Source organism: Candidatus Accumulibacter sp. ACC003, assembly GCF_907163085.1.
Lineage (GTDB): Bacteria > Pseudomonadota > Gammaproteobacteria > Burkholderiales > Rhodocyclaceae > Accumulibacter.
The window spans coordinates 284,805-515,490 of record NZ_CAJQTX010000002.1 but is presented as its reverse complement, the minus strand read 5'-3'; the positions used below and the strand labels follow the sequence as shown (position 1 = coordinate 515,490).

The following is a 230,686-nucleotide window of genomic DNA, read 5'->3' as shown; positions in this document are numbered from 1 at the left end:
CAGAAACGATCTCGGCTACCTCGCCGAGAGTCACCGACGCCGGCCATCCCTTCGGATTCGTGACAGGGTCGCCAAACATGTCGAGGAAGATGGATTGGGTGAGTGCTTCGAGTTGGGCGAGAGCGGCGCGGCGCTTGGCCCGCAACGCGTCCGCTTTGTCCAGGATCTCCGCAATTCGCCGCTGTTCTTGAAGTGGTGGCAGCTGAAACCTGTAGCGCGCAATATCTTGCCCGGTCAGGTGTTTGATTGTTGCTCCTGTGTAGTAGTCGGCGAGTTGACCGTTCTGGTAGTCCGTCATGATGCAGTACACCAGATACTTTGCGTCGAGCTTTGGGCCTGGGCGTACTCGATGAATAGCCTTTTGGAACTTCACGTTCGGCAACCGGCCGTCCCAGATCGCTGCCCGCCCCGCTTCCCCGCCTTCGCAAATGACCACGTCTCCCTTCTGCAAGCTGTAACGGTCGTCTTCGTGCGGCTCAAATGGCATGGTTCGCAACTGCGTCGTATTAATTTCAAGCCAGCGGACGTCTGGATTGCGCAAATACGGAAGGGGACGGCCCTTGTTCTTCTTGGCATCCAGCATCTTTCCGAGGCAATGGTCAGCGACATCCGAGAGCTGTACCGTTGGCCAGCGCAAGTGGCCGTTCTGGCTCGCCGATGTCACTTCAGCATTCCCTCCAACTCCTTCATCTCCCGCTGAATCTCCTCCTCCAGCTTCGCCAGCTCGGCCAGGATCTCCTTCGGCGCGCGATGCTCGACCTCCTCGTGCACCACCTCCTTGTAGCGGTTCAGCGACAGATCGTAGCCCTGCGCAGCGATTTCGGCCTTCGCCGCACAGAAACTCTGCGCCGTGCGCGGACGTACGCGCTCATCACCATTGCGCTGCCCCCAGCGCGCCAACACGTCGGGCAGGTTGTTCCTGCCGTGCTCGCCTTCGGCAAGCGCGCTGCGCGGCACCGGGCCAAGCTTGTCTTCGGCCAGCAGCGGCGTGCGCTTGTCGTCGAGGCTCCAGCCGTCGGCCTGGACGTCGTAGAACCAGACGCTGTCGGTGCCGCCCGAGTCGGTACGGGTGAACAGCAGGATCGCCGTCGACACGCCGGCGTAGGGCTTGAAGACGCCGCCCGGCAGCTTGACGACGGCGTCGAGCTTCTGCTCTTCGACGAGCATCCGGCGCAGCTCCTTGTGCGCCTTGCTCGAACCGAAAAGGACGCCGTCGGGGACGATCACCGCGGCACGGCCGCCGGGTTTGAGCAGGCGCAGGAAGAGCGCCAGGAAGAGCAGTTCGGTCTTCCTGGTCTTGACGATCTGCAGCAGGTCCTTGGCCGTGTTCTCGTAGTCGAGGCTGCCGGCGAAGGGCGGATTGGCGAGGACCAGCGTGTACTTCTCCTCCTCGCCGGCGTGGTCCTGCGCCAGCGAGTCACGGTAGCGGATGTCGGGATTTTCGACGCCGTGCAGCAGCATGTTCATGCTGCCGATGCGCAGCATGGTGTTGTCGAAATCGAAGCCGTGGAACATGTGGTGGTGAAAATGCTCGCGCAGCCTGGTGTCGTGCAGGAGGTTCGGATGGCGCTCGCGGAGGACTTCGCCGGCGGCAACGAGGAAGCCGGCGGTGCCGCAGGCGGGATCGCAGATGACGTCGCCCGGCTGCGGCGCGGTCAGCTCGACCATCAGCCGGATGATGTGGCGCGGCGTGCGGAACTGGCCGTTCTGGCCGGCGCTGGCGATCTTGCCGAGCATGTACTCGTAGAGGTCGCCCTTGGTGTCGCGGTCGTCCATCGGTACCGCGTCGAGCAGGTCGACGACCTTGACGAGCAGCGCCGGCGTCGGAATCGTGAAGCGCGCGTCCTTCATGTTCTGCGCGTAGGTCGAGCCGTCGCCACCGAGCGTCCGCAGATACGGGAAGACGTGCTCGGCGACGATGGTGTACATCTCGGCCGGAGCGAAATGCTTGAAGCGCGACCAGCGCAGGTGTTCGTACGAGCGTCCACGGGCGTCGCTGCCTTCGGGGAAGACGCGCCGCGCCAGCGGGCGCTTGAGCCGCGCCGCCTTGTTCTCTTCGAGCGTATGCAGGTCGTCGAGACGGCGCAGGAAGAGCAGGAAGGTGATCTGCTCGATGACTTCCAGCGGATTCGAGATACCACCCGACCAGAAGGCGTTCCAGATCTGGTCGATCTGGCTCTTGATGTTGCCGGTGATCATTCCTTCGTCCTTTTTTGTAGTTTGCTGCGGCGCTGGATCAAGCTCGCGTGCCCGGCTTGCTCAACGGGCTGTTGTCGCATTGCTCGCCCATCGTGCGATGCGTCGCTGCTGCAAACAATCTCTTTCAGCGCCAGCTCCTTGCGGTATTCGGTAAACAGGCGGTTCTCGATGGCGTCGTTACCGGCCAGCGGCTTGCTGAGGATTCCCGCCTTCCCGAGCTTGTCGAGCGCGACGCGCAGCTTGGCGACCATCGCCTTGAGACCCTGTACTTCAGCCAGCCGCGCCAGCGTCGCTCGTCCCAGCGGTAGCTGGCCCTGGGCGATCAACAGCACCGCGCGCTCGAAGCGCTGCACCGAGAACAGCAGCGCCCGCCAGCCGGCAAGCTGTCGGTCATCGTGCCGGAAGTGCGGCAGCGCCAGGTCGACATCGGTGCTGCCTTCGGCCGACATCGCCTTGAGCAGGCCTTTGATCAACGCCGGCTTGAATCCGAACGCCGCGACGACGCGCTGAAGGTCGGCGATTGTCGTTGATTGTCACAATTACAGCAATTGCGACCGAGGCGATAAGTCACGAGTCACGATAAGGGGTCAAGGCGTCAAGGTGGCGAAGCCGACGTGGCAATCCAGACGTTTGACTCTTCGCGTTGTCGATGCGGTGGCCGAAAGGAAATCAGAGGGTGGAACTGGATTGCCGCGTCGGCTGCGCCTCCTCGCAATGACGGCGTGGGTGCCTGATGGGGATGGCTGCCGGGCGTGGCCCCCACAGCGTTGACCGTTAGCGACGCGGCAACCCGCTTGGCCGAATATCCCTTTATGGGGCGATCGGGCAAGATTCCCGGCACCCGCGAGCTGCTCCCTCACGAAAGCTATCGCCTGGTGTACGAGATCGTCGGCGAGACGGTTCTGGCTCTGGTCCACACCTCCAGGCGATGGCCACCTGAGCGCAACTGAGGAGGTCGGGGCAGGGTTTTCGGCCACCGGCCAGCGACGGCTTGCCGTCCGCTCGCTTGCCGCCCAGGATCAGCGGCCACCCGACCGACGCGACAGTTGCTTTGTTTACGCCGGTGGCGTGCTGCCGAAGCTGTCGGGCATTTGTATGGCGACGACTTCACCGCGCGCCGTCGCGACGCCAGCCGCGCTCACCGTCGTCTCGATCACCACCTTGCGGCCCTTGATTTCCTTGACGCGGCCGCGGACCTCCAGTTCGACGTCCAGGGGCGTCGGCTTGAGAAAATCCACGTGCAGCGAACCGGTCACGAAACGGAAGGCGGGCAGCGAGTCCATCTCGCGGCCTTGTTGCCGGTACATGGCGGCGGCGGCCGTGCCCGTGCTGTGGCAGTCGATCAGCGAAGCGACCAGGCCGCCATAGGCATAGCCCGGTACCGAAGTGAGATAGGGCTCGGGCCGGAAACGCGTGACGCTTTCGTCGCCCTCCCAGTAGGTCTTGATCTGGTGGCCTTGCGTGTTCAGGCGGCCGCAACCATAGCAATGGGCGACGTTTTCAGGGTAGTAGTCCTGGAAAGCTTTCATGTGTGGGCTCCTTCTGTTGATGGCAGGGACGAAATGGAATCGCTGCCAGAAGGGTGTTCTCGAGCAGGCACGCTTGTCAACAAGCAGGCGTCTTGTGGCGTACGACGCGGAGCGCTGGCGGCGACGAAAACTGGCGCGACGCCATCGGGAGTACTCCCCGCCTGCCGTCGCAGCGCTCAGTGGACGGTCGGCGGTGTTGCTGTCGGTGACTCGCCAAAAAGTTCGTCGATTGCCAGCGCGTCAAAACGGTATTCGCGATTGCAGATGTCGTCCTTGATCAGCACTTCGCCGTGTTCGTGCAGCGTCGCGTAGACTTCACGACGACCGAGCGAACGCAGCATCGAACGGACCTTGTCCCAGTCTTCGGGGCAGTTGTAGGCGACGGTTCTGGCCGGAAAGATGCGCACGGTCTCTTCGCCAAAGAGGCGTCGTAGCAGGTCTTCGGCGGTCAGCGACAGCAGTTCGGCGGGCTGCACGGTCGCCGCCAGCGCCGCGACGCGCGTCCAGCCATCGGCGTCGCGCTGCTCGGCGTTCGGCAGTCGCTGCAGAAACAGCCCGGCAGCGGCATCCGGCGAAGCGGCGAGAAAGAGTCGTGCGGGCAACTGATCCGACTGTTCGAGGTAGTGTTCAAAAATATCGGCGATGCTGTCGCCGGTGAGCGGCACGATGCTTTGATAGGGTTCGCGCATCGACGGCAAATCGAGGCTTAGCTGCAGTTGGCCGTCGCCGAGCAGTTCGGCCGCCGAGCCATCGGCGACGGCGCCGCTGCACTTGGCCATGCCGCGAATCTGCAATTTCTCGTTGCAGTCGATGACCAGCAGCGACACCGCGCCGCCACCGCGCAGCTGGATGGTCATCCGTCCGGGCTGCTTCAGATTGCCGGCGAGCAAGAGCGTCGTCGCGGTCATTTCGCCGAGGACGCGGCCGACCGGCGCGGCGTAGTCGCGCTGGTCGAGCATTTGTCGCCAGGCCGGTCCGAGGCGAACGACGGCTCCCGAGATGTCCAGGTCTTCGAGCAGGAAACGGCAGAGGTAGTCGTCGATCATGGCTTTGTTCCCAGGAACTCGTTGGCGTAGCGCTGTGCATCGAAGCCGATCAGCAAGGCGTCGCCGGTGTCGATCACCGGTCGCTTGATCAGGCTGGGTTGCGCCGCCATCAGCGTCAGGGCTCTGTTTTCGTCGAGGTCGGCGCGTTGTTCTTCAGCGAGCCGCCGCCAGGTCGTGCCACGGGTGTTGAGCAGCACTTGCCAGCTGACCCGGCGGCTCCAGTCGGCGAGTTGCTCGACACTGATCGCGGTCTTGCGGTAGTCGACGAAGTCCACGGCGACGCGATGCTCGGCGAGCCACGCCAGGGCTTTTTTCATCGTGTCGCAGTTGCTGATGCCGAAGATCCGGTAGCGGTTGGGAGGTGGCTGTTCGCTCATCGGGTCGGGGACGCTGGCTGGCGCGGCCATCGCGGTTCAGGAGATGGCGAGCATTCGTTCGAGCGCGACGCGGGCGAGTTCCATTTCGTGCTCGGGAACCTTGATCTGGTTGACCAGCGTGCCGTCGGCCAGATTTTCCAGCGTCCACGCCAGATGCTGCGGGTCGATCCTCTGCATGGTCGAGCACATGCACACCGTTGGCGACATGAACTGGACGATCTTGCCTTCTGTCTTGACTTCTTCGGCCAGGCGGTTGACCAGATTGAGCTCGGTGCCGACCAGCCAGCAGGTGTTCGGGGCGGCTTCCTTGATCGTTCTGACGATGTGCTCGGTCGAGCCGACGAAATCCGATTGCCGGCAGACTTCGAAGCTGCATTCCGGGTGGGCGATGACCAGTCCGTCGGGATACTGGTTGCGGAAGCGCAGAATGTGCGCCGGCTGGAACATCTGATGCACCGAGCAGTGTCCCTTCCACAGCAGGAGCTTCGCGCGGCGGATTTCTTCGGCGCTGAGGCCGCCCATTTCGAGGTCGGGGTCCCAGACGAACATCTCGTCGAGGGCGATGCCCATCTGGTGGCCGGTCCAGCGCCCGAGATGCTGATCGGGGAAGAAGAGGATCTTCTCACGCCGTTCGAAGGCCCAGGCGGCAACGGTTGCGGCGTTCGACGAGGTGCACACGATGCCGCCGCGGGCGCCACAAAAAGCCTTGAGATCGGCGGCCGAGTTGATGTAGGTGACCGGCGTCAGCTGCTGGTCGACGTCGAGAACCTCGCCGAGTTCGCGCCAGCAGCGTTCGACTTTCGCCAGATTGGCCATATCGGCCATCGAACAACCGGCGGCGAGATCCGGCAGGATCGCGATCTGCTCGGGCTTCGACATGATGTCGGCCACTTCGGCCATGAAATGAACGCCGCAGAAGACGATGTACTGCGCATCGGTTTGCGAGGCCAGGCGCGACAGCTTCAGCGAGTCACCGGTCAGGTCGGCGTACTGATAAACGTCGGCGCGTTGATAGTGGTGGCAGAGCAGCACGGCTTTGCTGCCCAGCCGTTGGCGGGCGACGCGAATGCGCTGATGACACGCCTCGTCCTGCAACTGGTTGAATTTATCGAAGCTGATGGTGGCTGTTGGCATGTTCAGGTACTCGGGTCAATCGCACACAGCCCAGACCGGGCTGTCGGCAAAACGTTCAGCTACGCCACGGCAGGCCGGCGCGACGCCAGCCGCCAACTTTGCCGCGTTGGCCGTTGGCGTCTTTGTCGCCTTCGAAGCCCTCGAGCACGTTGTAGCACGTTGAATTCGCGCCCTGGCTGGCCAGCGCGGCGGCCTGGTGCGAGCGCTGGCCGCTACGGCAGAGGAACATCAGCAGCGCTTCGTCATCGACCTGTTGCTTGAGCTGCGGCAGGAAGTGGGTGTTGGCCTTGTTATCGGGGTAACTGAGCCACTCGATCTCGATCGCGCCGGGTATGCGCCCGACCCAATCCCACTCGGCACGCGTGCGCACGTCGACCAGCTTGGCACCCGGCGCCAGTTGCCATATTTCATAAGCTTCCTGCGGGGTCAGGGCGCCCGCGTAGGGGAGCCCGAGTTCGCGTCCGCGTTCCTGCGCCAGGTTAAGCAGATCTGTCAATCTTCCCATGGTGTCCGCCGACTGCTCCGTCAAGTGAGATCTCACGAGGGGCGAAGTATAGATCACTTGTCTTGTTTGCAGCGCGCGCTGCGGCCTTGACACATCGAGGCGCACTATAATGAGGCGCTCAGCCGCTTGCCGCACCAGCACAGTGCGTCAAGCTGGGCTGGCGTGCGCTCAACACCGTTGTGGCACAATAAAAGTTCTGCATGAGGTGGTTGGCACGTTTTCTGCTTTTGTTTCACCGCGTAACTATTTTCTACTGCCGCCGGCCGAGCCGGCACCTGTTCAGGAGACTCCGCAATGGCAACACCGCAAGATGTGATCAACATGGTCAAGGAAAACGAGGCGAAGTTCGTCGACTTCCGCTTCACCGACACGCGTGGCAAGGAGCAGCACGTGACCGTTCCGGTCAGCGCTTTCGACGAAGACAAGTTCGAGAACGGCCACGCTTTCGATGGCTCGTCGATCGCCGGTTGGAAGGGAATCCAGGCGTCCGACATGCAGCTGATGCCCGATCCCGATACGGCCTATATTGACCCCTTCTTTGACGAAACAACGATCGTCATTACCTGTGACGTCGTTGACCCGGCCGATGGCCGCGGTTACGACCGTGATCCGCGTTCGATCGCCAAGCGCGCCGAAGCCTACCTGAAGTCTTGCGGCGTCGGTGATACAGCTTATTTCGGCCCGGAGCCCGAGTTCTTCATTTTCGATTCGGTGGCCTGGAGCGTCGACATGTCGGGCTGCTCGCTGAAGATCTTTTCGGACGAGGCGGCCTGGGCGAGTGGCGAGAAATCCGAGGGTGGCGGCGGCACTGGCCACCGTCCGGGAGTCAAAGGTGGCTATTTTCCCGTCCCGCCGGTCGATAGCCTGCACGACATCCGCTCGGCCATGGTGCTGACGTTGGAGTCGATCGGCATTCCGGTTGAAGTGCACCACCACGAAGTCGCCACCGCCGGCCAGTGCGAGATCGGCACCCAGTTCAGCACGCTGGTCAAGCGCGCCGACTGGACGCAGCAGTTGAAGTACGTGGTGCACAACGTCGCGCACCAGTATGGCAAGACCGCAACCTTCATGCCGAAGCCGATCGTCGGCGACAACGGCTCGGGGATGCACGTCCATCAGTCGATCTGGAAAGACGGCAAGAACCTGTTTGCCGGCAACGGCTACGCCGGTCTGTCGGAAATGGCCCTCTTCTACATCGGCGGGATCATCAAGCACGCCAAGGCGCTGAACGCGATCACCAACCCCGGCACCAACTCGTACAAGCGCCTGGTGCCGCACTACGAAGCGCCGACCAAGCTGGCCTACTCGGCCAAGAACCGTTCGGCTTCGATCCGTGTGCCGCACGTCGCGTCCGACAAGGCGCGGCGCATCGAAACGCGTTTCCCGGATCCGATTGCCAACCCTTACCTGTGCTTTGCGGCGCTGCTGATGGCCGGCCTTGATGGTATCCAGAACAAGATTCACCCGGGCGATCCGGCCGACAAGAACCTCTACGACCTGCCGCCGGAAGAAGATGCCAAGATTCCGACGGTCTGCGCCAGTCTTGAAGAGGCGCTTGCCGCTGTCGACAAGGATCGCGACTTCCTGACGCGTGGTGGGGTCTTTTCGGACGAGTGGATCGACGCCTTCATCGAGCTGAAGATGGACGAGGTGAACAAGGTTCGCATGACCACTCATCCGGTCGAGTTCGAGCTGTACTACAGCTGCTGAGAACGCGGCGCAGTCAACAGGACGGGCTTGCCCGTCCTTTTTTTTTGTCCGCCGATCTTCGTTCCCGTGCGTTTGTATTCATTTGACTGATCCAATACACTCACACTCGTGCCTGCTTTGTCATTCAGCACGATGCCGGCTCGGCGCCCTCTGGCGGCGGCCAGCGACCAGGGAACAAGACGCCGATGAGACCCCAAAACCTGTTTATTTCGATCGCGCTGCTGTTTTTGGCAGCCGGGCCCGTGCATGCTCAGGACATCTACAAGTGCACCAATGACAACGGCAGTGTCACCTACTCGAACGTTCCGACCAAGAGCTGCCGAAAGCTCGTTCTCGACCCGGTCAACCTGGCGCCAGCGCCCAAGGCTTCGCCGCGGACGCCGACACCAGGTTCCTTTCCGAAGGTGGACGACCAGACGCAGAAATCTCGCGACGGTGATCGCCGCCGGATCCTCGAAAATGAGCTGGCGACCGAGCAGAAGAACGTCGAGCAGGCCAAAACGGCGCTCAAAGGGCAGGAGGCTCTGGTCTTGCCGGAAGAGCGCATGCAGGGCGGCGCGATCAGTGGTGGCAAGGTGCAGGAGCGGCTGCAGCCGTACCAGGACAAGGTCGCTCTGCACCAGCGGAATGTCGAGGCGATCAGCAAGGAAATCGGCAATCTACGCTGATCGTATGGCCATGACGCAGCTGCCATTGCGGCTCGAAACCGGTGTCTGAAGACGCCGGGAATCCATTCGGCGGACTCGACCTGCTGTCGTCGGCAGTCGTCGTCCTTGACGCCAGGCTGGCGATCTGTTACCTCAATGCGGCCGCCGAGAACCTGCTGGCGATCAGCAGCAAGGTTTTCATCGGTTGCCCGCTGGCGGCGGTCATCGAGTGCCCGCCGGGACTGCTGGCGGCGCTCGCCAGCGCCTTGCATGACGGTGGCGGCTACAGCGGGCAGAACGTCGACCTGCGTCTCAGCGACGGCGGGCTGCTCAGGCTCAATTGCGCGGTCAACCGCGCCGACACACGGGAAGAGCTGCTGCTGGTCGAACTGTGGCCGATCGACCAGCAGCTGCGGGCGACTCGCGAAGAGCGCCTGGTCGAGCAGCAGCACGCCAATCGCGAGCTGATCAGAAATCTGGTGCACGAAATCAAGAATCCTTTGGGCGGGATTCGCGGCGCCGCGCAGTTGCTCGAACACGAACTCAACAATCCCGGCTTGCGCGAGTACACGCAGGTGATCATCAAGGAGGCCGATCGCCTGCAGGACCTGATGCGGCGACTGCTGTCGCCGCACCGCCCGATGCAGCCAGGGCCGGTCAACATTCACGAAATCCTCGAACGCGTGCGCAGTCTGCTGCGCGCCGAATTTCCGAACCTGCTGACCGTCAGGCGCGACTACGACACCAGTCTGCCGGAGCTGATTGGCGACCGTGAACAGCTGATTCAGGTCTTCCTGAATATCGCTCGGAACGCCGCGCAGGCGATCATTCGCCAGCCCGCCGCGGTGCGCGTCGGTCCGGGCCAGATCACCCTGCGGACGCGTGTCGCCCGCCAGACTACCTTGTTCAAACGTCGCTATCGCCTGGCACTCGAGGTGCAGGTCAGCGACGACGGCCCGGGCATACCCGAGGACATCCGCGAGCGGATGTTCTATCCGCTGGTTTCGGGTCGCGAAGGCGGTAGCGGCCTGGGCCTGACGCTGGCGCAGAGCTTCGTACAGCAGCACCACGGGACGATTGATTGCGAGAGCCGACCGGGCGACACGTGTTTTACCATTCGCTTGCCCCTGGTCTGAAGGGCTGGCAGGTTTCTTGCTTGGGTAGTTGATGACAATTGCCACGCTGCCTGAGGAATCAATGAAACCGGTCTGGATCGTTGACGACGACAAATCTATTCGCTGGGTACTCGAGAAGACCCTGTCCCGCGAGAAAATTGCTTTAAGAAGCTTTGCCTCGGCCACCGAAGCGCTTGCCGAACTCGACGCCGGCGGTGAACCGCCGCAGGTGCTGGTGTCCGACATCCGCATGCCGGGTCAATCGGGGCTTGAGCTGCTGCAGCTGTTCAAAGAACGCTTCCCGGCGTTGCCGGTGATCATCATGACCGCTTACTCCGACCTGGAGAGTGCGGTGTCGGCGTTTCAGGGCGGTGCTTTCGAATACCTGCCGAAGCCCTTCGATGTCGATCAAGCGTTGGAGTTGATCCGGCGAGCGATCGGCGAAAGCCTGCACCAGGCTGGTGCGCCGAACGAACTCGAGCTGATGCCGGAAATCCTCGGCCAGGCGCCGGCGATGCAGGAGGTCTTCCGGGCCATCGGTCGGCTCAGTCAGTCGAGCGCGACGGTGCTGATTACCGGCGAGTCGGGGTCGGGCAAGGAACTGGTGGCGCGCGCCGTGCATCGTCACAGCCCGCGCGCCGAGCAGCCATTCATTGCCATCAACACCGCGGCGATTCCCCGCGACCTCCTCGAATCCGAACTGTTTGGCCACGAGCGCGGTTCTTTTACCGGCGCCGCGGCGCAGCGCCAGGGCCGCTTCGAACAGGCCGAGGGCGGGACGCTGTTCCTCGATGAAATTGGTGACATGCCGGCCGAGTTGCAGACGCGCTTGCTGCGCGTGCTTTCCGATGGCCACTACTACCGCGTTGGCGGCCATTCGCCGCTGAAAACCAAGGTCAGGATCATTGCCGCGACGCACCAGGATCTCGAGGCGCGGGTCCGCCAGGGCTTGTTCCGCGAGGATCTCTTTCACCGCCTGAACGTCATACGTGTTCGCTTGCCGTCGCTACGCGAACGTCGCGAGGACATCCCGATTCTGGCGCGTCACTTTCTCCAGAAGAGCGCGCACGAACTCGGTGTCGAAGGCAAGCGCTTCTCCGAGGCGGCGCTGAAGCATCTCTGTTCGCTCGACTTTTCGGGCAACGTCCGGCAACTCGAAAACCTCTGTCACTGGCTGACGGTGATGGCGCCAGGGCAACTCGTCGAACTCGCCGACCTGCCGCCGGAACTCCGCGAAGCGCTGCCCTCGGCGCTGTTCAACGACTGGCAACGGGCCTTGGGTGACGAAGTCGACCGTTTGCTGGTGAGCGATCCCGGGCAGGTGCACGAGAAGTTGACGCAGGCTTTTGAACGCGTGCTGATCAACCGCGCGTTACTCCACACCGGCGGACGAAGAATCGAAGCCGCGCAAACGCTGGGAATCGGTCGCAATACAATCACCCGCAAGATTCAGGAACTCGGGCTCGATAGCGCCAGCGGCGCCGCCAGCGACGATCGCGAAGCGCCTCGATAAGCGCCGATTATCGGCGATAATGGCGGCCTCGATATTGATGGCGAGACCGTGGCCCACGAATGAAGCAAACTGTCGATAACTGCCGGATCGATCCGCTCCGCCTGTCTTCCCTGCTTGGTCCGGCGGCCGACCGTTTTACCGTCGAGGCGCTGCCCGAGTGCATTTCGACCAGCACGCTGCTGCTCGAACGTGCCCGCCACGGTGCGCCCTCGGGTTCGCTGCTGGTCGCCGACCGGCAGAGCGGTGGTCGCGGCCGGCGCGGTCGCAGCTGGCTGTCAACGGCCGACGACAGCCTGACCTTTTCCTTGCTGTGGGGCTTCACGGGGGACTTTGCGCGGCTCACCGGCCTGTCGCTGGCGGTCGGCCTGGCGGTGGCGCGCGCCCTGGAGAATTGCGGCGTGCCGCGCGTCGGCCTGAAGTGGCCGAACGACATCCAGCTCGATGGCGGCAAGCTTGGCGGCATCCTGATCGACCTCGAGAGCGGTCGCGAGGGCATGCTGGCGGTGATCGGCATCGGCCTGAATCTGCGCTTGCCGCCTGCCGGCGACGAGGAATTTCTGCAGCGCCCGGCGGCGCTGGCGCAGGTCATGGCGTGCCCACCGGATCGTCACCAATTGCTGGCGCAACTGCTGATCGACCTGGCGGCCGTTCTCGATCGCTTTTGCGACGGCGGTTTTGCCGTCCTGCGGGGCGAGTGGCAGGCGCGTCACGTCTGGCAGGATCGGCAGGTGCGACTGCTCGACGGCGAGCGCGTCGATCGCCAGGGGACTTGCCTGGGCGCCGATAGCGACGGCGCCTTGCTGCTGCAGACCGAGGTCGGCGTCGAGCGCTGCTTTTCCGGTGACGTCTCGCTGCGCGTCGCATGACCGTCGCCATAGACGCCGGCAACAGCCGCATCAAGTGGGCCGTTCACGATGGCCAGCGTTGGCTGGACAGAGGCGTGCAGGCCACCGCCGACGCGCCTGGCCTGGCCGCAGCCGCGACGCAATGGCCGGCAAATTCCCGCGCCGTGGTTTGCAATGTCGCCGGCGCAGCGGTCGGCGAAAGCATCTCGTCGCTGCTCGCCCAGCGCGGCGCCAGAGTCTCGTTCCTGCGCGCGGGGGCCGAGGCCTGTGGCGTTCGCAGCTCTTACGAAATTCCGGAACAACTCGGTGCCGACCGCTGGGCGGCGCTGATCGGCGCGCGCGCCGTCTGTGACAGCGCCTGCGTGGTGGTTTGTGCCGGCACGGCGACGACTGTAGACCTGCTCGACGCCAACGGCGTCTTCGCCGGCGGGCTGATCCTGCCCGGCTTCGAGCTGATGCGCGCGGCGCTGGCGCGCAACACCGCGCAGCTGCCACTTGCCGAAGGCGTCTTCAGCGAGCAGCCGCGCAATACCATGGACGCCATCGTCAGCGGCTGCCTGCACGCGCAATTGGGGGCGATCGAACGGATGTTCAGCGGCATCGCCGCCGCGCCGGGAGCGCTTTGCCTGTTGACCGGCGGTACGGCGCCGCGTCTGGCACGGCACTTGAAGATCCCCTTCCAGTTGATGGACAATCTGATTCTCGACGGACTGCTGCGCTTTGCCGCGGCACCTGGCAGCTGAAGTTCTCGGCAGCTGCCGACAGGAGACGCCACATGCCTACGCACTTGTTGGCCACGCTGCCGGCCTTTCTGGCGTATTTCGCCGTCGCCATCGTCCTGTTCGCGCTGTTCCTGCTGATCTACGTGAATGTCACGCCGTATCACGAGCTGACGCTGATTCGTGCCGGCAATACGGCGGCCGCGGTCAGCCTGGCCGGCGCGCTGCTCGGCTTTGCCATGCCGGTGGCGAACGTCATTGCGCATAGCGATACGCTGATCGGTCTGGCGGCCTGGGGGGCCATTGCCGGCGTCGTCCAGCTGCTGGCCTACCTGGTGATGCGCCTGGCGCTGCCGCAGCTCCATCACGACATCCCGGCTGGCAAGATGGCGCCAGCGCTGCTGCTCGCCGTCGTCTCGCTGACGGTTGGTCTGATCAACGCCGCCTGCATGACTTACTGATCGCTTCTGCCGTCGGCGCTGCCCTGCCAGCGCCGACGTCGGCTCATCAACGCTCGACTTCAGGAGATCGCCATGGCCCTCATGGATTTCATCAAGAAACAGTTCATCGACGTCATTCAATGGACCGAGGACGGCGACGGCGTTCTTGGTGCGCGCTATCCGATGCAGGACTTCGAGATCCAGTATGGCGCGCAGCTAACGGTGCGCGAATCGCAGCTGGCGGTGTTTGTCAATGAAGGTCAGGTCGCCGACGTCTTTGGCCCCGGCTTGTACAAGCTGACGACCAGGACCTTGCCGGTGCTGACCTACCTGAAGAACTGGGACAAGCTTTTCGAGTCGCCCTTCAAGTCCGATATTTACTTTTTCTCGGCGCGCCTGCAACTCGACCGCAAGTGGGGAACGTCGAATCCGATCACCATCCGCGACAAGGACTTCGGGATGGTCCGGATGCGTGCCTTCGGCATCTATTCGTACAAGCTGGTCGATGTGAAGAAGTTCTACAGCGAGATTTCCGGGACGCGCGAGCAATACACCGTTGAAGACCTCGATGGGCAGTTGCGCAATCTCGTGATCGCTTCGATGACCGACCTGTTCGGTGAGGCCGGCGTCCCGTTCATCGACATGGCCGCCAACCAGGAAGAGTTCGGGCGAACGCTGAAAGGCAAACTCGAACCGGTATTCGATCGCTACGGGCTGGCACTCGACAGTTTCGTCGTGCAGAACGTCTCCTTGCCCGAAGAGCTGCAGAAGGTGCTCGATACGCGCATCGGCATGAACATCATCGGTGACCTCGGCCGCTATACGCAGTACCAGGTGGCAAGCAGCATTCCCCTGGCGGCACAAAACGAAGGCGGTATTGCCGGCATCGGCGCCGGCCTTGGCGCCGGCCTCGGCATTGGCCAGACGATGAGTACGGCGATGGGCCAGGCGATGGTGGCCGGTGGCGGCGTTGCGCCGCCGGCCGCCTCAGCAGCGCCAGCAGCGGCGGCCGCGTCGGCAGTCGCCGCAGTCAGTGCCGACGAGCTCGTGGCGACGCTTGAGAAGCTGCACGCTCTGGTCGGCAAGGGCATCGTCTCGCAAGCCGAGTTCGACGCCAAGAAGGCCGAGCTGCTGGGCAAGTTGGTTTGAGCCGGCGTGCCCGTTAGGGCAGCGACGGCTCCTGCTACCTGGTCGTGAAACGAGCCAACTGTCCGTCCTGCGGCGCGCCGGTCGTTTTCCGGTCGCTGGCGTCGATCTACGTCGTCTGCGAGTTCTGTCACAGTACGCTGCTGCGTGCTGGCGAGGATTTGCAAAACCTCGGGCGGATGGCCGATCTGCTCGAAGACTCGTCGCTGATCCAGATCGGCAGCGCTGGTGTATTTCGCCAGCGGCATTTCATGGTCATCGGTCGTATCCAGTTGCAGTACGAGTCGGGGCTGTGGAACGAGTGGCACATCGTCTTCGACGACGGGCGCAGCGCCTGGCTTGCCGAGGCAGCTGGCGAGTTGATGGTCAGCGCGCAGGTGCTGGCCAAGGATCCGCTACCGGCTTTCGAGGACCTGGCGCCGGCGATGGAGTTGCAGCTCGACGGCCGTAGCTTCACGGTCACCAATCTCGAACGCGCGCGCTGCATTTCCGGCCAGGGTGAGCTGCCGTTTCGCGTCGCTGCCGGTTACGACGTCAATAGCGCCGACCTGCGCAGCAGCGATCGCTTCCTGACCATCGACTACAGCGAGGTGCCGCCGCTGCTCTTTGTCGGCCAGCAGGTCGCTTTCGCCGACCTGCAGCTCGAGCAGCTGAAACAGCCCGCTGATCGATCGAGTGGCGGCGCGTCGCCGGTCGCCGCGCGTTCTTTCAACTGTCCGCACTGCGCGGCGCCGCTGCGCATCCATTCGCCAGCGATCGCCAGCGTCGCTTGCGACGCTTGCGGCTCGATCATCGGCGTCGACAACGAGAACGTACAATTGCTGGTCAGCGCCGCACAGGCCTTGCGCGAAGTGCCCTGGTTGCCGCTCGGCAGCTTGGGCACCATCGGCGGTGTCGAGTGGGAGGCGATTGGCTTCATGCGCCGCAGTACACGTTCCGAAGGCATCGATTACCCGTGGTCGGAGTACCTGTTGTTCAACGCCTCGGAAGGCTTTTCCTGGCTGATCGAATACCAGGGGCACTGGAACTTCGCGCGTACGCTCGCCCGCCCGCCGGCGGTCGCGGAAGGGCAGACCAAGTTCAGCCGCAGTGGGCAGGAGTTCAAGCTGTTCAATAGCGGCACGGCCGAAGTGACCTACGTCGTCGGCGAGTTCTACTGGCGGGTGGCGCTAGGCGACAGTTGCCGCGTCGACGACTACATCTGCCCGCCGCTGATGCTGTCGCGCGAGCTGACGGCCAGCGAAGTCAGCTGGTCGCAAGCCGAGTATCTGGAGCCCGCCGATCTCTGCGCCGCTTTCCGGATCAAGGAACGCCCACCGGCGCGCATTGGCGTCTATGCCAACCAGCCGAATCCTCTGGCCGAGCGGCATCGGCGGGTTTGCAGCGTTTTCTGGAAGCTGGCTTTGACGGCCGTGGTCGTCCAGTTGGCGTTTGCCTTTCTGTTCGCTTCGCAAGTGGTGCTCGAACAGCAACTGGTGTTTTCGGCGCTCAACGAGGAAGCGACGCTGCGCAGCCAGGACTTCGTCCTGAGCAGCCGCGCGCGCACGCTGTTGGTACGCCATGGCACGGATCTCAACAACAACTGGCTATCCTTGAGCAGTACCTTGATTGAAAAGAACACCGGCGAAGCCTACACGGGTGTTCAGGAAATCAGCTTTTACTCGGGCTCGTCAGGTTCCGAAGGCTGGTCCGAAGGGTCGCCATCGGACGAGATGGTGTTCAGGGCGATACCGCCGGGGACCTACTACCTGGTCATCGATTACGAACTCGGCAGCGACCGACGGGCGGCGGTGGTCGACACGCTGGCGGTCGTTCGCAATCCGGCCGCGTGGTCGAACCTGGTGCTGGTGCTGGTCTTCCTGGCGGTCTTCCCGCTGTTTTCGCGTTGGCGTTGGAATGCTTTCGAAGCACGGCGCTGGAACGAGAGCGATCTCGCCGGCGACGACGACTGAGGGGCAGGGCGAGAGGCGCGTGATGATCAAATTCAACTGGCTTGCCGGCGTGCTCGCGCTACTTCTTTTCGCCAATGCCCAGTATCAGGGCTGGAGTCTCTTTGCCAGCGCCGCCAGTGCGCAGGCGGCGCGGGTGGCGGGGAGCAGCGGCCGCAGTTTCCACAAGTAGGGAAGGCGTCGCGGCGTCGCTCCACGGAGCCTTCGTCGACAGTGAACGCGCGCCAGTCAGCGCCCGGGAAGGCGTAGCCCCGACCAGATCTCGTCGAGATCGGGGAAGTTCCATTTTGCCGGGTCTTCGCGGCTGACGATCTTCTGTTGACAACCGGTGCGCGCCAGGTCGACGATTTCGGGCTTGATCCTGGCCTTGGCCCGCGTCGAGAAGAAAACCTTGACCCGCGGCGTCAGCAGCGCGCGGCGTTGCTCGATGACCACCCCGAGGCGACCGCAACTGAGCAGAACCAGCGAGCCGACCGGGTAGATGCCGATGCTTTTGACAAAGGCCTGGAAGACCTTCGGGTCGAAGTGACCGGCGGTCCACTCGGCCATCTTGCGTAGCGATTCGGCGGGGTCCCAGCCGACCTTGTAGGGGCGGTTCGAGGTAATCGCGTCGTACACGTCGCAGACCGCGCTCATCTTGGCGAAGATACTGATCTCCTGATCGTGCAGGCCTTGTGGGTAGCCCGAACCGTCGGTCTTTTCGTGGTGGTGCAGGACGACGTCCAGCGCCACGGCGTCTACGCTGCTGGCGTGCAACAGCAGGCGATGCCCCTCGGCCGGGTGCGACTTGATGATCACGAATTCCGCATCGGTCAGTTTGCCCGGTTTGTTGAGGATTTCGAGCGGTATCGTCGCTTTGCCCAGGTCGTGCAGCAGGCCGGCGATGCCCGCCGAGCGCGTCTGTGCGTCGTCGAGGCCAAGCTGTCTGGCGAGGGCGATCATCAGTGCGCAAACAGCGACCGAATGCATGTAGGTGTAATCGTCAGCGGTCTTCAGGCGCGCCAGGCTGATCAGGGCGTCGGCGTTGCGGCTCACCGAGTCGGAGATTTCGTCGACCAGTCGTTGCGCGCCAAGCGTGTCGACGGCTCGACCCAGGCGCGCTTCCTCGAACATCAAGCTCACCGCCCGTCGCGAGCTGGCGACGATTCGTGCCGCGCGCGTGAATTCCACGGTGCTCGGCACGCGCCCAATCTGGCGTCTGGCGTTGGCCGCCTGCGCCAGCTCGGCGTCGACCTGCGTTGCCGATTCGGCGATCGAAACGACGACCGCGCCGAGTGGCAGGTCGAGGCCCTTGCTGGCGTCGATCCAGACTTCCCGGATGCTGCTGGCGCGGATGCTGTCGATGTCCCTGGCGTCGCTGATGACGAAGGACGAGCGCCAGAAGGGATGTTCCATCCACGAGCCGCAGAACTCCTTGAGGTACATGCCCACGGCGAGTTGTTCGACGCTGATTCGCTTGAGCATGAGCGTGTCGCTACCGCGGCGCCAAGGGTGGAGGAGTGGCCAGTCTATACCGCCGCGCGTCGGCACGACGAAAAAAGGGGCCGCAGTGGCCCCTTTCCTTGTCCCGGCGAGGCGAAAGTCTAGAGGCCCGCTTCGGCGCGCAGCAGCGCCGCCTTGTCGATTGCTTCCCAGGTGAACTCGGGTTCGTCACGGCCGAAGTGACCGTAGGCGGCGGTTTTCCGGTAGATCGGCCGCAGCAGGTCGAGCGATTGAATGATCCCTTTCGGACGCAGGTCGAAGTGCTTGCCGATCAGGTCGACGATGACTTCGTCGTCGACCTTGCCGGTGCCGAAGGTGTTGACCATCAGCGACACCGGTCTGGCGACGCCGATGGCGTAGGCGACCTGCACTTCACAGCGGTCAGCGAGGCCGGCGGCGACGATGTTCTTGGCGACGTAGCGCGCCGCGTAGGCGGCCGAGCGATCGACCTTTGACGGATCCTTGCCCGAGAACGCGCCGCCACCGTGCCTGGCCGCGCCACCATAGGTGTCGACGATGATCTTGCGGCCGGTCAGACCACAGTCACCGTGCGGGCCACCGACGACAAAGCGCCCGGTCGGGTTGACCAGATAGCGGGTCTTGCTGCTCAGGATCTCCTGTGGGATGACCGGCTTGATGATTTCTTCAATCACCGCCTCTTCGATCTGCGCGTGCGAAACGTCCGGGTCGTGCTGGGTGGACACGACGATGGTGTCGATCACCAGCGGCTGGCCGTCGACATAGCGGACCGTCAACTGGCTCTTGGCGTCGGGGCGTAGCCACGGCAGGCGCCCGTCGCGGCGTACTTCGCCCTGGCGCTGCATGATCCGGTGCGCGTAGTGGATCGGCAGCGGCATCAGCGACGGCGTTTCGTTGCAGGCGTAGCCAAACATCAGGCCCTGGTCGCCAGCGCCCTGGTCGAGGTCGATGCCGTGGCCTTCGTCAACGCCCTGAGCAATGTCCGGCGACTGGCGGTTGATCGCCGTCAGAATCGCGCAGCTCTTGTAGTCAAAGCCGATGTCGGAGTTGTCGTAGCCGATGCGGCGAACGGTGTCCTGCGCTATTTCGCGATAGTTGATGTGCGCTTTGGTGGTGATTTCGCCGGAGATGACGACCAGGCCGGTCGATACCAGCGTTTCACACGCGACCCGGGCCCTTGGGTCTTCGGCCAGAATGGCGTCGAGAATGGCGTCCGAAATCTGATCGGCGACTTTGTCCGGATGGCCTTCGGATACTGATTCCGAGGTAAAAAGATGTTCTTTGCTCACGCTTGCTCTGCTCCAAAAAAAACCCCGAAACGGCGGCGTGGCCGGCTCCGGGGGGTGAGCAGACGACGCTTTAGCAGTATTTGCTGGCCGATTTCTCGGTCCAGTCCGCCCTGCAAGTTGTCCTGATTAACTCGGCGGATGGGATAATTATAGTTTTTCTCTTGGCGGCCGGTCAAATCCGGCTACCACAGGATCGTCGAGTGATCACTCTTTTTCGAATTCTCAGTCGTCTGCCGCTTTCCTGGCTGCATGCGCTTGGCAGCGTCCTCGGCTGGCTGACCTGGCTGCTGTCGCCCACCTATCGTCGGCACCTGCACGAAAACATGCAGCTGGCGCTGGGCCCGACCGAGGCCCGGCGAGTCCGGGCGGCGGCCATCGGCGAGGCCGGCAAGGGAATGCTCGAACTGCCCTGCATCTGGCTGCGGCCATTGGCCGAGACTGCCGCTCGGGTGGTCAAGGTCTCGGGCTGGGAGTTGGTCGAAGCGGCGTCGAGGAAAGGTCAGGGAATCCTCTATCTGACACCGCACCTGGGTTGCTTCGAAGTGACCGCACAGTACCTCTCGACGCACGCGCCGATCACCGTTCTCTACCGGCCGCCCCGGCAGGCCTGGCTGCAGACGATGATCGAAGCGGGTCGGGCGCGGGCGCAACTGCATCTGGCGGCGGCCGACCTGTCGGGTGTGCGCAGCTTGCTGAAGGCGCTCAAACGCGGCGAAGCAGTCGGCATGCTGCCCGACCAGGCGCCGCGGACCGGCGAAGGTCGCTGGCTGGACTTCTTCGGCCGACCGGCCTACACCATGACGCTCGCCGCCAGGTTGGTCGACAGCGGTGCCAGCGTGATCATGGTCTGGGCCGAACGCCTGCCCGCCGGCGCCGGCTACCATTTTCACCTGCAAGCACCGACGCAGCCGATTCGCGGCACGATCGAAGAGCGTGCGCTACAGATCAATCAGCAGATCGAGGTTCTCGTCCGCCAGTGCCCGGAGCAATACCTCTGGGGTTACAACCGCTACAAGGGCCGCCGCGGCAGTGAAGCACCACAGCCAGCCGCAGCAGGGCGCCCGGCGTGAGCGGTTTTTCTGGCGCTCGGTGGCGCTCGGCCAGCGCCAGCGACGGCGCGGGAAGCGGCTGATGCAGCTGGCTTTCTGTTTGTACAAGTACTTCCCGTTCGGCGGCCTGCAGCGCGATTTCCTGCGCATCGCGCTGGCCTGCCAGGCGCGCGGCCATGCCTTGCGGGTGTACACGCTGGAATGGCGCGGCGACGTTCCCGACGGTTTCGAGGTGCTGCTGGTACCCGTCAAGGCGCTGACCAATCAGCGCCGCTATGCCCGCTTCAGCAGCTGGGTTGCCGACGATCTGGCCAGGCGTCCCGCCGATCGCGTCGTCGGTTTCAACAAGATGCCGGGTCTTGACGTCTATTTCGCTGCCGATGCGTGTTTCGAAGACAAGGCGCGCAACTTGCGCAATTCCTTGTATCGGCTGTCGGGACGATATCGACATTTTGCGGCCTACGAGCGGGCCGTCTTCGGGCGCGACGCGGCGACCGAAATCCTGCTGATCTCGTCGGCGCAGCGGCCGCTGTTCCAGAGATACTACGCAACCCCGGACGAGCGCTTCCATCTGTTGCCGCCAGGGATCGCTCGCGACCGTCGGGCGCCGCCCGACGCCAGGCAAATCCGCGCCGAGTTTCGTCGCCAGTTTGCTTTGGCCGGTGAGCAGCTGCTGATCGTCCAGATCGGTTCGGGTTTTCGGACCAAGGGGCTGGACCGCAGCCTCAAGGCGCTCGCGGCCTTGCCGCCAGAGCTCGGCAGCCGCTGCCGGCTGATCGCCATTGGCGACGACGACCCGAAGCTTTTCCGGGCGCAGGCGCAAGCCCTCGGGCTGGCCGAGCGGGTCAGCATTCTGCGTGGTCGCAGCGACATCCCGAGTTTTCTGCTCGGCGCCGACCTGCTGATCCATCCGGCCTACAACGAAAACACCGGCACCGTCTTGCTCGAAGCGGTGGTCGCTGGCCTGCCGGTGCTGACCACGGCGGTTTGCGGTTACGCCCATTACATCACCGACGCCGGTGCCGGGCTGGTCGTTGAGGAGCCTTTCGAGCAAACGCGCCTCGATCACATGCTCGCGCAGATGCTTGGCGACGCGCCGGCACGCGCACGCTGGCAAGCCAGCGCGCTGGCTTTTGCCGAGCACGCCGACATCTACAGCAACGCCGAGCGCGCGGCCGACGTGATCGTGAAAGAGCGGCGATGAGCGTCCCCGAGGTCTTTCTCGACGAGCCGTTCCGCTCGCTATGGGCGGGATCCGATCCTTTCGTCGCCGTCGAGGCGCTCGAGGGGACGGTTTTTCGTGAACTCGAGGCGCGCCGAACCTTGCGCAGCGAGATCGCCGGACACGGCTATTTCGTCAAGATCCACCGTGGCGTCGGTTGGCCCGAGATCGTCAAGAATCTGCTGTCGCTGCGCTTGCCGGTTTTCGGCGCGGCGAACGAATGGCGCGCTATCGAGCGGCTGCGCGAACTGGGGGTTGATAGCATGCGTGCCGTTGCCTTCGGCGTGCGCGGTCGCAATCCGGCGCGTCAGCGCTCGTTCATCGTCACCGAAGAACTGGCGCCGACGCTCAGTCTCGAGGACTTTTGCCTGGACTGGCCGAAGCGCCCGCCGGTGCTGGCTCTGAAGCGCGCACTGATCACCGCCGTCGCCCGGGCGGCGAGCAAGATGCACGCCGGCGGTGTCAACCATCGCGATTTCTACATCTGCCATTTCCTGCTACACCTCGACCCGCCACCGACGCCCGAGCACTTCAAGCTGTCACTGATCGACCTGCATCGCGCGCAGCTGCGAGCGAATCTGCCACGGCGCTGGCGAGACAAGGACCTCGCGGCTCTGTACTTTTCGGCACTCGATATCGGTCTGACCAAGCGTGACCTGCTGCGCTTTCTGAGCGCTTATTTTGCCCGCCCATTGCGCTTGATCCTGCGCGACGAAGCGTCACTGCTCGCGCACCTGGCGAGCGAGACGCAGCGTTTGCAGGCGCGTTTCGAACGCAAGGTCGCCGCCGGAGAAATGACATGAGCGGCACCATGAGCGGCGCCATGAGCAGCGCCATGAGCAGCGACATCAGCCGCTGGCGTCTGCGGCCCGAGTTTGCCAGCGGCGAAGTGGCTGCCGCTTTCGGCGATATTGACCGCGTTTTCCAGCTGCAAGGCGAGCAGGTCGCCGGCGATTCGCTGAGCCGCGTCCTGCGCGTCGGAGTGGGTGGCAAGCGCTACTACGTCAAGCGCTACAGTGGCAACGGCAAAAACACGAAGCGTCGCTGGTTCGGCCTGCGGCGTTGGCTCGGCTCGCCACGCGTTCGCGCCGAATGGCGAAACCTGCTGGCTTTTGCCGCCTGGGGTATTCCGACGGCGACGCTGGTCGCCTACGGCCTCGAGCGACGCCTGGGTGCTTTCGTTCGCGGTGCGCTGATCACCGAGGAAATCCCCGATACCCTGGATCTCGCGCAGATCGCCGGCGCCGACGATCCGAGAATTCACGATCGGCGCTGGCTGACGCAGGTGTCGACACAGATCGCCGGCATCGCGCGAACCATGCACGCGCTCGGTTTCGCGCACAATGACCTGAAGTGGCGCAACCTGCTGGTGAATCGTGGACCGTCGCCGACGGTGTACCTGATCGATTGTCCCAGCGGTGCCTATTATCGCGGCGCGGTCCTCGACTACCGGATCATCAAGGACCTGGCGTGCCTGGACAAGCTTGGCAGGGAGCACTTGTCACGTAGCCAACGACTGCGCTTCTATCTGGATTACGCGCAGCACGCGCGCGTTGGCGCTCAGGATCGGAAGCGAATCGGCAAGATCCTTGCTTTCTTCGATGGCCGTGCGTAGCCGCTTGGCGCTCGCTCGTCGCGGCCATGCCGCGCTGGTCGCTCGGCGTCGCTGATGGCGACGATGAGGGTGCCTCAAGCGATCGTTGCGCAAACGCTGCGTGCGGCTGGCCGCCAGCCGTGCTTGCCGTTCTGCATCGATCTGGCTGATGGTCGGCGGCTGCACATGCAGCGCCTGTTGCGCGTCTTGCCGGGCAAGCGAGTGGTCGGCGACGCCGAGATCGATGGCCGCCGGGTCCTCGCCAAGTTGTTTGTCGGGGCTCGCTGCGCCAGGCATTGGCAGCAGGAAGTCGCCGGGCTGGCGGCGCTTCGCCTGGCGGCGCTGCCGACTCCGGAAGTGTTCGCCGCGACGGCGCTGGCCGGCGGTGGCTACGCGCTGCTGACGGCCTTTCTGGAGCCCGCCGAGAGCCTCGCCGAATCCTGGGAGCGTTTGTCGCGGCGGTCGCCGGACGCCGCCGATGCGCTGGCGCTGCTGGCTCCGGCAGTAGCCATGCTCGGCCGCCTGCACGCCGCCGGCCTGGTGCACGATGACCTCCATCTCGGCAATTTCCTGCGCCACGACGGCCAACTGTTCGTCATCGACGGCGATGCCGTGCGCGTCGTCAGTCGCGGCGTCCGCTTGCCGTGGGCGGCGGCCAGCAGCAACCTGGCGGTGCTGCTGGCGCAGTTGCCGCCCGACCGCGATGGGCTGCTGCCGACGCTACTGGCCGCCTATGGCGCTGGCAGCGGGCAACACGCGCCGGACGTGGCGGCCTTGAGGGCGCCGATCGAGAAGGTGCGCGCCTGGCGCTTGCGGGATTTTCTGGCCAAGAGCGTTCGCGACTGCAGCTTGTTTGCCGTCGAGCGTAGCGGCAGCCGGTTCAGCACCGTCCTGCGCGGCCAAGCCGATGTGCTGGCGCCCTTGCTGGCGTCGCCAGATAGCGCGATCAGCGCCGGCGAGGTGCTCAAGGACGGCGGCACCAGCACCGTCGCGCGCGTCGTCGTCAATCAGCGCGCCTTGCTGATCAAGCGCTACAACCTGAAGAATCTACGGCACGCTCTGGGTCGTCTGTGGCGCCCAAGCCGCGCCTGGCATTCCTGGCGTGCGGCGCATCTGCTGCGTTTTTTCGCCATCCCCACACCGGCGCCGCTGGCGCTGATCGAAGAACGCTTCGGGCCGTTGCGGCGGCGCGCCTGGTTGATCAGCGAGTATTGCCACGGCGAGAACCTGCTGCGCCATCTGTCGGCCGACTGCGAGCCACCCGGCGACGAGGCGCGAGCGCTGCTGGCGCTGTTCGCGTCGTTGCGTCAACAGCGAATCAGTCACGGCGACCTCAAGGCGACCAACTTGCTGTGGGACGGCGAACACGTTCAACTGATCGATCTGGACGCCGTCGCCCAACATCGCAGCGCCGCGTCCTATGCCCGTGCCTGGCGGCGTGATCGCGCCCGCCTGTTGCGTAACTGGCCGTCCGACTGTGTGCTGCACCGTTGGCTGGCGCGGCAGTTGCCGGCGGCTTGAACGGGCGCCGCAACGCGGCGGTTTTGCCGGCCGCGGCGGTGCTTCAGGCGCCCGTGTCGGCGTTCGCCTGCTCGCTGAACTGCATGGCATGCAGGCGTGCGTAGTGGCCGTCGCTGGCCAGTAGTTCGGCGTGCTTGCCGCGTTCGACAATGCGGCCGTGTTCCATGACTAGGATCTGGTCGGCTTTTTCGATCGTTGACAAGCGGTGGGCGATGACCAGCGTTGTCCGCCCGCTCATTACCTGGTCGAGCGCGCTCTGGATGTGCCGTTCGGATTCGCTGTCGAGCGCCGAAGTGGCTTCGTCGAGAATCAGGATCGGCGCGTCCTTTAGCAAGGCGCGGGCAATCGCCAGCCGTTGCCTTTGGCCGCCGGACAGCATCACGCCGTTTTCTCCGACCATGGTCGCGAAGCCCTCGGGCAGGCGGTTGATGAATTCGCTGGCAAAGGCGGCTTCGGCGGCGGCTTCGATCGCCACGCGTGGCGCGCCGGACAGGTCGCCGTAGGCAATATTGCTGGCGACGGTGTCATTAAATAGCAGCACCTGTTGGGTGACCAGCGCCATGTGGCGGCGCAGGTTGCGCAAGGTGAACTGCTCGACGTCGACGCCGTCGAGCAGAATCTGGCCGGCATCATGATGGTAGAAGCGTGGGATCAGACTGGCCAAGGTCGACTTGCCGCTTCCCGAGCGCCCGACCAGCGCCACCAGTTGCCCGGGTTCGATGGTGAAGCTGACCTGGTCGAGCACCTGCTGCGAGCTGCCGGGGTAGGTAAAGCTGAGATCCCTGACTTGCAGATGGCCGCTGACGCGATCGATCTCGACGGTGCCGAGGTCGGGTTCCGATGGCTCGTCAAGCTGCGAAAAGATGCTCTCGGCGCCGGCCAGGCCTTTCTGAATCGTCGCGCTGACTTCCGAAAGCTGGCGAATGGGTTTTGGCAACATGCCGGCGGCGGTGATGTAGGCGACCAGATCGCCGGCCGACGCATCGCCGCGCAGCAGCAGGACCAGCGCCAGCACGGCGGCCATCGCGCTGAAGGTGACCAACTGCAGTGCCGGCGTGTAGGTGGCGCTGGTCTTGACCATGCGCAGCTGCCGGGCGGTGTTTTCCGCGCTGGCCGCCGCGAAGCGTGCCGATTCGTAGTTTTCGCCACCGAAACTGCGCACCACCCGGTAGCCCTGGATGGTTTCCGAGGCGACGTGCGTCAGGTCGCCCATGGTCGCCTGTATTTTCTGGCTCTGGCGGCGAAACTTGCGGCTGGCGCGAGTCACCATCAGGCCGATGATCGGCAGGATGGCGACCATCACCAGCGTCAGTCGCCAGTTCATCCACAGCAGATAGGCGAACAGGAAGATGACCGACAGTCCTTCGCGAATCACCACCTTGATGGCATCGGTCGCGGCACCCGTGACCATCGTCACGTTGTAGGTGATGCGCGAGATCAGATGCCCCGAGTTGTGCTGGTCGAAATAGCCGTTTGGCAGGTGCAGCAGGCTGTCGAAGAGCGCCCGTCGGAGGTCGTTGATCAATCCCAGCGAGACCCTGGCCAGGTAGTAGTTGCCGAGGAAGGAGCCGATTCCCTGCCAGCTGATGACGACGATCAGCAGCAGCGGCACGCCGTAGACCACTTCCAGGTCGCCGGTCAGCGGCGTCGCCTGCCGAGTGACGCTGGTCGGTTCATTCAGTTCGTCGACGAAGTACTTGAGAATCCCGGCCATCATCGGTTGTGACGAGGCGAAGATCATGTAGCCGAGCAGGCTGATCGCGAACATGCCGACAAACGGCCTCAGATAGCCGAGCAGCCGGAAGTAGATGCGCAATGAGGAAGCAGGCGGGGGGCTTGCGGAGGGCATTCTCAGGGGGAGTTGCAGCGGGAAGTTCTGATGGCGGAGTTTAGCACGCCGTCTCGATCGCCCCTGGCGCGCAAGTCTGCTCGTACGAAACTCGAGCGCGAGCGTGCCGGGCAGCGGTGAAGATCGTGGCGCCACCCCTTACCCCAGCCAGTAGACGGCAGGTGTGCGTACGCGTAGCGGCTTGAAGCGCCGCTACGCGAGTTCAGTCCTGAGCCGGGATGCTGTCGTCGACGGGCGGCTCGGGCTCCATTTCGGCCGGCGCGTTTTCCTTGTAGAACAGTTCCAGCGCAGGGCCCTTGCCGTGGTTCGGAATGGCCACCGAGACGATGCCGTCGGGAGTCGGCAGGAATGACTCCGGGACGCCCTGCAGAGCCTTACCCATATAGCCAATCCACGTCGGCAGCGCCGCCGAGCCGCCGGTCTCGCCCTTGCCGAGATTGCGCGGCTGATCGTAGCCAATCCACGAGCAGCCGACGACGGTCTGCTGGTAGCCGCAAAACCAGGCGTCCACGTAGTCATTGGTGGTTCCTGTCTTGCCGGCCAGATCGCGGCGTTTGAGGGTCGCCGAGGCGCGGGCGCCGGTGCCATAAATGGTCACGTCGCGCAGCATGCTGTCCATCAGGTAAGCATTGCGGGGGTCGATCACGCGCAGGCGCTCATCGCCAGCGGTGGTCGGCGCTGCCTGCGCCAGGACCTGCTTCTTGTCGTCCTGGATCTGGCTGACGATGTAGGGCCTGACGAGGTAGCCGCCGTTGGCAAAGACCGCATAGCCGGCGACCAGCTGCCAGGGCGTTACCGAGCCAGCGCCGAGCGCCATCGTCAGGTAAGGTGGATGTTTTTCGGCGTCAAAGCCAAAGCGGGTGACGTAATCCTGGACAAAGCGTACACCGCTCGCCTGCAGGAGGCGGATCGAGACCATGTTCTTCGATCTCGCCAGAGCGCGGCGAATGCGCATCGGTCCCTCGTACTTGCCGTCATAGTTCTTGGGTTCCCAGGCCTGGCTGCCGGTAACCGTCGCCGGGAAGCTGATCGGCTCGTCGTTGACCACCGACGCCGGCGTGAAGCCTCTTTCGAGGGCGGCAGAATAGATGAATGGCTTGAAACTCGACCCGGGTTGCCGCCACGCCTGCGTGGTGTGGTTGAATTTGCTGCGGTTGTAATCGAAACCGCCGATCAGTGCGCGTATCGCACCATCGCGCGGATCGGCGGCCAGGAAAGCCGCTTCGACCTCGGGTAGCTGGACGATACGCCAGCCCTTGTCTTCATCGCCCTGGATGCGAATGATCGCGCCCCGGCGGAGGCGCTTGTTGGCCGGCGCCTTGTCGTCGATCATGCGTGCCGCGAACTTCAGCCCGTCACCGCTGAGCGTCACGATTTCGCCTCCGCGACGGTAAGCGCGGATCTTGCGGCTGTCGGCTTGCAGCACGATCGCCGGATGCAGGTCTTCGGCATCGTGCAAGTCCTGCAGCAGTTCCTCCAGGGCCTCATCCTGTTCGGACTTGATCGCGCCGAGATCGACGTAAGCCTCGGCACCTCGGTAACCGTGCCGGCGGTCATAATCCAGGACGCCTTTTCGGACGCTGGCGTAGGCGGCCTCCTGGTCGTCCTTGAGGATCGTCGTGAAAACCCGCAGGCCGCGGGTATAAACGTCTTCGGGGAAGCGCTCGGCGGCAATCTGACGCGCCATTTCGCTGACGTACTCGGCATGGATCGGCTTCTCGCTGGCTTCTCGTTTGATCACCAGCTGCTGATCCACCGCCGCCTCGTATTGTTCGTCGGTGATGAATTTCAGCTCGTTCATTCGTCGCAGGACATACTGCTGGCGCAGACGGGCGCGCTTCGGCCTGGCTATCGGATTGTCTGCTGACGGCGCTTTCGGCAGCCCGGCAAGCATCGCTGCCTCGGCAATCGTCAGCTCGGCGAGAGGTTTGCCGAAATAGGTCTGGGCCGCGGCGGCAAAACCGTAGGCCCGTTGGCCGAGGAATATCTGGTTGATATACAGTTCGAGAATCTGGTCCTTGCTGAGATTGTGCTCGATCTTGAACGACAGCAGTGCTTCGTAGAGCTTGCGCGTATAGGTCTTCTCCGATGACAGAAAGAAGTTTTTGGCCACCTGCTGGGTAATCGTCGATGCGCCCTGTCGTTTGCCGCCGCCCACCACGTTGGCGTACAGTGCGCGCAGGATGCCAAGCGTATCGACCCCCCCATGTTGATAGAAGCGCTCATCCTCGGCCGCCAGGATCGCCTGTTTCATGATCGCTGGAACCTCGTCGATGCTCACCACCGCACGTCGCTCCTCGCCGAACTCGCCCATCAGGTAGCCGTCCGCGGTGTACACCCGCAGCGGAATCTTGGGTCGATAGTCGGTAAGAATCTCCAGCGACGGCAGATTCGGGTAGGCCAAGCTGAGGACCACGGCCATAACGGCCAAGGCCATCGCGGCCAGGCCGACCACAACAATGACGGGATATAGCAAGTAGCGGAGGGCGGTAGACAAAACGGCATCCGGGACGAGAGTCAGATCCCGGTATTATATTAGTCCGGCTGCGAAAAGGCGCGAAGATCGACGCTGTCGCCGCTCCCTCGGCAGCCGCAGCCCCGCAGGTATCGCCGAGCCTAGGCACTGAACCCTGGCGGCGGCGTCATGCTGGACATGGGCGGTCATTGAAAAAAGGCATTTCGGGGGAGGGCTGAGCGGGCGGGTGAGTAGCGTGCTGGCTGTTGCAGTAGGCTGGAGAAATTGCTTTACACGCTGGGAGCTTGTTGCTAGCATCTAAAGTAAAATGTCTATAAGTACGCTAACTATAAATTATTGAAGGGTTTTTTGGCGGGGGTGGTGATTTGCAGCTTGATCTTTCGATCTTTAATCCCAAGGCGCGCTCCCTGATCGGTCTCGATATCAGCTCGTCGTCGGTCAAGATGGTCGAGCTGGCCCGCGACGCCAAGGGAGCTTACCGCGTCGAGCGTTACGCCATTGAGGTCTTGCCGAGGGACGTTGTTTCCGATGGCAACATCGTCAACCTCGAGGTGGCGGCGGAGTCGGTAAGGCGGGCGTGGAAAAAGCTCGGGACCGCCACCAGGCAGGTGGCCATCGCCCTGCCGGCGTCGCACGTCATTACCAAGAAGATTATCGTTGCCGCCGGGCAGCGCGACGAAGAACTGGAAGTGCTGGTCGAGTCGGAGGCCAACCAGTACATACCGTTCGCTCTCGAAGAGGTCAATCTTGACTTTCAGGTCGTCGGGGCGGTGCCGTCGTCACCTGACGAGATCGAGGTGCTGATCGCGGCGTCGCGCAAGGAAAAGGTCGAGGATCGTGTCGCCGTAGCGGAATCAGCTGGCCTCAAGCCGGTGGTCCTCGACGTCGAGTCCTACGCCGTGCTGGCGGCTTTCGAACTGATCGAAAAGCAGCTCGCTGACGGCGGCAAGGGGCAGATCATTGCGCTCATCGACGTTGGTGCCAACGTCATGAACCTGACCGTCCTGCGCGATGGCCAGCAGCTTTACGTTCGTGAGCAGGCTTTCGGAGGCAACCAGCTGACGCAGGATGCCGCTCGCCTTTTTGGGATGACCTTCGAGGAGGCCGAGGCGGAAAAGCGCCGCAACACGCTGCCGGAACAATACCAATCCGAGCTCTTGCGGCCTTTTCTTGATGCGATGGCTCTGGAGTTGTCGCGAGCCCTGCAGTTCTTCTTTACCTCGACGCAGTTCAATCAGATCAACCACATCGTTCTCGCCGGGGGCTGCGCGGTCATCGCTGGCGCCGACGAGGTCGTCGCCGCTCGTACGCAGATCAACACCATAATTGCCAATCCGTTCGCGGACATGCTGCTTTCCGATCGCGTTGCCCTTGTTGAAAAGAGGCTCCTGGCTGACGCGTCGTCGTTGATGGTTGCCTGCGGTCTGGCGTTGCGGAGATTCGACGAATGATACGCATCAACCTCCTGCCGCACCGTGAAGAGAAGCGGCGAGCGCGACGGCAGCAGTTCTACGCATTGTTGGGGCTGATCGCGGTTCTTTCGGGGCTGATCGTCTTCCTGGTGTACTCGGTGATTTCGGGCTATATCGCTACCCAGGACGGCAGGAACGACTTTCTCAAGCAGGAGATCGCCGTCCTCGACAAGCAGATTGACCAGATCAAGCGGCTCAAGGAGCAAAGCGACGCCTTGATGGCCCGCAAGCGAATCATCGAATCCTTGCAGCGCGACCGGGCAGAAGCCGTTCGCTTGTTGAGCGAGCTGGCCAAGCAGATGCCCGAGGGGGTATACATACGCTCGCTGAAACAGGTCGGGCAGAGCATCAGTCTGATAGGCTACGCGCAATCCAGCGCCCGGGTATCGACGCTAATGCGCAATATCGAAGCATCGCCGTGGCTTGAAAAGCCTCGCTTGATAGAGATCAAGGCGGTGATTGTTGACAAACGTCGTCTCAACGAATTCAGCATGAACGCTTCTCTGAAGAGGGCTGTAGCTGGCGAAGGGGGGCAGAAATGAAGACACCCGCTCTTCCGTCGGTCGATTTCAGGGAGATCCTCCGCGATTTCCAGAATCTCAATCCGCAGGATCCTGGCGCCTGGCCTTTGGCGCCCCGCGTGTCCGTTCTGGTCGGCTTGTTTGTGCTCATCTTGGCGGCTGGTTGGTGGTTCGTCTGGGCAGACGAACTCGATTCCCTGGCGAGCAAACAGCAGGAAGAGCTGAAGCTCAAGGATCAGTTCGTCGCCAAGAAGAAGCAGGCGGTCAATCTCGACCTGTACGTCCAGCAGTTGGATGAAATCGATCGCTCCTTCGGTGCCCTGTTGAAGCAGTTGCCCAACAAATCCGAAGTCGAAGCCTTGCTGGTGGAAATCAACCAGGCAGGGATGGGGCGCGGCTTGCAGTTCGATCTGTTCAAGCCCGGTGGAGAACAGGTCAAGGATTTCTATGCCGAACTGCCCATCAATGTACGTTTGACAGGCACCTACCACGATTTCGGTGCTTTCGCCGGCGACATCGGCAAGCTCTCGAGAATCGTCACCCTGAACAACATTTCCATCGTTGCCGACGCCAAGGGCAAAGGCGGAACGCTGGTCATGGATGCGGTAACCAAGACCTTCCGCTATCTGGACACGGAAGAGCTGGCGGCGAAAAAGAAGGCCGCCCAGGAAGCCGCGAAGAAGGGTGGCAGGAAATGAGCAGACTCCTTGCCGCACTTCTTGCCAGCGTGTTTCTGGTCGCCTGCGCTGGTGGCGACCATGACGATGTTCGGCAGTGGATGAGCACGGCGGCGCAGGACGCCAAGGGCAAGATTCCGCCGCTGCCGGTTGTCGAACCCTACGAGCCGGTGGCCTACGACGTCGGCGACCTGCTTGACCCGTTCAAGCCGGCCAAGCTCGGGTCGGATGCAAAAACGGGCGGCGGTGGCTTCAGACCAGACCTCGATCGGCCGAAGGAACCATTGGAGCTCTATCCCCTGGAATCGCTGAAATACGTCGGCGTGATGACCAGGAAGAAGGCTTCGTATGCCATCATTCAGGCCGAAAGTGCCTTGTACCAGATCAAGGTGGGCAATTATATGGGGCAGAATTTCGGGGTAGTGGTCGATATTTCCGAGTCCGAGGTGACGTTGCGAGAGCTTATCCAGGATTCCGCCGGTGATTGGGTGGAGAGGACGAGCAACCTGCTGTTGCAGGAAAAGGGAGCGAAGTAAATGAAGCAGATCGGAAAATACTTGCTCGGCCTTGTCGCCGCGGCGCTGTCTGTGCTGGCGACGGCAAACGCGCAGGAAGTCGCGGCCAATTCGATTGAGTCACTGAACGTCGTTCAGCAAGGGCAGGTGCTCAACGTCAAGCTTACCTTCAAGGAGCCCTTGCGCGCCTTGCCGCCAGCCTTCAGCGTCGCCAAGCCAGCGCGCATAGCCTTCGATTTTGCGAATACGACCAACGGCCTCGGCAAGACCAGCCAGACGTTCAACGAGGGCGATCTGAAGAGCGCCAACATCGTTCAGGCCGAAGACCGCACGCGCTTGGTCCTCAACCTGCAAAAGGCGATGACCTACGAGGCGTCCATAGACGGCAAGAGCCTCGTGCTGGCGCTGGTGCCGAGCGCACCAACGCAGGGCCAGGCGGCGGTGGTCGAGCACTTCGCCAAAGCGCAGCCGGCAGCAACCGAAAACAGCATCCGCGACATCGCCTTCCGACGCGGCAAGGATGGCGAGGGACGGATTACCGTCGACCTGAGCGACGCCAATGCCGGCATCGATATTCGCCAGCAAGGGTCAAATCTGGTGGTCGACTTTACCAACGTGAGCGTCCCCAGCGCACTGCGCAAGCGGCTCGACGTGACCGACTTCGGGACGCCGGTGCTGACCGTGAATACGGTTCAAAAGGGTGCCAACGCGCGCATGACGATCACCCCGAACGGGCTGTGGGAGCACAACGCGTATCAAAGCGACAAACAGTTCGTGATTGAAGTCAAACCGATCATCGAAAATCCCAACAAACTGGTGCAGGGTACGCGTGGCGGCTATCAGGGCGAGAAGCTGTCGCTCAACTTCCAGAACGTCGACGTCCGTCGCCTACTGCAGGTGATCGGCGAGTTTACCGGCATGAACATGGTCGTCAGCGACTCCGTCGGCGGTGCGATCACGCTGATTCTCAAGGACGTGCCGTGGGATCAGGCGCTGGACATCATCATGCAGCAGAAGGGCCTGGACATGCGCAAGAATGGCAACGTCATTCTCATTGCGCCGCGCGAGGAAATCGCGACCAAAGAAAAGCTTGATTTCGAGTCGAGAATTCAGATTGGTGACCTCGAGCCTCTGGTCACCGAAAGCTTCCAGATGAATTACATCAAGGCCGACGCGATTCAGCGACTCCTGGCCGACCCCAAGCAGCCCTTGCTCTCCAAGCGCGGCAGCGCCGTCGTCGAGGAGCGCTCGAACATCCTGTTCGTCAAGGACACCCCGAGCCGTCTGGATGAAGTTCGGGCGATGATCGCCAAGGTCGACATCGCCGCCCGGCAGGTGATGATCGAGGCGCGCATCGTCGAAGCGGGCGACAGTTTTGCGAAGAACCTCGGCGTGCGCCTCGGTTGGCGGCAAACCTTCCCCGACGGCGCGGTCAGGATCGGCGGTGACAGCACGGCGATCAGCGGCAACCTCGACATGGGCGGCACGTCGGTCAACCTGCCGGCGACGCCGCGCACCGGCGTTCCCGGCAGCCTTTCCTTCCTGCTCTTCAATAGTGCGCTGACGCAGTTTCTCACCGCTGAAATCACCGCCCTCGAAGCCGATGGTCGCGGTAAGGTCATCTCCAGTCCGCGGGTGATGACCGCCAACCAGGTTGAAGCGATCATCGAGCAGGGCGTCGAGATTCCTTATCAGCAGGCGACCAGTTCCGGCGCGACCAGCGTCTCCTTCCGGAAAGCCAACCTGTCGTTGAAAGTGACGCCGCAGATCACCCCGGACGGCAAGATCGCGATGAAGCTGGACGTCAACAAGGACACTCCGAACACCCGTCTCTCTACCGGTGCTGGCGTCGCCATCGACACCAAACACGTCAAGACCGAGGTTCTGGTCGAGAACGGTGGCACCGTGGTGATCGGCGGTATCTACACGCAGGAAACGCGTAACAACACCACCCGCATCCCGTTCTTTGGGGACCTCCCCTACATCGGCTTCCTGTTCAAGAACCGGGAAATCATTGACGACAAGACCGAGCTTCTGGTCTTCATAACTCCCAGGATCGTTGCCGAGAACCTATCGGTGCGCTGACCGGGCCGTCGCGAAGAGGCCGGCGACGAGCCGGCTTTTTTCGTGCCCCGATTCGGCTCTCATTGAGCATGCGATAGAATAGGCCGGTGAGCATCGCGGACGATAAACGGAACGTCTACCTGGTTGGCTTGATGGGCGCCGGAAAGACGACGCTCGCCAGGGCCTTGGCCAAACGCCTGGCTTATGTTTTTGTCGATTCCGACCACGAAATCGAGGCTCGCACGGGCGTTAGCCTGCCGACGATTTTCGAGATCGAAGGTGAGGAGGGTTTCCGCAGGCGTGAGGCGCAAGTCATCGCCGACCTGGCCCGGATGCGCGGCCAGGTCGTGGCCACCGGCGGTGGCGCCGTCCTGCGACCGGAGAACCGCGAGAATTTGCAAGCCAGCGGTTTCGTGATCTACCTCGACGTGCCACTGAAGACGCTTTGTGAGCGCACTCGGCACGACAAGAATCGGCCCCTCCTGCAGGTCAGTGACCCGCGACGCAAGCTGGCTGAACTGCACACGCAGCGCGATCCACTGTATCGAAGCATTGCCGACCTGGTCGTCAGCGGTGGCCGAATTACCGCCCAGTCGGTGTTCCAATTGCTGCTCAAGGAAATGCGAAAATCATGAAAACACTGACCGTTTCCCTCGGGCCACGCTCCTATCCGATCCACGTGGGACGCGCTTTGGTCGACCGGGCCGACTTGCTCTTGCCGTACCTGGCGCAGCCGAAAGTGGCGATCGTCAGCAACAGCACGGTTGCGCCGCTGTACCTCGATCGTCTGGCCGAGCCCTTGCGCCGGGCCGGGATCGACGTCGTCGAGATCGTTCTCCCCGATGGCGAACGTTTCAAGGACTGGCCAACGCTGAACACCATTTTCGACCACCTGTTGCAGCGTCGCTGCGAGCGCTCGACGACGCTACTGGCGCTGGGCGGTGGCGTCGTCGGCGACATGACCGGCTTCGCGGCCGCCTGCTTTCAGCGCGGCATGCCGCTGATCCAGGTTCCCACGACCTTGCTCGCGCAGGTCGATTCGTCGGTCGGCGGCAAGACGGCGATCAATCACCCGCTCGGCAAGAACATGATCGGCGCCTTCCACCAGCCCCGGCTGGTGCTGGCCGATACCGACACCCTGAATACCTTGTCCGATCGTGAGTTTCGCGCCGGCCTCGCAGAGGTCATCAAGTACGGGCTGATCAGGGACCCGGCGTTTTTCGAGTGGCTGGAGGAGCAGCTCGAGAACGTCTTGTCGCGCGACGCGCTGCCGCTCGCCGAGGCGATCTGCCGGTCGTGCCAGAACAAGGCAGAAGTGGTCGCCGCCGACGAACGCGAGAGTGGTGAACGAGCTTTGCTCAACCTTGGCCACACCTTTGGGCATGCGATTGAAACCGGCATCGGTTATGGCGAGTGGTTGCACGGCGAGGCGGTCGCCGTCGGTACCATGATGGCGGCACAACTCTCCTGCCAGCTCGGTTGGATCAAAGCGGCCGACCTCAGCCGTGTCGAACGGCTTTTCCAACGAGCGGGGCTGCCGGTGCTCGGGCCGACGCTCGACGTCGACCGTTATCTCGATCTGATGCAGAACGACAAGAAGGTCCAGGGCGGTCATCTTCGCTTCGTTCTCCTGCGCGGTATCGGCCAGGCGGTGCTCAGCGATGCGGCGCCGCTGGCCGACGTTCGGCGGGCGATCAGCGCCCGTACGGCCGATGCCTGAACTTGCTCCGTACGCCGTGACGGCGGCCAACAGCCGCGGTCGCCAGCATCCCGACGGTGAGCCTTCGCAGCGCAGCCACCGCAGCGAATTCCAGCGCGACCGCGATCGCATCGTCCATTCGACGGCCTTCAGGCGTCTCGAATACAAGACCCAGGTGTTCGTCAATCACGAAGGCGACCTGTTCCGCACGCGCCTGACGCACAGCCTGGAAGTCGCTCAGATCGCTCGCGGCACGGCGCGCGCACTACAACTCAACGAAGACCTGGCGGAAGCGATTTCGCTGGCGCACGACCTCGGACATACGCCCTTTGGCCACGCCGGGCAGGACGCGCTCAACGATTGCATGCGCCAGGACGGCGGCTTCGAGCACAATCTGCAAAGCCTGCGGACGGTCGATTTGCTGGAGGAGCGCTACGCCGCTTTCGATGGCCTGAATCTCTGTTTCGAGACTCGTGAAGGGATCATCAAGCACTGCTCTCCGGAGAACGCCCGTCAGCTTGGCGACCTGGGCGAGCGTTTCCTCAGCCGGGCGCAGCCTTCGCTGGAAGCCCAGATCTGCAATCTTGCCGACGAAATCGCCTACAACAACCACGACGTCGATGACGGCTTGCGCTCGGGATTGATCAGCCTCGAGCAACTCCAGGACGTCGAAGTGTTTGCCCGGCACATCGCCGCCGTCAGGCGCGCCCATCCTGGGCTTGGTGGGCGGCGTTTGATCCACGAGACGATTCGCCGCCTGATCAATACGCTGGTTTGCGATCTGATCGAAACCAGCGCCGGCAATATTGCGCGGCAGGCGCCAGCGAGTCTCGCCGAGGCGAGACTCGGACCGCCGCTGGTTGCTTTCTCGGCAGAAGCGTTTGCCGAGCAGAGGCAGCTCAAGCGCTTCTTGCGAACACAGCTCTATCAACACTATCAGGTCTTGCGGATGGCCAGCAAGGCGCGGCGGATCATCGGCGATCTGTTTGCCGCGTTTACCGGCGAGCCGCGCCTGCTACCGCCGCAGTATCAGATCACCGGTGACGGTGACCAGGCGCGCCGGGTTGCCGACTATATCGCCGGGATGACCGACCGCTACGCAATTCGGGAACATCGGCGCCTGTTCGCGGTTGACCAGGGCTGAACACGCAGCGCGGAAAGCCGTTGCGCGTCAGTCGCCTGGCGATCCGCTGCGCTCAGGGGGCCGGCCAGTCCTTGATGTAGGCCTTCAGGAGCTTGTTTTCCAGGTTTCGCTCCTCGAGAACCGCCTTGGCGACGTCGTGAAACGAGACGATACCGATGATTGTGTCGCCCTCCATGACAGGCACGTAACGCGTGTGGCTGTCGACCATCAGGCGCCGCAGCTCGTCAACGTCCATATTGGGCTCGACGGTGGGCGGATTGCGGTGCATCGCCTCAAGCACCAGGATCTCGGCAATCGGCGGTGTCGGTCCGACACACCGTTCGGTCTGGCGCTTGGCGAGGATTGAGAGCACCTCGCGGAAGGTCAGCATCCCCGCCAGTTTGCCGTCTTCCATGACGATCACCGAGCCGATGTCGTTGTCCGACATCATGATCACCGCGTCGGAAAGCGGCGAATCGGGATGTACGGCGAACAGCGCAGAATCTTTGACCTGCAGAACTTCTTTGACCTCCATGTCACCCCCTGGAAATGGATTGCTAGCTGATGTGCTCGTGCACTCGGGACAATTCTATCAGATGTCGATCGACATCCGAAAACCTGGCTGCCTTCGATCAGCCCTGACGCATGACCTCCCCGAATCGACAGCACTTGCCGGTTACGCCCACTTTCGCCGCCGAGGCGGCCAGATGGGGGTTGGCTAGCGGCAAGGGAGCGCTTGCGGCGCGGGGGTTTGGTGTTCAGTCAGTGGGACAGGAGAGGTCGAGGGAGCTCCGTTACGATCGCCAGGCGAGCCTTTCCCGGCGCGGGGTGCGCCGCGCTTGGGAAGATGTGTTGGGCAGGCCTGGGCAAGGTTATTCGAGTTGCAGCAGGAACGGTTCGGCGAGAAGCAGACGCAGGCGTGCTGGGTCAAGCCAGGGCGCAGCACAGGAATTACGGATGAAGGCGATGGCGCCGCGCACACCGAGTTCTTGATAGAGGTTGCGTAACTGCCGGGTGAAACGTGCCAGGGTATTGAACACATGCGCCAGGCGCATGAGGAGGTGATAGCCTTTCATGGCATTCCAGTCGAGGGCAAAGGCATGCTCGTAGTGGTAGCCCTGATGTTTTTCGACGAGGAAGCCCGCTTCGATGCCCCAACGGTGGCGGGCACCGAGGTTGCAGCGCTCATGGACATTGTCTTGTCTGAGCGGTTGGCTGGAGAGCCAGGCGTGGCGCGATGTTTCGGTGACGGTCCTGGCCTGTTCATCGATCTTTTCCCAGCTTTCCTCACAGACCACCAGGTTCAGCTTGAGACGCTGACGCCCGTTGGCCGCGAAGGCGTAGTCGATGTCGTTGACCCAGCTGAAGTGTTGTCGGCGCCTTCCCCAAGCGCGCTGCACGGCTTGTGGCTTCAGGGCGTGGAGTGCGCGGAACTCCTGCCAGACCGTGGACAAATCCTTGTCCTTAAGCACGATCATGAACTGCCAGTGGGCGCGCAAGCAGCGCTGCATCACCGGCCCGTTGGCGTAAAGGCCGTCGAGCAGGAGCAGGATCGGCAGGCGGGGGAACAGCGTCTTGAGCCGGTCGCTCAAGCGCACAAAGCCGCGCAGCTCGCAGTCCTGCTTTTGCGCTTCGGTATCGCCCAGCGCGTGTTCGAGGAACTCGCTGAGCAGTGGGACGACCAGGCCGTTGTGGAAAGCCAGGCTGGCCTCGAGGACGTAGACGAAGTACTGGGTGTGGCGGGTTTCCTCCTTGCCGACGGTGCGCTGGAGGAGTTCCTCCGCCCAGAGGGTGTCGCCGGCGACCTTCTGCGAGCCGTCGATGGCGATGGGGTAGCAGTGGTTGATCAGATAGCGGCGGAAGCTCTTGCCGCGGATCAGCCGCTTCACCAGATCGACGTGGGCCTGCTCAAGGTGGTCAAGGTCGATGTCGCGCAGCAGCCGAAACAGGGTGTCGGCGTGTGGCAGGGTCTCGATCTCCGGGAACAGCAGGTGGAGGTTGGCCATGAACTGGGGACGGGATATTTCGCGGTTGGTCTCGCGCCGAGAGGAGAACTGAAAGACGAACATCAGCAGACCGTAAAGCAGCAGCGCGGTCAGCTTGTGGCGGCGCTTCCTGGGGTCTCTCGGGTCGGGAATTTGTTCCAGTTGCTCGAGCAAGGCGGGTAGCTCTTTGCGCAGGAGACGCGTCTTTTTGCTCACGGCGTCCTCGCGGGCCTCCCTTTCCTCGCCGACGGTCGCGAAGGCTGAGCATCGGTTGGGCAGAGAAGTGGGGGAGTGGAGGACTTGTCCACTCGCGCGCCGTTTCGCGTTCAGTGCCTTTTCCTGCCGTTTCTTCTCTGAGCGCAGCTCCTTGAGGGCAGCGCGTGTCGGGCGACGGCAGGGTTTGCTCATGGCCGGGAGCTCCCAGGGGCGGCACACAGCCGGTCGCGACAATCGGCGCTCAGCGGTTTGAGCCACACCTGGCGGGGCGTGCTGCGATACGACTGGCCGGGGCGGGCCAGCCCGCGCCCGCTGGTTGCCCCGAGCAACTGCCAACCGGCCGCGCGGTAACAGGTGCCGGTATAGTGACGAGGATCGACGAAAGTCTCCAGCAACAGGGGCTCGAAGCCCCAGTGATCGAGCCAGTCCGCGCGTGCGCGGCGCGCGAGTTGTCCGAGCACATGACTGGCCAGATGCGGCACCCGGACGTGGGGAAAGATCAGGAAGCGGCTGTTGTTCACCACCCGCGCCAGGTTCTCGCGGCGGGCCTGGGCCGTCCAGCCGATCCAGCGGTCGCGCACGGCGACCGCGCGGGCAGCGCCGGCCAGCAGGACGCTGCCGAGCCGCCGGTCGCCCGCCGTGATGAAGTAGCGCAGGCGGTAGCCGAAGGCCCCCTGGAAACCCAGTGGGTGCCAGCGCGCCACCAGCGCATCCCACTGCGCCACCAACGCCGCGTCGCGAACGACTTCCAGGCAGACCGGTGCGAGTGCCAGGGTGGATTTGTCCTCTCAGGCAACGCACGGGCAATCAAGCAGTTAGTTCTTCCCCCTGGACATCTGCGCCGGAAGTCCGTATAAATGGCGCATGGAAAGCGTTCTTGGTGCATTGCGTGTTCGCTTGGTGGGCAAGAGCGAAGAGGCTCGCTATCGGGAGTTGATGGCAGAGCATCACTACCTGGGCGACCTGGCGAAGATCGGGCACACGCTTTGGTACGTGGCCACCTACGGCGAAAAGTGGACGGCCCTGCTGAGTTTCTCTGCGGCGGCCTGGAAATGCGGCGTTCGTGACCGCTGGATCGGCTGGGACTATCGGCATCAGTACGATCGCTTGGGCCTGGTCGCCAACAACAGTCGCTTTCTGATCCTTCCCGATTGGCATTACCCCAATCTCGGCTCCAAGGTGCTCTCGCTGTGCGAGCGACGGGTCGCCGAGGATTGGCAGGCGCATTTCGGGAAGCCGCTGTTACTGCTGGAGACCTTTGTGGACCCCTCGCGCTTCCAGGGGACCGTCTATCGCGCCGCGAACTGGACGCCTCTGGGGCTGACGCAAGGCTTTCGCCGCACCCGAGAAGGCTACAGCGCCCACCCGACGTCGCCCAAAGTTGTCTTTGTTCGCCCCTTGCAGGCGGACGCTCGCGGCCAACTTTCCCGCTCGATACTCAACCCCCGCTATCGCACAGGAGCGCCCAGGATGATGCTCACCGCCGAACAGATGCGCACGCTTCCCGATTTCTTTGCCGGCATCGCCGACCCGCGGCGCGCGCAAGGAAGGCGTCACCCCCTTCCTGCCGTTCTGGCCATCGCCACGGCGGCGGTCTTGTGCGGAATGCGGGGCTACAAAGCCATCGCCGGGTGGGCCAAAGACCTCACACCGAAAGCACGCGAGCGTTTCCGCTGTCGTCGCGAGAAGGGCGTTTACCGCGTACCCAGCGAGTTCATCATTCGTGACGTCCTGATCCGTGTCGATCCCATGGCGCTCGATCAAGCGTGTCAGCAGTGGAACAAGGCCTATGCTCAAGACGACCCCAGTCTGGCGGTCGACGGCAAGACCATGCGCAATGCCCATGACGAGCACGGTCAGCAAGCACACATCATGAGCGTGGTCGGGCATCAGACCGGCGTGTGTCACACCCAAAAAAAGTCGGCACCTTGCCCGTAAATGGCGGGGACGAGCTCAAGCAGACCAATGAAATCGGGATGTTCATACCCCTGCTCGATGCGATCGATATTCAGGGCAAGGACATCACCGCCGACGCGCTACTGACACAGCGCAAGCTGGCGACCTACCTGGTGGAGCGCAAGGCGCACTATCACTTCACGGTCAAAGGCAATCAGCCAACACTGCAAGCCGATATCGCGCTCCTCTTCCAGGATCGGAAGGGGGCAGACTTCGTGGCGGTTTCGCCACCTGACCATGGTCGGATCGAGACTCGGCGTATTTGGTGCAGCAATGCCCTCAACGCCTATCTCGACTTCCCGTATGTCGGCCAGGTGTTCTTGATCGAGCGCGAAGTGCTGCACAAGAAGAGCGGCAAGCGGACGCACGAAATCGCTCTCGGGATCACCAGTCGCCCTCCAGAACAGGCCAGCCCACAGCAAATCCTCGCCATCAATCGCGGCCATTGGTCGATAGAGAACCGCTGTCACTACGTCATCGACTGGAACTACGACGAGGACCGTAGCCGTATTCGGACTGGTTACGGACCCGAGAACATGTCACGCCTGCGCCGCTTTGCCGTCGGAATCCTGCACCACTTCTCCGACGGCAAAACCAGCATTTCCGAAAAAATGCGCCACCTCAACCGCAACATCCGATTGGTCTTCGACTACCTGCGCATGACCAAAAATTCTACAGGCCACGTATCACCTTGATCCCGGCACGAGAACAAATTTACCGTGGTGCGAGTGCCGACAGGGCGCAGTGCACGGGAAGCTCCCCGGTGACCGTATCTACGGGTGCCGCGGGCGGCGCGCAACGGCGTGCTGACGACGGCCTTATCGCCGGCAGTGTCAGCAGCCCGGCCGCCTGCAAACGCTCCAGAAACTCCAGGCAGGCGCTGATCTTCGCCGTCCCTGTCAGAGTGGTCCACCCCAGGTGCTCGCAGACCGTCGCCGCCAACTCCTTGCGCGCCAATCCCGGCAGCCACGCCACCGTCCCGCACACCTCGGCGATCTCCGCGGCGCTGAATACGCGACCGCAGTGCACCCACTCCCCTTCGCTCGTTGCAACCACCACGATACCTCCGGCTGAAACGTGGACCAATGACCCTCCACCTATCCTGCCAGAAGTCCCCCCGGCTGTCTAGCTCCCTTGTGCGAAACCTTTTTTGCCTGCCCACCGCAACGCCTTGCCAGTACTGGGCTGGCGCAGTCATGCTTCAGCGCTGGCCTTCGATGCCGTGAAAGTCGCCGCGCGGTTTGAGAATGTTCCCTCGATAGTGCGCTGGCGGCGTCGTCGACACGCCCAGCGTTCGCCGTCGGCAGCGCGTTGACCGCTGGCACGCGGCGCCAGGACCGCTGGCACGCGGCGCCAGGACCGCTGGCCGTGCTTCTTCTTGCCCCGGAAAAGACAACGCCCGCGGCTGCGGGCGTTGTGTCAGCTGTTTAGCTGGCTAGCTGGCGTGCGGCGATCAGGCTTTCATCGCCACCAGCACTTCGTCGAGCATCTTTTTCGCGTCGCCGAAGAGCATGCGGTTGTTGTCCTTGTAGAACAGCGGATTGTCCACTCCGGCGTAGCCTGAAGCCATGCTGCGCTTCATGACGATCGACGTCGCGGCCTTCCACGCTTCGAGTACCGGCATGCCGGCGATCGGGCTGTTCGGGTCGTCCTGCGCTCCCGGGTTGACGATGTCGTTGGCGCCAATGACCATCGCCACGTCGGTCTTCGGGAAGTCCTCGTTGAGCTCGTCCATTTCAAGAACGATGTCGTAGGGGACCTTGGCTTCGGCGAGCAGGACGTTCATGTGGCCAGGCATGCGGCCGGCAACCGGGTGGATGCCGAAGCGGACGTTGACGCCCTTGTCGCGGAGCAGGCGAGTGATCTCGTAGACCGTGTGCTGGGCTTGCGCGACAGCCATCCCGTAGCCTGGAATGATAATCACGTTCTTGGCGTCGAGCAGCAACTCGGCGGTTTCCTGCGCCAGGATCGGTTGCACCTCGCCGGCTGGTTGGCCGTCGCCAGCCGCTGGCGTTCCGCCGCTGGTGCCAAAGCCGCCGGAGATGACGCTGAGGAAGTGGCGATTCATCGCCGCACACATGATGTACGAGAGAATCGCACCACTCGAACCGACCAGAGCGCCGGTGACGATCAACAGGTCATTGGAGAGCATGAAGCCGGTTGCCGCTGCCGCCCAACCCGAGTAGCTGTTGAGCATCGAGACCACCACCGGCATGTCGGCGCCACCGATGGCCATCACCATGTGCACGCCAAAGGCCAGGGCGACGATGGTCATTACGATCAGGTACATCACGCCGGCGCTGGTCGAGTCGGTGTGCAGAAACAGCCATCCGCAAAAAACGACCACCAGCAGACCGAGGAGGTTGAGCCCCTGGCGCGCGGGCAGGATCAGCGGATTGCCGGAAATCTTGCCCGACAGCTTGCCGAAAGCGACGATTGAGCCCGAGAAGGTTACCGCGCCGATCAGAATGCCGACGTAGATTTCGACATCGTGGATCGAATGTTCAGCGCCGCTCAGGTGTGCTGACGCGGCCGGGTCGATGTAGTTGGCGAAACCGACGAACATCGCTGCGAGACCGACCATGCTGTGCATCAGCGCGACCAGTTCGGGCATCTGCGTCATCTGTACGGTGCGTGCCGCATAGAGGCCGATGTTGGCGCCGATCAGCATCGCCGCAATGATCCACGCGTAGGCGCTGGAGCTCACCTGCGGGCCAAAGACCGTTGCCAGAACGGCGATGCCCATGCCGACCATGCCGTAGAGGTTGCCGCGGCGGGCCGTTTCCTGGTTGCTGAGGCCGCCAAGGCAGAGGATGAAGAGGATTGTCGCTCCGATATAGGAGACAGTTGCCAAGCTTTGAGACATGTTCATCAACTCCTATTTGCGGAACATTGCCAGCATGCGCTGGGTTACGGCGAAACCACCGAACATGTTGACGGTCGCCAGGATCATGGCGAGGATCGCCAGGACTCTTATCCAGCCGTCGGGACGGTCGAGGTTCAAGCCATCGACCGGCGGCGCGATTTGGACCAGCGCACCGATGGCGATGATGCTGCTGATCGCGTTGGTGACGCTCATCAGCGGCGTATGCAACGCCGGTTTGACGTTCCAGACCACCATGTAGCCAATGAAGCAGGCGAGTACGAAGACCGTGAAGTGGGCCAGGAAGGTCGGCGGCGCGCCGGCGCCGATAAGCCCGAAGAACAGTGCCGCGACGCCGAAGACCACCGCCGCTTTCTTGATGGAGGAAGGCTCGCTGACGCCGCCGTGACCATGCGACTTCGCTGCCGTGGGAGCGGCTTTGGCAGCCGCTGGTTTCGCCGGTGCGGCCGACACCTTGGGCGCTGGTGGCGGCCAGGTGATCTCGCCTTCCTTGATGACCGTCAGGCCGCGGATCGCTTCGTCATCCATATTGACGTCGATGAGGCCATCCTTGGTCTTGCAAAGCTCTTCGCTCAGGCGAAACAGGTTGGTGGCGTACAGCGTCGACGACTGCTTCGCCAGACGGCTGACCAGGTCGGTGTAGCCGATGATGGTGACGCCGTGCTTGACGACGACCCGCCCCGGTTCGGTAAGCTCGCAGTTGCCGCCCTGCTCGGCCGCCATGTCGACGATGACGCTACCGGCTTTCATCGACTGCACCATTTCGGCGGTGATCAGCTTCGGCGCGGGCTTGCCGGGGATCAGCGCGGTGGTAATGATGATGTCCACCTCGCGGGCCTGCTTGGCGTACATCGCCCGCTGGGCCTGCTGGAAACCTTCACTCATCACTTTCGCGTAACCGCCCCCGCCGGAGCCCTCTTCCTCGTAATCGACCTTGACGAATTCGCCGCCCAGCGAGACGACCTGATCGGCCACCTCGGCACGCGTGTCATTGGCGCGGACAATGGCGCCGAGGCTGGCTGCCGTACCAATCGCGGCCAAGCCAGCGACGCCGGCACCGGCGATGAAGACCTTGGCCGGCTGCACCTTGCCGGCAGCCGTGATCTGTCCGTTAAAGAAGCGGTCGAAGGCGTTGGCGGCCTCGACCACGGCGCGGTAGCCGGCGACGCCAGCCTGGGAGGTCAGCGCGTCCATCTTCTGGGCGCGGCTCAGCATGCGCGGCAGCGCGTCGATAGCCAGCACGGTGACCTTGCGGTCTGCCAGCTGCTGCAGCAGTTCAGGATTCTGCGCCGGCCAGATGAAACTCACCAGCGTGCTACCCTCACGCAGCAGAGCGACTTCTTCCAGCGATGGTCCGCGGACCTTGAAAATGATGTCCGAAGCCGACCACAGGGCAGCGGCTCCGTCGACGACTTCGGCGCCAGCGGCGCGGTAGGCGTCGTCCGAAACCGTCGCGGCCTCACCCGCGCCGGCTTCGACGAGAACTGCAAACCCCAGTTTTTTCAGTTTCTCGACGACCTCCGGTACGGTGGCGACGCGCTTTTCTCCGTCAGCAGTCTCTTTGGGAACTCCGATTGTTAGCGGCATTCAGTCCTCCATTACTTGTCTCGTTAGTGCCTGTGTTCAAAAAAAAAGGCCCGCAACTCGCGGAACCCGCCTCCCACAAAAATAATCGCCAGCGTCGAACGAGCAAACGGTCGCCGAAGCCCTCTCAGCCACGCGACGCCACACAAGCCTCCTCTGATTTTTGGTCTTGTCGGCAAGCCGCCCCCGCCAAGTCCCTTGCGCTCGCAGCTTACCACAAGCTTATCGCGGACTTCAGCACCGGCGCTGCGCTTGAAAAAGGTGCTGCCGGCGCTCGATTGAGGCCCTCGACCGCCGCCGGCAGGCGGCTGCCGAGCCCCCGCTGGTCGTGTCCGGTGCTGGCTGGGCAACTCGTCAAAAAAAGGGCACGAAGTTTGCTTTCACTCACTTGTCTGCTGAGGGCGTGCAGCATGGTGTCGCGGACGGGCCTCGAATGCTTCTTTTCGGTGCTCGCGCGGCGCCCTGGTGCACTCCCTTGGTGCAACGCAGCATGTTGAATGCGCGAGGGTTTCAGGGTATAGTCGCGGGTCCCTAAAGTGGCCCGTCGACCGGCTTCGCGCCGGCTGCTGCGACATTTCCGGTCGAGTTTACCGGTTGCCATGCATGTTAGTTTTGTGAGGATTCGAGCGTGATCGATTCGGCAATACCTGAACGGCAGGGGCTTTACGACCCAGCCAACGAGCACGACGCCTGTGGTGTCGGTTTTGTCGCCCACATTCGGGGCAAGAAGAGTCACTCGATCATCGAGCAGGGCTTGTTGATCCTGAGGAACCTGGATCACCGTGGTGCGGTGGGCGCCGACCCGCTGATGGGCGACGGTGCCGGCATTCTGATCCAGATTCCCGACGACTACTTTCGCGCCGAGATGGCCAAGCAGGGCGTGCGTCTACCGCCCGCCGGCGACTACGGTGTCGGCATGGTATTCCTGCCGCAAGAGTCGGCTTCGCGCCTGGCCTGCCAGGAAGAGATGGAGCGGGCCGTGCGCCGCGAAGGCCAGGTGGTTCTTGGCTGGCGCGACGTTCCGGTTGACCGCGAGCTGCCGATGTCGCCCGTGGTGCGAGCGCGTGAGCCGGTGATACGGCAGCTGTTCATCGGTCGTGGACCGGACATCATGGTCACCGACGCGCTCGAGCGCAAGCTCTACACGATTCGCCGCAGCGCCGCCAATGCCATCCTGGCGCTGGGCCTGAAGCACAGCAAGGAGTTCTACCAGCCGTCGATGTCGGCGCGAACGGTGGTTTACAAGGGGCTGCTGCTGGCCACTCAGGTTGGTGATTACTACGCTGACCTGCAGGATCCGTGCTGTATTTCTGCCATGGCCCTGGTCCACCAGCGTTTTTCGACCAACACCTTTCCGACCTGGCAGCTTGCCCACCCGTACCGGATGATCGCGCACAATGGCGAGATCAACACCGTTCGCGGCAACTACAACTGGATGCGCGCGCGCGAGAAGGGCACCTCGTCACCGATGCTCGGTGCCGATCTGGAAAAGATCTGGCCGCTGATTTATCCCGGGCAGTCCGATTCGGCGGCCTTCGACAATTCGCTCGAGTTGCTGGTGATGGGTGGTTACTCGCTGGCGCACGCGATGATGATGATGATTCCCGAAGCCTGGGAGTCGCACACGCTGATGGACCCGAAACGCAGCGCTTTCTACAAGTACCATGCGGCGATGATCGAGCCGTGGGATGGCCCGGCCGCCGTGGCCTTCACCGATGGCCGCCAGATCGGCGCGACGCTCGACCGCAATGGCTTGCGGCCGGCGCGCTACCTGGTGACCGACGACGATCTGGTGGTGATGGCTTCGGAAGCCGGGGTCTTGCCGATTGCCGAGGAGCGGATCGTCAAGAAATGGCGGCTGCAGCCCGGCAAGATGTTCCTGATCGACCTCGAGCAGGGACGTATCATCGAAGATCGCGAGCTCAAGGACACGCTGTCGCGCCTCAAACCGTATCAGGACTGGCTGAGCCGCATCAACATCAAGCTCGACGAACTGCCGGCGCCGGTCAGCGTCCCGGCCGCCAGCTACTCGGCGTCGCTGCTCGACCGGCAGCAGGCCTTCGGTTACAGCCAGGAAGACATCAAGTTCATCCTTGAACCGATGGCCACCTCCGGCGAGGAGGCGACCGGCTCGATGGGCAACGATTCGCCGCTGGCCGTTCTGTCGAATCGCGGCAAGCCGCTGTTCAACTACTTCCGGCAGTTGTTTGCACAGGTTACCAATCCGCCGATCGATCCGATCCGCGAACAACTGGTGATGTCGCTGGTATCCTTCATCGGTCCGAAGCCGAACCTGCTGGGGATCAACGAAATCAACCCGCCGTATCGTCTGGAGGTGGCGCAGCCGGTGCTCGACTTCGACAATATGGCGAAGTTGCGGCGCATCGCCGGCTACACCGGCAACAAGTTTCACTCGGCCGAACTCGACATCTGTTATCCGCTGGCCTGGGGCAACGAAGGCGTCGAGGCGCGCCTGGCCTCGCTGTGCGCGGAAGCCGAAGACCGGGTGCACCAGGGATCGAGCATCCTGATCGTCTCGGACCGCAAGTTCGACGCCGAACACGTCGCCATCCCGGCCTTGCTGGCCACCTCCGCCGTCCATCATCATCTGGTCACCAAGGGCCTGCGGACGCGCGTCGGACTCGTTGTCGAAACCGGCGCGGCACGCGAAACGCATCATTTTGCGGTCCTTGCCGGCTACGGTGCCGAAGCGGTGCATCCCTATCTGGCTCTGGAAACCTTGCAGAATCTGGCGGGAGGCGACGCTGCCAAGGGCGACAAGGCGATCAAGCACTTCATCAAGGGCGTCGGCAAGGGGCTGCTCAAGGTGATGTCCAAGATGGGCATCTCGACTTATATGTCCTACACCGGCGCGCAGATTTTCGAAGTCATCGGTTTGCAGAAGAAGCTGGTTGACACGTACTTCACCGGTACCTCGACGCAAGTCGAAGGGATCGGCATCTTCGATGTCATGGAAGAAGCGATCGGCCTGCACCGCCTGGCTTTCGGCGACGATTCGGTATTGGCGACGATGCTCGACGCCGGCGGCGAGTACGCCTACCGGGTGCGTGGTGAAGAGCACATGTGGACGCCCGATACGATCGCCAAGCTGCAGCACTCGACGCGTACCGGCAAATACGAGACGTACAAGGAATACGCGGCGCTGATCAACGATCAGACGCAGCGCCATATGACCCTACGCGGCCTGTTCGAGATCAAGGCCGCGGGGCCGGCCGTGCCGCTCGACGAAGTTGAGTCGGCCAAGGAAATCGTCAAGCGTTTTGCGACCGGTGCGATGTCGCTCGGATCGATTTCGACCGAAGCCCACAGCACGCTGGCGATCGCCATGAACCGCCTCGGTGGCAAGTCGAATACCGGCGAAGGTGGCGAAGACCCGGCACGTTTCAAGGTCCTTGCGGGTGGCGAGACACTGTCCGACGTCATTGGCAAGACGCGCGTCGAACGTGACTATCAGTTACAGGCTGGCGATAGCCTGCGTTCGGCGATCAAGCAGGTTGCTTCCGGGCGTTTCGGGGTGACCACCGAGTATCTGGTCAACGCCGACCAGATCCAGATCAAGATGGCGCAAGGCGCCAAGCCTGGCGAAGGCGGTCAGCTGCCCGGTCACAAGGTTTCCGAGTACATCGGCTTCCTGCGGCACTCGGTGCCCGGCGTCGGCCTGATCTCGCCGCCGCCGCACCACGATATCTATTCGATCGAAGATCTGGCGCAACTCATTCACGACCTGAAAAACACCAACCCGAAGGCGTCGGTCAGCGTCAAGCTGGTCTCCGAAGTTGGCGTCGGAACGGTCGCCGCCGGCGTCACCAAGGCCAAGGCCGATCATCTGGTGATCGCCGGTCATGATGGCGGCACCGGCGCCAGCCCACAGTCGTCGATCAAGCACGCCGGCTCGCCGTGGGAACTCGGTCTCGCCGAGACGCAGCAGACGCTGGTCATCAACCGTCTGCGCGGACGCGTGCGGGTGCAGGTCGACGGCCAGATGAAAACCGGGCGTGACGTCCTGATCGGTGCGCTGCTCGGCGCCGACGAGTTCGGTTTTGCGACCGCGCCGCTGGTCGTCGAAGGTTGCATCATGATGCGCAAGTGCCACCTCAATACCTGCCCGGTGGGAGTTGCCACGCAGGATCCGGTGCTTCGCCGGCGCTTCTCGGGACAGCCCGAACACGTCGTGAACTTCTTTTTCTTTGTCGCCGAAGAGCTGCGTGAGCTGATGGCGCAGATCGGCATCCGCAGCTTCAACGACTTGATCGGTCGCTGTGATCTGCTCGACATGCGCAAGGGGATCAGGCACTGGAAGGCCAAGGGGCTGGACTACAGCCGCGTCTTCAGCCGTCCCGCCGTGCAGATCGACACGCCGGTCTTCCAATGCCAGACGCAGGATCACGGTCTCGAGCGCGCGCTCGACCAGCAACTGATCGAACTCTCCAGACCGGCGCTTGAAGGTGGCCACAAGGTCAGCATCGACTTGCCGGTGCGGAACATCAACCGCACCGTCGGCGCGATGCTTTCGGGGCGCTTGGCCGAGCGTTACGGGCACGCCGGACTTCCTGACGGGACGATCGACATTCGTCTCACCGGCACCGCCGGGCAGAGCTTTGGCGCCTTCCTGGCGCGCGGCGTGACGCTCAATCTGGTCGGTGAAGGCAACGACTACGTCGGCAAGGGTCTGTCGGGTGGACGGATCATCGTTCATCCCAATTCCGGCTTTCGCGGCGACGCCCTGCACAACATCATCGTCGGCAACACCGTTCTATACGGCGCCACCGAAGGTGAAGCCTTCTTTGCCGGCGTTGCCGGCGAGCGCTTTGCCGTTCGCAACTCGGGCGCCACGGCGGTGGTCGAGGGGGTCGGCGATCATGGCTGCGAGTACATGACCGGTGGCACGGTGGTCGTGCTCGGCATGACCGGCCGCAACTTTGCCGCCGGCATGTCCGGTGGCGTGGCCTACGTGATTGACGAGGACGGCAGCTTTGAGTCGCGCTGCAATATGGCGCAGGTTTCGCTCGAACCGGTCGAAGAGGAGTTCGCCGCGCGCGTCGGTAGCGACGCCGGTGACGATCTTGAAGGGCACGGCCGGGTCGACGTTCGCCATCTCGGGGTGATCGACGAAGTCCTGCTCAAGGGACTGATCGAAAAGCATCATCGCTTTACCGGCAGCCTGCAGGCACGACGACTGCTCGATGACTGGCCAAAACATCGTGCCAGCTTCGTCAAGGTCATGCCGCACGAGTACCGCCGGGCGCTCACCGAACAGGCGACGCAAAAGCAACTGGAGGCAGCATAAGCATGGGAAAGCCGACTGGATTTATCGAATATCAGCGCCTGGCCGAAGTCGCCGAGGCGCCCGCCGCGCGTTTGAAGCACTACCGCGAGTTCATCGTCACGCTTAACGACGAGCAAGCGGGTGTTCAGGGCGCGCGTTGCATGGACTGCGGAATCCCCTTCTGCAATACCGGCTGCCCGGTGAACAACATCATTCCCGACTGGAACGACCTGGTTTACCGGGGTAACTGGCAGCAGGCGCTGGCCGTCTTGCACTCGACCAACAACTTTCCGGACTTCACTGGCCGGATCTGTCCGGCGCCGTGTGAAGCGGCGTGCACGCTGAATATCAATACCGACCCGGTGGGCATCAAGTCGATCGAGCACGCGATTGTTGATAAGGGCTGGGAAAAAGGCTGGATCGTCCCGCAGCCGCCGAAGGTCAAGACCGGCAAGACCGTCGCCGTTGTCGGCTCGGGCCCGGCAGGCCTGGCGGCCGCGCAGCAGCTGGCGCGCGTCGGTCACAGCGTGGTCGTTCTGGAGAAGAGCGACCGGCTGGGCGGTCTGCTGCGTTATGGCATCCCGGATTTCAAGCTTGAGAAGTCACACATCGACCGTCGCGTCGAGCAGATGTCGGCCGAGGGCGTCGACTTTCGCGTCAATCAGGATGTTGGTGGTGACGGAGCCAACGCGTTTCCCATCGAGCGCTTGCTGGCCGAGTTCGACGCGGTCATCCTGGCCGGTGGCGCCGAGGCTCCCCGCGATCTGAATGTGCCGGGCCGCGCGCTCGCTGGCGTCCACTTCGCCATGGAATTCCTGCCGCAACAGAACAAGGTCAACGCCGGCGATGCTGTACCCGGGCAGATCATGGCAACCGGCAAGCACGTGCTGGTGATCGGTGGCGGCGACACTGGCTCCGACTGTGTCGGCACCAGCAATCGCCATGGCGCCCTGTCGGTGACCCAGTTCGAGTTGATGCCGCAGCCGCCCGAGAGCGAGAACAAGAGCCTCACCTGGCCGTACTGGCCGCTGAAAATGCGCAGCTCGTCCTCGCATGAAGAGGGTTGTGTGCGCGATTTTGCCGTCTCGACGAAGGCGCTGATCGGTGAAAACGGCAAGGTGAAAGCCTTGCAACTGGTGCGCGTCGATTGGGCGAACGGTCGGATGACTGAAATTCCGGGCAGCGAGGTCGAGATCCCGGCCGATCTGGTGTTGCTGGCCATGGGTTTCGTCTCGCCGGTCAAGAAAGGCCTGCTCGAACAACTGGGCGTCGAGCTCGACGCGCGTGGCAACGTCAAGGCGACCACCGATGGCGACGGTTGCTACGCGAGCAGTGCGCGCAAGATCTTCGCCGCCGGTGACATGCGGCGCGGTCAGTCGCTGGTCGTCTGGGCGATTCGTGAAGGTCGGCAGTGTGCGCGTGAAGTCGATGCCTTCCTGATGGGTAGCTCCGAGCTGCCGCGCTGAATGAGGGTGTCGATGCCGGCTGGCGTCCGCAGCTTCGGCCGCTGCCGTGCCGGCTCGACCGAAACGCCAGGAAGCGTGACATAGTCGTCGCTCTTCGCCTGCGGATGCTGGAATAATACCTTGCAGCGCCGGAGGCAGGTGCTGCTGCCGGGATGGCGTCGGCAGGCGCCGACTGCTGCCGTGTCTTACCCCCGAGGGCCACCGCCAGGCCCTCATCGTCCGATTGGGTGCTAGCCAATGAATATCGTCATCCTCGCTGCCGGCCAAGGCAAGCGCATGCATTCGAACCTGCCCAAGGTTCTTCATGAAGTAGCTGGCAAGGCCTTGCTCGCGCATGTCATCGATGCCGCCCGCAGCCTGACGCCGCAGACCATCTGCGTCGTTTATGGGCACGGCGGCGATGCGCTGCGCGCGAGCATCGACGCGCCAGACCTGCTCTGGGCGCTGCAGGAGCCGCAACTGGGAACCGGCCACGCGGTGCAACAGGCGATGCCGCAGCTGTCGGACGCGCAGACCACGCTGGTGCTCTACGGCGACGTGCCGCTGATTCAGGCCGCGACCCTGCAGTCCCTGGTGCACGCCGCGCGTGACGCGCTGGCGATTCTCACCGTCGACCTCATCAATCCCGGCGGCTATGGGCGAATCGTCCGCAACGCCGCCGGCGAGGTGTTGCGCATCGTTGAGCAAAAGGACGCTACGGCCGAAGAACGCGCGATCTGCGAAGTCAACAGCGGCATCATCGCGCTGCCGACGGCGCGCCTCGCCGAGTGGCTGCGCGGTCTGTCGAACGACAATGCGCAGCAGGAGTACTACCTGACCGACGTCGTCGGCATGGCGGTGATCGCCGGCGTGCCGATTCGCACGGTTTCGGCGCAGGGCGAATGGGAAGTGCTGGGCGTCAACAGCAAGGTCCAGCTCGCCGAACTCGAGCGCATCGCGCAGCGCCGCACCGCCGATCGGCTGCTCGAACAGGGCGTTCGCCTGGCCGATCCGGCGCGTCTCGACGTGCGTGGCGAACTGCTCTGCGGACGCGACGTGTTCATCGACGTCAACTGCGTTTTCGAGGGCAAGGTGGTGCTCGACGAAGCCGTCGAGATCGGCCCGTGCTGCGTGCTCAAGAACGCCAGCATCGGCGCCGGCACGCGCCTCGCCGCTTTCACTCACATTGAAGACGCGATCGTCGGACCCGATGGCGTGATTGGCCCCTTCGCCCGACTTCGCCCGGGCACCGAACTCGCCGCCGGCGTGCACGTTGGCAACTTCGTCGAACTCAAGAATACCAAGGTCGCCGCGCAGTCGAAGGCCAACCACCTGGCCTATATCGGCGATGCGATCATCGGCAGCCGGGTGAACATCGGCGCCGGCACGATTACCTGCAACTACGACGGCGCCAACAAATTCAAGACGGTCATCGAGGACGACGCCTTCATCGGCTCCGACACGCAGCTGGTGGCGCCGGTCACCGTCGGCCGCGGCGCGACCCTCGGCGCCGGAACGACGCTGACCAGGGACGCACCACCAGACACGCTGACGCTGTCGCGCGCCAGGCAGGTTTCCATCACCGGCTGGAAACGGCCACAAAAACAGAAAAAGTGAGCTGACCATGTGTGGCATCGTCGCTGCGGTCGCCGACCGCAATATCGTCCCGGTTCTCCTAGAAGGTCTGCGTAAGCTCGAATACCGCGGCTACGATTCGGCCGGTCTGGCGCTGATCACCGAGCAGGGCCTGCAGCGCCTGCGTTCGGTTGGCCGCGTCGCCGAGCTGAGCGCGCAGGCGGCAGCCTCACAGGTCGCTGGTCACACCGGCATCGCCCACACCCGCTGGGCCACGCACGGGGTGCCGAGCGAGCGCAACGCGCATCCGCACATCTCCGAAGGTCTGGCAGTCGTGCATAACGGCATCATCGAAAATCACGTGGCCTTGCGCACGCGCCTGAAAGCCGCTGGTTACGAATTCACCTCGGAGACCGACACCGAAGTCGTCGCGCACCTGATCGCCCACGAACTGAAGACCGCGCCCGACTTCCTGGCCGCGGTTCGCCAGTCACTGGCGCAGCTGCAGGGCGCCTACGCGCTGGCCGTACTGCGCGCGTCCGACCCCAGCCGGGTGGTCGTCGCGCGCGAAGGATCGCCGCTGCTTCTGGGTCTCACCGATGACGGCTGCTACGCCGCATCGGACGCCTCGGCGCTGCTACAGGTGACGCGCCGCATCGTCTACCTGGAGAACGGCGACTGCGCCGAACTAATGCGCGACAGCTATCGCATCGTCCGCGTCGACGGTACGCCGGTCGAGCGCGAAGAGAGCGAGTCGCAGCTCTCGGCCGACGCCGTCGAGCTCGGCCAGTATCGGCACTACATGCAGAAGGAGATCTTCGAGCAGCCGGTGGCGCTGGCCAATACGCTGGAAATGCTTGGTACGGCGCACAGCATCCAGCCGGGCCTGTTTGGCGCCGCCAGCGAAGAAATCCTCCGCGACGTCAAGCAGGTGCTGATCATCGCCTGTGGAACGAGTTATCACGCTGGTCTGGTCGCCCGCTACTGGCTCGAATCGATCGCCGGCATCGCGTGCACGGTCGAGGTCGCCAGCGAATACCGCTATCGCGACTCGGTGCCCGACCCGCAGACCCTGGTGGTGACCATCTCTCAGTCGGGCGAAACCGCCGACACGCTGGCCGCGCTGCAGCACGCCAAAGCGCTTGGTATGCAGCGCACGCTGTGCATCTGCAACGTTCCCGAATCGTCGCTGGTGCGCGAGAATAGCCTGCGCTTCATTACCCGCGCCGGGCCGGAAATCGGCGTCGCGTCGACCAAGGCCTTCACCACCCAGCTGGCCGCACTCTATCTGCTGACGCTGGTTCTCGCCAAGCTGCGCAATCGGCTGAGCGAACAGGCCGAGGTCGCCGAACTGCACGCCTTGCGGCACCTGCCGGTGGCCGTCAGCAAGATCCTCGAAATCGAGCCCGAGATCCGCGCATGGTCGGAGCGCTTCTCGATGAAGCAGCACGCGCTATTCCTCGGGCGCGGCCGCCATTACCCGATTGCCATGGAAGGCGCGCTGAAACTCAAGGAAATCTCGTACATCCATGCCGAAGCTTATCCGGCCGGCGAACTCAAGCATGGGCCGCTGGCGCTGGTAGACTGCGACATGCCGGTGATCGCCGTCGCGCCCAACGACGCGCTGATCGAAAAGCTCAAGTCCAACCTGCAGGAAGTCCGCGCCCGCGGTGGCGAGCTCTACGTCTTCGCCGACGCCGACAGCGAAATGCAGGAGTCGGACGGCATCCACGTCCTGCACCTCCCCGAGCACTACGGGGCCTTGTCGGCGCTACTGCACGTCGTACCGCTGCAACTCCTCGCCTACCACGTTGCGCTGGTCCGCGGCACCGACGTCGACAAGCCGCGCAATTTGGCGAAATCGGTGACCGTCGAGTAGCGCGTCGACGCTGCCGGCTAGTGCGCCGGCGTCATCGCCTGCGTGATCGCCGTCGCCAGTGCTTCGCCGGTCTGCGCGCCCGAGACCGTCAAGCGACGTTGAATGATATAGAAGGGCACGCCGGTAACGCCCATCGCGGCGACCTTGTCGGCCAGCCTTTTGACGTGCTGCTCGCCCTCGTTGCTCTCCAGGTAGGCGAGCACGTGGTCCTTGCGGTCGCCGCAAGCGGTGGCGATATCGGCCAGGATATGCACGTCGCCGATGTCCTCGCCGCGCTGAAAATGGCCAACGAAAAGACGCTCGACCAGCGCTTCGACGGTTGCCGGTCGATGGCCGATGGCCTGCGCGCGATAGACCAGGCGGTGCGCCCGCAAGGTGTTCGGACGCGTCACGATGCGCGCGAAGTTGAACGCCAGTTCCACCTCATTGCCGGCCTCGGCGACCTTGCGCTGCAGCGTGTCGACCGGCGCCGCGCCGCCGAACTTGGCCTCCAGGAAAGCGCGATACGGCTCGCCCTCGGGCGGCGTGTCGGGATTGAGAAAGAACGGCAGCCAGTTGACCTGGAAGCGGGTTTCGGGATGCTGGTCTTCGACCAGTTCAAACGCCTCGGCCAGCCGATGCTTGCCGATGAAACACCAGGGGCAGACCAGGTCGGAAACGATGTCGATGGTGACGTTCATGGCAATTGGCGCCGGGTGGGTTTGAAATCAGCAATAGCGCCGTGGCGCCCCGGCGGCACAATAACACATGCGCATCTTGTTGCAGACGCCACGCCGATTGCTGGCCTTGCCGGCGTCGTCGTCGTCATCCGCGTGGCGTTCCCATACCGCCCGCTCGCGGCCCGGATCTGCCTCGCCCGGTCAGCGACTTTTGTCAGGACCGTCTAGGCACGGCCGAATGGCCGCCGATGCTAATCCGGGAGGTGCGCGGCCAGCGACAGCCCGGCGCGTGTCGCTTGCGCCTTCAGCGTACGCGCGGCGTTCGGGTTGATCGCTCGCAGCCGCGCGTAGGGTTGCGCGGCAGCCGTTTCATTGCCTTCCATCAGGTAGGCCATGGTCAGGATTCCCAGGCCTGCGGCCTGGTCAGGCTGGCGCGCCAGCACCGCCGTCGAGTGTTCGCGAGCCTTCGCTGCCTGACGCGAGCCCAGATACGACTGGGCGAGGTAGAGCCGGCCATCGAGGGCCTCCGGGTTGAGGGCAACGGCTTTTTCAAGCGCTTCGATGGCGCGTCCGAGCTGGCCCTGGCGCAGCCGCGTTTCACCCAGGTTGATCCAGGCGTTAACCAAGTCGGGCGCCAGGCGCACGGCGGTTTCGAGCGCCTCCGCGCCCTCCGGCAGTCGTCCCAGGCGCATCAAGGCGTAGCCCTTGCTGCTCCAGGCAATGGCATTGCCCGGCTCGGCTGCGACGGCGCGGTCAAGGTAGCCGAGCGCGCCGGCGATGTCGCCCGAGTTGCCGAGCACCTTGGCGATGACGATTTGCAAGCGCGGCAGATTTGGATTCTCCTTTTCGGCGCGGTGCAAGGCCGCCAGCGCTTCCGGCAGCTTGCCGACGGCAGCCAGGCCTTCGCCTAGCGAAGCGAGGTCATCGGGCGTTGCGCTGCCGAGTTCGTCTAGCTTGCTGAAAGCGACGACCGTCTCCGGGTAGTTCCGTTGTTCGCTGCTGATCAGGCCATAGACACGCCAGGCGTGCGCCTCTTGCGGCGCGTCGCGAGTGGCCTGCCTGGCGTCTTCAAGCGCCGCCGGCAGCTGCCCGAGGCTGCGGCGCACGTTGGCGCGATTGGCGCGCGCTTTGGCGTTCTTCGGGTCGAATTGCAGCGCCTTGTCGTAGGCCTTCTCGGCGTCGGCCAGGCGGTCGAGGCGGGTCAGCGTTGTGCCCAGGTCGCTCCACGCCGGAGCGTACTCCGGCGCCAGTTCGAGTGCCTTGCGGAAGGCGTCTTGCGCGGCGCCGAGGCGCCCACGTGTCAGTTCGCCGGAGCCGATGGTGTGCCACGTTTCTGCCTGCGACAAGGCGGCGCCCTGAGATAGCGCACCGCTCCTGGCGGCTTCGGTCTGGCCCTCATGCGCGAGCGAGCGGGCGATCTTTTGTTGCAGTTCGGGATCCGGCTCGCCAAGCCGCAGCGCGACACGGTAAGCGTGCGCGGCGTCGGCGTGGTGTCCGAGCGCGTCGTCGATCGCTCCGAGCGTGCTCCAGCCGCCGGCGTTGCCGGCGTCGAGCCGGACGGCGAGCAGCGCGACCTCGCGAGCTTCCTGCAGGCGATTCGCCTGCAGCAGCCAGTGCGCCTCGATCCGTCGCGGCACCGCCGCGCTGGGCAGCAATTCGAGCGAGCGAGCCAAGGCCTCTTCGGCGGCGCGGCGATCACCGCGGGCATCGAGCAAGACTGCCTTCTGGTACCAGGCGCTGGCGTAATACGGATCGAGTTCGAGCGCAGCTGCAAGCTCGGCGCTCGCTTGCGGGTGGCGGTCAGTTTCGCTCAGGGCCCTGGCGAGAGCGACGTGCGCGGGCGCCGAAGTCGGCTGCGCGGCGATCCATCGGCGCGCATGCGCTTCGAGCGCCGGCCAGTCGGCGGCGAGGGTGAAGCTGTCGCCGTCGGCGAGCCTGCGCGGTTCCGGCGCGGGCAGCGCCTCACCCGGCGCCGGCCTTCGGCCGTGCGCCTGCAGCTGGTCGATGCCGTCGGCCGAGAGCACCAGGTTGAGGCGCTGACCGGTGCCCAGTATCGCCGTCGTCAGCCCGATCAAACGGCCCTGCAGGTCGAACAGGCCGCCGCCGCTGGAGCCCGGCGAAACAGCGGCGCTGGTCACCAGCCGCGCCTGGCCGTCGGCCATCTGCGTGGCGACGATCAGCCCGGCGCTGCTGCTGACGCCAAAGCCCAGTGGATTGCCAATGGCCAGCACGCGCTCGCCGACGACCAGCGAGTCGGCCTGGCGCAGCGGCACGGGTCGTGCGCCGAGGCCGTCGACCGAGAGGAGACAGACGTCGCGGGTCGCGTCCTGGCGCGTCCACTGGCTGACGAGACCTGGCGCGGCCGCCCTGGCCGCGTGATTCGCTGGCTCTGCCGCCGCGCTGCTCGCCGTCGTCTCGACGCGGATCAGCGATGCGTCGCGGATCACATGGCAGTTGGTTGCCACCTGCGCCGGTGCGACGACGACGCCGCTGCCCTGAGCAAGCTCGGTTCCGTGGTCGTCGAAGCCGCGCACGGTGACGACGGCCGTCGCGACTCGTGCGAAGACCTGCTCGGGCGAAAGCTCGCTGCCGGTTGCCGCGAGGGCGCCAGCGACCCCCGGCAGCGCGAGCAGCATGGCGGCGGCACCAGCCTTGATCTGTTCCTTCATCTGGCGCGCTCCTCGTAAGTGACGATCAGTGTCTTGTACACCTGCCGTGCGTATTCCGGATCGATCGTTCGCAGTTGCTCGTAGGCGCGGCGTGCGGCTTCGTCCTGGCCGTCTGCGTAAGCGGTCTCGGCGAGTGCCGCCCAGACCTTGCCCTGTTTAGGCTCGAGTTCCAGCGACTTCTCGAGCGATTTGATCGCCTCCTTCCTTTTCCCGAGAAGCGCCAGCGTGAAACCGTGTAGTCGCCAGACCGCAGCATCGGCCGGCCGGCTGTCAAGCAGCGCACGGGCGATGGTGATCGCTTCGGCCGCGCGGCCACCGTCCTTGAGTTGCACCGCCAGCCAGAATTTCGCATCGGCGTTGTCCGGGTCGGCGTGCACGGCGTGTTGCGCCGCGTCGATGGCCTCGGGGTGTCGGCGCAGTTCGGCCAGGGCTATCGACAACGCGATCCAGGTCTGCATGTCGCCCGGCGAGCTCCGGGCGATGCTCTCGCGCAGCGCGGCAACGGCAGCGACCGGCCGCCCCAGTTTGCGCAGCGTGATTCCCCGCCAGTAAGACGCGGTGGCGCTTTCGCCTTCGCCCTCGGGAAGCTGGCGCAAGGCCGTGTATGCGCGATCAGGCTGGCCAGCCTGGAGGAGCGCGCGAACGAGTTGATAGCGAAAGGCGGCGATGTTCGGGTAAAGACCCGAGAGGCGGCTCCAGATTGCCAGCGCAGTCGCCGCGTCGCCACGCTCCTCGGCGAGCGCCGCGAGATCGGCATACGCGTCAAGCAGCCACGGATCGAGTTCGGTCGCGCGACGATACGCGACTTCCGCCTCGCCGCTCTTGCCTGCCGCGCGCAGAGCCTGCGCATAGACGAGCCAGATCGATGCATCCTGAGCGTCGCGCGCGAGCTGCTTTTCGGCCAGCGCCAGCGCTGGCTCGACTTGCCCCTGCTTCAACAGCACCGTCGCCAGGCCGATCGCGCTGTCGTTCGCGTCGGGAGCCAGGCGCCGCAGATTTTGCCAGGCGGCTAGCGCTTGCGCTGTATCGCCAAGCTGTGCCGCTGCGCGCGCGGCAAAACGCCAGGCTTCGGGCGACTCGGGCACCGTCGTCGCCCACGCCCTGGCCAGCGAATTCAGTTCGACCCAGCGCGCGTCTCGCGCCAGTCCGGCGGCCTCGTCGTGGCGCTGATTCTCCAGCCGATCGGCCGCCGCGCGGGCGTCAACTTCGCCGATCCATGTGGCCGGAGCCGCGAAGTTGACGTTCTGGCCGCTGCGGTGCCGGTACTCGATGATCCCCAGCAAGCGGCCCACATCGTCGAGCAAGGCGCCGCCCTGCGAACCCGGCGAAACCGGCGCCGAGAACTGAATGTACGAGCCCTCCGGGAACGACCTGACGCCGCCGACGAGTCCATCCGAAACGCCGACGCCGAGTCCCAGCGCGTTCGATACGGCAAACACCCGCAGTCCGGGAGCAGGCGCCTCGTCGCGGATCTCGAGGGGAGTGCCGGCAGGCGTCGCTGCCGGCGTTGCCAGGGCGCACAGGTTGCGTTTGGCGTCGCGGGCGATGAGCTGTGCGTCGAGGCGTTGCGAAGTCGAGGAGACCTTTAAGGACGTCGCCGCCGCGAGTCCCTCGCAGACCGTCAGCCAGCGATTTTTCGCCACCAGCACCGCGCTGCGCAGGTCGATCACTACGCCGTCGGCGTTCAGCAGTTCAAGAGTTCCAACGGCTGGCGCGGCGCGCGCATAAACCTCGGCCGGCGACATCTCGGCCGCCGCCGGCGGCGCACAGGCGAGGGCGAAGCCGGCGATGGCCGGCAGAAGGGGTGACAAGAGTTTCATCGAAGGTCTCGCTGGCGGCTAGGTCGATGGGGATGGCAGGCAGGTTCAGGGAAAATGCGCATCCGCATCATAGTTCAGCGCGATCATCCCGCCTCGGTAGAAGTGATTTATTTATCGTGCTCGATGGACGAATACGAGGGGGCCTACAACACCGCCAGCGCAGTTCGCTACGGGCCGGGAAGAGGTGCCGCGCAGTGCGGTTGCCCGTTGCATTCAGGCGATGCGGCGAGCTTCGCGATTGACTTCCCATGGTCGTGGATTGACCCACATCATGGCCGCGGACGGTGTGGGCGCGTGATTGCAGACCTTGCAAATTTCGTTGGCACCAAGCGATATCAAGCTTTCGTCCTGAAAAGTCGGCTGTCCCAGAGCACTGGTTCAGGGACGGAGACTGCCAGTTTCTGAAACTCGGGGTGGCCTGGGTTGATAATCGCGTTGAACTCCAGGCGGACCACAGCGGACGGAACGACCAATACCAGACTCCGCGCTGACGCCAGCCAGTCATCGCCGAGTAGGCGGGCGACGCGACTATCCTCGCCATCCCAGCCAGTCGGCAGGGCGAGCGCGTCGTGGCGCTCGACAGAAAGCTCGTCTGCTCCCTCTGCGACAACAAAGCGCTGGCTCCGTGGCACGCGGCCGATGCCGGAATGTGCCAGCATCTCGAGCAGCGCGCACGCGTAGCTCAAAGAGCCATAGATTACGGGTCTTCCGGGGCTGTTCCAGCGTCCGCCCACGAGGGCCGCGCCGGTGCCATCCCAGAGCGGGTGGCGTTGATCCGCGATCCGGTAAACGCGGATCACGCGGCAATGCCGTAAAACAGTCTCCAGAGGAGCGCTTCGACTCGACGTGCGCCGAGTTCTGTCATGCCGACATCTAGAGGTGCCCGGCCGCCGAGCATTGCATGCGGCGTATGCACGAAGGCCAGCGCATCGTCATCCGAATCCCAGACGTGGCGAGCCGTCGCATAGACCCGCGCCAGCCGCTCGGTCTTCTCCGATTCGGCGGCGCTCAGCCGATCCTGACGGCGCTTCAATGTGGCCTCGGGAACGACCCGGTACAAAATCTCGCGGCGTTCATCGGCATTTCGACCGATCCGCGCGACGCCGGCCTTGAGTGCGGCCTTCGGCAAGCCGCCCGCAACCTGTTCGTCGAGTTCGGCAAATGAGTGTGGCGCAGGCATCAGCGCCATCACGGCGGCGATCTGTTCGGGCGTGACAAGCTGCATCTTCGTCTCCAAAGTATCATTTGATACGCCAAGCATGGGTCACGTGATACTGCAGGTCAAGCTGGGAAAGTACCTTAGCGCTCCTCTACTGGAACATGGGGGAAGGCCAATAGCTGTTTCAGCCGCCGCCGCTTGAGTCGGTCCTCCACCGCCGGGGCCCTGACTGCTGGTCGATGTTTGTAGCTTCAGACAAGACGCCCATCCTCATCATGCTGCAGCGCGATGATCTCGACTCGGCAGAAGTGATCTACCTGTCGTGCCAGCTGGAGGAATGCGCGGGTGCCTGCGTCACCGCCAGCGCTGTTTGGTCCCTGCCAGAATGTAGTGCCGCGCAGCGCTCGCCCGGCGGCACCAGGCGAGCGCTGCGACCTTGGCGATTGACTTCCCATGATCGAGGTGCAAATCGCTTTGCTGCTACCATTGGCGCTCCAGTTAATCAGCCGATTTCTTGTTCGTCGACACGGTCGGCGACGTTCCATCGCGCACGCGCTTAGGGAGAAAAACAATGAGTGCACCGGCGAAGGGCGCCATGCGCTCGTACCCGCGTTGGGTTCCAATCACCGCTTTGCTCGTGGCGCTTGCGCCGCTGGCGGCGTGCCAGCATGCAGCGGCACCGCCGACTCCGCCACCGCAGCAGATTGCGACGGGATTCCGCTTCAGTCTGGCAGCGCCGCTGAGCTTTCAGGGTGGCAGTCCGCGGATTTTTTTTCCAGAACCTGAAGGTGTTGCCGGCCGCGGCGCTCTTGCCCTACGAGCCCTACTGTTCGTTCACCGCCGAGCAGGGCGTGCCACTCGTCATTCCCGCCAGCACGCTCGTTGTCCAGAGTGTGGACTATGACGAGAGCGCGATTGCCGATAGCCAGCGGATGACGAGCGTCACCCGCATCGCGCTCGCCGCGTCTACGGGCGCACCGATTTACACGCTGCGCTGTGGCTGGCCAGAGGGCACGCCGCAGGCGGCTTTCCTGTCGGCCAACCAGATTTTCAATGCGATTGGCAACACGTTCACCATGGATCAGGTGCAGTAGGTGCTGGTAGCCAACGCTTGGCCCAGTCGCCCTCTGCGATAGGCCAGACGAAGCTCGCATAGCGCTCGGTCGCTAGTGTTTAATTGCATAGATTAACGATAGTATTCCGCAGCTGCGCGCCCTTGACCTCTCGCTTTCGCCAGGCGAATGGGGCGGCGTTCTGGTTGTAAGCCGCGGTGAAGCTGTGAATGGCGGCAACGAGTTGATCCAGGCTCGAGAAGCTGGCGTTTCTCAGGGTCTTGCGCTGGAAGATGCCGAACCAAATCTCCACTTGGTTTAGCCAACTGGCGCTGGTGGGCGTGAAGTGAAAGGTGACGTTGGGGTGAGCGGCGAGCCACTCGTCGTTTTTCTTGTGCGTGTTGAGGTTGTCCAAGATGACGTGGATCTCACGGTCGACGGGTTCATCAGCGATGGTCTCCTCCATGAAGGCCTGGAAATCAGCGCGCTTCTTGGTTAGGGTAGTCTTGCCTCGAATGACGCCGGTGGCCACTTCGAGGGCGGCGAACAGGTTGACCGTGCCATGGCGTTTGTAGGTGCTTTTCAGTCCCTGAACCACCTTTCCGCTACTGGTTTGGACATAGCCGCGCCGACGCTCCAGAGCCTGGATCGAGGGTTTCTCGTCGACGCTCAGGACCAGCGCGTTTTCAGGTGGGTTAAGGTACAACCCGATGACATCCGCTGCTTTGGCGGCGAACTCTGGGTCCGTGCTCACGCACCAGGAGCGATGCCGCTGCAGCTGGATGCCCTCCCGACGCAACACGCGCCACACGGCATCGTCCGATACTTCCAGCGCCTTCGCCAGCGAACCACCATCCCAACTTGCCATACCTTCCGGCGGTGTCCGTTCGAGTTGCGCCAGAATGCGGTCACGCAGATCCTGCCCGTACTTCGCCGGCTTGCCCGGCCGCGCAGCATCACGCAAGCCCGACAAACCATGCTCGGCAAAGCGCCGACGCCACAGCCCCACCGTGTTCGCACGTACGCCAACTGCGCGGGCAACCTCGTCGTTTCGCAGACCCTCCAAACAACCCAGCACGATTCTCGCTCGCTCGGCCAAGCGAACCTCGCCACTGCGACTCCGTGACATACGCTCCAATTCCTCCTTCACCTCCGCTGTGCAAGACAGCGCCACCGCCACACGTCCCACCACATCTCCTCCACCACGAAGCAATGGAGAAGCATGATAGTTACTACCGGTTAATAATGCAATTAGACACTAGTTCCTCTGGTCGCCGAAAGCCGCCAGAACCTGACGGGTTTCCAGCGACGGGTACAGTAGAGGGTTGGCTTTCGCCCGCCCTCCACTCTGCCCGTGGCCGGGGGCAGGCGGAGTGTAGTTGCGGGCTGTGACCGTCGCGGCCGCGGCTGACCACACACGCTCATCCGAATGCGGGCGAGATGTCGGAACGCCAATTTCCTCTCGCCTCGCTTGCATCCGATGTTGGTCTCGTTTACTCTTGTGAGTAAATTAACTCAGTGCAATAAAAATGCCTTTCGAACGAAGCCAAATCAACATCTTGCGACAGCGGCTTGCTGAACCTCCGCAGTTCATGATTGTCGTCGTCGGCCCCCGGCAGGTTGGCAAGACAACGCTGGTCAGGCAGGCCCTTGCGGCACATCCGTCGACCTTCGTTGCCGCTGACCAGGCGCTTCCCGACGCCGTCGACCCTTTCGGTCAACAAGGCAGTGCTTTCTTGACGCAGCCGCTTGCCGGGACTTCGCCTAACGCCGAGTGGCTGGTGGGGCAGTGGGTGCAAGCGCGCGCAAGAACACGGACTCGGCCGGACGACAGATGCCACGTTCTTGCGATCGACGAGATCCAGAAGATTCCCCGCTGGTCCGAAGTCGTGAAAGGCCTTTGGGACGCGGACCGCGCCGAAAACCTGCCCTTGCATGTCGTCCTGCTGGGTTCCTCGCCGTGGCTGATGCAAAAAGGCCTGACCGAAAGCCTGGCGGGCCGTTACGAGCCGATCCGGATGGCGCATTGGTCCTACGGAGAAATGCAGGAAGCATTTGATTTCTCGCTCGACGAGTACATCTATTTTGGTGGTTACCCGGGTTGTGCGAGCCTTGTTCGCGAAGAAAAGCGCTGGCGGCAATACGTCCGTAGCGCCTTGATTCATCCGAACATCGAGAAGGACATTCTGCAGATGACGCGGGTCGACAAGCCGGCCTTGCTGAAAACCTTGTTCGAGCTGGGTTGCGGCGCCTACTCCGGGCAGATAATTTCCTATACCAAACTCCAGGGGCAGCTGCAGGATGCGGGCAATACGGTCACTCTGGCCCACTATCTTGAACTGCTCTCGCAGGCGGGTTTGCTGACTGGCCTGACAAAGTATGCTGGCCAAAAGCACCGACAACGTGCCTCTAGCCCCAAGCTGAATGCGCACAACACCGCGCTGATTTCCGCGCTCGCCGGATACACCTTCGCCGAAGCGGGCAATGACAGGAGCTACTGGGGCCGACTGGTCGAAAGCACCGTCGGCGCGCATCTTATCAACACGGCATCCGACGACTGTGAGGTTCAATACTGGCGAGAAAGCCCGGATGAAGTGGACTTCGTGCTGACCAATGGCCGGAAGCTTGTCGCCATCGAAGTCAAGAGTGCCGCTACGTTTTCCGTCCCCAAAGGACTGGCAGTCTTTGCCGGGAAGTTCACGGAGTGCCGCCAGTTGATCGTCGGCGAGGGCGAGTTGTCTCTTGGCGAATTCCTGTCACACCCCGCGGAAGACTGGCTGGAGTAAAGCGATGCTGATCGTTCCGCGCCGTGTTCGCCAGATCAACCAGGATAAACAAGGCAGCGACCCACCGGTCGAAAACCCGACGCAGTCCCTGGAGGATTATCGTGAACAGGCGGCCTGGATATTGCTTGGCGAGCCAGGCGCGGGAAAGTCATCGGCCTTCGTGCAAGAAGCCGAGGCCCATGGCGGTATTGTTCTTCCCATCGCCGAGTTCCTGGAAGACGTGGAAACCGAATGGCAGGGGAGGACGCTATTTCTGGACGGTCTTGACGAAACTCGGGCAGCCGGCAGCGACGACAGCATTCTCTTCAAGATTCGTTCACGCCTGAAAAACCTCGGCAATCCGCCGTTTCGTATCGCCTGCCGCGCCGCCGACTGGTTCGGATCCTCCGATCGGGAAACCATGGTGGGGGCATCGCTGGACGGCCAACTCGCCGTGCTGCTGTTGGAGCCACTCAATGAGGAAGAGATCCTCGACATACTGAAGAGCAATCACGGAGTCGAAGACCCGGAGACCTTCGTCAACAAAGCGAGTGAGCATGGTGTTGATGGCTTGCTCAGCAATCCGCAAACCCTTGGCCTGCTTGCTCAGGCCGTACGTGGTGACCAATGGCCCGCAACCCGCCAACAAACATTCGAACTGGCGTGCCAAAAGCTGGCGGAAGAAGCCAGCAAGAAACATCGCGACAAGCTGCGCAGTCGCCCGCTTGAAGAAAATGAACTGCTCGAAGCAGCAGGCCAACTTTGTGCGGTCCTGCTGCTTGCCGACAAGACCGGAATTGCCCTGGATAGGGAATCTGCCGACGCGCGGTTTTCCGCACTTGAGGAGTTCTCTCCACCGGACGCCGAGATGGCCGCTGGCGCGGTGCGGAGAAAGCTGTTCAGGCCGTCGGCCTCGCGGGAGGAACGTATCGAGCCGATCCACCGCAGCATCGCAGAATTCCTTGCGGCACGCTGGCTGGCCAAGCAGATCGATAAGCATGGCCTGCCACTCCGACGGGTGCTGAATCTATTATTGGGAACGGACGGCCGGACTGTCGCTGGCTTACGCGGGCTGTACGGCTGGCTCGCCCTACACTGTCACGCGGCCCATGCTCTATTGATCGATGCCGATCCCTTGACGGTGGTGATATACGGCGACGTAAAACCGATGCCGCGGGCCGACAAGCAGCGCATCCTCGCGGGTTTCAGGCACGAAGTCGAGCGACATACCTCCTTTGGCTGGCAGGCCCAAACGAATCATCCCTACGGCGCTCTGGCCGACCCCGAACTCATTGACGATTTTGCGGCTATTCTGAAGGTCCCTGGGCGCGACGATGCAGCCCAGGCCTTTGTCAGTTGTGTTCTGCGAATCCTTCTTCACGGCGAACGACTACCCGAGCTGGCGAGCACCGTATTGGCCCTCGTCACCGACGACACTCGCTGGGGCAGAGTGCGAACGCGCGCGCTTGAGGTATGGATCAAGTTGGACGGATCAGCACAGCAGGCACTTGCTCTGCTTGATGCCATCGCTAGTGATCAGGTCGCCGACAGTGATGATGAGTTGGCTGGGATGTTGCTACGCTACCTCTACCCGAGAAGCATTGAGCCGAAAGACTTGCCGCGCTACTTGCATACCCCCAAACGGCGGAGCCTGATTGGGGTCTATGCGTGGTTCTGGGGACATGAGTTGCCGCATAGCGCTCCGGACTCGCATCTACCCGTCCTCCTCGACCAGTTTGCAGCCCGTTCTGACCTGCCCCTGTCCGAACCTCGCGAATTGCACTTCCGGCAGATGCTCAGTGCCTTGCTGTCACGAGGCGTTGCGGCACACGGGGACTGCGTCAGCAGCGCGCGTCTGTTCGACTGGTTAGGAATCGGCGCCGACAAATTTGGTTATTTCCAGCGAGAGAGTGCCGGGCGCCAAGTCATCGCCGATTGGCTGGAAAGACATCCCGAACACTTCAAGGCATTGCTGGCGCTCTGTTTCAAGTGCTGCGAAGGAAAGGAACACCCTGGTGGCTGTCTGCACGCCTTCGAGCATCGCTTGCATGGTGCGGCACTCCCTGCAGACATAGGCTTTTGGCACCTTGAGCAGGCATCGAGAACCGTGAATGATGCGCTCGCTGAAGTACACCTATCGAGAGCCGTCAGCACGCTCAAGCATCAGCGTGGGGGCGACGGCCTGACACTCGAACGAATCGTAGCGTGGGGCGACGCCAACCCTGGGCGAAAGAAGTGGCTAACGCCAATGCTCACGCCGGAAGTTGCAGAATGGGAACTGGAACTGGCTACTCAAGAAGAGACCTATAACCAGCAACGCGTGGAGAACAGGCGAGAACGCAGTCGTCAATTGAGCGAACATATAGCCGCCATCCGAAATGGCACAGCAAGTCCCGCCCTGATGCACAACTTGGCGGGCGTTTGGTTGAATCGCTCTCTCGACACACGTGCCGAAACTCCATTGGAACGATTCGATCTCTATTGTGAAGACGGAGCAGAAGTGCTCCGTGCCGCTGAATGCGGATTTCGTCATTGCGTGCAGCGGAACGACCTTCCGACTGTCGCAGAAATCATAGAGATCGGCACCAAGCAAAGAGAACATCTGATCCGTCAACCTTGCTTGGTCGGGATGGAGGTGCGTTGGCGGGACAGTGACAAATCCATGGATGCTCTAGTCGATGAAATTCTGGGACGCATGGTCGCCTTCCGACTGACCTACGGGGTGGGCAACACGCCAGATTGGTTTGGTTGTCTCGCTACGACAAAGGCACCTCTCGTGGCGGGAGTCCTGACCGAGTACCTGGATGCCGCGCTGAGGTCCAAACTCGACCTCGTGACCGGTACCTACGAAATCGCAAACGATGCGAGATACCGTGAGTTAGCCCGAATCGCGCTACCGGCCGTGCTTGAGCGGTTTCCCTTACGTGCCAGATCAGGTCAACTTCGTCATCTCGAGCACTTGTTGAAGGCCGCCCTACGCTTCTCCCTTGAGCGATTTCCAGCGCTCGTCGAGAAGAAAATAGCCACAAAGAGCATGGACGTCGCGCAGAAGGTGTATTGGCTAACGGCTGCGATGTTGGTGGATCGGGAAAGACATGAAAAGGGACTCTGGGACTACATCGGTAACTCATGGAACCGTGCCAACCACGTGACCGGTCTTCTGACCGAAGGCCTTGGGGACCCGAGCAGCCAGTGCGAGCTTTCTCCTCTTACGATCGGTAAGCTGATCGAATTGCTTGCTCCGCACGCGGAACTGGATTGGCCTGCAGGTGGCGGCTGGGTAAATGAGGCCATGGAGCGAGGCGACCATGTTCGGGCGTTGGTCAGCCGCTTGGGTGCTCTTGCCACGGACGCCGCCGCGCAGGAAGTCGAGCGGCTACTGTCTCTGCCGACGCTGACGCGGCTCAAATACTTGCTGGAAGAAACTCGTCATCAGTTGTGCCTGCAACGACGCGAAAGCGCTTTCAGATTCCCGCCGTTAGCCGGCGTGGCGCAAATTCTCGCCAACCGGGAGCCGGCGAGTGGTGCAGACCTTGCTGCATTGGCGCTGCACCATCTGGACGACATCGCGCGCGACATCCGCACGAACAACGATGACGGTTTTCGTGCCTTCTGGAACGTTGAGAACAGGCAAGCAACCAGCGAACGCGAGGAGAACCTGTGTCGCGATGAATTGCTCACGCGCCTGGGCCCGCGCCTTGCGTTGTTCGGCGTTGATTGCCAACCAGAAGGCGACTATTTCAATGACAGACGCGCCGACATACGTGTTTCTTACCGCAACGAGTTTGCCTGCCCGATCGAAGTCAAGGGCGAATGGCATGATTCCCTTTGGACGGCTCTACGTAGTCAACTGATCGAGCAATACACCATCGATCCAAAGGCCGCCGGGCACGGCATTTATCTCGTGCTGTGGTTCGGCGGGAAGAAGCAAAGAGGAGCCAAGGACCAAGGGAGTAAACCACGCTCACCAGAAGAGCTACGGGCGCGACTTCAGGCCCAACTCGATCCGGTCGAGCAGAAACGCATTTTTGTTCGGGTGCTTGACGTCAGTTGGCCAGCCAAGCGATAGTGCGACCAGTCAAGCCGCAACTGCCCGGATAGCGTTTCTGCGCCGGGGAAGCTCAAAGCTTCCCCGCGTGCGTATTACGGGTGCTTAGCGGCCCTTCAGGTACTTCAGCATGGTATCGGCGTCCGATACTTCGAAGGGGTCGGTCGGGCAGTTGTCGTCGAAGCCTTGTTCTGACAAGAGCTGCTTGATCTCGCCGTCTTCGACGTACATCGAATAACGCCAGCTGCGCTGGCCGAAGCCGAGGTTGTGCTTGTCGACCAGCATGCCCATCTTGCGCGTGAATTCACCGTTGCCGTCGGGCAGCAGGAAGACGTTCGTGGCATTCTGGCTCTTTCCCCACTGGTACATGACGAAGGCGTCGTTGACCGAGACGCAGACGACGGCGTCGACGCCCTGCGCCTTGAATTCCTCATAAAGTTCTTCATAGCGCGGCAGATGCGAGGTCGAGCATGTCGGCGTGAATGCGCCTGGCAGTGAAAAGACAACGACGTTCTTGCCCTTGAAAATTTCGTCGCTGCTCAGGTCTTTCCACTCGAAGGGGTTGGAGCCGCCCAGGGCTTCGTTGCGGACGCGGGTCTTGAAAATGACACTCGGGACGTGATTGCGCATCTTTGTTCTCCTTCGTTGGTTTGCGGTTAATGAGCTCGTGAGCTTCGCCATGGCGATTATTGCACGCGCGGCACGAGCCGGATAAAAATCGCCCTAGTCTTCGCTCGACGCCTCGCGCATGCTGACAAACTCCTCGGCGGCGGTCGGGTGGATGCCGATGGTGGTGTCGAAGAGCGCTTTGGTGGCGCCGGCGCGCATGGCGATGGCGATGCCCTGCATGATTTCGCCGGCATCGGGTCCCATCATGTGCGCACCGACGACGCGGTCGCTGGCCTGGTCGACGATCAGCTTCATGAAGGTCTTTTCGTCGCGCCCGCTGATCGTGTGTTTCATCGGCTTGAAGGTCGATTTGAAGACCCGCAGGCGACCGAACCGGGCGCGCGCCTCGTCTTCGGTAAAGCCGACCGTGCCGATATTGGGCTGGCAAAACACCGCCGTCGGGATGAAATCGTAATCGACCGCTTTTTCGACGCCGCCGAACTGGCGGCGGGCGAAGGACATGCCTTCGGCCAGCGCCACCGGCGTCAGCTCGATGCCGCCGGTGACGTCGCCGATCGCAAAAATGCTCGGTTCGGAGCTGCGGAAGTCGTCGTCGACGTCGATGGTGCCGGCGTCGCTGATGTTTACCCTGACGTTCTCGAGTCCCAGGCCCTGCAGGTTGGCCTTGCGACCGGTGGCGTAGAGGACCGCATCGACAGCGATCGTCGTGCCGTCGGTCAGCTGAACGTGCAGGCCGTCGGCTCGCGGCGTGATCGACTGGACATTGACTTCAAAGCGCAGGTCGACGCCGGTCTTGCGGATTTCCTGCGCGGCGTGCGCGCGGATATCGGCATCGAAGCCGCGCAGGAATAGTGGTCCGCGGTAGAGTTGGCTGACGCGCGCGCCCAGGCCGTTGAAGATGCCGGCGAATTCGACCGCGATGTAGCCACCGCCGACGATCGCCAGGCGTTCGGGAAATCGCTCGAGGTCAAAGACTTCGTTGGAGCTGATGGCGTTTTCGCTGCCGGGAAATTCCGGGATGTGCGGCCAGCCACCGGTGGCGATCAGGATTTTTTCTGCCGTAAAGTGCTGCTCGCCGACCGCGACGGTATGGGCATCGACGATGCGGGCGCGGCCGTTGATCACTTCGGCGTCTACCCCGGCCAGGAGATTGTCATAGATCGCGTTGAGGCGCGCGATTTCGGTCTTCTTGTTGTCGCGCAGCGTTGCCCAGTCGAAGCCGGGGGTGTGACTATCCCAGCCAAAATTGCGTGCATCTTTGAACGCCTTGCCGAATTCGGCGGCGTAGACGTACAGTTTTTTCGGTACGCAGCCGACATTGACGCAGGTGCCTCCGAGGTAGCGGTCTTCGGCGACGGCGACTCGGGCGCCGAAAGCGGCCGCCATGCGCGCTGCTCTTACCCCGCCCGAGCCAGCGCCGATGACGAACAGGTCGTAGTCATGATCTTTCACAGAGCGTTCCTCGTGATTGGAGTGTGCCAGTCTAGCAGTGTGCGCGCTGCCGGCAAGTGCGTGCGCGCCCGAGCGCCGGTCGCTCGGTCGCTCGGCATGCTCAATACTTGACGCGTGCAAAGTAGGTTTTCTGCGACGCTTCGATCGCCTGTCGCAGGGTGACTATCCCCATCTGCTCGAGCAGCGGCAGCATTTTCAGGAACACCTCGCCGGTGGCCAGCGCGTCGCCGAGCGCGCTGTGCCGGCCTGTGATCGAGATCCCCAGGCGTTCGGCGATTTTCTCAAGTTGGTGCGAGTCCTGGTTGGCGTGCAGGACGGCCGACAGTAGCAGCGTGTCGAGCACCGGTTGACTGAAGACGACGCCGGTGCGCTCTTCCTTCAGTTGCAGGAAGCGCATGTCGAAAGCGGCGTTGTGGGCGACCAGGACGGTCTCGGCGCAGAAATCGTGGAAGGCCGGCAAGACCGCGTCGATCGTCGGCTGGCCGCGCACCATGTCGTCGGTGATGCCATGAATGCGCACGCCTTCCGGACGCAACAAACGTTCCGGGTCTACCAGTTCGTCGAAGTTTTCCTGGCGTAGCAGGCGGTTGTTGACGATCCGTATGGCGCCGATCTGGATGATCTCGTCGCCGCCGGCAGGCTCCAGGCCGGTGGTCTCGGTGTCGAAGACGGTGTAGCTGAGGTCGGCCAGCGGGCGGTCGAGATCGATGCTCTGATCGCGGAAATCGAAGAGGTCGAAATCGTAATACTCGGGACGTACGTCGCTCTCGTCGGCGAACTCGGCGGCGAGCGTCTCGGGGATGGCGATCGGCAGGACCAGCCGGAAGAAGGCGCGTTGCGCCGATCGCTCACGCTCGTACCAGACTTCGCCGCCATGGCGGTCGATGACGTCGCGCAGCGACAGCGGCGAGGTCTCGCTGCCGACCTGCATCGCTTCGGTTTCCCAGGTGTAGAAGGTCTCCGACGACATCGCCTGGCCGGCCCAGACGATGTCCAGGTAGGCGAGTTTGCCGAAGGGCTGCAGTCGAAAGCGCACTTCCTTGATCTGATAGTGCTCGCGCAGGCGGAATGCCAGGCAACAGATTGAAAAGACCAGCGAAAAACTCTCGGCGCGCAGCCACAGCGCTTCGTCAACCTCCTCGGTCTTGCTCGGCAGTCCGAGTTGCGTTTCGAGACGACGCTGCGCAGCGGCGATGATGTCGGTTCCCAGGACGTCTTCGAGCGGCCAGCGCGTTTTCAGCGAATCGGCGAACTCGTTCATCGTTTGATCGAGCCGCTGGCTCATGCGCACGACTTCGTCGCTGACGATGCCGACGAAGCGCTCGCGCACCGCCGCCTCCATATCCGGGTAGTCCATCAGGTTGCCGACGGCGACGCGGATGTTGGCCAGGCTGCCGCGGCTGCCATCGGTCAGCGACTGCAGTACCTGATCGCGGCGCGATGCTTGTTCGAGGCTGCGGGTGATGTTCTCGACGGTCAGCACGTAGCCGCTCATGTCGCGTTCCGACAACACCGGCACCAGTTGCACGCGCAGCAGTTGGCCGCCGCGGGCGGTGGTGATGAAGTTGGCGATCGCCGCGCCGGCGCCCTTGTGCAGGCGCTGGTGCACGACTTCCAGGGCATGATCGATCTGATTGCGTTCGAGGATCGAGAAGATCGACCGGCCGAGGCCGATCAGCGCACCGCCGGCGACGGCCGTGCTGCCCTGCGCCAGGGCGCGGAACTGCAGTCTGGCACGGCTGTTGTAGAGCAGGATGCGGCCATCGATGTTGCAGACGACGACCGCCTGTGCCAGCTCGGACATCAGCGCCGCCAAGCGGTTTTTTTCTTCCTCCAGCGACGCTTTGGCGGCGGCGATCTGCGCGTCGACGTCGTCCATCAGGCCGTCGCGCTGCGCCGCCAGCTCGTTGGTCGCCGCGGCCAGCTGGCGGACTTCGGGTGGGCCTTCGGGTTCGACCCGGAAGTTACGGTTGGCGGTGAGCATCAGGCGCAGGCTCTCGGCCATTTTGAGCAGGCCCTGAACGTATTGCCGGAACAGGTAACGGATGACCAGCAGACCGACGATGAAGCCGAAGGTGGTCATCGTCGCGCCGAGAGAAAGGTGTGGAACGATCAACTTGACCAGCAGCTCGCGCTCCGGGGCTTTCGCGCCGACCCAGATCAGCACGGCCGTAATGACAAAGGGGCCGGTCATCAGCAGGCCAAGAATGATTACCGATAGTGCGAAACGGATGCGTGCGTTCATGTGCTGGACCTGTCTGCGACTGCGTTGCGCTGGTTCGGGTGCGGATCACGTCGGGCGTGCGGCGCTGTGTCTCTACCCCGGAATCTCCCCACAGCGCGAGAAGGGCCTGGCGGAGGCGGGCAATTCAGGGAGCATGCTCCCTGCCCGGCGAACGATTGCGGCGTGCAAGCAGGAATGCGCACTGCAAGTGAGCGAGGGGACAGTCATGGCTTTCATGATCTCGGGTATCTCGACGCGTCATGACCCTTAGCCGAGCAGACGTTCGAGGCGCAGATCGATTTCCGCTTCCAGCGCCAGCGTGCGCACGGCGGCGGCCGGCGCTGCGCCCGACGAGAAGCGCAGCGTCTTCAGCGATCCGTCCACCTGGTAGCCGCCGGCGGTCCAGGAAAAGGCCGCGGCACGCAGCAGCGCCTCGCGGTTCATGACCAGCACCGATAGCGTTAGCGCAAAAGCCTTCTCGGTGCTGCTGGCGTCGGCGCCAGCGATCTGCAGGTTCAGCCTGTGCAGTGACTTGAGGCGCGTTGCTGCGGCGACGACGCCGTACATCACGTGCAGGTGTGTGTAGTCCGAGAGCACCCTGCCGGTGGCCGGAACGACCGAGAACGCCGCCGGGTCGGCCGCATCCCAAACGACTTCCGCGCCGCGCAGCGCCACCAGTTCGCCGCTCGTCGAGCGCAGGTAGACGCGTTTCGGGCCGTGATACGGTGGCCGCGTCAGCGAATGTGGGCCAGCCGGTGCGGCGGCGTCGAAAGTGAGCTCGTCGATCGCATCCTCGGGCCCTGCTTCGCCGGCGATCGGGTCTGCCGACAGACGATCAAAGTCCCAGTGATCGGCCGAAAACGTTGCGACTGCGGCGCCGGAACCGGTGAACAGCGACGGCAGCGCACTTTTCAGCAGGGCGTCGATGGCGTTTTCGAGGGCCAGCAGCATTGGTTTCTAGGCCTCGGCGCGGGCTGCCGCCGTTTGATGGTCGGCCGGCCGGGCTGCAGGTTGGGCGGCAGCCCGTTCTTTCTCGAGGATAGGCCGTGCAGCGACAATTCGCGGCCCGGTGGCGCTCAGCTTGGCCGCCTGATTCTCCAGGTCGTCTAGCGTCTTGCGGCTTTTCTCGTACTCGCTGTACAAGACGCCGAGCCGCTTGCGTCGTCGCGTTTCCATGTTTGATCTTTCTTGACTGCGCCTTGCGGTTTCGAGGCCGTGCTGCTCGTCGTGGATAGCGGTCAATGTCGCGCGGTCGACTGCACGCGGTCTTCATCGTAAATGCCCGGCCGAGCCTTGTCCACCGCGCTATGAGCCTGAACGAGCACCGCTGGGCACCAGCGCGCCGCACGCGCTGCGCCAGCGTTGCCGTTCAATCGAGTTTTCGCCGCTGGCCGACGAAGGCGAGCGCGATGCGCGGCCGCCAGGGCAGTGCTCTGAGCGTTGCCGGCACGCAGATGTGAAAACGACGCCCCTGGAGTATCGGGCGCCGTTGAGCGAACAGGAGAGACTGCGTCAGCTTGACCCGACCGTCACGCCACGGGCGTGCACGAGAAGCATCCCCTTGCGCGCAGGCCTGCTGCTTGTTGCCGGCAGCTGCCGTGGGGTCAGCTGTTGCCGTTGTCGAGGAAGCTGCGCAACTTGTCGGACCGCGACGGGTGACGCAGTTTGCGAAGCGCCTTGGCTTCGATCTGACGAATCCGTTCGCGGGTGACGTCGAATTGTTTGCCGACTTCCTCAAGGGTGTGGTCGGTATTCATTTCGATGCCGAAGCGCATCCGCAGTACCTTGGCTTCGCGTGGCGTCAGCGTGTCCAGGACGTCTTTGGTGATGAAACGCAGGCTCGAGTACAGGGCGGCCTCGGTCGGCGCCAACGTTGCCTGATCCTCGATGAAATCGCCCAGATGCGAATCGTCGTCGTCGCCGATCGGCGTTTCCATCGAGATCGGCTCCTTGCTGATCTTCAGGATCTTGCGGATCTTCTCTTCCGGCATCTCCATCTTCTTGGCCAACGTCGCCGGGTCGGCTTCCAGGCCGGTTTCTTGCAGGATTTGCCGCGAGATGCGGTTCATCTTGTTGATCGTCTCGATCATGTGCACCGGGATGCGGATCGTTCGCGCCTGATCAGCGATTGAGCGGGTGATCGCCTGGCGAATCCACCACGTGGCATAGGTCGAAAACTTGTAACCGCGCCGGTATTCGAACTTGTCGACGGCCTTCATCAGGCCGATGTTGCCTTCCTGGATCAGGTCGAGGAATTGCAGGCCGCGATTGGTGTACTTCTTGGCAATCGAGATCACCAGCCGCAGGTTGGCTTCGGTCATCTCGCGCTTGGCGCGCCGCGCCTTGGCTTCACCGGTAGACATCTGCTTGTTGATGTCCTTCAGTTCCTTGAGCGGGATGCCGATGCGGTCCTGCAGGGCGAGCAGTTTCCGCTGCTCTTCGGTGATGTTTGGGGCATTGCGCGCGAGGACCGCCGCGTAAGTCTTGCCAGCTGCAGCAATCTCGGCGTCGACCCAGTCGATATTCAGTTCGTTGCCGGGAAAGACCTTGATGAAGTGCGGCCGCGGCATGCGCACCGTGTCCACGCAGATTCTCTGGATCCGGCGCTCGCAGGTGCGCGCCTCGTCGACCATCGCGCGCACCGCGTCGCACAGGCGCTCGATGGTCTTCGAGGTAAAGCGAATGCCCATCATCTCGTCCGAGATCTGCTCCTGGAGCTTGAGATAGGCCTTGTCCTGCGAGGACTTCCTGAGCAACAGCGCCTGCGCTTGCGTGTTATGCGTGCGGATTAAGTCCAGGCGTTCGAGGGCGTCGGTCTTGAGCTTGAGCAGGGTCGCCGCGGCGGCAGCGCCGGCGGCGGCCTCGGCGTTCTCTTCTTCCTCATCGTCTTCGTCTTCAGAGTCGTCGTCGCTTTCCGCCTCGTCGTCGTCCTCGTCTTCGGAGACGCTTTCGACCTCGGCGGTGATCAGCCCATCGATCAACTCCTCGATGCGCATTTCGTCACGGGCGATCCTGTCGGCGCAGCTGAGGATCTCGGCGATCGTCGTCGGGCACGCCGAGATCGCCTGAATCATGTGTTTGAGGCCGTCCTCGATACGCTTGGCGATTTCAATCTCGCCTTCCCGGGTGAGCAGTTCAACCGAACCCATTTCACGCATGTACATGCGCACCGGGTCAGTGGTTCTGCCGAACTCGGAGTCCACCGTCGACAGCGCCTGTTCAGCCTGCTCTTCGACATCGGCGTCGTCGGCACCAGCGGCCGGAGCGGAGTCGGACATCAGCAGCGTCTCGGCGTCGGGGGCCTCGTCGTAGACCTGGATTCCCATGTCGTTGAAGGTGCTGATGATGCTTTCGATCTGCTCGGCGTCAACGACATCATCGGGTAGATGGTCGTTGATTTCGGCGTAGGTCAGAAAGCCTCTTTCCTTGCCGAGCTTGATCAGCGTCTTGAGACGCGTCTTGCGCGTCTCATCGTCTATCGGTGCCGGTTGGTTACCGACTTGAGCCAATAGATCGGCCGCCGCTTTCGCTTTTGCCGCCTTCGTAGTTACCGCCTTTTCCCTTGCCATGACCATATCCCGGATAGCGTTAAACTGGAAAAACTCTAGATTCTACCACAGCTTAGCCGGCCGGCTTTATTCGAGCGCGAGCGCTCAGTGCCTGCAGGTATTGCTGCTTTTCTTCACTCGACAGGCCGCCAACACCCAGCTTCTGGATCTTGCCCTGGAGAAGCGCGAACGCTCGTCTTTGCTCGCCGTCAAGCAACTGGCTGACGGCTCCGGCAAACTCCGCATCGATCTCGTCTTCGGCAAAGGGCTGGTGCATTAGTTCAGCCGCTGCGTCATGCAAGATGTCTTCGTCTTCGCTGCCACGCAGCCTTTCGAGCAAGGCCGGATAAGCGACTGCCGGCTCGCCAGCGGCGGCAATCGTCTTGCACAGCACGGCGATTGCCCGCGCTTCGTTCGAGCGGGCCGGTAACAGTTCGAGCGGCAACTGCGGCGCCAACTCGGGTTTCTGCAGCAAGAGACGCAGCAATGGCCGCAGCAGCGACGGTTTTTGCCGCGGTGCGCGCGCTGGCGCTGGCCGAGCGACCGGGCTCAGCGCACACAGACGCTCGACCTCTGCTTGCGAAAAAGTGCTGGCTTCAGCCAGGCGTTTGACGAGTTGCAGCCGCAGCAGCGGCGATTGCATGCGGCCGAGCAGGGGCCTGGCGTCGGCCACCAGGCGGGCGCGACCTTCGGCGCTCGCCAGGTCGCATTGTCTGGCGAGTTCGCGCAGCATGAAGTCCGAGAGCGGCGTCGCCTCGACAATCATTCGCTGGAAAGCTTCGCCGCCGCGCTTGCGCACCAGGCTGTCGGGGTCCTCGCCTTCGGGCAGCAGCACGAAGCCGATACTTTTCTGTTCGGGGAGTACTTCGATGCTGTTTTCGAGGGCGCGCCACGCGGCCTTGCGGCCGGCGCCATCGCCGTCAAAGCAGAAGACCACGCGGTCAGCCTGACGCAGCAGTTTTTGCACATGCGTGGCCGTGGTCGCGGTGCCCAGCGTCGCCACCGCGTTGCCGATGCCATGTTGCGCCAGCGCGACGACGTCCATATAGCCCTCAACGACGATCACCGTATCGCTGTCGCGAATCGCCGTGCGCGCCTGCGGCAGGCCAAACAGCTCGCGGCCTTTTTCAAACAAGGGTGTTTCCGGCGAGTTGAGATACTTCGGCTCGCCAGCGCCAAGGATGCGGCCACCGAAGGCGATCACCTCCCCCTTCTGGTTGACGATCGGGAACATCACGCGTTCACGAAAACGGTCGTAGAGCCGCCCCTGCTCGTTCTTGATGACCAGGCCCGCCAGCTGCAACTCCCGATCGCTGTAATCGTCGACGGCGCCGGCGAGGTTCTGCCAGCCATCAGGCGCATAGCCGATGCCGAAGAGGCGGGCGACTTCACCGCTGACGCCGCGCTCCTTGAGGTAAGTGATTGCTTTCTCGGAGCTCTTCAGTTGCTGGCAGTAGAACTTCGCTGCCCGGGCCATGGTGTCGGCGAGCGCCTTGAGTTTCGGACCGTGCTGCGGCGCATGTCCCTGCTCATCGGGAAGTTGCAATCCACAGCGTGCCGCGAGTTCCTTGATGGCGTCGACGAAACCGGCGCCCGAGTATTCCATGAGAAAGCCGATGGCGCTGCCGTGCGCGCCGCAGCCGAAGCAGTGGTAGAACTGTTTGCTCGGGCTGACCGTAAACGACGGTGACTTCTCGCTGTGGAACGGGCAGCACGCGGCGAAGTTGGCGCCGGTCTTCTTCAGGGGCACATAGCCGTCGACCAGGTCGACGATGTCGACGCGCTGCAGCAGTTCCTGGATGAACGAGTCGGGGATCATCTGGCTATCCTTCCGACTGGTGGCCGGCTATTGCGCGGCAGGTTTTCAGGCGCCAGCGAGGCGATTCTTCACCAGCCGCGAAACCTCGCCGATGTCTGCCCGACCAGCGAGCCGTGTGCGTAGCGTGTTCATCACGCGGCCCATGTCGCCAGGTCCGTTGGCGCCGGTCTCGGCGATTGCCGCGGCAACGGCCTCGGCAATTTCGTCGGCAGCGAGAGCGGCGGGCAGGTACGCGGTGAGCAACTCGGCCTCGAAGCGCTCGCCGTCAGCGAGATCGTTTCGCCCGGCTGCAGCAAACTGTTCGAACGAATCGCGGCGCTGCTTGAGCATCTTGTTGATGACTGCCACGATCGCCGCGTCATCAAGCTCGATGCGCTCGTCGACCTCGCGTTGTTTGATCGCCGCCAGCAGCAGACGAAGCGCGCCGAGCGTTTTGGCCTCGCGCGCGCGCATCGCCGTCTTGACGTCTTCGTTGATGCGCGTTTTGAGGGACATCGCGAAGCTCCTTTCTGATCCTGGGGTGGCGCTCGACGGAAACGCAGGCGAGTCGATGCGACCACGACCAAGTCGCCGCGACCAGATCGAATCTGGCTCGCGGCGGCGGTCGTTCCAGAAATGCCAACAGCCGCCACTCGTAGAGAGGCGGCCGTTCACACGTTCGGGGTACGCTTCTAGAACAGCTTCGGCGGGAGAGTCTGGCTGCGCATCCGCTTGTGATGGCGCTTGACCGCTGCCGCCAGTTTGCGCTTGCGCTCGGCGGTCGGCTTCTCGTAGAACTCGCGAGCCCTTAGCTCGGTCAGCAGCCCCGTTTTCTCAACGGTGCGTTTGAAACGTCGAATGGCAACTTCGAATGGTTCATTTTCTTTTACGCGAATAGCAGGCATAGACTCGTCCAAAGGTTCAAGGTCAGCATCGTACAGCTTAGCCGCGCATTATAAACAGGGTTGCCGCGGAACGCCAAGGGGGCAACCCGGGTTTTTTTCTCTCTCGTTCTTGCCAAACCGCCGAACGCGGTCAGCCGGTCGAGGGTGCGCACTCGTCATGGCCGTCGTCGCGCCGCCGCAACCACATGCTGCAGAGCCCTTACGCTTGCCGGCCAAAGCCGTTTTTCAGTCGCTCGGCGGTTCCGCCGGTGAGCCTGTCTTGGCGTTTTTTCGGCGGCTGATCCGCAGTTCATGGATCCGTCGCCGTGATGCGCATTCGATCTTCACCTCGAGATTCTCAAGGAGCAGACACTCGCCGGCAGCGGGAATCCGTTCGAGATGACTGATGATCCAGAGGTTGACCGAGTCATACGGTTTGCCGGCGAGATCCTGGCCAAAAAAAGCCTCGACGACGCGCAGTTCAGTCGTGCCATCGACGACCAGGTCGTCGTCGTCGGGGTTCTCGCGCCGAGCCTGGCTATCGGGTGGTGCCTCGTGGTCGTCGTAAATGTCGCCGACCAGTTCCTCGATGACGTCTTCGAGCGTAAAGATTCCGAGGAGGGCACCGAATTCGTTGACCACCACCATCAAACGATCCTTGTCTGCCTTGAGAACGTCGAGCAGGCGGTCCACCGGTTGGTTGGGCGGGACGAACAGCGGTTCCGTGCCTGCCTCGTTCAGGGTCTTGTCGAGATGGCCTTGCGCGACTTCGCTCAACACCGTCCGCAGCGTAATCACCTGGTTGATTTCTTCGGGATTGCCCGAGTGCAGCGGAATCCGGTAGTGCGAGCCGGCGATGATTTCGTCCAGCGCGTCACCGATACGGCGATTGCCGTCGAGTGAAAATATCTGGTGGCGGTGCACCATGATGTCACTGGCACGGAGTGTGCTGAAGTCAAAGATACGGCGAATCATCTGGTGCTCGCCGGCTTCGATCGACCCTTCCAGCGTGCCGTGCGCCGCCAGTGCGATCAACGACGTTTCGGTTACCGTCGGGTCCCTGGGTGGGCTGCTGAGACTGTGCATCCAGCCGATCAATTTCTCCAGCGTCCACACCAGCGGAAAGAGCAGCTTGCCGAGAATTTCCAGGGGCGTTGCCGCAAACAGCGCGACGACTATTGCGTAGCGTGAGGCGTAGGTCTTGGGGGTGATCTCGCCAAATATCAGCAACAGCAGGGTTATGGCGCCGACCGCCAGGCCCGGGCCCAGATGGCCAAAATGTTCGGTGGCGAAAACCGTAGCCAGCGTCGCGGTGCCGGTGTTAACCAGGTTGTTGCCGATCAGGATGATGACCAGTGTTCGATTGAGGTTGCTCTTCATCCGATGCAAGGTCTTGGCGCCAAGCCGCCGCTCGGCGAGCAAGGACTCGGTGCGTGCCCTGGACAGCGATGTCAGGGCAGTCTCGGCGCTCGAGAAGAACGCCGAGAGGAGCAGCATGGTGACTAGCAGGAATGCTTCGAACACGGTGACTTTGCTCCCGATGTGGTCCGAGAAGCGGTTCCGATAACCGGCAGCCGGGAAAAACAGCCTTTCTTTCTTACACCACTTGCCGAAGCGCTGCAAGATTCGCCGCCGCCCGACGCTGCTGCTACGCTCGTCAGGCGCCATTCGCGTCTGGCCATGGCCAATCGCTCACCGGCGCTGCGGCAAAACGATCATCGAGGCCCTTTTCTCTTGGCTACGGCAGTTTGCGCACGTCATCGCCGGCCGTTGGCAAGTCTGAGTGGCTGTTCGCCAGCCCGCGGGTGTTTTGCAGAACGCGTCGATCGTGACCGGTGTCCGGAGAGTCACCGAGCGTTCGAGCAGATTGAGGACCGACTCTTGTTCGCCAGCTGGGAACAGCACGCGAAGCGCCCGAAGCAATCTGCCGATGAGCAGGTCGGTTTGGGTGGATCTGCGACGTGTTGAGAACGCCGCAGCGGGACTGCGGGAAAAAACGTCTCCGTGCGGAGCAAGGTCCGCATGAACGAAGGCGATGCGATGTGCGCTCGTTGCCGCCGACGCAGTTGCGTTCGCCTCGACGACGTCACTCCCGGCCTTCCCTCAGCTCTTCAAGAAACCGGCACCGGCAGTGTTCATGTTGATCACCATCTTCAGAATGATCGACCCGTTTCTTCCTGCGCCAACATCTTCTTTCAGGCTCATGCCTCGGTGGAAACACGCGACCCGTTCAGGCTCACACCACAGTGGACAAGCAGCGCTGAAGCATGACTGTAGTGGTCAAGTAATTTCGGACACCTCGATAGGTTGTTTTTCTGCCATTTCAGATTTCCTGATCTCGGAGGAAACCGGGTTGGCACTTCAGACAAGAGTGAAGGTCATTCTTGCCCCGGTTTCCGGATGCGGAAAATCTTGCAGGGTGAGTTCCTCGAGGAGCGCGGCGATAGCGCGATCATGAGCTGGGCTGGCCATCCGGTGAATTTTGATGGTCAGGGTGTTGGCTAGCGCGTTCGGTTCGATGTCAGCGGAAGAAACGAACAATTCGCGAATGAGCGCACGTGCGTCGTCCTCCTTCTTCAAGTGGCGGCGCAATAGCGCCACCATGGCGGTCTCGGCCCGGTAGGCGACCATTTTCACGGTATCGCAGAGCATCTTGTTCAGCGGCGGCAGTTGGGTCGGTCGCTCGGCCTCGGGCAGACTGTCGATCGTCATCTTTCGGGGGCTTGCCTTGCGCGCCGCGCAAAGTCGCTTGAGCTCCTCCTGAACGGCCTGCAGTGCTTCGACAGACTCGGCGTTTTTCTGGATTTCGCCGCCGTCGTTCAAGGCCGTCCTGGCGATTGCGGCCTGCAGTTTTCTTTCGCTCTGGCGGGTTTGCCTGACGGCCTTGTCGAGTTCCCGCCAGCGGGGGTTAACGACCTGGTGAGTGCCGGGAAGAGATTCGTCTCCGTACTCGATAAGCCCATCAATATCATAATGTTCCATCATGTACGCGAAGTAGTTTTCCTGGCACCAACGGGCGAACATCCGCCCAGCGATGGTGGTGTTTCCGAGTTGCCGGGCGGTCGTGATCACGGCTGTTTGATGTCCCGTCTGGGTCAGCCGACGAACTTCGCTCACGGCCAGGCTGCCATCGCCTGTGCCGAGTCGGGTTTCGCGCATGGCGAGTTTCATCCCGGTGCTGCCGCCTGCCGGCAGATGGACTTCCTGTTCCTGAAACACCTCTTCGGACCAGAGGTCCTTGACGTTCTTGCGGTAGGTCAGTGCGCCGATGCGCTGTTTCCAGAGTCTGCCGAGGAGACTCTGGGTGGCCCCTTCCCGATCGAAGACCATGACAAACCGGTGCAGGGTCGGGTCGGCGTCCAGTTCGGCCGGCGTCGGCTGTCCCGGGACAATCTCCAGCAGTTGGGGGACGATGTCCTTGAGCAGGGTCTCGGCGAGTCCGTCATTGAGCGGCTGCGAAACCACAAAGAACGGGCGACCCAGGGCATCGTTAACCCAGTAGTCGGTGGTGCCCCGCAGGCACAGGCGTTCGCGCGAGACGTAGCGCTTCGACAGCCTGGCCTGCTCGCCGTGATACACCCGAACATGACCATCGACATACAGGTAACCCGCTTCTTCTGGCTCGCTTTCCATCCAGAGCTTCGCGAGATCCCGCATCCAGGCTGCCGGGTCACCCGTCTTGGCCAGCAGATGGACCTTTTCCCGCAGGGTGCGGACTTCCGGTACCCGGTCCAGGCCGATGACTTTGCCGAGTTCTCCGGGCGAGGTTTGTCGCAGATGTTCCGGCCGCTTGATTCGCCCCAGGGCCATGAAGCCGAGGACGAGAAGGATGTGCAAGGCGCTGTAGAATCCCCGGGGCAGCTTGAGATGGCGATCCAGGCCGGTCAGTAGCCCGTTCGCGCACAAGGCCGGCAAGCCGGCCAACAGCCCCCCCATCGCCACATCGTGGCTCGCTTCGAAGCGCGTCGTCGCACCGGTCGCCAATCCCAGCGCCGTTTGGATCCGCTCGTCGGCGCGCGTGCAGGCGGTGCCCATCCCCGCGGCGGCTTCCGCATCCGCCCGGCTGCGCTCACTCTTGGTGCTCGCCGCTTCCAACTCCCCTGCCTCTTGCGGCAAGGCGGCCAACTGCGGCACGCCCTGGCGCCGGATCGCCTTGCGCAGCGTCGACTCCTGGACGCCCACCTGCCGTGCCACTTCGGCAGGACGCTTTCCCTCGCTCAACAGCCGCGCGCATTCGGCACTCTTGTCCGGCGTCATGATCCGCGGCCGGCTCGCCGCCGCCGGTCGAAAGAAAGACGATGGCCCGGCTTTGCGGCTTTGTCCCACCCAGTTCATCAGCGTGCGGTGCGGGATGCACAGCGGTGGCCTTTCCAGTTCGACCGCCTTGACGTGCCCGTTCTCCATCAGGCTGGTCAGAGCGAACCTGCGGCCAGCGTCGTCTCCTACGGGGTGCGAGAAGTAATTGTCTCCCCCAACAAAGTAGATCGCTTGGCCATCCTTCTCCAGAATCGCCAACCCTTCTCCCACTTTCTGCGCACCATCCGGAAACCCTGGAAGCCACGATTGCCTCAACGTCTGCTCCTCCTTGCACTCCTAGCGAAGCTTGGTTTATGCCATAAGAAAATCATGGCCGTCAAAATAAAGTGCCACGTGCAATTCCGGAATTCTACCTACATTCCCGGCCGGGATCAGGAAATCTGCATTTGGTGTTCATAGACATTCGGCGGCAGGTAACCGAGTTTCGAGTGCAGGCGGGTGCTGTTGTAGAAGCCGACGATGTAGTCGGTCACATCGCGAGTGGCCTCGGCATGGTTGGCATAGTTGTTCGGCCAGACGCGCTCCATCTTGAGATTCAGGAAGAAGCGCTCCATGACGGCGTTGTCCCAGCAGTTGGCCTTGCGGCTCATGCTGGCTTGCAAATGGTGCCGGGCAAGCAAGCTACGGTGGGCGTCGCTGGCGTACTGGCTGCCGCGATCGGAATGCACCAGCAAACCCGCCGGCGGTTGCCGCTGGGTAATGGCCATCTGCAAGGCCGCGCAGACCAGTTCGGCAAGCATGTTTGGGGCCATCGCCCAGCCCACGATCTTGCGCGAGAACAGGTCCATCACGACGGCCAGGTACAACCAGCCGCTAGCCGTGCGGATGTAGGTGATATCCGAGACCCAGGCGACATTCGCCGTGGCCGGTTCGAACTGCCGGTTGAGCAGGTTGTCGGCGATCGGCAGGGTATGGCGGCTATCGGTGGTGTCAGCGCTGAAGCATGACTGCGCCAGCCCAGTACTGGCAAGGCGTTGCGGTGGGCAGGCAAAAAAGGTTTCGCACAAGGGAGCTAGACAGCCGGGGGGACTTCTGGCAGGATAGGTGGAGGGTCATTGGTCCACGTTTCAGCCGGAGGTATCGTGGTGGTTGCAACGAGCGAAGGGGAGTGGGTGCACTGCGGTCGCGTATTCAGCGCCGCGGAGATCGCCGAGGTGTGCGGGACGGTGGCGTGGCTGCCGGGATTGGCGCGCAAGGAGTTGGCGGCGACGGTCTGCGAGCACCTGGGGTGGACCACTCTGACAGGGACGGCGAAGATCAGCGCCTGCCTGGAGTTTCTGGAGCGTTTGCAGGCGGCCGGGCTGCTGACACTGCCGGCGATAAGGCCGTCGTCAGCACGCCGTTGCGCGCCGCCCGCGGCACCCGTAGATACGGTCACCGGGGAGCTTCCCGTGCACTGCGCCCTGTCGGCACTCGCACCGGTCTGCCTGGAAGTCGTTCGCGACGCGGCGTTGGTGGCGCAGTGGGATGCGCTGGTGGCGCGCTGGCACCCACTGGGTTTCCAGGGGGCCTTCGGCTACCGCCTGCGCTACTTCATCACGGCGGGCGACCGGCGGCTCGGCAGCGTCCTGCTGGCCGGCGCTGCCCGCGCGGTCGCCGTGCGCGACCGCTGGATCGGCTGGACGGCCCAGGCCCGCCGCGAGAACCTGGCGCGGGTGGTGAACAACAGCCGCTTCCTGATCTTTCCCCACGTCCGGGTGCCGCATCTGGCCAGTCATGTGCTCGGACAACTCGCGCGCCGCGCACGCGCGGACTGGCTCGATCACTGGGGCTTCGAGCCCCTGTTGCTGGAGACTTTCGTCGATCCTCGTCACTATACCGGCACCTGTTACCGCGCGGCCGGTTGGCAGTTGCTCGGGGCAACCAGCGGGCGCGGGCTGGCCCGCCCCGGCCAGTCGTATCGCAGCACGCCCCGCCAGGTGTGGCTCAAACCGCTGAGCGCCGATTGTCGCGACCGGCTGTGTGCCGCCCCTGGGAGCTCCCGGCCATGAGCAAACCCTGCCGTCGCCCGACACGCGCTGCCCTCAAGGAGCTGCGCTCAGAGAAGAAACGGCAGGAAAAGGCACTGAACGCGAAACGGCGCGCGAGTGGACAAGTCCTCCACTCCCCCACTTCTCTGCCCAACCGATGCTCAGCCTTCGCGACCGTCGGCGAGGAAAGGGAGGCCCGCGAGGACGCCGTGAGCAAAAAGACGCGTCTCCTGCGCAAAGAGCTACCCGCCTTGCTCGAGCAACTGGAACAAATTCCCGACCCGAGAGACCCCAGGAAGCGCCGCCACAAGCTGACCGCGCTGCTGCTTTACGGTCTGCTGATGTTCGTCTTTCAGTTCTCCTCTCGGCGCGAGACCAACCGCGAAATATCCCGTCCCCAGTTCATGGCCAACCTCCACCTGCTGTTCCCGGAGATCGAGACCCTACCACACGCCGACACCCTGTTTCGGCTGCTGCGCGACATCGACCTTGACCACCTTGAGCAGGCCCACGTCGATCTGGTGAAGCGGCTGATCCGCGGCAAGAGCTTCCGCCGCTATCTGATCAACCACTGCTACCCCATCGCCATCGACGGCTCGCAGAAGGTCGCCGGCGACACCCTCTGGGCGGAGGAACTCCTCCAGCGCACCGTCGGCAAGGAGGAAACCCGCCGCACCCAGTACTTCGTCTACGTCCTCGAGGCCAGCCTGGCTTTCCACAACGGCCTGGTCGTCCCACTGCTCAGCGAGTTCCTCGAACACGCGCTGGGCGATACCGAAGCACAAAAGCAGGACTGCGAGCTGCGCGGCTTTGTGCGCTTGAGCGACCGGCTCAAGACGCTGTTCCCCCGCCTGCCGATCCTGCTCCTGCTCGACGGCCTTTACGCCAACGGGCCGGTGATGCAGCGCTGCTTGCGCGCCCACTGGCAGTTCATGATCGTGCTTAAGGACAAGGATTTGTCCACGGTCTGGCAGGAGTTCCGCGCACTCCACGCCCTGAAGCCACAAGCCGTGCAGCGCGCTTGGGGAAGGCGCCGACAACACTTCAGCTGGGTCAACGACATCGACTACGCCTTCAGGGTGGATTTGTCCTCTCAGGCAACGCACGGGCAATCAAGCAGTTAGTTCTTCCCCCTGGACATTCGCGCCGGAAGTCCGTATAAATGGCGCATGGAAAGCGTTCTTGGTGCATTGCGTGTTCGCTTGGTGGGCAAGAGCGAAGAGGCTCGCTATCGGGAGTTGATGGCAGAGCATCACTACCTGGGCGACCTGGCGAAGATCGGGCACACGCTTTGGTACGTGGCCACCTACGGCGAAAAGTGGACGGCCTTGCTGAGTTTCTCTGCGGCGGCCTGGAAATGCGGCGTTCGTGACCGCTGGATCGGCTGGGACTATCGGCATCAGTACGATCGCTTGGGCCTGGTCGCCAACAATAGTCGCTTTCTGATCCTTCCCGATTGGCATTACCCCAATCTCGGCTCCAAGGTGCTCTCGCTGTGCGAGCGACGGATCGCAGAGGACTGGCAGGCGCATTTCGGGAAGCCGCTGTTACTGCTGGAGACCTTTGTGGACCCCTCGCGCTTCCAGGGGACCGTCTATCGCGCCGCGAACTGGACGCCTCTGGGGCTGACGCAAGGCTTTCGCCGCACCCGAGAAGGCTACAGCGCCCACCCGACGTCGCCCAAAGTTGTCTTTGTTCGCCCCTTGCAGGCGGACGCTCGCGGCCAACTTTCCCGCTCGATACTCAACCCCCGCTATCGCACAGGAGCGCCCAGGATGATGCTCACCGCCGAACAGATGCGCACGCTTCCCGATTTCTTTACCGGCATCGCCGACCCGCGGCGCGCGCAAGGAAGACGCCATCCCCTGCCGGCCGTGCTGGCCATCGCCACGGCGGCGGCGTTGTGCGGAATGCAGGGCTACAAAGCCATCGCCGGGTGGGCCAAAGACCTCACACCGAAAGCACGCGAGCGTTTCCGCTGTCGTCGCGAGAAGGGCGTTTACCGCGTACCCAGCGAGTTCATCATTCGTGACGTCCTGATCCGCGTCGATCCCACGGCACTCGACCAAGCGTGTCAGCAGTGGAACAAGGCCTATGCTCAAGACGACCCCAGTCTGGCGGTCGACGGCAAGACCATGCGCAATGCCCATGACGAGCACGGTCAGCAAACGCACATCATGAGTGTGGTCGGGCATCAGACCGGCGTCTACCACACCCAAAAAAAGTCGGCACCTTGCCCGTAAATGGCGGGGACGAGCTCAAGCAGACCAATGAAATCGGGATGTTCATACCCCTGCTCGATGCGATCGATATTCAGGGCAAGGACATCACCGCCGACGCGCTACTGACACAGCGCAAGCTGGCGACCTACCTGGTGGAGCGCAAGGCGCACTATCACTTCACGGTCAAAGGCAATCAGCCAACACTGCAAGCCGATATCGCGCTCCTCTTCCAGGATCGGAAGGGGGCAGACTTCATGGCGGTTTCGCCACCTGACCATGGTCGGATCGAGACTCGGCGTATTTGGTGCAGCAATGCCCTCAACGCCTATCTCGACTTCCCGCATGTCGGCCAGGTGTTCTTGATCGAGCGCGAAGTGCTGCACAAGAAGAGCGGCAAGCGGACGCACGAAATCGCTCTCGGGATCACCAGTCGCCCTCCAGAACAGGCCAGCCCACAGCAAATCCTCGCCATCAATCGCGGCCATTGGTCGATAGAGAACCGCTGTCACTACGTCATCGACTGGAACTACGACGAGGACCGTAGCCGTATTCGGACTGGTTACGGACCCGAGAACATGTCACGCCTGCGCCGCTTTGCCGTCGGAATCCTGCACCACTTCTCCGACGGCAAAACCAGCATTTCCGAAAAAATGCGCCACCTCAACCGCAACATCCGATTGGTCTTCGACTACCTGCGCATGACCAAAAATTCTACAGGCCACGTATCACCTTGATCCCGGCACGAGAACAAATTTACCGTGACTACGCCTTCGCGGCCAACGGGCGTCAGCGTCTCAAGCTGAACCTGGTGGTCTGTGAGGAAAGCTGGGAAAAGATCGATGAACAGGCCAGGACAGTCACCGAAACATCGCGCCACGCCTGGCTCTCCAGCCAACCGCTCAGACAAGACAATGTCCATGAGCGCTGCAACCTCGGTGCCCGCCACCGTTGGGGCATCGAAGCGGGCTTCCTCGTCGAAAAACATCAGGGCTACCACTACGAGCATGCCTTTGCCCTCGACTGGAATGCCATGAAAGGCTATCACCTCCTCATGCGCCTGGCGCATGTGTTCAATACCCTGGCACGTTTCACCCGGCAGTTACGCAACCTCTATCAAGAACTCGGTGTGCGCGGCGCCATCGCCTTCATCCGTAATTCCTGTGCTGCGCCCTGGCTTGACCCAGCACGCCTGCGTCTGCTTCTCGCCGAACCGTTCCTGCTGCAACTCGAATAACCTTGCCCAGGCCTGCCCAACACATCTTCCCAAGCGCGGCGCACCCCGCGCCGGGAAAGGCTCGCCTGGCGATCGTAACGGAGCTCCCTCGACCTCTCCTGTCCCACTGACTGAACACCAAACCCCCGCGCCGCAAGCGCTCCCTTGCCGCTAGCCAACCCCCATCTGGCCGCCTCGGCGGCGAAAGTGGGCGTAACCGGCAAGTGCTGTCGATTCGGGGAGGTCATGCGTCAGGGCTGGTGGACAAGGCTGCCGTTTGACTTCGGCATCGAGCTGGCTGATAATGATCGGTCGTGCGCGAGCACGAGAAAACGTCGATATTGATGACGAATCTTCATGGCGTTGAGATCGCCGCCGGCTTGCGGGCATGCCCGCAGGAGCGTTCCCGACGCTCCTCCTGGCCGCTTAAGCATGGCGCGCTTCCGTTGTTTGCTCGGAAGTCGCGTGCAATTTGACTCGGAGGGTGAGGAATGGATCCAGCACTCTGGATAGAGCTGGTGGCTTTTGTCGTCCTGTTGTGTTTTTCAGCTTTCTTTTCAAGCACCGAAACGTCGCTATTCTCGCTGAGCTCGTTCCACATCGATGAGATGCGCAGGGCCAAGAATCCGCGCATTGAACTGATCGAACGGCTGCGCAGCGAGCCGCGGCGCCTCATTGTCACGATCCTGATCGGCAATGAATTTGTCAACGTTTCGGCATCGGTCATTTCGGCCGCGGTGATCATCCACCTCTTTGGTGCGGAAAACGAGATGATCAACCTGCTGGTGATGGTGCCGATCCTGTTGCTGTTCGGTGAGATCACCCCGAAGGTGCTGGCGATCCGTAACAACATGGCGTTTGCCACTTTCCAGGCGCGGCCGATCGCTCTATTCGCACGGTTGATCACGCCGCTGCGCGAAGTGATCCGCCACGTCGCCGAATTCTTCATTAGCTTGATCGTCGGCAAGCAGCGCTCGCAAGGCAACCTGGTCACCGAGGACATGATTCGCACGCTGGTCACTGACGCTGTCGGCCAGGGCGCCCTCGACAGTCAGGAGGCGCATTACATTGAAAAGATTTTCGACTTCGGCAGTAAATCGCTACGCGATGTCATGCGGCCGCGATCCGACATCGAGTTCCTGTCGGCAGATCTGACGGTGCCGGAGTTGATTGTGGCGATCAAGACCAGCCGTCAATCACGCTACCCGGTATTCCGTGAACGCCGCGACGCCATCCTCGGGATTCTGCATACCCGCGACCTTCTCGGCGTCGATCTGGCGAAGCTGGAGCGGGATCCACACGCTTTTCGCAAGTTGCTGCGGCAGCCGAATTTCTTTCCCGAAACCAAGCCGGCGGTTGAGCTGTTCCACACCTTCCGGCAGCGCAAACTGTCCTTCGCTCTGATCGTGGACGAGTACGGCGGCGTTACCGGCCTGGTGACCATGGAAGACCTTCTGGAGTGCGTGTTCGGCGAAATCGCCAGCCCATCGGACAGCGAGATGCCCGACTGGCATATGGTCAGCGAATTCGACGATGGTCGCCGTCTGATCGACGCCGGCATGTCGCTCGAAGAGTTCAACAAGGTCTTCGGCGTTGACATCGATAGCGGCGACGCCGAAACCATCGCCGGTGCATTGCTCGATGCTTTCGGCGAGTTGCCGGCAACCGGCGCTTCGATCGTCCTGTCGGACATCAAGCTGACCGTCGAGGGCGTCGAGAACAACCGCATCACGCGCGTGCTCGTCGAGCCGCCGAAGGAAGCGCTGGATCAGGCCGAGAGCGAGGCCGGCGACGATACCGCCAAAGGCCAGGTGGGCAGCGCGGGCGCGGGCGCCGAGCCCGAGCCGCCCGCACAGCCGAGTAGCGGCCGGGCGTCCAGCTGATGGATATCTGGCTCACCGTCCTGTTCATGTTCGTTTGCCTGATCGCCGAAGCCTTCTTCTCGGGATCGGAACTCGGGATCGTCAGCGCCGACCGCATGAAGCTGCGCCACGACGCGGCAAAGGGGTCGGTGGGCGCGCGTCTGGCTCTCGAAATGCTCGAAAAACGGCCAGAGTGGTTGCTGTCGACGACGCTGGTCGGCACCAATATTGCGGTCGTCGCCAATTCGACGATCACCACCGCGATGATGATCTCGCACTTCGGCGAAGCCGGCAGCTGGATGGCGGTGCTGATCGTCGCGCCGCTGATCTGGGTATTCGGCGAAATCGTCCCGAAAAGTGTCTTCCAGCAGCGTGCCGACGCCTGGACGCCGTACCTGATCTACATCCTGCGCGCTTTCTCGATCCTCTTCTCGCCGATCCTGGTCGTCTTCGTCACCCTTTCCAAGCTCCTCTCCAAGCTTGCCGGCGGTGCCGCCGAGCATAATCCGTTTACCTTGCGCGAACAGATTCAGAGCATGGTGCAGATGCCTCCGCAGGAAGGCGGCGACATCCAGTTGATCGAGAAAAACATGATCAGGCGGATGTTCGGCTTTTCGGAAACGTCGGTGTCGAAGGTGATGGTGCCGCTGATTGACGTGGACGCCGTCGACAGCAGCTGCACGGTCGGCGAGGCCATCCGTCTGGCGGTGGCCAGCTCACACATCCGCTTGCCGGTTTTCAAGGGCCGCATCGACCGCGTGATTGGCATGCTCAATACCATGGACCTGATCGGCGTAGACCAGTCCTCGTCAATCGAACCGTTCATCACCCCGACGCAGTACGTCCCGGGCAGCAAGAGCGCCGCGTCAATGCTCGTCGAGCTGCGCAAGGACGGCGATGCGATGGCCGTGGTGATGGACGAGTTCGGCGGTGCCGAAGGGATCATCACCATCGAGGACATCATCGAAGAGGTTGTCGAAGATATCCAGGACGAGTACGACCGGCAGGAGAAGCCGGCCGAGTGGCTGAAGAAACTTGGCCATCATGATTATCTGGTCAGTGCCCGTGCCGACACCGCGATGCTCAGTGAGAAGCTGGGCTTGAAGCTGCCGGAAGGTGACTACGATACCTTGTCCGGTTTTCTCCTCGAGCACGCTCGCGAAATCCCGAAGACCGGCGCCGTCATCGAGGTCGTGGGCATCAAGTTTACCGTCCAGCGCGCCACGCCGCAGGTGATTCAGGAAGTGCAGATTACCTGGTAGGCGCTGTCGTTTACCGGCCAGGCGAGCAACTGGGGCGGTGGCGGCCGTGCTGACCTGAGCGTCACGCGGCGGCCGCTTCCTCGTCAGGCCAGCGCGTCGTCACCGCCTTCGGCAATTGGCGTGACGGTTACCGCAACGTCGAGTTCGTGCGCGCCAGCACCGAGAATGACTCCCCGCAACGGTGATACATCGGCGAAATCACGGCCCCAGGCGATGGTGATGTGCTGCGTGTCGGGCAGCAGGTTGTTGGTCGGATCGAAGTCGACCCAGCGACCGCCTTCCAACTCCGGGCAATAAACCGAGACCCAGGCGTGTGAGGCGTCGGCGCCGACCATTCGCGGTTGGCCCGGGGGTGGCTGCGTGAGCAGGTAACCGCTGACGTAGCGCGCGGCGAGGCCCTGCGAACGCAGGCACGAGAGCATCAGGTGCGCGAAGTCCTGACAAACGCCGCGCTTGTTGGCCAGTACCTCGAGCACGGGCGTCGCGACGGTGGTCGCTTCGGGGTCGAATTCGAGCTCGCTGTTGATCCGACTCATCAGCGCCTGCACCGCTTCCAGCAGCGGTCGTTGCGGCGTCAAGCACGTCTCGGCGTAGCCGGCGAACTCGCGCTTGACGCGCACGTGCGGCGATTCGAACTGGAAGCAGCTGGCGTCGAGCAAGACCGGACGAGAACCATAGGCCAGCGCATCGCGCACTTTTTCCCAGGGCAGCGAAGCAGGTACATGGCCAGGCGACTCGCGTGCTCGCGTCAGCGCCGCCACGGCTGCCTGCGCATCGTCCACGGGTAAGTGCGGCAGCACGTCGATGGTGCTTTCGGCACGGACCGCAAGGCGATCGTGCGGTAACTCGATGGCCAGTTCGCGAACCGGATTGCCAAAGCTGTCAACGCGCTCGCGGGCGGTGGTCGGCTCGGGCGAGACGCTGATCTGGTGACTCAGGCAGCGCTGCCATGGACAAGCACGCGGCGTCAGATGCAGGAGTTGGCGCGATAGCGACACCGGACTGTCGTAGGTGTAGATCGTCTCGTGGACTACGTGATAGCGGGCTGTTGGCGGTCGCACGGCGATCAGGAGGTGAGGGTGTAGCGACTGACGTCGCTGACGTGACTGAAAAAGCGCATCGCCAGGCTATCCGAGAGCGCCGCGGCGGCGAGGGCCATCTCGTCCAGCACCGCTGCCAGTTCGCGGCACGGATCGCAGGAACGGCACTTGCTGAAGCTCTGACCCTCGAAGCTCCCGAGGTCGAAGCCTTTCAATTGTGCCAGCGCGGCGCGTAGCGTCTGGTCACGAGGTCCGCCGAGCAGGCGCGCCAGATTGTCGAGGTAGCGGACCAGGATCTGCAATTGAAAGGCGACGGAGTGTGGGTTGTCGCAGTCGAAGACGACCAGGTCCAGTGTCGGCAGAAGCTCTGGTTGAGTCATGTAGCGCGAGCGATAGGTAATGATGCTGTCCGTCAGTTCGAGCAACCATTCCAGACCGCCAGCGGCGCGTGTCGAATCCAGGCGGAGGAAATAGGCGACGGCTTTGGCGAGGAAGATCAGGCGTTCGATGCGTCGGCCGATGATCAGGAAACGCCAGCCGTCGTCGCGGGTCATGTTGTCCATCGCGAAACCGGCCAGTGACGACGACGCCAGCAGCACCTGATCAAGAAAAGCCAGCGCCTCGCCAAGGTCGGCGTGTGCTTCCCGGCTGGCCAGCTTGTTGTACGCCTGCAGCTGCTGCTGCAAACGATTGAGCGCGTGCCAGTTGTCCAGCGAGAAGCGCTCGCGTACCTGTGCCGCAACCCATAGCAGGCGGCGGATGTCGCCGGCCAGGCCATCGCCCCATTCCTTGCTGAAAATTGCCGCCAGCAGCAGCTCTTCGCGCTCTTCCTGTGAGTTCGGCAGCTTCGGCGGCGTATCGCTGCCGGCTTTGCCTTCGCTCATCGGCAGCAGCTTCAAGGCCAGGCAGACCTCGAGCGCCGAAGTTAGCGCCGGCAGCGAGTCGGCGCCGGCGTCGAGCAGTCGCGAAAGGACGACGCGCAAGATTCGCGAGGTCTTGTCGCAGCGCTCGGCGTAGCGGCCGAACCAGTACAGATTCTCGACGACCCGCGACGACAGCTTGCGGCCGCCGCGTACCAGGTCGGCCTTGCCGACCGAATGCTTGAGCAGGCTGAAGGTATTGACGCCGGCGTCGGTCAGCACCCAGGTGTCCTTGCTCGAGCCGCCGCGCTGCATCGAAATGATGCGTGCATTGGACGCCGCTGACACCCGGGTCAATCCACCCGGCATGACGACGGGGCCGTTTGGCGTGGCGGTAACGAAAACGCGCAGGCCGACGCCGCGCGGCAGCAGCCGTCGTTTGTGGGAGGCGCTCCAGGCCGGCGCCTGCGAGTAGTTGACGAGTTCCTGGGCGACGTAGGCCTGTGGTCTGGCGCGCAGACGGGCGATCATTTCGTCGCGCTGGCTGCCGCTCAATTCATTGCCGAACAAGGGATCGAAACGTTGCGAGGGATACGAGCCCTTGATCACCAGGCGGTCCAGATGCTCGATGGTGTACTCCAGGGCGGCCTCCTCGCCACACCACCAGGTCGCCACCGACGGCATCGCCAGCTTCTCACCGAGCAGTTTTTCGCAGGCTCCGGGCAGGAAGCCGGGCAGCGCCGCGGACTCGAGCAGGCCGCTGCCGAGGGCATTGGCGACCAGCACATTGCCGCTACGGACAGCCTGCAGGAGGCCGGGAACACCCAGCGCCGAGTCGCCGCGCAGTTCGAGCGGATCGCAGTAGTCGTCGTCAAGCCGGCGCAGGATCGCATGCACTCGGCGCAAGCCATTGAGCGTTTTGAGGTAGACGGAATCGCCGCGGACCGTCAGATCCTGGCCTTCGACCAGCGGGAAGCCGAGATAGCGTGCCAGATAGGCGTGTTCGAAATAGGTTTCGTTGTAGGGGCCTGGCGTCAACAAGACGATCAGCGGCGCTTCGCCGGTGCGCGGCGCCCAATGCGCAAGCGCGTTCTGCAGTTCGCGAAAGAACGAAGCCAGGTGTTGAACGCGCAGGTCACGGAACTGTTCAGGAAAAGCGCGGCCGACGATGGTCCGGTTTTCGAGGGCATAGCCGGCGCCGGACGGCGCCTGCGTACGGTCGGCAATGACCCACCAGCGGCCGTCCGGCGAGCGCGCCAGGTCTACCGCGTAGAGGTGCAGGTAGATATCGCCGGCTGGCCTGACGCCCTGGCACGGCCAGAGGAAGTTGTTGTGACCGTAGACCAGTGCCGGCGGCAGTGTGCCGTCCTTGAGCAGCTGCTGTTCGCCGTACAGGTCGTGCAAGACGGCGTTGAGCAGGCGCGCCCGCTGGCTGACCGCGGCGGCGATGCCCTGCCACTCGGCCGCCGACAGAATCAGCGGCAGCGGGTCGAGTTCCCACGGCCGGTCGGCACCTTCCGGGTCGGCGTAGACGTTGTAGGTGACGCCGTTCTCGAGGATCCGCCGGCGCACGTACGCGAGCCGGTGGCGCATCTGCTCGGGCGTCGCCCAGTCGAGATGCGTAAAGAAAGGCTGCCACGCGCGCCGAACGCTGCCGTCTTCGGCGAGCATCTCGTCGAAGCGGTCGGCTTCTTGTGGATAGGTCGAGAGCAGGGATCGCGGCATCAAGGACAAAGGCGCGGGAATCACCCCGCGCCGGCTGGTTTCAGGATCGCCGCAAGTCTAGCGTAAACGGGAAGCCGGAATTGCCTGCTGACGGCGGCACGTCGATCTGGCCAGGCGTGTGGCCAAACGGCGTGAAGCGAGCCAGGCGGCGGCCCTCGGCCTCGTTGGCATTGACCGGATAGCGGTCGGGGTTGCGGCCGCCAGGGTGTTCGACGTGATATTGGCAGCCGCCGAGCGAGCGCTTCATCCAGGTGTCGACCAGGTCGAAAACCAGTGGCGCGTGCACGCCGATCGTCGGATGCAGCGCCGATGGCGGATTCCACGCCCGGTAGCGAACGCCGGCGACGAACTCGCCGACCTTGCCGGTCGGGCGCAGCGGTACGGCGTGGCCATTGCACGTCAGCACGTAGCGATCACCGGCCATGCCGCTCACCTTGACTTGCAGACGCTCCAGCGACGAGTCGACGTAGCGCGCCGTGCCACCCGCCGCTCCCTGTTCGCCGAGCACGTGCCAGGGTTCCAGCGCATGCCGCAGCTCCAGCACCATGCCCAGCGTCGAGATACTGCCGTGCACCGGGAAGCGGAACTCGAAATGCGGCGCAAACCACGCCTCCTCAAGAGCGTAACCGGCGTCACGCAGCTCGCTGAGGACGTCGTCGAAGTCCTGTTTGACGAAGTGCGGCAGCATGAAGCGATCGTGCAACTCGGTGCCCCAGCGGAGCAGTCGCTCGGGCGCATACGGCGTCCGCCAGAAACGGGCAATCAGCGCCCGCAGCAGCAGTTGCTGGGCCAGCGACATGCGTGCGTGCGGCGGCATCTCAAAGGCCCGCATCTCGAGCAGACCGAGACGGCCGGTAGCGCCGTCGGGTGAGTAGAGCTTGTCGATACAGAACTCGGCTCGGTGGGTATTGCCGGTCGAGTCGATCAGCAGATTGCGCAAGGCGCGGTCGATGGCCCATGGTGCGACGCACTCGGCCGCGTCGGCTGCCGCTTGCGGCAACTGGCTGAAAGCGATCTCCAGCTCATAGACCGAATCGTTGCGTGCTTCGTCGACGCGCGGTGACTGGCTGGTCGGGCCGATGAACAGACCCGAAAAGAGGTACGAGAGCGACGGATGGTTGTGCCAGTAGCTGATCAGGCTGCGCAACAAGTCGGGGCGCCGCAGGAAGGGCGAGTCGAGCGTGCTGGCACCGCCGAAAACGAAGTGGTTGCCACCGCCGGTGCCGGTATGGCGACCGTCGAGCATGAACTTCTCCGGCGACAGGCGCGACAGGTGCGCCGCTTCGTAGAGATGCGTCGTTCGTTCGACGAGTTCGTCCCAGGTCGCCGATGGCTGGATGTTGACCTCGATCACGCCGGGGTCGGGGGTGACCCGGAAGTTGCTCAGCCGCGGATCGGACGGCGGCTCGTAGCCCTCGATGATGACTGGCGCGGCGAGCGCTTCGGCGGTGGCTTCGACGGCGGCGAGGAGTTCGAGATAGGCGTCGAGAGTCTCGGTCGGTGGCATGAAGATGTACAGAACGCCCTGGCGGGCCTGCGCCGAAACCGAGCTGCGGGTGACCAGCGTCGCCGATTCGGCGGGCGCCGGTGGCCGATCGTCCTGGCTGGCGGCGGCGTGCAGCAGGGCGTCGTCTACGCCTTCGAGCGCTCTTGCCGCGAAGCCGTCGCCGCGGACCGCGGCGCTGACCGCTGGCAGGCCGAGGCTGCGACTGACCGCGTAACGGGCGCGGATGTCGGTGTGCGCCGCTAGCTCCGGAAAGTCTTGCGTCGGGTCGGGTGCATGCACGTACGGATAGTCGGCTTTGGCTACCCACGGCTGCGAGTCGAGCGGCAAGCGATAACCGATCGGCGAATCGCCCGGAACCAGGTAGCAGCGGCCGCCGCGCAAGTACCAGGGGCCGCTTTGCCAGCCACCGTGGGGGCGCGCCTGCAGCGGCAGAACGTGGCCAACGGCGTGTTCGAGTCCCTGCCGAAAGACTTTCGCCAGGCGCGCGCGTTCGAGCGGGTCTTCGAGGCGCGAATCGAAGGGGTCGACGTTGATCGGCAGGCGGTCCTCTCGCCACAGGTGATAGAAGACGTCCTCGTAGGCGGCGAACACGTACTTCGGGTTAATCGACAGCCGCTTGGCGAGGTGGCGCAGGAAGCGTCCGGCGAGTTGCTCATCGGCGCCATAGTCATGGTTTTCGTCGGCATACAAAGCCGGGTCGTGCCACAGCGCTTGTCCGTCACGCCGCCACAGGCAGTTCAGCGACCAGCGCGGCAGCTGTTCGCCGGGATACCATTTGCCCTGGCCGAAATGCTGCAGGCCCTGCGGCGCGTATTTTTCGCGCAAGCGCTGAAAGAGTTCGGTGGCGCGCTGGCGTTTGCTCGGGCCGAGGGCCTCGGTGTTCCATTCGGCGCCATCGTGGTCGTCGATCGAGACGAAGGTCGGTTCGCCACCCATTGTCAGGCGGACGTCGTCGCTGCCGAGGTCGCTGTCGATTTGATGGCCAAGCGCCTCGATCGCCTGCCACTGCTCGTCGGAATACGGCCGAGTCACCCGCGGCGCTTCCCAGACACGTTCGATTTTCATGTGGTGCTCGAACTGGCACTCGCATTTCTCGGTCATGCCGGTGATCGGCGACGCCGACGCGGGTTGCGGCGAACACGCCAGGGGAATGTGTCCCTCGCCGGCAAAAAGCCCCGAGGTCGGGTCGAGGCCGATCCAGCCGGCGCCGGGCAGGTACACCTCGCACCAGGCGTGCAGGTCGGTGAAATCGTGATCGGTGCCGGATGGTCCGTCGAGCGACTTGACGTCGGGTACCAGCTGGATCAGGTAGCCGGAAACGAAGCGCGCCGCCAGGCCGAGATTGCGCAGCACCTGCACCAGCAACCACGCCGAGTCGCGGCACGAGCCGCGCGCCAGTACGAGCGTTTCATCGGGCGTCTGCACGCCGGGTTCGAGGCGGATGACGTAGCCGACCTTGTTCTGTACTCGCTGGTTGATATCGACCAGAAAGTCTACGCTGGCGCGTGCCGCCGTCGGAATCGTCGCCATAAAGCGTTGCAGCGCCGGCGTCGGCGGCAAGGCTTCCAGGTAGGGTTGCAGTTCTTCCCGCTGCCAGGCCTCGTACTTGAATGGAAACGTCGTCGCGTACGGCTCGGGAAAGAAGTCGAAGGGGTTGATCACCGACATCTCGGCGACCAGATCGACTTCCACGCGAAACTCGCTGCTCTTTTCCGGGAAGACCAGTCGCGCCAGGTAGTTCGCCTGCGGGTCCTGCTGCCAGTTGATGAAATGCTCTGCCGGCGTGATTTTTAGCGAGTAGCTGAGGATCGGCGTGCGCGAATGCGGCGCCGGCCGCAAGCGGATGACCTGCGGCCCCAGGCTGATCGGGCGGTCGTAGCGATAGTGCGTCAGGTGATTCAGGGCGACATGAATGGACACGGTTCGACTCCAGGGCAGCAAAAGGTGATGGCAAAAGACTTCTAGGCACGCAACGCGCCATTTCGGAAAAGTGACAAAGCGGCTGTGTCGGCGCGGCAGCGCACGACGGCGACGGCAGGCTCAGAGCAGTAGCTGTTTCAGCAAATCTGTTTCCAGTTTGACACGGCTGGCGCTTTCCTCGAGATGGCCGCCGCTGATCAGGAAGGTATCTTCGACGCGTTCGCCGAGCGTGGCAATCTTGGCGGTATGCAGATTGGCGCGATGCGCTGCCAGTTGTGTAGCGATCAGGAACAGCAGGCCGGGACGATCGGCGGCAACGACGGTGAGGACGAACATTTTGCCGGTTTCGTCGGCTTCGAGGCTGACCAGCGGCTGGATATTCACCAGCGGCTGCAAGGGGAAGTGTCTGACCTGCCGCGAAATGCGGCCGCTCGCGGGTTGGTCGGTTGGCAAGCGTCCGGACAAGCGCTCGCTCAGCTCGTGTTCGATGTAGCTGATCATCTCGCGCCTGCCGCCGCGGTTGTTGACGTCGAGGACAATGAAGGTGTCGAGCGCGTAGCCGGCACGCGTGGTGTGGATCTTGGCGTCGACGATGCTGAAGCCGGCACGGCTGAAGAAGCCGACGATGCGTACGAACAGGTCCTTTTCATCGTGCGTGTAGACCATCACTTCGATGCCCGCGCCGAGCGGGCTGAGGCGGGCCTTGACCAGCGCTTGCTCGGGCTTGCGGCTATCGTGCAGGGTGCGCGCGTGCCAGGCGATTTCCTCGGCCGAGTGACGGAGGAAATAGACCGTATCGACCGCTTTCCAGAGGCGCTCATGGATCGCTTTTGGAAGTGCCAGGTAGCGCATCACGCGCCTGGCTTCGTCTTGCCTTTGGGCGATGACGCCGGCGGCCATCGGCGGCGTTTCAGTCGACCGGAGATGCCGCCGGGTGGCGGTGAACAGTTGTTCGAGCAGTTGGCCCTTCCAGGCATTCCATACTTTCGGGCTGGTGCCGCGAATGTCGGCGACGGTCAGCAGGTAGAGTGCGACCAGATGGCGTTCGTCACCGACGCTGGCGGCGAACGTCGCGATCACGCCGGGGTCCGAAATGTCCTGCTTTTGGGCGGTTCTGGACATCAGCAGGTGCTGGCCAACGAGCCACACCGCCAGCTCGGTCTCGTCTGCTTGCAGGCCGTGCTCGGTGCAGAACTGTCTGGTGTCGACGGCGCCGAGTTGGCAGTGATCACCGCCTCGCCCCTTGGCGATGTCGTGAAAAAGTGCGGCAATGTAGAGCAGCCAGGGATTGCCGAAGTCGCTGATCAGGCGGCTGCACAGCGGGTATTCGTGCGCGAACTCCTCGATGCTGAAGCGGCGGAGCTTGCCCATCACCTGCAGGATGTGCTGATCGACGGTGTAGGCGTGGAACAGGTCGTGCTGCATTTGCCCGACGATCCGTCCGAAAGCGGGCAGATAGCGACCGAGGAGTCCCAACTGGTTCATTCGACGGCAGCTCTCGGTGAGCCGCTGGCCGTTCTTGAAGAGTTCCAGGAAGTTGGCGCGGTTGGCCGGGTTGCTACGGAAGTCGTCTTCGATCAGCGCCCGCGCACGCCACAGGGCGCGCTGCGCCCGGGCCGTCAACCCGTGCAAACCGGCTTGCTGCTGGAGCAGCAAAAAGGCCTCGAAGATCGCCGTCGGCGTTTCGTTGAAAACGTCTTCGTGGACCACGTCGAGGAACTCGTGGGTGTTCTGGAAGCGCTCGTTGATCGCCTGCGGTGCTTGCTCCGGCGGCGGCAGCAGCGCCGCGCCGATGTTGTGCAGCAGGATGGTACTGATCTGCATTACCGTCTTTGCCGTCCGATAATACTTTTGCATCAGCATCTCGCTGGCGCGGCGGGCGGCTGTGGCGGTGAATCCGAGCTGCTCGGCCAGCGCCGTCTGGTACTCGAAGAGCAGTCGATCTTCGCGCCGTCCGGCGAGCAGGTGCAAGCGTGTGCGCAGGCCGCGCAGGAAATCTTCACACGACTGCAGGAGCTGCTCTTCGGCGGCGGTCATAAAGCCGCGTTGCGCGAGATCCTTCCAGCATTTGCCGTAGCCGGCGGGCTGTGTGATCCACAGAATCAGCTGTAGATCGCGCAGCCCGCCGGGGCCTTCCTTGCAGTTCGCCTCCAGGCTGTAGGGCGTTTCGCCAAAGCGCTGATGGCGGTCTTCCTGTTCGATCCGTTTACCCTGGAAGAAGCTCAGGGCCTCCAGACCGGCGCGGGTCCGCAAGAAGAAGTCTGCAAAGAGTGACGCGCTACCGGCCAGCAGCCGTGCCTCGATCAGCGACGTTTGCACGGTAATGTTGTTGGCTGCCTGTTGCAGACACTCGTCGATGGTGCGCACGCTGTGGCCCGTCTCCAAGCCGATGTCCCAGAACAGGGCGACCAGGCGTTCGAGCTGGGCGCTCAGCAAGGGGTCGGGTTGCGCCGGTAGAAGGATCAGCAGATCGACGTCCGAGGCCGGGTACAGCTCACCGCGTCCGTAGCCGCCCACCGCCAGCAAGGCCAGCGAGGGCGGCAAGTCAAGCGCCCTCCACAGTTCGCCGAGGACGTCGTCGATCAGCCGGCAGCGTTCGGCGAGCAGACGGACGACGTCACCATCTTCCAGGAAGTGCTGGCAAATCACCTTCTGGTCGGTCTGTAGGCGGTCCTTGCAGAGGGCAATCAGGGCGTTCCTGGCGTCGCTATCGTCGCTCATCTCGACTCGCCGGAGTGGGCAGCAATGGCCCTTGTCGAGAGTGCTACCCTGAGCAGCGCCAGGTATGGACGCGCCGGCGCCGAGCAGTGCTCGACGTGCCCGCGCATCAGCAGCAGGCGCCCGGCCGGCAGCGGCTGCGTGCGCTGGCGCTCGCCTTCGAGCAAGTCCAGCAGATTTTCCTTCGCCGCGCCCCAGTAGCATGCGTTGTCGTGCTCGCCGGTCTCCGACGCCGCCTGACCGCAAGCGCTTATCCACAGTGCCTCGGCGCGGTGATCGCTGACTGCCGCTCGGCGCGCCAGCCAGGGAAGCATTTTCGCTGTCTTCATGTTGTCCTTTGTTGATCAAAGCGGCCCGCCTGGTCGATCGCAGAATCTTATCGTCCGCAAAGCGGCGTCTCTTGGGACGCCGCCGGTGGGTTAGCAACAAGGCCCAAGCAATATTCGTGCAAGCGTCGACCTGGCGCCTGCACGGCGCCATCGAATGGCGCTTTCCCGGCTGCCGATTTGGCGATCTCGCACGACCGCCGGAGCGATGCTGCAAAAGGGCTTTGTCGGCGGAACTGCGGTACACTTGTCGAGCAAAGGGCTCCCTCGCGCAAGCAGCTGCCGGCTGGTGTTGATGGCCTGATGGCACCGCTTGGGTGCGCCAGTGGCAGCTGATGGCCCTGAAACAGGGCGAGCGGCACGCCAGCGGCGGCGGGCACCGAGATGGCGATCGACCAGGGACGTGCAGGATCTACAAAGTGAGCGCAGAGCGAAGGCGGCGCCTTCAAACTGCAAGTCGTGATGTCAAGGACCTGAAGGGGAATCAAGTGATGAGTATCGAACGTAAGGCGACGTTGACCATTGCCGGCGAAGGCTCGGTGGACTTTCCGATTCTGTCGCCGACGCATGGCCACGACTGCGTAGACATTCGCGCATTGGGCGGCAACACCGATCACTTCGGCTACGATGCGGGCTTCGAGTCGACCGCCAGTTGCAAGTCGAGCATCACCTTCATCGATGGCGCGAAAGGAGAGCTGCTCTATCGCGGCTACCCGATCGAGCAGCTCTCCGACCAGTGTGATTTTCTTGAAGTCGCGCATTTATTGAAGAATGGCGAGCTGCCGAATCTTGCCCAGAGGGCGGCTTTCGAGTCGACGATCCGCAAGAACGCACCGGTGCATGGGCAGATGGTGAACTTCTACCAGGGCTTTCGGCGTGACGCGCATCCGATGCCGGTGATGGTCGGCGTAGTCGGCGCGCTGTCGGCGTTTCATCGCGAAGCGGCCGATTTTTCGGACGTCGAGCAGCGTAGTCTCACCATCCACCGAATCATTGCCAAGATGCCGACGCTGGCGGCGATGGCCTACAAGTATACCGTCGGCCAGCCACCCGTCAGCCCGCGCAACGATCTTGGCTACGCCGCCAACTTTTTGAACATGATGTTCGGCGTGCCCGCCGAAGCGTATCGGGCGAACCCGGTCCTGGTACGCGCCTTCGACCGGTTGCTGATCCTGCACGCCGACCATGCTCAGGACGCTTCGACCTCGACGGTACGGATGGCGGGTTCGTCCGGAGCCAACCCGTTTGCCTGCATTTCCGCGGCGATTGCCTGCCTTTCGGGTCCGGTGCACGGCGGCGCCAGTGAGGCCTGCCTGGCGATGCTCGACGAGGTCGGCGACGTTTCGCGGGTCGCTGAAATGATCAGCCGTTCGCGAGTCGAGGGTGACCGCTTCAAACTGACCGGCTTTGGTCTCTACGTTTACCGCAACTTCGACCCGCGCGCCAAGCTGATGCGCAAGCTGTGTACCGATGTGCTGACGGAGTTGGGTCTCGAGAACGACCGTCTGTTCAAGCTGGCGATCGCCCTCGACAAGATCGCGCTCGAAGATCCCTACTTCGTCAAGAACCGGCTCTACCCGAATATCGACTTCTATTCGGGTATTCTCCAGAAGGCACTCGGTATCCCGGCGTCGATGTTTGCCTGCATCGTCGCCGTCGCCCGTACGGCCGGCTGGATGGCGCAGTGGGAAGAGATGCGTGCCGATCCCGAATACAAGATCGCTCGCCCGCGGCAGCTGTACACCGGTGTCGCCAGACGCAACGTGCCGGCCGCATCGATTGCCGGCTCGTAGCCGAGAAGTGGGTCTGGGTGGGGGCGTTCAGGCTCCGGCCAAGTCCGGCAGAGGCGTCCGCTTGGCCTCTTGGGCGGCGCCCGGCAAGCGTCCTGACAAACGCCAATGGTCGATTCGCCAGCCAGCCGCCACGGCGGCGCCGGACGGCGGCGGTCAGCCGATGATCAGCCCTAGAGTGGCCGCTTGACCGACAGTGCGCCGCGGACCTCGCCGACCCGATAGCCGTTCGCACGATCGTCTGGGTAGTCCTTGGCCAGCGCAGCGGAGAGAGCTTCCGAGCGTGCGTCGGCAGGGCCATGGCAGGTCTGGCAAACCTCGGCGACCGGCAGTGCCTTCATGTAGCGGTAGCTGCGCTGGCCGTCATCGGCGGTAAGGATTTCGCCGATTTCAAGTTGCTCGGGCTTGGCGCCGTTGGCAACCTGGATGTCGAACTCTGCCAGTTGTCGCGCCTCCCAGGCATCGGGTGTGCCGGTCGTCGCGTTGCGGGTCTTCAGGCTGACGCGGCGGATACTCCAGCCGGTCTGCTGTCGCAGCTCCTGCAAGAGTTGTGGCGCCTGTTCCTTGCAGATGGCGATCGCCGCGACCGGACCTTTCTCTTGCACGGCGGTCTGCATGGCGTGCACGACTTTAGGCAGCACCGGTAGCGCCGTCTTGCGCGTTTCAGCGAGTAGTTGAGCGGAATCCTGCGCGCCGGCGGTCTGGATGAGCGATAGCAGCGACACGGCGACGACGATTGCGGTAGCGTTCTTCATGGCGGCTCCTGGCAAAATATAAGCGAGTGCTAATGTACCATGGGCAGCGCGGCGCTGTCATCCGGGTCCCCCGGGTGCCCGCGAGCAGTAGTGGTCGTCCCGATCAGTCTTGCTCGCTGATCGATGGCGGCGCTTGTGACGCACCAACAGAGTGCTTTGTCGGCGCTCGGCGCACCATGTGCAGGCACCGCGGGCGCCTTGCCGCGGCGCGATTGCTGGTCTGCGCGTGTCTCCGTGATTTGGCATGATTTGTGCTAGCTTAGAAATATCCAACACTGGCGGTGAGCCTGATGAACGCTGATTTCTACGATGAGATGTACGACGCGGCCGGGACGCTGCGCCCACATTACCGGGTCTTTGCGGAATGGCTGGCAGCGATGCCGCCTGAGCGACGCCTGCGCAAGCAGGCCGAGGCCGACACCGCCTTTCACCGCGTCGGCATCACCTTCGCCGTGTACGGCGAAAAGGCTGGCACGGAACGGCTGATCCCCTTCGATATCATTCCGCGGATCATTCCGGCGGCCGAGTGGACAATGCTGGAGGCCGGCCTGCGGCAGCGGGTGAAAGCGCTCAATGCCTTTCTGCACGATATTTACCACGACCAGGAAATTCTCAGCGCTGGTCGGATTCCTCCCGAGCAAGTCCTGAACAACACGCAATTCCGCCGCGAGATGGTTGGTGTTGATGTGCCCTCGGGAATTTATGCGCATATCGCCGGCGTCGATCTGGTGCGCGCTGGTGCCGGTGAGTCCTACGTCCTGGAAGACAATCTGCGCGTCCCGTCGGGCGTTTCTTATTTGCTCGAAGACCGCAAGATGATGATGCGGCTGTTTCCCGAGCTCTTTTCGCGACACCAGGTCGCGCCGGTCCAGCATTATCCCGACATGCTGCTCGAAAACCTGCGCACGGTAGCGCCGAAAGGCGTCGTCGACCCGACGGTGGTGGTGTTGACTCCCGGCACCTACAACAGCGCCTATTTTGAGCACAGTTTTCTGGCGCAGCAGATGGGCGTCGAACTGGTCGAAGGTAGAGACCTTTTCGTCAAGGACGAGACGGTATTCATGCGGACTACGCAGGGACCGCAGCGCGTGGACGTCATCTACCGCCGGCTGGATGACGACTTCCTCGATCCACTGGCCTTCAACAAGGAGTCGATGCTCGGCGTTCCTGGCCTGCTCGCCGCCTATCGTGCCGGCCAGGTGACGCTGGCCAACGCCATCGGCGCTGGGGTCGCCGACGACAAGTCGATTTATCCCTACGTGCCGGAAATGATCCGCTTCTATCTCGGCGAGGAACCGACGCTCCACAATGTGCCGACGTGGATGCTGCGCAAGCCCGACGACCTCAAGTACGTACTGGCGCACTTGCCTGAACTGGTGGTCAAGGAAGTGCACGGCGCCGGCGGCTACGGGATGCTCGTCGGGCCGGCGTCGAGCAAGGCCGAGATCGAGGATTTCCGCGCCCGGATCGTCGCCGCACCGGAAAAATATATCGCCCAGCCGACGCTGGCGCTATCCACCTGTCCGACCTTTGTCGAGTCTGGGATCGCGCCGCGCCACCTTGATCTGCGTCCCTTCGTCCTTTCCGGCAAGAGCATCAGCATGCTGCCGGGTGGTCTGACACGGGTTGCGCTGCGCGAAGGCTCGCTGGTCGTCAACTCGTCGCAGGGTGGCGGGACCAAGGACACCTGGGTTTTGGAAAACTGAGATGTACGGAGAGCAGACATGTTGAGCCGCACCGCTGATCACCTTTACTGGATGGCACGTTTCGCCGAACGTGCGGAAAACCTGGCCCGTCTGCTGGACGTTTCTTACCAGATGTCGATGGTGCCGCAGTCGCTCGCCGCGCAGAACGAGAACTGGCGGGCAATTCTCGCGCTCAACAGCCTGGAGGGCGCGTTTGCCGAGGTCTACGACACGGCCAATGTCGAGAATGTCCTGCGCTTCATGGTTTCCGACGCGAGCAATCCGTCGTCGATCTTAAGCTGCGTGCGCGCCGCGCGTGAAAACGCGCATGCCGTACGCGGCGCGATGACCGCCGAGATGTGGGAAAGCGTGAACGCCACGTGGATCGAACTGCGTCAGCAGGACTTCGAGCAGATTCTCGCGCGCGGCGTCAGCGAATTCTTCGACTGGGTCAAACTACGCTCGGCGGTCATCCGTGGCGTGACCTTCGGGACCATGCTGCGCGACGATGCCCTGCACTTTATTCGCCTCGGCGGCCTCATCGAGCGCGCCGACAATACCGCTCGCATTCTCGACATGCAGTATCACATCCTGCGCAACGGCGACGAGGGGGCCAGCGACTTCTACCGCTGGGGTGCGCTGCTGCGTTCGCTGTCAGCATTTCAGGTCTACCGCAAGGTCTATCGCGACGCCATCACCCCGGGCCGCGTTGCCGAGCTGCTGATCCTGCGCCGGGACCTGCCGAGGTCGCTGCATGCGTGTTCCGACGGCATCGTCCGGATGCTGCAGTTGATCGCCAACAACGGCTCGGCGGAGACCCAGCGGCAAGCCGGCGTGCTGCACGCTGGACTGCATTTTGCGCGTATCGAGGATGTCTTTGCCAGCGGGCTGCACGAATATCTGACCGATTTCATGGATCGCATTTACGTGCTTGGCGACGGTATCAGTCAGGACTTCCTGGTGCCGGCTTGAGGCGATTTATGTCAGATAACATCCCGTCATGTGGGGCCGTCAACGGCTGCCGCAGAGCAGAGTTGGTGCTTCCCCTGACAACGCCCGAAGCGCCGCCTCGTCTGCCGAGCAGCGCGGCACGAGCGCCTCGCCGTCGGCCGCCCGGATTGACCCGCCTGGCGACTTATGATCTAATCCCGCCTTCTGTCGGCCAGCTCGCTGACTGGCAGGCGCTTCGGCAAGCAGCAAAAAAAAGGGCGATTAACTCAGCGGTAGAGTGCCACCTTCACACGGTGGAAGCCAGTGGTTCGATCCCACTATCGCCCACCAATGCCGCTTGCAAACATCGCGGTTTGCCATTGCAGTGCTTGGCACTGTCGCGCGCGCAGTCGGCTCATGGCGGCCTTCCGCGCCGCCCGACGTCGCACTCGTGGCAAGCGCCCGAGCCGGCACGGCCGGCGTCGATACGGCCGGAAGTCGAACCCGATAGCCATGCTGGGCGGCGCCACGAGAGCGGTCAGGCAGCCTCCTTTCTGGTAGAATCACCCCGTCGAAATCATCCCTAAGCGTTCAATGACAACCCGCCAGGCACGCCGCTGTTGGCGGCCCGGTCGTTACCAAAATCCCCAGATATGACTACTTCGTCGCACGCGTCTTTCATCATCGTCGGCTTGACCACCGCCGGCAAGAAGTTCCGCCCCAGCGACTGGGCTGAGCGCTTATGCGGAGTTATGTCGGCTTTCGGCGCCGAGAAGAGAATGCGCTATTCGCCTTATGTCGGTCCGCGAAATTATCAGGGCGAGAAGGCTGTTTTCGTAGACGCACGCTTGTACGAAGTCGAACCCATGGCTTATCGGTTCGTTCTCCACTTCGCTCGGGACAATGATCTGCAACTGATCGAAGGCGCCGCGCTCGGCTGATCGCTCGCGTCACGCGCGGTGCTTGGCCATCGGGGCTCTCACCCGTCATGGCGCCGCCGACGGGGGCGGCGTTGCCAGGCTTCTCGCGCCGCTCGTCCCGTCCCGTCCCGTCCCGTCCCGTGTCCGCGGGCGTCGCTGCCGACTCAGGCCGACTGTTTGGGCGTCATCAGCAAGGGATCTTTATGCGCGGCACCGTTTCAACTCAGGCGGCTGACGCGTGCGCCGAGTTGGCCGAGCTTTTCCTCGATCGCCTCGTATCCGCGGTCGAGATGATAGATCCGCTCGATCACCGTTTCGCCTTGCGCTACCAGGCCGGCGATGACCAGGCTGGCGGAGGCGCGCAGGTCTGTCGCCATCACCGTCGCGCCATCGAGGTGGTCGACGCCGGTGACCATGGCGTTGCTGGCGTCGATCCTGATATTGGCTCCCAGACGGATCAGTTCGACGGCGTGCATGAAGCGATTTTCGAAGATCGTCTCGCGAATCACGGCTGATCCTTCGGCGACACAGTTGATGGCCATGAACTGCGCCTGCATGTCGGTCGGGAAAGCCGGGTAGGGCGCGGTGCGGATGCTCACCGCCTTGAGTCTCGCTGGCGCCTGCAGGGTGATCGCGTCGCGCTCGGTGACGAGTTCGCAACCGGCGTCGAACAACTTGTCGACCACCGCGTCGAGATAAGCGGCGGAAGTATTGGTCAGACGAATTTTGCCGCCGGTAGCGGCGGCGGCGCAAAGATAGGTGCCGGTCTCAATGCGGTCGGCCATGATCGCATGCGTCGCGCCGTGCAGGCGCTTGACTCCCTGGATGCGGATCGTGTCGGTGCCGGCACCGGCAATCTGGGCGCCCATCGACACCAGGCAGTTGGCCAGATCGATTACCTCGGGTTCGCGGGCGGCGTTCTCAATAATTGATTCGCCCTTCGCCAGAACGGCTGCCATCATCAGGTTTTCGGTGCCGGTGACAGTGACCATGTCGGTGACGATGCGTGCCCCTTCGAGGCCACGTTTTCCCCGCGCCCGGGCGTGGATATAGCCGTGCTCGACGTGGATCTCGGCACCCATGGCCTGCAAGCCCTTGATGTGTTGCTCGACCGGCCGCGCACCGATCGCGCAGCCCCCCGGCAATGACACGCGCGCCTCGCCATGACGCGCCAGCAAAGGGCCGAGGACCAGGATCGCCGCGCGCATGGTCTTGACCATGTCGTACGGCGCCAGTGGATTGTCGAGCCCCTTGCTGTTCAATACCAGGCCGTCGAGACCCCCGTCGGCGACTTTGACGCCCATCTGCTTGAGCAGGCGCAGCATCGTCGAGATGTCCTTCAGTCGCGGCACGTTGGTCAGACGCAGAGGATCGGACGACAGCAGACTGGCGCAGAGGATCGGCAGCGCCGCGTTCTTGGCGCCGGAAATGGCGATTTCTCCGGACAGCGGCGTGCCGCCCTGGATCAGCAGCTTATCCACGCGTCGCACTCCATTCGTCCGGGGTCTGGGTTTTCATCGACAGGGCGTGCAGTTCGCCGCTGTTGAAATGCGCACGCAGCACTTCGTTGACTCGTTGCTGCCGTTGCACGCGGTTTCTGCCGACGAACTCGCTGCTGACGATCAGGGCCTCGAAATGCTGGCCGTCGCCAGCGACCTGCAGGTGTTCGCACGACATCCCGTCGGCGATGATTTTACGGACTTGTTCAGGCTGCATCATAATTCATGACCTCAGTTTGTAACCGCTTCTGAGCAGTGCCAGCGTTGCCGCCGAGACCACCAGGAAGCTGCCTACGACGACCGCCAAGCTGAGCTCCGGTGCTACGTCCGAGACACCGAAAAAGCCGAAGCGAAAGCCGTCGATCATATAGAACACGGGGTTGAAACGCGACACCAGCTGCCAGAATTCCGGTAGCGAGTGGATCGAGTAGAAGACGCCCGAGAGCATCGTCAGGGGCATGATCAGGAAGTTCTGAAAGCCCGCCAACTGGTCGAACTTGTCTGCCCAGATGCCGGCGATCATTCCCAGCGCGCCCATGATGGCGCCGCCGATGGCGACGAACAGCACGATCCACATCGGCGCGATGAAGGTGAGCGGTGCGAACCACATGGTCACCAGCAGGACGCCGCTGCCGACCATCACGCCGCGCAGCATCGCGGCAACGACATAGGCCAGAAAGAACTCGACGTAGGAGATCGGCGGCAGCAGCACGAAGACCACGCTGCCCGTCACTTTCGACTGGATCAGGCTCGACGAGCTATTGGCAAAGGCGTTTTGCAGCGCCGACATGATCACCAGCCCGGGAATCAGAAAGGCCGCGTAGGGCACGCTGTGCACGCGGACGTGCGACTCGAGCACGTGCGAGAAGATCATCAGGTACAGCAGGGCCGTCAGTACCGGCGCGCCGACGGTCTGGAAGCTCACTTTCCAGAAACGCAGGAGCTCCTTGTAGAGCAGGGTCCGGAAGCCACTCATCGGCAAGCGGCCGGCGCGGCGCTGCCACTGTTTTTCATGACCCCGAGGAAGACGTCCTCGAGGTCGGTCTGCGTCAGGCGCAGGTCGTCGACGACGCAGTGGCCCTCGCGCAGAGCGGCCAGCAAAGGTTCGATTTCGTTCAGGCTGTCGAGATGGAAGGTCCAGGTTGCCGCGCTCTCCGTCGCCCGCTCACGCAGTGCCGGCGGCAGCGTCTGCGCCGCTGCCAGGCGCAGCTGCAGGGTTTGCCCAGCGACGCGCGCCAGGAGGTTGCGGGTGGTGTCCAGGGCCACCACGTGCCCCTGCTTGAGCATCGCGATGCGCCCGCACAGGGCTTCGGCCTCCTCGAGATAGTGGGTGGTCAGGATTACCGTATGCCCGTCCTGGTTGAGGCGCCGGACGAACTGCCAGAGGCCCTGGCGCAGCTCGACGTCGACGCCGGCGGTGGGTTCGTCGAGGACGATCACCGGCGGCTTGTGTACCAGCGCCTGGGCGACCAGGACTCGCCGCTTCATGCCGCCCGACAGGCGCCGCATATTGACCTCGGCCTTGCTGGTCAGATCGAGGTTGGCGAGAATTTCGTCGATCCAGTCGTCGTTGTTGCGGATTCCGAAGTAGCCGGACTGGATGCGCAGCGTTTCGCGGACCGAGAAAAACGGGTCGAAAACAAGCTCTTGCGGGACCACGCCAAGCCGGCGCCGCGCTTCGCGGTAATCGCCGACGACGTCGTGGCCGAGGACGCTCAGCGTGCCTGCGTCTGGCCTGACGAGACCAGCCAGGCACGAAATCAGCGTCGTTTTGCCGGCGCCGTTGGGGCCCAGCAGACCGAAGAACTCGCCTTCGGCAATCTGCAGCGAAACGCCGGCCAGCGCCCGCAGCGAGCCAAAATGTTTTTCGACGCGATCAATGGCAACGGCGATGCTCATGACATCAGTACAGGCGACGAAGCGGGAAGAAGCGGGAAGAAGCGGTGCCAGCCTGTCAGGCGAGCGGCAGCAGTTCGGATACGCCGTAAAGCGCGGCCAGGCTGATCATGTTCGCCGGGGGATTGCGCAGGCGCAAATCGACACCACGCTTGGTGGCGCTGCGTTGCCAGGCAAAAATGACGCTCAGCGCCGACGAATCGACTTCGTCAACGCCGCCAAGATCCAGCACCGCCTGGCCTCTGGCGGCGGCGCCCAGAACGCGGCGCCCGGCGTCGAGCAAGGCGTTCGCGTTGGCGATGAGCATCGGCGCCTTGACGCGCAGGCCGCCCTCCACCTGCTCGATCATTTCTTGCCGGCTTCGAGTTGCTTGTTGCGGTCGCTGAGCATCTGGCTCAGACCGTCTATGCCGTTGTCGCGGACTTCTCGCGAAAACGAGCTGCGGTAATTGGTCACCAGGCTGACGCCGGCGACGATGACATCGTAAATCTTCCAGCCGTCGCCCTGTTTCTCGAGCGCGTAACTGAGCTGCACGGGCTTGCTGCCGGGCTGGACGATCTCGGTCTTGACCACCACGTCAGTCTCGGCAGCGTCTATTTTGCTCGGGCGATAGGTGACGGTCTGGTCCTTGTACGAGGTCAGCGCATTCGAATAGGTGCGCACCAGCAACTTCTTGAACTCTTCGGTCAGCGTCTTTTTCTGCTCGGGTGTCGCCTTGCTCCAGTTGCGGCCGACCGCCAGCGCGGTCATCCGCTGAAAGTCGAAATACGGGAGCACCTTGGCATTTACCAGCGCGATGGCTTTCGAGGTGTCGCCGCTCTGGATGTCCTTGTCTTGGCGAACGATGGTCAGAACGTCATCGGTGACCTGCTGGATGAGCGCATCCGGCGAACGCTCAACGGCGGCGGCCGAGCCGGACAGCAACAACAAGCCAAGAACTAGAGGTAGTAGTCGTTTCATAAAGTTTTTTTCCGTGCAAGTAGGGGTTGGTGCCAGCCGCAGCGGCGGCTGGCGTGGCACAGGCCTAGTAGTTGACCGGTATGCGCGGCGGATCGCCGTCAAAAACTTCATTGCGGCGGTGCTGCAGGTAGGCGTCCCGGATGTACGTGTACTTGTCGAAAGCGGCCTCTTCGACGACCTTGTCGGTTGGCAGCAGGCTGGCCCGCAGGTCGACGTAGCGCAGCGACACCAGGCTGTTGCGCAGCGGAATATTGTCCACGCGCCAGACCGGGTCGTAGAAAGTGTCCACCATCCAGCCGAAGGTGTCGCGGGTCGTCCGCGGTCCGATCACCGGCCAGTAGAAGTACGGTCCGTCGCCGACTCCCCATTTGCCGAGCGTCTGGCCAAATTCTTCGGAGTGCTTGGTCAGCCCCATCTCACTGGCGACGTCGAAAGCGCCGCCGATACCGATGGTGCTGTTGATCAACACCCGCCCGACGTCCGACAGCGCGTCGCCGCCCTTGCCCTGCAGCAGGTTGTTGATCGCCGTCCAGGAGTCCCAGATGTTGCCGAAGAAATTGCCGACGGCGACCTTCACCGGCAGTGGCGTGACCGCGTCGTAGCCTTGCGCGATGGGCTTGATGGCCACCTTGTCGAGGCCTTCATTGACCGAAAACATCGCCCGGTTGAAATCCTCGAAGGGATCGGCCGGATCGCTCTCGGCGGTCGTCGCGCAACCACTGGCGGCGGCAATCGCGCCGAGGCATAGCCAGGATGACAGCTGTCTTGAAAGGTGTGGTTTCACTGATTTCCCTTCTTTCTATTGTTCGCTCGGGCTTTCGGACGCCTTGTTGAACATGAACTGACTGATCAGGCTTTCGAGGACTACCGCCGACTGCGTCTTGGTGATGACGTCATTGGCGGCCAACATCTTTTCGTCGCCTCCCGGGTCAAGGCCGACGTACTGCTCGCCAAGCAGGCCGGCGGTCAGGATCAGGGCGAAGGTGTCCTTGGGAAACTTGTAGCGGCCGTCAATGCTGACGCTTACGACTGCTTCGTAGGCCTGCGGGTCGAAATGGATATCGACGACGCGCCCGACAACGACCCCCGCGCTCTTCACCGGCGCCCTGACCTTGAGGCCGCCGATGTTAGCAAAATTGGCTGTCAGCTGGTACGTTTCGGCAAAGTTGCCGCTTGCCAGGTTGCCAACCTTCAACGCCAGGAACAGCACACCAGCCAGCCCCAGGGCAACAAAAATTCCGACCCACAGGTCGAGCAACTTGCGACTCATCAAGCCTCCCGGAACATGAACGAGGTTAGTACAAAGTCGAGCGCCAGGATCGCCAGTGCCGACTGGACGACGGTGCTCTTGATTGAGCTCGAGACGCCTTCCGCGGTCGGTACCGCATCGTAACCCTCGAAGACGGCAATCAGCGAAACCGCAACACCGAAGACGAAGCTCTTGATGATGCCGCTGCAGATGTCATAGCGAAAATCAACCGAGGCCTGCATCTGCGACCAGAACGCGCCTTCGTCGACGCCAATGAAGACCACCCCGATCAGGTAGCCGCCAAAGACTCCCGCGGCTGAAAATAGTGCCGCCAGCAAGGGCATCGAGATCACACCACCCCAGAAACGCGGCGCCACCACCCGGGCAATCGGGTTGACGGCCATCATGTCCATCGCTGTGAGCTGTTCGGTGGCCTTCATCAGGCCGATCTCGGCGGTGATCGAAGAGCCCGCGCGCGAAGCAAACAGCAGGGCAGCAACGACCGGGCCCAGTTCGCGCACCAGCGACAACGCTACGAGAACGCCGAGCGCCTCGGCGGAGCCGTAGCGCTGCAGTGTTTCGTAACCCTGCATGCCGAGGACCATGCCGATGAAAAGTCCGGAGACGACGATGATCAGCAGCGACTGGAAACCCGAAAAATAGAGTTCGCGAATCGTCAGGTGCAGGCGCCGGAACGACTGCCCCGAGTACAGCAGCACCATGACAAAGAAGCGTGCCGCGAAACCCAGTCGCTGCAGCGCCTCATTGACGCGGTGTCCCAGGCCGGTGATCGCCGATAGCAGCGAACTGCGCCGACCCTCGTTACTCGGATTGCTCATGCGCCTTTCCCCAGTAGGTCCCGAGCAAGCGGCTCGGCAGGGTAGTGGAAGGGAACCGGTCCGTCGGCTTGAGCGAAAACGAACTGGTGGACAAAGGGGTCTCGCGAAGCCCTGATCTCGTCGGGCGTGCCGAGAGCGACGACTTTTCCGTCGGACATGAAATAGATGTAGTCAACGATCAGCAAGGATTCCTGAATGTCGTGGGTGACCATGATCGTCGTCGCGCCGAGCGCGTCATTCAGTTTGCGGATCAGTTGCCCAATGACCCCCAGGGAGATCGGGTCGAGACCGGCGAAGGGCTCATCATACATGATCAGCATTGGGTCCAGCGAAATCGCCCGTGCCAGTGCGACGCGCCTGGCCATGCCGCCGGAGAGTTCGGCCGGCATCAGTTGGTGCGCTCCGCGCAGGCCAACGGCATTGAGCTTCATCAGCACCATGTCGCGAATCAGCTCTTCCGGCAGGCTGGTGTGCTCGCGCATCTGGTAGGCGACGTTGTCGAAAACCGAGATGTCGGTGAACAAGGCGCCGAACTGGAACAGCATGCCCATGCGTCGGCGCAGCGCGTACAGCTCATCAGCGCGCAAGCGTGGCACCGACAGGCCGTCGACCAGCACCTCACCACGGCTCGGTTTGAGCTGGCCGCCGATCAGGCGCAGTAGCGTGGTCTTGCCGCAACCCGAGCCGCCCATGATGGCCACGACCTTGCCGCGCGGAATTTCCATGCTGATGCCCTTGAGGATCGCTCGATCGTCGTAGGCAAAATCAAGATCCTTGATCTCGACAAGATTATCGGCAGACACTACAGCATCCCACGAAAAAAAGCGCCATTATACGCGACTCGCCCGCGCCCTCCTCGTGAATTGCTTGGTGCTAATATACTGGTGAAACAATAGGCAGTTACGCCATCCTGTAAGGACAGCACGCTTTTTCATGCTCGCCATGACGGAAACTTCCTCGACCAACAAGCCGCTTCTGCTGATCGTAGACGACGACGCGCTGATCTGCGACACCTTGAGTTTTTCGCTGAGCCCGCTCTTCGAAGTGCTCAGCAGTCACTCGCGCCCGCATTGCATGCAGTTGCTGCGGCAGTTGCGCCGGCCACCCGAACTGGCGCTGGTCGACCTGGGCCTACCGCCGCTACCGCATCGACCCGACGAGGGTTTCGCGCTGATTTCAGATCTGCTCAAGATCGCCCCGGAAATCCGCATCGTCGTCCTCTCCGGGCAGAGTGAGGATGGCAATGCGCGGCATGCGCGCACCCTCGGCGCGGCGGATTTTGTCGCCAAGCCTTGCGATCCGGGCGATCTGCAGCAGATCCTCAAGCATGCGCTGGCGTTTCGTTCGATCGATGAACAGCGGCACCAGAACGATGGGCGGTCGTCGTTGATCGGCGAAAGTCTGGCGATCCAGAAATTGCGGGTGCAGCTTCGTCAGTACGCCGACTTGCCTTTCGCAGTGCTGATCGAGGGTGAATCGGGCAGTGGTAAGGAGATCATCGCGTCCGGCTGCCTGCATTACGATACGCGTCGCCGTGACAAGCCATTCCTGGCGCTGAATTGTGCGGCAATCTCGCCAAATCTCGTTGAAGCGACGCTATTCGGCTACGCCAGAGGCGCGTTTACCGGCGCCGTCGCCAGCAAGGCTGGCTATTTCGAAGACGCCGCTGACGGCACCCTGTTTCTTGACGAGATCGGCGAGCTGGCGCTCGAACTGCAGGCCAAGCTGCTGCGCGTACTGGAGAATGGCGAGTACCAGCGGGTTGGCGAAACACAGCAGCGCGTCAGTCGTGCGCGCATCATTGCCGCCACCAACCGCGATTTGCGCAAGGAAGTCAGGTCGGGTAACTTCCGGGCCGATCTTTACCACCGTCTGTCGGTCTGTTCGATCGTCGCCCCGCCATTGCGTGAAATGGGCGACGACAAGTTGCTCCTGCTCGAGCACTTTCGGCAACTCTACGCCGGGCAAACACACTTGCTGCCATTCAGCCTGTCGGCTGAGGCGAAATCGCTGTGGCTGGCCTACGCTTTTCCGGGCAATGTGCGCGAGTTGCGCAACATCGTCATCCGTCTGGCCACCCGCTACGCCGAGCAGACGGTCGACGTCGGCGCGCTCGAAGGCGAGCTGGATCTGCCCGATGAGCCGCTGTTCGCCGTCGCCAGCGCGGCCACGGCGATCGACGAGGCTGGCGACGCGATCATCAGCGTGGCGACGGAGCGTCTGCGGCAGCGCGAGCCTTTCAGCCTCGATGGCCTGCTCGACGCGACCGAGCGCGGCTACATTGAGGCCGCCTTGAAGCTGGCGCATGGCAATGTCAGTCAGGCCGCGCGCCTGCTCGGAATCCACCGCACGACGCTCTACAACCGCATGGAATCGGCGGCGCGGGAGCCCTGATGTATCTTGAGCATTTCGGCCTGCGGGAAGCGCCTTTTCGCATCACGCCGCACACCGAGTTCTTTTTCGCCGGTGCCAACCGTGGGGCGACCCTCGAAGCGTTGATCTATGCGATCACCCACGACGAAGGAATCGTCAAGGTCAGCGGCGAGGTCGGTAGCGGCAAGACGATGCTCTGCCGGATGCTGCTCGAGAAGCTGCCGGACAACGTCGAGACCGTCTATCTGGCCAACCCGATGCTGTCGCGCGACGAGATTCTCTTCGCCGTCGCCGACGAACTCCGCATCCCGCTGCCGGAAGGGCGCAGTCAGCTGGTGTTACGCGCGCTGCAGACGCGCCTCCTGGAAATCTACGCGGCGGGTCGCCAGGTCGTGGCGCTGATCGACGAGGCGCACGCCATGCCACCGGAAGCGCTCGAGGAGATACGCCTGCTTTCGAACCTGGAATCGAAGCAGCACAAGCTGCTCCAGATCGTCCTTTTCGCACAGCCGGAACTCGATCAGCGCCTCCGTCAGACGGCGATGCGTCAGCTCAACGACCGCATCACGCACAGTTTCAAGCTGGCGCCGCTGCTGCGCAGCGACATCGCGGTGTATCTGATGTTTCGCTTGCGAGCCGCCGGCTACCGTGGCCCCGACCTGTTCACCAAGCGAGCGGTTCAGATGATCAGCAAGGCCTCCGAGGGGCTCAGCCGGCGGATCAATATTCTTGCCGACAAGGCGCTGCTCGTCGCCTACTCGCAGGGCGTTCACCAGATCGGTTGCCGGCAGGTGCGGGCGGCGATTCGCGACGCCGATTTCGGGCGTATCAGTCGCCCGCGTGGCGTCTGGTGGCCGTGGGCCAGCGCGGCGCTGGCGATTATCGTGTTCAGCGGTCTGGCCTACATCGCCGGTGCTCGGAACGCCGGCAGCATCCAGGTGGCGGCGCCAAGTGCCGCGGCGCCGGCCAGCGCGGCAATGACGGCGACCGAGCACGCGCCAGAGCAGCCTGCGGAGCCGCCGGCAGCGGCCGCGTCGACAGCGCCTGCCGGCGTCTCGGCGGTGGCTTTGCCGGCGACCAGCGCCGCGGCGTCGGCAGCGCTCGCTGCAGCCGCCGTGGCCCAGCCGGTGACCTTGAACGAGCGGCTGCTCGCCACCAGGAGCTGGCTGGAGACGGCGCCGGATTCGAATTACTTCATACAGTTGCTCAACGTCGACGCCAGCAGCGAGAAAGAAGTTATTGATTTCATTGCCAGGAACGCGGCGGCGCTCGATTTGCAGCACGTTCGAGTCTATCGTTCGACCTTGAGCGGGCGGGCGCGGCTGGGAGTCATTTACGGCGACTATCGCTCGCGTGCGCAAGCGAACGCCGCCTTGGCCAGGCTGGAAGAGATCAGCCCGGCGAGCAAGCCCTACGTCCGGGCCGTCAGCAAGTTGCGCTGAGCGAGGGCCCGGCAGCGGCTCGATTGGGTGGCTCGAACACAATAAAAATCATGCACTTGTCGCGAAGTTCTGACGTGGTATGATGAACTTGAACTTTAACCGGAGCGAGCTTGAGCGTGTCCCTGCGAATTCCTGGAATTCTTGGTATCGGCTTTCTTGCGCTCCTCCTTGGCGCCTGTGCGCCGGCGATGATGAGCAGCCAGCCGGCGGCCGGACATCTGCAGAGCGACAGTGTCGCCCCTACGCAGGGAAGCATTCCGCCACCGGTTCAACAAAGCGTCTCGCTGCCGCCGCCAAGAACAAGCGGCCGGACCGAAACCTATAGCGTCGTGGTCAACAGCGTCAGCGTTCACGATCTGCTGTTCGCCCTCGCCCGCGACGCCAAGCTGAACGTCGATATCCACCCCGGAATAAGCGGCGTGGTGACGCTCAACGCGATCGACCAGACGCTGCCACAGCTTCTCAGCCGCATTGCCAAGCAGGTCGACATGCGCTTCGAACTCGATGGCCCCAACCTGGCCGTGATGCCCGACACCCCCTACCTCAAGAACTACCGGGTCGACTACGTCAATATTGCTCGCGAAGTGACCGGTACGGTGTCGACCAATACGCAGATTTCGACCAGTGCGCTGGCCACCGGCGGCGGTGCCGCGGGCAGTGGCAACACCTCTCGTATTCAGATCGAGAACAAATCGACGAACCGTTTCTGGGCGTCTCTCGAGAAGAATTTGAAGGACCTGTTGCACGAAACGGACAAGATCTTTCCGGAAGGTTCGACCGAAACGGTGACCGAGCAAAGCGCCTCACAGAGCACCACCGGTACCGGCGCCGCCGCTGCTTCGGCAGGCGCTACCACCACTCGCGCCAGCCAACTGGCGCAGACGCTGGCCGGCAGCCCAAATCCGGCGACACTGCAGAACTCCGGCGCGACGGTCGTCAAGCGGATGACCTTCCGGGAAGCTGCGTCGGTGATTGCCAATCCGGAAGCCGGGGTGATCAACGTCAGGGCGACGTCGCGACAGCACGAAAAAGTCCAGGAGTTCCTCGATCGGGTGATGAGCGGCGCCCGGCGGCAGGTGTTGATCGAGGCGACGATCATCGAAGTCGCGCTGAGCGATGGTTACCAGCAAGGAATCGAGTGGAGTCGTCTGACCAGCGGCAGCGAGTACAGCGTCAGCAAACCGGCGCTGACGACCAACGTTCCCAGCGCGGTAACGCCCTACATTATCAAGTACAACAACCTGAACCCGCTGAGCTTGCTGGCGACGGTGGACCTGCTGCGCGCTTTCGGAACCGTCAAGGTCCTCTCGAGTCCGAAACTGGCGGTACTCAATAACCAGACGGCAACGCTCAAGGTTTCCGAGGACTTCGTCTATTTCAGCGTCAAGCAGGATTCCGTTCCCGGCGGGCCGAATACCAACGCGACGGTGACGACGACGACGACGCCACAATCGGTCTCGATCGGCTTCTTCATGAGCCTGACGCCGCAGATCAGCGAAAACGGCACGATTACCCTGAACGTCCGGCCGTCGATTTCGAGTATTGCCGAACTGAAGCAGGACCCCAATCCCGACCTTGCCAAGAACAACATCAAGAACCTCGTGCCGCAGATCCGGATGCGCGAGATCGAGTCGATGATGCGCGTGCAGAGTGGCGACATCGCGGTTCTCGGGGGGCTGATGGAAGATCGCCTCGACAACCGCACCGGGCGCTTGCCCGGCTTGGGCGATATTCCTTTCTTCGGCGAAGTGTTCAACACGCGCGCCAACTCGTCGTCGAAGTCCGAGCTGGTCGTTCTGATCCGCCCGACGGTGATCAAGGACGCGTCGATCGAAGGCGACTTTGCCAGCTTCAAGGAGACTCTGCCGGGCAAGGATTTCTTCAGGACCGATCAGGTGTACCGGCCGTTCTCGCTGCCCGAACAGAACGCGGGAGCGCGGCAGTGAGCCTGCTGATGGACGCGCTGCGGCGCGCTGAAGAAGCGAAGCGCCAGAACAGCGCGGGCGGTCGCCCGGCGCCTGCTGCGTCGTCGTCAGAATTGCGCCTCGATCCTCTGGAAAGTCCGTCAGCCTCGGCGCCGCCGCCGTCGCTTTCCGAGGAGCTCGCTGCCGTCGATTCCGACCTGGCTGCCGCCGAGCGGACCGCTTCGCGGCACGCGGCCAGGCTGGACGCGCAGCGCGCCGACCTTGGCCGTCGTCAGGCCGCCGAGCGCGATGCGGCGCGAAACGTCTTTGCCGTCAAGCAACTACCGCGCTCGCGGACGTCACTATGGTTGTTCCTGGGCCTGATCGGCGTCGCCGGCCTGGCTATCGGCGGCTATTTCTGGTGGCAGCTGCAGTCGATCGCTGGTGGCTCTCTGGCGGCTCCGACGACAACGCGACCGCCACCGGCGTTGCCAGCCAGCGCGACCGAGCCCGCCAGCGCGGCGCCGCTAGCCGCCGCCGCGCCCGTGCCGCCCGAGCGCGAGCCGGCCGCGGCCTCGCTGGCGCCGCCGGCACCACCGCCAGCGAGAGCGGCGGCGCGGTCGTCGCCGGCGCAACGCGCGGCCAGCGCTCCGCGCAGCGGGCAGGGGGAGGTTTTTCAACGCAGCAACGGTCGGCAGCAGCAGGCCCAGACGCTCAACCGCGCCTACCAGGCGTGGCAGGCGGACCGGCTGGACGATGCTCTGCGGGGCTACGAACAGGTTCTGCGCGGCGATCCGAGGAACGCCGACGCGCTGTTGGGAGTGGCGGCAATTGCCGCTCGCCAGGGGCAACTCGAACGTGCCCAGGCCTTCTATCTGCGGGTACTCGAATCCGACCCGACCGATGTCACCGCGCAGGCGGCGCTGAGCGACCTGCGCAGCGGCGGTGACGCGGGGCAGTCCGAAAGCCGGCTGAAGACCTTGCTCGCCAGCCAGCCACAATCGCCGGCGCTTTATTTCGCGCTGGGCAACCAGTACGCCCGGCAGCAACGCTGGAACGACGCCCAGCAAGCCTATTTCCAGGCCTACGCGCTCGAGCCAGGCAACGCCGATTACGTTTTTAACGTCGCGGTCAGCCTTGACCACCTGCGCCAGACAAAGCTGGCGGCGCAGTACTACAGGATGGCCTTGAGCGCTGCGACAACGTGGCCCAGTGCCTTCGACCAGCATGCGGCAGAGAAGCGCCTCTTTGAACTGCAACCGTGATTCGTGCCGCGCTCGGCGAGCGCTGTCGCTGAGCTTCAAGTCGAGGCGATCATGAATGCTCCGGTGACGCAGACGCAGACGCATTCGCGGCCGCTGGGTCAGATCCTGATCAGCAAGGGCATCCTCAGCGAAGATCAGCTGCGCATCGCGCTGCTCGAGCAGATGAAGGCCAATCGGCCGATCGGCAAGCTGCTGGTGCTGCTCGGTTTCGTCTCCGAGGCGACCTTGCGTGATGCCCTCTCGGAGAGTCTGGGCAAGCAGAGCGTCGATTTGTCGAAAGCGATCATCGACCCCGCGTCGCTGAAATACGTCCCGCGCGATCTTGCCAAGCGGCACCACCTGCTGCCGCTGGACTACGATGCCGAAAACCACCGTCTGACGGTGGCCATCGCCGACATCAACGACATCGTTGCGCTCGACCGAATCCGCGGTCTCTCTGGTGACGAGATCGAGATCGATACTTTGCTCGCCGGCGAGACCGAGATCGATCGGGCGATCGACCAGTACTACGGTCACGAACTGTCGATCGACGGCATCCTGCACGAAATCGAGACCGGCGAGATCGACTTTCGTGGCCTGCAGTCGTCTGCCGACGAATACAGTCAGCCGGTGGTGCGCCTGATCGATTCGGTGCTGACCGACGCCGTCAAGCGCGACGCGTCCGATATCCACTTCGAGCCCGAAGCGAGTTTTTTGCGAATCCGTTATCGTATCGACGGCATGTTGCGGCAGATCCGTTCGCTGCATAAAACCTACTGGCCGGCGATGGCGGTGCGCATCAAGGTGCTCTCGGGAATGAACATCGCCGAGACGCGCGCTCCCCAGGACGGTCGCATTTCGCTCAATATGCGTGGTCGGCAGATCGATTTTCGCGTTTCGGCGCAACCGACGATTCACGGCGAGAATATCGTTCTGCGAATTCTCGATCGGCAAAAGGGGATCGTGCCGCTGGAAGGTCTCGGGCTTGCCGAAAAGCAGCTTGACCAGCTCAAGTTGATGATCGCCCGTCCGGAGGGAATTGTCTTCGTGACCGGTCCGACCGGTAGCGGCAAGACGACCACCCTGTACTCGGTGCTCAACCACATCAACTCCGAGAGCGTGAACATCATGACCCTCGAGGACCCGGTCGAGTACCCGATGACGCTGGTCAGGCAGACCTCGGCCGCCGAATCGGTGAAGCTCGATTTCGCCAACGGCATCCGTTCGATGATGCGTCAGGATCCGGACATCATTCTGGTCGGCGAAGTGCGCGACGCCGAAACTGCCGAGATGGCGCTGCGTGCGGCAATGACCGGTCACCAGGTGTATTCGACGCTGCATACCAATTCGGCAATTGGCGCCATTCCGCGCCTGCTCGACATCGGTGTGTTGCCCGACATCATGGCCGGCAACATCATCGGCATCATCGCGCAGCGACTGGTGCGACGCTTGTGCCTGCACTGCAAGATTCCCTACCAGGCCGAAGCGCACGAGGCGCGCCTGCTGGGCAACATGATCGAAGGGCCACGGCCGGTCATCTACCGCCCGGGCGGCTGCGAGCGCTGCGAATTCCAGGGCTATCGCGGGCGTTTGGCGATCATGGAACTGCTGCGGATCAACGGCGACATGGACGAACTGATCGCCAGGCGCAGCACCGTTCGTGAAATGCGGACGTTGGCCAGCCGGCAGGGCTTTGCCACCCTCGCTGACGACGGCTTGCGGCGCGTTCTCGACGGCTCCACCGCGCTCGAGGAAGTCGGCCGGGTGGTGGATCTGACCGACCGGATGTAGGACCAGTGCCGCTCTACACCTACAAGGCGGTCAATCCCGAGGGCAGAATGGCTCTCGGCAAGATCGACGCGCTCAATCTGGTGGACCTCGAGATGCGCCTGCGGCGGATGGAACTCGACCTGGTCAGCGGCGAACCGGTCAGCAACCGCAGCGGCCTGTTTGCCAGCGGCGGTGTGCCGCGGCGCGAAATGATTCATTTTTGCTTCCATCTGCAGCAACTGGTGCGCGCCGGCGTACCCGTCATCGAAGGTCTGAGCGACCTGCGCGATAGTCTCGAGCACCCCCGTTTTCGCGAAGTGGTCGCCAGCCTGGTCGAATCGATCGAGGGTGGCCAGACGCTCTCGCAGGCGATGGCCGGCCACCGCCGCGTCTTCGACACCGTCTTCGTCAGCCTGATTCGCGCCGGTGAAGTGACCGGCCGCCTGCCCGAAGTTCTGCAGAGCCTGAACGAATCGCTGAAGTGGGAAGACGAACTCGCTTCGCAAACCAAAAAGATGCTCGCCTATCCGGCGTTCGTCGCTGCGGTCGTCCTCGGCGCAACGTTCTTCCTGATGATTTACATGGTTCCGCAGCTCAAGATGTTCGTCAAGAACATGGGGCAGGTGCTGCCGACGCAGACGCTGGTCCTGTTCTTCATTTCCGACCTGATGGTCGCCTACTGGTACTTGTTTCTGTTGCTGCCACTGCTGCTTGCCGTCGCTTTGAAGTTGCTGCTGAACAGCAATCCATTGGCGCGCTTCCGCTTCGACGCGATCAAGCTGCGCTTGCCGATTCTCGGCAGCATCCTGCGCAAGATCGTCCTGTCGCGCTTTGCCAACACCTTTGCCCTGCTGTACGCGTCGGGAATCCCGATCCTCGAATCGATCCGCACCACGCAGGACGTCGTCGGCAATCTGGTGATTCGCCGTGGTCTTGAGCGCGTCGAGCAGCTGATCGGCGAAGGGCAGAACGTTACCGCTGCTTTTCATAGCACCGGCTTCTTCCCGCCGCTGGTGATTCGCATGCTGCGAGTTGGCGAAAACACCGGCGCGCTCGATGACGCACTGATCAATGTCAGTTACTTCTACAATCGTGACGTCAAGGAATCGGTCGAGAAAATGCAGCAGCTGATCGAGCCGATGCTCACTGTGGTGATGGGCGGCCTGCTCGGCTGGATCATGCTGTCGGTTCTCGGGCCGGTCTACGACGTGATCAGCAAGATCAAGGCCTAGAGACATGCACGCTCGCCGCCTCCTGTACCTCAACGGCCATCAGCTGTCTGCTTACCACTGGCAAGCCGGCGTGCTGATCGCCGAGGGCTCGTTCGACGCCGGCAACGTCGGATCGCTGCCCTTCGCCGGCTATCTCGCGCAACACTCGAAAAGCATCTTCTCGATCCTCGCCAACGTTTCGGAAGAAGGCTTTCATATCGAAACGATACCCTTCCTGCGCGGCGGCGATCGAAGGGCGATCATCGCTCGCAAACTCGGGCAGCTCTTTTTCAACGTCAGCCTGAGCGCATCGCTGTCGCTGGGGCACCAGAAATCCCGGCGCAAGGACGAGCGCATCCTGCTCGCGGCGTTCACCAACCACGAGCTTTTCGCTCCCTGGCTGGCGGCCATGGCCAACGCCGAAGTAGCCCTGGCGGGAATTTACTCGTTGCCCTTGCTCGGACCCTTGCTGCTCAAGAAGCTCGGCGTCGCCCGTGATCCCTGTTTGTTGCTGAGCATTCAGGATCAGAGCATTCGTCAGAGCTACCTGGAAAATGGCGAACTGCATTTCAGCCGCCTGACACCGCTCACCAACAGCAGTATCGGCGGTATCGCGCAGACCTTCGCCAGCGAGGCCGCCAAGCTGCAACAGTATCTGGTCAGCCAGCGCCTGATCGGCCGCCAGCAGCCACTGGTCGCCTATTTGCTGGCGCACGCCAACACTCGCAAGGCCATCGAAAGCAGTTGCATCGACCGCGATACCCTGGTCTTCGCCATTCTCGATATCGAGGAAAGCGCGCGCCTTTGTGGCCTCAAGGCACTTCCGGAAAATACCCACTGCGAGCCCTTGTTCCTGAATCTGCTGGCTACCGATCCGCCACGTTCGCAGTTTGCCGACGATGAGCTACGCCACAACTACCATTTATGGCTGCTACGTGGGCGCGGGGTGTGGGAAATTCTCCCTTACAGTATTCTTAAAGTTCCTGCGGGTTTCCCTGTTCGTGTTTTTGTCTACGGTTGCAACGTTTTAGGTGCGGGTCATCTTGGGGTGGGGAAGAGAGAGATGTTGTTGATCAGTGTACTTGTTTCTCGGGGAACTTCTTTCTTGTCGGTTTTGTCGGTACCTGCGGGGGACCTCACAGCGGCTCAAGCGGGGAGGTCCGAAGTTCGCAAGCAGAAACGGCGCGGAGCGGGGCTGGCCATCGGCGCTATGGAGCCTTAGGCAGGCGTCAACCTTGCCGGCCGAGGCCGTGGGGCCGACCAGACGAGTCCCGTTGCGTCAGGTCAGCGCCGCTACCGCGAGCTGGAGCCGAACAGCACTTGTGCCCGGACCGCGTTGTACCGTGAAATCGCCGCGCCTCTCGAGGACCTGTGCCGGCATTCGAGCTCGACGCCATCGACTGGCAGGTGAGCGACAACTCGAAATTGCAGGTTGAGGTGCAGCAGCAGCCGTTTGACGTCGAGTCGGGCAAGTCGCTCAAGGGTGGTTCTGGCGCTGCCGAGGAACAGTTGCCGCGGGCTTTCGAAGTGCAGATCCGGCGCAATATCGAGTCATGAAATTCGCTCGCACCGACCTTCGCAAGCTGCAGCCAAGCATTGTCCTGGCGGTGCTGATGGTCGCCGTCGGGGTCGTTGCGCTGTATCTCACGGAACAGGCCAAGGACAGCGTGCAAGGCGCCCGCTTGGTCGTCAGAACGCAACTTCAGGAGGCCGATGGCAAGCTCAAGCAGGTCCGCCAGGAGGAGAGCGAGGTCAAGCAGAAGTCGATTGTCTTCAACAAGCTGCAGGAGCGTGGCATCATTGGCGATGAGCAACGTCTGGACTGGGTCGAACTGCTGAAGGAACTTCGTGATAAGCACCGCCTGATCGATCTTCAGTACGAGATTTCGCCGCAGCGCCAGCTCGACGGCAAGCCAGGTGACCACTTCGCCTTCTTCGCCAGCGCCATGAAAGTACAACTGAAGCTGCTGCATGAGGAAGATCTCTCGCGGCTGATCAGCGACTTGCGTAGCCAGGCGAGGGCCCTGGTCCGGGTCAGGAGTTGCCAGGTCGCGCGCCTGCCGGCGACCAGTGAGGATCGCAGCAGTGGTCGAGCAAATTTGTCCGCCAATTGCGAAATCGACTGGCTGACTTTGCACGATATGCGTCGGAAATAGAGAGCACGACAGCCAGACCGCACGATAGAGGTAGAACAACCGATGTCCCGGATTTCTCCGCACGCCAGTATGCTCCTCGCGGTAGTGCTGCGCAGCAGCCTGCCGTTGCTGGCGGCGTGTCCGATCGCCGCCGTGGCCGACGACGGCCTCGGCAGACTGTTTTTCGCTCCCGAGCGCCGGCAGCAACTCGACCGCCAGCGCGAGCTGAATATCGTCGACCAGCAACAGCTCCCGGCCGATCCGACGCTGACCATCAACGGCATTGTCACGCGTAGCAGTGGCCGCCGCACGGCGTGGGTCAATGGCAGCCCGCTGAACGACAATGAACAGTCGAGCGGTCTGACGGTCATTCCGCGACCAGGTGACCCAGGCCAGGTACTGATCGAATCCAGCGATTCTCCGGCGGCCAGAGCGCGCGTCGGACAGACCGTCAACCGCAACACCGGCGAAGCGACCGACCTGCTCAATGGCGGCGAGCTACGCGTGCCGTCGCGGTCGGCAGGGGCGAAATAGGCATGCGCCCGCCGCCGCTTCCCGCAAATCAGCCGTCACCGTGTCCGTGCCCGTGCCCGTGCCGCACGCGGCACGCCTGCTGCCGGCGCGGCGCTGCTGCTGGCCGCAAGGGACAGCAGAAAGGCGTCGCGCTGATGGCCATGCTGGTGCTCCTGGTGCTCTGGGGTCTTTATTTGTTCGTCGGCCAGCTGAGTGGAACGCAAATGCGGCTGGCGAACGAGCAGCGCGCGGCGGCGCTCGCCGACGTTCGGGACGCGCTGGTGGGCCGAGCCGCCAGCGATGGCAACCGGCCCGGCAGCCTGCCCTGCCCGGCACTGGACGAAGATGGTGTGTCGCCACTCCTCGTAGGCAATAACTGCCCCACGTACATCGGTCGTTTGCCCTGGTCGACCTTGAAAGTCGGCGACTTGCGCGATAGCGCGGGGGTACTCCTTTGGTACGCGCTGGCGCCCGCGCTGCGCGACGACAATTCGGCCGAGCCGATCAACGCCGAGACGGCCGTGGAACTGACGCTCAACGGCACACCTGACGTGGCGGCGATCATCTTCTCGCCTGGTGAGCCTCTGCCGACTCAGACCGGTCGGCCGGGCAACGCCGTAAGCGATTTCCTTGATGGCAGCAATAACGACGGTGATAACGCCTACGTTTCCGGGCCGCCGACGTTGATCTTCAACGACCGGGCGTTGGCGGTCACCCGAGGCGACGTGTTCCGCACCGTGAATCAGCGGGTGCTGAGCGAAATAAGTGGTCCGGAGGCGACTCCGCCGACATGGGGCTTGCGTAAGTATTTTGCCGACAACGGCACGTTTCCATGGGCCGACACTGACGGCGACGGCCACGCCGACATCAACCAGGCCACCGGCGGTCTGCCCTACAATGACCTGCTCCTGGTCGACCCGTCGCAGTCGGGCCCGACACCGCCGCCGCTCGGCTGGCTCAATGCCAATGGCTGGTTGCCCCTCGTTGTCTATCGGCGATTGAGCGCAAGCTCGGCCAGGATCACGATCGGCAACAGCACCAGGGACATCGTCCTCCCATGATCACCGCACTTCTGAACGCGTATATTGCTGCGACGTGGTTCGCCGTCCCGATCGCCAGCGTCGTCGCCTTCAGCGGTGCCCTGGCTTTCGACCCCGACGCGCCAACCAGGGACCTGCTCCGATGCCTGCCGTGAGCCGCGAGGCGTGCCGGCCACCGCTCGCCGGCGGATTTACCCTAACCGAACTGGCGGTGGTGCTGGTCATCGTCGCGCTGCTGGTCGGCAGCCTGCTGGTCCCACTGACCGCCCAGATCGATATTCGCAACCGGGCTGATACCCGGGCGGCGATGGCGGAAATACGCGAAGCGCTGCTCGGTTTCGTCGCGGCCAACGGCCGCCTGCCGTGCCCAGCTGCGGCGACGCTGGTGAGTGATGCGGGCAATGCCGGCAGCGAGCTTGCTCCTCTGGTGAATGGTCGCTGCACCGACCTCAATGGCGCTGCCACCGAGGTCGGCGTCTTGCCGTGGGTGACGCTGGGCGTCAAGGAGACCGACGCCTGGGGGCGTCGCTATAGCTATCGGGTGACGCAGCAATTCGCCTCGAGTGTGGCGCCGGCGACGCCACCAGCATTCGGCTGGCCGGCGCCGTGTACGGCCGCCAATCCGCTGAATACGGCCTTCGTTCTCTGTTCCACAGGTACCCTCAACGTGCGCGCGGTCGCCGGCGCTCCCGTGGGAGGGGTGATCGCCGCGCAGCTGCCGGTGGTGATTGTTTCCCACGGCAAGAACGGCAACGGCGCGTTCACTCCGCAAGGGGCGCAGCTACCCGCCGGCGCCGACGCCGACGAGCAGGACAACCAGTTGACGAACGGCGGAATGAATATGGCCAATGTCGACTTCGTCAGCAGGACGCCGACCGCCACCTTCGACGACGAGGTCGTCTGGATTTCGCGTCTGCTCATCTTCAACCGTCTGATCACGATCGGCAAGCTGCCCTGACGCCGATGACGCGTCAAGAGGCTTTTGAGCATGCGCGTGCTGACCCTTGTCCCGGCTCGCCCGATCGTACTGCACCGGCCCACTGTCTTGCTGGCCGGTGCGTGAGCGGCGAGCGTGTCGGATCGAGTCGGCCGGCGCCGCTGCGCGTACATTGACCGTCAGGACGCTTTGGGGTCCAATAGCCTATGCCTTCGTTCTACATTCAGCGAGCCTTCCGATGACCGCCGGCCGGACCCTCCGCGACAGACTGCGCAACGCCGGCATTTTGCCGAGCGACGGCGAGGAACGGCGCTTGCAGAAGTCGCTGCTGTTCTTTGCCACCGGCCTGATCAGCCTGGCGTCGATGGTCTGGCTGTCGATCTACTGGCAACTCGGGCCGCGCTTTTCGTCCAACCTTCCCTTTGCGCTGCAGTTGTTGCTGATCGGCAATCTGCTGGTCTACCTGAAGACGCTCAATTTCAACGCTTTCCGCCTGATTCAGTTGTCGTTGTTCTTGTTTACGCCGTTCATTGCGCAGTGGAGTATTGGCAGCTTCATCACCGCCAGCGGCATCAGCCTGTGGGCGCTGCTGGCACCGATCGGTGCCGTGCTGTTCATCGGCACGCGCGAGTCGGGCGCATGGTTTTTCGCGTACGTTTTTTTGACCGCGCTGTCCGGGGCTTTCGATTTTTACCTGGCAGATTCGCCGAGCAGCCTGCCGCAGACGGTGCCGGCGGCCACTACGGCGTTCTTCTTCGCGCTCAATTTCACCGGCGTATCGGCGATCGTTTACCTGCTGCTTCGCTACTCCGACAGCGAAAAGCACCGGGCCCAGCAACGCCTGCAGGAAGCGCACCAGCTGCTGCAAGTCGAACAGGAACGCTCCGAGCGGCTGCTGCTCAACATCCTGCCGGCGCCGATCGCCGAACGCCTGAAGAACAGCAAGGAGCCGATCGCCGACGGCTTCGCCGAGGTCTCGGTGATGTTTGCCGACATCGTCAATTTCACTCGCATTGCCGAAGGGCTGACGCCGCAGCAGGTGTTCGCCATGTTGAACAAGATTTTCTCGTGCTTCGACGGCCTTGCCGAACAGTATGGTCTCGAGAAAATAAAAACCATTGGCGACGCCTACATGGTGGCCGGTGGCTTGAACGATCAGCGCAGCGATTTTTCTGGGGCGCTGGCTGACATGGCGCTGGAGATGTGTCGCCTGCTGCGGCACGATTTCGACGTCAATGATAGGCACCTCGAACTGCGTATCGGCATCGGCACGGGTCCGGTGGTCGCCGGCGTCGTCGGCAAGAAGAAATTCATTTACGACCTGTGGGGCGATACGGTCAACATCGCCAGCCGGGTCACCAGCGAAGGAATCCCGGGGATCGTTCAGGTCGATGAGCGGACCTACCAGCGATTGCGCGACCGCTTCGATTTTCATCCGGGGAAGGTGATTCATCTGAAGGGCAAGGGCAACATGCAGGTTCACCCACTGATCGGCCGCCGGTCGGTCGCCGTTGTTGGCGGTGGCGCGAAGGTCTAACGGTCTGCTGCGCCCTTGTCCGGCCGGCATCGGCGCAACTCGAAGCACACCTGACCCGGCTGATTGGCGGCCAGGTGCAGTTCGTAGCCAGCGCTTTCGGCCTGTCGTGCCGCATGATAGAGGCCAATTCCCAGGCCGTTCTCGGACGCCACCGGTGCCCGTAGCAGGTCGGCGATCACTTCCGCTCTGACCGCGCTGCCGGAATCACAGACGCGCAGAGCGGACGCGTCGGTGGCCAGCGTGACGCTGACCTGCAGCGCGCTTTCCGTTTGGCGTTTGAGCAAGGCGTTCTGCAGGAGATTGTCGGCGACGCTGTCAAAAAGCGTCGTCGGCAAGAGAACGTTGGGGTCGAGGTCGCTGGCGATGAAGTCGACCGCCAGACCGGCATAGCGTTGCTGCTGGATCCGCCACCACATTTCGGCCGGCAGAACGCCGCCGGCCTCGCTTTGTGGCTTCTGCAGCTTGCCCAGAGTCTGTTGCAGGCGCTGGGTGATCTGTGGCAATTGCCGCTGCAGCAGTTCGAGTTGATGGCCTTGGTGGCCGTTGCTGGTCTGCGCCAGATAGCACAGATTGTTCAGCGCTTGCAGCAGGTTCTTGACGTCGTGCGTCAGGCGCGCGCCGGTCTCGTGAATCGCGCGCAGGTAGCTAACCTGCTGCAGTTCGCGCGCCCGTAGCTTGGCGACGTAGTGTTCGTTGGCCAGTTGCGCCAGTAGATGGAAGTGCCAGACCAGCGCCGGGCTGAGCTTGTGGCGGGTGTGCAGCGTCAGCTGCAGCGGTTGTCCGGCAAAGTCATGGGCAAAGCGCGAGGCGCCGCCAAAACTGCCGCTGCGTGGCCCTGCCAGCCAGTTGCCGCCGTCCACCCACGGCAGCTCGAGCATTTCGGCGAGCGCTTGCGACAGGAATTTTTCCGGGTCACTCTGGCTACTCGCCAGCGTCGTCAGGCGATGCAGCCAGTTCTCGAAGGGCAAGCCGATGGTCAGCAAATAGCGCGAGAAGAAAACATCGATACCGGTGAAGCCGGGACGGGTGTTCCACGTCCAGCCGATCAGCAAGAGCAGCAGGGCGATCGAGATCAGCGTGTTGAGCAGGGCTTCGAGATAGGCCGATTGGCGCAGCAGCATGAACGCCAGAGTGCCGAGCACGAGGACGGCAATGAGCAGGAAGATGAACAGGCTGTAGAACAGATCGACCATGGCCGCACCCGGGCGATCGCTGTCGGGAGAGAGCGGCAGCACGGTCATCAGCAGCAGGAAGAGCGGCATTCCCCAGGCGAACTCGGGATCGAGCGAAGGGCCGACCAGCGCCGCATTGGCCAGCACCCTCGGCACCAGCCAGAAGAGCAGCGCCGCCAGCAGGTAGGCAAAGGCGATCAGGTAGAAAGTGCGCGTCGGCCGATGGTCGGTGAACATCACGCGGCCGCCGACCAGCGCTGCCAGGATGGTCACCCAGACGATCAGCAGCCACCAGCCGTAAAAGGTGATGCCAGCGCCGAGCACCAGCGCAATCACCAACAGGCCGCTGAAGTCGACTCGGCGCTCGGCGTAGATGAAGGGCTGCCAGAGAATGAACAGGCCGACATGGACCAGCCAGCAGAGCATGCTGAATAGCCGGTCGGTGTCGGCCAGCAGCGCCAGGTGCAAGACGCCGAGCAAAGCAATCAGCAACCAGCGCTGACGCTGGCGCAAGCGGCCGGCCAGACGCTGCAGCGGTGTCACCTGGCGCTTCCGGTGGCGGCGCGCCGCCCTGGCGTCAGGGCTTTCGGCAGTCCGACTTTGGGCAGGAGTGTCGAAAAGCCGACAGTTTCGCCGGCGCTGACGGCCGAATCGGCTGATTTTGGCTGGCATGAAACATGCTTGGTACCCAATATCATTTTCGACACGGACTGGAGGAAGACATGAACCAGCTACCACAAAGACAGGCGGGTTTCACGCTGGTAGAGATTGCCATTGTACTCGTCATCATCGGCCTGCTGCTGGGCGGCGTGCTGAAGGGGCAGGAGCTGATCAATAGTGCCAAGGTCAAGAACATGATCGGCGACTTCCGTACCGTATCGAGTCTGGTCTATGGCTATCAGGATCGCTTCAAGGCTTTTCCGGGTGACCAGACGCAAGCGCAACTCGATCTGGCTTTCGGCGCCGCCGTTGCAGCGGCTTGCGCTCCCATCAACACCGCTGGCCAGTGCGCGCAGAACAACGGCCGAATTGATGGTGCGTGGAATGCCGGCGGCGCCGGTACCGGCGTGGTCACCGACGAAAGCTCGGTGTTCTGGCAGCACGCCCGATTGGCCAACCTGGCGACCGGCGCGACGGTGCTGGCCGACGTAAACTACCGGCCGCGCAATGCTGACGGCGGCTTCATCGGGATTGAGAGCGGTATCAGCGCTCTCGGTGCCGCGGCACCATTCATCGCCGGCATGCGCGGTTCGTTCTTCATCTGCTCGGCGGGCATCCTCGGCCGCTACGTCAGGCAAATTGACAGCAGCATGGACGACGGCAATACCGCGGGTGGCTCGGTGCAGGCGGTACTCGACGGTACCGCCCGCGGCGGCGCGGCGGTAGCGACAAACGCTATCGTCGATGGCAGCCAATATACGGTCTGCGCGGGCTACTGAGCACTCGCACGCGGCGAGGGCGCGCGTGCGCTGTTCAGCCCTGCAGGAGCCGCTCTTCGGCGGCGCTCAGGGCGCTTTGCTTGCCGAGTAGCACGACCACGTCGCCAACGACGAAGAGCGTTTCCGCCGACGGTTCGAGCGCGCGGATGTTGCGCCGCCGAACGGCCGTCACCTCGACACCAAGTTCTGGCATCGCCAGTTCGCCGAGCGTCCGGCCGATGGCGCGCGCGCCATCGACCAGCAGGACGGAGTGCAGGCGTTCTTCTTCGACGTCCAGCGTATCGGCTTCGGCGTCGCTCTCGCCGTGGAAGAAGCCGCGCAGCGTCCGATAGTGGCCGATTCGTGTCTGCCGGAAGTGCTCGATCACCTGCGCGTTCGGCACGCCGAGGTGGCGCAAGGCGTGCGAGGCCAGGGCCATGCTCGTTTCCAGCGTTTCCGGAACGACTTCGGCGGCACCCGCTCGCAACAGCGTGTCGAGATCCTTTTCGTCGAGCGTCCGCACGACGACCGGCAGGTCGGGTTTGATCTGGCGAATGTGTTCGAGGACGCGTTCGCTGGCGCGTGCGTCGGCAAAGGAGATGATCGCCACGCTGGCGCGCGCAATGCCGGCGGCGGCCAGCGTTTCGTGCCTCGTGGCGTCACCGTAGATGACGTTCTCGCCAGCCGCTGCTGCTTCACGGATGCGCTCGGGGTCAAGATCGAGCGCCAGGTAGGTGACGTCTTCCTGTTCCATGAAGCGCGCCAGATACTGACCCGTGCGGCCGTAACCGCAGATTACCACGTGCTTCTCGGTGTTCATCGTCTTGGCCGCCAACTGGGTCATCTGCATCGAGCGCATCAGCCATTCGCTGGCGGCGAAGCGCAGGACGAGCTGGTTGCTGTACTGGACGATCAGCGGCGCCAGCAGCATCGACAGGACCAGCGCCGCCAGCACCGCTTGCAGGACCGGCGACGGCAGCAGTTCGAAGCGGCGCATTTCGGCGAGCAGGACAAAACCGAACTCGCCGCCGGCACATAGCCACAGGCCGGTGCGCAGGGCGCCGCCAAAGGTCGAGCCGAACAGCCGCGAGAGGCCCAGGACCAGCGCCAGCTTGACGGCCAGCAGCGCCGCCAGGACGCCGAGCACCAGCGGCGCGTTGGCGACCACCAGCGGGACGTTGAGCATCATGCCGATGGTGACGAAAAACAGCCCCATCAGGACGTCGCGAAACGGTTTGATGTCCTCTTCGACGTGATGCCGGTATTGCGTCTCGGAGATCAGGATGCCGGCGACAAAAGCGCCCAGCGCCAGCGACAGGCCAGCGACCTCGGTGAGGTAGGCGAGGCCCAGGGTGATCAGCAGGACGTTGAGCATGAACAGCTCGGCCGACTTGCCCTTGGCAACGACGTCGAACCAGCGGCTCATCAGGCGCTGGCCGAAGAACAGCACCACCGACAAGACGACGACGGCCTTGAGAAGCGCCAGGCCCATCATCGTCGCCATCCGCTCGGGCGTTTCCGAAAACGACGGAATCAGGATCAACAGCGGCACGACGGCGATATCCTGGAAGAGCAGTACGCCCATCACCTCGCGGCCATGCGCCTTGTCGAGTTCAAGGCGCTCGGTCAGTAGCTTGGTCAGCACCGCCGTCGATGACATCGCCAGCGCGCCGCCGAGCGCCACCCCCTCCTGCCAGCTCAGCCCGAGCGCGGTGACAATGGCGGTGACCACGGCCAGCGTCAGCAACACCTGCAGCAGGCCGAGACCGAAGACGATGCGCTTCATGGCGTACAGCTTGGGTAGTGAAAACTCGAGCCCGATCGAGAACATCAGGAAAACGACGCCGAACTCGGCCAGATGCTGCGCGCCGGTCAAGCTGCCGATCAGGTCAAGCGCGTGCGGGCCAATGATCGCGCCGACCAGCAGATAGCCGAGTACCGGCGGTAGGTTGGCCGAGCGGAAAAAGATCACCGAGACGACCGAGGCGCCGAGCAGCATCACGATGGTTGGTAGCGTATCCATTTGTCCCTCATGTCGTTTCGTTGGCGACGTGTCGGTGATTCACGGATTGCCGCGAATCGCCCCGCTTCGGCGGGCCAATCGGCAGGCGCCCGGGAAGTGAGGGAAAATCTTGACGACAGCCCTCGGTGGGCGAGCCTCGATCGCTCTTCTCGGTTGCCGGCACCTTTTTGCCGCCGCCGCAGAGGCGGGGCACGGTCGGCGTGCCATGACCTTCTGTTATACTCGGCGGATGATAACCGCTGCCTGCCAATGAACCAAGTGAGGCCATCGTCGAAGGCGCTGGATCTGGCCCGGCAGGTGCTGCGCATCGAGGCCGACGCGGTGCTTGCATTGGCCGATCGCATCGACGGTTTGTTCTTGCAGGCTGTGGCGCTGATTCTCAACTGCCACGGTCGGGTTATCGTCAGTGGCATGGGCAAGTCCGGTCATGTCGGGCGCAAGATCGCCTCGACACTGTCAAGTACGGGCACGCCGGCCTATTTCGTTCATCCTGCCGAGGCCAGTCACGGTGACCTCGGGATGATCACCCGCGACGACGTCCTGATCGCCATTTCAAATTCCGGCGAAAGCGTCGAACTGCTGACCATCGTGCCGATCATCAAACGACTCGGCGCCAAGCTGATCAGCATGACCGGCAAAGCGCAGTCGTCGCTGGCCATCGAGTCGGACGTCCACCTCGACGCCGCGGTGGCGGTCGAAGCGTGTCCGCTCAATCTGGCGCCGACCGCCAGTACCACCGCCGTGCTGGCGCTCGGCGACGCGCTGGCGGTAGCACTGCTTGATTCGCGCGGTTTTGGCGCCGAGGATTTCGCCCGCTCGCACCCGGGAGGTACGCTCGGGCGCCGCTTGTTGACCCACGTTCGCGATGTCATGCGCGCCGGTGCTGCCCTGCCGGTGGTCGTTGCGGAGACCGGTCTGCCCGACGCCATCCTCGAGATCTCGCGCGGCGGTATCGGCATGACCTGTGTGGTGACGCCGGAGCGCCGCGTGATCGGCATCATCACCGATGGTGACTTGCGGCGCGCCTTCGCCAGGGGACTCGACCTGCGCAGACTGCGGGTGGCCGATGTCATGAGCCAGGCGCCGCGCTCGATTGCGCCCGAACGCCTGGCCGTCGAAGCGGTCGAGATGATGGAGCAGTACAAGATCAACCAGTTGCCGGTGCTTGACGAAAATGGCGTGCTGCTTGGCGCCCTGAACATGCACGACCTGTTCAGGGCCAAGGTCATCTGATGATCACGGTGGCTGGCCAACGGCGTCCGCGGGCCATCGGCCATCAAGGTCTGGCATGAAGCGCTGGAGCAGCGCGGCGCTGCCGATTTTCATCATGCTGGTTCTGGCGGCGCTGACTTTCTGGTTGCGCTACGCGACGGATATCTCGGAAAGCCGCGGCGACGGCAGTCGTCGTCACGATCCCGATTACATCGTCAGCGATGCGACGGTGCGCAGGATCGACCAGGGCGGAGCGCTGCAGTACACGCTGTACGCCGACGAGATTCGTCACTATCCCGATGACGACACCGTCGACCTGGTCAAGCCCAGGCTGGTTTATCTGAATCCGACCAAACCGACGGTAAGCATCAGTGCCTTGCAGGGACATCTGAGCGCCAAAGGTGAGCGCGTCGACCTCAAGGAAAACGTCGAGGTGCGCCGCGAGGCGACCGCAAACTACCCGCCGCTGCTTGTCGAGACTCCGGAATTGACCGTTCTTACCGATGTTGAAAAGGCGTTCACCGAGAGCCCGGTGGTGATCACGCAGGGGAACTCATGGATAAAAGGCGTCGGCATGCAGGTCGACCACAAGCTGCAGACTTATCTGCTGGAATCCCGGGTGACCGGAGAAATTGAAAGCCGTTCAGCCAAGAAAAAGCCCACGACATGAAAAAAACCCATTACTGCGCCTGCGCGAGCAGCCTCCTGCTGATGCTCGTGTCGATGCCGGCACAAGCCGAGCGCGCGGACCGCGAGAAACCCGTTCAGCTTGAAGCGGACCGGATGAGCATCGACGACATCAAGAAGGTCCAGGTCCTCGAAGGCAACGTGGTCCTGATTCAGGGTACCTTGCAGATTCTCACCAGCCACCTGGTAGTCACCCAGGACGCCGATGGATTTCAGAAAGGTACGGCGACCGGCGGCGCCGACGGCCTGGCCCGCTTCCGGCAGAAGCGCGAGGGACAAGACGACTTCATTGAGGGCGAGGCCGAGCGAATCGACTACGACGCGCGCGCCGAAAAGAGCGAATTCTTCAATCGCGCCTGGGTCAAGAGCGGCGGCGACGAAGTCAAGGGCCCGTATATTTCTTACGATGCGCTGAACGAAAAGTACCTGGTCACGACCGGCGCCGGTGCCACCAAGAGCGCCACCGGCGCCGCGCAGGCGCGCGTCAAGGCGATCATTCAGCCGCGCGGCAAGAACGACACGGCAGCGGCTGGAGAACCGCTGACGCTCAAGCCGGCGGCGGCCGCCAAGACCACCGCCAAGTGAAGCGACCGGCGCGTCGCCGGCCTGCTAGCGTGCCGCTGACCGTGCGGCGCAGCAGAAGTCGTCGATGCTTCCCGGCGAGTGCTTGGTTTATTCAGTTTAATTTCATATAAAACAATGCGGTAGTGGATATGTTGCGGCGCACCAAAAAATTCTTGACAAGCGCCGGCGGGGGGCTATAATACTGTCCATGGTGCAGTGCAACAAAAGGTCTGGCAGCCAACAGGCGCAGGGCCCCGGAGTTAAACATTGCACATGTTTGTTGTGCCCCCATCCATATTGAGGAGATTGACCATGTTTACCACGCCCGAACAATTCGCCGCTGCCAACAAAGCTTCGGTCGACGCCATGCTGACTCTTGCCAACACCGCTCTGGCCAGCGCCGAGCGCATCGCTGCGTTGAACCTGAATACCGCCCGTTCGATGCTCGAAGACGGCGTTGCCAACGCCAAGGCAATGCTCGGCGCCAAGAATGCGCAAGAGTTCTTCTCGGTGCAGGCGTCGTTGGCGCAGCCGAATGTCGAAAAGGCCGTTGCCTACACCCGTAGCGTCTATGAAATTTCGGCACAGTCGAAGGAAGAAGTTTCCAAGCTCCTCGAAGCGCAGTTCGCCGAGTTCCAGAAGAAGTCCTTCGGGCTGCTCGAGCAAGCCGCCAAGAACGCGCCGGTGGGTTCGGACGTTGCCGTTTCGGCCGTCAAGTCGGCTATCGCGTCGGCCACCTCGGCTTTTGACACCATGAATAAAGCGGCCAAACAGGTTGCCGATCTTGCCGAGTCAAACGTTGCCGCGGCGACCAACGCCACCGTCAAGGCTGTTGGTGCGACCGCTGCAGCGGTCAAGAAGTAAGCTTGCCCGCGTCTCTCAGGCTCGCCGCAACGGTTTCGCCAGCAAGCGTCTGAAGGGCTCCCGGTATGCTGCCGGGGCCTCTTCGGAGCGCCGCGAAGTGGCCAGCCGCCAACAGCCTGAACCGTAGTACCCCTGACGGGAGCAGACCGAGCGTGTCGCAGTGTTCACGCTTCCTCGAGTATCCGTCACGCGCTTAATGCGCTTCATTATTGCCATTTACGGAGGAATTTATGAACACCATCAATCTCGAACAACTCGCCGAGAGCCAAAAAGCCAACGCACAAGTCATGATGACGCTGGTTCGTACCGCTTTCCACGGCATGGAACAACTGTCCGCGCTCAATCTCGCCGCCAGCCGCGAACTCTTCAACTCCAGTGCCGGTGGCGCTCAGCAGCTGCTGGGCGTCAAGGATCCCAAGGAGTTGGCCAGTATGGCGGGCTCGCTGGCACAGCCGAACGTTGAGAAACTCATGGAGTACTCGCGCGGTCTGTACGATCTGTCGGCGAACATGCAGCGGGAAATCACTTCGGTGATGGAGCAGCAATACAGCGCCATGGCCAAGTCCGCTGGCGGCGTCGTTGGCAAGACCGCTGCGGCGCCGATCGCTGGCGACGTCTTTTCTGGCGCGATGAAGCAGATGATGAGTGCATCGACGACGGCCTTCGAGAACATCTCGCAGATGGCCAAGCAGATGACCGACATCGTCGACACCAACATCAAAGCGGTGTCCAACGCCACCTCGCAGGCCGCATCGGTTCTTTCGCCCAAGAAGTAAGCGCCGCACAAAGGCGCCGCAGGCGCTGAGCAGAACCCCGGCTGTGGTCGGGGTTTTTTTTGGTTTACCGCAGGTCGTCGATGGCGTGCTCTAGGGGCGCCAGCGCCAGCTGATGCCGCGCCGCTCGACCTCCTGGCGGATCCTGCCCATCGCTTCATCGACCAGTGCCGCCTCGCCTTCAACGCCGAGTTCGAGGTGCCGGCGCTGCCCGTCGTCGGCTATCGACGGCAGACTGAACAGTCGTAGCGTCGGAAAATCGCCGACGATTTCCTCCATCAGATCGAGTAGCGCGCTTTCGTAGCAGTTGGCTCCGGTCAACAGGAAGGCTTTTTCGACGCTCGGCTGGCGGTGAAAAAGATCGCCATAGAAGGTGTCGAGCGCCCATTCAACCATCGGGTGCGCCATCTGCGGGAAACCCGGTACGAAGTGATGGTCGCGTACGCGAAAGCCCGGAATACGGTTGAACGGGTTGGGAATGATGTCCACGCCGCGCGGGAAGGTGCCGAGCAGCAGGCGAACGGCGTTGGTCTGGTCGCCGAAACGGCCGCGAATCTCGCGTTCGGCGTCGGCATGCAAGACCAGGTCAACACCCAGCGCGGCGGCCGCCGCTTGCCGCGTCTGGTCGTCCGGCGTATTGCCGATACCGCCAAAACTGAAAACGACGTCGCCAGCGGCCAGGCTGCGCCGCAGGGTCGCGGCGATGCGCGCCGCGTCGTCGCCGAGGTATTCGACCCACGACAGGCGCAGGCCGCGCGCCGCCAGCAACTCGGCGATCTTGGCAAAGTGCTGGTCGCTGCGCTTTCCCGAGAGGAGCTCGTCACCGATGATGATTGCTCCGAAACTCATTTCACTTCCTCCAGCGCCGGCTGTTCGTTGATCACCGCCACCAGCGCTCCTTGCCGCAAGCGTCGCAAGGCCTCGAGGCAGAAGTGCGTAAACGCCAGGGCGGCCAGCGTCGGCGTCAGCAGGCCGAGGATCGGGATATGCGCCAGCAGCGCCAGGACGACACCGAGGAGCAGCAGCGGCAGGCCATGCTGGCGACGCAGCTCGCGCCATTCCTGCTCGGTGGCGTGCACGGTGAGCGCGTCGAAGGCAAAGGTCCGACGCGTCAACCAGGCCATCCACAGGATCGGCAGCAGCAGGCCAAGGCCCGGGATCAACCACAGCGGCAGCGTCAGCAGCCAGCCGATCAGGTACAGGACGACCGCGGCAATGCTGTTCCAGGCGCCCGCTGCGACGCTGTCCTTGCCGAGGCGTGCCAGTTCCGGGTAATCAGCCAGGGCGACGTGGTCGAGCAGCAGCGGCATTACGAAGATCGCCGCCAGCAGCATCGCCGTGACGAAGGCGGCGGCGAGAATCAGCAGCCAGCCGCCGAGTACGGCGCCGAGCTTGGCCAGCCACGCCACTCCCCAGCCGACCAGCCAGGTCAATGGCGGCTGCTCGATGAGGGCGCCGATCAGACTCTCAAGGGCGAACACCGTCAGCGCGATCCAGACCAGCAGGGCGACCACCGCCGGCCCGAAAAACAGCAGCCAGACGCGGCCGCGGCCCAGCGTCCGCAGGCTGCGCCCCATCGCCAGCACGATCTCAGTCATTGTTCCTCTCCTTGCCCAGCGTGGCCATGGCCTTACATGCCTTCCCACATCTTCTGCAGACGTTTGCTCGAAATCGGCGTCGGCGTGCGCAGCTCCTGCGCGAACAGGTGCACGCGCAGTTCTTCGAGTAACCAGCGAAACTGTTCGAGCTGCGCGTCGCCGACTCCCTGTTTGGCCAACACCGTGGCGCGTCGCTGATAGTTTGTCCACAGCGGCAGGTACTCGGCCAGCAAGCGGCTATCGCGCGCCGCGCCCTGGGCGCCGCCCGCTTTCAGTTTGTCGAGCCGCAGCGCGATCGCTTTCAGGTAGCGGGGGAAGTGCTGCAGACGCTCGAAGGGTGTTTCGGTGATGAAGTGCTTGCCGATCAGCCGTGCCAATTGTCCCTCGATATCGTGCACTGTGCTGCCCGAGCTCTTGCACGCCAGCAGTTTCTTGTGCAGCGCCAGCCAATCGTCGAGGATCTGCCCAAGCAGACGGCAAATTTCCTGTGCCAGCAAGCCCACCCGTGGTTTGGCCTCCAGGCAGCGCGCCGCGAAACTGGCGGCGTCGCTTGGCCACGGATCGCTCAGGCAGGCGCGTGCGAACGTCAGTTCGAGCAACTGCCGCCGCAGCTCGTCGAACGTTCCAAGCGCCATGAATTGCATCGCCATCTGGGTCAGCCCCGGTAGATTCTTCTCCAGGTATTTCTGCTGCTCGCGAAAGTGCAGCATGAACAGCCGCAGCAGACCCGCCGAATGCGACTGCAGCGCCTCACCGGGCGAATCGAAGACGCACACCGAGACGCTGTCGCCATCGTCGGCCAGCCCGGGGTAGCCGACCACCGTTTGGCCGTTACCGACATCGACTTCGATGATCTCTGCCAGCTCGCCAAAAGTCCAGTCGGTCAGTCCAGACAATTCGGCCGGCGTCTCGTGCAGCTCGGCGAACTCCTGCTTCGCTTCGCGCCCCCATTCGCTGCGCAGATCGCTGAGCTTGCGGCTGACGCCGAGCTGGCGCCCGTTCTCGTCGATCAGGCGGAAGTTGAAGTGCAGGTGTGCCGGTACAGCGTCGGGACGGAAAGCGTCGGGCGTGATCTCCCAACCGCGTGTATTGAGCCCGCGTGTATGCACGATGAATCCGATCAGCGCCATCACCAGCGGTTTGTCCACCGCCGGCACTTGCGCGACGAAGTCGGCGGCGAACTCCGGGACCGGCACCAGCTTGGCGCGGATCCGCTGCGGCAGCGTTTTCACCAGCTGCTGGACCTTTTCCTTGAGTAGCCCGGGTACCAGCCACTCGCAGCGCGCCGCTGGCAGCTGGTTGAGCTGCGCCAGTGGCAGCGTCAGCGTCACGCCATCGCGAGCGCTGCCGGGTTCGAAGTGATACGCCAGCTGGTAGTCGACGCCGCCCAGTTGCAGCTGATGTGGAAACGCCTCGCTGGTGATGCCTGCGGCCTCATGGCGCATCAGGTCTTCGCGCAGCAAATGCAGGAGGCGCGGCTGTTCGCGTTCGGCATCGCGCAGCCACTTGTCAAAACTGGCGCCGCTGTAGATGCCCTCGGGAATGATCTGGTCGTAGAAGGTGTAGATCAGCTCGTCGTCGACCAGCACGTCGGGCCGGCGCGATTTGTGTTCGAGCGTCTCGATATCGAGCGCCAGCTGTTGATTGTGGGTGAAGAAATCCCAGCGTCGCTGGAACTCGTCGCTGACCTCGCCTTCGACCAGTGCCTGCCGGATAAAGACTTCGCGTGCCGCCGGCGGGTTGAGCGGCCCGAAATTGACTCGCCGGCGCGGGTCGACGACGATGCCATAGAGCGTGATCCGCTCGAAGGCGATTGCCTGCATCGCCTTTTTCTCCCAGTGCGGGTCGAAGTAGCTGCGCTTGAGCAGGTGTGCGCCGACACGTTCCAGCCACTCGGGTTCGACGCGCGCCACGCAGCGCGCGAACAGCCTCGTTGTTTCGCTGATTTCGGCGGCGACGATCCACTTGCCGGCCTTCTTCTGCAGCGTCGACCCCGGATGGATCAGCAGCTTGATGCCGCGCGCGCCGAGGTAATACGCTGAATCTTCCGACTTGCAGCCAATGTTGCCGAGCAGCCCGGCGAGGAGCGCGCGGTGAATCGCGTCGTAAGTCGCCGGCAGCTGGTTCTCGCGCCATTGCTGCTCGGCGGCGAAGGCGTGCAGTTGCCCGTGGATGTCGCGCCACTCACGCATGCGCAGTGCTGACAGGAAGTTGGCGTGGCACGCCTCGACCAGCTTGCGCTGCGACTTGCGGTGCTCGACCTCGGCCTGATACCAGTCCCAGAGCTTCAGCCAAGAGAGGAATTCCGACTTTTCGTCGGCGAACTTGCGGTGCGCGGCGTCGGCGCTGCCCTGTCGCTCCTGCGGACGTTCGCGCGGGTCCTGCACGCTCAGCGCAGCGGCGATGACCAGCACCTCGCGCAGACAGCCTTCGTCGCGGGCGGCGACGATCATCCGCCCGAGGCGTGGATCCAGCGGCAGTTTCGCCAGCTCCTGGCCGATTGCTGTCAGCGCATGCTCGTCGTTAACCGCACCGAGTTCGAGCAGCAACTGGTAGCCGTCGCTGATCGCCTTCGCCGGCGGCGCTTCGAGGAAGGGAAAATCCTCGACGTCGCCGAGGCGCACGGCCTTCATGCGCAGGATGACGCCGGCCAGCGACGAGCGCAGGATCTCGGGTTCCGAATACGCCGGCCGCAAGCTGAAGTCCTGCTCGTCGTAGAGGCGGATGCAGACCCCGGCGGCGACGCGGCCGCAGCGTCCGGCGCGCTGGTTGGCCGACGCTTGCGCGATCTTCTCGATCTGCAGTTGCTCGACCTTGTTGCGGTACGAATAGCGTTTGACGCGCGCCAGCCCGGAATCGACGACGTAGCGGATACCCGGAACGGTCAGCGAGGTCTCGGCGACGTTGGTCGCCAGGACGATGCGGCGACCAACGTGCGGTTTGAAAATCCGCCCCTGCTCCTCGACCGACAGGCGCGCGAACAGTGGCAGGATTTCGGTATGCGGCGGGTGATGCTTGCGCAAGGCCTCGGCGGCCTCGCGGATCTCGCGTTCGCCGGGCAGAAAGACCAGCACGTCGCCCGGGCCGGCCCGATGCAGTTCGTCGCAGGCGTCGACGATCGCCTGATACAGATCACCCTCGTCGTCGCCGGCCTTGTCGTCTTCCTGGCTCTGTAGCGGTCGATAGCGCAACTCGACCGGATGTAGTCGTCCCGAGACCTCGATCACCGGCGCGTCGTCGAAGTGCTGCGAAAAACGTTCGGCGTCGATCGTCGCCGAAGTGATGATCAATTTCAGGTCGCGACGCTTGGGCAGCAGCTGCTTGAGGTAGCCGAGCAGAAAGTCGATATTCAGGCTGCGCTCGTGCGCCTCGTCGATGATCAGCGTGTCGTATTGTTCGAGCCAGGCGTCGCCTTGCGTCTCGGCCAGCAGGATGCCGTCGGTCATCAGCTTGACGAAGGCATCGGGCGAGGTGCGATCGCTGAAGCGGATCTTGTAACCCACCAGGCCGCCGACCTGGCTCTGCAATTCGTGCGCGATACGTGCGGCGGTGGACCGCGCGGCGATCCGCCGCGGTTGCGTGTGGCCGATCAGGCCGGCGCTGCCGCGCCCGATCTCGAGGCAGATCTTCGGGATCTGCGTGGTCTTGCCCGAGCCGGTTTCGCCGCAAACGATCAGCACCTGGTTGGCGGCGATCAGCTCGGCGATCTCGGCGCGTCGGCCATTGACCGGCAGCTCGTCGGCAAAGACCGGTTTTGGCAACCGCGCCCGCCGCGCCGCGACGGCCGCCTGCGAGCGTTCGCGCAAGCTGTCGCGCTCGGCCAGCCGGGCGTCGCGCTTGGCACCGAACAAATGCCGCAGATCGCGCGTCAGCGCGCGCAGACGACGCTGATCGACCGCCAGGCAGTCGGCAAACATGTCGCGCGGCGGGATTGGGTCAGGGGAGGGGGAAGGGGTCGTCTTTGGGGTCATCGGTCAGGAAAAACGGCTTGCCGGCAGTCGCCGGTCAGGCCCGTCGGGTGGTCAAGGCGCTGCACGTCCGCAACATCACCGAGCCGCCGGGTCGCGGTTGCTGGCGCGGCGCCATTCTACACCAGCACGCCGAGCGGCTTCGGCACTCGTCTGCGTTCGCGCGGCGGCAGCGACAGCGCGCCGGCGGCGGGTCTTGGACGCGGCGCCGGCGGCGATCGGATCGACGAAATTGCCAAAAGAATAATCGATTGACGGTTCGTGATAAACAGCGCGATACTCCGCGCGGCACTACGAAAGTGTCTGATTTCCATGTTAAAAGAAGGGGGTGCGCATGTTTGGTATTGTGGGGATTGTCCTCTCGCTGGTGCTGCTGATTGCTCTTGCCTATCGCGGCTGGAACGTGATCATCATCGCGCCGATCTGTGCCCTCGTCGGGCTGCTGTTCGGCGGACTCGACCCGCCGGTCATCGCCACCTATACGCAGGTCTTCATGCCCGCCCTGGGCAACTACCTGATCAAGTTCTTCCCGCTGTTCCTGTTGGGTGCCGTCTTTGGCAAGCTGATGGACGACTCCGGCTGCGCGCGGACCATCGCCCACAAGATCGTCGAGTGGACCGGCAAGGAACGCGCGATCATCGCCATCATCCTCGCCTGCGGCGTCCTCACCTATGGCGGCGTGTCGCTTTTTGTCGTCGCTTTCGCCGTCTTCCCGGTGGCCATTCAGATGTTCCGCGAGGGCAACCTGCCGAAACGACTGATCCCGGCGGCGATTGCCCTCGGCTCGTTCACCTTCACGATGTCGGCGCTGCCGGGTTCGCCAGCGATCCAGAACGCCATTCCGATGCCGTATTTCCATACCGACGCCTTCGCCGCGCCTGGTCTGGGAATTATCGCCGGGTTGCTGATGTTTGGTTGCGGCAGCGCCTGGCTGATGATGCGCGCCCGGCGCGCGCGCAATGCCGGAGAAGGCTACGGTGAAGACGATCGGCTGCCCGTCGCCGACGATCCGGCGCCGACACCGGCGGGGAACATGCCGTCGTTCGCCGTGGCCATCGTCCCGGTGGTGCTGGTCCTGGTCCTCAACTTCGTCTTCAGCAAGTACTTCATTCCGGCCATGGATACCGACTATCTGGCGTTGCCCAAATATGGCAAGACGACGGTATCGGCGGTCGGTGGCATCTGGGCGATCATTATGGCCATGCTGATCGCCTGCGCCGTGCTCATCGGCCTGACCTGGAAGCGTTTCAATAACGTCCGCCAGTCGCTGACCGATGGCGCGCTCGGTTCGATGCTGCCGATCCTCAACGTCGGTTCCGAGGTTGCCTATGGCGCGGTGATCGCCAGTCTGGCGTCGTTCCTGTTCATCAGGGACTGGCTGATGGCACTGACCGACAACCCGGTGATCGGCCTGGCGATCGTCGTCAACGTTCTCGCCGGTATCACCGGATCGGCGTCGGGTGGCATGAGTATCGCCCTGCAGGCGGTCGGTCAGACCTACCTCGAACTGGCGCAGGCGGCGGGTATCAACCCGCAGATCCTGCACCGAGTCGCGGCGCTCGCATCAGGCGGCCTCGACGCGCTGCCGCACAACGGCGCGGTGATCACGCTGCTGGCGATCTGCGGGCTGAACCACAAGCAGTCCTACTTCGACATCTTCATGGTCGCCGTCGCTTTTCCGCTGCTGTCGCTGATTCTGGTGATTGTTCTCGACGGCATGTTTGGTACTTTCTGAGGAGCAGGCCCGTGCGCATCCTTATCGTTTTCCTGGCCACGCTGCTGGCCTGGGCGCCGCGGCTGGGCGCACAAGAGCCGGCGAAGGAGTTGCGGCTGCTGGCCGCGGAGCTGCCGCCTTACACCTTCCAGATCCCGCCGGTCAGCGTGACCGAGACGCCTGGAGTCAAGCAGGGCTTTGTTTATGAGGTGGTGACCGAGATGGCCAAGCGCGTCGGCCACTCGGGTCTGATCGAGTTCATGCCCTGGGAAGCAGCGCAGCGAATTGCCCAGACACGGCCGAACATCGGCATCCTGGCTCTGACCCGCAGCCCCGAGCGAGAAGCCAAGTACAGCTGGCTGGCAAGGATCTACACCGACGATCTGGTCGTCGTTGGCGGCGCCGGCATCGACGTGTCCAGCCTTGACAAGGTCAAGGACCGGCCGATCGGCGTGCTCAGCAACTCTGGTGCCGAAGCGCTGCTCGAAGAGCGCGGATTCAAGCGGATTCGGCCGCTGCACGAGGAGTGGATGAACGCGCGCCTGATGCAGCAGCGCCGGATCGACGCCTGGCTGGCGCCGCGCCTGATGATCATCTACGGTATGCGCGAGGTCGGTGCCAACCTTGAGGCGCTCAACTTCGGTGAGATCGTGCGCAAGAGCGAGATCTACCTCGCCGGTTCGAAAGACCTGCCAGACGCCGAGGTGCAGAAATGGCAGAAGGCGCTTGCGGAGGTCAGGGCCGATGGCACGTATCAGCGCATCGCCGACCAATACAATCGCCTGAAGATCGAGCCGATACCTGATGACATGCGCCGGCGCTTCAGCCAACCGGTGTGGCAGCAGTGACCTCAATTCTCGTCGAGCGCCTATAATCCAGGTGCCGGGCAGCTCTCGGGAAAGATCATGGGTGAGAAGGAAAACGTACTGGTCAAGCTCCAGGACTTGGCCACCTGTCTCGATGAAGGTAGCTTCGACGACAACATGCGCCAGCTGGCAGCCATTTCGGCCAAGGTTCTCAACGCCGAAAACTGTTCGCTGATGCTGTTGGGCGACGACGAGCTGGGCACGCTGTGCCTGCGCGTCTGTGGCAGCTATGGCCCGCTACCGGCTGCCGCCTACAAGGAGTCGGCGCATAGCGGCGAAGGCATTGCCGGGCGCGTGGTCGCCACGGGTGCGTCTTTGCTGGTCGAGGACATCGCCCGCTCCGACTTTGCCGCGTGCGCACGCCGTCCCGATGATCCCCGCACGAGCTTGCTGTCGTCGCCGATCGGCATCAACGGCCGGATCGTCGGCGTGATCAATGTCAGCGGCCACGTCGGCGGGCGCAGCTTCAAAAGCAATGACCTGAATCTGCTCGAGGTCGTCGCGCTGTTTGTCGGCAAAGCGATTCAAGTCGTGCAACTGCAGAATATTCTGAAGTCGCGCTTCGCCCAGTTGGCGCTGATGCAGTTTGCCGAAAAGGATATCGCCAGCGCGCTGGCGAGTGCCGTCGACCACCCCGATCAAGTCGCCAGGATCCTGGCCAAGTCGTTCTACAAGGAAATGACCCGTGCCGGTTTCGGCTCGAGCCAGATCATCAACGCGGCGTCGGAAATCGTCGGGCAGCTGAGTGGTAGCCTGAGTCGCCACAGTAAACGCGCTGAACAGAACTCGTCCGATTAGGCCGTGCGCGAAGAACTGACGGCGCGCCACGCCAGGCGGCCGGCAAGCGCCGACGAGCGTCGTGCCCTTGAGCCGCTGCGGCGCCGGCCCGGCTACCTCGCAGCGAGCGCAACCTTGATCACGGCAGCAACTCGCTGCGGACTTGCGCCAGCCAGCTTTCCACGCGTTGTCCGGTCAATCCCGGCTGGTTGGTCTGGTCAAGAGCCAGCCCGACGAACTGTCCTCCGTCGACGGCCTGTGAGGCGGTGAAATCGTAACCGGTGGTCGGCCAGCGGCCGACGACGCGCGCGCCGCCTGCCAGCAGCGCGTCTTGAATGACGGCGATGGCATTGACGAAGGCACCGGGGTATTTTTTCTGATCGCCGACGCCGTAGATCGCCACCACTTTGCCAGACAGGTCGGCGCCCGCGAGCTGCGCCAGAAAAGCCTGCCAGGTCGGCGGGCACAATCCGAAAGCGGGGCCATGCGGCTGGCCGCTGCCGTGCGTCGGGCTGCCGAGAATCAGCGCGTCGTGAGCGAGGAAGTCGCTTAGCGTCGCGTTCTCGATATTGACCGGGGAAGCGGCTGCGCCACCCAGGCTCTTGGCGATGTACTGCGCGACCAGCTGCGTTCGGCCGGTTTCGCTGCTGAAGAAAATGCCAATTTTTGCCATCGTCGTCACGCCGCCAAAGCCCGCACTTGCGACAGCTCTTCAGGCAGGCAGCCAACGCCTTTACCGCCATCGTTGTTGATCTCGTCGGCGGCGAACAGCAGATCGCCGGTCCGATGGGGAATATTTGTCATGGTGATCTCCTGTCGTTCCATGGCACTTGTCCAGCAAGTAGCATGCCAAGTATCGAGGCTGGCGGTCAGGCGGCTTGCGGCTGTTCGGAAATGTCGTTTTTCCTACGGTGTGTGCTTGATAGCCATACCATTTTTACGGCGAAAGCGGGCAGCGCCGCCCCGTCCTGGTGCAAGAGGCGATCTTTCTTGCACCGGGCGGATCCGTCGCGACGCCTGCTGGACGAGCGCTTGTTGATCGGCAAGGCGCGCTCAGCGATTGACTCCAGGTGCGCCGGAACGAGCGTTTTGCCAGGCGGCGAGGGCGTCGAGCGCCGCCTGCAAAGTCGCCAGCACGACGATGCCCGGCTCCGGTGTCGCGCGCTGAGCGCCGGCACCACCAACCCACAGTTCGACGTCAGCGGGCAGCATCTGTCGTAACTGGCTGACCAGCGCGGCGACCTGTCGTCCCGGAAACGCCGCCGAAAGCGACAGCGCGACGATGTCGGCGCGGTGCGCCTGCGACGCCATCCGGATGTCAACCAGTGGCGTCTGGGTGCCCAGCGAAATGCACGTCGCGCCATCAAGAACGAGCAAGGCTTCGGCCATCAAGACGCCGAGCACGTGTTGTTCATCGGGTGGCGTCGTCAGCACGATGCGCGGACGGCCGCCGCCGGTCGGCAGATCGCCGATCGCCTGGCGCAGCAGCGACTTGATCTGCTCGGTATAGAGGTGTTCCTCGAAGACCGCGAACTTGCCGCTCATCCACGCTTCGCCAATGCCGTCATTGAGCGGCGCGACGACGTCGATGACGAAACGCTGCAAGCCCAGGCGTAGCATCGCTTGCTTGAGCAGCCGGCGCAGCGCCGGCAGGTCATTGGCCTTGACCAGTTCGAGCGTCTGGCTGATCAAGCCCTCGCCGCGTTCGCCGTCGTTTCGCGCTGGCGACGCGCTGGCGCTGCACAGTTCGGCAAACTCTTGCTCGCTGGCGGCGCACAGCCGACCGGGGCGGTGCCCCTGATCGATCAAACGTTTCATCAAGCGTAGTCGTTCGACCTGATCGGCAGGGTATACACGCTCGCCATGCTCGTCGCGAGCCGGCCGCGGGAAGCCGTAACGACGCTCCCAGACGCGCAGCGTATCCTTGCCGAGACCGGTATCGCGCTCGACCGCGCTAATGTTCATGGCGGGGTGACTATTCATGGTGTCTTGGGCAAAGTCCTGAATGGCGCGCGAGATGTGGCGCAATTGAGGCGACAACTTAATCTGGATCTCTCATGATGTCCAGGACAACATCGGCTTTCGTCGACATTCTTGCGAGCCACGTGAGCACCTCTGAAAACGCCAGCGCTCGCGGGCCGGGCGATACGCCGACGGGCGGCGATGCACGAATGGCCAGCCATGATCGCCGCACGTATTCGACGTGGCCGTTCTGACGCTTTGGGCTACACGGGCGGACATGCAGGCACGCGAGGCAAGCGTCATGGCCGCTGCAATCCACCTCGATCCTGCGACCGAAAAAGGCGCTGGCAGCCGGTCGGACTTGACGCCGGTGGCGTGGCGTTTTCCATCGATCGCCGATTTTCGCCGCGGCGGATCTGCCTTGAGTGTGCGCGTCGAGGCACGCCGGTCGACCGCCCGAACAGGCGGCGCGGCCTGCGCTGAGAACCGTTCTGGTCGGCCACGCCGCAAACGCCATCTCGCTCGGGGCCAGCGGCCTGCAGCCGCCGTGCGACGAGCAGAGTGTCCTGGACAAAGCTAAAAAAATTCATTGACAGATGCCTGCCCCGTCAGTATCTTTTGATTTGTCTCTTTATTGTCCAGGACAAATATTGACGCAGCCCTGCCGAATCCGCGCCGACTTGCCGCCCAGGTCGGCTGCAAAAGGCGTGATCTGCCAGCTGTCCTGGACACGTCTTGCCTTCACTCGATACGCCGCTGCTTGTTCCAGCGGCCAGTCGAAGCCAGTTGCCCTTGCCCAGGAGATCGCCATGCCGCTGTCGCTTTTCCCCGCCCTTGCTCTGGCCCTGGGCGCTTTCGGTGCGCTGCCGGCGGCGGCAGCGGCGGCGTGTCCGCCGCTCCTCGATCACGCCTTCGCTTCGCTGCAGGGCCAGAAGAATCAGTCCTTGTGCCAATGGCAGGGCAGGGTACTGCTGGTGGTCAATACCGCCAGCTACTGCGGTTTCACCTCGCAATACGACGGCCTGGAAAAGCTCTACGCCAGACTCAGGGATCGCGGCCTGGTCGTCGTCGGCTTCCCGTCGAACGACTTCGGCGAGCAGGAGCCCGGCAGCAATCAGGAAATCGCCGACTTCTGCCGGCTGACCTACGGCGTGCAGTTCCCAATGTTTGCCAAGGCGACGGTGCTTGGCGTAAATGCCAGTCCCTTCTTCGCGCAACTCGCCAAAGCGAGCGGCAAAGAGCCGCAATGGAACTTCCACAAGTACCTGATCGACCGCAGCGGCAAGCAGGTGCTGAGCTTCGACAGCCGCGTCAAGCCGGATGACCCGGAGCTGCTCGCCAGGATCGAAGAATTCCTCGGCAAGCCGTGATCATCTTTTCGCCTCCGCCATCGCCCAATTATCGCTTCGCTTCCCAGGAGAACCAGCCATGAATGCACCCGAACATTTTTTCCTTCCCGACATGCAGGCCCGCCCCGACCTCCGGCAACTGGCGATCGACAAGGTCGGCGTCAAGGGCCTGCGCTATCCGCTGGCATTGCTCGACGCCGCCGGCAAGGTGCAGCACACCGTTGCCAGTCTGTCGATGTCGGTGGGGTTGCCGCCGACGGTCAAGGGAACGCACATGTCGCGTTTCGTCGAGTTGCTCGAGCAGCCGCGCGCGCCGCTCAACATCAACCGTCTGCTGCGCATGCTCGACGAAATGTTGCGGCGACTGGAAGCCGACAGCGGTGAGATCGAACTCGCTTTTCCCGCCTTCATCGCCAAGAAGGCACCGGTGTCGAGTGCCGCGAGTCTGCTCGACTACGACGTGCGGATGATCGTCGAAAAGCGCACCGGCGAGCGCAGCGAATTGACGCTGGAGATCGTTGCGCCGGTGACCAGCCTGTGCCCGTGTTCCAGGGAGATCAGCGACTACGGCGCACATAACCAGCGTTCGCACATCACCATCCGCGCCTGCCTGCGTTCGGGGATGAGCCCCGAAGAGCTGCTGCGGCTGGCCGAGGAAGAGGCTTCGTGCGAGGTCTTCGGACTGCTCAAGCGGCCGGACGAGAAATGGGTTACCGAGCGCGCCTACGACAACCCGAAGTTCGTCGAAGACCTGGTTCGCGATATCGCGCTGCGCCTGATGAAAGACGAACGAATCGCGCAATGGACCGTGAAATCGGAGAACTTCGAGTCGATTCACAATCATTCGGCGTACGCCGAGATCAGCGGCGAAAACGCCTGAACGGCAAGGAGATCGAGATGCGCGGCGCACAACGGGTCGCCGTAGTCGGCGCCGGGATTTCGGGTCTGGCCAGCGCCTGGCTACTGTCGCAGAAACATCAGGTGACGCTCTTTGAGGCGGCCGACACGCTCGGCGGCCACACCCATACCGTCGATGTGACGCTCGACGGCGTTTGTCACCCGGTGGACACCGGTTTTCTGGTCTACAACACCAGGACCTACCCGCATCTGACGGCGATGTTTGCCCACCTCGGAGTCGTCAGCGTGGACAGCGAAATGTCCTTCGCCGTCAGCCTCGACGAGCCACGGCTGGAATGGGCGGGCAGCAGCCTGGCGACACTTTTCGGACAGAAAAGGAACCTCCTGCGGCCGGACTTCTGGCGGATGCTGTCCGACATCGTGCGCTTCAACCGCGACAGCGTCGCCTGGATCGTCAGTCATCCCGAAGACCAGCTAAGTCTGCGCGAATTTCTCGCCATGGGCGGCTATTCGCGTCCCTTCGCCGACTGGTACCTGCTGCCAATGGCCGCGGCGATCTGGTCGTGCCCGACCCAGACGATGCTCGACTACCCGCTGGCCAGCTTCGTCAGCTTCTGCCGCAATCACGGCCTGCTGCAGGTTTTCGATCGGCCACTGTGGCGAACGGTGCGTGGTGGCGGTCGCGAATACGTCAGAAAACTCGCCGCCGCCCTCGACGACGTTCGCCTGGCGACGCCGGTGCGCGCCCTGCAACGTACTGCGGCGGGCCTGCTGCTGCATACGGATAGCAGCGTCGAGCACTACGACCAGGTCGTCCTTGCCTGCCATAGCGATCAGGCCTTGGCGATCCTTGGCCAGGCGGCGACGTCCGCCGAGAGTCGCCTGCTTGCCGCCATCCGCTACGCGCCAAACCGCGCCGTGCTGCACACCGATGCCGCGCTGCTGCCGCGTTCGCCGGCGCTGTGGTCGGCGTGGAACTATCTGTCGAGCGGCCAGGAAAGTCGCCAGGGCAGTGGCCACGGCGGTGAGCACCGCGAGCTGCGTCCGGTCAGCGTCTCGTATCTGATCAATCGCCTGCAGCCGCTGCCGTTCAAAACGCCCCTGATGGTCTCGTTGAATCCGCAGCGCGAGCCGGTGGCCGAGCGGGTGATCGCCGAATTCGACTACCAGCACCCGATTTTCGACCGCGCGGCGGTCACCGCGCAACGTGGTCTGCCGGCGATTTCCGGTGCGCACGGAGTTTGGTTCTGCGGCGCGTGGAATGGCTACGGTTTCCACGAAGACGGCCTCAAGTCGGCGCTGCAAGTCGCCAACGCCATGGGCTGCCGTGCGCCGTGGCAGGATGCCGACGGCGCTGCCCCGTTGCTGCCTGGAGCCGCGCGCAGCGCGCAACTCGTGGCATGAACACGACCCCGGCCAGGCTCTTTTTCGGGCAGGTCATGCACCACCGCCTGCGGCCGGCGGTCAACCGCTTTGTCTACCCGGTTTACTTCTGCCTGCTGCCGGTCGCGCGCGTTGAACAAGCGGCCAGCGCGTTGTTCTCGGTCAACCGCTGGAATCTCTTCAGCTTCCACTTCGCCGACCACGGCGCGCGCGACGGCTCGCATCCGCTGCCGTGGATCAAGAGTCTGCTGCAGCGCGCCGGGATCAGCGCCGACGGAGAGATCTGGCTGCAGTGCTTTCCGCGCCTGCTCGGCTTTGTCTTCAATCCGATCAGCTTGTGGTTCTGTCACGACCGCGCCGGACAACTGCTCGCCGTTCTCGCCGAGGTGAGCAACACCTTCGGCGAGCGCCACAACTACCTGCTGGCGCACGCCGACGGGCGACCGATTCGCGACGGTGAGACGCTCGAGCAGCGCAAGGTCTTTCATGTTTCGCCGTTCATCGACGTCGCCGGTCATTACCGCTTTCGCTTCCACTGGCGTGCCGGAGCCGACGGTGCCGCGGCCAGGCGCCTGACGCGCATCGATTATGGCGACGCGGCCGGCGACTTGCTGCACACGGCGATTTCCGGCAAGGCCGCAGCGCTCGCCAGCGGACCGCTGTTGAAAGCCTTCTTCCACTTGCCGTTGCTGACCCTTGGCATCGTCCTGCGAATTCACTGGCAGGCACTGAAGCTGTGGTGCAAGCGCGTCCCCTTTTTCAGAAAACCCGAACCTCCACTTGAGGAAACGACCCGATGAATGCCAGCGAAAATACGCTCACTTTCCCGGCGGCGATTGCCGCCAAGCGCATGCCGCGCAGCGCGCGGGCGGTACTCGCCCTGCTCGACAAAATTGCTCACGGGGCGCTCGAAGTGCGCTTGCCCGACGGCGACCGGCTGCGCTTCGGTCAACTGGCGGACGGCGACGTTGGCGCGCTGCTCGAGATTGCCAGCTGGTCCGCTTTCGACCGGGTTATCGAGCGCGGCGACGTCGGCTTCGCCGAGGCCTGGATCGACGGTCACTGGCATAGCCCGGACCTCACCGCGCTGCTGACGCTGTTGGCCAACAACCGCCAGTCGCTGTCGCAGGCTGTCTATGGTCATTGGTGGGGACTGCTGAGTGCGCGCCTGCGGCACCTGCTGAACGCCAACACGCGCGCCGGCGCGCGGCGCAACATCATCGCCCACTACGACCTTGGCAACGATTTCTATCGTCTCTGGCTCGACCCGACGATGAGTTATTCGAGCGCCCTCTACAGCAGCGACGCGCCGCGCTCGATGGCCGCCGCGCAGCTCGCCAAGTATCGGCGAATCATCAAGCAGCTCGACGCCCGTCGCGGCCAGCGGGTGCTGGAAATCGGTTGCGGCTGGGGTGCCTTTGCCGAAACCGCCGCGCGTGAGGCGGGCTTGCACGTCGTCGGCCTGACCTTGTCGCCGGCGCAGCACCAGTTTGCCGGCCAGCGCATGCGCCTGGCCGGCGTCGAGCAGCAGGTGCAGATCGAACTGCGCGACTATCGTGAACTCCTTGGCGAAGGATCCGAACGCGGCGAACGCTTCGACCACATCGTTTCGATCGAGATGTTCGAAGCCGTCGGCGAACGCTGGTGGCCGACGTATTTCGCGACCCTGCAGCGCTTGCTGGCGCCGGGCGGGCGCGCCGTCGTGCAGAGCATTACCATCCGTGACGACTTGTTCGCCCGTTACCGGCGCGGCACCGATTTCATTCAACAGCACGTCTTCCCCGGTGGCATGCTCCCCAGCCCGAGCGTTTTCGGCAAGCGCGCGGCGCGCGCCGGACTCGACGTTCGCGACTCTTTTGCTTTCGGTCGCGATTACGCGCGGACGCTCGCCGAATGGTCCGTCAACTTCGAGCAGCAGTGGCCGGCGATTGCCGCACAAGGTTTCGACGAACGCTTCCGCCGCTTGTGGCGCTTCTATCTCGCCTATTGCCAGGCGGGTTTCAACAGCGGCGCCACCGACGTCATGCAGTTCGAGCTGGCACACGCGCGATGAAGAAACTCCTCGTGCTGTTGCTGCTTGCTGGTAGCACCTTGGTCCATGCCCTACCCGAGGCGCTGCGTGCCAGCGATAGCGGCTGGCGGCAGTGGGGCAGTGGTGAAATGAGCTGGTTTGGCGTGGCGCTCTATCGCGCCACGCTGTGGGTTGCCGCGCCGCCGGGCGCGGCTTTCCCGGCCGACGCGCCAAGCGCGCTGCAGCTCGAGTACCGGCGCGATATCGCACGTGAGCGGCTGGTGCAGAGCAGTGTCGGCGAAATGCGCCGCCTCGGCGCTGACGAGGCGCAGTTGCAGCGCTGGCAGGCCGAGCTGCAGCGCGTTTTACCGAATGTCCAGGAGGGTGAGACGATTGTCGGCGTCCATTACCCCGGGCGAGGCGCCGCGTTCTTCTACGGCGGCGTGCCGATCGGCGAAATAGCCGACGCCGAATTCGCCCGCGCGTTCTTCGCCATCTGGCTCGATTCGCGCAGCCGCAGCCCAGCGCTGCGCGCGGCGTTGCTCAAGCGTCCGGAGCTCTGAGCGTGTCGTCGCCAGATAGCGCCCCGGTAGTCGACCTGCCGCGCTGGCAGCTTCTCGCCTACGGGGCGCTCGGTCTGCCACTGGCAATGGCCGCCTTGCCGGTGTATGTGCATGTGCCGCGCCTGTACGCCGAAGCCGCCGGCATGAGCCTGGGCGTGCTCGGCGCGCTGCTGTTGGGTGCGCGCCTGCTTGACGCCGGCATCGACCCGCTGCTCGGTGCCTGGAGCGACCGGGCGGCGAATCGCCAGCGACTGATCGTGCTGGCGCTGCCGTGTCTGGCGCTCGGCATGTTGGCGCTGCTGCAGCCGCCGGCCAGCGGCGCAGGGTGGTGGTTGCTCGCTTCGCTGCTGCTCACCTACTTCGGCTTTTCGCTGGCCAGCGTCGCCTATCAGGCCTGGGGCGCCGAACTCGGTCGTGACGCCGGCGAGCGGACGCGCCTGACGGCCAGTCGCGAGGGCTTTGGTCTGCTCGGCGTCGTCCTGGCGGCGGCGCTGCCGGGTTTGATCGCCAGCGATCTGGCTGGCGGCCTGGCGGCGCTGGCGCAACTGTTCCCGCTGCTCCTGCTGGCACTGGCTGCGTGCACGCTGTCGTTCTCGCCGCCATCGGCAGCGCGCCTGCCGGCCAGCAGCAGTGTCGTCGGCGACCTGCGCGGAGTAGCCGCCGACGGCCGCTTTCGCCGCTTGCTGGCGGTGTTCGTGGTCAATGGCATCGCCGCCGCCTTACCGGCGACGCTGGTCCTGTTCTACGTCGCCGACGTCCTCAACGCCGAAGCCTGGAGCGGTGCTTTTTTGGCGCTTTACTTCGTCAGCGGTGTCGTCTTCCTGCCGCTGTGGGTGATCGCCGCAAGGCGCTTCGGTCGCGTGCGCACCTGGGTCGCTGCGATGCTGCTGGCAGTCGTTTCCTTCGCCTGGGCCTGGGGTCTGGGCGCTGGCGACGTCTGGCCTTTTGCCGCCGTTTGCCTGCTCTCGGGCGCCGCGCTCGGCGCTGACCTGACCTTGCCGGCGGCGTTGCTCGCCGACCTCTCCGAGCAGCGCGGTGACGCGGCGCCAGCGGGCGGCAGAGTGGCGCACGCTGGCGCCTACTTCGGGTGGTGGAATCTGGTTGCAAAACTCAACCTGGCGCTGGCTGCCGGTCTGTCGCTGCCATTGCTCGATGTCGTTGGCTATCAGCCGGGAGTCGCCGCGACCAGCAGCGGTCTCGCCGCCATTTATTGCCTGCTGCCTTTACTGTTCAAGACGCTGGCGGCGCTGCTCGCCTGGCGCTGGCGCACTACTCTGGAGGGTTGGTCATGAAAAACCTGTGCCTGGCGTGTTTCGCTTGCGGCATTGTCGGTCTCGGTGGCTGTTCGAACCTGCCGGTCGAGCGCTACCGCGCCGAACAGCCGGTGCTCGACCTGGCGCGTTACTTCGACGGAACGATCGACGGCTGGGGAATGTTCCAGGATCGCTCGGGGGCGGTGGTCAAACGCTTTCACGTACTGATCGACGCCCGCTGGGAAAAGCGCGATGGCGTCGATGTCGGCACGCTCGACGAAAAGTTCTCATGGTCGGACGGAACGACTTCGCGGCGGCTGTGGACGATCACCCGGGTTGACGCGGCGCGCTACGTCGGTCGCGCCGATGACGTCGTCGGCGAAGCGCAGGGTGAAGCCGCGGGCAACGTCCTGCGCTGGCGCTACGTGCTGGCCTTGCCGATCGATGGCCGGGTGTGGAACGTCGACTTCGACGACTGGATGTTCCTGATCGACGACAAGGTGATGCTCAACCGCTCGAAGATGCGCAAATTTGGCTTCGATCTCGGCGAAGTGACGCTGAGTTTCAGCAAGCGCTGAGGCGATGAACGCACGCATTGACGACTGGTCAGGCAAGCGCGTCTGGCTGCTTGGCGCCTCGAGTGGCATTGGCGCGGCGCTCGGCACGCTGCTGCTGGCGCGTGGCGCGCGCGTCGCCTTGTCGGCGCGCAAGGCCGCCGGCCTTGCTGCCGTCGCCGGTGATGGCCATGGCGGAAGGGCCTTGCTGCTGCCCTGCGACGCCGCCGACGAAGCGAGTCTGCACGCCGCCTGCGATCGCTTGCTGGCGACGTGGGACGGCATCGACCTGGCGCTGTACCTCGCCGGCGACTACCAGCCGACGCGTGCCTGGCAGCTCGATACGGCACGCGCACGGCAGATGATCGCCGTCAACTTCGGCGGCGCGGTTTCCTTCGCCGCTTGCGTCGTGCCGCAGCTGCTGCAGCAGGGCAGCGGTCAGATCGCTTTCGTCGCCAGCGTCGCCGGTTATCGAGGCCTGCCGAAAGCGCTGATTTACGGTCCGACCAAGGCGGCGCTGATCAATTTCGCCGAAGCGCTGTATCTCGACCTGCAGCCGAAAGGGATAGGCGTCCGGGTGATCAACCCCGGCTTCGTGGCGACGCCGCTGACTTCCCAAAACGACTTCGCCATGCCGGCGCTGCTGACACCCGAACAGGCGGCGCGGGCGACGCTCGCCGGCTTTGCCGGCAGCGCTTTCGAGATCCACTACCCGAAGCGCTTCACATGGCTGCTCAAGCTGCTCGCGCACTTGCCGTACCGCATCTATTTCGCGTTGATTCGCCGCTTCGCCGACCGCTGACGGTCATGATAATTGCCGGCAGGCAAGCGTGGCAGTCGTCACCGTTCCTTCCCGACGCTTATCCCGCGCGCGGGAGAAGGGAAATGCGAGGCACTGCATGGATGCCTGTAGGGGTCAGGGCAGCGAGAACAAGTTCGGGCTTGGTGGCCTAGCGTAGCGCGGCGGTGTTGGCGTCTGGCTTCTGATTGCAAACTGTCCTATTCTCGCAGGCGATGACCCTATCCTTTCCTGCCGAGAAGAAAGGCAAGGGCTGCCAGCGAGGGCCGCGTACCAGCTGGTTTGATGCGGATCAAAGAGGAGCAACGGTATGGGTATTTCAGTCGTCACAGGCGCAAATCGTGGGATCGGTCTCGAACTCGTACGGCAGCTCAACGCACGCGGAGCGATCGTCGTTGCGGTGTGTCGCAAGAGCTCGCCGGAACTCGACGCGCTCGGAGTGCGTGTCGAATGCGAGATCGACGTCACTGAGTCAGCAGCGTGGTCGAAGCTCGCCGAACGCCTCGCGCACGACGACATTGACCTCCTGGTTCAGAACGCCGGCCTGCTCATTGCCGACTCACTCGAAGACGTTGATCTCGACGCGGTGCGCGCGCAGTTCGAACTCAACGCCATCGCGCCGCTCTTTCTCACGCGGGCTCTGGCCTCGCGCCTCCATCCCGGCTCGAAGGTCGCGCTGATCACCAGTCGCATGGGTTCCATCGCCGACAACAGCTCCGGGCGCTACTACGGCTACCGTATGAGCAAGGCGGCGCTCAATGCGGCCGCTGCCTCCCTGGCGCATGACCTCAAATCGCGAGGGGTCGCGGTAGTCATTCTGCATCCGGGCGCGGTGCGCACCGAGATGACCCGCGGTCAGGGCATGATCGAGACGGACGAGTCTGTTGGCGGCATCTTGCAGCGCATCGATGAGCTCAAACTCGAGACCAGCGGAAGATTCCTGCACCAGAATGGCGAAATCCTGCCGTGGTGAGACCACGGCCCGGCCCTCCCGGTGGTGCTGGCAAAGCGTAGCCAGACCTCGGAGACTCAGCCAACTGTATCGCCTTTACCGGTACCAGGCTTGGTCGGAGAGGCTTCGTCCCAGTTGGCTAATCGGGTAGCCGGCGGCATGCCGCGTCCAGCCCCCGCCGAAGCGCCGACCTGGTCCGCCTCTACTGGCCTCTCACAAATCTCGCAAAACCGTCGAGCAACGGTGAGTTTTTTGCACCAAAATCGCGAAGTCACGAGGTTTCGAGAGAAACGGCCCCGAAGACGCCGAAGTCGGCCAGAAATGACATTTGTGGGGGTGGCGAGGTCCACAGGTATAAACGAAAAACCCCGCGGAACATGGCGTTCAGCGGGGTGTTCGTTTTTTGTCACAGAGCTATGCTGCGACGTTCCTGGCGGAGACGAAGGGATTCGAACCCTTGATGCAGGTTTATGCCCGCATGCTCCCTTAGCAGGGGAGTGCCTTCGACCTCTCGGCCACGTCTCCTAGGAGGGCGTGATGATATCGGTTTCGTCACGGCCGGTCAAACTCAACTTCGACTTTTGCGGCTTTTCCAGGCCGAAGGCCTTGTGCAGCACGCGTACGGCGAGTTCGAGGTACTTTTCCTCGATGACGATCGAGATCTTGATCTCGGAAGTCGAGATCATTTGCAGGTTGATGCCTTCAGCGGCCAGGGCGCCGAACATCTTGCTGGCGACGCCTGGATGCGAGCGCATGCCGACGCCGACCGCCGAGACCTTGCAGGTGGTGGTATCGCCACTGAGGTCGCGGGCGCCGATCTTTTCCCTAACTTTTTCAAGGATCGCCATGGCTTTGCTGTAATCGCTGCGATTGACCGTAAATGAGAAGTCGGTGGTGTCGTCGCGGCCGATGTTCTGGATGATCATGTCGACGTCGATGTTGGCGTCGGCGATCGGCCCCAGGATCTGGTAGGCGATGCCCGGACGATCGGGAACGCCGAGCATGGTGAGTTTGGCTTCGTCGCGATTGAAGGCGATCCCGGAGATGACAGGTTGTTCCATGGTGCTCTTTTCCTCAACAGTAATCAGCGTGCCGTCTCCTTCGTCTTCAAAGCTCGAGAGCACACGAAGTTTGACCTTGTACTTGCCGGCGAACTCGACCGAGCGGATCTGCAGTACCTTGGAGCCAAGGCTGGCCATTTCCAGCATCTCCTCGAAGGTGATCGTCTCGAGCTTGCGCGCTTCCGGCACGACGCGCGGGTCGGTGGTGTAGACGCCATCGACGTCGGTGTAGATCTGGCACTCGTCGGCCTTCAGCGCGGCGGCCAGGGCAACGGCCGAAGTGTCGGAGCCGCCGCGACCGAGGGTGGTGATGTTGCCGTCCTCGTCGGCGCCCTGGAAGCCGGCAACGACGACGACGTTGCCTTCAGCCAGCGCCTTGCGGATCCGCGTTTCGTCGATCTTGAGAATGCGCGCCTTGGTGAAGGTGCTATCGGTCAGCACGGTGACCTGCGAGCCGGTGAAACTCTTGGCCTTTATGCCCTCGGCGTGCATGGCCATGGCCAGCAGGGCAATGGTCACCTGTTCGCCCGTTGAGGCGATGACATCGAGTTCGCGTGGGTCGGGCGAGGGTGAGATTTCCTTGGCCAGGCCGATCAGGCGGTTGGTTTCTCCGGCCATTGCCGATGGAACAACGATTACGTCGTGCCCTTGCGTCTGCCAGCGAGCGACACGTTTTGCCACGTTCTTGATACGTTCTGTCGATGCTACAGACGTGCCGCCGAACTTCTGAACTATCAGCGCCATTGCCCATCCAATTTGAGGTTCAAAGAATCAGCATTCTAAAGCATTGCGTGACGCGGCGGCGCGGGCCCGGCAGCTTTATCGAGCCGGTCGGCATTAGTCAAATGTTCTATTCTAATGCTACTTGCAATCCTGACTGTTTCGCTTATAGTGTGCCGTGCTTTACCAAGGTCATATCGTGTCGATATATGGGGCAGGAAGCGGGTCTTCTGCTGGTTCGCGTGGAGTATTTGTGAAAGGATTGTCATGAGCACCGTCAAAGTCGTCGAGAGGGTCGATCCCCGCGAAATTCGTCGCAAGCTTGGCCTGAATCAGCAGCAGTTCTGGTCAAAAATCGGGGTGACACAAAGTGGTGGTTCGCGCTACGAAAGTGGCCGCAACATGCCCAAGCCGGTGCGCGAGCTGCTGCGCCTGGTGCATGTCGAGCAGATCGACATCCAGCGGCTCAAGCGTGAAGACTTCGAGGTTGTCGAGTATCTGAAGGCGGAAGACCCCGAGCAATTCAAGGCCCTCAGGAAAGCTGCCAAGAGCAAGAGCAAGAAAGCCGTCTAAGGCCCGCCGGCAGGCCGGTTTTTCTTGCGCTTGGCGAGGATCTTGCGGGCTGAGCGGTCAGCGCTTGGCTGGTGTGCCCGGCAGATGTCCAGATTTGGCGTCGGCGTCTTCGCCAAAGATTCCCCGAATGCTCCGCTGACTCGTGGCTGACCGCCGCTCAGCGGCAGCGGTCGCCGGCTAGCTTTCGGGGTTCCGGTCAGGGGAGTTCGAGCATCTCCCTGGCGTGCTGTCGGGTGATCGTCGTCATCTCGATACCACCGAGCATGCGTGCGATTTCGTCCACGCGTGCGTCGCCGGCGATAGCCACCACACGGCTACGTACCTGGCCGGCTTCGGAGCTCTTGCTGACCAGCCATTGCCAGTTGGCGCGGGCCGCCACCTGTGGCAAGTGGGTGACGCAAAGGACCTGGCGTTCGGCGCCCAATTCGCGCAGCAAGCGACCGACCACCTCGGCGACGCCGCCACCAATGCCGACGTCGACTTCGTCGAAGATCAGCGTTGGGACGCGTGCCGCCTGACTGGTCACCACCTGGATGGCCAGACTGATCCGCGACAGTTCGCCACCCGAGGCGACCTTGGCCAGCGATCGCGACTCGGTGCCGGCGAGCCCGGCAATGCGGAATTCGATCTGTTCGAGCCCGCATGCATTGCCACCTTCGATCGGCAGCAGCGCCACGTCGAAGCGGCCGCCGCCAAGCGACAGTTGTTGCATCACCAAACTAACCTCGCGGCCAAGTGCTTCGGCGGCCTGCGCGCGGCCGGCCGACAGGCGCCGCGCCAGTTTCTCATACTGCTTGCCGGCAGTCGTTACACGTTCCGCCAGACCGGCGAGGTCCGCGGCGTCGACAATCACCGCCAAACGCTGCTGGCAGCGCGCCAGCAAGGCGGGCAGCTCGTCCGGGCTGCAGCGGAATTTCCGCGAACAGTCGAGAACGGCCTCGAGGCGGTGTTCGAGTTCTGTCAGGCGCCGGGGATCGAGGTCGACGCGGCTGGCGTAGCGACGTAGCGCCGAGATCGCTTCGGCCAGTTCAGCCTGCGCCGATTGCAGCAGCGAAGCGACTTCAGAGAGTTCGGGGTCGTACTCGGCAAGACCTTCCAGGCGGTTGGCTACGGTGGCCACCTGCGCTTCACAAGCGGCATCGCCTTCGGCCAGCAGTTGCAAGGAAAACTGCGCGCCTTCGACGAGGCTCGCGGCGTGTGCCAAGCGCCGGTGGTCGTCATTGAGGGTCAGCCATTCTTCGTTGGAGAAGCCCAGTGCTTCGAGTTCGCTGAGCTGCCAGCTGAGCTGCTCACGTTCTGCGGCCAGCGCCTCGACGCCGTCGGTGGCGGCGTCAAGGCGGGTTTTAGCTTCGCGCCAGTGCCGCCAGGCGGCGACGACGTCGGCCGCCAGTGGATCGAGTCTGGCGTGCGAATCGAGCAGCACTCGTTGCGCTTCGCTGCGCAGCAGCGATTGATGTGCGTGCTGGCCGTGAATGTCTACCAGGCGCTCGGCGACTTCACGCAGTTGCTGGACAGTCACCGGCGAGCCATTCAGATAGGCGCGTGAGCGACCGTTGGCGTCGACCAGTCGCCGCAGCAGCAAGCTGCCTTCACTATCCAGATCATGGTCTACCAACCATTCGGCGGCCGACGAGCCGGCGACCGCAAACTCGGCAGTCACTTCGGCACGCTCGCTGCCGGCGCGCACCAGGCCGGCATCGGCGCGCTCGCCAAGCGCGAAGGCCAGCGCATCGACAAGAATCGACTTGCCGGCGCCGGTTTCGCCGGTCAGGGTGCCAAATCCCTCCTGAAAGTCGAGTTCCAGGCGATCAACCAGAACGAAGTCGCGGATCGTCAAGCGGCGTAGCATGTTGTCGTCTCGGGAATCGCTCAATGTTCCTTGGGCCGCTCGCTCCAATGCAGCTTCTGGCGCAGCATGGCGAAGTAGCTGTAGCCCGGCGGGTGCAGCAGGCAGATCGAGTATTCGGAGCGGCGGATGCGAATGCAATCGCCATTCTTGAGATCGACCGCCAGTTGACCGTCGAAGTGGGCGCGCGAATCGGTCGCGTAGACGATCCGGATTTCGATCTCGCTACGGTCGCTGACGACGATTGGCCGATTGCTCAGCGCGTGCGGACACAGCGGCACCAGCGCGATCGCCGAGATCCGCGGATGCAGGATCGGGCCATTGGCCGACAGGGCGTAGGCGGTCGAGCCGGTCGACGTGGCGACGATCAAGCCGTCGGCGCGCAGGTGGTAGATGAATTCGCCGTCGACGAACAGTTCGAGTTCGATCATCCGACCGATCGCGCCCTTGTCAACGACGACGTCATTCAAGGCCAGGTTGGCTGCGACGCTGCGCTCGTCGCTCACGATCTCGGCATCCAGCAGCATCCGCGTTTCGGGAAGGAATTTGCCGTCGAGCAGGTCGTCCATGCAGGTCAACATGTCGTTGCGCGCGATGTCGGTCATGAAGCCGAGGCGGCCCTGGTTCACGCCGACCAGCGGCACGCGGTAGCGTGCCAGTTGGCGTGCGGCGTTGAGCATGGTGCCGTCGCCGCCGACGACGATCGCCATGTCGGCGTGCGCACCGAGCCAGGAAAAACTGCCGCTGGCCCAGCTGCGCAGGTCGAGCTGGCTGACCAGATTGCGCGCCGTTTCTTCCTCGATCAGCACGGTCATGCCGCGTTCGTGCAAGTATCTGGCCAGCTGGCGTATTGAATCGGCGATTTCCTGACTGTGGTACTTGCCGATCAGTGCAATCGTTTTGGGTAGATTGGCGCAGTCGGCTGACTCTTGAGGAAAGACATTGTCCATGGCACGAATTAGACCACACTTCAGCGGCCTTCCGCGGCGCCCCGCGAGCGGACGATTTTTTGTAGAATCGGGGCCATGCTAGACGAACGCGCGAGAACACTACTCAAGACCTTGATCGAACGCTACGTCGCCGACGGGCAGCCGGTCGGTTCGCGTGCCTTGTCAAAGTTCTCGGGTCTTGATCTGTCGGCGGCGACGGTGCGCAATGTCATGGCCGACCTCGAGGACAGCGGCCTCATCACCAGCCCACATACCTCCGCCGGGCGTGTGCCAACTTCACGCGGTTACCGTTTTTTCGTCGACAGCCTGCTCACCGTCGAGCCGCTCGACAAGGCGAGAGTCGACGCCATCGAGGGCCAGTTGCTGCTGTCGCAACCCCGTAAATTGATCAGCAACGCCTCGCACCTGCTGTCCGGGCTGACCCGTTTTGCGGGCATCGTCCTGACCCCGCGTCGGCGGGTGCCGCAGATTCGCCAGATCGAATTCGTCAGCCTGTCCGAGAAACGAATTCTGCTGATCCTCGTGACGTCCGATGGCGACGTGCAGAATCGCCTGCTGTTTCCCGGCCGCTCGTATTCGCCGTCAGAACTGGTCACCGCGACCAACTACCTCAACCAGCATTTCGTCGGCCGCGATTTCGAGCACATCCGCCGCCGCGTTCAGGATGAGCTCCAGAAGCTGCGCGGTGACCTGCAAGCACTGATGGCGGCCGCTCTGGCCGCTGGCGACGAGGCGATCAAGGGCCCCGAAGACCGTTACGTCATCTCGGGCGAGCGCAACCTGCTCGAAGTCGAGGAGTTCTCGTCGAACATGAAGCGGCTGCGCGAGCTGTTCGACCTCTTCGAGCAGCGGACTTCGCTGATGCAGTTGCTCGACCTCTCGCACCGCGCCGACGGCGTGCAGATCTTCATCGGTGGCGAATCGGGCCTGGCGCCCCTCGATGAATGCAGCGTGGTGACGGCGTCGTACGAGGTGGACGGTCAGGTCGTCGGGTCGGTTGGTGTCATCGGGCCGACGCGCATGGCCTACGATCGCGTCATTCCGATCGTCGACATTACCGCCAAATTGCTGTCTTCGGCGCTGACCTACCAGGCCAACTCCTGATGCCCCGTTTCCTTCCCGAGCCGGCGTACCGCCACGGTTCGCCGCCGCAAACTGCCGTGCTGCTGATCAACCTGGGGACCCCCGAGGCGCCGACGGCAGCGGCGGTACGGCGCTACCTCAAGGAGTTCCTCTCCGACCCGCGGGTAGTCGAGATTCCACGCGCGCTCTGGTGGCTGATTCTGAACGCGATCATTCTCAGCGTCAGACCACGGCGCTCGGCCGAAAAATATGCCGCGATCTGGACCGCCGACGGTTCGCCGCTGAAAGTACATGTCGAGCGCCAGGCCAAGCTGTTGCGCGGTTTTCTCGGTCAGGCCGGGCATCGCGTACTGGTCGACTACGCGATGCGTTATGGTGAGCCGTCGATCGCCGCTACTTTGTCGCGGCTCAAGGCGGCGGGCTGCACGCGAATCCTGTTGTTGCCGCTGTATCCGCAGTACGCGGCGAGCACCACCGCGACGGCGCTTGATGCGGCTTGCGTGTGGCTGCAGAGCGTTCGCAATCAGCCGGAAATCCGTAGCGTCCGAAGCTTTGCCGATCACCCGGGTTACATCGCAGCGCTGGCCGCCAGTGTTCGTCAGCACTGGGCCAGCAGTGGCCGGCCAGGCGACTCGTATCGCCTGATCATGAGTTTTCACGGGCTGCCGCGGTACACGCTGGAAAAGGGCGACCCCTATCACTGCGAGTGCCAGAAGAGCGGTCGCTTGCTCGCCGAGGCGCTGGGTCTGCGCGCCGAACAATACCAGGTCTGTTTCCAGTCGCGTTTCGGCCGCGCCGAGTGGCTGCGGCCCTATACCGCGTCAACGCTCAAGGCGCTGGGCAAGCAAGGACTGCAGCGGGTCGACATAATCTGCCCGGGGTTTCCCGCCGACTGCCTTGAAACACTCGAAGAAATCGCCATCGAAGGCCGCGCCGAGTTCATTGAGGCCGGCGGCAAGGAATATCACTACCTGCCATGTCTCAACGAGCGCGACGACTGGCTGCACGCCCTGGCCGACATTGCCACCAGCCACCTGCAGGGCTGGCCGACGCAGACCGTTCCCGATCAGGCCAGCCTGGAGATCGCCGCCTTGCGCGCCAAGGCGTTGGGCGCATCGTCCTGAGGTGTTCAAAGTAATTCCAGAGGCGGTGTCAGTCCGATCGAAGAAGTCGACAGGCTGCCTTGCACGGCCGTCTGACCCAGTTTGGCGAGCACCTTGTTGGCCTCGCGCAAGCGACCGAGGATCTTGCTCAACAAGACCTTGTTGAAACGCTCCTGCACTTCGTCCGAACTGAGTTCGAGCGCGGCGCTGTTGATTTCCAGGAACTTGGTTGTTTCCAGAGTCACGACGGTGGCGTGGCGCAGCGTGTCGGTCGGGTGCAGGAAGGCCATTTCGCCGACGACCTCGCTCGAACCAAGGCGGCAGATGACTCGTCCGTTGGACGACACTTCGACAAAGCCGTCGATGATGACGCCGAACTTGCGGTGCTTGTCGCCTTCGCGGATCAGCGTCACTTTTTCGGACAGTTCTCGCCAGACGCTGATGCGCAGGACCTCCCACAACTCGATGTCCTCGAATTCGACGAAGAATTCCATCTTGCGCAGCGCTTCGAAGTGAGTCAGATCCTGCTGCGTCTGGTCGTCGTCGAGCATCTGGTAGCGCACCGTCGACAGGTCCTTGGCGAACGCTGCACCGTTGCGGTAGCGGCTGTAGAGGTCCTTTTCGAGCGCTTTCTTGATAATCGGATCGAGGCCGGGCGGCAGGTTGGGGTTCAGCGCACAGACCGACGGTGAGTCCATGTTGACGATTTTGTAGACCAGCGTCGCCGGATTGTTGGCGCGAAACGGCAGGCGCCCGGTCAGCAATTGAAAGAGCAGGACGCCAAGCGAATAGAGGTCGGTCTTGTGATTGAGGGGATAGTTCTTGACCTGCTCGGGCGACATGTAGGCGGGTGAGCCGACGCCCATCACGAAGGTCGAGTCCTTGCCCATGTCTTTTTGCAGGTTGAGACCGAGGCCAAAATCGGAGATTCGCGGATTGTCGTCGGGGCCAAGGAGGATGTTGGCGGGCTTGATGTCGCGATGCACGACGCCCTGGCGGAAGGCGTAGTCGAGCGCCAGGCAACACTTGAAGATGATGCCGATGACGCGATGCATCGGCAGCAGGCGATTGATCGCACAGAATTGGTCGAGGGCGCCGCCATCGACGAACTCCATCACCAGGTACGCTCGATCTTTTTCGACGACCGCGTCGTACACCTTGACGATGTTCGGGTGATCGAGCCGGCGGCCGATGGCGTCCTCGGTCTGGAAGATTTTCCGCAGGCGCCGCGACATCGCCGAATTTTCGCCAAAGAGGATCAGTTTGATGGCCACCTGGCGGCGCATATCCGGATCGTCGGCCAGATAGACGGTCGCCGTCGCGCCCTTGCCAAGGGTGCGAATGATCTGATATTTACCGATCGTCTCCGTCATGCCAGTACCACGCGCTGTCGAGGAACACAGGAAATTGAAATGCTGGCAGCGAAACTGCCGGGCGATTCCGAATTATGCGCGAATTGCGCCGGTGTTTGCGCTGCGCGCACCGACTGAAAGGCTTGAAATCGGCAAACTCGCCCCAAACTCGGTCAGGTTTTCTGGGAGACCAACACGTATGCAAGCAAATGAGCAACCATCCGACGAGGCCAATGTGGCGGCCGAAGTCGCCGACAGCCTTGACGCCAGCGCTGCCGCCACACCCCCGACAGGCAGCACACCGACCCTCGAAGAAGCGCTTCGCCAGGCCGAGCTGAAGGCTGTCGAGCATCACGACGCGTGGCTGCGCGCGAAGGCAGAAACCGAGAATGTACGACGGCGCGCTCAGGAGGATATCGCCAAGGCCTCGAGGTTCGCGATCGATCGTTTTGCCCGCGAGTTGCTGGCCGTCAAGGACAGTCTCGAAATGGCGCTGGCCAGCGAAGCACCGAGCGTCGACAGTCTGCGCTCGGGCACCGAGGTCACCCTCAAGCAACTGGCCGCGGCCTTCGAGAAATCGGCACTCACCGAAGTCAATCCGCTCGGCGAGAAGTTTGACCCGCATCGCCACCAGGCGATCAGCGTCATCGACTCTCCCGATGAGCCGAACACGGTGCTGACGGTGATGCAGAAGGGCTACCTGCTGGCCGATCGCGTCCTGCGTCCGGCGATGGTCGTCGTGAGCAAAGCCAAGACTTGAAATTCTCGTGATAAGCCCCAGTTGGGGCTTGTTACCAGGCATTCCGCCAGCTGGCGAGTGTCGTCAAAAAATTACTGAAATACTGAAAGGATTCTGCAATGGGCAAGATCATCGGCATTGATCTGGGCACGACCAACTCGTGCGTCGCCGTCATGGAAAACGGCAAACCGAAGGTTATCGAGAACTCTGAAGGCGCCCGCACGACGCCGTCGGTCGTTGCCTATCCCGAAGAGGGTGAGATTCTCTGCGGCGCTCCGGCCAAGCGGCAGGCGGTGACCAATCCGAGAAACACGCTGTACGCGGTCAAGCGGCTGATCGGTCGGCGCTTCGAAGAGAAAGAAGTGCAGAAGGATATTGCCCTGATGCCGTTCAAGATCGTCAAGGCCGACAATGGTGACGCCTGGGTCGAGGCACGCGGCAGCAAGGTGGCGCCGCCGCAGGTCTCCGCCGAAGTGCTGCGCAAGATGAAGAAAACCGCCGAGGATTACCTTGGCGAGGAAGTAACCGAAGCGGTGATTACCGTGCCGGCGTACTTCAACGACAGCCAGCGGCAGGCGACCAAGGATGCCGGTCGTATCGCCGGCCTCGAGGTCAAGCGGATCATCAACGAACCGACGGCTGCGGCGCTGGCCTTCGGCATGGACAAGAAGCAGGGCGACAAGAAGATCGCCGTCTACGACCTCGGTGGCGGCACTTTCGACATTTCGATCATCGAAATTGCCCAGGTCGAGGGCGAGCATCAGTTCGAGGTGTTGTCGACCAACGGCGATACCTTCCTCGGCGGCGAGGACTTCGACCAGCGCCTGATCGACTACATCATCGACGAGTTCAAGAAGGAATCGGGGGTCAACCTGAAGGCCGACGTGCTCGCCCTGCAGCGTCTCAAGGACGCTGCCGAAAAAGCCAAAGTCGAACTCTCGTCGGGTCAGCAGACCGAGATCAACCTGCCGTACATCACGGCCGACAGTTCGGGTCCCAAGCACCTGACGCAGAAAATTACGCGCGCCAAGTTCGAGTCACTGGTCGACGAACTGGTCGAGCGGACCATCGAGCCTTGCCGCATCGCGCTCAAGGATGCCGGCTGCAAGATCGGCGATATCGACGACGTGATCCTTGTCGGCGGCCAGTCGCGGATGCCCAAGGTGCAGGAAAAAGTGAAGGCCTTCTTCGGCCGGGAGCCGCGCCGGGACGTCAATCCCGATGAGGCTGTCGCCGTTGGTGCGGCGATCCAGGGTGGCGTGCTGCAGGGCGAGGTCAAGGATGTGCTGCTGCTCGACGTGACGCCCTTGTCGCTCGGGATCGAGACGCTTGGCGGCGTGATGACCAAGCTGATCAAGAAGAATACGACCATCCCGACCAAGGCCAATCAGGTCTTCTCGACGGCCGACGACGGCCAGTCGGCGGTCACCATTCACGTCTTGCAGGGCGAGCGCGAAATGGCCGGCGGCAACAAGAGCCTCGGACAGTTCAACCTCTCGGACATCCCGCCGGCACCGCGCGGCATGCCGCAGATCGAAGTGACCTTCGATATCGACGCCAACGGCATCCTGCACGTATCGGCCAAGGACAAGGCAACGGGCAAGGAAAACAAGATCAAGATCCAGGCTTCGTCGGGCCTCAGCGAGGAGGAAGTGCAGCGCATGGTCCAGGACGCCGAGGCGCACGCCGAAGAAGACCGTCAGGCGCGCGAGCTGGCGGACGCCCGCAATCAGTGCGACGGCATGATTCATACGGTCAAGAAGTCGCTGACCGAGTACGGTGAAAAGCTCGACCACGCCGAGAAGGCCGTCATCGAAGCGGCGGTAAAGGATGCCGAGGAAGCGATCCGCGGCAACGATATCGAGGCCATCAAGGGCAAGACCGAGGCTCTTGGTACGGCCGCCCAGAAGCTTGGCGAGAAGATGTACGCCGAACAGCAGGCACAGGCGGGTGGCGCCGAGCAGGCCGCCGGAGCGGGCGACGCGGCTTCCGCTGGTGCGGCGAAGAAGGACGATAGCGACGTTGTCGACGCCGAGTTCACTGAAGTAAAAGACAAGAAGTAGGCATTTCTGCCTAAGGGGCGAGGCGTATAATCGCGCCTCGCTCCGTCCCACATGGTGTTCGAGAACTGATGGCTAAACGCGACTTTTACGAGATTCTGGGCGTCAATCGTGACGCTTCCGACGAGGAAATCAAGAAGGCTTACCGCAGGCTGGCAATGAAGCATCATCCCGACCGCAATCCGGACAATCCGCGCGCGGAGGAGCACTTCAAGGAGGCCAAGGAAGCCTACGAGATTCTCTCGGACGGTCAGCAGCGGGCGGCTTACGACCAGTACGGGCATGCCGGCGTCGACCCGCAGGCGGGCATGGGCGGCGGCGCTGCGGGCGGCTTCTCGGACGCTTTTGGCGGCATCTTCGACGAGATTTTCGGCGGCACTCGCGGTGCTGGGCGGTCAAATATCTATCGTGGCGCCGATCTGCGCTACAACCTTGAAATCACCCTTGAGCAAGCCGCCTTTGGCACCGAAACAAAAATTCGCATTCCGACCATGGAGGTTTGCGAAGCGTGTCACGGCAACGGTGCCAAGGCCGGTACCCAGCCGAAGACCTGCCCAACGTGTCAGGGCAGTGGTCAGGTCCGGCTGCAGCAGGGTTTCTTCTCGATCCAGCAAACCTGTCCGAAGTGTCACGGCACCGGCCGTTTCATTGCCGATCCTTGCCCGCCGTGTCACGGTGCCGGGCGCGTCAAGCAGCACAAGACGCTGGCCGTCAAAATCCCGGCCGGCGTGGACGAGGGTGATCGGATTCGCCTTTCCGGAGAAGGCGAACACGGCGTCAACGGCGGTCCGACGGGCGATCTGTACGTTCAGATTCACCTCAAGGCGCATCCGGTCTTCAATCGCGAGCAGAACGACCTGCACTGCGAGATGCCGATCAGCTTTACGACTGCGGCTCTCGGTGGCGAAATCGATATTCCGACCCTCGATGGCGCGGCGAAGGTGCGAATTCCCGCCGAGACGCAGTCGGGAAAGGCCTTCCGCTTGCGCGGCAAAGGCATCAAGAGCGTGCGCAGTCATGCGCACGGCGATTTGCTCTGTCACGTGGTTGTCGAAACGCCGGTGCATCTGACCGAGCGCCAGAAGGAATTGTTGCGCGAGCTCGAGGAGTCGAGCCGGGAAAATTCGGGTCACCACAACCCGCGCGCCAAGTCGTGGATGGATCGCGTGCGGAATTTCTTCGCCGCGACCTGATCGGTTTCGCCGGCCAGCCGGTCGGCGCCTCGCCGGGCAGTGCCACTGCTCGGGCGAGCCCTGGAAAGTTCCGCCCCGCAAAGTCCAGCCCGGTAAAGTCCTTCTACGCCTTGCTTTGTAAGCAGCGTGTCAGCTTGTTTCGCCATTCTTGTGCGTTGCCGGGAGTGCTCCATAATGGACCACTCGCGCACCCGGCGCGAGGAGGATGGCATGAAGTTGGCTAGAGCGCTGCTGTGCGCTGCCCTGTTTGGCTACTGCGCCGGTGCTTCTGCGGCCGATCCGGGGCTTACCGACAACAGTATCCTGATCGGCATGACGGCGCCTTTTTCGGGCCCGAACGGCGCTTACGGTCTGGATATGAAGCGCGTCATTCAGGCCTATTTTCGCCAGGTCAACGACGCCGGCGGCGTTCATGGCAGAAGCCTCGAGCTGCGCGCGCTCGACGACGGCTACGAGACCGAGCGCGCCGTGGCCAATACCAGCGAGCTGATAAAAAAAGAAAAAGTATTTGCCTTGCTGGCGTCTTACGGATCGAGTCCGACGACGGCGGCGATGAACGAGGTCTTCGGCGACGCCAGGGTGCCCCTTGTGGGTACCATTTCCGGCGCCGATTCGCTTCGCCAGTCGCCCCGCGAGAATCCAAAAAATCGCTACATGTTCAACGTCCGCGCGAGCTACGCCAACGAGACCGAAGCGATCGTCAATCACCTGGTGTCGCTCGGGATGAACAACATCGCGGTCCTCTACCAGAACGACGGTTTCGGAAAATCCGGGCTGGAAGGCGTCGTGGCGGCGCTGAAGACGCACCAGCACGCGCCGTCGGTGGTCGCCACGGTGGAGCGCAACTCGGTCGATGTCACGCAGGCCGTGCAGCAGATCGCCAGGCTCAACCCGCAGGCGGTGATCATGGTCACCCTTTACAAGCCGACAGCGGCCTTCGTGCGAGCCATGAAGAAGGCCGATCAGATGCCGCAGTTCATGACGCTTTCGCCGGTCGGCGCCGATTTGCTGGTGCAGGAGCTGGCCGAACAGGCGCGTGGCATCGGCATTTCGCAGGTCATGCCGTCACCGTGGAACGACACCAGGCCGCTGGTGCACGCCTACCAGAAGTTGCTCGGTCCGCAGGGAAAGCCGTCCTACTATGGCCTGGAGGCCTACGCGATGGCGAAAGTGCTGGTCGATGCGATCCGCAACGCGGGCCGCGATCTCAGCCGCGAGAAGCTTGTTGGCGCTCTCGAAAGCATGCAGAACCACGATCTGGGTGGTTATCGCGTCAGCTATTCAGCCAACGACCGGCTGGGCTCGCGTTTTGTGGACCTGACGGTCATCGGCGCCGGTGGCCGGATCATGCACTAACAGCCTGCTCAAGCCGACCGGCGGCGGTCGCCGGAGCTGCCATCAGGAGCGTCGCCAGGTCGTTCCGCTGGCGCCATCTTCGAGAATGATGCCGGCTGCCTGCAACTCGCCCCGGATGCGGTCCGCCGCGCCGTAGTCCTTGCGCTGCTTGGCGGTCAGGCGATCGGCGATAAGCGCCTCGATGTGCTCGACCGAAGTTTCGCCGTCGCTGGCGGGCGCCGCCTGCAGGAAGGCCTGCGGGTCGCGCTTGAGCAGGCCCAGCAAACCTGCCAGGCCGCGCAACTGGCTGACCAGCGCCGACGAGTGCTGGCGGTTGATTTCGCCAGCCAGATCAAAAAGCACGGCGCAGGCTTCGGGCGTGTTGAAGTCGTCGTTCATTGCCTGCTTGAAGCGCTGTGCGTGCGGTTCATGCCAATCGACCTCGACCTCGACCTCGACCTTGACAGCGGCGTCGGCCGCCTTCAATGCGGTATAGAGTCGGCTCAGCGCTTGCCGGGCGTCGTCGAGATGGCTGTCGGAATAGTTGAGCGGACTGCGGTAGTGCGCGCGCAAGATGAAGAAGCGCAGCACCTCGGGATCGTACTTCTTGAGAATTTCGCGAATGGTGAAGAAATTGCCGAGCGACTTCGACATTTTCTCGTCGGCGACGCGGACGAAGCCGTTGTGCATCCAGTAGTTCACGAAGTGGCAGCGATGCGCTCCCTCGGATTGCGCGATCTCGTTTTCGTGGTGTGGAAACTGCAGATCCTGCCCGCCACCGTGAATATCGAAGTGCTTGCCGAGCAGCTCCGAGCTCATCGCCGAGCACTCGATATGCCAGCCTGGGCGGCCATTGCCCCAGGGCGACGGCCACGATGGCTCGCCCTCCCTGGCGGTTTTCCAGAGAACGAAGTCCAGCGGATCTTCTTTCGCACCATCGACCTCGACGCGGTCGCCGGCGCGCAGGTCGTCAATCGACTTGCCCGAGAGTTTGCCGTAGTCAGGGAATTTGCGGACAGAGAAATTCACGTCGCCGCCGGCGGCCTGGTAGGCCAGCCCGTTCCTTTCGAGTTGCCCGATCAACTCGAGCATTTGTGGCACGTAGGCCGTCGCGCGGGGCTCGTGATCGGGCTTGTCGACGCCAAGCGCTGCGGCGTCCTCGTCCATGCAGGCGATGAAGCGCGCCGTCAGCTCGCCGATGCTCTGCTGGTTGTCGTGCGCGCGCTTGATGATCTTGTCGTCGATATCGGTGATGTTGCGGACGTAGGTGACGTGCAATCCGCTCGCCCGCAGCCAGCGTTGAACCATGTCGAAGACCACCAGTACGCGGGCGTGACCAAGATGGCAGTAGTCGTAGACGGTCATGCCGCAGACGTACATGCGGACGCTGCCCGGGGTGATCGGCACGAAGGCCTGCTTTTCCCGGGCCAGCGAGTTGTAGATTTTCAGCATTTTCAGGCTCACGAGAGAGCGCCGCGCCGACCAGCGCGAGTGTGGAGTGCTTTGGTTTCGACGCAGTTCTTGTTAGAATCGACCGGCTAAGTCGGCACCCAGCCGCAGCGGCCGGCAGTATACCATAACGGTCTGCTGGCTCTTTCCGCAGTCCGTGTGCAAGGGCGTGTCGACTTTTTCCCCGAGGGGCAGCGGTATGTTCAGGGGCTCTCGGGAAGGGCGACGCGCACCCCAGATGCAGCGCTTGGACGTACAGGCGCGCTTCCTGCCTGGCGTGATTCTTTTCGAGATGGGACGTTTGGCCGACGCGGCACGGGTGTTCAGCCAGCTCGCCGACGATTATCCGGAGCTGTCCGAGCTCCATGCGCTGCCGAAACCGTTCGAGCAGTCTCGCGCGGTTCTCGAGATGGCGATCCGGACTGGTCCGGGGTTGCGTGAACGATGTAACGGTCGTCGCCACACGGAAGAAGGCTCAAAAGACAAGCAAGGTGCTGTTTTATTTGATATAAATAGACTCAATGTGGAAGTCGCGTTGGCGACCCACGAAGCTCTCTTCTCACCGCGGTGGGAAAGGGGCCGGCGATGAGGGAAACGGTCATACCTTTCATCGTCGGGATGTTGCCAATTGCCATGACCATTATGAAGGGACTGCCTGATGTACAAGACGCTTGCCTCGATTGCCGCCGCTTTGTCGTTCTCCTGGGCGGCGCTGGCCGCGCCGACGGTCGAAATGCAGACCAGCGCGGGAACGATCATCATCGAACTCGATTCCGCGAAAGCACCAAAAACGGTACAGAACTTCGTCCAGTACGCCAAAGAGGGTTTTTATGACGGTACCGTTTTCCACCGCGTGATTCCCGGCTTCATGATCCAGGGTGGTGGCTTCACGCCGGCCATGGAACAGAAGTCGGCCAGCCGAACGGTTGAAAACGAGGCCAAAAATGGCCTGAAGAACCAGCGCTGGACGATTGCCATGGCCCGCACCGGCGACCCGCATTCCGCCAGCGCACAGTTTTTCATCAACCACCAGGACAACGCGGCTCTCAATTATCCGGGCTCCGACGGGTGGGGTTACGCTGTTTTTGGTAAAGTGACGCAGGGTACCGAGGTCGTCGACCGGATCGCCAAGGTCCCAACCGGCATGCGCGGGAGGTACGAAAATGTTCCTCTTGAAGCCGTTGTCATCCAGTCGGTCAAAATTCTCCCCGAGAAAAAATAAGGAAACTCATGATCAAGCTGCACACCAATTTCGGCGTCATCGCTATCGAAGTGGACGCCGACAAGGCGCCCCTTTCCGCCAGCAATTTCATCGCTTACGTCGAGGCTGGCCACTACGACAACACTATCTTCCATCGCGTCATCCCGGGCTTCATGATCCAGGGTGGCGGCTTTGCCCCGGGAATGAAACAGAAAGCGTGCAAGGCGCCGATCAAGAACGAGGCCGACAATGGTCTCAAGAACGACGCCTATACGCTGGCCATGGCGCGGACCAGCGATCCGCACTCGGCGACGGCGCAGTTCTTCATCAACGTCACCGATAACGCCTCGCTCAATTACCGTTCGCCGACTTCGCAAGGCTGGGGTTACTGCGTCTTCGGCAAGGTCGTCGAAGGCACCGAGGTGGTCGACAAGATCAAGGGCGTCAAGACCGGTTCATCGGGCGGCCATGGCGATGTGCCGGTCGACGACGTGTTGATCGAGCGCGCCGAAGTCTGCTGAGGCCGTCGCTCGCGTTAGTCTGATAGTCGCGTCCGCTCGCTAGCGCGCTCCGTCTCCTTGATCTATTTCATCTCGGACCTGCACCTGGCGCCGCAAGCGCCGGGCGCCAGCCGCATCTTTCTCGACTTTCTCGGCGGCCGTGCGCGTGCCGCCGAGCAGTTGTTCATCCTCGGCGATCTTTTCGACGCCTGGCCTGGCGACGACTGTCTGGACGATCCGAACGATTCCTTCGCCACGCTGATCGTCGATGCGCTGCACGAACTGGTGCGCGCCGGCGTGTCGCTATCGGTGCTGCACGGCAACCGCGATTTCCTGCTCGGCAGCGCTTTTGCCGCGCGCAGCGGCGCGCGCCTGCGGCCTGACCCCTGCGTGCTGTCGGTGCCGACCTGGCAGTTCGTTCTGTCGCATGGCGATGCGCTGTGCACCGACGACCACGATTACCAGGAATTCCGTTCGCTCGTTCGCCAGCCGCAGTGGCAGTCGGACTTCCTGGCCAAGCCCTTGCGCGAGCGCCAGGCGACGATCGCCGCGCTGCGTCAGCAAAGCGAGTCGGCGAAGCGCGACAAGGCCAGCTTCGTGATGGACGTCAATGCCGCGGCCACCGACGATTTCCTGCGCGCCAACGCTTACGCCACGCTGATCCATGGCCATACGCATCGCCCGGCCCGGCATGAGCACCTGGTTGACGGCATTCATGTCGAGCGCTGGGTCTTGTCGGACTGGCACGAGCAGCGCGGTGAATGCCTGTGCTGGGACGGCGAATCCTTGCGCCGGGAATGCCTGCCTTGAATGCTTTCTTGCCTGGACGGCCGCGGCCGTGAGCACGCCGACAGCGGCTGCCGAGGTCCTGCGGCGGGTTTTCGGCTATCCCTCGTTTCGTGGCCAGCAGGCCGAGATCGTGGACCACATCGTCGGCGGCGGCGACGCGCTGGTCCTGATGCCGACCGGCGGCGGCAAATCGCTGTGCTATCAGATTCCGGCGCTCTTGCGGGCCGGCGTCGGCGTCGTCGTTTCGCCGCTGATCGCGCTCATGCAGGACCAGGTCGACGCCTTGCGGCAGGCCGGCGTCAAGGCCGCTTTCCTCAACTCGTCGCTCGATTACCGGGCGGTGGTCGATACCGAGCGCGCGCTGCTGCGCGGCGAGCTCGACCTGATCTACGTGGCCCCCGAACGGCTGCTCACCGAGCGCTTCATCGGTCTGCTCGAAGAGCTGATCGCGCGCCAGCAGCTGGCGCTGTTCGCCATCGACGAAGCGCACTGTGTCTCGCAGTGGGGGCACGACTTCCGTCCCGAGTATATCCAGCTGTCGCAGTTGCACGAACGCTTCCCCAGCGTACCGCGGATCGCTCTGACGGCCACCGCCGACCAGCTGACGCGACAGGAAATCAGAACGCGCCTCGGCCTCAATGAGGCAAGGGTCTTCGTTGCCAGCTTCGATCGGCCGAATATCCGCTATACGATCGTCGAGCGTGACAACCCGCGCAAACAGCTGCTGGCCTTCCTCGGCGCGCACCGCGGCAACGCCGGGATCGTCTATTGTCTATCGCGCCGCAAGGTCGACGAGACGGCACTGTGGCTGAATGCGCAGGGCGTGACGGCTTTGCCTTACCACGCGGGACTGCCGGCCGCCGACCGCCAGCGCCACCAGCAACGCTTCTTGCGTGAGGAGGGCGTGGTGATGGTCGCGACGATCGCTTTCGGGATGGGAATCGACAAGCCCGACGTGCGTTTCGTCGCCCATCTCGACCTGCCGAAGAGCCTCGAAGCGTATTACCAGGAAACCGGTCGCGCCGGTCGCGACGGCGAGCCCTCGGAAGCGTGGATGACCTACGGGCTCAATGACGTCGTGATCCATCGTCAGATGATCGAAGAATCGTCGGCGCCGCTCGAACAGAAACGCGTCGAACGGCAGAAGCTCGAAAGCATGCTGGCCTATTGCGAATCGGCGAGGTGCCGGCGGGTGATCCTGCTCAACTACTTTGGCGAGCAGGCCGCCGCTTGCGGCAACTGCGACGTCTGCGTTGATCCGCCGGTACTCTGGGATGGTACGGTGGCGGCGCAGAAAGCGCTTTCCGCCGCCTTGCGAACCGGCCAGCGGTTTGGCGCGGTGCACCTGATCGACATCCTGCGTGGCAAGAGCACCGAGAAAGTGCAACAGTTCGGCCACGACCGGCTACCAACCTTCGGTGTTGGCGCCGACCTCGACGAGCGCGGCTGGCGCTCGGTTTTTCGCCAGCTGCTCGCTGGCGGCCTGCTCGACGCCGACGCCAGCGCCTACGGCGCGCTGAAGCTGACCGACGCCGCCCGGCCGGTGCTCAAGGGCGAGACCAGTCTGCAGCTGCGACGCCAGGTCGAACGGCCGCCAGCCAAGGCCAGCAGGAGCAGGGCGGCGGTCGGCAGCGTCGCGCGGGTCGTCGATGCGCCGCCGGACTCACCGCTGGTCGACAGCTTGCGTAGCTGGCGTCTCGAGCAGGCCCGCGAGCAAGGCGTTCCGGCTTACGTCATCCTGCACGACCGTACCTTGCGCGAAATCGCTGCCCTGCTGCCTGCTTCGCCGGAGGCGCTACTCGCCGTTCCGGGGATCGGCGTCGCCAAGGCGCAACGCTATGGTGAGGCCTTGCTGGCGATCGTCGCCAGCGGCCACTGAGCGTTTCAGGAAGTCGCCGGCGGTTCCGGATAGGGGTACAGCGTGTCGAGGGCGACGCTGCGTCCGCCAGCCTGGACGATACGCACGTGTCCGCGCCGCAATTCGCGCGCCTGCCGCAGGCCGCAGGAGTGAGCGATCATCGCCACCTCCTTGTTCATGTTGCGGCAGTACGACGCGACGCGCGCCGCCTTGTCTTCGACGACCAGACCGCGTTGCAGGCGTGCGTCGTGCGTCGTGATGCCGGTCGGGCAGGTGTTGGTGTGGCAGCGCAAGGCCTGGATGCAGCCCAGCGAGAACATGAAACCGCGCGCCGTATTAACGAAGTCGGCACCTGCCGATAGCGCCCAGGCGACTCGCGCCGGGGTCACCAGCTGGCCGGCAGCGATCAGCCTGATCCGTTCCTTCAGGCCGCTGGCCAGCAGCGCGTCGACGACCAGCGGTAGCGCTTCGTCGATCGACATCGCCATGTGGTCGGCCAGCGCCTGTGGCGCCGCGCCGCTGCCACCCTCGCCGCCATCGAGCGTCAGGAAGTCAGGCGCTGCGTGCAGGCCGCGGCGTGTCACCGCCGCCGTCAGCTCGTCGATGAAGCGGCTGCTGCCGATGGCGGTCTTGATTCCCACCGGCTTGCCGGTCAGCGTGCGAATATGCTCGACGCGGTCGAGCAAGGCGTCGATGTCGCCGATGTCCGGGTGACGGTTCGGGCTCAGCGAGTCGCGGCCGACGGCGATACCGCGAATGCGGGCGATTTCGGGAGTCACCTTGTTGCCCGGCAGGACGCCGCCCTTGCCCGGTTTGGCGCCTTGCGACAGCTTTATTTCGAAAGCGCGTACGCTCGCGTGCGCGGCCACCGCGAGCAGCTTTTCATCGGCCAGTTGACCGAGTTCGTCGCGGACGCCGTATTTCGCCGTGCCGATCTGGAAGATGATGTCGCAGCCGCCTTCGAGATGATGCGGCGACAGGCCGCCCTCGCCGGTATCCAGCCAGCAGCCGGCGGCTGCCGCACCGCGCGACAGCGCGCGCACCGCCGGTTGCGAAATGGCACCGAAACTCATGGCGCTGATGTTCACCAGCGAGCGGCCGACGAAAGGCGTCGCACAGTAGCCTTCGCCGATCAACAGTGCGGGTGCGTCCTGCTGCTCTTCCTCGAGGATCGGGAAAGGGGCATTGACGAACAGCACTGCGCCCGGCTGGTGCATCGGGTAGGTCGACCCGAAGCCGACGATGCCGCCCTCGTTCTTGGCCAGGCGGTAAGCCCAACTGCGCGTCGCGCGGTCGAATGGCATTTCCTCGCGGTCGCCGAGAAAGAAGTACTGGCGGAAGTACTCGCCGAGTTTCTCGAAGAAATAGCGCAGGTGGCCGACCAGCGGAAAGTTTCGCAAGACCGCGTGCTTCTCCTGCGTGACGTCCTGCACGTAAAGAAAGAGCAGGGCTCCGGTGAGCGATATGGCCAGTAATACGCCCAGGCCAGCAAGCAGTACGTCAAGCATCGGTACGTCCCTTCAGTGATAAAATCGAGCGCCTAAGTCCTTAGTTTACGGGAATTTTGATGATCAATGCCGCTCTGCTCGATGCCGAAATCGAGCGCAACGTCGCTGCCGCGCTCGCCGAGGATGTCGGCAGCGGTGACCTGACCGCAAAACTCGTTCCTGGCGCGGTACGCAGCCGGGCGACGGTCGTCGCCCGCGAGAACGCCATCGTCTGCGGCTGCGCCTGGTTCACGCGCTGCTTCACGACGCTCGACGCGACGATTGCCATCGACTGGCGGGTGCAGGACGGACAGCGCGTCGGCGCCGAGCAGGTGCTCTGCGAGATCGAGGGGCCAGCGCGGGCGCTGCTGACCGGCGAACGCTGCGCACTCAACTTCCTGCAACTCCTGTCCGGAGTCGCCAGCACGGCGCGGCAGTACGCCGATCTGGTCGTCGGTACGCGAGCGCAGGTGGTCGATACGCGCAAGACGATTCCCGGCCTGCGTCTGGCACAGAAATACGCGGTCGGCTGTGGCGGTGGCGGTAATCACCGACTGGGCTTGTACGACGGTATCCTGATCAAGGAAAACCACATTCACGCGGCCGGCAGTATCGCTGCTGCCCTGCAGGCGGCCAGGCAGATTGCTGAGGAAGCGGCCGGACGTTGTCAGTTCGTTCAGATCGAGGTCGAAACGCTGGCCGAGTTGCAACAAGCGCTCGACGCCGGCGCGAAGATGATTTTGCTTGACAACCTGAGTCTTGAGCAGTTGCGGGCGGCGGTGGCGATCAACGCCGGTCGGGCCGTTCTCGAAGCGTCGGGCAACGTCAATGTTGACACCGTGCGGGGAATTGCCGGGACCGGCGTCGACCGCATCTCGATTGGTGGTTTGACCAAGGACGTGCGCGCACTCGACCTGTCAATGCGTTTCCAGGATTAGGGAAACGCGGGAAAAGTGCGCGCAGCTGCAAGGCTTGCGGCGGCTGTGCGCAACGGCGGTGATGCGCGGGGAATGGCGTTATATAATGCGCTGCGAGCGATGCGAAGCGGGCTGGCACTTGCGGTCTGCGTAGAAAAGAGAAAAGGGGGCTCGGATGCTATTTGCACTGTTTTACGTGTTGGCTATCGTGATTCTGATCATGCATTTCACTGGATTCCTGGCTCGCCACAATATCGAGTGGCTGGTGCTGGTCTTGGCCGCCGCCGTTTTCCCGGCTGTGATCTACCTCTAGGAGGCGGTGGCGGTATTGCATCTTTGGTCCACGAACGCAAATGAGAAGGGCGCCGCTGGCGCCCTTCTGTTATTGCAGCGGCGATCGCTGATCAGCCTAGCTGTCGCTCGATGATCTGTTTGACCGCGTCGACACTGACGTCGATTACCTCGACACGTTGCGGCAGGTCTTCGATACCCTGCAGGCCGGCTGGCCGTTCGGGTTTGCGGCCCAGAGCCTCGACAATCGTTTCTTCGAACTTGGCCGGCAAGGCGGTCTCGAGAACGATCATTGGCATGTCGGCGCTACGCAGTTCACTGCCGACCTTGAGTCCGTCGGCGGTGTGCGTATCGATCATCACGCCGTAGGTCGCGAAGGTCTGGCGGATCGTCTGCAGGCGGTCGGCGTGCGTGCTGTTGCCGGAAACGAAGGCGAATTCCGGCAGGCGGGCGAAGAACGGCGTGGCCGAAAGATCGAAGCTTCGGCCGGCGTCGACCTCGGCCCACAATTTGCGGACCATGGCGGCGTCGCGGCCCAGCAGGTCGAAGACGAATCGTTCGAAATTGGAAGCCTTCGAAATGTCCATCGACGGGCTCGACGTGGCGTGCGTTTCGCCGGTCGCCCGCGGGCGATAAACGCCGCTGCGGAAGAACTCATCAAGCACGTCGTTCTCGTTGGTTGCCAGAACCAGACGACCGATCGGCAGACCCATCATGCGCGCGATGTGGCCGGCGCAGATATTGCCGAAATTGCCTGAAGGGACGGCAAAAGCGACTTGCTGATCCTCGCTGTCGCCGAGACCCTCGGTGGCCGCGAAATAGCCCTTGAAATAGTAGACGACCTGCGCCGCCACGCGCGCCCAGTTGATCGAGTTGACCGCGCCGATCTTGTACCTGGCCTTGAAAGCGTGGTCGTTCGACACCGCCTTGACGATATCCTGGGCGTCGTCAAACATTCCCCGTACGGCGATGTTGTGGATGTTGTCGTCTTGCAGCGAATACATTTGCGCGCGCTGAAAAGCGCTCATCCGCTGGTGTGGCGAGAGCATGAAGACGTGCACGCCGGCTTTTCCGCGCATCGCATATTCGGCTGCCGAGCCGGTGTCTCCCGAGGTCGCACCGAGGATATTGATCTGTTCGCCGCGCTTGGCCAGCACATACTCGAAGAGGTTGCCGAGCAACTGCATGGCCATGTCCTTGAAGGCCAGCGTCGGGCCATTGGACAGCTCGAGGATCGCCAGCCCGCCTTCGCCGCTGGCCGCGTTTGGCCGCTCCAGCCAGCGCAAGGGTGTGATATCGCCGGCCGGCGAATCGCTGCGGCCGTTGCTGTACACCTGTGGCGTGTAAGTTCGTCTGATCAGCGCCTGCAGATCAGCTGGCGGGATATCGGTGATGAATCTGCCGAGCACGGCAAACGCCAGATCGGCATACGACAGTCGCCGCCACTGCGCGAGCTCGCTGGCGGTGACCTGCGGGTACGACTCGGGGAGGTAGAGGCCGCCGTCTGGAGCCAGACCGCCGAGCAGGATTTCAGTGAACGTCGGAGCCGACGAATGCTGTGCATCGGGCGAGGAGCCGCGAGTTGAGACGTAGCGCATGAGGATGGCCGTAAGGGAGGTCCAGGGAGCTGCCGAGAGCGATGCAGTTTACCATGCCCGCCGCGCCGCACCGGCGCCGCGCGGCCTCCTTCGCCACTCTCCGACTCTGCGCCGGCGGCCTTGCTCTGCGGCTGCTGCCGTCGGCGACGAGCTCAGCCGCTGACGACGCAGTTCTTGCCGGCGCGCTTGGCCGCGTAGGTCGCCGCGTCGGCGCGGAGAATCGCGTCCTCGACCGATTCGGCGGATTCATTGACCACTACGCCGGCGCTGAAGGTGACGACGATGTCGCGGTCGGGCAGCGCCCGGGCGGCGAACTGTCGCTGAAAACGCGATATCGCGGCGACCGCTTCGGGCAGCGCCGTTTCCGGCAGCAGCACGACGAACTCTTCGCCACCGAAACGGCACAGGATGTCCGACGGGCGCAGCGCGGCGCGCAAGCCCTTGACCAGATGGACCAGAGCCTCGTCGCCGACCTGGTGGCCGAGGCTGTCGTTCAGACGCTTGAAGTCGTCGAGATCGATCAGGGCAATCGCCAGCTGACTGCCGTTGCGCCGCGAGCGCGCCAATTCGCGTTGGTAAGCGTCGGCAAAGCCGCGGCGGTTGAGGGCGCCGGTCAGGGTGTCGGTAAAGGCCGCCATACGGGCCTCGGCGAGCGCGCTCTCAAGTTCGCCGATGCGTGCTTCGGCGGCCAGCAGTTCGAGTATGGCCGCGCTCGGGCCGGCGTTTTCGGCCCGCCGCAGGTGGCTGTGTTGCGGACGGCCGCTGGCCTTCGGCGATACGACGTGGCCCTGGCCAGACGCTGGCTTGGCCGCGCCAGCGGGACGCCGGTGCAGCCGGCGCGAGAGGTGCCGGGACGATTGCAGCAGAGGTGATTGGTCGTGCTTGAACATCTTGCGGGCTCCGTCGGGGGGGCGCTGTGAGGCGGCCATGTGCCAGGAAACGGATCGCTTTCGCAGATCTTGAGACTTAATTCACAAGTAATCCGTAACTACCCGTTTATAGACGACAAATCAGGACGGTGCACGCTCTTCGCGAGCCCGCAGTAGCGAACGCAGTATGGCGACGGCGAAGGACAGCGTCGCCACCGCAGCCAGCCACAGCGCGTCGGCGATGCCGAGCGCCAGCAGGACGCCGCCGACGACGAACAGTAGCGCGCGCAGAACGCCACCGGCACGCAGCGCGCTGTGCATGCGGTCACGCGCTGGCGTGCGCTTGCCGGGGAGGTACCAGACCGGCAGCAACTGCGTCAGCGCACCGCTGACCAGCGGCAACAGGAAGGCGACGACGAAGGCCGGTACCGCGTCGTCGCCAGCGAGGACGCCGAAGGCGTGCGCGACGCCCAGGCCGATGAGCAGCACGAAGCCGGCCAGTGCCGCGAGCAGCGTCGCTGCCGCAGGATCGAGCAGCAGCCGTTGCCCTCCGTAACGCCGCAACCACGAGAAAGCGGTCTCGAGCGTGATGGCCAGCAGCATGGCGGCGCCGACCAGTGCCGCCGGCGTCCAGAAGGCGGCGCCGATGCCGACCGCCAGGACGCCTCCGGCGGCCAGCGGCAACTGCCTGCGCAGCCTGCCGGCGGCGGCGCTATCGGGAGTCCTCAAGGCCGTCGGCAGCAGCACCTGCAGCGTTCCCAATGCGCTCAGGCCGATGAAGCCGAGGGTGTTCAGATGCAGATGCAGCAGACGCAACTGTGGTCGTAGTGGTGGCCACGCGCTCATCGCCGGTACCAGCAGTAGCGCTGTTGCCAGGAAGAGGATGGCCAGCAGGTACCAGAGCCAGCCGGGATGCGGCGTGCCGAGCGTCGCTTTGGCGCGGCACATCAGCCAGCCGACGAAGCCGAGGGCGAGCAGCGCGGTGCTGGCCGCCGCCGCGGCCAGGGCGTTCGCTGGCGCCTGGCCGATGAAAGCGCGAAAAACCAGTACGCCGGTCAATTGCAGGAGCAGCGGCAGCAGTCGCACGGTTCGCGGCGCCGCGCGGCCGCGAGTCAGGACCGGAACGAAATGAGCGATCGCCGCAAAGATCAAGGGCACGATGCCGACGGCGAAGACCAGATGGGCGAGCGCTGGCGCCGACGTGCCGCCGGCATCGGCAAGGAGCAGCGCCGCGATGAACACGGCGACGGTCGAAAAACCCAGGTAGATCAGCACGCCTGGTCCTGAACAAGGAAGCGGCGCCGGCGGCAGCGCAGCGGCGCGGCGCTCGCTTTCGCCACGGGCGTGATGCCGGGGCGAAAGCGTGATGCCGTGATTGCGTCAGGCTTTTCTGGCGAAATCGATGACGATCGCGCCGGCTTCACGCTGCACGTAGTTGATCGCCAGTGCGTCGCCATAGCGGGCCTGCAGCTGCGCGAGCAAGGGCAGCGGATCGTGGTCGTTGCAGAAGCGCATGGTTTCGCCGGGCAGCAGCGCGTCGAGCGCGCCAAAAATCGCCGCGTGCCGAAAGCGTTTGGCGACGCCGCGTGCGTCGAAGGGGTAGATGGCTTCCATAGTGGGTTGGTCACAAGCATGCATGGCGGTCTCCGCGAGAAAAAGGCTAAGGGTAGGGTTACCGGCGCATTCTCCGACGCTGCCGTGGCGCTGTCTTTGATCTGGGCCGGCAATAGCCGTACGCGGCACGCGGGCGTCAGCTCTGCCCAGGAAGCCGTTGCCGGAACGCCTGTGGACGAGGCGCCACGACCGCTCGTGCCGCGTCGGCTTTCCTCCTCGCCGTCGGCAGTTTCCAGGATAATCGCCCGCATGCGCCGCTACCTTGCAAAATACCTTCCCGACCAGGAGACGATTCGCCGCAACGCGTATTTGCGTCCGTTCCAGTCGTCGCTGTTGCATCCGCGCTTATGGCACCTCAACCGCCATTCAGCCGCCGGTGCGGTTGCCGCCGGACTGTTTTGCGGCTTGATCCCCGGGCCGCTGCAAATGATCGGCGCGGCGCTCGCGGCGCTGATCTGCCGCGTCAATCTGCCACTGGCCTTGCTCGTGACACTGTACACCAACCCGCTGACGATTGTGCCGCTGTACCTGCTCGCTTATCAGCTTGGCCGCCTGTTGAGCGGTGATGGCGCTGGCTTCATCGCGCCGCCGGAGTTCTCGGTGACGGCCTTCGTCGGCTGGACCGAGGCCATGCAGGCGTGGATGCTGCTGGTTGCCAAGCCGTTGGCGCTGGGCCTGCTGGCGCTGGCCTGCGGTCTGGCGGTGTCGGGTTACCTACTGACGCGGGCCGTGTGGCGCCTGTACCTGATCCGTGCCTGGCGACGCCGCCGTCGGCGTCCGCAAGGTCTTGCTTGATTGCCGTCAGCAAACGATACTCGACTCTTGCTGCCGCCGATCGCCTTCCGCGGATCTCCGCTTCGGTGGCGAAAACCAGCAGGGAGACGTGCATGAGCAAGACAGCGAAAGCGAGATTTGATTGGGCCGACCCCTTGCTGCTCGAGGCGCAGCTCAGTGAGGACGAGCGCCTGTTGCGCGATGCGGCGCGCGACTACTGCCAGGGAAGCCTGCTGCCGCGCGTCCAGGATTCGTTTCGGCACGAGCGGACCGACCCGGCGATTTTCCGCGAAATGGGCGAAATGGGCCTGCTCGGTTCGACGATTCCACCCGAGTATGGCGGTGCCGGGCTCAACTACGTCAGTTATGGCCTGGTCGCCCGCGAGGTCGAGCGCGTCGATTCGGGCTATCGCTCGATGATGAGCGTGCAGTCGTCGCTGGTGATGGTGCCGATCTACGTCTTCGGCACCGAGGAGCAGAAGCGCAGGTACCTACCGCAACTGGCGAGCGGCGAGTTGATCGGCTGCTTCGGCCTGACCGAGCCCAATCACGGCTCCGATCCCGGCAGCATGATCAGCCGCGCGCGCCGGGTCGACGGCGGCTATCGACTGTCGGGCAGCAAGATGTGGATCACCAATTCACCGATCGCCGACGTCTTCATCGTCTGGGCCAAGGACGACGCCGGTACGATTCGTGGCTTCATCCTCGACAAGGGAATGAGCGGCCTGTCGGCGCCGGCGATCCACGGCAAGGTCGGCTTGCGCACGTCGATCACCGGCGAGATCGTCATGGACGAGGTGTTCGTTCCCGAGGAGAACGCCTTGCCGGACGTTCGCGGCCTCAAAGGGCCGTTCACCTGCCTCGATTCGGCGCGCTACGGCATCTCCTGGGGCGCGCTCGGCGCTGCCGAGTTCTGTTGGCACACGGCGCGGCAATACACGCTAGACCGCCAGCAGTTCGGTCGTCCGCTGGCAGCCAATCAGCTGATCCAGAAGAAGCTGGCCGACATGCAGAGCGAAATAACGCTGGCGCTGCAAGGCTGTCTGCGCCTCGGACGGATGAAGGACGACGGCAGCGCGACCCCCGAGATGACCTCGATGATGAAGCGCAACTCCTGCGGCAAGTCGCTGGACATTGCCCGCTGCGCACGCGACATGCTGGGTGGCAACGGTATCTCGGACGAGTTCGGCGTCATCCGCCATATGGTCAACCTCGAGGTGGTCAACACCTACGAAGGGACGCACGACGTGCACGCCCTGATCCTCGGCCGGGCGCAGACCGGCATCGCCGCCTTCTGAATCCGCCGACCGAGCTTCCGGCCGACGCGGCGAGCCAGCGCGGCGCATTGTCGCACCTGCGCGTGCTCGACCTGTCGCGCGTCCTCGCCGGACCGTGGGCCAGCCAGTTGCTGGCCGACCTCGGCGCCGAGGTGATCAAGGTCGAGCGCCCTGGCTGCGGCGACGACACGCGTAGCTGGGGGCCGCCGTGGCTGGCCGATGGCGACGGCCAGCCGACGCGCGAGGCGGCGTATTTCTTGTGCACCAACCGTAACAAGTACTCGCTGACGGTCGACATCACGCGTCCCGAGGGACAGGAAATCGTTCGCCAACTGGCGCGCGACGCCGATGTGCTGATCGAAAATTTCAAGCTCGGCGGCCTCGCCGGCTACGGCCTCGACTACCCCAGCCTGCACGCGCTCAATCGGCAACTCGTCTATTGCTCGATCACCGGCTTTGGCCACAGCGGACCGTACGCGCCGCGCGCCGGCTACGACTTCCTGATCCAGGGCATGGGTGGACTGATGAGCCTGAGCGGCACGCCCGACGGCGAGCCCGGCGCCGGGCCGCAGAAGGTCGGCGTCGCCCTGACCGACATCCTCACCGGTCTCTACGCCGGCAACGCCATTCTCGCCGCGCTGGCGCATCGTGACCGTGCGGGTTGGCGCAGCGGCGAAGGCCAGCACATCGACCTGGCGCTGCTCGACGTGCAGGTCGCCTGCCTGGCCAACCAGGCGATGAATTATCTGGTTTCCGGCAGCGCGCCCAGGCGGATGGGCAACGCCCACCCGAACATCGTCCCGTATCAGGATTTTCCGACCGCCGACGGCGACATGATCCTGGCGGTCGGCAACGACGGCCAGTTCGCGCGCTTCTGCGCCGTTGCCGGGCATCCCGAATGGGCCAGCGACGAGCGTTTCGCGAGCAACGCAGCGCGCGTCAAGAACCGCCAGCAGTTGATCCCGCTGCTGCGGCAGAATACCGTTCTCCGGACGACCGCCGAATGGATCGCCGCGCTCGAGCAAGCGGCGGTGCCCTGTGGTCCGATCAACGACCTGGCCGGCGTCTTCGCCGACCCGCAGGTGCTGGCGCGCGGCCTGCGCCTCGCGATGCCGCACGCCAGCGGCGGCTTGGCACCACAGGTCGCCAATCCGATCCAGCTATCGGCGACGCCGGTCGAATACCGCAAGGCGCCGCCGACGCTCGGCGAGGATAGCGACGCCGTATTGCGTAGCCTCGGCTACAGCGACAGCCGGATCGCCGCGCTGCGGCGAGCCGGCGTCGTCTAGTGTTTAATTGCATAGATTAACGATAGTATTCCGCAGCTGCGCGCCCTTGACCTCTCGCTTTCGCCAGGCGAATGGGGCGGCGTTCTGGTTGTAAGCCGCGGTGAAGCTGTGAATGGCGGCAACGAGTTGATCCAGGCTCGAGAAGCTGGCGTTTCTCAGGGTCTTGCGCTGGAAGATGCCGAACCAAATCTCCACTTGGTTTAGCCAACTGGCGCTGGTGGGCGTGAAGTGAAAGGTGACGTTGGGGTGAGCGGCGAGCCACTCGTCGTTTTTCTTGTGCGTGTTGAGGTTGTCCAAGATGACGTGGATCTCACGGTCGACGGGTTCATCAGCGATGGTCTCCTCCATGAAGGCCTGGAAATCAGCGCGCTTCTTGGTTAGGGTAGTCTTGCCTCGAATGACGCCGGTGGCCACTTCGAGGGCGGCGAACAGGTTGACCGTGCCATGGCGTTTGTAGGTGCTTTTCAGTCCCTGAACCACCTTTCCGCTACTGGTTTGGACATAGCCGCGCCGACGCTCCAGAGCCTGGATCGAGGGTTTCTCGTCGACGCTCAGGACCAGCGCGTTTTCAGGTGGGTTAAGGTACAACCCGATGACATCCGCTGCTTTGGCGGCGAACTCTGGGTCCGTGCTCACGCACCAGGAGCGATGCCGCTGCAGCTGGATGCCCTCCCGACGCAACACGCGCCACACGGCATCGTCCGATACTTCCAGCGCCTTCGCCAGCGAACCACCATCCCAACTTGCCATACCTTCCGGCGGTGTCCGTTCGAGTTGCGCCAGAATGCGGTCACGCAGATCCTGCCCGTACTTCGCCGGCTTGCCCGGCCGCGCAGCATCACGCAAGCCCGACAAACCATGCTCGGCAAAGCGCCGACGCCACAGCCCCACCGTGTTCGCACGTACGCCAACTGCGCGGGCAACCTCGTCGTTTCGCAGACCCTCCAAACAACCCAGCACGATTCTCGCTCGCTCGGCCAAGCGAACCTCGCCACTGCGACTCCGTGACATACGCTCCAATTCCTCCTTCACCTCCGCTGTGCAAGACAGCGCCACCGCCACACGTCCCACCACATCTCCTCCACCACGAAGCAATGGAGAAGCATGATAGTTACTACCGGTTAATAATGCAATTAGACACTAGAGTGCGCCGATCAAGCTGGCGCGCAGCGGCGCTGCGCTGGCCGATTGCCGCCGGCGTTCGCCGATCGCCAGCGGCCGCTGCTCAGCGCGCTGGCGGCGGCGCGGCGCGAAAACGTGTGACGTCGACCTCGAGCTTGGCGAGCTTGTCGTAGAGCGTCTTGCGCGGGATGCCGAGCGTCGCCGCGGCGCCGGCGATCTCGCCTTGCGTTTCTTGCAGGGCGTTCTCGATCAGCAGTAGTTCAAAGGCCGCGACGCGTTGTGGCATGCTCAAGCCGCTGTCGGGAGCGTCGGGCGAATGGGCATGCGGCCGCCAGACGCCGAGCACGAAGCGCTCGGCGGCGTGCTGCAGTTCGCGGACATTACCCGGCCAGTCCTGCGCCATCAGCCAGTCAGCGATGGCCACTGGCATGGCCGGCAGCGCACGGCCGTAGCGGTCGGCCGCCTCGAGACAGAAAACCTTGAACAGCGGCTCGATATCCTCGCGCCTTTCGCGTAGCGGTGGCGCCAGCAAGGTGACGACATTCAGGCGGTAATAGAGATCGGCGCGAAAGTGGCCGGCCTCGCTGGCCGCCTTGAGGTCGACCTTGGTCGCCGCGACGACGCGGCAGTCGAGCGGCAGTAGGCGATTCGATCCCAGGCGCTCGACGACACGCTCCTGCAGCACGCGCAGCAACTTGGCCTGCAGGCCGAGCGGCATGCCTTCGATCTCGTCGAGGAACAGTGTACCGCCGCTGGCGTGTTCGATCTTGCCGGCGCGGCTGCGCGTGGCGCCGGTATAGGCGCCGGGCTCGACGCCGAACATCTCGCTCTCGAAGATCGCTTCCGGCAGCGCCGCGCAATTGACGGCGACGAAGTGGCCACTCCGTCGTCGCCCGGCCTGATGCAAACCGCGGGCGACGCGTTCCTTGCCGGTACCGGTTTCGCCGTGGATCAATACGTCGACTTCGGTATCGCCCAGCTCGGCGATCAAGGTGCGCAGCTGGCACATCGCCGGGCTATTACCGAGCAGGCCAGCGACGCCGGAGTTTTGCGCCAGGCGCGCTTTCAAGGCCCGGTTCTCGAGCACCAGGCGGCGCTTTTCGATGGCGCGGCGGACGACGTCGACGAGTCGCTCGGGGGCGAACGGCTTTTCGATGAAATCGTAGGCGCCGGCGCGCATCGCGTCGACGGCCATCGAGACGTCGCCGTGGCCGGTGACCAGAATCACCGGCAGGTCGGCGTCGACGGCGACAACGCGGCGCAGCAGCTCCAGGCCGTCGATTCCCGGTAAACGAACGTCGGTGACCAGGACCACCGCCTGAGCGGCCGTCAGCCGGGCCAGCGCCGGCTCGGCGCGCGCAAAATCGTCCACCGGCAGGTCGGCCAGCGCAAAGGTCTGGCAGCCGGCGGCGCGTACCGCGTCGTCGTCCTCGACGTAAATGACCCGCATCGCTGCTTCCTTCACTCGATTGTCTCGTTTGCGACGGCGGACTCGGCCGCCGGCTGCAAGGTGCTCGCCGGCCAGCGCGCGCGAACCACTGTTCCGCTCCCTTCACCGCCGTCGCCGGCAGCGATTTCGAAGCGCCCGCCCGAACCCTCGACGAGATCGCTGACGATCGGCAGGCCCAGCCCGAGACCCTGGCCAAGCGGCTTCGTTGAAAAGAACGGCTGGCTGATCCGCTCGCGCAATTCGGCGGGGATTCCCGGGCCATTGTCGGCGACTTCCAGCCGCCGCTCGCCGTTGCTGAGCGATGCCCGCAATTCGATGACCGCGTCGGCCCGGCCGGCAAGCGCATCGACGGCGTTGCCGAGAAGATTCGACAAGACCTGCTCGAGTGCCTGCGCTTCGAGCGGAAACTCGATCGGCTCTGCCGACACCCGCAGGCTGATTCCCGCGTCTTCGAGCCGCCTGGCGAACCAGCCGGCGACCGTGGCGATCGTCGGCCGTACCGGCGCACGGCCGGCTGGCGAACGCCGCAGCGAGGTACTCTGGCGCGACGCGAAAACCTTCAGCTGCGCCGTCAGGCGCGCCATGCGCTCGATCAGCTCGATGATCTGGTGCAGATTATCCTGCAGCGGTTCGAAGCGGCGACGTTCGATGAAAGTCAGACTGTTGCCGGCAAAGCCACGCAGCGCCGACAGCGGCTGATTGAGTTCATGCGCCACACCGGCGGCCATCTGGCCGAGCGCCGCCAGTCGGTTGGCTTCGATCAGTGCGCGTTGGGCAACGCGCAACTTCTGCTCGGCGCTGACGCGCTCGTCGATCTCGCGCTGCAGGCGGTCGTTGGTGGCCGCCAGGTCGGCGGTGCGTTCGCTGACCGTTCGCTCGAGTACGCTCTGCGCGCTCAAGCGCTCGCGCAGCCGGCGGGCGCGCTGCCGCCAGTACAGGCTACCAACGACCACGACGCACAAGCCGAGCCCGACGGCCAGCGTCAGCGAACGTGCGGCGGCCGCCGCCGGCGCGGTATCGGCGAGGATCAGCATGCGCCAGTCGATCCACTGCAGCTGCCGCTGCTGAACGACGAATTGGCGTCCGTCGAGCGCCACGCGCTGCTCGTCCAGCCACTGCAGCGGCAGTGGCGCGAGCCTTTCGGTGAAATACTGGCGGGTTTCCTGCAACTGCCGTCGTGACTCGGCCGTCAGGAGCGTCAGGGTGGCGAAGTTCCAGGCCGCGTTGGACGACAGCGCGACGACGCCGTGCTGGTCGACGACCATCAGCGACTCGCCGCTCTCGGCCCAGGTGCTTTCGAGCACGTCGAGTTCGACCTTGACGGCCAGCACGCCGACGACCCGGCCGTCGTCGAGAACCGGGTGGGCAATAAAAAAACCGGGCACGCGCGTCGTCACCCCGACGCCGAAGAACATCCCGCTGCCGCCCGCCAGGGCGACGCGAAAGTACGGTCGGAAGCCGTAGTTCTGACCGACGAAACTGTCGGCGCCACGCCAGTTGCTGGCCGCCAGGGTCTTGCCGGTCGGGTCCATCAGGTACAGCATCGCCGCGTCGCTGCGCTGCCGCATCCGTTCGAGCAGGTCGTTGACCTCGGCGATGCGCGTCGGCTTGCCGGGGTCGGCGAGCAACTTGCGGAGCGCCGGATGCTCGGCGAGCACCGCCGGCAGGCTGGCGAAGCGCTGCAGCTCGGCATTCAGGCTGGCCGACGCCAGCGCCAGGCGCTGGCTGGCGTGCGTCGAGAGTTCGTCGACGCCGGCGTGAAAGCGGTAGTGGTAGGTCGCAAAGAGCAGCGGCAGCGCCAGCGCGAACGCCGCCAGGACCTTGCGAAGCTTGCGCTGGCGCGCTTTGCCTGGCCCCGGCATGGTGTCAATCGCCGTGCTGGCCGGGCGGCGGCGCGTCGCTGCAGGCGCGGACCTCGGTGACGCCGCCATCGGACGGCAGCAGCGTCGCCAGCGACACGCAGGTGCCGCCATCGGCGCACCAGTCATAGTCGGCGGTGTAGGGCGAGCGCGTCAGCCGCAAGACGCTGTGCGTGCTGCGCGGATGCCATTGCCAGACGCCGTTGCGCAGCACCGCGCCGGCCGGCGGTTCCATGCCGGCGCCGTGCCCGCGTACCCGTACCGACTCGAGCAGTAGCTCCTTGCCATGCACGATCCAGTCTTCCTCCCAGCGGATCTTTTCGATCGAATGCGTCCACGCCAGAGTAAAGGCGTTGCTGGCCAGCAGCACGCTGGCCACTGCCGTCGCCAGGCAGAGCGCCATCAGCTGCGCAGCGGCGCCAGGCGGCGCGAACGCCACACGTGCCAGCCGAGGACGGCTGCCGCGAGAGCAAAACCCGCCTCGTCGCTGATCGGCAGTGCAACCACCAGCAGCGACGCGGCGGCGAAGGCCAGCACGCGTTCGACGAGGTTCATCGGCGTATGGAAGTAGCCGACCACTGCCGTTCCCCAGAGGGTCACCGCCAGCAAGGCCTTGAACACCACGTAAGCGGTCGCCATGAGGCCTTTGTCGCCCTGCAGCATCAGTTCCGGCGCATAGACCGCCATGTACGGGACGACGAAGCCGGCGATGGCGATCTGCACGGCGCGGACGCCGATCTTCAGGCCGGACTCCTGGGCGATCGGCGCCGCGGCGAAAGCGGCGAGCGCCACCGGCGGCGTCAGGTCGGCCATGATCCCGAAATAGAAGACGAACATGTGCGAAACGATCAGCGGCACGCCGAGGTCGAGCAGCGCTGGCGCGGCGATCGAACTGGTGATGATGTAGTTGGGAATCGTCGGGATTCCCATGCCGAGAATCAGGCAGGTCAGCATGGTCAGCAGCAGCGACATGAACAGGCTGCTTTCGCCGACCTGGATGATGTAGCCGGCGAAGGTCGTCGCGCCACCGGTCAGCGTCAGCGAGCCGATGATCACCCCGACCAGCGCACACGCCACGCCCACCGGCAAGGCGTGTAGCGCACCGTCGGCGAGCGCCTGCACCGCCAGGCGGAGCGTCGCGCGGCCATCCTGGCGTGGCGCCAGCAGGACCGCCAGCGTGGCGATCACGGCGATCACCGCGATGATGCCCAGCGACACAAACGCCGAACACGCCAGCCCCAGGGCAATCCAGAACAGCATCCGCAGCGCGGTGCCGTTCAAGCCGCGGCTGAACGAGGCGCCGAAGATCAGGACTACCGTCAGCGCCAGCCCGACCATCCCCGAGAACATCGGCGTGAAGCCGGCAAACAGCAGATAGACCAGGCTGATCAGAGGCAGCAGCAGGTACCAGCGCTTGCGCAGTGCCACCCAGGGGTCGGGGCATTGCTCCTTGGGCATCCCGAACAGGCCGGCACGGCCGGCTTCGAGGTGCACCATCCAGACGACCGTGAAGAAGTAGAGCATCGCCGGGATCGCCGCCGCTTTGGCGATGTCGACGTAGGGCACGTTGATCGTCTCGGCCATGATGAAGGCCACGGCGCCCATCACTGGCGGCATGATCTGGCCGCCCATCGAACTGGTGGCCTCGACCGCGCCGGCAAAGTCGGCGCGGTAGCCGAATTTCTTCATCAGCGGGATCGTGAACTGGCCGGTGGTCACGACGTTGGCGACACCGGAGCCGTTGATCGTCCCCATCAGTCCCGACGACACCACCGCAACCTTGGCTGGACCGCCCTTGGTGTGACCGACCGTGCCGAGCGCAAAATCGGTGAACAGCTGAATCATGCCGGCCTGCTCGAGGAAGGCACCGAAAAGAATGAACAGGAAGATGTAGCTCGAAGACACATAGATCGGCGTGCCGTAGATGCCTTCGGCACCGAAGGCGAGCTGGCCGACGATCTGGTCGAATCCATAGCCGCGATGCTGCAGGACGCCCGGAAAATATTCGCCGAACATCGCGTAGCCGAGAAAGCACAGGCAGATCAGCGGTAGCGCAAAGCCCATGATCCGTCGCGCCGCTTCGAAGACCAGGACCAGGGTGACGATGCCGACGAACATGTCGGCGTCGGTCATCTCGCCGGCGCGCTGCACCAGCTCGGCTTCGAAGACCCAGTGATAGCTGGCCAGGACGAAAGCGCCGAAGCCGACGGCCTTGCCGAGCACGCTGGTGCCGGCGTACGCACCGCCACGCCAGGGGTGGATGAGGAAGGTCAGCAACAGCAGGAAGCCGACGTGCACGGCTCGTACGACGGTGCTCGACAGTGGGCTGAACGCCGAGGTCACCAGCTGGAACACGGAAAACACGATCGCGACATAGAAAACGAGGCGCGGGATACCGCCACCACCTTCGGCGGACGACGCGGAAACGGAACTGGTCATGGCGAACTCCGGGACAGGACGTCGGCGGGAAAATCCAGCTGGCAAGCGCATTGCCGGGCGGCCCGAGGGACGCACCGGCAGGACCTACGGAAGGGCGCGCTTACTTGATCAGGCCACGTTCGCGATAATACTTCTCGGCACCCGGGTGCAGCGGAATCGGCAGGCCGCTGGTGGCGTCTTCGAGCTTGATCTGACGCGCGGCCGAGTGCGCGCTGATCAGTCGCGGCAGGTTCTCGTAGAGGCCCTTGGTCATCTGATAGACCTCGTCGGTGGACACCTTGGCGTTGGTCACCAGCAGATTGTTAATCGCTGCGGTGGCTACCGCGGCGCTCTGGCCGTCGTAGGTATTGGCCGGAATCGTCGCCGCGCGGTACGCCGCGTCGCCGACCTTGGCGACGACGTCGGCCGGAATCGGTACGAAGTTAACTTTGACCGCCGCCGAGAGGTCGCGCAAGGCGGCCACACCGAGACCAGCCGACTGCAGGGTGACGTCGATCTGTCGGTTCTTCATCAGTTCAACGGACTCGCCGAACGGCAGGTACTCGACCTTGGCGAAATCGCTGTACGACAGCCCGGCGGCCTTGAGGATCGCGCGCGCGTTGATCTCGGTACCCGAACGCGGCGCGCCGACCGAAATGCGCTTGCCCTTGAGATCCGCCAGCGTCTTGATGTTGGCGTCGGCCAGGGCGACGATCTGGATGTAGTTGGGATAGATCGAGGCGACCGCGCGCAGCTTGTCGAGGGGCTTGCTGAAGCCGGCATCGGCGTCGCCCTTCCAGGCGTCTGACGCCGCATCGGCCAGCGTGAAGCCGATTTCGCCGCGACCCGCCTGCAACAGGTTGAGGTTCTCGGCCGACGCCTTGGTGGACTGCACCTGTACTTTCGAGTCGGGAATGATTTCGCCGTAGATTTGCGACAAGGTCACCCCCAGCGGGTAATAGACGCCGCTGGTACCGCCGGTCAGGACATTGACGAAGGTCGTCGCCGACGCCGCGGCGGTGAGCAATGCAAACAGGGCGCCGAACGCGCACTTGCGAACAAAAGCTTTCATCAGCAGTCTCCATATAAAGTTTTAATTTATCGACCCATTGGCGGTCCCTGAATGTTAAGCAAGCACCGTGCCATCGCCAGCGCCACCAGAAGATACGCCGCCAGGCGTCGGCCTCCTGGCGACTGGCCTGAAACAGCTGGAAACGATTCTGACATCTTTGGCGGAATTGCAGAACCGTTCGCCTCGCCTATTCCGAAATTTCGGAACGGTCGGCCGGCGATCGTCGGCGCTCGGCAGTCGTCGATTGCTGCTGAGCGGCGATCGGCGCCGCTGATGGCACAATGAGCGCTATCTTCGAAAAGGAGTTGCCAGTGATTGTCGGCGCGGTTTCAATACCCCAGGCGCAGCACCAGATGCCGGCTGCGGTCGGCGGCGAGCGATGAGCACGTCAGCGGCGGAGTTCACGGTCCAGGCGTGCATGGCCAGCGACATTGGCTGCCAGCGCGAGAGCAACGAGGACGCGGTCGCCTTCGTTTGCCCGGACGACGCCGATCTGCAGCAGCGGCTGGGCGTCCTGGCGGTCGTCGCCGACGGCATGGGTGGCCACCTGGGTGGCGAAGTGGCGAGTGCGCTGGCGATCGAGACGATTTGCCGCAGCTATTTCGCGACGCCGGCCGATCAGGATCCCTTGCGCGCCATCGAGCTGGCGGTACTGCAGGCGAACCGCGACATCTATCGCGCCGGCCAGGCCGATCCGGCGCTGGCCGGGATGGGGACGACGGCGACCGCATTGGTTCTGCTGCCGACGCGGGCATTCTTTGCGCACGTCGGTGACAGCCGTCTCTACCGTTGCGCGCAGGGGCGTTGCAGCCAGCTGACCGACGACCACACCCTGGTCGAGCAGATGCTCAAGGACGGGCTGATCGGCGCCGAGGAGGCCCGTCGCCACCCGCTGCGCAACATGCTCCTGCGCTCGCTTGGAACGGTCTGTGGCTTGCGCGTCGCCGTCCAGCGCTGCGACGCGCCGGCCATCGGCGACACTTTCGTCCTCTGTTCGGACGGCTTGTACGGATCTGTCGAGCCTGCCGATATCGCCGAAATAGTCGGCTCTCTGGAACCCGAGGCAGCGTGCCAGCGCCTGATCGAGCTCGCCCGCGAGCGTGATGGCAGCGACAATATTTCGGTCGGCGTCATCGTTATCCGGGCCATCGAAGCGGCTGGCCAGGCGCTGCCGGCCCGGCACTCGCGGCCTGCGGCGGTTCAGTAACGCAAGGCGATCGTCAGCCAGACCGGCAGCGTGAACATCGCCACGACGGTGTTGGCCGAGACCAGCCAGGCGACTCCCGGGCCATCGCCAGCCATGCGCACGGCCAGGATGTACGCCGAGGTGGCCGTCGGCAGCGCGCCGAAAACGATCACCGTATCGAAATAGACGCCGCTCAGGCCGAGGCTGGACGCGGCAAAAAGGGCGGTCGCCGGCACCGCCAGCAGTTTCACCGCCAACAGGTAACACGAAGCGCCGTGTGAGCCCGAGCTGCCGCGCAGCTTGAGCGCCGCACCGACGGCCAGCAACCCGAGGGCGACCGCCGCGTCGCTGAGCCGGCCCAGCGACGCGGCGACGGCGGCGGGCAGCGTCAGGCCGCTACTACTGAACAGAAAGCCGGCCAGAGTCGCCAGCAAGAGCGGGTTGCGGGCCATTTCTCGGAGCACGCCGAGATTGCCGTGGCGGGCCAGCATCCACACCGAGGCGATGTTGGCCAGCGGCACCATCGCGCCGATCAGGATGCCCATCGTCGCAATTCCTGCGGCGCCGTGCAGTTTGCCGATGACCGCCAGGCCGATGTATGAATTGAAGCGGAAGGCGCACTGGAAGCGCGACGCGAAGGCCGCTTTGTTCGACCCGAACAGTGGCTTGGCGAGCAGGCCGAGGACGGCGCCGCAGGCGAGCGCCGCCGCGCCGCTGGCGAACAGCGGCGCGGCAGTAACGAAGTCGATGCGGGTGCTGGCCAGGGCCTTGAACAACAGCGCCGGGAAGAGCACGAAGTACACCAGTTTTTCCAGCCCGCTCCAGAAGTGCTCGCCAAAATCGACCAGCCGGTAAAGCGCCCAGCCGAGAACGATCAGCCCGAAGTCGGGTAGCAGGAGCAGGATGCCTTGCACGCTATCGGGCGCCGCTGCGGCGTTTCAGATGACTCGTTGCGCGCGCAGCGTGGCGATCTCGGCACCGCTGAAACCGGCCTCGCCAAGGATCTCGTCGCTGTGCTCGCCAGCGGCCGGTGCGGCGCGCGGCGCCGTGAAAGGCCGGTCGCTGATCTTGAACGGCGGTGCGAACTGCTTGACGCCAGCGACCTCGACGATCATGCCGCGGGCGCGTAACTGCTCGTTCTCCAGACTCTCCTCAAAACGCAGCACCGGCGTCACGCAGCAGTCCACGTGTTCAAAAATGCTCGTCCATTCGGCGAAAGTGCGCGAGCTGAAGATCGCCTCCAGCTCGCGGCGGATGCCTTGTCCCTCGCTGCCGGTGGCGAAAGCGAAGGCGCTGAGGTCGGGGCGCTCGAGCGTCGCGCACAGCGTCTGCCAGAATTTGGGCTCCATCGCGCTGACCGCCAAGTGGCGGCCGTCGCCGGTCGCATAGACGCCGTAGCTGGGCATGCCGCCCGACAGCAGGTCTTCACCGCGCGGCAGCGACTGACCGAGGCCGAGTACCGTCAGCAGCGGGAACAGCGTGTGCGCGAAAACGCCGTCGGTCATCGCCACGTCGACGTAGCGGCCACGGCCGCTGCTGCGCGCCTCGACGACCGCGGCGAGCAGTCCGACGAGCGCGTTCAAGGAGCCCCCGAGGATGTCGCCGATCTGGAAGTTGGGGATTGCCGGCGCACCGCCAGCGACGCCGATCTGGTCGAGCAGGCCGCTGTAGCCGAGGTAGTTGAGGTCGTGACCGGCGCGGTCGCGGTACGGTCCGTCCTGGCCATAGCCGGTGATCGCGCAGTAGACGACGCAGGCATTGGTCGCCTCGACCGCCGCATAGCCGACGCCGAGCTTGTCCACGACGCCCGGGCGAAAACCCTCGACGATGACGTCTGCCGCAGCGGCGAGGCGCATGAAGGCCGCGACGCCGGCCGCCTGCTTGAGGTCCAGTATCAGGCTGCGCTTGTTGCGATTGACCATCTCGAAGTAGCTGACGCCACCGTGGACGGCGCCGGCGCTGCGCGCGTAGTCACCGCCGCCGGGGTCCTCGATCTTGATCACGTCGGCACCCAGGTCGGCGAGGTGCATGGTTGCCAGAGGCCCCGGCAATAGCCGCGTGAGGTCGAGAACGCGAAGGCCGGCGAGAGGAGGTGGGCGCATGAGGACGGGCTTTCAAAGGACGATTGCGGGCGGGCGGCCCACGGCCGCTGCGCTAGCGCGATGAGGCGCAGCGACGGCGCTGGCGAGGGCCACAAAGGCGCATTGTAGCCTTGGCCGGTGCTCGGCGCTGCTGTCGTGCCGGCTGGCCGTCGCTCTTCACTGATCGCGGGACAGCCAGAGCCAGCGGCGTGCGATGCGCATTTTTCCAGCGACGCCGTAACGCGTTATCATGAACTCCGCAGGACTGGACAAGCGCTGCTCGTCAAGACTGGCCGCCGGGTTTTCGGAACAAGCGTCGAGGCCCAGTTGTCGGAACGGGCTATCCCGCCCGGCGCAACGAGTGGCGCCAGTGGCGAATCGATCCGTCGTTGCCGTCCGCTGCGCGGCTCAGGCCGCCCTTATTACCGCGGCGCTGCCATCGTCGTTCATGCCGTGAAAGCTTTGACCATGCTCAACCGCTTGCGAAGCCTCTTTTTCAGAAAACCGCTGATCATCGGCGTCGCTCTGTGCGCGCTGTATGTACTCGGCGGCTTCTTCGCGCTGCCGGCGATTGTCAAGTGGCAGGTCGAGAAACAGGTGCCCGCGCAGCTCGGGCACGCGATCAGCGTCGGCGCCGTGCGCTTCAACCCGCTGTCGTTCAGGTTCGAAGTCGACGACCTCGCGCTCTCGGACCCCGCTGGCCAGCCGCTGCTGGGCTTCAAGCGGCTGCTTATCGATTTCGAACTGCGCAGTATCATCGATCGCGCGTGGACCTTCGCCGAAGTGCGCCTCGAGGCGCCGGTGGTGCACTTTGCGCTCGACAAGGATGGCCGGAACAACTTCGCGTCGCTACTCGAACGCCTGCCGAAAAGTGAACCCGATCAGGACGACGCTGGCTTGCCGCGCTTCATCGTGCGGCGCGTCGCGCTGAGCGATGGCCGCCTCGACTTCTCCGACCAGCTGCTCGACGAGCCGCTGGTGGCGCGCATCGAGCCGCTCTTGGTCGACATCGACGATCTCTCGAGCTTGCCCGAGCACGCCGCCAGCTACCGTCTGTCGGCACGAACCGCCGGCGACGAGACGGTCGAAACGAGCGGCGAACTGGCGCTCAATCCGATCGCCACGAAGGGGCAGCTGACGCTAAGCGGTCTGCAGCTGAGGACCGTGGCCAGGAGTCTGGCGCGTCTTCTGGCGATCGACTCGCCGGCCGGGAAGGTCGATCTTGCCGGCCGCTTCGACCTCGCCGTCGATGCCGGCGGCACGCTCGCCGGTGTCGTGCAGGAACTCGATTTCGACATCGCCGGCTTGTCGCTCAGCGCTGCCGGAGCGGCGTCGCCGCTGCTGGCGCTGGAGACGCTGTCATTGAAGCAGGGACGCGTCGACCTCGCTGCACGCGCAGCAACTCTGCCCACTATCCGCCTGGCGAAGGGCCGGGTCGCCGTCGCTTTCGACGACGACGGCAAGCTCAACTGGGAAAAACTGCTGCGTGCCACCGCGACGGCGCCTGCCGAGCAGGCGCCGGCAACCGTGGCTGCAGAGGCGGCGGCAAAAGCGCCGGTAATGGCGACTACCGAGCGGCAAACGGTTGCACTCGCTGCTGCAAAAACGGCGGCCGGCGCTGCCGACGGCCCAGCGATTGCGGCGATACCCGGAGGGGCGGCGGCCGTGCCAGGAGCGTGGCGAGTGGTCATCGACAGCGCCGAGATCTCGGAGGTCGAGTTCGCCTACGCGGACCCGGCGCAGGCGCTGGCCATCGACGTCGCCGCGCTTGCTTTCGAGGCTGCACCGTCGATTGAGCTGGCGGCGGCCGGGACACGCGTCGAGCTGGGGCTGCCAAAATTGTCGCTTAGCGACACGCGGCTCAAGAGCGGTAAGGACACGCTGGTCGTTCCAGAGGGGGTGATCGCCGCCGAGAAGATCGCCATGCTCATCGCCGCCAGTGGTTTCGAGCTTGGTATCGACAAACCACAAACGAGCTTTGACGCGCTGAAGGCGCTGAGCGGGGCCGGCAGCGTCGATCTGCGCAAGGTCGCGATCGCCGGTGAGAAGGTCACCATGCTCATCGCTGCTACTGGTTTCGACCTCGCCATCGACCAACCACAAACGCGCTTTGACGCGCTCAAGGCGTTGAGCGGGGCCGATGGCGTCAATCTGGCTAAGCTCTCGATCGCCAGCGAGAAGCTGTCGCTGGCGCAGAGCGATGCGGCGATGCGGATCGCCGCGGCTGCCGCGCAGGTTTCGATAGCCGGCCTGGCCGCGCATCAGGGCGCCGATCGCCTTGGCTGGCAGGACGCCGCTCTCAAGGTGCGTGCCGTCGCCGCCACGCTCGGTCGATCGTCGGCCTCGGGCTTGAACCTGCGCTTCGATGATGTGGCGCTGAAGTTGCAGGCGCTCGGCGCCGTTGCTCTCGGCGCGTCGTCGGAAGTCGCGCGCATCGCGACGGCAAAGCTTGGCGCCAGCTCGTTACTGGTCGCGCTGCCCGACGGTCCGCTCGATATCCGCGGCGATGGCCTCAGCGTGGCGCTGTCGGATGCGGTTTTTCACAGCCCTGATGACGCGGCGACTGAAATGCTCCGCGCCGCGCAGGCGAAAATATCGGGCGGCGTGTTGCGCCTGCAGGATCGGGTATTCACCGTCGACGAGGTCGTTCTGGCCGATGGCAAGGTGCGGGCCTGGCTTGACGCCGAGGGCCGCTTCAACGGCATGGTCGTGACTCGTGGCGCGGCGGCCGCGGCGGCTGCCGCCGCGCCCGACGCCGACGCCGACGCCGACGCCGACGCAAAGGCGGCGGCAGCGGCCTGGCGGTTGGCCGTCAAGTCGGTCGCCGTCGACAACTTTGCGCTCGCTTTCGAAGATCACAGTGGCGGCCCGCCGCTGGCGGTCGGTCTGGAGGCGATTCGCGCGCGCATCGCCGGTTTCGAAACGGGCGTCAGCACGCCGATGCACATCGAGCTCGCGGCCAGGGTCGCCAGTGGCGGCGAAATCGACGCCCAGGGCAGCGTTCGCGCCGACAATGGCAGCTCGGACCTGCAGATCAAACTGGCGGCGATCGCGCTGGCGCCGGTGCAGCCCTACCTGTCGGAGTTTGCCGAACTGAATCTGGCCTCGGGGACGCTGTCGATCGCTGGCCGTCTGCGCTACGGCGACCCCGCCGCCGACGCCAAGCTGGTTTACAAAGGCGGTTTCGCGGTCGATAAACTGCGCATCGACGAGATCGAACCCGAGCGGCCGTTCGTCACCTGGGACAGCATGGCGTCCGACGACGTGCTGCTGACCGTCGAGCCGAACCGCCTGGACATCGGCGAGCTACGGCTGGTGGCGCCGGCCGGGCGCTTGATCATTGCCGAGGATCAGTCGGTGAATCTGACCGATGTCCTGAAAAAGCCCAAGGACGGCGCAGCCGCCGCCAGCGCCGGCGAGCCGGCCAGCGAGGACGGCGTTGCCGGCGCCGCCACAGCAGACGACGCGGGCGCGACGGTCGATGATCCGTTCCCGGTCAGCATCGCCCGCATGCGCATTTCCAAGGGCGTTCTCGAGTTTGCCGACCTCAGTCTGCGACCACAGTTCGGCACGCGTATGCATGAACTGCAGGGGGTGATCACCGGTCTCGGGACCGATCCGACGCGCAGCGCCAAAGTGCAGCTCGACGCGCGTGTCGACAAGTACGGTTCGGCGAAGATCCGCGGCCAGATCAGCGTTCTGCGCCCCGCCAAGCTGACCGACATCGAGATGACTTTCCGCAACCTGACGATGAGCTCGCTGTCGCCGTACGGCGTCAAGTTTGCCGGCCGCGCAATCAAGAGCGGACAACTGGCGCTTGATCTGCAGTACAAGGTCAAGGACAGCAAGCTGCGTGGCGAGAACAAGATCGTCCTCAAGCACGTGAAACTTGGCGAGAAGGTCGATAGCCCCGGCGCAGCCGACCTGCCGCTCGACCTGGCGATCGCCATCCTGAGTGATTCGCAGGGCGTCATCGACATCGGCCTGCCGGTCAGCGGCGACCTCAATGACCCCAAATTCGCCTACGGTGCGGTGATCGGCAAGGCCTTCGGCAACCTCATTGGCGGCATCATCACGGCGCCGTTCCGGGCGCTTGGCGCGCTCTTCGGTGCCGGCAGCGATAGCCAGCTCGACAGCATCGACTTCGAACCCGGTCGCGCTGTGCTGGCGCCGCCCGAGCGCGAGAAACTCGCCGCCGTCGCCAAGGCGATGAAGGAACGGACGACGCTGACGCTGCTGGTGCCGCCGGCGTACTCGGCCGAAGCAGATACTCCGGCGCTGAAATCGCTCACCGTGCGCACCGACATCGTCGCTCGCATGGGGCTCGATTTGACGCCCGGCGACGATCCGGGTCCGATCGACGCCGCCAACCCGCGCGCACAGGTGGCCATCGAGGCGCTGTTCAGCGCGCGCTACGCCCCCGAAGTTCTGGCGCTGGTGAAGCAGCGGGCGCTTGCCGCCGCGCCGGCCGGCGGGCCGGCAGCGGCGAAATCACCCACGGGCCCGCCGCCGGCGTTCTATCAGAACCTGCTCGATCGCTTGATCAAGGAGCAGCCGGTTTCCGACGAGGAGCTGGCGCAACTCGCCGGCCAGCGCAGCGCGGCGATCGTCGCCGAAATGACCGGCAGCGATGCGCTGGACGGCAAGCGTGTGCGGCTCGGTAAAGCGCGTCCGGCGAGCGCCGCGGACGACAAGGCAGTGACCTTACAGCTCGAACTTGAGGTCGCCAAGTGAAGCCGCTTAGCGATGGCGATTTGCTCGGTCGCCTGGAAAATATCGTCTGGGGCGGACACGGCGCGAGCTTGTCCTTATGGCAGACGCGCGGCCTGCGGGTCGTGCGCACGCTCTCGCTACTGGTCCGCGACGTGCTGGATGGGCAGCTGACGCTGCGCGCCATGAGTCTGGTCTATACGACGCTGTTGTCGATCGTGCCGCTGCTGGCGCTGAGCTTTTCGGTTCTCAAGGCATTCGGCGTGCATAACCAGATTCAGCCGATGCTGCTGAAGTTCCTGGAGCCGCTCGGCAAGGAAGGTGAGGAAATTGCGTCGAACATCGTCGCTTTCATCCAGAACATGAACGTCGGCGTGCTTGGTGCGCTCGGCCTGGCACTGCTGCTCTACACGGCGATTTCCTTGATGCAGAAAATCGAGGAGTCGCTGAACTACATCTGGCACATTCAACGTCACCGGCCGCTTGCCGATCGTTTCAGCCGCTACCTGAGCGTCCTCATGGTCGGTCCGATACTGGTTTTCGCGGCGCTGGGAATCACCGCCACGGTGATGAATATCGAGGCCGTGCGCGGCCTGCTGGCGATCGAGATGCTCGGCCAGCTGGTGCATACGATCAGCCGATTGACGCCTTATCTGCTGGTGATTGCCGCCTTCACCTTTGTTTACATGTTCATCCCCAATGCGCGCGTGCGTCTGCTGCCGGCGCTGGTCGGCGGCACCGCGGGCGGCGTCGCCTGGCAAACCGCCGGTTGGGGATTTGCGACCTTCGTGGCGACGTCGAACCAGTACGCGGCGATCTATTCGAGCCTGGCGATCCTGATTCTTTTCATGATCTGGCTATACCTGAGCTGGCTGATCCTGCTCTTCGGCGCCAGTGTCGCCTTCTACGCCCAGCATCCGGAATACCTCTACCTCGGCGCCGGCGACCGGCGACTGAGCAACCGCATGCGCGAACGGCTGGCGCTGGCGACCATGGCGCTGGTTGCAGACCGCTTCGTCGCTGGCGAGCGCACGCCCTCGCTGAGCGAATTCGTTCGCCGGCTGCGCATGCCGAGTCACGTTCTGCAGACCGTCTTCGAGCCGTTGGAAAAGCAGAAACTGCTGCTCCAGAGCAGCGACGACCCGCCGCTTTACCTGCCCGGGCGCGACCCGACGCAGATCTCCGTGATGCAGATCCTGGAGGCCGTTCGCAAGGCCGGCGAGGAACGCTTCTTTTCACCCGCCTGGCTGCCGCCGTCGGCGGCTGTCGACGACGTCGTCGAACGCCTGCAGCAGGCCTTGGCCGAGTCGGTCGGCCGCATCAGCCTGCGCGAACTGGCGGCGCGCCCGGCGGCAGACGTGTCGCCCGTTGAGCCGGTGCCGCCAGCGGGCGCCGCCGACGACGGCGAAAGCCTTACAGCAGCTGCTCCAGACGCAGCCGGATGATCTTGCCCTGGACCGCGGTCAGTGCTTCGATGCTGACGATTGCCGCGTCGACGTTTCTCTCGCGCGTCTGGTGGGTGAGCATGATGATGTCGGTCTGCTGCTCGTCATCGCCGGGCTCGCGCTGGATCATCGCGTCGATCGAGATGTCGTGGTCGGCGAGAATGCGCGTGACGTCGGCCAGGACGCCGGTCCGGTCTTCGACGCGCAAGCGCAGGTAGTAGCTGGTGACGACGTCGGACATCGGCAGAATCGCCAGGTCGACCATCGCATCGGGCTGGAAGGCGAGGTGCGGAACGCGGTGTTCGGGGTCGGCGGTGTGCATGCGCGTCACGTCGACCAGATCGGCGATCACCGCCGAGGCGGTCGGTTCGGCGCCGGCGCCCTTGCCGTAGTAAAGCGTCGCGCCGACGGCGTCGCCCTTGACCAGGACGGCGTTCATCGCACCCTCGACGTTGGCGATCAGTCGTTTGCTCGGGATCAGCGTCGGATGGACGCGCAGTTCGACACCTTCGGCGGTTCTCTTGGTGATCCCCAGCAGCTTGATCCGGTAGCCGAGTTGCTCGGCGTAGCGGATGTCGGCGGCGTCGAGCGTGCTGATTCCTTCGATGTGCGCGTGCTCGAAGCTCATCGAGTTGCCGAAGGCGATCGCCGACATGATGCTCAGCTTGTGCGCGGCGTCCACTCCCTCGACGTCGAAAGTCGGGTCGGCCTCGGCGTAGCCCAAACGCTGGGCATCCTTGAGGACGGCTTCGAAAGGCAGGCCCTTGTCGCGCATTTCCGAGAGGATGAAGTTGGTCGTGCCGTTGATGATGCCGGCGATCCATTCGATGCGGTTGGCGGTCAAGCCTTCGCGTAGCGCCTTGATGATCGGGATACCGCCGGCGACGGCCGCCTCGAAAGCAACCATCACGCCTTTTGCCTGGGCGGCGGCAAAGATTTCGTTGCCGTGTTTGGCGAGCAAGGCCTTGTTGGCCGTGACGACGTGCTTGCCGTTGGCGATCGCCTGCAGCACCAGCTGCTTGGCGACGTCCTCACCGCCGATCAATTCGACGACGATGTCGACTTCCGGGTCAGCGACCACGGCGAAGGCGTCGTCGCTGACCCGGCAGCCGCCGTCGGTCAGCTGTCGCGTCCGTTCAAGGTTGCGGTCGGCAACGACGCTGACCCGAATGGGACGGCCGGCACGGCGCGCGATTTCTTCGGCATTGCGCTTGAGTACCGAGTACGTACCGCCACCGACGGTGCCGATGCCAAGAAGTCCAACGTTGATAGGTTTCATAGAGCGGCCAGAAGTAGAGGTTGAGGATTGAGGATCAAGAGACGAGCAGCCGGTCTGCTGGCTGCGCTGAGTCGTGGCCGGCGCCGGCACCGGCCGCGCGCTGGCGATAGGCTTCCAGGAAACGCGCGATACGCGCGATGGCGTCGCGCAGATCGTCTTCGTGCGGCAGGAAGACCAGGCGGAAGTGATCGGCATGCGGCCAGTTGAAGCCGCTGCCCTGGACCAGCAGCACGCGTTCTTCCTGCAGCAGTTCGGCGATGAATTTCTGGTCGTCCCTGATCGGATAGAGCTTTGGGTCGAGGCGGGGGAACATGTACAGCGCTGCTTTCGGCTTGACGCAGCTGACGCCGGGTATGGCGGTGATCAGCTCGTGCGCGAGATCGCGCTGGCGGCACATGCGGCCAGTCGGCGCGACCAGATCGTCGATACTCTGATAGCCGCCGAGCGCGGTCTGGATGGCGTGCTGTCCAGGGACGTTCGAACACAGGCGCATCGAGGCCAGCATGTCGAGGCCTTCGATGTAGTCGCGCGCTGCCCGCAGGTCGCCGGAAACGACCATCCAGCCGGCGCGATAGCCGCAGGAGCGGTAGTTCTTCGACAGGCCGTTGAAGCTGACGGTCGGCACGTCGGTCGATAGCGAGGCGATCGCCGTATGCGTGGCGCCGTCGTAGAGCACTTTGTCGTACACCTCGTCGGCGTAGATGATCAGGCCGTGCTGGCGGGCGATGTCGACGATTTCGAGCAGCACGTGTTCCGGATAGAGCGCACCGGTCGGGTTGTTGGGATTGATCACCACCAGCGCGCGCGTCCGCGGCGTGATCTTGGCACGCAGATCCTTGAGGTCGGGCAACCAGTCGTTCGCTTCGTTGCACAGATAGTGGCGCGGCGTGCCGCTGGACAGGCTGACCGCGGCGGTCCATAGCGGGTAGTCCGGCGTCGGCACGAGGACTTCGTCGCCGGCGTTGAGCAAGGCGTTCATGGCCATCACGATCAGCTCGGAGACGCCGTTGCCGATGTAGATGTCTTCCAGCGTGACGCCCTTGATGTGCTTCTGCTGGGTGTAGTGCATGACCGCCTTGCGTGCCGAGAAAATACCCTTGGCATCAGAGTAGCCGGCCGCGCTGGGCAGGTTACGGATCATGTCGAGCTGGATTTCCTCCGGCGAATCGAAGCCGAAAGCGGCGAGGTTGCCGATGTTCAGCTTGATGATGTGGTGGCCTTCGTCCTCCATCTTCCTGGCCTGTTCGAGGACCGGGCCGCGGATGTCATAGCAGACGTTGTCGAGCTTGTTCGACTTGCGAATCGTTTTCATGGGGTGGCTCTTTCGCGGCCGCTGCCGGTAGGCAGTAGGCCGTCTTTTCTGAACATGTCGCGGATGCCGCGCACCGCCTGCCGCGTGCGTTCCTCGTTTTCGATCAGCGCGAAGCGCACGTGATCGTCGCCGAACTCGCCGAAACCGACGCCGGGCGAGGCGGCGACCTTGGCTTCGATCAAGAGTTTCTTGGCGAACTCCATCGACCCCAGGTGCCTGTAGAACTCGGGGATCCTGGCCCAGATGTACATCGACGCCTTCGGCACTTCGACCATCCAGCCCGCTTCGTGCAGCCCCTTGGCGAGCACGTTGCGGCGCTTCTGATAGGTCTGGCGCACGTCTTCGACGCACTGCTGCGGACCTTCGAGGGCGATCACCGACGCCACCTGGATCGGCGTGAAGGTGCCGTAATCGTGATAGCTCTTGATGCGCACCAGCGCCCGGCACAACTCCTCGTTGCCGACCATGTAGCCAACCCGCCAGCCGGCCATGTTATAGCTCTTGGACATCGTGAAGAACTCGACCGCCACCTCGCGCGCGCCGGCGACCTGCAGGATCGACGGTGCCTGATAGCCGTCAAAGACGATGTCGGCGTAGGCCAGGTCATGGACCACCAGGATGTCGTGCTCTCTGGCCAGCGCGACGACGCGCTCGAAAAATTCGAGGTCTACGCAGCGGGCGGTCGGATTGCTCGGGAAACCAAGGATCATCATCTTCGGTTTCGGCGTCGTCTCGATGACTGCGCGTTGCAGTTCTTCGAAAAAATCGACATCCGGCGTCATCGGCACCGAGCGAATGTCGGCGCCGGCGATGATCGCCCCATAGATGTGAATCGGGTACGACGGGTTGGGCACCAGCACGGTATCGCCGCGGTCGACGGTGGCCAGCATCAGATGCGCGATGCCTTCCTTCGAGCCGATGGTCACCACCGCTTCGCTTTCCGGGTCGAGGCTGACGTCGTAGCGCCGCTGGTACCAGTCGCAAATCGCCTTGCGCAGGCGTGGAATACCTTGCGAGACCGAATAGCCGTGCGTGTTCTCGCGCAGCGCCGCTTCGACCAGCTTGTCGGTGATGTGCTGCGGCGTCGGCCCGTCCGGGTTGCCCATGCTCATGTCGATGATGTCTTCACCGCGCCGGCGGGCGGCCATCTTCAGCTGCGCCGTGACGCTGAAGACGTAGGGTGGCAAACGTTGAATGCGGGGAAACTCTCTCATGGTCCAGGCTCGGCTAAGGGCTGCGCTGTTGACGACTCATCGGTCGGAAGTCGGGGCAAGGTAGCGACTGGACGCTGCCCGATCCCTGGAGGCGATCGACAAAAAAGCTATAATCGTACTTTAAGGTTTTGTGCACCGCAATTTTCATGAAACTGCAACTCGAAAAAGCCGACGGCCTGAACACCTTTACCGCCTACGGTGATGGCTATGTCAGCGTGAACGGGATCCGTCACAACTGTAATCTGGCGGTTCTCCCCGAGCGCCTGATTACCGACTGGACGCTGGCCAGCTTCGCAACTCTGGCGGTAGACGACTTCGAACTGCTGGCTTCGCTCGATGCCGAAATCGTTCTGCTCGGCACCGGTAATCTGCTGCGCTTTCCGCGTCCCGACTTGCTGCGACCACTGGTGCGTGCGCAGAAGGGGCTGGAAGTGATGGACTTGCCAGCCGCGTGCCGCACCTACAACGTTCTGATGGCTGAAGGGCGCAAGGTCGCCGTCGGTTTGCTGCTGCGCTGAGCCGCGGCGGCCCGAGGCGCTGGCAAGAAAAAGGGCGGCCGCAGCCGCCCTGTACAAGGTCGCTGAGCGATCAGTCGCGTTCGCCGCTGAAGATCATCAGCAGGTTGAGCAGGCTGACGAAGACGTTGTAAATGTCGAGATAGACAGCCAGCGTTGCCGAGATGTAGTTGTCCTCGCCGCCGTTCACGATGCGGCTGATGTCGTACAGGATGTACGCCGAGAAGACCATCACCGCGACCGCCGAGATGGTCACCGACAAGGCCGGGATCTGGAAGAAGATATTGGCCACGGCCGCCAACAGAACGACGATCATGCCGACGAACAGAAACTTGCCGAGGAAGCTGAAGTCCTTCTTGGTCACCGTCGCCACGGTCGCCAGCGAGAAGAAAATGACGCCGGTGCCACCTGCCGCCATGGCGATCAGCGAAGCGCCGTTGCTGAAGCCAAGCGCCACCTGCAGGATACGCGACAGCATCAGGCCCATGAAGAAGGTGAAGCCGAGCAGCAGCACGACTCCCATGCCGCTGTTCTTGGTGCGCTCAATACCCCACATGAAGCCGAAGGCGATGCCGAGGAAGAGCACGAAGGACATCATCGGGCTGCCGGCCATGAACGAAAACTGCATCTGAACGCCGGCCAGCGCGCCGAGTATGGTGGGCACCATGGTCAATGCGAGCAACATGAAGGTATTGCGCAGGACCTTGTTCTGCTGCAGCGATACTTCACGGCTGGCCTGGCCTGTCATCTGAAACTGGGGTTGCATGGTGTTTCCTCCTGTTGATGGAATTGCGAATACGGCGCTAAGACTAGCCAAATAAGGAGAAAGTTTCAATGCTGGTCGATCGTTGCTGGCCGCTCTCGCCGGGCACGCCGAATGCCGGGCGGCTCGCTGCTCGCCTGTTCAGGAGGCAAGTTCCGGTGCTATATTGGCCGCCCGGGGCGCCAGGTGTTGCTTGTCGTTCAGCGTGCCGGCCTTGCTCCAGCGTATCGGCGGCGCACGGCTCACCCTTGCCGCCCGTGCCGGAGAAGGATCGGCGCTGCGACCGGGAGTTCAGGGCGCACGCAAGCGGCAGGTGCAGGAAACGGTCATGACTTTCATGCCCGGGGATGTCTCGAATCGTCATGACCGGTAGGGCAGGTGTATGTGGAAATCAGTCGTCGCCATTTCGATCGGAGCTGCACTGGGCGCATTGTTGCGCTGGCAGCTGGGGATCCGGCTCAACAGTATCTTTCCGACGATTCCGCCCGGGACGCTGGTCGCCAATCTGCTTGGCGGCTACGTGATTGGCGTCGCGGTGGCGTTTTTCGCGTCGTATTCGGCGATCTCGCCCGAATGGCGGCTACTGATCATCACCGGTTTCTGTGGCGGCCTGACGACCTTCTCGACGTTCTCGGCCGAACTCGCGGCCTTGTTGCAGGAAGGACGACTTTCCTGGGCCCTGGGCATCGTCGCCGTGCATGTCAGTGGCTCGGTGTTGATGACCTTCGCCGGCATCGCGACGGTCGTCTGGGCGCGGGCGGCGCTGTGACGCGATGATCGCGCACCGCTATTCATCACCGGCAGCGTTTGCTGCGGCAGTGCGGCGGCAAGGAAGTCAGGAAAAAGAGAGGGAAGCATGGAAGGTTCGTTTCTGAGGTTCTACGTGAACGAAATCCAGAAGCATCACGGCCGCCTGCTCTGGGAATGGTTACTCGAGCAAGGTAACCGGATGGGTATCCGTGGCGGCTCGGCTTTCCGCGCGATTGGCGGTTTCGGCCGGCGGCACGCGGTGCACGAAGACCGCTTCTTCGAGCTCGCCGGCAGCAGCGGCATCGAGGTCGAGTTCGTGGTCAATGACGACGAAGCGATACGCCTGCTCGACCTGCTGGCCCAGGAAAAGATGCGCATCTTCTACACTCGCATCCCAGCGTCGTTCGGGGTGATCAATCCCGATGGCGAGGACCCGCCCGCGGAAGTCGTCGGCGGCTCTCGCGACAGCTGATTGCCGGGTTACTGTGAAAGTCGCGTACGCGACTCACGAAACTCCCTTCTCCCCCTGCGCGAGAAGGGCCAGGGGAAGGCGGAAACGGTCATGACTTTCCTGATTTGGGGTGTTTCCACGCGTCATGACCGTTAGTGGCGAAAGATCGGTAAGGTCGGCCGTTGCGGCAGGCGTGGCAGCTCGACGGCGTCGAGCATGTTCTTGATCAGCAGGCCGAGTTCGGTGTCGCCGACGATCGTCAATTCGCGGTTGAAGAACAAGGTGTCCGGGTCTTCCTGACGCGCGAGCAATTGCAGGAAGGCCGAGAGCCTGGCGCTGAACGACAGGTCGGGGTCTTGCGGTAGCTGCCACAGCGGCCGGAAGACGCCGCCGCGATAGGTGAAGCTGGCGTGTGCGCCGGCGTCCAGCACGTCAACGACGAAAGTTCTCCCTTCGAGCATCGCCACGCTGTCGGCAGGCAGGAGTCCGGCCCTGGCGGCGGCGTTCAATGCTGTCGCCAGGGCCAGCGAGTGTGGCCATTGCGGCAGCTTGGCGCCGACCGCGGCGACCAGCCGCGGCAGTTTGAAACGGGGAATCGAAAAAAACTCGCTCATCGGTGCTTTCCTTCAATTTCGGCGAGTGCTGCCGCCGTGTGCTGCCGGACGATGCCGGCCTCGCCAAACCAGTAGCCGTCTACCATGCCTTCGCTGGCCCAGCCGCTGCTCTCGGTTTCGATCGGCTGAGCACGGCGGGCAGCGTCAAAAGCGGCGATGATCGCCGCCATGTGCGTTGCTTGCGGGCTGATGCGCAGCACCTCGATACCCATTCGCAACAGCTCGGGCACCTGCGGCAACAGGTTGTAAGTCTGCGCCGACATCGTCTGGATGCCGTTGATCGCCAGGAATGGCTGTCCTTCGCGGGTGCGCAGCGTCATCCCCTCGGGGTGGTCGAGACACTTGAACTGGCAGTCGTCCTTGTTGAGGCCGTAGTGGCGCGCGGTGAAACAGCGCGCCGAAAAAGCCAGCGGCAGTTTGCCGAAGGCGAAGACCTCGGTCTCGACGCCGCTCGGGCGAGCGCAGTGCAGCGTCTCGATCAGCCGGCGGTCGCCTTCCAGCGGCGGTACCCAGCGCTGCATGCCGTAGCGGGCAAAGGTCGCCAGCGTCTGTTCGTTGTAGATATTGAGATGCGGGCCGGCGACAAAGGCGCTGCCGGCGGCGATATTGACCGCGCCGAGGTCGTTCGCTTCGAGGCGGCAGCCGGGGATTTCGGCGAGTTCGGCACGCAGGCGGCGCAGCGCTTTCAGGTCGCTCTCGGATTCGAGCAGCGCTTGCGCGGCAATGACCACTTCCTTGCCGGCGTCGGCCAGGTCACGCGCCAGCGCCAGCCAGTCGGCGACGCGAATCTGCTGGCGGCGCGAGCAGACCACCTCGCCGACGGTGATGATGTCGATCGCCGGGTTCTGCGCCATTTCGGCGTAGAACTCGAAGACCTCGTTTTTTGGCCAGAAGTAGAGCAGTGGCCCGAGTGCCAGTTTCATGGTTGTCGTGGGCCCTAGCGCCAGGGGCGGTTGTAGGCGCCCAGCGTTACCTGACTGCCTTCGGAGACGCGCGCCAGTTCGGCCTGCCAGGCGGCCTTAACCTGGAAGTGCTGGGCGTCGCTGGCCAGCGCGTCGAGCGCGGCGCGCAGGCTGCGGGTGACCTGCGCGACGTAGGTCGGGCTGCGTTGGCGGCCTTCGACCTTGATCGCCGCGACGCCGATGGCGGCGATCTCGGGCAGGACTTCGAGGACGTTGAGGCTGGCTGGTTCTTCGAGTGCGTAGTAGGTTTCACCGCCGACCTCGAAGCGTCCCTTGCACAGCGTCGGGTAGCCGGCGGCTTCGTCGTCGCCGAAGCGGTCGATCAGGATGCCGTTCAGGCGCGTGCTCATCGCTCCCGGCGATTTCTCCCATTTGACGTACTTGGCCGGCGAACACGCGCCGACGGTATTCGGCGACTCGCCGGTGGCGTACGACGACAACCAGCAGCGGCCCTCGTTCATTACGCACAAGCTGCCGAATCCGAAAACCTCGATCTCGACCGGCGTATTGCGGATCACCGTTTCGACCTGCGCCAGCGTCAGCACGCGCGGCAGTACCGCGCGCTGTACGCCGAACTCGCGATGGGCAAAATTGACCGCCTCGTAGCTGGTTGCCGAGCCCTGTACCGAGAGGTGCAGGCGCAGCGTCGGGTGGCGGCGGCTGGCGTAGTCGAGCAGCCCGATGTCGGCGAGGATCACCGCGTCGACGCCGAGGTCGGCTGCGCCATCGACGGCGCGCTGCCAGGCGGCGGCGCGGCCGGGTTGGGCAAAGGTGTTGATCGCCATCAGCACCTTGCGCTGACGCGACTGCGCGTAGCGAATGCCGGCGACCATCGCCTTCTGATCGAAATTCAGGCCGGCAAAATTGCGTGCGTTGGTGTCGTCGCGGTAGCCGATGTATACCGCGTCGGCGCCGTGGTCGACCGCCGCCTTGAGCGCCGGCAGGCTGCCGGCAGGGCAAATCAGTTGGGGTACGGCGCGGTGCGGCATGCGGAACCTCGTCAAGTGGAGGTCGCCAGTATAGACAGCGCTGCCAGCCGGCACTTGATACCGGTCAATTTTCGGCCGAATTGGCCAGGCGCGCGCGCAGCTGGCGCAAGTACGCCAGGCCGGCGATCGCCCGGCTGCCGTACCAGGAGACCATCTCGCCATCGATCAGCGCGACGCGCGCACCCGGCGCCTGGCCAGCCAGCTGCTCCGCCAGCTGCCGCCGCTGCGGCTCGCGAAAGGGGTAGGGCTCGCTCGACAAGAAGACGATTTCTGCCTGCGCGGCGACGCTCGGCAGATCGACTTCGGGGTAGCGCAGCGTGCTTGCTGCCGGCAGCGTGTCCCAGCCAGCGGCCGCCAGCATGCGCGAGATATAGGTGTCGCGGGCGACGCTGAGCCAGGGCTTCTGCCAGATCAGGTAGAGCACCTGCTGGCGCGGCAGGCGCTCGCTCAGCGCACCCAGCGCCAGCGCTTCGCGCGTGAAGTCGGCGGCCAGCGCGGCGGCCTGCGCGTCGCGGCCAAAGACGCCGCCGAGCAGGCGGTAGAGCCCGAGGTTATCGTCGGCGGCCAGCGGATGGGTGACGATCAGATGCGGCACGAAGTCGCGCAGCGGCTCGATTTCTTCACGGCGGTTTTCATCGATGTTGACCAGCACGTGCGTCGGTCGCAGCGCGCGCAGCTTATCGACGTCGAAACCCTTGGTGCCGCCGAGCTTGGGCAGCCGCCGGACGACCTGCCGCGGATGGATGCAGAAGCCGGTGCGGCCGACCAGCGCGTCGGCCAGCCCCAGGGCTACCAGCAGCTCGGTGAGGCTGGGTACCAGCGAGACGATCCGTGGCTGGCCCGGGTAGCGGCCGTGTGGCTTGCCGATTGCGTCGGCCCATTGCATGTTTGGCGCTTTGCAGTCAGGAAAAGGGAGAGGGGGCGAGGGGAGAGACAAATGCTAGCGCAGAAACTTGCCGTGTGACCGGTGCCGCGCGTGCTCTTGGCCTGGCGGTAGCTCGCGACCTGGCCGCCGCCGGGTGTCAGGTGCTGATGGTCGGGCGCGACCCCGAGGCGATCGAAAGTGCCGCCGCGCCGACGATCAAGTGGCCGAGCCACGCCGCGGTTTGCGTGGCACCTTCTCCAGCAGGCGATCGTAGACGGCGTTTGGCAGCAGTCGCAGCAATTTGGCAACGAGCGCCATTTGCCAGGGGACGACGACATAGCTGCTGCCGCGCTCGATGGCTTGCGCGAAACGCGCTGCGGCGACGTCGGCAGGCATCAGGAAGGGCATCGGGAAGGGATTGCGCTCGGTCATCGGCGTCCGGATGTAGCCGGGACAGAGAGTGACCACTTTGACGCCCGAGCCGCGCAGTTCGACGCGCAGACTTTCGAGATAGCTGATGACCGCAGCTTTCGACGCGCTATACGCTTCCGAACCCGGCAGGCCGCGGATGCCGGCGACCGAAGCGACGCCGACCAGGCGGCCCTTGCCAGCGCGACGCATGGCGCCGATGAACGGCGAGAAGCTTGCCACCATGCCAAAAAAATTGGTGTCCATGACCTGCCGGATGGCGTCGAGATCCTTGGCGTGCTCGCTCAGCGTGCCGACCGAGACGCCGGCATTGGCGACGACGATATCCGGGGTGCCGAGACGGTCGATGAAGTCGTCGCCAGCAGCGCGCAAGGCGGCCGCGTCGGTGACGTCGAGCGGGTAGCAGCAAACCTGTCCTGGCCAGCGCTCGGCCAGGCGCTGCAAGGGCTCGGCGCGACGTGCGGCGAGCCCGAGCTGGGCACCCTGGGCGGCGTAATGTTCGGCGAGTGCCTGGCCGATTCCCGACGAGGCGCCGGTGATGAACAGCTTGCGGGGCGGCACGTCGCTGCCGCGGTTCACTTCTTGGCGTGTTCGCTACGCGCCTTGGCGATGACCTCGTCGGTCAAGGTCAGCAGTTCACCGTAGTTCTTGATGTCCTTGCCGGTCATCAGATACTTGCCGTCGACGGCCAGTGCCGGGACGCCCTGGATCTTGTAGGCCTGCGCCATCTGGTCGGCGCGTTTGGCCTGGCTGATGACCCCGAAGGAGTTGTAGGCATCGGTAAATTTCTTGGTATCGACGCCTTGCGCACCGACCCAGGCGATGATGCTCTTGTCGTCGAAAAGCTTCTTGCCTTCCTGATGCAGGGCATGGAAGACGGCGCCGTCGAGTTTGCGCAGGTCGCCGGTGGCGGCCAGCGCGTAGTACAGCCTGGACAGGCTCGCCCACTGCGGCCGCCCGAAGGAGATCGGCACGCGCTTGAAGACGACGTCGCTCGGCAATGCCTCTGCCCACTTGCTGACCAGCGGGTTAAAGTCGCTGCAATGCGGGCAACCGTAGGAGAAGAACTCGAGAACCTCGACCTTGGCCGGGTTGTCGGTTGCCTGCGCGGGGACGATCGCCACGTAATCGTGTCCTAGGAGCACTTCGGCTCGCGCCGGCAGAGCGCTGGTCAGGAGTGCCAGGGTGATCGCCAGCAGCCAACGGCTTGTCAGTCTATGCATTTCCATTCTCCTTGGTTGAGCTAATCTTTCTTGACTACTCTGGCGTCGATTCCTTGTCTGGCCAGCTCGCCGCGGACGCCGTTGACGTCGTCCATTCGCACATACGGCCCCAGCCTGACGCGGTACCACACCTTGTCCTGCAACATCACCTGCTGGATTCGTGCCTCGACGCCGAGCATCGCCAGCCGTGCTTTTTGGTTGTCGGCCTCGCTGACGCTCTGGAACGAGCCGGCTTGCAGGTAGATCGCCTGTTTCAAATTGGCTTCCCGATCGGTTTTGCCGCTGTCTGCCGGCTTGATCTCGGTGGGCTTGATTTCGACCGGCTTGATTTCGGCCGGTCTGGCCTCGAGCGGCTTGGCTTCAAGCGGCTTGGCTTCGATCGGCTTGGCCTCAAGTGGCTTGGCTTCGATCGGCTTGCTGCCGCTAGCGTGGCGGTCGGTCAGAGCAGCGACAGCGGCCGGGTCGTCTGCCGGTCGGGAGCCGGTCGGGTCGGGAATCGCTTCGGCTTTGCCGGGCAGGATCTTGTAGAAGTCAAAGCGCGGTTTTTCGGGTGCGGTCGAGTCGCCGGGCTTGCCGGGCAAGGGCACCGGTGCCGGCGCCAGTGCCGGCATCTCGGGTGTCGCCGCACTCGCCTGTTGCGGCGGTGCGTCGGAAACCGGTGCCGGCAGTTTGGGTTGCTGTCCGGTGGTCGTGAAGGGTAGCGGCACCCGGTTTACATACCAGACCACGGCGGCGACGACGACCATTCCGACGACCAGACCGATGAACAGGCCGAGCAGTGTGCTGCCACCCGACTTCGTCCGGGGTGGCGCCTTGCGCGGGGGTTTCATGTCAACACTCATGGCGCTCCTTTGTTCTCTGATTACATCGATTCCGGGCAGCTGACGCCGAGGATCGCCATCGCGTTGCGGATCACCTGCCTGACGGCCGCGGCCAGCGCCATGCGCGCGTCCTTGAGCGCAGGATCGTCGACCAGCATCCGCTCGGCGTTGTAGTAGCTATGGAAGTCGGCGGCGAGTTCCTTGAGGTAAAAGGCGATCAGGTGCGGCGCCAGGTCGCTGGCGGCGGCTTCGACGACCTCCGGAAACTCGCCCAGGCGGGCGGCCAGCGCCAGCTCATGGACGCTGTCGAGCCGCGCCAGGTCGGCGGCAGCGAGTGCTTCGGGCTGGCCGGCCCACAGCGCCAGCAGCGAGCAGACGCGGGCGTGCGCGTACTGGATGTAGTAGACCGGGTTTTCGTTGGACTGGCTTTTCGCCAGGTCGAGGTCGAAATCGAGGTGCTGATCCGACTTGCGCAGGACGTAAAAGAAGCGGCACGCGTCGTTACCGACTTCGTCGCGCAGCGTGCGTAGCGTCACGAAGTCGCCCGAACGCGTCGACATCTGCGCCTTCCGGCCGCCGCGATAGAGCACCGCAAACTGTACCAGCGCGACGTCCAGCCTTGCGGGGTCGAGTCCGAGCGCGCCGAGGGCACCTTTGACGCGCGGAATGTAGCCGTGATGATCGGCGCCCCAGACGTTGATGACCCTTTGGAAGCCGCGCTCGTACTTGTTGAGGTGATACGCGATATCCGACGCAAAGTACGTGTACTGGCCGTTCTCGCGCTGCACGACGCGGTCTTTTTCGTCGCCGAAAGTGGTCGATCGAAACCAGCGTGCGCCATTCTGAAGGTACAGATGGCCGGCCGTTTGCAGCTGTTCGACGCAGCGTTCGACCAGGCCGGCAGCGAACAGGGATTGTTCGGAGAACCAGACGTCGAAATGCACACCGGACTCTTCGAGGTCGCTGCGGCAGTCGGCGAGCTGCTCGCTGAGCACGTGCTCATGCACGTACTGCCAGCCGCCGCCGAGCAGCTGCTTGGCATTGGCAATCAGCGCGTCGAGGTGCGCTTCGCGCTGTTGCTTGGCTTCGGCGTCGGTACGCTCGACGTCGGGCATGGCGGGGACGCCGGCGAAGACGCTGGCCGTGGGTTGCAGGTAGCGGTCGCCATGCGCCGCCTGCAGCTGGCTAGCCATCTCGCGCACGTAGCTGCCCTGATAGGCGTTGCTCGGGAAAGCCAATTGCGCCGCGTCGCTGCCGGCAAGTTGCAGGTAGCGTAGCCAGGTCGACAAGGCCAGGATGTCCATCTGGCGGCCGGCATCGTTGACGTAGTATTCGCTGGTCACATCCCAGCCGGCGAAGGCGAGCAGCGTGCACAGGCTGCCACCGTAGGCGGCACCGCGGCCATGGCCGACGTGCAAGGGTCCGGTCGGGTTGGCCGAAACGAACTCGACCAGCACTTTCTTCTGGCCACCAGCCGTTGCGCGGCCGAAATCATCCGCCTGTTCGAGAACATCGCGAACGACTTCGAGCTTGGCCGCCGGCGGCACGTGGAAGTTGATGAAACCGGCGCCGGCGATTTCGGCTCTGCTGAGGAAGGGCGACGATGGCAACTCGGCCAGCAGCAGTTGTGCCAGTTGCCGCGGATTGCGCTTCAGCGAGCGCGCCAGCTGCATCGCCAGGTTGCACGAAAAATCGCCATGCGTGGCCTGCTTGGGCCGTTCGATATGGATTTCGCTGACGGCCTCGGCGGGTGCCACGCTGCGCAGCGCGGCGCGCATCAACTCGGCCAGGTGGGATTTCAGATCGTGACTCATCGGGCGGCGTCGGCTAATGGATTCGGTGAAGCCGACGATTATACGATGCCATAGCACGGCCAGCTAATCGTCGGCACCGCGATGAAGCTCGTTTCTGTGTGGTTTCTGTGTAAACTTGCTCCTTTACCGACCACCTTCCCCCTCGTCAGCCGTGCGACTTTTCCGCCTCGTCAAAATTCTTCGCATTGCCAGCCGCTACGGTCTTGACGAGATGATTCTCGAGCACGAGCCCAGTGGCCGCTTGGCGGCACTGTCGCGGGCGCTGCACTTCTGGCGGCGCTTCGATAGCCCGTCGGCCGTTCGCCTGCGCCTTGCTCTGGAAGCGCTGGGGCCGATCTTCGTCAAGTTTGGACAGGTCCTGTCGACCCGCCGCGACCTGCTGCGCCCGGATATTGCCGACGAACTCGCCAAGTTGCAGGATCGCGTACCGCCGTTTTCGTCGGCGCTGGCGCTGGCGCAGATCGAGAAGGCCTACGGCCGGCCGGCCAGTGAAGTATTTGCCGAGTTCGACTCGACGCCGGTGGCCAGTGCCTCGATCGCGCAGGTTCACTTTGCCCGCCTGCGCCCGGAAGATGGCGGCCACGAGGTTGCGGTCAAGGTGCTACGGCCATCCATGCACGGCGTCATCGCCAACGATCTGGCGCTGCTCGAAACGCTCGCCGTCCTGCTCGAAGCGGTGTGGTCGGATGGCAAGCGGCTGAAGCCGCGCGAAGTCGTTGCCGAGTTCGCCAAGTATCTCTACGACGAACTCGACCTGATGCGCGAAGCGGCCAACTGCTCGCAGTTGCGGCGCAACTTTCACGGCTCGCGGTTGTTGCAGGTTCCGGAGGTGTACTGGGATCAGTGCACGACCACGGTGATGGTCATGGAGCGCATGCGCGGTATCCCGATCAGCCAGACCGGCGCGTTGATCGTCGCCGGCATCGACCTGCCGGCCCTGTCGCGTGCCGGCGTCGAGATTTTCTTCACGCAGGTTTTCCGTGACGGTTTCTTTCACGCCGATATGCACCCCGGCAACATTTTCATCGCCACCGACCCGGCGCACCACGGCAGCTACATCGCGCTCGACTTCGGCATCGTCGGGACGCTGACCGACAGCGACAAGAACTATCTGGCGCAGAATTTTCTGGCTTTCTTTCAGCGCGACTACAAGCGCGTCGCGACCGCCCACATCGAAGCGGGCTGGGCGCCAGCCGATACCCGCGCCGACGAGTTCGAGGCCGCCGTGCGGGCGGTCTGCGAGCCCATCTTTGACCGGCCGCTACACGAGATCTCCTTCGGCCGCGTGCTGCTACGCCTGTTCCAGACCTCGCGCCGCTTCAACGTCGAAATCCAGCCGCAGCTGGTGATGCTGCAAAAAACGCTGCTCAATATTGAAGGCCTCGGTCGCCAGCTCGACCCCAATCTCGATCTCTGGAAGACCGCCAAACCTTTCCTTGAACGCTGGATGAACGAGCAGATCGGCCGCCGCGCTTTCCAGCGCGGCGTGCAGCAGGAGGCGCCCAATTGGGCGCGCATGCTGCCGCAGCTGCCAAGGCTGGTGCACCAGGCTCTGGCGCAGCCGAAAGCGTCCGATCTGGCGCCGCTGCTCGCCGAACTGGCGCGTACGCAGCGCCAGCAGGCGCGCCTGCTGGCGCTCATCGCCGCGCTACTGGCGGCGCTGCTGCTCAGCCAATACTACTGGTAAATCGTGCGGCACCGGCCCGAGAGTCCGGCGGCTGCCGTGTTGGGGGGTGTCAGCAGTCGAAGCGCGGTCGCAGCAAGTGCCCGAAACAGGCTGGCAGCGTCGAGGCGCGTGCGCTCGCATGACATCGTCCGGCACGCAAAATCCTCGCCGGGCTGTAAACGCGCGTTCTCAAAGGGCATGCACGCTGTCAGGCCAGGGCGTGCAAGCCTTGATAACCGAGGTAAATGCCAACGAGCAGGATGAGGGCGCCAGAGAAGTACGGCGCTTGGCGAGCGAATTCGCCGAAACCACTCCAGCGCTTGGCAACGTGCTTCACGCTCAAGGCCGCCAGCGCGCCCGAAAGGACCATCGTCAAGGCCAGGCCGATACTGAAGCACAGCACCAGGGTCGCACCGAGGGTGATCTCCTTGAGTTGCAAGCACAGTAACAGCACGGTGATCGACGCTGGACAGGGAATCAGCCCGCCGGTGAGCCCGAACATGACGATCTGCCCGGTCGTCACTTCGCGATTGGCGAAGCGATGGCGAATGTCGTTGGCGTGCGCCAGTTCGTGCGGATCCTGGTAGCCCGGAGCCGACACGTCGAGCCCTTCGTAGTCCTTGATGGCGTGCTGATGGTGATCGTGCTCGACGAACTCGACGTCGTAGTCGTGGCTGTGCTGCTCATCGCCCAGGCGCAAGCGGACGACAAACTCGTGTGGCTCGGGAATCTCCTGGTCGGACTCGACGAAACCATCGCGCTGCACGAAACTGAATTTCTGGATGCTGCCGTCCGCTCGTTCGGTCTCGATCCGCACCTGCTCGGCAGCCCACGTGTGGCCGTGTCCGCTTTCTCGGAACAGGCGGAAGCGCGGCGGCACACCGTCCTCGAAAACTTCCAGCCGTACTAAACCGTGGCCGGTATCGATCCGTTTCGTGTCGTCATGATGATGGTCGTGGTCATGGGCCTGCTCGGCAGACTGCCCCTGCCGCCAGTTGCGCCACATCATCCACAGCGCGACAGCGATAATCACGACGGCGGAGGCGACCTGCAGATACGGCTCACTGGTCTCGGCATCCCATTTCCGACCGAAGTACATGCCGCCGAGCGCGATGACCCAGACCACGGCGGTGTGCGAAATCGTCGCCGACACCCCGAGTAGAACGGCTTGCGCCACCGTGCCACGAATAGCCACGATGAAGGCCGCCATCATGGTCTTGGAATGGCCCGGCTCGAGGCCGTGCAGGCTGCCGAGCAGGATTGCGCTCGGAATAAACAGCCAGGCGTTAGCCGTGCCTTGCGCCAACAAGGCAGAAAAGTTGCTCATCGGGCTTCTTTCAGAGGTACTTGGTGATCGCTTTGAACTCGCGGATCGTTTCGTCCGCGGTCTGGGCGCCGTTACGCACCGCTTGTTCAAGGCAGTGATCAATGTGATCGTGAACCAGCGTCTTTTTGGCGTTGCCGACCGCGCTTTCGACAGCCTGCAGTTGCTGGGCGATCTCCAGGCAATTGCGGCCACCCTCAAGCATGGTGATGATGCTCTTGAGGTGGCCTTCGGCGCGTTTCAGGCGCTTGATGATTTCCGGGTGCGAGGTGTGCGTACTCATGGAACTAATCCTATCCCCGGGGATAGGATGCGTCAAGCGCCAGAATCAAGTAGCAACGGTCTATTTGAGGAGCGCCGCAAGGTCTTCAAGGAAATCGATGGCCGCCGCCGCTATCACCAGCAAGCTCGCCAGGCTCGGCCTACTCGGTTCCTTCGCCGCCGGCTACTCGATTGGCCGTCTCGCGCTGTGGAAGTCGTGCGCGGCTGGCGCCGATTCGCGCCAGCGCAGACGCGCTTCGAAACCACCGCCGGCGAGGTTGGCGAACTCCAGGGAGGCGTCGTGCAGTTCGGCAATCCGTTGGCTGATCGCCAGCCCGAGACCGCTGCCTTCGGCGAGCGTCTCGTGGCCGCGATAGAAGCGTTCGACCAGTCGCGGTAAGTCGGCGGGCGGAACGCCCGGACCGTCGTCGGCAACGGCCAGCAGCAGATCACCATGCTCGCGGCGCGTGCAGACGGTGATCGTGCTGCCCGGCGGCGTATGGCGCAGGGCGTTGTCGAGCAGGTTACGGACGACGATTTGCAGCAGCTCGGCGTCGCCCCGGACGAGCAGCGGCGAGGCGTCACTCTGCAGCTGAATGGCGTGCGTCGCGACGGTCGGCCAGACTTCGCTGAATACCTGCTGTGCCAGTTCGCCAAGGTCGACGTCGCTCGGCTCGGGTAGTCCGGCCAGGGGGTCGAGGCGGGCCAGCCGCAGCAGCTGTTCGACGACGCGCGTGGCACGGTCGCTGCCCGCCAGGATCTGGCGCAGCGCGTGCTGGCGGTCGGCGGCGTCGCTGCTCAGTTGTGCCACCTGCGCCTGGACCTTGATCACCGCCAGCGGCGTGCGCAATTCGTGCGCGGCGTCGGCCGTGAAGCGGCGTTCCTTGTTCAGGGCCTCGCGCAGTCGGAGCAGCAGACGATTGAGCGCGCTCAGCAGCGGCTGCACTTCGCGCGGCACACCGTGTCCGGGCAGCGCTTCGAGGTTTTCCGGCGACCGCGAAGCGACATCGCTGGCCAGGTCGTCGAGGGGTTTCAGTCCGCGCCGCACCGAGAAGTAGATCAGCAGCAGCAGGAGTGGCGAAATCAGCGCGTTCGGCAAGACCGCCTGGCGGGCAACTTCCAGCGCGGCGCGGTCGCGCAGCTTGATCGACTGACCGATCTGTACCCGGTAGCCGCCGGTCGTCGAGGCGAGAGTCAGCAGCCGCCAGGGACCGCCGTCGTGCTCGCTGGCGGTGTAGCCGGTTTTCCCCGACAGGGAGGCGCTGGGCGCGTGCGGCGAACGGAGCAGCACGGAGCCGTCGCTACGGCCGATCTGGAATTCCAGTGGCGGGTCGTAGGGACTCGAGCCAACGCGGTCCAGCGTTTGCAGGCGAGTCGCCAGATCGGCGAGCTGCTGCGGGTCGTCGCTGGCAAGCGCCAGCAGCAGTCTGGCCGATTGTGCCAGATGCCCGTCCATCAGTTCCTCGGCCTCGTGCTGCGCCTGCCGGTAGCTGAGCACAGTGCTCACGGCCAGGCCCAGCAGCGCGGCCAGGCCGACGGTACGCAGCAGGCGCCAGCGCAGCGACTGCAGGTGCCGCCCCGGCAAGTTTGTTGGCATCAGGCCGAGTCCCGCAGTTGGTAGCCCAGGCCGCGAATCGTGCGAATGAAGTCGGCGCCGAGTTTGCGGCGCAGATTGTGGATGTAGACCTCGACGGTATTGCTGCCGGTTTCTTCGCCCCAGGCGTAGAGACTCTCCTCGAGCTGGCCGCGGCTACGGATGTGCGTCTTGTGGCGCAGGAGATCGTGCAACAGGGTGTATTCGCGGGCCGAGAGAGTGACCGGCTGGCCATTGTGGGTGACGCGTTTGCTGGCCGGATCGAGGACCACGCCGGCGTGGGTCAGCGTCGGTACGGCGGCGCCGCCGGCTCGCCGGAGCAGGGCTCGCAGACGCGCCTGCAACTCGGGGAGGTCGAAGGGCTTGGTCAGATAATCGTCGGCGCCGGCGTCGAGGCCGGCGATCTTGTCGGCGCTGGTGTCGCGGGCGGTCAGGATCAATACCGGCAGCTGGCTGCCCCGGCCGCGCAACTCCTCGAGTACCGACAGACCACCGCGCCTGGGCAGACCGAGATCGAGAACGCAGGCCTGATAAGCGTGGTCGAGCAGCGCCAGGCGTGCGGCATCGCCGTCACGCACCCAGTCGACGGCATAGTTGGCCAGCTTCAGGCCGGCACGGATGCCGTCCGCCAGCATGGCGTCGTCTTCAACCAGCAGAATGCGCACTGAACGGGTTTCCCTCGCGAATCCGGCGGCCGCGTTGCCTTTGTGCCGGCCGGCTACGGCTGGTAGCCGAAGGTCTTCAGCAACTGCGCGGTTTCGCACAGCGGCAGGCCCATCACGCCGGTATAGCTGCCGGCGAGGTGCTCGATGAACATCGCCGCGCGACCCTGGATGCCATAGGCACCGGCCTTGTCCATCGGTTCGCCGCTGGCCACGTAGCGATCGATCTCGCCGTCGTCGAGCTCGCGAAAACTGACCTCGCTGACCGAGCGGGCTACTTCAATGCGCCCTTCGAAGCCGATCGCCATCGCCGTCAGCACGCGATGCGTGCGGTCAGACAGGCGGCGCAGGATGCGTTTGGCGTCGTCGGCGTCGGTCGGTTTGCCGATCAACTCGCCAGCCAGCTCGATCGTCGTGTCGGCGGCCAGCACCGGCTGTTCGAGCAGTCGGCGCCAGTAGACGATTCGGCAACCGAGGTCCACCTTGTTGCGGGCAATTCGTTCGACGTAAGTGCTCGGGTCTTCGCCGGGTAGCGGCGTCTCGTCGAGTTCGGGGTCGCCGCGCGCGTCACTGCGGAAGGCGATGGTGTCGAAGCCGACGCCGATCTGCGTCAGTAGGTCGCGCCGCCGCGGGCTGCGTGACGCCAGGTGAACACGTGCTTGCTGGTTGGCGAGTGACATCAGCCCTCCCGATGGTAAGGATGTTGGCGAACGACGCTGCCGGCTCGATAGAGCTGCTCGCAGAGCAACAGCCGCGCCAGGGCGTGCGGCAGCGTCAGACTGGAGAGGCGGATACTTTCGTCGGCGCGCTGCTTCAGGTCCTCGTCAAGGCCATCAGCGCCGCCGATGACGAAGGCTGTCGCGCCACCGGCACGCATCCAGCCCTGCAGGCGCTGCGCCAACTGTAGCGTCGTCAGATCGTCGCCACGCTCGTCGAGGATAATGACTCGCTGGTAGGTTGGCAGTGCCGCCAGCAGGCGGAGCTTCTCGGCGGCCAGCAGCTGCTCGCGGTTTTTCGAGCCGCGGCTTTCCGGCTTGACCTCGACGACCGCCAGCGGTAGTTCGCGCGGCATCCGCTTGATGTACTCGGCGCAGCCCTCGGCGACCCACGCCGGTGGCTTGTGGCCGACGGCGAGAATGGCCAGCTTCATTCCTCGCCGGCGGCGACCTGTTGCACTTCGGTTGCCGCCCGCCGAACGCGTGCCGGGCCTTTGCCACCCCACAGCTCTTCGAGCCGGTAGTAGCTGCGGACGGCTGGCTGCATGACATGGACGACGATGTCGCCGAGGTCGACCAGGACCCACTCGCCCGTTTCCTCACCTTCACAGGAAAGGACGTGCACACCCGCTTCGCGGGCTTTGTCCTGAACATGGCGCGCCAGCGATCTGACCTGGCGGTTCGAGTCGCCGCAGGCGACGACGATACAGTCGAACAGCGAGGTCAGGCGGGTGGTATTGATGACCTCGATATCACGGCCCTTGATGTCTTCGAGCGCGTCGACGACGAGTTTTTCCAGCTGCGGGAGATTCATTGTTAAGTCAGTACTCCGGGTAAAGGTGTTGGTTTCGAATATAAGCGATAAGCTCGTCAGGCAGCAAATAGCGAGGACTGCGGCCGTTGGCCAGGAGCGTGCGAATCTGCGTCGCCGAAATCGCCAACTGGGTCATCGCGAAGCTGGCGATACGCCCGGCGGGCGCTTCGGCCAGCGCCGCCGGGTGGCTGCAGAAGCGCTCGCGCCAGCACGCGGCCAGTGCCTCCGGCAGCGCGTCGACGTCGATCGGGAAACCGGGTCGATGGGCGACGGCGATGTGCGCCAGCTCGAGCAAGGACTGCCAGCGGTGCCAGCCGGTCAGGGCGGTGAAGGCGTCGGCACCGAGCAGCAGGACCAGCGGCCGCAGCCCGCCGCACTGATCGGCCTGGCGCAGGCGTTCGAGGGTGAGCACCGTGTAGCTGGGTTGGGCGGCGTGCACTTCGGCGGCATCGACGTCGAAGCTGCGGTTCTCGGCGGTGGCCATGCGGACCATCGCCAGGCGTTGCTGCGCGGTCACCTGCGGCGCTTCGCGCAGCGCCGGCTGACCGGCCGGAATCCAGC

General features: G+C 63.6%; 199 protein-coding genes, 2 tRNA genes and 2 pseudogenes (2 of these 203 only partly in view). 103 read left to right on the top strand and 100 right to left on the bottom strand.

The features are described 5' to 3' along the window. The 3 genes in view from QZ656_RS06030 to QZ656_RS06020 are tightly spaced (each overlapping or abutting the next) and all read right to left on the bottom strand, a layout consistent with a single transcriptional unit that may run on beyond the window. A protein-coding gene (locus QZ656_RS06030; RefSeq protein ID WP_291992533.1) for a restriction endonuclease subunit S crosses the window boundary here: on the bottom strand, positions 1 to 664 show its 5' portion. The gene continues 551 nt to the left of window position 1, outside the view; the window shows 664 of its 1,215 coding nt (coding positions 1-664); it begins with the start codon at positions 662 to 664; its stop codon lies off the left edge, out of view. Beyond that, complete coding sequence (locus QZ656_RS06025) at positions 661 to 2,199, bottom strand: class I SAM-dependent DNA methyltransferase (RefSeq protein ID WP_291992532.1); 1,539 nt, start codon at positions 2,197 to 2,199, stop codon at positions 661 to 663. The genes QZ656_RS06030 and QZ656_RS06025 overlap by 4 nt, the downstream gene beginning before the upstream one ends. Then, complete coding sequence (locus QZ656_RS06020) at positions 2,196 to 2,672, bottom strand: hypothetical protein (RefSeq protein ID WP_291992531.1); 477 nt, start codon at positions 2,670 to 2,672, stop codon at positions 2,196 to 2,198. Before QZ656_RS06020 ends, QZ656_RS06025 begins: the two co-directional genes overlap by 4 nt. Positions 2,673 to 2,975: 303 nt before the next feature. On the opposite strand from QZ656_RS06020, the pseudogene QZ656_RS06015 reads away from it, so the two are divergent. After that, a pseudogene (locus QZ656_RS06015) lies at positions 2,976 to 3,149 on the top strand (type II toxin-antitoxin system RelE/ParE family toxin); the annotation flags it as partial. A 105-nt stretch (positions 3,150 to 3,254) separates the two neighbouring features. On the opposite strand, the gene QZ656_RS06010 reads toward QZ656_RS06015, so the two are convergent. The 5 genes from QZ656_RS06010 to QZ656_RS05990 all read right to left on the bottom strand — a co-directional run bounded on the left by QZ656_RS06010 (position 3,255) and on the right by QZ656_RS05990 (position 6,790). Then, entirely contained in the window at positions 3,255 to 3,728 is a 474-nt protein-coding gene (locus tag QZ656_RS06010; RefSeq protein WP_291992530.1) for a PaaI family thioesterase, read from the bottom strand. Between the two features lie 176 nt (positions 3,729 to 3,904). Continuing rightward, a complete protein-coding gene (locus tag QZ656_RS06005) occupies positions 3,905 to 4,774 on the bottom strand; it encodes an Hsp33 family molecular chaperone HslO (RefSeq protein ID WP_291992529.1) in 870 nt (289 codons plus the stop codon). Then, on the bottom strand, positions 4,771 to 5,151 hold the full coding sequence (locus QZ656_RS06000; RefSeq protein WP_291992644.1) for an arsenate reductase: 381 nt from the start codon (positions 5,149 to 5,151) through the stop codon (positions 4,771 to 4,773). The genes QZ656_RS06005 and QZ656_RS06000 overlap by 4 nt, the downstream gene beginning before the upstream one ends. A 36-nt stretch (positions 5,152 to 5,187) precedes the next feature. Continuing rightward, positions 5,188 to 6,285 (bottom strand): quinolinate synthase NadA, encoded by a 1,098-nt coding sequence (gene nadA, locus QZ656_RS05995; RefSeq protein WP_291992528.1) that lies wholly within the window; start codon positions 6,283 to 6,285, stop codon positions 5,188 to 5,190. Positions 6,286 to 6,340: 55 nt separating this feature from the next. Then, positions 6,341 to 6,790: a rhodanese-like domain-containing protein gene (locus QZ656_RS05990; RefSeq protein WP_291992527.1), complete on the bottom strand. Its 450-nt coding sequence runs from the start codon at positions 6,788 to 6,790 to the stop codon at positions 6,341 to 6,343. A 294-nt stretch (positions 6,791 to 7,084) separates the two neighbouring features. Here QZ656_RS05990 and glnA point away from each other — a divergent pair, with 294 nt between their 5' ends. The 10 genes from glnA (at position 7,085) to QZ656_RS05940 (ending at position 17,046) form a co-directional block, all read left to right on the top strand. Continuing rightward, the gene (gene glnA, locus QZ656_RS05985) at positions 7,085 to 8,500 is read left to right on the top strand and encodes a type I glutamate--ammonia ligase (RefSeq protein ID WP_291992526.1); all 1,416 of its coding nucleotides are present in this window, start codon (positions 7,085 to 7,087) and stop codon (positions 8,498 to 8,500) included. A 185-nt stretch (positions 8,501 to 8,685) separates the two neighbouring features. Beyond that, positions 8,686 to 9,168: a DUF4124 domain-containing protein gene (locus tag QZ656_RS05980; RefSeq protein ID WP_291992525.1), complete on the top strand. Its 483-nt coding sequence runs from the start codon at positions 8,686 to 8,688 to the stop codon at positions 9,166 to 9,168. Between the two features lie 41 nt (positions 9,169 to 9,209). Further along, complete coding sequence (glnL, locus tag QZ656_RS05975; protein WP_291992524.1) at positions 9,210 to 10,283, top strand: nitrogen regulation protein NR(II); 1,074 nt, start codon at positions 9,210 to 9,212, stop codon at positions 10,281 to 10,283. A gap of 61 nt (positions 10,284 to 10,344) precedes the next feature. Continuing rightward, positions 10,345 to 11,775 (top strand): nitrogen regulation protein NR(I), encoded by a 1,431-nt coding sequence (gene ntrC, locus QZ656_RS05970; protein ID WP_291992523.1) that lies wholly within the window; start codon positions 10,345 to 10,347, stop codon positions 11,773 to 11,775. 59 nt (positions 11,776 to 11,834) lie between these two features. Beyond that, positions 11,835 to 12,641 (top strand): biotin--[acetyl-CoA-carboxylase] ligase, encoded by an 807-nt coding sequence (locus tag QZ656_RS05965; RefSeq protein ID WP_291992522.1) that lies wholly within the window; start codon positions 11,835 to 11,837, stop codon positions 12,639 to 12,641. Further along, positions 12,638 to 13,363 carry a type III pantothenate kinase gene (locus QZ656_RS05960; protein WP_291992521.1) on the top strand — a complete coding sequence of 242 codons (726 nt, stop codon included), beginning with the start codon at positions 12,638 to 12,640 and terminating at the stop codon, positions 13,361 to 13,363. Before QZ656_RS05965 ends, QZ656_RS05960 begins: the two co-directional genes overlap by 4 nt. Positions 13,364 to 13,395: 32 nt before the next feature. Next, positions 13,396 to 13,800 (top strand): DUF350 domain-containing protein, encoded by a 405-nt coding sequence (locus QZ656_RS05955; protein WP_291992520.1) that lies wholly within the window; start codon positions 13,396 to 13,398, stop codon positions 13,798 to 13,800. 72 nt (positions 13,801 to 13,872) lie between these two features. Beyond that, positions 13,873 to 14,928 (top strand): SPFH domain-containing protein, encoded by a 1,056-nt coding sequence (locus tag QZ656_RS05950; protein WP_291992519.1) that lies wholly within the window; start codon positions 13,873 to 13,875, stop codon positions 14,926 to 14,928. Positions 14,929 to 14,972: 44 nt separating this feature from the next. After that, on the top strand, positions 14,973 to 16,877 hold the full coding sequence (locus QZ656_RS05945) for a DUF4178 domain-containing protein (RefSeq protein WP_291992518.1): 1,905 nt from the start codon (positions 14,973 to 14,975) through the stop codon (positions 16,875 to 16,877). 19 nt (positions 16,878 to 16,896) lie between these two features. Then, entirely contained in the window at positions 16,897 to 17,046 is a 150-nt protein-coding gene (locus QZ656_RS05940; protein ID WP_291992517.1) for a hypothetical protein, read from the top strand. Positions 17,047 to 17,102: 56 nt separating this feature from the next. Here the strand turns inward: QZ656_RS05940 and QZ656_RS05935 are convergent, their stop codons facing one another. Both QZ656_RS05935 and metK read right to left on the bottom strand, forming a co-directional pair. Beyond that, positions 17,103 to 18,338, bottom strand: a complete 1,236-nt coding sequence (locus QZ656_RS05935; protein ID WP_291992516.1) for an HD-GYP domain-containing protein — start codon at positions 18,336 to 18,338, stop codon at positions 17,103 to 17,105. Between the two features lie 119 nt (positions 18,339 to 18,457). Further along, a complete protein-coding gene (gene metK, locus QZ656_RS05930; RefSeq protein ID WP_291992515.1) occupies positions 18,458 to 19,624 on the bottom strand; it encodes a methionine adenosyltransferase in 1,167 nt (388 codons plus the stop codon). Positions 19,625 to 19,824: 200 nt separating this feature from the next. Between metK and QZ656_RS05925 the strand changes: the two genes are divergently transcribed. The 5 genes from QZ656_RS05925 to QZ656_RS05905 all read left to right on the top strand — a co-directional run bounded on the left by QZ656_RS05925 (position 19,825) and on the right by QZ656_RS05905 (position 25,010). Next, positions 19,825 to 20,694 (top strand): lysophospholipid acyltransferase family protein, encoded by an 870-nt coding sequence (locus QZ656_RS05925; protein ID WP_291992514.1) that lies wholly within the window; start codon positions 19,825 to 19,827, stop codon positions 20,692 to 20,694. A gap of 61 nt (positions 20,695 to 20,755) precedes the next feature. Further along, positions 20,756 to 21,877: a glycosyltransferase family 4 protein gene (locus QZ656_RS05920; protein ID WP_291992642.1), complete on the top strand. Its 1,122-nt coding sequence runs from the start codon at positions 20,756 to 20,758 to the stop codon at positions 21,875 to 21,877. Next, on the top strand, positions 21,874 to 22,698 hold the full coding sequence (rfaP, locus tag QZ656_RS05915) for a lipopolysaccharide core heptose(I) kinase RfaP (protein WP_291992513.1): 825 nt from the start codon (positions 21,874 to 21,876) through the stop codon (positions 22,696 to 22,698). The genes QZ656_RS05920 and rfaP overlap by 4 nt, the downstream gene beginning before the upstream one ends. A 44-nt stretch (positions 22,699 to 22,742) precedes the next feature. Further along, positions 22,743 to 23,510, top strand: a complete 768-nt coding sequence (locus QZ656_RS05910; RefSeq protein WP_291992641.1) for a lipopolysaccharide kinase InaA family protein — start codon at positions 22,743 to 22,745, stop codon at positions 23,508 to 23,510. 69 nt (positions 23,511 to 23,579) lie between these two features. Next, positions 23,580 to 25,010, top strand: coding sequence for a lipopolysaccharide kinase InaA family protein (locus tag QZ656_RS05905; RefSeq protein ID WP_291992512.1), 1,431 nt, complete (start codon positions 23,580 to 23,582; stop codon positions 25,008 to 25,010). Positions 25,011 to 25,053: 43 nt separating this feature from the next. On the opposite strand, the gene msbA is transcribed toward QZ656_RS05905, so the two are convergent. Both msbA and QZ656_RS05895 read right to left on the bottom strand, forming a co-directional pair. Beyond that, positions 25,054 to 26,859 carry a lipid A export permease/ATP-binding protein MsbA gene (gene msbA, locus QZ656_RS05900; protein ID WP_291992511.1) on the bottom strand — a complete coding sequence of 602 codons (1,806 nt, stop codon included), beginning with the start codon at positions 26,857 to 26,859 and terminating at the stop codon, positions 25,054 to 25,056. A gap of 202 nt (positions 26,860 to 27,061) precedes the next feature. Then, entirely contained in the window at positions 27,062 to 29,296 is a 2,235-nt protein-coding gene (locus QZ656_RS05895; protein WP_291992510.1) for a penicillin-binding protein 1A, read from the bottom strand. Positions 29,297 to 29,700: 404 nt separating this feature from the next. Here QZ656_RS05895 and QZ656_RS05890 point away from each other — a divergent pair, with 404 nt between their 5' ends. The 8 genes from QZ656_RS05890 (at position 29,701) to QZ656_RS05855 (ending at position 37,427) form a co-directional block, all read left to right on the top strand. Then, positions 29,701 to 30,786, top strand: coding sequence for a pilus assembly protein PilM (locus QZ656_RS05890; RefSeq protein ID WP_291992509.1), 1,086 nt, complete (start codon positions 29,701 to 29,703; stop codon positions 30,784 to 30,786). Continuing rightward, the gene (locus QZ656_RS05885; protein WP_291992508.1) at positions 30,783 to 31,349 is read left to right on the top strand and encodes a PilN domain-containing protein; all 567 of its coding nucleotides are present in this window, start codon (positions 30,783 to 30,785) and stop codon (positions 31,347 to 31,349) included. The genes QZ656_RS05890 and QZ656_RS05885 overlap by 4 nt, the downstream gene beginning before the upstream one ends. Beyond that, entirely contained in the window at positions 31,346 to 32,026 is a 681-nt protein-coding gene (gene pilO / locus QZ656_RS05880; RefSeq protein WP_291992507.1) for a type 4a pilus biogenesis protein PilO, read from the top strand. Before QZ656_RS05885 ends, pilO begins: the two co-directional genes overlap by 4 nt. Then, complete coding sequence (locus tag QZ656_RS05875) at positions 32,023 to 32,541, top strand: pilus assembly protein PilP (protein WP_291992506.1); 519 nt, start codon at positions 32,023 to 32,025, stop codon at positions 32,539 to 32,541. The genes pilO and QZ656_RS05875 overlap by 4 nt, the downstream gene beginning before the upstream one ends. After that, on the top strand, positions 32,542 to 34,605 hold the full coding sequence (gene pilQ / locus QZ656_RS05870; RefSeq protein WP_291992505.1) for a type IV pilus secretin family protein: 2,064 nt from the start codon (positions 32,542 to 32,544) through the stop codon (positions 34,603 to 34,605). 86 nt (positions 34,606 to 34,691) lie between these two features. After that, positions 34,692 to 35,219, top strand: coding sequence for a shikimate kinase (locus tag QZ656_RS05865; RefSeq protein WP_291992504.1), 528 nt, complete (start codon positions 34,692 to 34,694; stop codon positions 35,217 to 35,219). Further along, positions 35,216 to 36,304: a 3-dehydroquinate synthase gene (gene aroB / locus QZ656_RS05860; protein ID WP_291992503.1), complete on the top strand. Its 1,089-nt coding sequence runs from the start codon at positions 35,216 to 35,218 to the stop codon at positions 36,302 to 36,304. Before QZ656_RS05865 ends, aroB begins: the two co-directional genes overlap by 4 nt. Continuing rightward, positions 36,297 to 37,427 carry a deoxyguanosinetriphosphate triphosphohydrolase gene (locus QZ656_RS05855; protein WP_291992502.1) on the top strand — a complete coding sequence of 377 codons (1,131 nt, stop codon included), beginning with the start codon at positions 36,297 to 36,299 and terminating at the stop codon, positions 37,425 to 37,427. The genes aroB and QZ656_RS05855 overlap by 8 nt, the downstream gene beginning before the upstream one ends. 52 nt (positions 37,428 to 37,479) lie before the next feature. Here the strand turns inward: QZ656_RS05855 and QZ656_RS05850 are convergent, their stop codons facing one another. The 3 genes from QZ656_RS05850 to QZ656_RS05840 form a co-directional block, all read right to left on the bottom strand. Then, positions 37,480 to 37,941 (bottom strand): CBS domain-containing protein, encoded by a 462-nt coding sequence (locus tag QZ656_RS05850; protein WP_291992501.1) that lies wholly within the window; start codon positions 37,939 to 37,941, stop codon positions 37,480 to 37,482. 337 nt (positions 37,942 to 38,278) lie between these two features. Then, complete coding sequence (locus QZ656_RS05845) at positions 38,279 to 39,799, bottom strand: transposase family protein (protein ID WP_291991619.1); 1,521 nt, start codon at positions 39,797 to 39,799, stop codon at positions 38,279 to 38,281. Further along, positions 39,796 to 40,332, bottom strand: a complete 537-nt coding sequence (locus tag QZ656_RS05840; RefSeq protein ID WP_366522111.1) for a Druantia anti-phage system protein DruA — start codon at positions 40,330 to 40,332, stop codon at positions 39,796 to 39,798. The genes QZ656_RS05845 and QZ656_RS05840 overlap by 4 nt, the downstream gene beginning before the upstream one ends. 139 nt (positions 40,333 to 40,471) lie before the next feature. On the opposite strand from QZ656_RS05840, the gene QZ656_RS05835 reads away from it, so the two are divergent. Further along, complete coding sequence (locus QZ656_RS05835; protein ID WP_291991588.1) at positions 40,472 to 41,545, top strand: Druantia anti-phage system protein DruA; 1,074 nt, start codon at positions 40,472 to 40,474, stop codon at positions 41,543 to 41,545. Continuing rightward, positions 41,509 to 42,258, top strand: coding sequence for an ISAs1 family transposase (locus tag QZ656_RS05830; protein WP_291991589.1), 750 nt, complete (start codon positions 41,509 to 41,511; stop codon positions 42,256 to 42,258). The genes QZ656_RS05835 and QZ656_RS05830 overlap by 37 nt, the downstream gene beginning before the upstream one ends. 19 nt (positions 42,259 to 42,277) lie before the next feature. Here QZ656_RS05830 and QZ656_RS05825 read toward each other — a convergent pair whose 3' ends face one another. The 3 genes from QZ656_RS05825 to QZ656_RS05815 form a co-directional block, all read right to left on the bottom strand. Continuing rightward, positions 42,278 to 42,622 carry a hypothetical protein gene (locus tag QZ656_RS05825; protein ID WP_291992500.1) on the bottom strand — a complete coding sequence of 115 codons (345 nt, stop codon included), beginning with the start codon at positions 42,620 to 42,622 and terminating at the stop codon, positions 42,278 to 42,280. A 394-nt stretch (positions 42,623 to 43,016) separates the two neighbouring features. Continuing rightward, positions 43,017 to 44,429 carry a Re/Si-specific NAD(P)(+) transhydrogenase subunit beta gene (gene pntB / locus QZ656_RS05820; protein ID WP_291992499.1) on the bottom strand — a complete coding sequence of 471 codons (1,413 nt, stop codon included), beginning with the start codon at positions 44,427 to 44,429 and terminating at the stop codon, positions 43,017 to 43,019. Positions 44,430 to 44,441: 12 nt separating this feature from the next. Continuing rightward, positions 44,442 to 46,034, bottom strand: coding sequence for a Re/Si-specific NAD(P)(+) transhydrogenase subunit alpha (locus QZ656_RS05815; RefSeq protein ID WP_291992498.1), 1,593 nt, complete (start codon positions 46,032 to 46,034; stop codon positions 44,442 to 44,444). A gap of 625 nt (positions 46,035 to 46,659) precedes the next feature. Between QZ656_RS05815 and gltB the strand changes: the two genes are divergently transcribed. From gltB to glmS, 4 genes are all read left to right on the top strand, one after another. Next, positions 46,660 to 51,339 (top strand): glutamate synthase large subunit, encoded by a 4,680-nt coding sequence (gltB, locus tag QZ656_RS05810; RefSeq protein ID WP_291992497.1) that lies wholly within the window; start codon positions 46,660 to 46,662, stop codon positions 51,337 to 51,339. Positions 51,340 to 51,341: 2 nt separating this feature from the next. Beyond that, the gene (locus QZ656_RS05805; protein ID WP_291992496.1) at positions 51,342 to 52,784 is read left to right on the top strand and encodes a glutamate synthase subunit beta; all 1,443 of its coding nucleotides are present in this window, start codon (positions 51,342 to 51,344) and stop codon (positions 52,782 to 52,784) included. Between the two features lie 237 nt (positions 52,785 to 53,021). Then, entirely contained in the window at positions 53,022 to 54,380 is a 1,359-nt protein-coding gene (glmU, locus tag QZ656_RS05800) for a bifunctional UDP-N-acetylglucosamine diphosphorylase/glucosamine-1-phosphate N-acetyltransferase GlmU (RefSeq protein ID WP_291992495.1), read from the top strand. Positions 54,381 to 54,387: 7 nt separating this feature from the next. Continuing rightward, positions 54,388 to 56,217, top strand: coding sequence for a glutamine--fructose-6-phosphate transaminase (isomerizing) (glmS, locus tag QZ656_RS05795; RefSeq protein WP_291992494.1), 1,830 nt, complete (start codon positions 54,388 to 54,390; stop codon positions 56,215 to 56,217). Between the two features lie 17 nt (positions 56,218 to 56,234). Here glmS and QZ656_RS05790 read toward each other — a convergent pair whose 3' ends face one another. The 5 genes from QZ656_RS05790 to QZ656_RS05770 form a co-directional block, all read right to left on the bottom strand. Beyond that, a complete protein-coding gene (locus tag QZ656_RS05790) occupies positions 56,235 to 56,897 on the bottom strand; it encodes a DsbA family oxidoreductase (RefSeq protein WP_291992493.1) in 663 nt (220 codons plus the stop codon). Between the two features lie 230 nt (positions 56,898 to 57,127). Beyond that, complete coding sequence (locus QZ656_RS05785; RefSeq protein ID WP_291992492.1) at positions 57,128 to 59,545, bottom strand: serine protease; 2,418 nt, start codon at positions 59,543 to 59,545, stop codon at positions 57,128 to 57,130. Beyond that, positions 59,542 to 61,365, bottom strand: coding sequence for a serine protease (locus QZ656_RS05780; RefSeq protein ID WP_291992491.1), 1,824 nt, complete (start codon positions 61,363 to 61,365; stop codon positions 59,542 to 59,544). The genes QZ656_RS05785 and QZ656_RS05780 overlap by 4 nt, the downstream gene beginning before the upstream one ends. 335 nt (positions 61,366 to 61,700) lie before the next feature. Continuing rightward, positions 61,701 to 62,162, bottom strand: a complete 462-nt coding sequence (locus QZ656_RS05775) for an RES domain-containing protein (protein ID WP_291992639.1) — start codon at positions 62,160 to 62,162, stop codon at positions 61,701 to 61,703. Continuing rightward, positions 62,162 to 62,590 carry an antitoxin Xre/MbcA/ParS toxin-binding domain-containing protein gene (locus tag QZ656_RS05770; RefSeq protein WP_291992490.1) on the bottom strand — a complete coding sequence of 143 codons (429 nt, stop codon included), beginning with the start codon at positions 62,588 to 62,590 and terminating at the stop codon, positions 62,162 to 62,164. The genes QZ656_RS05775 and QZ656_RS05770 overlap by 1 nt, the downstream gene beginning before the upstream one ends. A 686-nt stretch (positions 62,591 to 63,276) precedes the next feature. Here QZ656_RS05770 and QZ656_RS05765 point away from each other — a divergent pair. Continuing rightward, positions 63,277 to 63,618 carry a hypothetical protein gene (locus QZ656_RS05765; RefSeq protein WP_291992489.1) on the top strand — a complete coding sequence of 114 codons (342 nt, stop codon included), beginning with the start codon at positions 63,277 to 63,279 and terminating at the stop codon, positions 63,616 to 63,618. Between the two features lie 79 nt (positions 63,619 to 63,697). Here QZ656_RS05765 and QZ656_RS05760 read toward each other — a convergent pair whose 3' ends face one another. Continuing rightward, positions 63,698 to 64,765, bottom strand: coding sequence for an IS630 family transposase (locus QZ656_RS05760; protein ID WP_291991544.1), 1,068 nt, complete (start codon positions 64,763 to 64,765; stop codon positions 63,698 to 63,700). 304 nt (positions 64,766 to 65,069) lie between these two features. Continuing rightward, on the bottom strand, positions 65,070 to 65,300 hold the full coding sequence (locus QZ656_RS05755) for a hypothetical protein (RefSeq protein WP_291992654.1): 231 nt from the start codon (positions 65,298 to 65,300) through the stop codon (positions 65,070 to 65,072). On the opposite strand from QZ656_RS05755, the gene QZ656_RS05750 reads away from it, so the two are divergent. Continuing rightward, on the top strand, positions 65,211 to 66,362 hold the full coding sequence (locus QZ656_RS05750; protein ID WP_291992638.1) for a DUF4143 domain-containing protein: 1,152 nt from the start codon (positions 65,211 to 65,213) through the stop codon (positions 66,360 to 66,362). The genes QZ656_RS05755 and QZ656_RS05750 overlap by 90 nt on opposite strands. Positions 66,363 to 66,366: 4 nt before the next feature. Then, positions 66,367 to 70,410, top strand: coding sequence for a hypothetical protein (locus tag QZ656_RS05745; RefSeq protein ID WP_291992488.1), 4,044 nt, complete (start codon positions 66,367 to 66,369; stop codon positions 70,408 to 70,410). Positions 70,411 to 70,494: 84 nt separating this feature from the next. Here QZ656_RS05745 and QZ656_RS05740 read toward each other — a convergent pair whose 3' ends face one another. From QZ656_RS05740 to QZ656_RS05695, 10 genes are all read right to left on the bottom strand, one after another. After that, entirely contained in the window at positions 70,495 to 71,019 is a 525-nt protein-coding gene (locus tag QZ656_RS05740; protein WP_291992487.1) for a peroxiredoxin, read from the bottom strand. Positions 71,020 to 71,112: 93 nt separating this feature from the next. Beyond that, positions 71,113 to 72,471 carry a glutathione-disulfide reductase gene (gene gor, locus QZ656_RS05735; protein WP_291992486.1) on the bottom strand — a complete coding sequence of 453 codons (1,359 nt, stop codon included), beginning with the start codon at positions 72,469 to 72,471 and terminating at the stop codon, positions 71,113 to 71,115. A gap of 100 nt (positions 72,472 to 72,571) precedes the next feature. Further along, positions 72,572 to 74,716 carry an exonuclease domain-containing protein gene (locus tag QZ656_RS05730; protein ID WP_291992485.1) on the bottom strand — a complete coding sequence of 715 codons (2,145 nt, stop codon included), beginning with the start codon at positions 74,714 to 74,716 and terminating at the stop codon, positions 72,572 to 72,574. Between the two features lie 246 nt (positions 74,717 to 74,962). Then, on the bottom strand, positions 74,963 to 75,646 hold the full coding sequence (locus QZ656_RS05725) for a hypothetical protein (protein ID WP_291992484.1): 684 nt from the start codon (positions 75,644 to 75,646) through the stop codon (positions 74,963 to 74,965). 6 nt (positions 75,647 to 75,652) lie between these two features. Beyond that, positions 75,653 to 75,871, bottom strand: a complete 219-nt coding sequence (locus tag QZ656_RS05720) for a hypothetical protein (RefSeq protein WP_291992483.1) — start codon at positions 75,869 to 75,871, stop codon at positions 75,653 to 75,655. Positions 75,872 to 76,299: 428 nt separating this feature from the next. Beyond that, complete coding sequence (rpoD, locus tag QZ656_RS05715; protein WP_291992482.1) at positions 76,300 to 78,264, bottom strand: RNA polymerase sigma factor RpoD; 1,965 nt, start codon at positions 78,262 to 78,264, stop codon at positions 76,300 to 76,302. A 52-nt stretch (positions 78,265 to 78,316) separates the two neighbouring features. Next, a complete protein-coding gene (gene dnaG, locus QZ656_RS05710; protein WP_291992481.1) occupies positions 78,317 to 80,062 on the bottom strand; it encodes a DNA primase in 1,746 nt (581 codons plus the stop codon). A gap of 45 nt (positions 80,063 to 80,107) precedes the next feature. Further along, positions 80,108 to 80,557 carry a GatB/YqeY domain-containing protein gene (locus QZ656_RS05705; RefSeq protein WP_291992480.1) on the bottom strand — a complete coding sequence of 150 codons (450 nt, stop codon included), beginning with the start codon at positions 80,555 to 80,557 and terminating at the stop codon, positions 80,108 to 80,110. A 176-nt stretch (positions 80,558 to 80,733) separates the two neighbouring features. Beyond that, positions 80,734 to 80,946, bottom strand: coding sequence for a 30S ribosomal protein S21 (rpsU, locus tag QZ656_RS05700; protein ID WP_042334924.1), 213 nt, complete (start codon positions 80,944 to 80,946; stop codon positions 80,734 to 80,736). A gap of 225 nt (positions 80,947 to 81,171) precedes the next feature. Beyond that, complete coding sequence (locus tag QZ656_RS05695) at positions 81,172 to 82,449, bottom strand: hemolysin family protein (RefSeq protein WP_291992479.1); 1,278 nt, start codon at positions 82,447 to 82,449, stop codon at positions 81,172 to 81,174. 498 nt (positions 82,450 to 82,947) lie between these two features. Between QZ656_RS05695 and QZ656_RS05690 the strand changes: the two genes are divergently transcribed. Then, positions 82,948 to 83,196 carry a hypothetical protein gene (locus QZ656_RS05690; RefSeq protein WP_291992478.1) on the top strand — a complete coding sequence of 83 codons (249 nt, stop codon included), beginning with the start codon at positions 82,948 to 82,950 and terminating at the stop codon, positions 83,194 to 83,196. Positions 83,197 to 83,286: 90 nt separating this feature from the next. On the opposite strand, the gene QZ656_RS05685 is transcribed toward QZ656_RS05690, so the two are convergent. Beyond that, complete coding sequence (locus tag QZ656_RS05685) at positions 83,287 to 85,440, bottom strand: helix-turn-helix domain-containing protein (protein WP_291991554.1); 2,154 nt, start codon at positions 85,438 to 85,440, stop codon at positions 83,287 to 83,289. A 173-nt stretch (positions 85,441 to 85,613) separates the two neighbouring features. After that, a pseudogene (locus QZ656_RS05680) lies at positions 85,614 to 86,171 on the bottom strand (IS3 family transposase); the annotation flags it as partial. A gap of 153 nt (positions 86,172 to 86,324) precedes the next feature. On the opposite strand from QZ656_RS05680, the gene QZ656_RS05675 reads away from it, so the two are divergent. The 7 genes from QZ656_RS05675 to QZ656_RS05645 all read left to right on the top strand — a co-directional run bounded on the left by QZ656_RS05675 (position 86,325) and on the right by QZ656_RS05645 (position 93,771). Then, positions 86,325 to 87,233: a DUF4338 domain-containing protein gene (locus tag QZ656_RS05675; protein WP_291991618.1), complete on the top strand. Its 909-nt coding sequence runs from the start codon at positions 86,325 to 86,327 to the stop codon at positions 87,231 to 87,233. Next, positions 87,230 to 88,336, top strand: coding sequence for a transposase family protein (locus QZ656_RS05670; protein ID WP_291992477.1), 1,107 nt, complete (start codon positions 87,230 to 87,232; stop codon positions 88,334 to 88,336). Before QZ656_RS05675 ends, QZ656_RS05670 begins: the two co-directional genes overlap by 4 nt. 45 nt (positions 88,337 to 88,381) lie before the next feature. Then, positions 88,382 to 89,455, top strand: a complete 1,074-nt coding sequence (locus QZ656_RS05665; RefSeq protein ID WP_291991515.1) for a Druantia anti-phage system protein DruA — start codon at positions 88,382 to 88,384, stop codon at positions 89,453 to 89,455. A 38-nt stretch (positions 89,456 to 89,493) separates the two neighbouring features. Continuing rightward, positions 89,494 to 90,168: an ISAs1 family transposase gene (locus QZ656_RS05660; protein WP_291991516.1), complete on the top strand. Its 675-nt coding sequence runs from the start codon at positions 89,494 to 89,496 to the stop codon at positions 90,166 to 90,168. Then, positions 90,165 to 90,668 carry a hypothetical protein gene (locus QZ656_RS05655; protein ID WP_291992476.1) on the top strand — a complete coding sequence of 168 codons (504 nt, stop codon included), beginning with the start codon at positions 90,165 to 90,167 and terminating at the stop codon, positions 90,666 to 90,668. The genes QZ656_RS05660 and QZ656_RS05655 overlap by 4 nt, the downstream gene beginning before the upstream one ends. A gap of 470 nt (positions 90,669 to 91,138) precedes the next feature. After that, positions 91,139 to 92,530, top strand: coding sequence for a hemolysin family protein (locus tag QZ656_RS05650; RefSeq protein ID WP_291992475.1), 1,392 nt, complete (start codon positions 91,139 to 91,141; stop codon positions 92,528 to 92,530). Then, positions 92,530 to 93,771: a hemolysin family protein gene (locus QZ656_RS05645; protein ID WP_291992474.1), complete on the top strand. Its 1,242-nt coding sequence runs from the start codon at positions 92,530 to 92,532 to the stop codon at positions 93,769 to 93,771. The genes QZ656_RS05650 and QZ656_RS05645 overlap by 1 nt, the downstream gene beginning before the upstream one ends. 83 nt (positions 93,772 to 93,854) lie before the next feature. On the opposite strand, the gene QZ656_RS05640 is transcribed toward QZ656_RS05645, so the two are convergent. The 5 genes from QZ656_RS05640 to QZ656_RS05620 form a co-directional block, all read right to left on the bottom strand. Next, the gene (locus QZ656_RS05640) at positions 93,855 to 94,832 is read right to left on the bottom strand and encodes a transglutaminase family protein (protein ID WP_291992473.1); all 978 of its coding nucleotides are present in this window, start codon (positions 94,830 to 94,832) and stop codon (positions 93,855 to 93,857) included. A gap of 5 nt (positions 94,833 to 94,837) precedes the next feature. Further along, on the bottom strand, positions 94,838 to 97,396 hold the full coding sequence (locus QZ656_RS05635) for a circularly permuted type 2 ATP-grasp protein (protein WP_291992472.1): 2,559 nt from the start codon (positions 97,394 to 97,396) through the stop codon (positions 94,838 to 94,840). A 40-nt stretch (positions 97,397 to 97,436) separates the two neighbouring features. Further along, positions 97,437 to 100,823 carry a transglutaminase family protein gene (locus QZ656_RS05630; protein ID WP_291992471.1) on the bottom strand — a complete coding sequence of 1,129 codons (3,387 nt, stop codon included), beginning with the start codon at positions 100,821 to 100,823 and terminating at the stop codon, positions 97,437 to 97,439. A gap of 120 nt (positions 100,824 to 100,943) precedes the next feature. Continuing rightward, complete coding sequence (locus tag QZ656_RS05625; protein WP_291992470.1) at positions 100,944 to 103,544, bottom strand: [protein-PII] uridylyltransferase; 2,601 nt, start codon at positions 103,542 to 103,544, stop codon at positions 100,944 to 100,946. After that, positions 103,541 to 103,870, bottom strand: coding sequence for a hypothetical protein (locus QZ656_RS05620; protein WP_291992469.1), 330 nt, complete (start codon positions 103,868 to 103,870; stop codon positions 103,541 to 103,543). The genes QZ656_RS05625 and QZ656_RS05620 overlap by 4 nt, the downstream gene beginning before the upstream one ends. Before the next feature lie 488 nt (positions 103,871 to 104,358). Between QZ656_RS05620 and gltA the strand changes: the two genes are divergently transcribed. Further along, entirely contained in the window at positions 104,359 to 105,660 is a 1,302-nt protein-coding gene (gene gltA, locus QZ656_RS05615; RefSeq protein ID WP_291992468.1) for a citrate synthase, read from the top strand. A 170-nt stretch (positions 105,661 to 105,830) separates the two neighbouring features. Here gltA and QZ656_RS05610 read toward each other — a convergent pair whose 3' ends face one another. Beyond that, on the bottom strand, positions 105,831 to 106,412 hold the full coding sequence (locus QZ656_RS05610; protein ID WP_291992467.1) for a DUF3365 domain-containing protein: 582 nt from the start codon (positions 106,410 to 106,412) through the stop codon (positions 105,831 to 105,833). Positions 106,413 to 106,702: 290 nt separating this feature from the next. Between QZ656_RS05610 and QZ656_RS05605 the strand changes: the two genes are divergently transcribed. From QZ656_RS05605 to QZ656_RS05590, 4 genes are all read left to right on the top strand, one after another. Beyond that, complete coding sequence (locus QZ656_RS05605) at positions 106,703 to 108,118, top strand: circularly permuted type 2 ATP-grasp protein (protein WP_291992466.1); 1,416 nt, start codon at positions 106,703 to 106,705, stop codon at positions 108,116 to 108,118. Positions 108,119 to 108,136: 18 nt separating this feature from the next. Continuing rightward, positions 108,137 to 109,069 carry an alpha-E domain-containing protein gene (locus QZ656_RS05600; protein WP_291992465.1) on the top strand — a complete coding sequence of 311 codons (933 nt, stop codon included), beginning with the start codon at positions 108,137 to 108,139 and terminating at the stop codon, positions 109,067 to 109,069. A gap of 234 nt (positions 109,070 to 109,303) precedes the next feature. Beyond that, a tRNA-Val gene (locus QZ656_RS05595) sits at positions 109,304 to 109,378 on the top strand. Between the two features lie 302 nt (positions 109,379 to 109,680). Then, on the top strand, positions 109,681 to 109,968 hold the full coding sequence (locus tag QZ656_RS05590) for a DUF3579 domain-containing protein (RefSeq protein WP_291992464.1): 288 nt from the start codon (positions 109,681 to 109,683) through the stop codon (positions 109,966 to 109,968). A gap of 197 nt (positions 109,969 to 110,165) precedes the next feature. Here QZ656_RS05590 and murA read toward each other — a convergent pair whose 3' ends face one another. The 10 genes from murA to QZ656_RS05540 all read right to left on the bottom strand — a co-directional run bounded on the left by murA (position 110,166) and on the right by QZ656_RS05540 (position 117,193). Next, positions 110,166 to 111,428, bottom strand: a complete 1,263-nt coding sequence (murA, locus tag QZ656_RS05585) for a UDP-N-acetylglucosamine 1-carboxyvinyltransferase (RefSeq protein ID WP_291992463.1) — start codon at positions 111,426 to 111,428, stop codon at positions 110,166 to 110,168. Next, positions 111,421 to 111,666 (bottom strand): BolA family protein, encoded by a 246-nt coding sequence (locus QZ656_RS05580; protein WP_291992462.1) that lies wholly within the window; start codon positions 111,664 to 111,666, stop codon positions 111,421 to 111,423. Before QZ656_RS05580 ends, murA begins: the two co-directional genes overlap by 8 nt. A 3-nt stretch (positions 111,667 to 111,669) precedes the next feature. Beyond that, positions 111,670 to 112,422: an ABC transporter permease gene (locus tag QZ656_RS05575; RefSeq protein ID WP_291992461.1), complete on the bottom strand. Its 753-nt coding sequence runs from the start codon at positions 112,420 to 112,422 to the stop codon at positions 111,670 to 111,672. Further along, entirely contained in the window at positions 112,419 to 113,345 is a 927-nt protein-coding gene (locus QZ656_RS05570; protein ID WP_291992460.1) for an ABC transporter ATP-binding protein, read from the bottom strand. Before QZ656_RS05570 ends, QZ656_RS05575 begins: the two co-directional genes overlap by 4 nt. Before the next feature lie 55 nt (positions 113,346 to 113,400). After that, positions 113,401 to 113,691 carry an STAS domain-containing protein gene (locus tag QZ656_RS05565; protein ID WP_291992459.1) on the bottom strand — a complete coding sequence of 97 codons (291 nt, stop codon included), beginning with the start codon at positions 113,689 to 113,691 and terminating at the stop codon, positions 113,401 to 113,403. Further along, positions 113,688 to 114,302 (bottom strand): phospholipid-binding protein MlaC, encoded by a 615-nt coding sequence (locus tag QZ656_RS05560; protein WP_291992458.1) that lies wholly within the window; start codon positions 114,300 to 114,302, stop codon positions 113,688 to 113,690. The genes QZ656_RS05565 and QZ656_RS05560 overlap by 4 nt, the downstream gene beginning before the upstream one ends. A gap of 64 nt (positions 114,303 to 114,366) precedes the next feature. After that, complete coding sequence (locus tag QZ656_RS05555) at positions 114,367 to 115,086, bottom strand: VacJ family lipoprotein (protein WP_366522110.1); 720 nt, start codon at positions 115,084 to 115,086, stop codon at positions 114,367 to 114,369. Between the two features lie 15 nt (positions 115,087 to 115,101). After that, a complete protein-coding gene (gene mlaD / locus QZ656_RS05550) occupies positions 115,102 to 115,572 on the bottom strand; it encodes an outer membrane lipid asymmetry maintenance protein MlaD (protein WP_291992457.1) in 471 nt (156 codons plus the stop codon). Then, a complete protein-coding gene (mlaE, locus tag QZ656_RS05545; RefSeq protein ID WP_291992456.1) occupies positions 115,572 to 116,390 on the bottom strand; it encodes a lipid asymmetry maintenance ABC transporter permease subunit MlaE in 819 nt (272 codons plus the stop codon). The genes mlaD and mlaE overlap by 1 nt, the downstream gene beginning before the upstream one ends. After that, positions 116,387 to 117,193, bottom strand: coding sequence for an ABC transporter ATP-binding protein (locus tag QZ656_RS05540; protein WP_291992455.1), 807 nt, complete (start codon positions 117,191 to 117,193; stop codon positions 116,387 to 116,389). Before QZ656_RS05540 ends, mlaE begins: the two co-directional genes overlap by 4 nt. A 130-nt stretch (positions 117,194 to 117,323) precedes the next feature. On the opposite strand from QZ656_RS05540, the gene QZ656_RS05535 reads away from it, so the two are divergent. The 14 genes from QZ656_RS05535 (at position 117,324) to QZ656_RS05470 (ending at position 132,496) form a co-directional block, all read left to right on the top strand. Beyond that, positions 117,324 to 118,784, top strand: a complete 1,461-nt coding sequence (locus QZ656_RS05535) for a sigma-54 dependent transcriptional regulator (RefSeq protein WP_291992454.1) — start codon at positions 117,324 to 117,326, stop codon at positions 118,782 to 118,784. Further along, on the top strand, positions 118,784 to 120,205 hold the full coding sequence (locus tag QZ656_RS05530) for an AAA family ATPase (protein ID WP_291992453.1): 1,422 nt from the start codon (positions 118,784 to 118,786) through the stop codon (positions 120,203 to 120,205). The genes QZ656_RS05535 and QZ656_RS05530 overlap by 1 nt, the downstream gene beginning before the upstream one ends. A 116-nt stretch (positions 120,206 to 120,321) precedes the next feature. Further along, positions 120,322 to 122,151, top strand: coding sequence for a type II and III secretion system protein (locus QZ656_RS05525; protein ID WP_291992636.1), 1,830 nt, complete (start codon positions 120,322 to 120,324; stop codon positions 122,149 to 122,151). Next, entirely contained in the window at positions 122,148 to 123,374 is a 1,227-nt protein-coding gene (locus QZ656_RS05520) for a tetratricopeptide repeat protein (protein WP_291992452.1), read from the top strand. The genes QZ656_RS05525 and QZ656_RS05520 overlap by 4 nt, the downstream gene beginning before the upstream one ends. Before the next feature lie 51 nt (positions 123,375 to 123,425). Beyond that, positions 123,426 to 125,144: a type II/IV secretion system protein gene (locus tag QZ656_RS05515; RefSeq protein WP_291992451.1), complete on the top strand. Its 1,719-nt coding sequence runs from the start codon at positions 123,426 to 123,428 to the stop codon at positions 125,142 to 125,144. Between the two features lie 5 nt (positions 125,145 to 125,149). After that, positions 125,150 to 126,355 carry a type II secretion system F family protein gene (locus QZ656_RS05510; RefSeq protein ID WP_291992450.1) on the top strand — a complete coding sequence of 402 codons (1,206 nt, stop codon included), beginning with the start codon at positions 125,150 to 125,152 and terminating at the stop codon, positions 126,353 to 126,355. Positions 126,356 to 126,359: 4 nt separating this feature from the next. Continuing rightward, positions 126,360 to 127,556, top strand: coding sequence for a hypothetical protein (locus tag QZ656_RS05505; RefSeq protein WP_291992449.1), 1,197 nt, complete (start codon positions 126,360 to 126,362; stop codon positions 127,554 to 127,556). A 149-nt stretch (positions 127,557 to 127,705) separates the two neighbouring features. Then, on the top strand, positions 127,706 to 127,891 hold the full coding sequence (locus QZ656_RS05500) for a hypothetical protein (protein WP_291992448.1): 186 nt from the start codon (positions 127,706 to 127,708) through the stop codon (positions 127,889 to 127,891). Beyond that, positions 127,888 to 128,490, top strand: a complete 603-nt coding sequence (locus QZ656_RS05495) for a hypothetical protein (protein WP_291992447.1) — start codon at positions 127,888 to 127,890, stop codon at positions 128,488 to 128,490. Before QZ656_RS05500 ends, QZ656_RS05495 begins: the two co-directional genes overlap by 4 nt. A gap of 42 nt (positions 128,491 to 128,532) precedes the next feature. Next, positions 128,533 to 129,003 carry a hypothetical protein gene (locus QZ656_RS05490; RefSeq protein WP_291992446.1) on the top strand — a complete coding sequence of 157 codons (471 nt, stop codon included), beginning with the start codon at positions 128,533 to 128,535 and terminating at the stop codon, positions 129,001 to 129,003. Positions 129,004 to 129,137: 134 nt separating this feature from the next. Beyond that, entirely contained in the window at positions 129,138 to 130,043 is a 906-nt protein-coding gene (locus QZ656_RS05485) for a hypothetical protein (protein ID WP_291992445.1), read from the top strand. Next, a complete protein-coding gene (locus tag QZ656_RS05480) occupies positions 130,040 to 130,177 on the top strand; it encodes a hypothetical protein (RefSeq protein ID WP_291992444.1) in 138 nt (45 codons plus the stop codon). Before QZ656_RS05485 ends, QZ656_RS05480 begins: the two co-directional genes overlap by 4 nt. Then, positions 130,165 to 130,980, top strand: coding sequence for a prepilin-type N-terminal cleavage/methylation domain-containing protein (locus QZ656_RS05475; protein WP_291992443.1), 816 nt, complete (start codon positions 130,165 to 130,167; stop codon positions 130,978 to 130,980). Before QZ656_RS05480 ends, QZ656_RS05475 begins: the two co-directional genes overlap by 13 nt. Positions 130,981 to 131,197: 217 nt before the next feature. Next, complete coding sequence (locus QZ656_RS05470) at positions 131,198 to 132,496, top strand: adenylate/guanylate cyclase domain-containing protein (protein WP_291992442.1); 1,299 nt, start codon at positions 131,198 to 131,200, stop codon at positions 132,494 to 132,496. Here QZ656_RS05470 and QZ656_RS05465 read toward each other — a convergent pair. Then, positions 132,493 to 134,211, bottom strand: a complete 1,719-nt coding sequence (locus QZ656_RS05465) for a sensor histidine kinase (protein ID WP_291992441.1) — start codon at positions 134,209 to 134,211, stop codon at positions 132,493 to 132,495. The two genes, QZ656_RS05470 and QZ656_RS05465, sit on opposite strands and share 4 nt — an antisense overlap. 179 nt (positions 134,212 to 134,390) lie before the next feature. Between QZ656_RS05465 and QZ656_RS05460 the strand changes: the two genes are divergently transcribed. Beyond that, positions 134,391 to 135,107: a prepilin-type N-terminal cleavage/methylation domain-containing protein gene (locus tag QZ656_RS05460; protein ID WP_291992440.1), complete on the top strand. Its 717-nt coding sequence runs from the start codon at positions 134,391 to 134,393 to the stop codon at positions 135,105 to 135,107. Between the two features lie 34 nt (positions 135,108 to 135,141). Here the strand turns inward: QZ656_RS05460 and QZ656_RS05455 are convergent, their stop codons facing one another. Continuing rightward, positions 135,142 to 137,109 carry a cation:proton antiporter gene (locus QZ656_RS05455; RefSeq protein WP_291992439.1) on the bottom strand — a complete coding sequence of 656 codons (1,968 nt, stop codon included), beginning with the start codon at positions 137,107 to 137,109 and terminating at the stop codon, positions 135,142 to 135,144. A 249-nt stretch (positions 137,110 to 137,358) separates the two neighbouring features. Here QZ656_RS05455 and QZ656_RS05450 point away from each other — a divergent pair, with 249 nt between their 5' ends. From QZ656_RS05450 to QZ656_RS05430, 5 genes are all read left to right on the top strand, one after another. Then, positions 137,359 to 138,342 (top strand): KpsF/GutQ family sugar-phosphate isomerase, encoded by a 984-nt coding sequence (locus QZ656_RS05450; RefSeq protein WP_291992438.1) that lies wholly within the window; start codon positions 137,359 to 137,361, stop codon positions 138,340 to 138,342. 55 nt (positions 138,343 to 138,397) lie between these two features. Then, entirely contained in the window at positions 138,398 to 138,991 is a 594-nt protein-coding gene (lptC, locus tag QZ656_RS05445) for an LPS export ABC transporter periplasmic protein LptC (RefSeq protein WP_291992437.1), read from the top strand. After that, on the top strand, positions 138,988 to 139,593 hold the full coding sequence (gene lptA, locus QZ656_RS05440) for a lipopolysaccharide transport periplasmic protein LptA (RefSeq protein WP_291992436.1): 606 nt from the start codon (positions 138,988 to 138,990) through the stop codon (positions 139,591 to 139,593). Before lptC ends, lptA begins: the two co-directional genes overlap by 4 nt. Before the next feature lie 291 nt (positions 139,594 to 139,884). Continuing rightward, the gene (locus QZ656_RS05435; protein ID WP_291992435.1) at positions 139,885 to 140,436 is read left to right on the top strand and encodes a phasin family protein; all 552 of its coding nucleotides are present in this window, start codon (positions 139,885 to 139,887) and stop codon (positions 140,434 to 140,436) included. A gap of 230 nt (positions 140,437 to 140,666) precedes the next feature. Then, a complete protein-coding gene (locus QZ656_RS05430) occupies positions 140,667 to 141,212 on the top strand; it encodes a phasin family protein (protein ID WP_291992434.1) in 546 nt (181 codons plus the stop codon). Between the two features lie 90 nt (positions 141,213 to 141,302). Here QZ656_RS05430 and QZ656_RS05425 read toward each other — a convergent pair whose 3' ends face one another. The 3 genes from QZ656_RS05425 to hrpA are packed head-to-tail and all read right to left on the bottom strand — an operon-like array spanning position 141,303 to position 146,724. Then, the gene (locus QZ656_RS05425) at positions 141,303 to 142,058 is read right to left on the bottom strand and encodes a molybdopterin-binding protein (protein ID WP_291992433.1); all 756 of its coding nucleotides are present in this window, start codon (positions 142,056 to 142,058) and stop codon (positions 141,303 to 141,305) included. Further along, positions 142,055 to 142,807 carry an EI24 domain-containing protein gene (locus QZ656_RS05420; RefSeq protein WP_291992432.1) on the bottom strand — a complete coding sequence of 251 codons (753 nt, stop codon included), beginning with the start codon at positions 142,805 to 142,807 and terminating at the stop codon, positions 142,055 to 142,057. The genes QZ656_RS05425 and QZ656_RS05420 overlap by 4 nt, the downstream gene beginning before the upstream one ends. A 32-nt stretch (positions 142,808 to 142,839) precedes the next feature. Beyond that, on the bottom strand, positions 142,840 to 146,724 hold the full coding sequence (gene hrpA / locus QZ656_RS05415) for an ATP-dependent RNA helicase HrpA (RefSeq protein ID WP_291992431.1): 3,885 nt from the start codon (positions 146,722 to 146,724) through the stop codon (positions 142,840 to 142,842). A gap of 385 nt (positions 146,725 to 147,109) precedes the next feature. Between hrpA and QZ656_RS05410 the strand changes: the two genes are divergently transcribed. The 3 genes from QZ656_RS05410 to QZ656_RS05400 are packed head-to-tail and all read left to right on the top strand — an operon-like array spanning position 147,110 to position 150,153. Next, positions 147,110 to 148,510: a GntP family permease gene (locus tag QZ656_RS05410; RefSeq protein ID WP_291992430.1), complete on the top strand. Its 1,401-nt coding sequence runs from the start codon at positions 147,110 to 147,112 to the stop codon at positions 148,508 to 148,510. 11 nt (positions 148,511 to 148,521) lie between these two features. Beyond that, a complete protein-coding gene (locus tag QZ656_RS05405) occupies positions 148,522 to 149,337 on the top strand; it encodes a transporter substrate-binding domain-containing protein (protein WP_291992429.1) in 816 nt (271 codons plus the stop codon). 57 nt (positions 149,338 to 149,394) lie between these two features. After that, complete coding sequence (locus tag QZ656_RS05400; RefSeq protein ID WP_291992428.1) at positions 149,395 to 150,153, top strand: GAF domain-containing protein; 759 nt, start codon at positions 149,395 to 149,397, stop codon at positions 150,151 to 150,153. Between the two features lie 118 nt (positions 150,154 to 150,271). Here QZ656_RS05400 and QZ656_RS05395 read toward each other — a convergent pair whose 3' ends face one another. From QZ656_RS05395 to QZ656_RS05385, 3 genes are all read right to left on the bottom strand, one after another. Further along, on the bottom strand, positions 150,272 to 150,805 hold the full coding sequence (locus QZ656_RS05395; RefSeq protein WP_291992427.1) for a flavodoxin: 534 nt from the start codon (positions 150,803 to 150,805) through the stop codon (positions 150,272 to 150,274). A gap of 5 nt (positions 150,806 to 150,810) precedes the next feature. Beyond that, entirely contained in the window at positions 150,811 to 150,957 is a 147-nt protein-coding gene (locus QZ656_RS05390; RefSeq protein WP_291992426.1) for a hypothetical protein, read from the bottom strand. A gap of 228 nt (positions 150,958 to 151,185) precedes the next feature. Then, the gene (locus QZ656_RS05385; RefSeq protein ID WP_291992425.1) at positions 151,186 to 152,115 is read right to left on the bottom strand and encodes a MerR family transcriptional regulator; all 930 of its coding nucleotides are present in this window, start codon (positions 152,113 to 152,115) and stop codon (positions 151,186 to 151,188) included. Between the two features lie 788 nt (positions 152,116 to 152,903). Between QZ656_RS05385 and QZ656_RS05380 the strand changes: the two genes are divergently transcribed. The 10 genes from QZ656_RS05380 (at position 152,904) to QZ656_RS05335 (ending at position 161,837) form a co-directional block, all read left to right on the top strand. Then, positions 152,904 to 153,464: a glutathione peroxidase gene (locus QZ656_RS05380; RefSeq protein ID WP_291992424.1), complete on the top strand. Its 561-nt coding sequence runs from the start codon at positions 152,904 to 152,906 to the stop codon at positions 153,462 to 153,464. 58 nt (positions 153,465 to 153,522) lie between these two features. Next, positions 153,523 to 154,323, top strand: coding sequence for a GTP cyclohydrolase FolE2 (gene folE2 / locus QZ656_RS05375; protein WP_291992423.1), 801 nt, complete (start codon positions 153,523 to 153,525; stop codon positions 154,321 to 154,323). Between the two features lie 17 nt (positions 154,324 to 154,340). Further along, the gene (locus QZ656_RS05370) at positions 154,341 to 155,705 is read left to right on the top strand and encodes an FAD-dependent oxidoreductase (RefSeq protein WP_291992422.1); all 1,365 of its coding nucleotides are present in this window, start codon (positions 154,341 to 154,343) and stop codon (positions 155,703 to 155,705) included. Beyond that, positions 155,702 to 156,484, top strand: coding sequence for a DUF1365 domain-containing protein (locus tag QZ656_RS05365; protein WP_291992421.1), 783 nt, complete (start codon positions 155,702 to 155,704; stop codon positions 156,482 to 156,484). Before QZ656_RS05370 ends, QZ656_RS05365 begins: the two co-directional genes overlap by 4 nt. Further along, positions 156,481 to 157,737 carry a cyclopropane-fatty-acyl-phospholipid synthase family protein gene (locus QZ656_RS05360; protein WP_291992420.1) on the top strand — a complete coding sequence of 419 codons (1,257 nt, stop codon included), beginning with the start codon at positions 156,481 to 156,483 and terminating at the stop codon, positions 157,735 to 157,737. The genes QZ656_RS05365 and QZ656_RS05360 overlap by 4 nt, the downstream gene beginning before the upstream one ends. Further along, positions 157,734 to 158,258: a chalcone isomerase family protein gene (locus tag QZ656_RS05355; RefSeq protein WP_291992419.1), complete on the top strand. Its 525-nt coding sequence runs from the start codon at positions 157,734 to 157,736 to the stop codon at positions 158,256 to 158,258. The genes QZ656_RS05360 and QZ656_RS05355 overlap by 4 nt, the downstream gene beginning before the upstream one ends. Before the next feature lie 2 nt (positions 158,259 to 158,260). Further along, the gene (locus QZ656_RS05350) at positions 158,261 to 159,550 is read left to right on the top strand and encodes an MFS transporter (RefSeq protein WP_291992418.1); all 1,290 of its coding nucleotides are present in this window, start codon (positions 158,261 to 158,263) and stop codon (positions 159,548 to 159,550) included. Further along, positions 159,547 to 160,089 carry a DUF3833 domain-containing protein gene (locus QZ656_RS05345; RefSeq protein ID WP_291992417.1) on the top strand — a complete coding sequence of 181 codons (543 nt, stop codon included), beginning with the start codon at positions 159,547 to 159,549 and terminating at the stop codon, positions 160,087 to 160,089. The genes QZ656_RS05350 and QZ656_RS05345 overlap by 4 nt, the downstream gene beginning before the upstream one ends. 4 nt (positions 160,090 to 160,093) lie before the next feature. Next, positions 160,094 to 160,867: an SDR family NAD(P)-dependent oxidoreductase gene (locus QZ656_RS05340; protein WP_291992416.1), complete on the top strand. Its 774-nt coding sequence runs from the start codon at positions 160,094 to 160,096 to the stop codon at positions 160,865 to 160,867. A 307-nt stretch (positions 160,868 to 161,174) separates the two neighbouring features. Continuing rightward, positions 161,175 to 161,837, top strand: a complete 663-nt coding sequence (locus tag QZ656_RS05335) for an SDR family oxidoreductase (protein WP_291992415.1) — start codon at positions 161,175 to 161,177, stop codon at positions 161,835 to 161,837. Positions 161,838 to 162,247: 410 nt separating this feature from the next. On the opposite strand, the gene QZ656_RS05330 is transcribed toward QZ656_RS05335, so the two are convergent. Further along, positions 162,248 to 162,341: transfer RNA gene (locus tag QZ656_RS05330), tRNA-Ser, on the bottom strand. Continuing rightward, positions 162,341 to 163,621 (bottom strand): aspartate kinase, encoded by a 1,281-nt coding sequence (locus QZ656_RS05325; RefSeq protein ID WP_291992414.1) that lies wholly within the window; start codon positions 163,619 to 163,621, stop codon positions 162,341 to 162,343. The genes QZ656_RS05330 and QZ656_RS05325 overlap by 1 nt, the downstream gene beginning before the upstream one ends. Before the next feature lie 243 nt (positions 163,622 to 163,864). Here QZ656_RS05325 and QZ656_RS05320 point away from each other — a divergent pair, with 243 nt between their 5' ends. Further along, entirely contained in the window at positions 163,865 to 164,170 is a 306-nt protein-coding gene (locus QZ656_RS05320) for a helix-turn-helix domain-containing protein (protein WP_291992413.1), read from the top strand. A 196-nt stretch (positions 164,171 to 164,366) separates the two neighbouring features. Here QZ656_RS05320 and recN read toward each other — a convergent pair whose 3' ends face one another. Both recN and QZ656_RS05310 read right to left on the bottom strand, forming a co-directional pair. Then, on the bottom strand, positions 164,367 to 166,019 hold the full coding sequence (gene recN / locus QZ656_RS05315) for a DNA repair protein RecN (protein ID WP_291992412.1): 1,653 nt from the start codon (positions 166,017 to 166,019) through the stop codon (positions 164,367 to 164,369). 20 nt (positions 166,020 to 166,039) lie between these two features. Continuing rightward, positions 166,040 to 166,966 carry an NAD kinase gene (locus tag QZ656_RS05310; RefSeq protein ID WP_291992411.1) on the bottom strand — a complete coding sequence of 309 codons (927 nt, stop codon included), beginning with the start codon at positions 166,964 to 166,966 and terminating at the stop codon, positions 166,040 to 166,042. Between the two features lie 75 nt (positions 166,967 to 167,041). Here QZ656_RS05310 and hrcA point away from each other — a divergent pair, with 75 nt between their 5' ends. Together hrcA and hemH are read left to right on the top strand one after the other, a co-directional pair. Continuing rightward, positions 167,042 to 168,070 (top strand): heat-inducible transcriptional repressor HrcA, encoded by a 1,029-nt coding sequence (hrcA, locus tag QZ656_RS05305; protein ID WP_291992410.1) that lies wholly within the window; start codon positions 167,042 to 167,044, stop codon positions 168,068 to 168,070. Further along, complete coding sequence (hemH, locus tag QZ656_RS05300) at positions 168,070 to 169,173, top strand: ferrochelatase (RefSeq protein ID WP_291992409.1); 1,104 nt, start codon at positions 168,070 to 168,072, stop codon at positions 169,171 to 169,173. The genes hrcA and hemH overlap by 1 nt, the downstream gene beginning before the upstream one ends. 5 nt (positions 169,174 to 169,178) lie before the next feature. Here hemH and QZ656_RS05295 read toward each other — a convergent pair whose 3' ends face one another. Beyond that, entirely contained in the window at positions 169,179 to 170,525 is a 1,347-nt protein-coding gene (locus tag QZ656_RS05295; RefSeq protein WP_291992408.1) for a serine/threonine-protein kinase, read from the bottom strand. Between the two features lie 178 nt (positions 170,526 to 170,703). On the opposite strand from QZ656_RS05295, the gene grpE reads away from it, so the two are divergent. From grpE to QZ656_RS05275, 4 genes are all read left to right on the top strand, one after another. Beyond that, complete coding sequence (gene grpE, locus QZ656_RS05290) at positions 170,704 to 171,264, top strand: nucleotide exchange factor GrpE (protein ID WP_291992407.1); 561 nt, start codon at positions 170,704 to 170,706, stop codon at positions 171,262 to 171,264. A gap of 98 nt (positions 171,265 to 171,362) precedes the next feature. Beyond that, complete coding sequence (dnaK, locus tag QZ656_RS05285; RefSeq protein ID WP_291992406.1) at positions 171,363 to 173,306, top strand: molecular chaperone DnaK; 1,944 nt, start codon at positions 171,363 to 171,365, stop codon at positions 173,304 to 173,306. A gap of 68 nt (positions 173,307 to 173,374) precedes the next feature. After that, positions 173,375 to 174,496 carry a molecular chaperone DnaJ gene (dnaJ, locus tag QZ656_RS05280; protein ID WP_291992405.1) on the top strand — a complete coding sequence of 374 codons (1,122 nt, stop codon included), beginning with the start codon at positions 173,375 to 173,377 and terminating at the stop codon, positions 174,494 to 174,496. A 210-nt stretch (positions 174,497 to 174,706) separates the two neighbouring features. Next, positions 174,707 to 175,852, top strand: coding sequence for an ABC transporter substrate-binding protein (locus tag QZ656_RS05275; protein WP_291992404.1), 1,146 nt, complete (start codon positions 174,707 to 174,709; stop codon positions 175,850 to 175,852). A gap of 42 nt (positions 175,853 to 175,894) precedes the next feature. On the opposite strand, the gene cysS is transcribed toward QZ656_RS05275, so the two are convergent. Continuing rightward, positions 175,895 to 177,289 carry a cysteine--tRNA ligase gene (gene cysS, locus QZ656_RS05270; RefSeq protein WP_291992635.1) on the bottom strand — a complete coding sequence of 465 codons (1,395 nt, stop codon included), beginning with the start codon at positions 177,287 to 177,289 and terminating at the stop codon, positions 175,895 to 175,897. A gap of 229 nt (positions 177,290 to 177,518) precedes the next feature. Here cysS and QZ656_RS05265 point away from each other — a divergent pair, with 229 nt between their 5' ends. The 5 genes from QZ656_RS05265 (at position 177,519) to recQ (ending at position 181,649) form a co-directional block, all read left to right on the top strand. Then, on the top strand, positions 177,519 to 177,869 hold the full coding sequence (locus QZ656_RS05265) for a hypothetical protein (RefSeq protein ID WP_291992403.1): 351 nt from the start codon (positions 177,519 to 177,521) through the stop codon (positions 177,867 to 177,869). Positions 177,870 to 177,938: 69 nt separating this feature from the next. Next, a complete protein-coding gene (locus QZ656_RS05260) occupies positions 177,939 to 178,502 on the top strand; it encodes a peptidylprolyl isomerase (RefSeq protein WP_291992402.1) in 564 nt (187 codons plus the stop codon). A gap of 8 nt (positions 178,503 to 178,510) precedes the next feature. Further along, a complete protein-coding gene (locus QZ656_RS05255) occupies positions 178,511 to 179,002 on the top strand; it encodes a peptidylprolyl isomerase (protein WP_291992401.1) in 492 nt (163 codons plus the stop codon). Positions 179,003 to 179,059: 57 nt separating this feature from the next. Continuing rightward, positions 179,060 to 179,791, top strand: a complete 732-nt coding sequence (locus QZ656_RS05250; protein WP_291992400.1) for a UDP-2,3-diacylglucosamine diphosphatase — start codon at positions 179,060 to 179,062, stop codon at positions 179,789 to 179,791. A gap of 28 nt (positions 179,792 to 179,819) precedes the next feature. After that, complete coding sequence (recQ, locus tag QZ656_RS05245; RefSeq protein ID WP_291992398.1) at positions 179,820 to 181,649, top strand: DNA helicase RecQ; 1,830 nt, start codon at positions 179,820 to 179,822, stop codon at positions 181,647 to 181,649. Positions 181,650 to 181,654: 5 nt separating this feature from the next. On the opposite strand, the gene QZ656_RS05240 is transcribed toward recQ, so the two are convergent. Then, positions 181,655 to 183,136 (bottom strand): FMN-binding glutamate synthase family protein, encoded by a 1,482-nt coding sequence (locus QZ656_RS05240; protein ID WP_291992397.1) that lies wholly within the window; start codon positions 183,134 to 183,136, stop codon positions 181,655 to 181,657. A gap of 59 nt (positions 183,137 to 183,195) precedes the next feature. Between QZ656_RS05240 and nadC the strand changes: the two genes are divergently transcribed. After that, on the top strand, positions 183,196 to 184,053 hold the full coding sequence (gene nadC / locus QZ656_RS05235; RefSeq protein ID WP_291992396.1) for a carboxylating nicotinate-nucleotide diphosphorylase: 858 nt from the start codon (positions 183,196 to 183,198) through the stop codon (positions 184,051 to 184,053). Between the two features lie 154 nt (positions 184,054 to 184,207). Continuing rightward, entirely contained in the window at positions 184,208 to 184,345 is a 138-nt protein-coding gene (locus tag QZ656_RS05230) for a hypothetical protein (RefSeq protein WP_291992395.1), read from the top strand. A gap of 91 nt (positions 184,346 to 184,436) precedes the next feature. On the opposite strand, the gene thrC is transcribed toward QZ656_RS05230, so the two are convergent. The 4 genes from thrC to QZ656_RS05210 form a co-directional block, all read right to left on the bottom strand. After that, positions 184,437 to 185,921 carry a threonine synthase gene (gene thrC / locus QZ656_RS05225; protein ID WP_291992394.1) on the bottom strand — a complete coding sequence of 495 codons (1,485 nt, stop codon included), beginning with the start codon at positions 185,919 to 185,921 and terminating at the stop codon, positions 184,437 to 184,439. A 152-nt stretch (positions 185,922 to 186,073) separates the two neighbouring features. Next, positions 186,074 to 186,811, bottom strand: a complete 738-nt coding sequence (locus QZ656_RS05220; protein WP_291992393.1) for a GGDEF domain-containing protein — start codon at positions 186,809 to 186,811, stop codon at positions 186,074 to 186,076. Between the two features lie 120 nt (positions 186,812 to 186,931). Beyond that, positions 186,932 to 188,065 (bottom strand): hypothetical protein, encoded by a 1,134-nt coding sequence (locus QZ656_RS05215; protein ID WP_291992392.1) that lies wholly within the window; start codon positions 188,063 to 188,065, stop codon positions 186,932 to 186,934. Between the two features lie 105 nt (positions 188,066 to 188,170). After that, a complete protein-coding gene (locus QZ656_RS05210; RefSeq protein WP_291992391.1) occupies positions 188,171 to 188,428 on the bottom strand; it encodes a DUF2249 domain-containing protein in 258 nt (85 codons plus the stop codon). Positions 188,429 to 188,653: 225 nt separating this feature from the next. On the opposite strand from QZ656_RS05210, the gene QZ656_RS05205 reads away from it, so the two are divergent. From QZ656_RS05205 to QZ656_RS05195, 3 genes are all read left to right on the top strand, one after another. After that, positions 188,654 to 189,199 (top strand): DUF2062 domain-containing protein, encoded by a 546-nt coding sequence (locus QZ656_RS05205; RefSeq protein ID WP_291992390.1) that lies wholly within the window; start codon positions 188,654 to 188,656, stop codon positions 189,197 to 189,199. Between the two features lie 92 nt (positions 189,200 to 189,291). Continuing rightward, positions 189,292 to 190,476, top strand: a complete 1,185-nt coding sequence (locus QZ656_RS05200) for an acyl-CoA dehydrogenase (RefSeq protein ID WP_291992389.1) — start codon at positions 189,292 to 189,294, stop codon at positions 190,474 to 190,476. Between the two features lie 47 nt (positions 190,477 to 190,523). Then, positions 190,524 to 191,744, top strand: coding sequence for a CaiB/BaiF CoA-transferase family protein (locus QZ656_RS05195; protein WP_366522104.1), 1,221 nt, complete (start codon positions 190,524 to 190,526; stop codon positions 191,742 to 191,744). Positions 191,745 to 191,747: 3 nt separating this feature from the next. Here the strand turns inward: QZ656_RS05195 and QZ656_RS05190 are convergent, their stop codons facing one another. The 6 genes from QZ656_RS05190 to QZ656_RS05165 form a co-directional block, all read right to left on the bottom strand. Then, on the bottom strand, positions 191,748 to 192,815 hold the full coding sequence (locus QZ656_RS05190; RefSeq protein WP_291991544.1) for an IS630 family transposase: 1,068 nt from the start codon (positions 192,813 to 192,815) through the stop codon (positions 191,748 to 191,750). 154 nt (positions 192,816 to 192,969) lie between these two features. Beyond that, complete coding sequence (locus QZ656_RS05185; protein ID WP_291992388.1) at positions 192,970 to 194,316, bottom strand: sigma-54 dependent transcriptional regulator; 1,347 nt, start codon at positions 194,314 to 194,316, stop codon at positions 192,970 to 192,972. An 11-nt stretch (positions 194,317 to 194,327) separates the two neighbouring features. Beyond that, complete coding sequence (locus QZ656_RS05180) at positions 194,328 to 196,178, bottom strand: ATP-binding protein (protein ID WP_291992387.1); 1,851 nt, start codon at positions 196,176 to 196,178, stop codon at positions 194,328 to 194,330. A gap of 4 nt (positions 196,179 to 196,182) precedes the next feature. Continuing rightward, positions 196,183 to 196,614 (bottom strand): DUF1850 domain-containing protein, encoded by a 432-nt coding sequence (locus QZ656_RS05175; protein WP_291992386.1) that lies wholly within the window; start codon positions 196,612 to 196,614, stop codon positions 196,183 to 196,185. Beyond that, positions 196,578 to 198,614, bottom strand: a complete 2,037-nt coding sequence (locus QZ656_RS05170; protein WP_291992385.1) for a TRAP transporter permease — start codon at positions 198,612 to 198,614, stop codon at positions 196,578 to 196,580. The genes QZ656_RS05175 and QZ656_RS05170 overlap by 37 nt, the downstream gene beginning before the upstream one ends. 100 nt (positions 198,615 to 198,714) lie before the next feature. Next, the gene (locus QZ656_RS05165; RefSeq protein WP_291992384.1) at positions 198,715 to 199,665 is read right to left on the bottom strand and encodes a TAXI family TRAP transporter solute-binding subunit; all 951 of its coding nucleotides are present in this window, start codon (positions 199,663 to 199,665) and stop codon (positions 198,715 to 198,717) included. Positions 199,666 to 200,044: 379 nt separating this feature from the next. Here QZ656_RS05165 and QZ656_RS05160 point away from each other — a divergent pair, with 379 nt between their 5' ends. Then, the gene (locus QZ656_RS05160) at positions 200,045 to 200,872 is read left to right on the top strand and encodes a PP2C family serine/threonine-protein phosphatase (protein WP_291992383.1); all 828 of its coding nucleotides are present in this window, start codon (positions 200,045 to 200,047) and stop codon (positions 200,870 to 200,872) included. On the opposite strand, the gene QZ656_RS05155 is transcribed toward QZ656_RS05160, so the two are convergent. Together QZ656_RS05155 and QZ656_RS05150 are read right to left on the bottom strand one after the other, a co-directional pair. Further along, the gene (locus QZ656_RS05155; protein ID WP_291992382.1) at positions 200,866 to 201,765 is read right to left on the bottom strand and encodes an AEC family transporter; all 900 of its coding nucleotides are present in this window, start codon (positions 201,763 to 201,765) and stop codon (positions 200,866 to 200,868) included. The genes QZ656_RS05160 and QZ656_RS05155 overlap by 7 nt on opposite strands. Before the next feature lie 24 nt (positions 201,766 to 201,789). After that, complete coding sequence (locus QZ656_RS05150) at positions 201,790 to 202,953, bottom strand: CaiB/BaiF CoA-transferase family protein (RefSeq protein WP_291992381.1); 1,164 nt, start codon at positions 202,951 to 202,953, stop codon at positions 201,790 to 201,792. Between the two features lie 432 nt (positions 202,954 to 203,385). On the opposite strand from QZ656_RS05150, the gene QZ656_RS05145 reads away from it, so the two are divergent. After that, on the top strand, positions 203,386 to 207,666 hold the full coding sequence (locus tag QZ656_RS05145; RefSeq protein WP_291992380.1) for a DUF748 domain-containing protein: 4,281 nt from the start codon (positions 203,386 to 203,388) through the stop codon (positions 207,664 to 207,666). Continuing rightward, positions 207,663 to 209,087 carry a YihY/virulence factor BrkB family protein gene (locus QZ656_RS05140; protein ID WP_291992379.1) on the top strand — a complete coding sequence of 475 codons (1,425 nt, stop codon included), beginning with the start codon at positions 207,663 to 207,665 and terminating at the stop codon, positions 209,085 to 209,087. The genes QZ656_RS05145 and QZ656_RS05140 overlap by 4 nt, the downstream gene beginning before the upstream one ends. Here the strand turns inward: QZ656_RS05140 and QZ656_RS05135 are convergent. The 3 genes from QZ656_RS05135 to alaC are packed head-to-tail and all read right to left on the bottom strand — an operon-like array spanning position 209,056 to position 212,892. Continuing rightward, positions 209,056 to 210,366: a homoserine dehydrogenase gene (locus QZ656_RS05135; protein WP_291992378.1), complete on the bottom strand. Its 1,311-nt coding sequence runs from the start codon at positions 210,364 to 210,366 to the stop codon at positions 209,056 to 209,058. The genes QZ656_RS05140 and QZ656_RS05135 overlap by 32 nt on opposite strands. Positions 210,367 to 210,400: 34 nt before the next feature. Next, positions 210,401 to 211,678, bottom strand: a complete 1,278-nt coding sequence (locus QZ656_RS05130; RefSeq protein WP_291992377.1) for a pyridoxal phosphate-dependent aminotransferase — start codon at positions 211,676 to 211,678, stop codon at positions 210,401 to 210,403. Beyond that, positions 211,675 to 212,892 (bottom strand): alanine transaminase, encoded by a 1,218-nt coding sequence (gene alaC / locus QZ656_RS05125; RefSeq protein WP_291992376.1) that lies wholly within the window; start codon positions 212,890 to 212,892, stop codon positions 211,675 to 211,677. The genes QZ656_RS05130 and alaC overlap by 4 nt, the downstream gene beginning before the upstream one ends. A 146-nt stretch (positions 212,893 to 213,038) precedes the next feature. Here alaC and QZ656_RS05120 point away from each other — a divergent pair, with 146 nt between their 5' ends. Beyond that, positions 213,039 to 213,410 (top strand): Mth938-like domain-containing protein, encoded by a 372-nt coding sequence (locus QZ656_RS05120; protein ID WP_291992375.1) that lies wholly within the window; start codon positions 213,039 to 213,041, stop codon positions 213,408 to 213,410. A gap of 70 nt (positions 213,411 to 213,480) precedes the next feature. On the opposite strand, the gene QZ656_RS05115 is transcribed toward QZ656_RS05120, so the two are convergent. Beyond that, positions 213,481 to 214,173 (bottom strand): Bax inhibitor-1/YccA family protein, encoded by a 693-nt coding sequence (locus QZ656_RS05115; protein WP_291992374.1) that lies wholly within the window; start codon positions 214,171 to 214,173, stop codon positions 213,481 to 213,483. A 379-nt stretch (positions 214,174 to 214,552) separates the two neighbouring features. Here QZ656_RS05115 and crcB point away from each other — a divergent pair, with 379 nt between their 5' ends. Continuing rightward, positions 214,553 to 214,939 (top strand): fluoride efflux transporter CrcB, encoded by a 387-nt coding sequence (gene crcB / locus QZ656_RS05110; protein ID WP_291992373.1) that lies wholly within the window; start codon positions 214,553 to 214,555, stop codon positions 214,937 to 214,939. An 87-nt stretch (positions 214,940 to 215,026) separates the two neighbouring features. Then, positions 215,027 to 215,392, top strand: coding sequence for a DUF190 domain-containing protein (locus QZ656_RS05105; protein ID WP_291992372.1), 366 nt, complete (start codon positions 215,027 to 215,029; stop codon positions 215,390 to 215,392). 131 nt (positions 215,393 to 215,523) lie between these two features. Here QZ656_RS05105 and QZ656_RS05100 read toward each other — a convergent pair whose 3' ends face one another. The 8 genes from QZ656_RS05100 to argS all read right to left on the bottom strand — a co-directional run bounded on the left by QZ656_RS05100 (position 215,524) and on the right by argS (position 223,088). Further along, a complete protein-coding gene (locus tag QZ656_RS05100; RefSeq protein WP_291992371.1) occupies positions 215,524 to 215,985 on the bottom strand; it encodes an SCP2 sterol-binding domain-containing protein in 462 nt (153 codons plus the stop codon). Next, positions 215,982 to 216,908, bottom strand: coding sequence for a U32 family peptidase (locus QZ656_RS05095; RefSeq protein WP_291992370.1), 927 nt, complete (start codon positions 216,906 to 216,908; stop codon positions 215,982 to 215,984). Before QZ656_RS05095 ends, QZ656_RS05100 begins: the two co-directional genes overlap by 4 nt. A gap of 14 nt (positions 216,909 to 216,922) precedes the next feature. After that, a complete protein-coding gene (locus QZ656_RS05090; RefSeq protein ID WP_291992369.1) occupies positions 216,923 to 217,936 on the bottom strand; it encodes a peptidase U32 family protein in 1,014 nt (337 codons plus the stop codon). Between the two features lie 64 nt (positions 217,937 to 218,000). Next, complete coding sequence (locus QZ656_RS05085) at positions 218,001 to 218,822, bottom strand: helical backbone metal receptor (protein WP_291992368.1); 822 nt, start codon at positions 218,820 to 218,822, stop codon at positions 218,001 to 218,003. A 195-nt stretch (positions 218,823 to 219,017) separates the two neighbouring features. Next, the gene (locus QZ656_RS05080; protein ID WP_291992367.1) at positions 219,018 to 219,809 is read right to left on the bottom strand and encodes an SDR family oxidoreductase; all 792 of its coding nucleotides are present in this window, start codon (positions 219,807 to 219,809) and stop codon (positions 219,018 to 219,020) included. Continuing rightward, complete coding sequence (locus tag QZ656_RS05075) at positions 219,806 to 220,453, bottom strand: thiol:disulfide interchange protein DsbA/DsbL (RefSeq protein ID WP_291992366.1); 648 nt, start codon at positions 220,451 to 220,453, stop codon at positions 219,806 to 219,808. Before QZ656_RS05075 ends, QZ656_RS05080 begins: the two co-directional genes overlap by 4 nt. Positions 220,454 to 220,473: 20 nt before the next feature. Next, positions 220,474 to 221,295 (bottom strand): SPOR domain-containing protein, encoded by an 822-nt coding sequence (locus tag QZ656_RS05070; RefSeq protein ID WP_291992365.1) that lies wholly within the window; start codon positions 221,293 to 221,295, stop codon positions 220,474 to 220,476. A gap of 20 nt (positions 221,296 to 221,315) precedes the next feature. Next, positions 221,316 to 223,088, bottom strand: a complete 1,773-nt coding sequence (argS, locus tag QZ656_RS05065) for an arginine--tRNA ligase (protein ID WP_291992364.1) — start codon at positions 223,086 to 223,088, stop codon at positions 221,316 to 221,318. Between the two features lie 151 nt (positions 223,089 to 223,239). Here argS and ubiB point away from each other — a divergent pair, with 151 nt between their 5' ends. After that, positions 223,240 to 224,775 carry a ubiquinone biosynthesis regulatory protein kinase UbiB gene (gene ubiB, locus QZ656_RS05060; RefSeq protein ID WP_291992363.1) on the top strand — a complete coding sequence of 512 codons (1,536 nt, stop codon included), beginning with the start codon at positions 223,240 to 223,242 and terminating at the stop codon, positions 224,773 to 224,775. Positions 224,776 to 224,962: 187 nt separating this feature from the next. Here ubiB and QZ656_RS05055 read toward each other — a convergent pair whose 3' ends face one another. The 8 genes from QZ656_RS05055 to nadD form a co-directional block, all read right to left on the bottom strand. Next, positions 224,963 to 226,081 carry a nickel/cobalt efflux protein RcnA gene (locus QZ656_RS05055; RefSeq protein WP_291992362.1) on the bottom strand — a complete coding sequence of 373 codons (1,119 nt, stop codon included), beginning with the start codon at positions 226,079 to 226,081 and terminating at the stop codon, positions 224,963 to 224,965. A gap of 10 nt (positions 226,082 to 226,091) precedes the next feature. Next, positions 226,092 to 226,361 (bottom strand): metal-sensing transcriptional repressor, encoded by a 270-nt coding sequence (locus QZ656_RS05050; RefSeq protein WP_291992361.1) that lies wholly within the window; start codon positions 226,359 to 226,361, stop codon positions 226,092 to 226,094. Positions 226,362 to 226,523: 162 nt separating this feature from the next. Continuing rightward, positions 226,524 to 227,936 (bottom strand): ATP-binding protein, encoded by a 1,413-nt coding sequence (locus QZ656_RS05045; protein WP_291992360.1) that lies wholly within the window; start codon positions 227,934 to 227,936, stop codon positions 226,524 to 226,526. Then, positions 227,936 to 228,598, bottom strand: a complete 663-nt coding sequence (locus QZ656_RS05040) for a response regulator transcription factor (RefSeq protein ID WP_291992359.1) — start codon at positions 228,596 to 228,598, stop codon at positions 227,936 to 227,938. Before QZ656_RS05040 ends, QZ656_RS05045 begins: the two co-directional genes overlap by 1 nt. A 53-nt stretch (positions 228,599 to 228,651) precedes the next feature. Beyond that, positions 228,652 to 229,275: a Maf family protein gene (locus tag QZ656_RS05035; protein ID WP_291992358.1), complete on the bottom strand. Its 624-nt coding sequence runs from the start codon at positions 229,273 to 229,275 to the stop codon at positions 228,652 to 228,654. After that, on the bottom strand, positions 229,275 to 229,745 hold the full coding sequence (rlmH, locus tag QZ656_RS05030) for a 23S rRNA (pseudouridine(1915)-N(3))-methyltransferase RlmH (RefSeq protein ID WP_291992357.1): 471 nt from the start codon (positions 229,743 to 229,745) through the stop codon (positions 229,275 to 229,277). Before rlmH ends, QZ656_RS05035 begins: the two co-directional genes overlap by 1 nt. Further along, on the bottom strand, positions 229,742 to 230,125 hold the full coding sequence (rsfS, locus tag QZ656_RS05025; RefSeq protein ID WP_291992356.1) for a ribosome silencing factor: 384 nt from the start codon (positions 230,123 to 230,125) through the stop codon (positions 229,742 to 229,744). The genes rlmH and rsfS overlap by 4 nt, the downstream gene beginning before the upstream one ends. A gap of 7 nt (positions 230,126 to 230,132) precedes the next feature. After that, positions 230,133 to 230,686, bottom strand: partial view of a nicotinate-nucleotide adenylyltransferase gene (nadD, locus tag QZ656_RS05020; protein ID WP_291992355.1) — the 3' portion only. 121 nt of this gene lie beyond the right edge of the window; only the last 554 of its 675 coding nucleotides appear in the window; its start codon lies beyond the right edge, outside the window; the stop codon is at positions 230,133 to 230,135.

Bases quoted from the DNA above. Each gene is read 5' to 3' on its own strand.
- QZ656_RS06025 (WP_291992532.1), bottom strand. From the start codon at position 2,199: ATGATCACCGGCAACATCAAGAGCCAGATCGACCAGATCTGGAACGCC.
- QZ656_RS06010 (WP_291992530.1), bottom strand. From the start codon at position 3,728: ATGAAAGCTTTCCAGGACTACTACCCTGAAAACGTCGCCCATTGCTAT.
- QZ656_RS06005 (WP_291992529.1), bottom strand. From the start codon at position 4,774: ATGATCGACGACTACCTCTGCCGTTTCCTGCTCGAAGACCTGGACATC.
- QZ656_RS06000 (WP_291992644.1), bottom strand. From the start codon at position 5,151: ATGAGCGAACAGCCACCTCCCAACCGCTACCGGATCTTCGGCATCAGC.
- nadA (WP_291992528.1), bottom strand. From the start codon at position 6,285: ATGCCAACAGCCACCATCAGCTTCGATAAATTCAACCAGTTGCAGGAC.
- QZ656_RS05990 (WP_291992527.1), bottom strand. From the start codon at position 6,790: ATGGGAAGATTGACAGATCTGCTTAACCTGGCGCAGGAACGCGGACGC.
- glnA (WP_291992526.1), top strand. From the start codon at position 7,085: ATGGCAACACCGCAAGATGTGATCAACATGGTCAAGGAAAACGAGGCG.
- QZ656_RS05980 (WP_291992525.1), top strand. From the start codon at position 8,686: ATGAGACCCCAAAACCTGTTTATTTCGATCGCGCTGCTGTTTTTGGCA.
- ntrC (WP_291992523.1), top strand. From the start codon at position 10,345: ATGAAACCGGTCTGGATCGTTGACGACGACAAATCTATTCGCTGGGTA.
- QZ656_RS05965 (WP_291992522.1), top strand. From the start codon at position 11,835: ATGAAGCAAACTGTCGATAACTGCCGGATCGATCCGCTCCGCCTGTCT.
- QZ656_RS05960 (WP_291992521.1), top strand. From the start codon at position 12,638: ATGACCGTCGCCATAGACGCCGGCAACAGCCGCATCAAGTGGGCCGTT.
- QZ656_RS05955 (WP_291992520.1), top strand. From the start codon at position 13,396: ATGCCTACGCACTTGTTGGCCACGCTGCCGGCCTTTCTGGCGTATTTC.
- QZ656_RS05950 (WP_291992519.1), top strand. From the start codon at position 13,873: ATGGCCCTCATGGATTTCATCAAGAAACAGTTCATCGACGTCATTCAA.
- QZ656_RS05935 (WP_291992516.1), bottom strand. From the start codon at position 18,338: ATGCTCAAGCGAATCAGCGTCGAACAACTCGCCGTGGGCATGTACCTC.
- QZ656_RS05920 (WP_291992642.1), top strand. From the start codon at position 20,756: ATGCAGCTGGCTTTCTGTTTGTACAAGTACTTCCCGTTCGGCGGCCTG.
- rfaP (WP_291992513.1), top strand. From the start codon at position 21,874: ATGAGCGTCCCCGAGGTCTTTCTCGACGAGCCGTTCCGCTCGCTATGG.
- msbA (WP_291992511.1), bottom strand. From the start codon at position 26,859: ATGCCCTCCGCAAGCCCCCCGCCTGCTTCCTCATTGCGCATCTACTTC.
- QZ656_RS05895 (WP_291992510.1), bottom strand. From the start codon at position 29,296: ATGGCCTTGGCCGTTATGGCCGTGGTCCTCAGCTTGGCCTACCCGAAT.
- QZ656_RS05885 (WP_291992508.1), top strand. From the start codon at position 30,783: ATGATACGCATCAACCTCCTGCCGCACCGTGAAGAGAAGCGGCGAGCG.
- pilO (WP_291992507.1), top strand. From the start codon at position 31,346: ATGAAGACACCCGCTCTTCCGTCGGTCGATTTCAGGGAGATCCTCCGC.
- QZ656_RS05875 (WP_291992506.1), top strand. From the start codon at position 32,023: ATGAGCAGACTCCTTGCCGCACTTCTTGCCAGCGTGTTTCTGGTCGCC.
- pilQ (WP_291992505.1), top strand. From the start codon at position 32,542: ATGAAGCAGATCGGAAAATACTTGCTCGGCCTTGTCGCCGCGGCGCTG.
- aroB (WP_291992503.1), top strand. From the start codon at position 35,216: ATGAAAACACTGACCGTTTCCCTCGGGCCACGCTCCTATCCGATCCAC.
- QZ656_RS05855 (WP_291992502.1), top strand. From the start codon at position 36,297: ATGCCTGAACTTGCTCCGTACGCCGTGACGGCGGCCAACAGCCGCGGT.
- QZ656_RS05850 (WP_291992501.1), bottom strand. From the start codon at position 37,941: ATGGAGGTCAAAGAAGTTCTGCAGGTCAAAGATTCTGCGCTGTTCGCC.
- QZ656_RS05845 (WP_291991619.1), bottom strand. From the start codon at position 39,799: ATGAGCAAACCCTGCCGTCGCCCGACACGCGCTGCCCTCAAGGAGCTG.
- QZ656_RS05835 (WP_291991588.1), top strand. From the start codon at position 40,472: ATGGAAAGCGTTCTTGGTGCATTGCGTGTTCGCTTGGTGGGCAAGAGC.
- pntB (WP_291992499.1), bottom strand. From the start codon at position 44,429: ATGTCTCAAAGCTTGGCAACTGTCTCCTATATCGGAGCGACAATCCTC.
- QZ656_RS05815 (WP_291992498.1), bottom strand. From the start codon at position 46,034: ATGCCGCTAACAATCGGAGTTCCCAAAGAGACTGCTGACGGAGAAAAG.
- QZ656_RS05805 (WP_291992496.1), top strand. From the start codon at position 51,342: ATGGGAAAGCCGACTGGATTTATCGAATATCAGCGCCTGGCCGAAGTC.
- glmU (WP_291992495.1), top strand. From the start codon at position 53,022: ATGAATATCGTCATCCTCGCTGCCGGCCAAGGCAAGCGCATGCATTCG.
- glmS (WP_291992494.1), top strand. From the start codon at position 54,388: ATGTGTGGCATCGTCGCTGCGGTCGCCGACCGCAATATCGTCCCGGTT.
- QZ656_RS05790 (WP_291992493.1), bottom strand. From the start codon at position 56,897: ATGAACGTCACCATCGACATCGTTTCCGACCTGGTCTGCCCCTGGTGT.
- QZ656_RS05785 (WP_291992492.1), bottom strand. From the start codon at position 59,545: ATGAAGGAACAGATCAAGGCTGGTGCCGCCGCCATGCTGCTCGCGCTG.
- QZ656_RS05780 (WP_291992491.1), bottom strand. From the start codon at position 61,365: ATGAAACTCTTGTCACCCCTTCTGCCGGCCATCGCCGGCTTCGCCCTC.
- QZ656_RS05770 (WP_291992490.1), bottom strand. From the start codon at position 62,590: ATGCAGCTTGTCACGCCCGAACAGATCGCCGCCGTGATGGCGCTGATG.
- QZ656_RS05745 (WP_291992488.1), top strand. From the start codon at position 66,367: ATGCTGATCGTTCCGCGCCGTGTTCGCCAGATCAACCAGGATAAACAA.
- QZ656_RS05740 (WP_291992487.1), bottom strand. From the start codon at position 71,019: ATGCGCAATCACGTCCCGAGTGTCATTTTCAAGACCCGCGTCCGCAAC.
- QZ656_RS05730 (WP_291992485.1), bottom strand. From the start codon at position 74,716: ATGAACGCACGCATCCGTTTCGCACTATCGGTAATCATTCTTGGCCTG.
- QZ656_RS05725 (WP_291992484.1), bottom strand. From the start codon at position 75,646: ATGCTGCTGGCCCTCGAAAACGCCATCGACGCCCTGCTGAAAAGTGCG.
- QZ656_RS05720 (WP_291992483.1), bottom strand. From the start codon at position 75,871: ATGGAAACGCGACGACGCAAGCGGCTCGGCGTCTTGTACAGCGAGTAC.
- rpoD (WP_291992482.1), bottom strand. From the start codon at position 78,264: ATGGCAAGGGAAAAGGCGGTAACTACGAAGGCGGCAAAAGCGAAAGCG.
- dnaG (WP_291992481.1), bottom strand. From the start codon at position 80,062: ATGATCCCCGACTCGTTCATCCAGGAACTGCTGCAGCGCGTCGACATC.
- QZ656_RS05705 (WP_291992480.1), bottom strand. From the start codon at position 80,557: ATGTCCCTCAAAACGCGCATCAACGAAGACGTCAAGACGGCGATGCGC.
- rpsU (WP_042334924.1), bottom strand. From the start codon at position 80,946: ATGCCTGCTATTCGCGTAAAAGAAAATGAACCATTCGAAGTTGCCATT.
- QZ656_RS05690 (WP_291992478.1), top strand. From the start codon at position 82,948: ATGAACGAAGGCGATGCGATGTGCGCTCGTTGCCGCCGACGCAGTTGC.
- QZ656_RS05670 (WP_291992477.1), top strand. From the start codon at position 87,230: ATGAGCAAACCCTGCCGTCGCCCGACACGCGCTGCCCTCAAGGAGCTG.
- QZ656_RS05665 (WP_291991515.1), top strand. From the start codon at position 88,382: ATGGAAAGCGTTCTTGGTGCATTGCGTGTTCGCTTGGTGGGCAAGAGC.
- QZ656_RS05660 (WP_291991516.1), top strand. From the start codon at position 89,494: ATGTTCATACCCCTGCTCGATGCGATCGATATTCAGGGCAAGGACATC.
- QZ656_RS05650 (WP_291992475.1), top strand. From the start codon at position 91,139: ATGGATCCAGCACTCTGGATAGAGCTGGTGGCTTTTGTCGTCCTGTTG.
- QZ656_RS05645 (WP_291992474.1), top strand. From the start codon at position 92,530: ATGGATATCTGGCTCACCGTCCTGTTCATGTTCGTTTGCCTGATCGCC.
- QZ656_RS05635 (WP_291992472.1), bottom strand. From the start codon at position 97,396: ATGCCGCGATCCCTGCTCTCGACCTATCCACAAGAAGCCGACCGCTTC.
- QZ656_RS05625 (WP_291992470.1), bottom strand. From the start codon at position 103,544: ATGAGCGACGATAGCGACGCCAGGAACGCCCTGATTGCCCTCTGCAAG.
- QZ656_RS05620 (WP_291992469.1), bottom strand. From the start codon at position 103,870: ATGAAGACAGCGAAAATGCTTCCCTGGCTGGCGCGCCGAGCGGCAGTC.
- gltA (WP_291992468.1), top strand. From the start codon at position 104,359: ATGAGTATCGAACGTAAGGCGACGTTGACCATTGCCGGCGAAGGCTCG.
- QZ656_RS05610 (WP_291992467.1), bottom strand. From the start codon at position 106,412: ATGAAGAACGCTACCGCAATCGTCGTCGCCGTGTCGCTGCTATCGCTC.
- QZ656_RS05605 (WP_291992466.1), top strand. From the start codon at position 106,703: ATGAACGCTGATTTCTACGATGAGATGTACGACGCGGCCGGGACGCTG.
- QZ656_RS05600 (WP_291992465.1), top strand. From the start codon at position 108,137: ATGTTGAGCCGCACCGCTGATCACCTTTACTGGATGGCACGTTTCGCC.
- QZ656_RS05590 (WP_291992464.1), top strand. From the start codon at position 109,681: ATGACTACTTCGTCGCACGCGTCTTTCATCATCGTCGGCTTGACCACC.
- QZ656_RS05580 (WP_291992462.1), bottom strand. From the start codon at position 111,666: ATGATGCAGCCTGAACAAGTCCGTAAAATCATCGCCGACGGGATGTCG.
- QZ656_RS05575 (WP_291992461.1), bottom strand. From the start codon at position 112,422: ATGAGTGGCTTCCGGACCCTGCTCTACAAGGAGCTCCTGCGTTTCTGG.
- QZ656_RS05570 (WP_291992460.1), bottom strand. From the start codon at position 113,345: ATGAGCATCGCCGTTGCCATTGATCGCGTCGAAAAACATTTTGGCTCG.
- QZ656_RS05565 (WP_291992459.1), bottom strand. From the start codon at position 113,691: ATGATCGAGCAGGTGGAGGGCGGCCTGCGCGTCAAGGCGCCGATGCTC.
- QZ656_RS05560 (WP_291992458.1), bottom strand. From the start codon at position 114,302: ATGAAACGACTACTACCTCTAGTTCTTGGCTTGTTGTTGCTGTCCGGC.
- mlaD (WP_291992457.1), bottom strand. From the start codon at position 115,572: ATGAGTCGCAAGTTGCTCGACCTGTGGGTCGGAATTTTTGTTGCCCTG.
- mlaE (WP_291992456.1), bottom strand. From the start codon at position 116,390: ATGAGCAATCCGAGTAACGAGGGTCGGCGCAGTTCGCTGCTATCGGCG.
- QZ656_RS05535 (WP_291992454.1), top strand. From the start codon at position 117,324: ATGCTCGCCATGACGGAAACTTCCTCGACCAACAAGCCGCTTCTGCTG.
- QZ656_RS05530 (WP_291992453.1), top strand. From the start codon at position 118,784: ATGTATCTTGAGCATTTCGGCCTGCGGGAAGCGCCTTTTCGCATCACG.
- QZ656_RS05515 (WP_291992451.1), top strand. From the start codon at position 123,426: ATGAATGCTCCGGTGACGCAGACGCAGACGCATTCGCGGCCGCTGGGT.
- QZ656_RS05505 (WP_291992449.1), top strand. From the start codon at position 126,360: ATGCACGCTCGCCGCCTCCTGTACCTCAACGGCCATCAGCTGTCTGCT.
- QZ656_RS05495 (WP_291992447.1), top strand. From the start codon at position 127,888: ATGAAATTCGCTCGCACCGACCTTCGCAAGCTGCAGCCAAGCATTGTC.
- QZ656_RS05490 (WP_291992446.1), top strand. From the start codon at position 128,533: ATGTCCCGGATTTCTCCGCACGCCAGTATGCTCCTCGCGGTAGTGCTG.
- QZ656_RS05485 (WP_291992445.1), top strand. From the start codon at position 129,138: ATGGCCATGCTGGTGCTCCTGGTGCTCTGGGGTCTTTATTTGTTCGTC.
- QZ656_RS05480 (WP_291992444.1), top strand. From the start codon at position 130,040: ATGATCACCGCACTTCTGAACGCGTATATTGCTGCGACGTGGTTCGCC.
- QZ656_RS05475 (WP_291992443.1), top strand. From the start codon at position 130,165: ATGCCTGCCGTGAGCCGCGAGGCGTGCCGGCCACCGCTCGCCGGCGGA.
- QZ656_RS05470 (WP_291992442.1), top strand. From the start codon at position 131,198: ATGACCGCCGGCCGGACCCTCCGCGACAGACTGCGCAACGCCGGCATT.
- QZ656_RS05460 (WP_291992440.1), top strand. From the start codon at position 134,391: ATGAACCAGCTACCACAAAGACAGGCGGGTTTCACGCTGGTAGAGATT.
- QZ656_RS05455 (WP_291992439.1), bottom strand. From the start codon at position 137,109: ATGGATACGCTACCAACCATCGTGATGCTGCTCGGCGCCTCGGTCGTC.
- QZ656_RS05450 (WP_291992438.1), top strand. From the start codon at position 137,359: ATGAACCAAGTGAGGCCATCGTCGAAGGCGCTGGATCTGGCCCGGCAG.
- lptC (WP_291992437.1), top strand. From the start codon at position 138,398: ATGAAGCGCTGGAGCAGCGCGGCGCTGCCGATTTTCATCATGCTGGTT.
- lptA (WP_291992436.1), top strand. From the start codon at position 138,988: ATGAAAAAAACCCATTACTGCGCCTGCGCGAGCAGCCTCCTGCTGATG.
- QZ656_RS05435 (WP_291992435.1), top strand. From the start codon at position 139,885: ATGTTTACCACGCCCGAACAATTCGCCGCTGCCAACAAAGCTTCGGTC.
- QZ656_RS05430 (WP_291992434.1), top strand. From the start codon at position 140,667: ATGAACACCATCAATCTCGAACAACTCGCCGAGAGCCAAAAAGCCAAC.
- QZ656_RS05425 (WP_291992433.1), bottom strand. From the start codon at position 142,058: ATGAGTTTCGGAGCAATCATCATCGGTGACGAGCTCCTCTCGGGAAAG.
- QZ656_RS05420 (WP_291992432.1), bottom strand. From the start codon at position 142,807: ATGACTGAGATCGTGCTGGCGATGGGGCGCAGCCTGCGGACGCTGGGC.
- hrpA (WP_291992431.1), bottom strand. From the start codon at position 146,724: ATGTTTGCCGACTGCCTGGCGGTCGATCAGCGTCGTCTGCGCGCGCTG.
- QZ656_RS05410 (WP_291992430.1), top strand. From the start codon at position 147,110: ATGTTTGGTATTGTGGGGATTGTCCTCTCGCTGGTGCTGCTGATTGCT.
- QZ656_RS05400 (WP_291992428.1), top strand. From the start codon at position 149,395: ATGGGTGAGAAGGAAAACGTACTGGTCAAGCTCCAGGACTTGGCCACC.
- QZ656_RS05395 (WP_291992427.1), bottom strand. From the start codon at position 150,805: ATGGCAAAAATTGGCATTTTCTTCAGCAGCGAAACCGGCCGAACGCAG.
- QZ656_RS05390 (WP_291992426.1), bottom strand. From the start codon at position 150,957: ATGGAACGACAGGAGATCACCATGACAAATATTCCCCATCGGACCGGC.
- QZ656_RS05385 (WP_291992425.1), bottom strand. From the start codon at position 152,115: ATGAATAGTCACCCCGCCATGAACATTAGCGCGGTCGAGCGCGATACC.
- QZ656_RS05380 (WP_291992424.1), top strand. From the start codon at position 152,904: ATGCCGCTGTCGCTTTTCCCCGCCCTTGCTCTGGCCCTGGGCGCTTTC.
- folE2 (WP_291992423.1), top strand. From the start codon at position 153,523: ATGAATGCACCCGAACATTTTTTCCTTCCCGACATGCAGGCCCGCCCC.
- QZ656_RS05370 (WP_291992422.1), top strand. From the start codon at position 154,341: ATGCGCGGCGCACAACGGGTCGCCGTAGTCGGCGCCGGGATTTCGGGT.
- QZ656_RS05365 (WP_291992421.1), top strand. From the start codon at position 155,702: ATGAACACGACCCCGGCCAGGCTCTTTTTCGGGCAGGTCATGCACCAC.
- QZ656_RS05360 (WP_291992420.1), top strand. From the start codon at position 156,481: ATGAATGCCAGCGAAAATACGCTCACTTTCCCGGCGGCGATTGCCGCC.
- QZ656_RS05355 (WP_291992419.1), top strand. From the start codon at position 157,734: ATGAAGAAACTCCTCGTGCTGTTGCTGCTTGCTGGTAGCACCTTGGTC.
- QZ656_RS05345 (WP_291992417.1), top strand. From the start codon at position 159,547: ATGAAAAACCTGTGCCTGGCGTGTTTCGCTTGCGGCATTGTCGGTCTC.
- QZ656_RS05340 (WP_291992416.1), top strand. From the start codon at position 160,094: ATGAACGCACGCATTGACGACTGGTCAGGCAAGCGCGTCTGGCTGCTT.
- QZ656_RS05335 (WP_291992415.1), top strand. From the start codon at position 161,175: ATGGGTATTTCAGTCGTCACAGGCGCAAATCGTGGGATCGGTCTCGAA.
- QZ656_RS05325 (WP_291992414.1), bottom strand. From the start codon at position 163,621: ATGGCGCTGATAGTTCAGAAGTTCGGCGGCACGTCTGTAGCATCGACA.
- QZ656_RS05320 (WP_291992413.1), top strand. From the start codon at position 163,865: ATGAGCACCGTCAAAGTCGTCGAGAGGGTCGATCCCCGCGAAATTCGT.
- recN (WP_291992412.1), bottom strand. From the start codon at position 166,019: ATGCTACGCCGCTTGACGATCCGCGACTTCGTTCTGGTTGATCGCCTG.
- QZ656_RS05310 (WP_291992411.1), bottom strand. From the start codon at position 166,966: ATGGACAATGTCTTTCCTCAAGAGTCAGCCGACTGCGCCAATCTACCC.
- hrcA (WP_291992410.1), top strand. From the start codon at position 167,042: ATGCTAGACGAACGCGCGAGAACACTACTCAAGACCTTGATCGAACGC.
- hemH (WP_291992409.1), top strand. From the start codon at position 168,070: ATGCCCCGTTTCCTTCCCGAGCCGGCGTACCGCCACGGTTCGCCGCCG.
- QZ656_RS05295 (WP_291992408.1), bottom strand. From the start codon at position 170,525: ATGACGGAGACGATCGGTAAATATCAGATCATTCGCACCCTTGGCAAG.
- grpE (WP_291992407.1), top strand. From the start codon at position 170,704: ATGCAAGCAAATGAGCAACCATCCGACGAGGCCAATGTGGCGGCCGAA.
- dnaK (WP_291992406.1), top strand. From the start codon at position 171,363: ATGGGCAAGATCATCGGCATTGATCTGGGCACGACCAACTCGTGCGTC.
- dnaJ (WP_291992405.1), top strand. From the start codon at position 173,375: ATGGCTAAACGCGACTTTTACGAGATTCTGGGCGTCAATCGTGACGCT.
- QZ656_RS05275 (WP_291992404.1), top strand. From the start codon at position 174,707: ATGAAGTTGGCTAGAGCGCTGCTGTGCGCTGCCCTGTTTGGCTACTGC.
- QZ656_RS05265 (WP_291992403.1), top strand. From the start codon at position 177,519: ATGCAGCGCTTGGACGTACAGGCGCGCTTCCTGCCTGGCGTGATTCTT.
- QZ656_RS05260 (WP_291992402.1), top strand. From the start codon at position 177,939: ATGTACAAGACGCTTGCCTCGATTGCCGCCGCTTTGTCGTTCTCCTGG.
- QZ656_RS05255 (WP_291992401.1), top strand. From the start codon at position 178,511: ATGATCAAGCTGCACACCAATTTCGGCGTCATCGCTATCGAAGTGGAC.
- QZ656_RS05240 (WP_291992397.1), bottom strand. From the start codon at position 183,136: ATGCTTGACGTACTGCTTGCTGGCCTGGGCGTATTACTGGCCATATCG.
- nadC (WP_291992396.1), top strand. From the start codon at position 183,196: ATGATCAATGCCGCTCTGCTCGATGCCGAAATCGAGCGCAACGTCGCT.
- QZ656_RS05230 (WP_291992395.1), top strand. From the start codon at position 184,208: ATGCTATTTGCACTGTTTTACGTGTTGGCTATCGTGATTCTGATCATG.
- thrC (WP_291992394.1), bottom strand. From the start codon at position 185,921: ATGCGCTACGTCTCAACTCGCGGCTCCTCGCCCGATGCACAGCATTCG.
- QZ656_RS05220 (WP_291992393.1), bottom strand. From the start codon at position 186,811: ATGTTCAAGCACGACCAATCACCTCTGCTGCAATCGTCCCGGCACCTC.
- QZ656_RS05210 (WP_291992391.1), bottom strand. From the start codon at position 188,428: ATGCATGCTTGTGACCAACCCACTATGGAAGCCATCTACCCCTTCGAC.
- QZ656_RS05205 (WP_291992390.1), top strand. From the start codon at position 188,654: ATGCGCCGCTACCTTGCAAAATACCTTCCCGACCAGGAGACGATTCGC.
- QZ656_RS05200 (WP_291992389.1), top strand. From the start codon at position 189,292: ATGAGCAAGACAGCGAAAGCGAGATTTGATTGGGCCGACCCCTTGCTG.
- QZ656_RS05185 (WP_291992388.1), bottom strand. From the start codon at position 194,316: ATGCGGGTCATTTACGTCGAGGACGACGACGCGGTACGCGCCGCCGGC.
- QZ656_RS05180 (WP_291992387.1), bottom strand. From the start codon at position 196,178: ATGCCGGGGCCAGGCAAAGCGCGCCAGCGCAAGCTTCGCAAGGTCCTG.
- QZ656_RS05170 (WP_291992385.1), bottom strand. From the start codon at position 198,614: ATGACCAGTTCCGTTTCCGCGTCGTCCGCCGAAGGTGGTGGCGGTATC.
- QZ656_RS05165 (WP_291992384.1), bottom strand. From the start codon at position 199,665: ATGAAAGCTTTTGTTCGCAAGTGCGCGTTCGGCGCCCTGTTTGCATTG.
- QZ656_RS05160 (WP_291992383.1), top strand. From the start codon at position 200,045: ATGAGCACGTCAGCGGCGGAGTTCACGGTCCAGGCGTGCATGGCCAGC.
- QZ656_RS05150 (WP_291992381.1), bottom strand. From the start codon at position 202,953: ATGCGCCCACCTCCTCTCGCCGGCCTTCGCGTTCTCGACCTCACGCGG.
- QZ656_RS05135 (WP_291992378.1), bottom strand. From the start codon at position 210,366: ATGAAACCTATCAACGTTGGACTTCTTGGCATCGGCACCGTCGGTGGC.
- QZ656_RS05130 (WP_291992377.1), bottom strand. From the start codon at position 211,678: ATGAAAACGATTCGCAAGTCGAACAAGCTCGACAACGTCTGCTATGAC.
- alaC (WP_291992376.1), bottom strand. From the start codon at position 212,892: ATGAGAGAGTTTCCCCGCATTCAACGTTTGCCACCCTACGTCTTCAGC.
- QZ656_RS05120 (WP_291992375.1), top strand. From the start codon at position 213,039: ATGAAACTGCAACTCGAAAAAGCCGACGGCCTGAACACCTTTACCGCC.
- QZ656_RS05115 (WP_291992374.1), bottom strand. From the start codon at position 214,173: ATGCAACCCCAGTTTCAGATGACAGGCCAGGCCAGCCGTGAAGTATCG.
- crcB (WP_291992373.1), top strand. From the start codon at position 214,553: ATGTGGAAATCAGTCGTCGCCATTTCGATCGGAGCTGCACTGGGCGCA.
- QZ656_RS05105 (WP_291992372.1), top strand. From the start codon at position 215,027: ATGGAAGGTTCGTTTCTGAGGTTCTACGTGAACGAAATCCAGAAGCAT.
- QZ656_RS05100 (WP_291992371.1), bottom strand. From the start codon at position 215,985: ATGAGCGAGTTTTTTTCGATTCCCCGTTTCAAACTGCCGCGGCTGGTC.
- QZ656_RS05095 (WP_291992370.1), bottom strand. From the start codon at position 216,908: ATGAAACTGGCACTCGGGCCACTGCTCTACTTCTGGCCAAAAAACGAG.
- QZ656_RS05090 (WP_291992369.1), bottom strand. From the start codon at position 217,936: ATGCCGCACCGCGCCGTACCCCAACTGATTTGCCCTGCCGGCAGCCTG.
- QZ656_RS05085 (WP_291992368.1), bottom strand. From the start codon at position 218,822: ATGCAATGGGCCGACGCAATCGGCAAGCCACACGGCCGCTACCCGGGC.
- QZ656_RS05075 (WP_291992366.1), bottom strand. From the start codon at position 220,453: ATGCATAGACTGACAAGCCGTTGGCTGCTGGCGATCACCCTGGCACTC.
- QZ656_RS05070 (WP_291992365.1), bottom strand. From the start codon at position 221,295: ATGAGTGTTGACATGAAACCCCCGCGCAAGGCGCCACCCCGGACGAAG.
- argS (WP_291992364.1), bottom strand. From the start codon at position 223,088: ATGAGTCACGATCTGAAATCCCACCTGGCCGAGTTGATGCGCGCCGCG.
- QZ656_RS05055 (WP_291992362.1), bottom strand. From the start codon at position 226,081: ATGAGCAACTTTTCTGCCTTGTTGGCGCAAGGCACGGCTAACGCCTGG.
- QZ656_RS05050 (WP_291992361.1), bottom strand. From the start codon at position 226,361: ATGAGTACGCACACCTCGCACCCGGAAATCATCAAGCGCCTGAAACGC.
- QZ656_RS05045 (WP_291992360.1), bottom strand. From the start codon at position 227,936: ATGCCAACAAACTTGCCGGGGCGGCACCTGCAGTCGCTGCGCTGGCGC.
- QZ656_RS05035 (WP_291992358.1), bottom strand. From the start codon at position 229,275: ATGTCACTCGCCAACCAGCAAGCACGTGTTCACCTGGCGTCACGCAGC.
- rlmH (WP_291992357.1), bottom strand. From the start codon at position 229,745: ATGAAGCTGGCCATTCTCGCCGTCGGCCACAAGCCACCGGCGTGGGTC.
- rsfS (WP_291992356.1), bottom strand. From the start codon at position 230,125: ATGAATCTCCCGCAGCTGGAAAAACTCGTCGTCGACGCGCTCGAAGAC.